The 230686-nt window shown below is 59.5% G+C and carries 213 protein-coding genes, 3 tRNA genes and 1 pseudogene (1 of these 217 cut by a window edge); 73 read left to right on the top strand and 144 right to left on the bottom strand.

Annotated elements, in window-relative coordinates; translation table 11 throughout:
* Nucleotides 1–847, bottom strand: partial view of a beta-N-acetylhexosaminidase gene (nagZ, locus tag EV700_RS09195; protein ID WP_130413006.1) — the 5' portion only. 167 nt of this gene lie to the left of the window's left edge; only the first 847 of its 1014 coding nucleotides appear in the window; it begins with the start codon at nucleotides 845–847; its stop codon lies beyond the left edge, outside the window.
* A gap of 159 nt (nucleotides 848–1006) precedes the next feature.
* Here nagZ and EV700_RS09190 point away from each other — a divergent pair, with 159 nt between their 5' ends.
* Nucleotides 1007–3139 (top strand): carboxy terminal-processing peptidase, encoded by a 2133-nt coding sequence (locus EV700_RS09190; RefSeq protein WP_130413004.1) that lies wholly within the window; start codon nucleotides 1007–1009, stop codon nucleotides 3137–3139.
* Here EV700_RS09190 and EV700_RS09185 read toward each other — a convergent pair.
* The gene (locus tag EV700_RS09185; protein WP_130413002.1) at nucleotides 3105–3485 is read right to left on the bottom strand and encodes a gamma-glutamylcyclotransferase family protein; all 381 of its coding nucleotides are present in this window, start codon (nucleotides 3483–3485) and stop codon (nucleotides 3105–3107) included. The genes EV700_RS09190 and EV700_RS09185 overlap by 35 nt on opposite strands.
* Between EV700_RS09185 and EV700_RS09180 the strand changes: the two genes are divergently transcribed.
* A complete protein-coding gene (locus EV700_RS09180; protein WP_130413000.1) occupies nucleotides 3484–4065 on the top strand; it encodes a Maf family protein in 582 nt (193 codons plus the stop codon). The two genes, EV700_RS09185 and EV700_RS09180, sit on opposite strands and share 2 nt — an antisense overlap.
* Before the next feature lie 64 nt (nucleotides 4066–4129).
* On the opposite strand, the gene sppA is transcribed toward EV700_RS09180, so the two are convergent.
* The 3 genes from sppA to rluC form a co-directional block, all read right to left on the bottom strand.
* Nucleotides 4130–5098 carry a signal peptide peptidase SppA gene (sppA, locus tag EV700_RS09175; RefSeq protein WP_130412998.1) on the bottom strand — a complete coding sequence of 323 codons (969 nt, stop codon included), beginning with the start codon at nucleotides 5096–5098 and terminating at the stop codon, nucleotides 4130–4132.
* Nucleotides 5099–5166: 68 nt separating this feature from the next.
* Nucleotides 5167–5814 carry an HAD-IA family hydrolase gene (locus tag EV700_RS09170; protein WP_130412996.1) on the bottom strand — a complete coding sequence of 216 codons (648 nt, stop codon included), beginning with the start codon at nucleotides 5812–5814 and terminating at the stop codon, nucleotides 5167–5169.
* Entirely contained in the window at nucleotides 5801–6763 is a 963-nt protein-coding gene (rluC, locus tag EV700_RS09165; RefSeq protein ID WP_130412994.1) for a 23S rRNA pseudouridine(955/2504/2580) synthase RluC, read from the bottom strand. The genes EV700_RS09170 and rluC overlap by 14 nt, the downstream gene beginning before the upstream one ends.
* 426 nt (nucleotides 6764–7189) lie before the next feature.
* On the opposite strand from rluC, the gene EV700_RS09160 reads away from it, so the two are divergent.
* On the top strand, nucleotides 7190–10549 hold the full coding sequence (locus EV700_RS09160) for an Rne/Rng family ribonuclease (RefSeq protein WP_130412992.1): 3360 nt from the start codon (nucleotides 7190–7192) through the stop codon (nucleotides 10547–10549).
* A gap of 76 nt (nucleotides 10550–10625) precedes the next feature.
* On the opposite strand, the gene murB is transcribed toward EV700_RS09160, so the two are convergent.
* The 9 genes from murB to EV700_RS09115 form a co-directional block, all read right to left on the bottom strand.
* Nucleotides 10626–11639 (bottom strand): UDP-N-acetylmuramate dehydrogenase, encoded by a 1014-nt coding sequence (gene murB, locus EV700_RS09155; RefSeq protein ID WP_130412990.1) that lies wholly within the window; start codon nucleotides 11637–11639, stop codon nucleotides 10626–10628.
* A gap of 9 nt (nucleotides 11640–11648) precedes the next feature.
* A complete protein-coding gene (locus EV700_RS09150; RefSeq protein WP_130412988.1) occupies nucleotides 11649–12155 on the bottom strand; it encodes a low molecular weight protein-tyrosine-phosphatase in 507 nt (168 codons plus the stop codon).
* Between the two features lie 15 nt (nucleotides 12156–12170).
* On the bottom strand, nucleotides 12171–12929 hold the full coding sequence (kdsB, locus tag EV700_RS09145; protein ID WP_242610245.1) for a 3-deoxy-manno-octulosonate cytidylyltransferase: 759 nt from the start codon (nucleotides 12927–12929) through the stop codon (nucleotides 12171–12173).
* Nucleotides 12929–13141: a Trm112 family protein gene (locus EV700_RS09140; protein ID WP_130412984.1), complete on the bottom strand. Its 213-nt coding sequence runs from the start codon at nucleotides 13139–13141 to the stop codon at nucleotides 12929–12931. The genes kdsB and EV700_RS09140 overlap by 1 nt, the downstream gene beginning before the upstream one ends.
* Nucleotides 13131–14150: a tetraacyldisaccharide 4'-kinase gene (gene lpxK, locus EV700_RS09135; protein WP_130412982.1), complete on the bottom strand. Its 1020-nt coding sequence runs from the start codon at nucleotides 14148–14150 to the stop codon at nucleotides 13131–13133. Before lpxK ends, EV700_RS09140 begins: the two co-directional genes overlap by 11 nt.
* Nucleotides 14147–15898 carry a lipid A export permease/ATP-binding protein MsbA gene (gene msbA, locus EV700_RS09130; RefSeq protein ID WP_130412980.1) on the bottom strand — a complete coding sequence of 584 codons (1752 nt, stop codon included), beginning with the start codon at nucleotides 15896–15898 and terminating at the stop codon, nucleotides 14147–14149. The genes lpxK and msbA overlap by 4 nt, the downstream gene beginning before the upstream one ends.
* Complete coding sequence (locus EV700_RS09125; protein WP_130412978.1) at nucleotides 15898–16323, bottom strand: ExbD/TolR family protein; 426 nt, start codon at nucleotides 16321–16323, stop codon at nucleotides 15898–15900. The genes msbA and EV700_RS09125 overlap by 1 nt, the downstream gene beginning before the upstream one ends.
* The gene (locus tag EV700_RS09120) at nucleotides 16320–16919 is read right to left on the bottom strand and encodes a MotA/TolQ/ExbB proton channel family protein (protein WP_242610232.1); all 600 of its coding nucleotides are present in this window, start codon (nucleotides 16917–16919) and stop codon (nucleotides 16320–16322) included. The genes EV700_RS09125 and EV700_RS09120 overlap by 4 nt, the downstream gene beginning before the upstream one ends.
* Nucleotides 16920–17001: 82 nt before the next feature.
* Complete coding sequence (locus tag EV700_RS09115; protein WP_130412974.1) at nucleotides 17002–19272, bottom strand: DNA internalization-related competence protein ComEC/Rec2; 2271 nt, start codon at nucleotides 19270–19272, stop codon at nucleotides 17002–17004.
* Nucleotides 19273–19489: 217 nt separating this feature from the next.
* Between EV700_RS09115 and EV700_RS09110 the strand changes: the two genes are divergently transcribed.
* Nucleotides 19490–20068 (top strand): DUF2062 domain-containing protein, encoded by a 579-nt coding sequence (locus tag EV700_RS09110; protein WP_165391404.1) that lies wholly within the window; start codon nucleotides 19490–19492, stop codon nucleotides 20066–20068.
* Between the two features lie 27 nt (nucleotides 20069–20095).
* The gene (locus EV700_RS09105; RefSeq protein WP_130412970.1) at nucleotides 20096–20683 is read left to right on the top strand and encodes a DUF2062 domain-containing protein; all 588 of its coding nucleotides are present in this window, start codon (nucleotides 20096–20098) and stop codon (nucleotides 20681–20683) included.
* Here the strand turns inward: EV700_RS09105 and lolD are convergent.
* Nucleotides 20654–21334, bottom strand: coding sequence for a lipoprotein-releasing ABC transporter ATP-binding protein LolD (gene lolD / locus EV700_RS09100; RefSeq protein ID WP_130412968.1), 681 nt, complete (start codon nucleotides 21332–21334; stop codon nucleotides 20654–20656). The genes EV700_RS09105 and lolD overlap by 30 nt on opposite strands.
* The gene (locus EV700_RS09095) at nucleotides 21327–22562 is read right to left on the bottom strand and encodes a lipoprotein-releasing ABC transporter permease subunit (protein ID WP_130412966.1); all 1236 of its coding nucleotides are present in this window, start codon (nucleotides 22560–22562) and stop codon (nucleotides 21327–21329) included. Before EV700_RS09095 ends, lolD begins: the two co-directional genes overlap by 8 nt.
* Nucleotides 22563–22619: 57 nt before the next feature.
* Here EV700_RS09095 and EV700_RS09090 point away from each other — a divergent pair, with 57 nt between their 5' ends.
* A complete protein-coding gene (locus EV700_RS09090) occupies nucleotides 22620–23222 on the top strand; it encodes a PilZ domain-containing protein (protein ID WP_130412964.1) in 603 nt (200 codons plus the stop codon).
* 51 nt (nucleotides 23223–23273) lie between these two features.
* Here EV700_RS09090 and EV700_RS09085 read toward each other — a convergent pair whose 3' ends face one another.
* Nucleotides 23274–24917, bottom strand: coding sequence for a glutamine--tRNA ligase/YqeY domain fusion protein (locus EV700_RS09085; protein ID WP_130412962.1), 1644 nt, complete (start codon nucleotides 24915–24917; stop codon nucleotides 23274–23276).
* A 119-nt stretch (nucleotides 24918–25036) separates the two neighbouring features.
* Here EV700_RS09085 and EV700_RS09080 point away from each other — a divergent pair, with 119 nt between their 5' ends.
* Entirely contained in the window at nucleotides 25037–25546 is a 510-nt protein-coding gene (locus EV700_RS09080; RefSeq protein ID WP_130412960.1) for a peptidylprolyl isomerase, read from the top strand.
* A 66-nt stretch (nucleotides 25547–25612) separates the two neighbouring features.
* Nucleotides 25613–26347, top strand: coding sequence for a UDP-2,3-diacylglucosamine diphosphatase (locus EV700_RS09075; protein WP_130412957.1), 735 nt, complete (start codon nucleotides 25613–25615; stop codon nucleotides 26345–26347).
* Between the two features lie 69 nt (nucleotides 26348–26416).
* On the opposite strand, the gene EV700_RS09070 is transcribed toward EV700_RS09075, so the two are convergent.
* From EV700_RS09070 to EV700_RS09055, 4 genes are all read right to left on the bottom strand, one after another.
* Nucleotides 26417–27460: a lipase secretion chaperone gene (locus EV700_RS09070; protein ID WP_130412955.1), complete on the bottom strand. Its 1044-nt coding sequence runs from the start codon at nucleotides 27458–27460 to the stop codon at nucleotides 26417–26419.
* Between the two features lie 87 nt (nucleotides 27461–27547).
* Nucleotides 27548–28486 (bottom strand): lipase family alpha/beta hydrolase, encoded by a 939-nt coding sequence (locus EV700_RS09065; protein ID WP_130412953.1) that lies wholly within the window; start codon nucleotides 28484–28486, stop codon nucleotides 27548–27550.
* A 400-nt stretch (nucleotides 28487–28886) separates the two neighbouring features.
* A complete protein-coding gene (locus tag EV700_RS09060) occupies nucleotides 28887–29825 on the bottom strand; it encodes an esterase/lipase family protein (protein ID WP_130412951.1) in 939 nt (312 codons plus the stop codon).
* Between the two features lie 404 nt (nucleotides 29826–30229).
* On the bottom strand, nucleotides 30230–30844 hold the full coding sequence (locus EV700_RS09055; protein ID WP_130412949.1) for a MiaE family protein: 615 nt from the start codon (nucleotides 30842–30844) through the stop codon (nucleotides 30230–30232).
* A 145-nt stretch (nucleotides 30845–30989) separates the two neighbouring features.
* On the opposite strand from EV700_RS09055, the gene EV700_RS09050 reads away from it, so the two are divergent.
* The 5 genes from EV700_RS09050 (at nucleotide 30990) to EV700_RS09030 (ending at nucleotide 36319) form a co-directional block, all read left to right on the top strand.
* Nucleotides 30990–31916 (top strand): lysophospholipid acyltransferase family protein, encoded by a 927-nt coding sequence (locus tag EV700_RS09050; protein WP_130412947.1) that lies wholly within the window; start codon nucleotides 30990–30992, stop codon nucleotides 31914–31916.
* A gap of 21 nt (nucleotides 31917–31937) precedes the next feature.
* On the top strand, nucleotides 31938–33014 hold the full coding sequence (locus EV700_RS09045; protein WP_130412945.1) for a toxic anion resistance protein: 1077 nt from the start codon (nucleotides 31938–31940) through the stop codon (nucleotides 33012–33014).
* Nucleotides 33011–34237 carry a toxic anion resistance protein gene (locus tag EV700_RS09040; RefSeq protein ID WP_130412943.1) on the top strand — a complete coding sequence of 409 codons (1227 nt, stop codon included), beginning with the start codon at nucleotides 33011–33013 and terminating at the stop codon, nucleotides 34235–34237. The genes EV700_RS09045 and EV700_RS09040 overlap by 4 nt, the downstream gene beginning before the upstream one ends.
* A gap of 36 nt (nucleotides 34238–34273) precedes the next feature.
* Nucleotides 34274–34849 carry a TerD family protein gene (locus EV700_RS09035; protein WP_130412941.1) on the top strand — a complete coding sequence of 192 codons (576 nt, stop codon included), beginning with the start codon at nucleotides 34274–34276 and terminating at the stop codon, nucleotides 34847–34849.
* A 270-nt stretch (nucleotides 34850–35119) separates the two neighbouring features.
* Nucleotides 35120–36319 (top strand): phosphatidylinositol-specific phospholipase C domain-containing protein, encoded by a 1200-nt coding sequence (locus EV700_RS09030; RefSeq protein WP_130412939.1) that lies wholly within the window; start codon nucleotides 35120–35122, stop codon nucleotides 36317–36319.
* Nucleotides 36320–36329: 10 nt separating this feature from the next.
* On the opposite strand, the gene EV700_RS09025 is transcribed toward EV700_RS09030, so the two are convergent.
* Together EV700_RS09025 and EV700_RS09020 are read right to left on the bottom strand one after the other, a co-directional pair.
* Nucleotides 36330–36977, bottom strand: a complete 648-nt coding sequence (locus EV700_RS09025; protein WP_130412937.1) for a hypothetical protein — start codon at nucleotides 36975–36977, stop codon at nucleotides 36330–36332.
* 154 nt (nucleotides 36978–37131) lie between these two features.
* A pseudogene (locus EV700_RS09020) lies at nucleotides 37132–38412 on the bottom strand (acetyl-CoA C-acetyltransferase); the annotation flags it as partial.
* Nucleotides 38413–38697: 285 nt separating this feature from the next.
* On the opposite strand from EV700_RS09020, the gene EV700_RS09015 reads away from it, so the two are divergent.
* From EV700_RS09015 to EV700_RS09000, 4 genes are all read left to right on the top strand, one after another.
* Nucleotides 38698–40089 (top strand): 3-oxoacyl-ACP reductase, encoded by a 1392-nt coding sequence (locus tag EV700_RS09015; RefSeq protein WP_130412933.1) that lies wholly within the window; start codon nucleotides 38698–38700, stop codon nucleotides 40087–40089.
* A 144-nt stretch (nucleotides 40090–40233) separates the two neighbouring features.
* Nucleotides 40234–41100, top strand: coding sequence for a MaoC family dehydratase (locus EV700_RS09010; RefSeq protein WP_207224625.1), 867 nt, complete (start codon nucleotides 40234–40236; stop codon nucleotides 41098–41100).
* A 196-nt stretch (nucleotides 41101–41296) separates the two neighbouring features.
* On the top strand, nucleotides 41297–42496 hold the full coding sequence (locus tag EV700_RS09005) for a serine hydrolase domain-containing protein (protein ID WP_130412931.1): 1200 nt from the start codon (nucleotides 41297–41299) through the stop codon (nucleotides 42494–42496).
* Nucleotides 42497–42516: 20 nt separating this feature from the next.
* Nucleotides 42517–43131 carry a 1-acyl-sn-glycerol-3-phosphate acyltransferase gene (locus EV700_RS09000; RefSeq protein ID WP_130412929.1) on the top strand — a complete coding sequence of 205 codons (615 nt, stop codon included), beginning with the start codon at nucleotides 42517–42519 and terminating at the stop codon, nucleotides 43129–43131.
* 106 nt (nucleotides 43132–43237) lie between these two features.
* Here EV700_RS09000 and EV700_RS08995 read toward each other — a convergent pair whose 3' ends face one another.
* From EV700_RS08995 to EV700_RS08985, 3 genes are all read right to left on the bottom strand, one after another.
* Nucleotides 43238–43900: a hypothetical protein gene (locus EV700_RS08995; RefSeq protein ID WP_130412927.1), complete on the bottom strand. Its 663-nt coding sequence runs from the start codon at nucleotides 43898–43900 to the stop codon at nucleotides 43238–43240.
* Between the two features lie 118 nt (nucleotides 43901–44018).
* Entirely contained in the window at nucleotides 44019–44510 is a 492-nt protein-coding gene (rraA, locus tag EV700_RS08990) for a ribonuclease E activity regulator RraA (protein ID WP_130412925.1), read from the bottom strand.
* An 11-nt stretch (nucleotides 44511–44521) separates the two neighbouring features.
* Nucleotides 44522–45196, bottom strand: a complete 675-nt coding sequence (locus EV700_RS08985; protein WP_130412923.1) for an NAD-dependent epimerase/dehydratase family protein — start codon at nucleotides 45194–45196, stop codon at nucleotides 44522–44524.
* A 184-nt stretch (nucleotides 45197–45380) separates the two neighbouring features.
* Between EV700_RS08985 and EV700_RS08980 the strand changes: the two genes are divergently transcribed.
* The 6 genes from EV700_RS08980 to EV700_RS17305 all read left to right on the top strand — a co-directional run bounded on the left by EV700_RS08980 (nucleotide 45381) and on the right by EV700_RS17305 (nucleotide 51923).
* Complete coding sequence (locus tag EV700_RS08980) at nucleotides 45381–46541, top strand: isovaleryl-CoA dehydrogenase (RefSeq protein WP_130412921.1); 1161 nt, start codon at nucleotides 45381–45383, stop codon at nucleotides 46539–46541.
* A 113-nt stretch (nucleotides 46542–46654) separates the two neighbouring features.
* Nucleotides 46655–48265, top strand: coding sequence for a carboxyl transferase domain-containing protein (locus EV700_RS08975; RefSeq protein WP_130412919.1), 1611 nt, complete (start codon nucleotides 46655–46657; stop codon nucleotides 48263–48265).
* Nucleotides 48266–48274: 9 nt separating this feature from the next.
* Complete coding sequence (locus tag EV700_RS08970) at nucleotides 48275–49054, top strand: enoyl-CoA hydratase-related protein (protein ID WP_130412917.1); 780 nt, start codon at nucleotides 48275–48277, stop codon at nucleotides 49052–49054.
* Nucleotides 49051–51021, top strand: coding sequence for an acetyl/propionyl/methylcrotonyl-CoA carboxylase subunit alpha (locus EV700_RS08965; protein ID WP_130412915.1), 1971 nt, complete (start codon nucleotides 49051–49053; stop codon nucleotides 51019–51021). Before EV700_RS08970 ends, EV700_RS08965 begins: the two co-directional genes overlap by 4 nt.
* Nucleotides 51022–51571: 550 nt before the next feature.
* The gene (locus EV700_RS08960; protein WP_130412913.1) at nucleotides 51572–51787 is read left to right on the top strand and encodes a hypothetical protein; all 216 of its coding nucleotides are present in this window, start codon (nucleotides 51572–51574) and stop codon (nucleotides 51785–51787) included.
* Nucleotides 51788–51848: 61 nt separating this feature from the next.
* On the top strand, nucleotides 51849–51923 hold the full coding sequence (locus EV700_RS17305) for a hypothetical protein (RefSeq protein WP_130413650.1): 75 nt from the start codon (nucleotides 51849–51851) through the stop codon (nucleotides 51921–51923).
* A 34-nt stretch (nucleotides 51924–51957) separates the two neighbouring features.
* On the opposite strand, the gene EV700_RS08950 is transcribed toward EV700_RS17305, so the two are convergent.
* Together EV700_RS08950 and EV700_RS08945 are read right to left on the bottom strand one after the other, a co-directional pair.
* Complete coding sequence (locus tag EV700_RS08950; protein WP_130412911.1) at nucleotides 51958–53055, bottom strand: hypothetical protein; 1098 nt, start codon at nucleotides 53053–53055, stop codon at nucleotides 51958–51960.
* Nucleotides 53056–53340: 285 nt separating this feature from the next.
* Nucleotides 53341–54450 (bottom strand): hypothetical protein, encoded by a 1110-nt coding sequence (locus EV700_RS08945; protein ID WP_130412909.1) that lies wholly within the window; start codon nucleotides 54448–54450, stop codon nucleotides 53341–53343.
* Between the two features lie 430 nt (nucleotides 54451–54880).
* Here EV700_RS08945 and EV700_RS08935 point away from each other — a divergent pair, with 430 nt between their 5' ends.
* On the top strand, nucleotides 54881–55780 hold the full coding sequence (locus tag EV700_RS08935) for a Tim44 domain-containing protein (RefSeq protein WP_130412907.1): 900 nt from the start codon (nucleotides 54881–54883) through the stop codon (nucleotides 55778–55780).
* A 66-nt stretch (nucleotides 55781–55846) separates the two neighbouring features.
* Here the strand turns inward: EV700_RS08935 and EV700_RS08930 are convergent, their stop codons facing one another.
* A complete protein-coding gene (locus EV700_RS08930; RefSeq protein WP_130412905.1) occupies nucleotides 55847–57778 on the bottom strand; it encodes a lipoxygenase family protein in 1932 nt (643 codons plus the stop codon).
* 321 nt (nucleotides 57779–58099) lie between these two features.
* Here EV700_RS08930 and ccoG point away from each other — a divergent pair, with 321 nt between their 5' ends.
* Together ccoG and mapR are read left to right on the top strand one after the other, a co-directional pair.
* A complete protein-coding gene (gene ccoG, locus EV700_RS08925) occupies nucleotides 58100–59470 on the top strand; it encodes a cytochrome c oxidase accessory protein CcoG (RefSeq protein ID WP_130412901.1) in 1371 nt (456 codons plus the stop codon).
* A gap of 59 nt (nucleotides 59471–59529) precedes the next feature.
* On the top strand, nucleotides 59530–60939 hold the full coding sequence (gene mapR, locus EV700_RS08920) for a GntR family transcriptional regulator MpaR (protein ID WP_130412899.1): 1410 nt from the start codon (nucleotides 59530–59532) through the stop codon (nucleotides 60937–60939).
* Here the strand turns inward: mapR and EV700_RS08915 are convergent.
* Both EV700_RS08915 and EV700_RS08910 read right to left on the bottom strand, forming a co-directional pair.
* Nucleotides 60930–61631, bottom strand: coding sequence for an RNA ligase family protein (locus EV700_RS08915; RefSeq protein WP_130412897.1), 702 nt, complete (start codon nucleotides 61629–61631; stop codon nucleotides 60930–60932). The genes mapR and EV700_RS08915 overlap by 10 nt on opposite strands.
* Nucleotides 61628–62143 (bottom strand): hypothetical protein, encoded by a 516-nt coding sequence (locus EV700_RS08910; protein WP_130412895.1) that lies wholly within the window; start codon nucleotides 62141–62143, stop codon nucleotides 61628–61630. Before EV700_RS08910 ends, EV700_RS08915 begins: the two co-directional genes overlap by 4 nt.
* An 89-nt stretch (nucleotides 62144–62232) precedes the next feature.
* Here EV700_RS08910 and EV700_RS08905 point away from each other — a divergent pair, with 89 nt between their 5' ends.
* Nucleotides 62233–62751 (top strand): lipocalin family protein, encoded by a 519-nt coding sequence (locus EV700_RS08905; RefSeq protein ID WP_130412893.1) that lies wholly within the window; start codon nucleotides 62233–62235, stop codon nucleotides 62749–62751.
* Between the two features lie 107 nt (nucleotides 62752–62858).
* On the opposite strand, the gene EV700_RS08900 is transcribed toward EV700_RS08905, so the two are convergent.
* The 12 genes from EV700_RS08900 to EV700_RS08845 all read right to left on the bottom strand — a co-directional run bounded on the left by EV700_RS08900 (nucleotide 62859) and on the right by EV700_RS08845 (nucleotide 77164).
* Nucleotides 62859–62935, bottom strand: a tRNA-Pro gene (locus tag EV700_RS08900).
* Between the two features lie 64 nt (nucleotides 62936–62999).
* Complete coding sequence (locus EV700_RS08895; RefSeq protein WP_242610231.1) at nucleotides 63000–63437, bottom strand: acyl-CoA thioesterase; 438 nt, start codon at nucleotides 63435–63437, stop codon at nucleotides 63000–63002.
* Between the two features lie 131 nt (nucleotides 63438–63568).
* Nucleotides 63569–64015 carry a MerR family transcriptional regulator gene (locus EV700_RS17325; RefSeq protein WP_130412889.1) on the bottom strand — a complete coding sequence of 149 codons (447 nt, stop codon included), beginning with the start codon at nucleotides 64013–64015 and terminating at the stop codon, nucleotides 63569–63571.
* The gene (locus EV700_RS08885; protein ID WP_130412887.1) at nucleotides 63996–64298 is read right to left on the bottom strand and encodes an integration host factor subunit alpha; all 303 of its coding nucleotides are present in this window, start codon (nucleotides 64296–64298) and stop codon (nucleotides 63996–63998) included. Before EV700_RS08885 ends, EV700_RS17325 begins: the two co-directional genes overlap by 20 nt.
* Nucleotides 64299–64317: 19 nt before the next feature.
* Nucleotides 64318–66693 (bottom strand): phenylalanine--tRNA ligase subunit beta, encoded by a 2376-nt coding sequence (gene pheT, locus EV700_RS08880; RefSeq protein WP_130412885.1) that lies wholly within the window; start codon nucleotides 66691–66693, stop codon nucleotides 64318–64320.
* A gap of 69 nt (nucleotides 66694–66762) precedes the next feature.
* The gene (gene pheS / locus EV700_RS08875; protein WP_130412883.1) at nucleotides 66763–67779 is read right to left on the bottom strand and encodes a phenylalanine--tRNA ligase subunit alpha; all 1017 of its coding nucleotides are present in this window, start codon (nucleotides 67777–67779) and stop codon (nucleotides 66763–66765) included.
* Nucleotides 67780–68000: 221 nt separating this feature from the next.
* On the bottom strand, nucleotides 68001–68360 hold the full coding sequence (gene rplT, locus EV700_RS08870; RefSeq protein WP_130412881.1) for a 50S ribosomal protein L20: 360 nt from the start codon (nucleotides 68358–68360) through the stop codon (nucleotides 68001–68003).
* A 15-nt stretch (nucleotides 68361–68375) separates the two neighbouring features.
* Nucleotides 68376–68573, bottom strand: coding sequence for a 50S ribosomal protein L35 (rpmI, locus tag EV700_RS08865; RefSeq protein WP_130412879.1), 198 nt, complete (start codon nucleotides 68571–68573; stop codon nucleotides 68376–68378).
* An 85-nt stretch (nucleotides 68574–68658) separates the two neighbouring features.
* Entirely contained in the window at nucleotides 68659–69207 is a 549-nt protein-coding gene (gene infC, locus EV700_RS08860) for a translation initiation factor IF-3 (RefSeq protein WP_130412877.1), read from the bottom strand.
* 2 nt (nucleotides 69208–69209) lie between these two features.
* Nucleotides 69210–71135 (bottom strand): threonine--tRNA ligase, encoded by a 1926-nt coding sequence (thrS, locus tag EV700_RS08855; RefSeq protein ID WP_130412875.1) that lies wholly within the window; start codon nucleotides 71133–71135, stop codon nucleotides 69210–69212.
* A 222-nt stretch (nucleotides 71136–71357) separates the two neighbouring features.
* Nucleotides 71358–75437: a translocation/assembly module TamB domain-containing protein gene (locus EV700_RS08850; protein ID WP_130412873.1), complete on the bottom strand. Its 4080-nt coding sequence runs from the start codon at nucleotides 75435–75437 to the stop codon at nucleotides 71358–71360.
* Nucleotides 75434–77164 (bottom strand): autotransporter assembly complex protein TamA, encoded by a 1731-nt coding sequence (locus EV700_RS08845; protein ID WP_165391403.1) that lies wholly within the window; start codon nucleotides 77162–77164, stop codon nucleotides 75434–75436. Before EV700_RS08845 ends, EV700_RS08850 begins: the two co-directional genes overlap by 4 nt.
* A gap of 140 nt (nucleotides 77165–77304) precedes the next feature.
* Between EV700_RS08845 and EV700_RS08840 the strand changes: the two genes are divergently transcribed.
* Nucleotides 77305–79185 carry an MFS transporter gene (locus EV700_RS08840; protein ID WP_130412869.1) on the top strand — a complete coding sequence of 627 codons (1881 nt, stop codon included), beginning with the start codon at nucleotides 77305–77307 and terminating at the stop codon, nucleotides 79183–79185.
* A gap of 76 nt (nucleotides 79186–79261) precedes the next feature.
* Nucleotides 79262–81940 carry a phosphoenolpyruvate carboxylase gene (gene ppc / locus EV700_RS08835; protein ID WP_130412868.1) on the top strand — a complete coding sequence of 893 codons (2679 nt, stop codon included), beginning with the start codon at nucleotides 79262–79264 and terminating at the stop codon, nucleotides 81938–81940.
* Here ppc and ccmE read toward each other — a convergent pair whose 3' ends face one another.
* From ccmE to EV700_RS08805, 6 genes are all read right to left on the bottom strand, one after another.
* Nucleotides 81941–82375 (bottom strand): cytochrome c maturation protein CcmE, encoded by a 435-nt coding sequence (gene ccmE / locus EV700_RS08830; protein WP_130412866.1) that lies wholly within the window; start codon nucleotides 82373–82375, stop codon nucleotides 81941–81943.
* Complete coding sequence (gene ccmD, locus EV700_RS08825; protein WP_165391402.1) at nucleotides 82359–82577, bottom strand: heme exporter protein CcmD; 219 nt, start codon at nucleotides 82575–82577, stop codon at nucleotides 82359–82361. Before ccmD ends, ccmE begins: the two co-directional genes overlap by 17 nt.
* Nucleotides 82567–83340: a heme ABC transporter permease gene (locus EV700_RS08820; protein WP_130412862.1), complete on the bottom strand. Its 774-nt coding sequence runs from the start codon at nucleotides 83338–83340 to the stop codon at nucleotides 82567–82569. Before EV700_RS08820 ends, ccmD begins: the two co-directional genes overlap by 11 nt.
* 7 nt (nucleotides 83341–83347) lie before the next feature.
* Nucleotides 83348–84019 (bottom strand): heme exporter protein CcmB, encoded by a 672-nt coding sequence (gene ccmB / locus EV700_RS08815; RefSeq protein WP_130412860.1) that lies wholly within the window; start codon nucleotides 84017–84019, stop codon nucleotides 83348–83350.
* Nucleotides 84020–84652: a cytochrome c biogenesis heme-transporting ATPase CcmA gene (gene ccmA, locus EV700_RS08810; RefSeq protein ID WP_165391401.1), complete on the bottom strand. Its 633-nt coding sequence runs from the start codon at nucleotides 84650–84652 to the stop codon at nucleotides 84020–84022.
* Nucleotides 84653–84828: 176 nt separating this feature from the next.
* A complete protein-coding gene (locus EV700_RS08805; protein ID WP_207224624.1) occupies nucleotides 84829–85743 on the bottom strand; it encodes a lipase family alpha/beta hydrolase in 915 nt (304 codons plus the stop codon).
* 523 nt (nucleotides 85744–86266) lie between these two features.
* Here EV700_RS08805 and EV700_RS08800 point away from each other — a divergent pair.
* Nucleotides 86267–86899 (top strand): DedA family protein, encoded by a 633-nt coding sequence (locus EV700_RS08800; protein WP_130412854.1) that lies wholly within the window; start codon nucleotides 86267–86269, stop codon nucleotides 86897–86899.
* A 71-nt stretch (nucleotides 86900–86970) separates the two neighbouring features.
* On the opposite strand, the gene EV700_RS08795 is transcribed toward EV700_RS08800, so the two are convergent.
* From EV700_RS08795 to EV700_RS08785, 3 genes are all read right to left on the bottom strand, one after another.
* On the bottom strand, nucleotides 86971–87735 hold the full coding sequence (locus EV700_RS08795) for a glutathione S-transferase N-terminal domain-containing protein (protein ID WP_207224623.1): 765 nt from the start codon (nucleotides 87733–87735) through the stop codon (nucleotides 86971–86973).
* Nucleotides 87732–88250, bottom strand: a complete 519-nt coding sequence (gene greB, locus EV700_RS08790) for a transcription elongation factor GreB (protein ID WP_130412852.1) — start codon at nucleotides 88248–88250, stop codon at nucleotides 87732–87734. Before greB ends, EV700_RS08795 begins: the two co-directional genes overlap by 4 nt.
* A 124-nt stretch (nucleotides 88251–88374) precedes the next feature.
* Nucleotides 88375–88857 (bottom strand): hypothetical protein, encoded by a 483-nt coding sequence (locus EV700_RS08785; RefSeq protein WP_130412850.1) that lies wholly within the window; start codon nucleotides 88855–88857, stop codon nucleotides 88375–88377.
* A gap of 224 nt (nucleotides 88858–89081) precedes the next feature.
* On the opposite strand from EV700_RS08785, the gene EV700_RS08780 reads away from it, so the two are divergent.
* From EV700_RS08780 to EV700_RS08760, 5 genes are all read left to right on the top strand, one after another.
* Nucleotides 89082–89750 (top strand): TetR/AcrR family transcriptional regulator, encoded by a 669-nt coding sequence (locus EV700_RS08780; RefSeq protein ID WP_130412848.1) that lies wholly within the window; start codon nucleotides 89082–89084, stop codon nucleotides 89748–89750.
* Nucleotide 89751: 1 nt separating this feature from the next.
* Complete coding sequence (locus tag EV700_RS08775) at nucleotides 89752–90837, top strand: efflux RND transporter periplasmic adaptor subunit (protein ID WP_130412846.1); 1086 nt, start codon at nucleotides 89752–89754, stop codon at nucleotides 90835–90837.
* Between the two features lie 18 nt (nucleotides 90838–90855).
* A complete protein-coding gene (locus EV700_RS08770) occupies nucleotides 90856–93960 on the top strand; it encodes an efflux RND transporter permease subunit (protein ID WP_130412844.1) in 3105 nt (1034 codons plus the stop codon).
* 148 nt (nucleotides 93961–94108) lie between these two features.
* On the top strand, nucleotides 94109–94594 hold the full coding sequence (locus EV700_RS08765) for a hypothetical protein (protein WP_130412842.1): 486 nt from the start codon (nucleotides 94109–94111) through the stop codon (nucleotides 94592–94594).
* Nucleotides 94591–95046 (top strand): GNAT family N-acetyltransferase, encoded by a 456-nt coding sequence (locus EV700_RS08760; RefSeq protein ID WP_130412840.1) that lies wholly within the window; start codon nucleotides 94591–94593, stop codon nucleotides 95044–95046. Before EV700_RS08765 ends, EV700_RS08760 begins: the two co-directional genes overlap by 4 nt.
* A gap of 61 nt (nucleotides 95047–95107) precedes the next feature.
* On the opposite strand, the gene EV700_RS08755 is transcribed toward EV700_RS08760, so the two are convergent.
* The 4 genes from EV700_RS08755 to EV700_RS08740 form a co-directional block, all read right to left on the bottom strand.
* Nucleotides 95108–95707 (bottom strand): superoxide dismutase, encoded by a 600-nt coding sequence (locus EV700_RS08755; RefSeq protein ID WP_130412838.1) that lies wholly within the window; start codon nucleotides 95705–95707, stop codon nucleotides 95108–95110.
* A 71-nt stretch (nucleotides 95708–95778) separates the two neighbouring features.
* On the bottom strand, nucleotides 95779–96381 hold the full coding sequence (locus tag EV700_RS08750; RefSeq protein ID WP_130412836.1) for a peroxiredoxin: 603 nt from the start codon (nucleotides 96379–96381) through the stop codon (nucleotides 95779–95781).
* A 152-nt stretch (nucleotides 96382–96533) separates the two neighbouring features.
* The gene (locus EV700_RS08745; RefSeq protein ID WP_165391400.1) at nucleotides 96534–97238 is read right to left on the bottom strand and encodes a PepSY domain-containing protein; all 705 of its coding nucleotides are present in this window, start codon (nucleotides 97236–97238) and stop codon (nucleotides 96534–96536) included.
* Nucleotides 97239–97243: 5 nt separating this feature from the next.
* Nucleotides 97244–97747 carry an FMN-binding protein gene (locus EV700_RS08740; RefSeq protein ID WP_165391399.1) on the bottom strand — a complete coding sequence of 168 codons (504 nt, stop codon included), beginning with the start codon at nucleotides 97745–97747 and terminating at the stop codon, nucleotides 97244–97246.
* 420 nt (nucleotides 97748–98167) lie between these two features.
* Between EV700_RS08740 and EV700_RS08735 the strand changes: the two genes are divergently transcribed.
* A complete protein-coding gene (locus tag EV700_RS08735; RefSeq protein WP_165391398.1) occupies nucleotides 98168–99445 on the top strand; it encodes a FecR family protein in 1278 nt (425 codons plus the stop codon).
* 15 nt (nucleotides 99446–99460) lie between these two features.
* Here the strand turns inward: EV700_RS08735 and EV700_RS17045 are convergent, their stop codons facing one another.
* From EV700_RS17045 to gyrA, 13 genes are all read right to left on the bottom strand, one after another.
* Nucleotides 99461–99673, bottom strand: coding sequence for a hypothetical protein (locus tag EV700_RS17045; protein ID WP_242610230.1), 213 nt, complete (start codon nucleotides 99671–99673; stop codon nucleotides 99461–99463).
* 12 nt (nucleotides 99674–99685) lie between these two features.
* Complete coding sequence (locus EV700_RS08730) at nucleotides 99686–100258, bottom strand: SDR family NAD(P)-dependent oxidoreductase (protein ID WP_242610229.1); 573 nt, start codon at nucleotides 100256–100258, stop codon at nucleotides 99686–99688.
* 28 nt (nucleotides 100259–100286) lie between these two features.
* Nucleotides 100287–100988 carry an orotidine-5'-phosphate decarboxylase gene (gene pyrF / locus EV700_RS08725; protein ID WP_130412829.1) on the bottom strand — a complete coding sequence of 234 codons (702 nt, stop codon included), beginning with the start codon at nucleotides 100986–100988 and terminating at the stop codon, nucleotides 100287–100289.
* Nucleotides 100989–101050: 62 nt separating this feature from the next.
* On the bottom strand, nucleotides 101051–101356 hold the full coding sequence (locus tag EV700_RS08720; protein WP_130412827.1) for a LapA family protein: 306 nt from the start codon (nucleotides 101354–101356) through the stop codon (nucleotides 101051–101053).
* Nucleotides 101353–101652 carry an integration host factor subunit beta gene (gene ihfB / locus EV700_RS08715; protein WP_130412825.1) on the bottom strand — a complete coding sequence of 100 codons (300 nt, stop codon included), beginning with the start codon at nucleotides 101650–101652 and terminating at the stop codon, nucleotides 101353–101355. The genes EV700_RS08720 and ihfB overlap by 4 nt, the downstream gene beginning before the upstream one ends.
* 94 nt (nucleotides 101653–101746) lie before the next feature.
* Nucleotides 101747–103417 (bottom strand): 30S ribosomal protein S1, encoded by a 1671-nt coding sequence (rpsA, locus tag EV700_RS08710; RefSeq protein WP_130412823.1) that lies wholly within the window; start codon nucleotides 103415–103417, stop codon nucleotides 101747–101749.
* 167 nt (nucleotides 103418–103584) lie between these two features.
* Entirely contained in the window at nucleotides 103585–104322 is a 738-nt protein-coding gene (gene cmk, locus EV700_RS08705; protein ID WP_130412821.1) for a (d)CMP kinase, read from the bottom strand.
* 163 nt (nucleotides 104323–104485) lie between these two features.
* Nucleotides 104486–105427: a COG2958 family protein gene (locus EV700_RS08700; RefSeq protein WP_207224622.1), complete on the bottom strand. Its 942-nt coding sequence runs from the start codon at nucleotides 105425–105427 to the stop codon at nucleotides 104486–104488.
* A gap of 6 nt (nucleotides 105428–105433) precedes the next feature.
* On the bottom strand, nucleotides 105434–107641 hold the full coding sequence (locus tag EV700_RS08695) for a bifunctional prephenate dehydrogenase/3-phosphoshikimate 1-carboxyvinyltransferase (protein WP_130412819.1): 2208 nt from the start codon (nucleotides 107639–107641) through the stop codon (nucleotides 105434–105436).
* A gap of 3 nt (nucleotides 107642–107644) precedes the next feature.
* The gene (gene hisC, locus EV700_RS08690) at nucleotides 107645–108745 is read right to left on the bottom strand and encodes a histidinol-phosphate transaminase (RefSeq protein WP_130412817.1); all 1101 of its coding nucleotides are present in this window, start codon (nucleotides 108743–108745) and stop codon (nucleotides 107645–107647) included.
* A gap of 60 nt (nucleotides 108746–108805) precedes the next feature.
* On the bottom strand, nucleotides 108806–109900 hold the full coding sequence (gene pheA / locus EV700_RS08685; RefSeq protein ID WP_130412815.1) for a prephenate dehydratase: 1095 nt from the start codon (nucleotides 109898–109900) through the stop codon (nucleotides 108806–108808).
* A gap of 77 nt (nucleotides 109901–109977) precedes the next feature.
* Nucleotides 109978–111054: a 3-phosphoserine/phosphohydroxythreonine transaminase gene (serC, locus tag EV700_RS08680; protein ID WP_130412813.1), complete on the bottom strand. Its 1077-nt coding sequence runs from the start codon at nucleotides 111052–111054 to the stop codon at nucleotides 109978–109980.
* Nucleotides 111055–111115: 61 nt separating this feature from the next.
* Nucleotides 111116–113788, bottom strand: a complete 2673-nt coding sequence (gene gyrA / locus EV700_RS08675) for a DNA gyrase subunit A (protein ID WP_130412811.1) — start codon at nucleotides 113786–113788, stop codon at nucleotides 111116–111118.
* A 214-nt stretch (nucleotides 113789–114002) separates the two neighbouring features.
* Between gyrA and ubiG the strand changes: the two genes are divergently transcribed.
* A complete protein-coding gene (gene ubiG, locus EV700_RS08670; RefSeq protein ID WP_130412809.1) occupies nucleotides 114003–114707 on the top strand; it encodes a bifunctional 2-polyprenyl-6-hydroxyphenol methylase/3-demethylubiquinol 3-O-methyltransferase UbiG in 705 nt (234 codons plus the stop codon).
* 64 nt (nucleotides 114708–114771) lie between these two features.
* Here the strand turns inward: ubiG and EV700_RS08665 are convergent, their stop codons facing one another.
* The 4 genes from EV700_RS08665 to sdhC are packed head-to-tail and all read right to left on the bottom strand — an operon-like array spanning nucleotide 114772 to nucleotide 118080.
* A complete protein-coding gene (locus EV700_RS08665) occupies nucleotides 114772–115479 on the bottom strand; it encodes a succinate dehydrogenase iron-sulfur subunit (protein WP_130412807.1) in 708 nt (235 codons plus the stop codon).
* A gap of 27 nt (nucleotides 115480–115506) precedes the next feature.
* Nucleotides 115507–117309 (bottom strand): succinate dehydrogenase flavoprotein subunit, encoded by a 1803-nt coding sequence (sdhA, locus tag EV700_RS08660; RefSeq protein ID WP_130412805.1) that lies wholly within the window; start codon nucleotides 117307–117309, stop codon nucleotides 115507–115509.
* Between the two features lie 3 nt (nucleotides 117310–117312).
* A complete protein-coding gene (gene sdhD / locus EV700_RS08655; protein ID WP_130412803.1) occupies nucleotides 117313–117678 on the bottom strand; it encodes a succinate dehydrogenase, hydrophobic membrane anchor protein in 366 nt (121 codons plus the stop codon).
* A complete protein-coding gene (gene sdhC / locus EV700_RS08650; protein ID WP_130412801.1) occupies nucleotides 117679–118080 on the bottom strand; it encodes a succinate dehydrogenase, cytochrome b556 subunit in 402 nt (133 codons plus the stop codon).
* A 412-nt stretch (nucleotides 118081–118492) separates the two neighbouring features.
* Between sdhC and gltA the strand changes: the two genes are divergently transcribed.
* The 10 genes from gltA to EV700_RS08600 all read left to right on the top strand — a co-directional run bounded on the left by gltA (nucleotide 118493) and on the right by EV700_RS08600 (nucleotide 127039).
* Nucleotides 118493–119773: a citrate synthase gene (gene gltA / locus EV700_RS08645; protein WP_130412799.1), complete on the top strand. Its 1281-nt coding sequence runs from the start codon at nucleotides 118493–118495 to the stop codon at nucleotides 119771–119773.
* Nucleotides 119774–119853: 80 nt separating this feature from the next.
* A complete protein-coding gene (locus tag EV700_RS08640; protein ID WP_242610228.1) occupies nucleotides 119854–120720 on the top strand; it encodes an NAD(P)-dependent oxidoreductase in 867 nt (288 codons plus the stop codon).
* A gap of 83 nt (nucleotides 120721–120803) precedes the next feature.
* Complete coding sequence (locus tag EV700_RS08635) at nucleotides 120804–122294, top strand: RNA polymerase factor sigma-54 (RefSeq protein ID WP_130412795.1); 1491 nt, start codon at nucleotides 120804–120806, stop codon at nucleotides 122292–122294.
* 203 nt (nucleotides 122295–122497) lie between these two features.
* Nucleotides 122498–122788 (top strand): ribosome hibernation-promoting factor, HPF/YfiA family, encoded by a 291-nt coding sequence (gene hpf, locus EV700_RS08630; RefSeq protein WP_130412793.1) that lies wholly within the window; start codon nucleotides 122498–122500, stop codon nucleotides 122786–122788.
* A 100-nt stretch (nucleotides 122789–122888) separates the two neighbouring features.
* Nucleotides 122889–123746 (top strand): RNase adapter RapZ, encoded by an 858-nt coding sequence (gene rapZ / locus EV700_RS08625; protein WP_130412791.1) that lies wholly within the window; start codon nucleotides 122889–122891, stop codon nucleotides 123744–123746.
* Entirely contained in the window at nucleotides 123743–124015 is a 273-nt protein-coding gene (locus EV700_RS08620; RefSeq protein ID WP_130412789.1) for an HPr family phosphocarrier protein, read from the top strand. Before rapZ ends, EV700_RS08620 begins: the two co-directional genes overlap by 4 nt.
* A gap of 57 nt (nucleotides 124016–124072) precedes the next feature.
* On the top strand, nucleotides 124073–124588 hold the full coding sequence (yjgA, locus tag EV700_RS08615; protein ID WP_130412787.1) for a ribosome biogenesis factor YjgA: 516 nt from the start codon (nucleotides 124073–124075) through the stop codon (nucleotides 124586–124588).
* A 224-nt stretch (nucleotides 124589–124812) separates the two neighbouring features.
* Nucleotides 124813–125352 carry a pilin gene (locus EV700_RS08610; RefSeq protein WP_130412785.1) on the top strand — a complete coding sequence of 180 codons (540 nt, stop codon included), beginning with the start codon at nucleotides 124813–124815 and terminating at the stop codon, nucleotides 125350–125352.
* Between the two features lie 294 nt (nucleotides 125353–125646).
* On the top strand, nucleotides 125647–126186 hold the full coding sequence (locus tag EV700_RS08605) for a pilin (RefSeq protein WP_130412783.1): 540 nt from the start codon (nucleotides 125647–125649) through the stop codon (nucleotides 126184–126186).
* Nucleotides 126187–126496: 310 nt separating this feature from the next.
* The gene (locus tag EV700_RS08600) at nucleotides 126497–127039 is read left to right on the top strand and encodes a pilin (protein WP_130412781.1); all 543 of its coding nucleotides are present in this window, start codon (nucleotides 126497–126499) and stop codon (nucleotides 127037–127039) included.
* Here EV700_RS08600 and EV700_RS08595 read toward each other — a convergent pair whose 3' ends face one another.
* From EV700_RS08595 to EV700_RS08560, 8 genes are all read right to left on the bottom strand, one after another.
* On the bottom strand, nucleotides 127040–127504 hold the full coding sequence (locus EV700_RS08595) for a cyclic nucleotide-binding domain-containing protein (protein WP_165391397.1): 465 nt from the start codon (nucleotides 127502–127504) through the stop codon (nucleotides 127040–127042). It abuts the gene before it with no gap.
* Nucleotides 127505–127573: 69 nt separating this feature from the next.
* Entirely contained in the window at nucleotides 127574–128419 is an 846-nt protein-coding gene (locus tag EV700_RS08590) for a carbon-nitrogen hydrolase family protein (RefSeq protein ID WP_242610227.1), read from the bottom strand.
* The gene (locus EV700_RS08585; protein WP_130412777.1) at nucleotides 128400–132257 is read right to left on the bottom strand and encodes a YhdP family protein; all 3858 of its coding nucleotides are present in this window, start codon (nucleotides 132255–132257) and stop codon (nucleotides 128400–128402) included. The genes EV700_RS08590 and EV700_RS08585 overlap by 20 nt, the downstream gene beginning before the upstream one ends.
* A 95-nt stretch (nucleotides 132258–132352) precedes the next feature.
* Nucleotides 132353–133828 carry a ribonuclease G gene (gene rng / locus EV700_RS08580; protein WP_130412775.1) on the bottom strand — a complete coding sequence of 492 codons (1476 nt, stop codon included), beginning with the start codon at nucleotides 133826–133828 and terminating at the stop codon, nucleotides 132353–132355.
* A 29-nt stretch (nucleotides 133829–133857) separates the two neighbouring features.
* Complete coding sequence (locus tag EV700_RS08575; RefSeq protein ID WP_130412773.1) at nucleotides 133858–134433, bottom strand: Maf family protein; 576 nt, start codon at nucleotides 134431–134433, stop codon at nucleotides 133858–133860.
* Complete coding sequence (gene mreD / locus EV700_RS08570; RefSeq protein WP_165391396.1) at nucleotides 134433–134903, bottom strand: rod shape-determining protein MreD; 471 nt, start codon at nucleotides 134901–134903, stop codon at nucleotides 134433–134435. The genes EV700_RS08575 and mreD overlap by 1 nt, the downstream gene beginning before the upstream one ends.
* Entirely contained in the window at nucleotides 134890–135774 is an 885-nt protein-coding gene (gene mreC, locus EV700_RS08565; RefSeq protein WP_278044908.1) for a rod shape-determining protein MreC, read from the bottom strand. The genes mreD and mreC overlap by 14 nt, the downstream gene beginning before the upstream one ends.
* A gap of 60 nt (nucleotides 135775–135834) precedes the next feature.
* A complete protein-coding gene (locus EV700_RS08560) occupies nucleotides 135835–136875 on the bottom strand; it encodes a rod shape-determining protein (protein WP_165391434.1) in 1041 nt (346 codons plus the stop codon).
* A 174-nt stretch (nucleotides 136876–137049) separates the two neighbouring features.
* Between EV700_RS08560 and gatC the strand changes: the two genes are divergently transcribed.
* The 4 genes from gatC (at nucleotide 137050) to EV700_RS08540 (ending at nucleotide 141172) form a co-directional block, all read left to right on the top strand.
* Nucleotides 137050–137337: an Asp-tRNA(Asn)/Glu-tRNA(Gln) amidotransferase subunit GatC gene (gene gatC, locus EV700_RS08555; RefSeq protein WP_130412765.1), complete on the top strand. Its 288-nt coding sequence runs from the start codon at nucleotides 137050–137052 to the stop codon at nucleotides 137335–137337.
* 76 nt (nucleotides 137338–137413) lie between these two features.
* Nucleotides 137414–138871, top strand: a complete 1458-nt coding sequence (gene gatA, locus EV700_RS08550) for an Asp-tRNA(Asn)/Glu-tRNA(Gln) amidotransferase subunit GatA (protein ID WP_423201214.1) — start codon at nucleotides 137414–137416, stop codon at nucleotides 138869–138871.
* Nucleotides 138872–138903: 32 nt separating this feature from the next.
* Nucleotides 138904–140343, top strand: coding sequence for an Asp-tRNA(Asn)/Glu-tRNA(Gln) amidotransferase subunit GatB (gene gatB / locus EV700_RS08545; RefSeq protein WP_130412763.1), 1440 nt, complete (start codon nucleotides 138904–138906; stop codon nucleotides 140341–140343).
* Between the two features lie 58 nt (nucleotides 140344–140401).
* Nucleotides 140402–141172, top strand: coding sequence for a CHAD domain-containing protein (locus EV700_RS08540; protein ID WP_165391394.1), 771 nt, complete (start codon nucleotides 140402–140404; stop codon nucleotides 141170–141172).
* 100 nt (nucleotides 141173–141272) lie between these two features.
* Here the strand turns inward: EV700_RS08540 and grxD are convergent, their stop codons facing one another.
* Nucleotides 141273–141596, bottom strand: coding sequence for a Grx4 family monothiol glutaredoxin (gene grxD / locus EV700_RS08535; RefSeq protein WP_130412759.1), 324 nt, complete (start codon nucleotides 141594–141596; stop codon nucleotides 141273–141275).
* A 123-nt stretch (nucleotides 141597–141719) separates the two neighbouring features.
* Here grxD and EV700_RS08530 point away from each other — a divergent pair, with 123 nt between their 5' ends.
* The 3 genes from EV700_RS08530 to EV700_RS08520 all read left to right on the top strand — a co-directional run bounded on the left by EV700_RS08530 (nucleotide 141720) and on the right by EV700_RS08520 (nucleotide 145272).
* Nucleotides 141720–142898 carry an aspartate aminotransferase family protein gene (locus EV700_RS08530; RefSeq protein ID WP_130412757.1) on the top strand — a complete coding sequence of 393 codons (1179 nt, stop codon included), beginning with the start codon at nucleotides 141720–141722 and terminating at the stop codon, nucleotides 142896–142898.
* 32 nt (nucleotides 142899–142930) lie between these two features.
* Nucleotides 142931–143842, top strand: coding sequence for an ornithine carbamoyltransferase (argF, locus tag EV700_RS08525; RefSeq protein ID WP_130412755.1), 912 nt, complete (start codon nucleotides 142931–142933; stop codon nucleotides 143840–143842).
* A 140-nt stretch (nucleotides 143843–143982) separates the two neighbouring features.
* A complete protein-coding gene (locus tag EV700_RS08520) occupies nucleotides 143983–145272 on the top strand; it encodes a hypothetical protein (RefSeq protein WP_130412753.1) in 1290 nt (429 codons plus the stop codon).
* 67 nt (nucleotides 145273–145339) lie between these two features.
* On the opposite strand, the gene glpK is transcribed toward EV700_RS08520, so the two are convergent.
* The gene (gene glpK, locus EV700_RS08515) at nucleotides 145340–146830 is read right to left on the bottom strand and encodes a glycerol kinase GlpK (RefSeq protein WP_130412751.1); all 1491 of its coding nucleotides are present in this window, start codon (nucleotides 146828–146830) and stop codon (nucleotides 145340–145342) included.
* A 126-nt stretch (nucleotides 146831–146956) separates the two neighbouring features.
* Between glpK and tusD the strand changes: the two genes are divergently transcribed.
* The 5 genes from tusD to EV700_RS08490 are packed head-to-tail and all read left to right on the top strand — an operon-like array spanning nucleotide 146957 to nucleotide 149334.
* On the top strand, nucleotides 146957–147340 hold the full coding sequence (gene tusD, locus EV700_RS08510; RefSeq protein WP_130412749.1) for a sulfurtransferase complex subunit TusD: 384 nt from the start codon (nucleotides 146957–146959) through the stop codon (nucleotides 147338–147340).
* Between the two features lie 4 nt (nucleotides 147341–147344).
* Nucleotides 147345–147701 carry a sulfurtransferase complex subunit TusC gene (gene tusC, locus EV700_RS08505; RefSeq protein ID WP_130412747.1) on the top strand — a complete coding sequence of 119 codons (357 nt, stop codon included), beginning with the start codon at nucleotides 147345–147347 and terminating at the stop codon, nucleotides 147699–147701.
* The gene (locus EV700_RS08500) at nucleotides 147701–147973 is read left to right on the top strand and encodes a DsrH/TusB family sulfur metabolism protein (protein ID WP_130412745.1); all 273 of its coding nucleotides are present in this window, start codon (nucleotides 147701–147703) and stop codon (nucleotides 147971–147973) included. The genes tusC and EV700_RS08500 overlap by 1 nt, the downstream gene beginning before the upstream one ends.
* Nucleotides 147948–148283 (top strand): TusE/DsrC/DsvC family sulfur relay protein, encoded by a 336-nt coding sequence (locus EV700_RS08495; RefSeq protein ID WP_130412743.1) that lies wholly within the window; start codon nucleotides 147948–147950, stop codon nucleotides 148281–148283. The genes EV700_RS08500 and EV700_RS08495 overlap by 26 nt, the downstream gene beginning before the upstream one ends.
* A gap of 13 nt (nucleotides 148284–148296) precedes the next feature.
* The gene (locus EV700_RS08490; RefSeq protein WP_130412741.1) at nucleotides 148297–149334 is read left to right on the top strand and encodes a glycosyl transferase family protein; all 1038 of its coding nucleotides are present in this window, start codon (nucleotides 148297–148299) and stop codon (nucleotides 149332–149334) included.
* Between the two features lie 179 nt (nucleotides 149335–149513).
* Here EV700_RS08490 and EV700_RS08485 read toward each other — a convergent pair.
* The 11 genes from EV700_RS08485 to lepA form a co-directional block, all read right to left on the bottom strand.
* A tRNA-Asp gene (locus EV700_RS08485) sits at nucleotides 149514–149590 on the bottom strand.
* A 27-nt stretch (nucleotides 149591–149617) separates the two neighbouring features.
* A tRNA-Val gene (locus tag EV700_RS08480) sits at nucleotides 149618–149693 on the bottom strand.
* A 196-nt stretch (nucleotides 149694–149889) separates the two neighbouring features.
* Nucleotides 149890–150369 carry a L,D-transpeptidase gene (locus tag EV700_RS08475; protein WP_130412739.1) on the bottom strand — a complete coding sequence of 160 codons (480 nt, stop codon included), beginning with the start codon at nucleotides 150367–150369 and terminating at the stop codon, nucleotides 149890–149892.
* A complete protein-coding gene (locus EV700_RS08470) occupies nucleotides 150369–151025 on the bottom strand; it encodes an LOG family protein (RefSeq protein WP_130412737.1) in 657 nt (218 codons plus the stop codon). The genes EV700_RS08475 and EV700_RS08470 overlap by 1 nt, the downstream gene beginning before the upstream one ends.
* 45 nt (nucleotides 151026–151070) lie before the next feature.
* A complete protein-coding gene (gene pdxJ / locus EV700_RS08465) occupies nucleotides 151071–151799 on the bottom strand; it encodes a pyridoxine 5'-phosphate synthase (protein ID WP_130412735.1) in 729 nt (242 codons plus the stop codon).
* Between the two features lies 1 nt (nucleotide 151800).
* A complete protein-coding gene (recO, locus tag EV700_RS08460) occupies nucleotides 151801–152457 on the bottom strand; it encodes a DNA repair protein RecO (protein ID WP_130412733.1) in 657 nt (218 codons plus the stop codon).
* Nucleotides 152454–153395 carry a GTPase Era gene (gene era, locus EV700_RS08455; RefSeq protein WP_130412731.1) on the bottom strand — a complete coding sequence of 314 codons (942 nt, stop codon included), beginning with the start codon at nucleotides 153393–153395 and terminating at the stop codon, nucleotides 152454–152456. Before era ends, recO begins: the two co-directional genes overlap by 4 nt.
* Nucleotides 153392–154072: a ribonuclease III gene (rnc, locus tag EV700_RS08450; RefSeq protein ID WP_130412729.1), complete on the bottom strand. Its 681-nt coding sequence runs from the start codon at nucleotides 154070–154072 to the stop codon at nucleotides 153392–153394. The genes era and rnc overlap by 4 nt, the downstream gene beginning before the upstream one ends.
* A complete protein-coding gene (locus EV700_RS08445) occupies nucleotides 154072–154485 on the bottom strand; it encodes a DUF4845 domain-containing protein (RefSeq protein WP_130412727.1) in 414 nt (137 codons plus the stop codon). The genes rnc and EV700_RS08445 overlap by 1 nt, the downstream gene beginning before the upstream one ends.
* A gap of 23 nt (nucleotides 154486–154508) precedes the next feature.
* The gene (lepB, locus tag EV700_RS08440) at nucleotides 154509–155318 is read right to left on the bottom strand and encodes a signal peptidase I (protein WP_130413640.1); all 810 of its coding nucleotides are present in this window, start codon (nucleotides 155316–155318) and stop codon (nucleotides 154509–154511) included.
* Nucleotides 155319–155586: 268 nt separating this feature from the next.
* Complete coding sequence (gene lepA, locus EV700_RS08435) at nucleotides 155587–157386, bottom strand: translation elongation factor 4 (RefSeq protein ID WP_242610226.1); 1800 nt, start codon at nucleotides 157384–157386, stop codon at nucleotides 155587–155589.
* A 175-nt stretch (nucleotides 157387–157561) separates the two neighbouring features.
* Here lepA and EV700_RS08430 point away from each other — a divergent pair, with 175 nt between their 5' ends.
* Both EV700_RS08430 and EV700_RS08425 read left to right on the top strand, forming a co-directional pair.
* Entirely contained in the window at nucleotides 157562–158239 is a 678-nt protein-coding gene (locus EV700_RS08430) for an HAD family hydrolase (protein ID WP_130412723.1), read from the top strand.
* A gap of 57 nt (nucleotides 158240–158296) precedes the next feature.
* Entirely contained in the window at nucleotides 158297–159064 is a 768-nt protein-coding gene (locus EV700_RS08425; protein WP_130412721.1) for a YciK family oxidoreductase, read from the top strand.
* Between the two features lie 61 nt (nucleotides 159065–159125).
* Here the strand turns inward: EV700_RS08425 and rluB are convergent, their stop codons facing one another.
* From rluB to EV700_RS08395, 6 genes are all read right to left on the bottom strand, one after another.
* Nucleotides 159126–160028: a 23S rRNA pseudouridine(2605) synthase RluB gene (gene rluB, locus EV700_RS08420; protein ID WP_130412719.1), complete on the bottom strand. Its 903-nt coding sequence runs from the start codon at nucleotides 160026–160028 to the stop codon at nucleotides 159126–159128.
* Nucleotides 160029–160043: 15 nt separating this feature from the next.
* Nucleotides 160044–160661 (bottom strand): SMC-Scp complex subunit ScpB, encoded by a 618-nt coding sequence (gene scpB, locus EV700_RS08415; protein ID WP_130412717.1) that lies wholly within the window; start codon nucleotides 160659–160661, stop codon nucleotides 160044–160046.
* Nucleotides 160652–161494 carry a segregation and condensation protein A gene (locus EV700_RS08410; RefSeq protein WP_130412715.1) on the bottom strand — a complete coding sequence of 281 codons (843 nt, stop codon included), beginning with the start codon at nucleotides 161492–161494 and terminating at the stop codon, nucleotides 160652–160654. The genes scpB and EV700_RS08410 overlap by 10 nt, the downstream gene beginning before the upstream one ends.
* A gap of 3 nt (nucleotides 161495–161497) precedes the next feature.
* Nucleotides 161498–162712 carry a tryptophan--tRNA ligase gene (locus tag EV700_RS08405; RefSeq protein ID WP_207224621.1) on the bottom strand — a complete coding sequence of 405 codons (1215 nt, stop codon included), beginning with the start codon at nucleotides 162710–162712 and terminating at the stop codon, nucleotides 161498–161500.
* Between the two features lie 300 nt (nucleotides 162713–163012).
* A complete protein-coding gene (locus EV700_RS08400) occupies nucleotides 163013–163636 on the bottom strand; it encodes an L-threonylcarbamoyladenylate synthase (RefSeq protein ID WP_130412713.1) in 624 nt (207 codons plus the stop codon).
* Nucleotides 163637–163679: 43 nt separating this feature from the next.
* Complete coding sequence (locus EV700_RS08395; protein ID WP_165391393.1) at nucleotides 163680–164513, bottom strand: PHP domain-containing protein; 834 nt, start codon at nucleotides 164511–164513, stop codon at nucleotides 163680–163682.
* A gap of 64 nt (nucleotides 164514–164577) precedes the next feature.
* Here EV700_RS08395 and ispZ point away from each other — a divergent pair, with 64 nt between their 5' ends.
* Genes ispZ through EV700_RS08370 form a run of 5 tightly spaced genes read left to right on the top strand, consistent with a single transcriptional unit; the run spans nucleotide 164578 to nucleotide 169477 of the window.
* On the top strand, nucleotides 164578–165114 hold the full coding sequence (gene ispZ, locus EV700_RS08390) for a septation protein IspZ (RefSeq protein ID WP_130412709.1): 537 nt from the start codon (nucleotides 164578–164580) through the stop codon (nucleotides 165112–165114).
* Entirely contained in the window at nucleotides 165115–165414 is a 300-nt protein-coding gene (locus tag EV700_RS08385; RefSeq protein WP_130412707.1) for a YciI family protein, read from the top strand. It abuts the gene before it with no gap.
* Nucleotides 165411–165893 (top strand): SH3 domain-containing protein, encoded by a 483-nt coding sequence (locus EV700_RS08380; protein ID WP_130412705.1) that lies wholly within the window; start codon nucleotides 165411–165413, stop codon nucleotides 165891–165893. The genes EV700_RS08385 and EV700_RS08380 overlap by 4 nt, the downstream gene beginning before the upstream one ends.
* Nucleotides 165887–167782 carry a bifunctional tRNA (5-methylaminomethyl-2-thiouridine)(34)-methyltransferase MnmC2/FAD-dependent 5-carboxymethylaminomethyl-2-thiouridine(34) oxidoreductase MnmC1 gene (gene mnmC, locus EV700_RS08375; protein WP_130412703.1) on the top strand — a complete coding sequence of 632 codons (1896 nt, stop codon included), beginning with the start codon at nucleotides 165887–165889 and terminating at the stop codon, nucleotides 167780–167782. Before EV700_RS08380 ends, mnmC begins: the two co-directional genes overlap by 7 nt.
* A 45-nt stretch (nucleotides 167783–167827) precedes the next feature.
* Nucleotides 167828–169477, top strand: coding sequence for a SulP family inorganic anion transporter (locus EV700_RS08370; RefSeq protein WP_130412701.1), 1650 nt, complete (start codon nucleotides 167828–167830; stop codon nucleotides 169475–169477).
* Between the two features lie 33 nt (nucleotides 169478–169510).
* On the opposite strand, the gene ligA is transcribed toward EV700_RS08370, so the two are convergent.
* From ligA to EV700_RS08345, 5 genes are all read right to left on the bottom strand, one after another.
* Nucleotides 169511–171538 (bottom strand): NAD-dependent DNA ligase LigA, encoded by a 2028-nt coding sequence (ligA, locus tag EV700_RS08365; RefSeq protein ID WP_130412699.1) that lies wholly within the window; start codon nucleotides 171536–171538, stop codon nucleotides 169511–169513.
* Between the two features lie 148 nt (nucleotides 171539–171686).
* Nucleotides 171687–172565, bottom strand: a complete 879-nt coding sequence (zipA, locus tag EV700_RS08360) for a cell division protein ZipA (protein ID WP_130412697.1) — start codon at nucleotides 172563–172565, stop codon at nucleotides 171687–171689.
* An 11-nt stretch (nucleotides 172566–172576) separates the two neighbouring features.
* Nucleotides 172577–176062: a chromosome segregation protein SMC gene (gene smc / locus EV700_RS08355; protein ID WP_130412695.1), complete on the bottom strand. Its 3486-nt coding sequence runs from the start codon at nucleotides 176060–176062 to the stop codon at nucleotides 172577–172579.
* A gap of 238 nt (nucleotides 176063–176300) precedes the next feature.
* Nucleotides 176301–176996 (bottom strand): GntR family transcriptional regulator, encoded by a 696-nt coding sequence (locus EV700_RS08350; RefSeq protein ID WP_130413636.1) that lies wholly within the window; start codon nucleotides 176994–176996, stop codon nucleotides 176301–176303.
* Nucleotides 176997–177114: 118 nt separating this feature from the next.
* The gene (locus tag EV700_RS08345) at nucleotides 177115–180234 is read right to left on the bottom strand and encodes a DUF748 domain-containing protein (protein WP_130412693.1); all 3120 of its coding nucleotides are present in this window, start codon (nucleotides 180232–180234) and stop codon (nucleotides 177115–177117) included.
* A gap of 236 nt (nucleotides 180235–180470) precedes the next feature.
* On the opposite strand from EV700_RS08345, the gene EV700_RS08340 reads away from it, so the two are divergent.
* Nucleotides 180471–182123 carry a nitrite/sulfite reductase gene (locus EV700_RS08340; RefSeq protein WP_130412691.1) on the top strand — a complete coding sequence of 551 codons (1653 nt, stop codon included), beginning with the start codon at nucleotides 180471–180473 and terminating at the stop codon, nucleotides 182121–182123.
* Complete coding sequence (locus EV700_RS08335) at nucleotides 182116–182610, top strand: DUF934 domain-containing protein (RefSeq protein ID WP_130412689.1); 495 nt, start codon at nucleotides 182116–182118, stop codon at nucleotides 182608–182610. Before EV700_RS08340 ends, EV700_RS08335 begins: the two co-directional genes overlap by 8 nt.
* Before the next feature lie 58 nt (nucleotides 182611–182668).
* Here EV700_RS08335 and EV700_RS08330 read toward each other — a convergent pair whose 3' ends face one another.
* The 9 genes from EV700_RS08330 to EV700_RS08290 form a co-directional block, all read right to left on the bottom strand.
* Nucleotides 182669–184600 carry a hypothetical protein gene (locus EV700_RS08330; RefSeq protein WP_130412687.1) on the bottom strand — a complete coding sequence of 644 codons (1932 nt, stop codon included), beginning with the start codon at nucleotides 184598–184600 and terminating at the stop codon, nucleotides 182669–182671.
* Nucleotides 184601–184611: 11 nt separating this feature from the next.
* Nucleotides 184612–185490 (bottom strand): putative pilus assembly protein FilE, encoded by an 879-nt coding sequence (filE, locus tag EV700_RS08325; RefSeq protein ID WP_242610241.1) that lies wholly within the window; start codon nucleotides 185488–185490, stop codon nucleotides 184612–184614.
* 34 nt (nucleotides 185491–185524) lie between these two features.
* Nucleotides 185525–187144: a putative pilus system OmpP1/FadL family transporter FilD gene (filD, locus tag EV700_RS08320; protein ID WP_423201216.1), complete on the bottom strand. Its 1620-nt coding sequence runs from the start codon at nucleotides 187142–187144 to the stop codon at nucleotides 185525–185527.
* Nucleotides 187145–187220: 76 nt separating this feature from the next.
* The gene (locus EV700_RS08315; protein ID WP_207224620.1) at nucleotides 187221–188303 is read right to left on the bottom strand and encodes a transporter; all 1083 of its coding nucleotides are present in this window, start codon (nucleotides 188301–188303) and stop codon (nucleotides 187221–187223) included.
* A gap of 44 nt (nucleotides 188304–188347) precedes the next feature.
* Nucleotides 188348–189181, bottom strand: coding sequence for a C39 family peptidase (locus tag EV700_RS08310; RefSeq protein ID WP_130412681.1), 834 nt, complete (start codon nucleotides 189179–189181; stop codon nucleotides 188348–188350).
* Between the two features lie 79 nt (nucleotides 189182–189260).
* Nucleotides 189261–190109 (bottom strand): hypothetical protein, encoded by an 849-nt coding sequence (locus tag EV700_RS08305; protein WP_130412679.1) that lies wholly within the window; start codon nucleotides 190107–190109, stop codon nucleotides 189261–189263.
* A gap of 152 nt (nucleotides 190110–190261) precedes the next feature.
* Nucleotides 190262–191347 (bottom strand): DUF6160 family protein, encoded by a 1086-nt coding sequence (locus EV700_RS08300; RefSeq protein WP_130412677.1) that lies wholly within the window; start codon nucleotides 191345–191347, stop codon nucleotides 190262–190264.
* Nucleotides 191348–191640: 293 nt separating this feature from the next.
* Nucleotides 191641–192519 (bottom strand): hypothetical protein, encoded by an 879-nt coding sequence (locus EV700_RS08295; RefSeq protein ID WP_130412675.1) that lies wholly within the window; start codon nucleotides 192517–192519, stop codon nucleotides 191641–191643.
* A gap of 184 nt (nucleotides 192520–192703) precedes the next feature.
* Entirely contained in the window at nucleotides 192704–193573 is an 870-nt protein-coding gene (locus tag EV700_RS08290; RefSeq protein ID WP_130412673.1) for a DUF6160 family protein, read from the bottom strand.
* A gap of 182 nt (nucleotides 193574–193755) precedes the next feature.
* Here EV700_RS08290 and pabB point away from each other — a divergent pair, with 182 nt between their 5' ends.
* The gene (gene pabB, locus EV700_RS08285; protein WP_130412671.1) at nucleotides 193756–195108 is read left to right on the top strand and encodes an aminodeoxychorismate synthase component I; all 1353 of its coding nucleotides are present in this window, start codon (nucleotides 193756–193758) and stop codon (nucleotides 195106–195108) included.
* A 31-nt stretch (nucleotides 195109–195139) separates the two neighbouring features.
* Here the strand turns inward: pabB and thrH are convergent, their stop codons facing one another.
* Nucleotides 195140–195754, bottom strand: coding sequence for a bifunctional phosphoserine phosphatase/homoserine phosphotransferase ThrH (gene thrH / locus EV700_RS08280; protein WP_130412669.1), 615 nt, complete (start codon nucleotides 195752–195754; stop codon nucleotides 195140–195142).
* 149 nt (nucleotides 195755–195903) lie between these two features.
* Between thrH and EV700_RS08275 the strand changes: the two genes are divergently transcribed.
* A complete protein-coding gene (locus EV700_RS08275; RefSeq protein WP_130412667.1) occupies nucleotides 195904–196632 on the top strand; it encodes a phosphoadenylyl-sulfate reductase in 729 nt (242 codons plus the stop codon).
* Between the two features lie 72 nt (nucleotides 196633–196704).
* The gene (locus EV700_RS08270; RefSeq protein WP_130412665.1) at nucleotides 196705–197037 is read left to right on the top strand and encodes a hypothetical protein; all 333 of its coding nucleotides are present in this window, start codon (nucleotides 196705–196707) and stop codon (nucleotides 197035–197037) included.
* 6 nt (nucleotides 197038–197043) lie between these two features.
* On the opposite strand, the gene EV700_RS08265 is transcribed toward EV700_RS08270, so the two are convergent.
* The 8 genes from EV700_RS08265 to EV700_RS08230 all read right to left on the bottom strand — a co-directional run bounded on the left by EV700_RS08265 (nucleotide 197044) and on the right by EV700_RS08230 (nucleotide 204665).
* Nucleotides 197044–197361 (bottom strand): hypothetical protein, encoded by a 318-nt coding sequence (locus EV700_RS08265; RefSeq protein WP_130412663.1) that lies wholly within the window; start codon nucleotides 197359–197361, stop codon nucleotides 197044–197046.
* 12 nt (nucleotides 197362–197373) lie between these two features.
* Nucleotides 197374–199986, bottom strand: a complete 2613-nt coding sequence (topA, locus tag EV700_RS08260; RefSeq protein ID WP_130412661.1) for a type I DNA topoisomerase — start codon at nucleotides 199984–199986, stop codon at nucleotides 197374–197376.
* A gap of 165 nt (nucleotides 199987–200151) precedes the next feature.
* Nucleotides 200152–200589, bottom strand: coding sequence for an ammonium transporter (locus EV700_RS08255; protein WP_130412659.1), 438 nt, complete (start codon nucleotides 200587–200589; stop codon nucleotides 200152–200154).
* Nucleotides 200586–201269 (bottom strand): DUF6901 family protein, encoded by a 684-nt coding sequence (locus EV700_RS08250; protein WP_130412657.1) that lies wholly within the window; start codon nucleotides 201267–201269, stop codon nucleotides 200586–200588. Before EV700_RS08250 ends, EV700_RS08255 begins: the two co-directional genes overlap by 4 nt.
* 85 nt (nucleotides 201270–201354) lie before the next feature.
* Nucleotides 201355–202029, bottom strand: a complete 675-nt coding sequence (locus tag EV700_RS08245; protein WP_130412655.1) for a DUF6901 family protein — start codon at nucleotides 202027–202029, stop codon at nucleotides 201355–201357.
* A gap of 51 nt (nucleotides 202030–202080) precedes the next feature.
* Nucleotides 202081–202908 carry an MOSC domain-containing protein gene (locus EV700_RS08240; RefSeq protein ID WP_130412653.1) on the bottom strand — a complete coding sequence of 276 codons (828 nt, stop codon included), beginning with the start codon at nucleotides 202906–202908 and terminating at the stop codon, nucleotides 202081–202083.
* A gap of 75 nt (nucleotides 202909–202983) precedes the next feature.
* Nucleotides 202984–203913, bottom strand: a complete 930-nt coding sequence (locus EV700_RS08235) for an electron transfer flavoprotein subunit alpha/FixB family protein (RefSeq protein WP_130412651.1) — start codon at nucleotides 203911–203913, stop codon at nucleotides 202984–202986.
* A gap of 2 nt (nucleotides 203914–203915) precedes the next feature.
* Nucleotides 203916–204665, bottom strand: coding sequence for an electron transfer flavoprotein subunit beta/FixA family protein (locus tag EV700_RS08230; protein ID WP_130412649.1), 750 nt, complete (start codon nucleotides 204663–204665; stop codon nucleotides 203916–203918).
* 368 nt (nucleotides 204666–205033) lie between these two features.
* On the opposite strand from EV700_RS08230, the gene fabA reads away from it, so the two are divergent.
* Complete coding sequence (gene fabA, locus EV700_RS08225; protein WP_130412647.1) at nucleotides 205034–205546, top strand: 3-hydroxyacyl-[acyl-carrier-protein] dehydratase FabA; 513 nt, start codon at nucleotides 205034–205036, stop codon at nucleotides 205544–205546.
* Between the two features lie 60 nt (nucleotides 205547–205606).
* Nucleotides 205607–206821 carry a beta-ketoacyl-ACP synthase I gene (gene fabB, locus EV700_RS08220; RefSeq protein WP_130412645.1) on the top strand — a complete coding sequence of 405 codons (1215 nt, stop codon included), beginning with the start codon at nucleotides 205607–205609 and terminating at the stop codon, nucleotides 206819–206821.
* A 23-nt stretch (nucleotides 206822–206844) separates the two neighbouring features.
* Here fabB and EV700_RS16845 read toward each other — a convergent pair whose 3' ends face one another.
* The 21 genes from EV700_RS16845 to EV700_RS08115 form a co-directional block, all read right to left on the bottom strand.
* On the bottom strand, nucleotides 206845–207264 hold the full coding sequence (locus tag EV700_RS16845; protein WP_278044906.1) for an META domain-containing protein: 420 nt from the start codon (nucleotides 207262–207264) through the stop codon (nucleotides 206845–206847).
* A 189-nt stretch (nucleotides 207265–207453) separates the two neighbouring features.
* Nucleotides 207454–208776: a tRNA lysidine(34) synthetase TilS gene (tilS, locus tag EV700_RS08210; RefSeq protein WP_130412641.1), complete on the bottom strand. Its 1323-nt coding sequence runs from the start codon at nucleotides 208774–208776 to the stop codon at nucleotides 207454–207456.
* 4 nt (nucleotides 208777–208780) lie between these two features.
* Nucleotides 208781–209731, bottom strand: coding sequence for an acetyl-CoA carboxylase carboxyltransferase subunit alpha (locus tag EV700_RS08205; protein ID WP_130412639.1), 951 nt, complete (start codon nucleotides 209729–209731; stop codon nucleotides 208781–208783).
* 15 nt (nucleotides 209732–209746) lie between these two features.
* Nucleotides 209747–213220, bottom strand: coding sequence for a DNA polymerase III subunit alpha (dnaE, locus tag EV700_RS08200; protein ID WP_130412637.1), 3474 nt, complete (start codon nucleotides 213218–213220; stop codon nucleotides 209747–209749).
* A 97-nt stretch (nucleotides 213221–213317) separates the two neighbouring features.
* Complete coding sequence (locus EV700_RS08195) at nucleotides 213318–213842, bottom strand: O-acetyl-ADP-ribose deacetylase (RefSeq protein ID WP_130412635.1); 525 nt, start codon at nucleotides 213840–213842, stop codon at nucleotides 213318–213320.
* Nucleotides 213842–214444 carry a ribonuclease HII gene (gene rnhB / locus EV700_RS08190; protein ID WP_242610240.1) on the bottom strand — a complete coding sequence of 201 codons (603 nt, stop codon included), beginning with the start codon at nucleotides 214442–214444 and terminating at the stop codon, nucleotides 213842–213844. The genes EV700_RS08195 and rnhB overlap by 1 nt, the downstream gene beginning before the upstream one ends.
* Nucleotides 214445–214451: 7 nt before the next feature.
* Nucleotides 214452–215618: a lipid-A-disaccharide synthase gene (gene lpxB, locus EV700_RS08185; RefSeq protein WP_130412631.1), complete on the bottom strand. Its 1167-nt coding sequence runs from the start codon at nucleotides 215616–215618 to the stop codon at nucleotides 214452–214454.
* Between the two features lie 31 nt (nucleotides 215619–215649).
* Nucleotides 215650–216912, bottom strand: coding sequence for a DNA adenine methylase (locus tag EV700_RS08180; protein WP_130412629.1), 1263 nt, complete (start codon nucleotides 216910–216912; stop codon nucleotides 215650–215652).
* 96 nt (nucleotides 216913–217008) lie between these two features.
* On the bottom strand, nucleotides 217009–217785 hold the full coding sequence (lpxA, locus tag EV700_RS08175) for an acyl-ACP--UDP-N-acetylglucosamine O-acyltransferase (protein ID WP_130412627.1): 777 nt from the start codon (nucleotides 217783–217785) through the stop codon (nucleotides 217009–217011).
* Entirely contained in the window at nucleotides 217786–218244 is a 459-nt protein-coding gene (gene fabZ / locus EV700_RS08170; RefSeq protein WP_130412625.1) for a 3-hydroxyacyl-ACP dehydratase FabZ, read from the bottom strand.
* An 8-nt stretch (nucleotides 218245–218252) separates the two neighbouring features.
* Nucleotides 218253–219290: a UDP-3-O-(3-hydroxymyristoyl)glucosamine N-acyltransferase gene (gene lpxD / locus EV700_RS08165; protein WP_130412623.1), complete on the bottom strand. Its 1038-nt coding sequence runs from the start codon at nucleotides 219288–219290 to the stop codon at nucleotides 218253–218255.
* 18 nt (nucleotides 219291–219308) lie between these two features.
* Nucleotides 219309–219830 (bottom strand): OmpH/Skp family outer membrane protein, encoded by a 522-nt coding sequence (locus EV700_RS08160; protein ID WP_130412621.1) that lies wholly within the window; start codon nucleotides 219828–219830, stop codon nucleotides 219309–219311.
* Between the two features lie 26 nt (nucleotides 219831–219856).
* Nucleotides 219857–222163 (bottom strand): outer membrane protein assembly factor BamA, encoded by a 2307-nt coding sequence (gene bamA, locus EV700_RS08155; protein WP_130412619.1) that lies wholly within the window; start codon nucleotides 222161–222163, stop codon nucleotides 219857–219859.
* Between the two features lie 69 nt (nucleotides 222164–222232).
* Entirely contained in the window at nucleotides 222233–223603 is a 1371-nt protein-coding gene (rseP, locus tag EV700_RS08150) for an RIP metalloprotease RseP (RefSeq protein ID WP_130412617.1), read from the bottom strand.
* Between the two features lie 7 nt (nucleotides 223604–223610).
* On the bottom strand, nucleotides 223611–224780 hold the full coding sequence (ispC, locus tag EV700_RS08145; protein WP_130412615.1) for a 1-deoxy-D-xylulose-5-phosphate reductoisomerase: 1170 nt from the start codon (nucleotides 224778–224780) through the stop codon (nucleotides 223611–223613).
* Nucleotides 224781–224783: 3 nt separating this feature from the next.
* Entirely contained in the window at nucleotides 224784–225596 is an 813-nt protein-coding gene (locus EV700_RS08140) for a phosphatidate cytidylyltransferase (protein ID WP_130412613.1), read from the bottom strand.
* Nucleotides 225589–226350, bottom strand: a complete 762-nt coding sequence (gene uppS / locus EV700_RS08135; protein ID WP_278044904.1) for a polyprenyl diphosphate synthase — start codon at nucleotides 226348–226350, stop codon at nucleotides 225589–225591. Before uppS ends, EV700_RS08140 begins: the two co-directional genes overlap by 8 nt.
* Before the next feature lie 4 nt (nucleotides 226351–226354).
* Nucleotides 226355–226909 (bottom strand): ribosome recycling factor, encoded by a 555-nt coding sequence (gene frr / locus EV700_RS08130; RefSeq protein WP_130412611.1) that lies wholly within the window; start codon nucleotides 226907–226909, stop codon nucleotides 226355–226357.
* A gap of 18 nt (nucleotides 226910–226927) precedes the next feature.
* Complete coding sequence (gene pyrH, locus EV700_RS08125; RefSeq protein ID WP_130412609.1) at nucleotides 226928–227659, bottom strand: UMP kinase; 732 nt, start codon at nucleotides 227657–227659, stop codon at nucleotides 226928–226930.
* 84 nt (nucleotides 227660–227743) lie between these two features.
* Entirely contained in the window at nucleotides 227744–229960 is a 2217-nt protein-coding gene (recQ, locus tag EV700_RS08120; RefSeq protein WP_207224619.1) for a DNA helicase RecQ, read from the bottom strand.
* Nucleotides 229961–230118: 158 nt separating this feature from the next.
* Nucleotides 230119–230433, bottom strand: coding sequence for a hypothetical protein (locus EV700_RS08115; RefSeq protein ID WP_207224618.1), 315 nt, complete (start codon nucleotides 230431–230433; stop codon nucleotides 230119–230121).
* Between the last annotated feature and the right edge of the window lie 253 nt (nucleotides 230434–230686).

The raw sequence follows: 230686 nt of genomic DNA, 5'->3' as shown, positions 1-230686 counted from the left end.
GCTTGTTGCAGACCAGCACCATGTCACAACCCGCCGACAAGGCGGCTTCCGCGCGATCGGCATACGAGCCCGCCACCCCGGCGCCTTCCATGCTCAGGTCATCCGAGAAAATGACGCCCCGGAAGCCGATGCGCTGGCGCAGAACATCCTGCAGCCAGATCGGGGAGAATCCGGCCGGACGGTTGTCGATTTCCGGAAAAATCACATGCGCGGGCATAATGCCCTGCAGGGCCGAGGCCAGAGCGACAAACGGCTTGAGATCATGCTTTTCAATGTCGGCAAACGAGCGGGTATCCACGGGGATCGCCACATGCGAGTCCGCCTCGACCGAGCCATGGCCGGGAAAGTGCTTGCCGGTGGCAGCCATGCCCGCGTCATGCATGCCCTTGATGAAGGGTCCCAGCAGGGCGATCGCCACTTCCGGCTCCGCATGGAAAGCGCGATCGCCAATAACGCGGCTGAGGCCGTTATCCAGATCCAGAATCGGCGCAAAGCTGATATCCACGCCGACCGCCAATACCTCGGTCGCCATCAGCCAGCCCCATTGATACGCCAGCTGGCGAGCCTGTTCCGGACTGGCGGAGAAGCGCTCGCCCAGCGCCTTCATCGGCGGGATGCGCACAAAACCGTCGCGAAAACGCTGCACGCGCCCGCCTTCCTGATCAACCGCCAGGATCAGTTCCGGACGCACACGGCGGATGCTGGCGGTCAACGCCTGGATCTGCTCCGGCCCTTCGTAGTTGCGGGCGAAAAAAATGACGCCACCCGTCTGGGGGTGCTGCAGCACCTCCCTCTCTTCCGGGGTCATTTCCGTCCCTTTCAAATCCAGCATTACCGAGCCGATCATGACCTTTATCTCCTGTTTGCCGACAAGCGGGCAATAATAACGAAGCAACTACGATAAAGCCTATGTTTTTTGGGAAGTTCCCGCTATAAAAACAACAGCCTCATCTCTATAATCCATTTTAGTCGGCATTCCGCCGCGCGTGACTTCAGCAAGATTCTCATGGCACTTCTCAAGCGAAAAAAATATGTTGTGTGGGCGGCTGCTTTCGGCGGCGCCGTATTCTTCTCCGCCGTCTTCGCCAAGCAGGCGGCGGCGCCCGCTCAGCTCCAGCCCACGGCGGACGAGAAAAAGGCCGCGCGCAGCAGCGTCATCCTGCTGAAGCACCTGCATTATGAACACCGCAAGTTCAACGATGCGCTGTCCTCTCAGGTTCTCGACCGCTATCTCAAGGATCTGGATGGCTCCCGCAGCTATTTCCTGGCCAGCGATATCAACGCGTTTCAGGCTTATCGCCTGACCCTGGATGATGAAATCAGCCGCGGCGACCTCGACAATGTCTTCGCCATCTATACGCGCTTCCAGAAGCGCGCTGTCGAGCGGCTCGACTTCGTGCTTGGCGCCCTCGAAAAAGGCGTCGGCAAGGTGGATCTGGAAAACCATCAGGTACTGGAAACCAAACGCGACAATGCGCCATGGGCGCACAATGCCGCCGAGCTGGACGATCTTTGGCGCAAGCGCCTGGCGGCGGCTGTCATCAGCCTGCGGCTGGCCGGAAAATCCGACGAGGATATCGGCAAGCTGCTGACCAAGCGCTACCAGACCCAGCTCAACAACCTGATGCGCACCCGCCCGGACGACGTGTTCCAGGCATTCATGAATTCGCTGGCGGAATCCTACGATCCCCATACTGAATATTTCTCGCCGCGCACCTCCGAGAATTTCAATATCAACATGAGCCTGTCCCTCGAAGGGATTGGCGCTGTGCTGCAGAATGATGACGAATACACCAAGATAGTCCGGCTCGTGCCCGCCGGTCCCGCCGAGAAGTCAAAGCAACTGGCTCCGGGCGACCGGATTGTCGCCATCGCCCAAGGCAACGAGGACTTTGTCGATGTCGTCGGCTGGCGGATTGATGAAGTGGTCGACCTGATACGCGGCCCCAAGGGCAGCCAGGTTCGGTTACAGGTCATCCCCGCCGGTGCGGCGGATGAACATCAGACCAAAGTGGTCAACATCGTCCGCAATACCATCAAGCTGGAAGAACAGGCGGCGCAGAAGCGTATTGTGGAAATCACCCGCAATGACCGCAAATACCGCATCGGCGTCATCAAGCTGCCGACATTCTATGCCGACTTCCAGGGCATGCAGTCCGGCGATCCCAACTACCGCAGCACCACCCGTGACGTCCGCCGCCTGATTGATGAACTGAAGGCCGAAAAGATCGATGGCATGGTGCTCGACCTGCGCAACAATGGCGGTGGTTCCCTGACCGAAGCCAACTCGCTGGTCGGCCTGTTCATCGAGACCGGCCCCACGGTCCAGATCCGCAGCGCCAACGGTGATGTGGAAGTGATGGGCGACTCAGACCCTTCCGTCGAATATGACGGCCCTCTGGTGGTGATGGTGAACCGTTTGTCCGCCTCGGCAGCGGAAATCTTTGCCGGAGCCATTCAAGACTATGGTCGGGGTCTGATCGTCGGCTCCACCAGCTTTGGCAAGGGTACAGTCCAGTCGCTCCGCGACCTGAACTATGGACAGCTGAAAGTTACTGAAGCCAAGTTCTACCGGATCTCCGGCGCCAGCACCCAACACAAGGGCGTGGAACCGGATGTCACTTTCCCGAATATTTACGACAACACCGATATCGGCGAATCGGCGCTGCAAAATGCCCTGCCGTGGGACACCATCCCGCCCGCCCGCTATCTGCCTTACACCGGCTACAGCAAGCAGCTGACCCGTTTGCGCCTGCTGTCGCAACAACGGCAGAACGCCGATCCGGACTTCAAATTCCTGAACGCCCAGATCACGTTGGCTGACGCCCTGAAGAAGGACACTGTCATTTCCCTCAACGAAAAGGAGCGCCGCAAGGAACAGGATGAACTGGACCAAAAGCGGCTGGTGATTGAAAACGCCCGCCGGAAAGAGAAAGGTCAGGAACTGCTGAAAACCTGGCGTGAAGCGGAAAAGGCCAATGATGCCGACGGCAACCCCGACACTGTGGACGATCCGGATCCGACCGCCAAGGAAAAGCCGGAAGATGAAGCCTACGTCAAGGAAGCGGGTCAGGTGCTGCTTGATTCCCTGAGCACACCGGAAGTCAAGGTGGCGCGTTCAGCCAGTCTCCACCACTGATCCGGGCCAGGCCCTTAACGGGCCTGGCGTACCAGTAGACCCAGGCATCCAGCCATAATCCGGACGCCAGTTGCACCGGGCTGACCAGTCGCCTGTATTCCGGATCAGCCCGGTCAGCCTCCTCGAAATGATCCAGCTCCGGCCACAAGCGTTCTGGAATGCCGTAAACATCACCTACCACCAGGCCCTCGCCCGAAACCAGCGCCGGATACCAACTCACCCGGTACAAGTCTCCGCGCACCTGCGCCTGACCCAGCCAATGGGCCTGCGAGGCCAGCCGCGCACCCATGATATGTCCGGCTTCCGGACGCAAACTGCCGTAGACAAACAGGAATGAATTTTCCATGACGCCCGCCCTGGTATTGGCCTCGACATCCCGCTATCGCGCGGAATTGCTGCAGCGACTTTCCCTTGAGTTTATTCAGGTTCAGCCCGAGGTGGAAGAGACTCCGCTGCCGGGCGAATCCCCGCATGACGTGGCCTTACGGCTGGCGGAGGCCAAGGCCCGCGCTCTGGCGACAGCCTATACGGATCATCTGATTATCGGTTCAGACCAGACGGCGGGTTGTGATCTGGACATTATCGGCAAACCCGGAAGCCGCGATCGAGCCATCGGGCAGCTGTTACGTTTCAGCGGCCGCAGTATCGAATTTCATACGGGGCTGTGCTTGCTCAATACGCGGACCGGACATTGCCGGACTGCCGTCAATACCACTACCGTGACTTTCCGGTCGTTGAGCGAAGCGTGTGCCGAACGCTATGTTGATCGGGAACAGCCGCTGGACTGCGCCGGCAGCTTCAAGGCGGAAGGGCTGGGTATCGCCCTGTTCAGCCGTATTGTCAGCGATGACCCCACCAGTCTGATCGGCCTGCCGCTGATTACACTGACTCAGTTTCTGCTCGCGGAAGGCTGGATGTTGCCCTGATAACAGGCATAAAAAAACCGGAGGCTGCGTGCCTCCGGTTTTTTGACCCTGCCAAACCTGTTGTTCAGCGCAACTGCAAGCCGCCACCCAGGTCCAGTTTGGCGGCGATGGACTCGCCCATGCTGGCGCCCAGCTTGCGGATCAGGCTGTCCATCGGACTCTTTTCCGCGGTGTAGTCCACCAGTTCTTCCGCGCCAGCCTGCTTGGCCACGCTTTTCACCGAGCCAAAACCATCGGCCAGTCCCATTTCAACCGCTTGCTGACCGGTCCAGAACAGACCCGAGAACATATCGGGAGTTTCTTTCAGACGCTGACCGCGCCCCTGCTTCACCGCACTGATGAACTGCTGGTGGATGGTGTTCAGCATCTTCTGCACGTGAGCCTTTTCTTCCGGGCTGACCGGAGCCATCGGGTTCATGATGGCCTTATGCTGACCGGCGGTCATGGTACGGTCTTCCACCCCGACTTTTTGCAGCAACCCTTGTACACCGACGCCTGGCATGATCACGCCGATCGAGCCAACCAGACTGGCCGGACTGACATAAATCTGATCGGCTGCGGCCGCAATGTAATAGGCGCCGGACGCCCCCAGATCGGAAATCACGGCATAAACCTTCTTGTTCTTGTGTTCGGCCTGCAGCTTGCGGATTTCATCATATACATAGGCGGATTGCACCGGACTGCCGCCCGGGCTGTTGATGCTGAGAATAATGGCCTTGCTGTGCTTGGCCTCGAAGGCTTCCCGCAAGCCGTCAATAATGTCATCGGCATTGGCGTCAGCGCCATCCGCGATTTCACCGCGAATCTCGACAACCGCGGTGTGATCAACCGCCCCTTCCACCTTCGAGCCGCCATGACGGGAGCCGGAGGAGAAAATCAGTGACAGGAAGATCAGGACATACAACAGCGTCACCAGCTTGAAGAATATGCCCCAGCGGCGCGCGCGCTTCTGTTCTTCCACTGAAGCCATGACGGCCTTTTCCAGAATTTCCCATTCCTTACCTGCTTTCGGGGGTGACGGCCACTCACTCATGGTATTACTCACTTCCGGTTATTAATTGCTTATGCTTGATACGGCCCCTGTGGGGGAATTTCAAGGTATCAGGACAGATTGTTGTACAGTTCCGATACATGGTCGACGATGACTAACGGCTCGTGAGGGAGCAGCAATTCCACCGCATGCGCCCCGTAGCTGACGCCGATTCGCGGCATTGCCAGCGCCTTGGCCATCGCCAGGTCATAGGAGGTATCGCCAATCATCACCGCCTGATCAATGCGCTTGCCGGTATGGGCCAGAATCTGGCTGAGCATCAGCGGATCCGGCTTGGAAGCGCTCTCGTCGGCGCAGCGGGTAATGACGAAATGATCGGCCAACCCGGTTTGCGCCAACACGCGGTCGAGCCCGATGCGGGTCTTGCCGGTGGCCACGGCCAGCAGCCGGTTTTGGTTCAGCAGCGATTCCAGCAACTCCAGCGCCCCGGGAAACAGGCCGCTTTTCTCTTCACTGCCCGCGACGTAATGCCAGGCATAGCGCTGACGCAGCAGTTCGCGGACATCGTCGTCGGCATGAGGAAACAACTGCTGAATAGCGATGGGCAAGGCCAGGCCGATGATATGGCGGCAATCGTCCGCCGCCGGAACCGGCTGCAGCAGGTCAACCGCCGCCTGTTGCAGGCTGTCGACGATATGCGCCGCCGAATCCATCAGCGTGCCGTCCCAGTCGAAAATGATCAGCTCAGGACTTGGCACGGCGCAGGTACTCCACCACGGCTTGCAATTCCGGAGCCAGCGGACAGGTGAATTTCAGCGGCTCCGGTTTGTCGGGCATTTTCAACGTCAGGTCACGCGCGTGCAGGAACAACCGGTTCAGTCCCCAGGCGCGCGCCGCCTTGCCGGCTTCATCATTACCGTATTTTTCGTCACCCAGGATGGGATGCCCCAGAAACTGGGCATGTACCCGGATCTGGTGGGTGCGCCCGGTCAGCGGCGAGGCCTCGACCAGCGTGGCGTGCTCGAAACGCTCGATCACCCGGAAGACCGTTTCCGACGGTTTGCCTTCTTCATTATTGACGCGCACGATGCGTTCGCCGTTCGGCAGGTTGGTCTTGAACAAGGGCGCGGTCACCTTGTGCTGCCCGCCTTTCAATTGCCCGGCCAGCAGCGCGACATAGGTCTTGCGCATGCGGCCCTGCCGTAATTGCTCGTGCAGTTCGCGCAGCACGCTGCGCTTTTCGGCCACCATCAGCAAGCCCGAGGTGTCCCGGTCAATGCGGTGTACCAGCTCCAGGAAATCCTTTTCGGGAAACAGCACCCGCATCGCCTCGATCAGACCGAACGGCAGGTTGCTGCCGCCATGCACCGCCAGACCTGCGGGCTTGTCAACCACGATCAGGCCATCCTGGTGGTGGAGAATGCGCCCGCGCAGGAATTGCGCCAGATGCGGGCTGGGCGCGGCCACGGCAGGGGCTTCCGGCAGCCGCATCGGCGGCACGCGGATGACATCGCCCGCCTGAATGCGGTAATCGGCCTTGATGCGTCCCTTGTTCACCCGCACCTCACCCTTGCGGACGATGCGGTAAACCATCGTCCGGGGCAAACCTTTCAGGGCGGTGATCAAAAAATTATCAATGCGTTGCCCTTCTTCGCCGTCCTTGACGGTAATGAAACGGACTGCTGAAGAAGTATCGGTTTGATTCATAAAAAGAGTGTGCGTTCCGAAAGGAGTCTGATATATTCGGGAATTGCCGGCCTCTCGCGTTACCCGATAAACGGCCCGCACCATAAAGCGGTGAGGGTAACTGATGGCGAGCGGATTATATAGGCAAACTGATTGCTTGTACGGGCTTTTCCAGTTGATAACCGTGAATCCTGGAACGCTCGTAACAAAATACTGTGTGGCGGCCAAGGCCGCTTAATTATCCACCGGCACAGGCGCCGTGGGCTGCGGGAAACGAATTTTTCGGAAAATTGCTGAAGCGATTTTCATGTGCCGGAACTCCCAGAAAGAGTCCGGCCGCTGTTGACAAGTCATTCCGGCCGGACCAGAAGTCCGTTTGCCGATGCCGAATTCGGCTCGTTGACCCCTGCCCCGCGCGTGTGTCACTTTCAGGTGACAACGTACCAAATGAAACGCATGCTCATTAATGCGACGCATTCCGAAGAAACCCGCGTCGCACTCGTCGATGGTCAACGCCTCTACGATTTTGACCTTGAACACCACGCCCGCGCCCAGAAAAAAGCCAACATCTACAAGGGTCGCGTCACCCGCGTCGAACCCAGCCTTGAAGCCGCTTTTGTCGATTTCGGCGCCGACCGCCACGGCTTCCTGCCGCTGAAGGAAATCGCCCGCGAGTACTTCAACAAGAATCCCCGCGATGTCGGTCGCGTCACCATCCGCGAAGCCATCCAGGAAGGCCAGGAAATCATCCTCCAGGTCGAGAAGGAAGAGCGCGGCAACAAGGGCGCCGCCCTTTCCACCTTCATCTCGCTGGCCGGCCGCTATCTGGTGCTGATGCCGAACAACCCGCGCGCCGGCGGCATTTCCCGCCGCATTGAAGGCGAGGAGCGCGAGGAACTGAAGGAAGCGCTGAACTCGATCAATGTCCCCAACGACATGGGCGTCATTGTCCGCACCGCCGGTCTGGGCCGTTCGCCCGAGGAACTGCAGTGGGACCTCGACTACCTGCTGTCGCTGTGGAAGTCGATCAACGAAGCCGCCACCGGCAAGGCTTCGCCATTCCTGATCTATCAGGAATCGAACGTCATCATCCGCGCCATCCGCGACTACCTGCGCGACGACATCAACGAAGTGCTGATCGACAGCGAACCCGCCTTCAACCAGGCGATGGAGTTCGTGCGCAAGGTGATGCCGCACTACGCCAGCAAGATCCGCCTGTACAAGGACTCGGTGCCGCTGTTCAACCGCTACCAGATCGAAAGCCAGATCGAAACCGCCTACCAGCGCGAAGTGAAACTGCCGTCCGGCGGTTCCATCGTCATCGACCCGACCGAAGCGCTGGTGTCGATCGACATCAACTCCTCGCGCTCCACCAAGGGCAGCGACATCGAGGAAACCGCGCTCAACACCAACCTGGAAGCAGCCGAGGAAATCGCCCGTCAGCTGCGCCTGCGCGACATCGGCGGCCTGATCGTCATCGACTTCATCGACATGACGCCGCCGAAGCACCAGCGCATGGTGGAAGACAAGCTGCGTGACTCGCTGGCCATGGACCGCGCCCGCATCCAGATCGGCCGCATTTCCCGTTTCGGCCTGCTGGAACTGTCGCGCCAGCGCCTGCGCCCCTCGCTGGAAGAGACGACCGGCCTGGTCTGCCCCCGTTGCAACGGCACCGGCGTGATCCGTGACGTGCGTTCGCTGGGCCTGTCGATCATGCGCATCATCGAGGAAGAAGTACTCAAGGACCGCAGTGCTGAAATCCGCGCCCAGGTGCCGGTCAGCGTCGCCGCTTTCCTGCTCAACGAGAAGCGCGTCGCCCTGGCGACGCTGGAAAGCCGCAGCGGCGTGCGCGTGGTGATCCTGCCCAACCCGCACCTGGAAACCCCTCACTACGAAGTCACGCGCTTCCGCGATGACCAGATCGAGGAAGGCGCGGAAGCCCCCGCCTCCTTCCAGCTGGTCGAAGCCTTCCAGCCGACCCATGAAGATAACGGCCTGAACCGCCGCGAGGAGCGTGCTCCGGCCCGTCGTCAGGAAGCCGCCGTCAAGATGGCGCAACCGGAAACCCAGGCCCCGGCGCCGAAATCGCGTGATGACCGTGCTCCGGCACCGGCCCGCGCCCCCGAACCTGTTGCCGAAGCAGCGGCTGAAACCGAAAGCGCCACAGGGCCGCGCAAGGGCTTCTTTGCCTGGTTCGCCAACCTCTTCAACAACGGCCAGACCGTGCAGGAAGAAGTCGAATCCAAGCTGCAGCCCGTGACCGAAGAACCCGCTCCGGCACCGGCCGAAGCCTCCGCGCCCCAACAACCGCGTCAACCGCGCGAGCGCAATGGCCGCAACCGTGGCGACCGTTATCGCGGCGAGCGAGGCGATCGGGGTGAACGTCAAGGCGGCGGCGACCAGCCGCGCGGCGAACGCAGCGAGCGCCCGCAACGCGCGGAACGTCCCGAGCGCCAGGAACGTCCGGAACGGGCGGACCGCCAGCAGGACGCTGTCATTGATGCGCCGGTTGTTGCTGCTGAGAGCGGCGAAAACGCTGCCCAGCCCGGCAACAACAACCGCCGTGAGCGCCAGCCGCGCGAAGGCCGCGATGGCGGCCGTGATCGTCGTGAACGCCAGCCGCGCCAGCCGCGTCCGGAATTCGCGGCTGAAGCCCCGGTTGCCGATGCCGTCGCTATTGAAGATGCTCCGGTGACGGATAACATCCCCGGCGTCAACGGTGAAGACAGCACCGCTCCGCAGCAACGCCGCCCCCGCCGTGATCGTTTCGGTAACCGCCGTAACAACCGCGGCCCGCGTGAGCGTGATCCGCGCGTGCTGATGGAAGCTGGTCTGATGACAGCCGACGGTGAAAATGTCGCCGATACCGTGGAAGCGCTCGAAATGGCGCCGCTGCACGCACCAATGGCCGAGACAGCCATTCCGGTTGCCGCAATCAATCCGATCGTCGCCGATTTGATTGCCGCCGAAGCCGCCGCCGAACAGGCGACCGAAGTCACCGCTCCGGAACCGGTTGTCACCGAGGCTGCCCCCGTACCGGTCGTGGAAGCGGAAGCATCGGTTATTCCGGACACGGTAGCTGAAGCGCCCGCTGTTGAAGCGGAAGCCGCTCCGGCCCCTGCGCCGCGACGTTCGCGCAACTCTGTCACCCGCATGGCGGAAGCTCCGGCTGAAGCAACCCCGGTAGCCGTTGCCGCGCCTGTCGCTGACGAAGCCTCCCCGGAAGAAGCGCCGCGCCGCGCCGCCAACGATCCGCGCGAGCGTCGTCGTCGGGAGCGTGAAGCCGCTGAAGCCGCCATCAAGGCCGAAGCCGAACGGATTGCCCGTGAGGCCGAGGAAGCTGCCCGCCGTGCCGAAGAAGCGCTCCGACCCGCCCCGGTTGTCGTGGAGGAAGCGGCTGTTCCCGCTCCAGCCGCAACGGTTATCGGCTCCTGGCGGACTGTTGGTGAATATATCGCCGCCTTCCTGCCGGGCCAGCCGGCTCCGGTCACCGGCGCCGAGGTGATCACCGCTTTCTTTGCCGCCCAAAGAGCGCAGGCAGCAGCAGAAGTCGCCACACCTGCCATCGCGGAAGTGGTTGCCGAAGTTGCGGCGGAACCGGCACTGGTTGAAGAGCCCGTGGTTGCACCGACCGCAGTTCCTGTGGTCGGTGCAACCACGCTGGTCATTCCGCCCTGCACCGTCAGCGACTACGTGGCTACCTGGTTGCCCGACCAACCCAAGCCCGAATCAGCCTCAGACGTCATTTCAGCCTTCGTGGCTGCCATGAAGAAGCATGCTGAATCCAAGGCCGCTACCCCGGAGTAATTCGGGGCGCATAAAAAAGGAGCCGCAAGGCTCCTTTTTTATGTCTGTCGGTTTCGAACTGACTGGCAGGGCTGCTTCAACGCACCACAACAGGCTCCATTTCCAACCGTACGTCAAAACGTTCTTCGACACTGTGCCGGATAGCCTCGGCCAACGCCAGAATATCCTGCCCCTTCGCGCCGCCGCGATTTACCAGCACCAACGCCTGTTTTTCATAAACTCCGGCCGCCCCCAGGGATTTGCCTTTCCAGCCGCATTGGTCGATCAACCAACCGGCCGCCAGTTTAACGCCCACGGGTTGAGCATAGGCGACCAAGTCCGGCCATTGTGACTTCAACCACGCCGCCTTTTCTGCCGTTACAACCGGGTTTTTGAAGAAACTCCCGGCATTGCCAATCACCGCCGGGTCAGGCAACTTGCTGCGGCGAATGGCCATGACAGCTTGGGCGACATCAACCGGCGACGGATGGATAATCCCCATATGAGCCAGCTGACGCTGAATATCGCCATAGGCCAATTGCGGTTGGGACATGCGATCCAGACGAAAGCGAACCCGGGTAATCACCCAGTGATCCTTGCCCTGCTGCTTGAAAAAACTGTCACGGTAGCCGAAACGGCAATCCGCCAGGTTGAAATCACGGTACTCTCCGGTCTCGCGGTCGATCGCCGTCAGACCGGCAAAGCGGTCTTTAATTTCAACGCCATAGGCCCCGATGTTTTGCACCGGGGCCGCGCCGACGGTGCCCGGAATCAGCGACAAATTTTCCAGACCATACCAACCTTGGGCCAGGGTATGCTGGACGAAATCATGCCAGCATTCCCCGGCCGCTGCCTCCACGACTACCTCGGCAGGCGTAGAAGACACCACCCGGACACCGCGCTGGCGCAACACCAGCACCAACCCCGGAAAATCCGCCGCCAGCACCAGATTGCTGCCACCGCCCAAGACCAGCACCGGCAAGTTACGCGCCGTTACCGACAGCAGTAATCGCCTCAATTCCTGATCCGAATCCACCAGCGCCAGAAAACGCGCGCGTGCGGGCAGACCGAAGGTGTTGAACCGGGTCAGAAGCTGGTTTTCAAGCATCATGAGACAGGCCTAGCAACCGCAATTGGTCAAACCCTTTTCCTGCAGCAGGGTTTTCAGCAGGTTCTCACAGGTCGCTTCCACCAGATCGAGCACCAGCTCAAAGCCTTTTTCCTCACCGCCAAAGGGATCCGGGACCTCTCCGCCTTTATGGACCGGGTGGTAATCCAGGAATAATTGGAGCTTGGCCTTGGGGTTACGGCAATATTGGCGGACTTTTTCCATTTCCCGCATATTCCGGCGATCCATGACCAGAACGTAATCGAACTTCTCGAAATCGGCGGGCGAAATGAAACGCGCCCGCAACCGGGAAAGATCATAGCCGCGGGCCTTGGCCTGCTTCTGGGCGCGACGATCCGGCGGCTCGCCCACGTAATGGGCGGCGGTGCCGGCGGAATCGATCTTGAAGACATCCTGCCAGCCCGCCTTTTCCACCATGCTGATGAAAATGCCTTCCGCCGTAGGCGAACGACAGATGTTGCCCAGGCAGACAAACAGGACGCTGATTTTCTCACTCATTATGGAAAGCCTTGTTCATGCAAAAAGTTGTCGGACGCGTTCCAGGTCTTCAGCCGTGTCAACGCCGGGCGGAAGGTTGGCAGCGGCAAGGTCAACATGGATGCGCGCGCCGTAATGGAGGGCGCGCAGCTGCTCCAGAGCCTCAAGTTGTTCCAGCGGTGCGGGACTCCAGCCGACATAGCGGTGCAGGAAACTGACCCGATAGGCATAAATGCCCAGATGCCGAAGATACATGTCCCGGGCAGGCAAACTGGCCACGCCTTGGCTGAAGGCATCCCGCGCCCACGGGATCGGCGCACGGCTGAAATAAAGCGCCATATTCTGATGGTCGCGCACCAGTTTGACGATATTGGGGTTCGTGAATTGCGTAACCTCGTGTAACGGCTCGGCCAAGGTCGCCATGGCCGCCTGGGGATTAGCGGCCAGATTGGCGGCTACCTGATTGATCACGTCGGGAGGTATCAGCGGTTCGTCACCCTGGACATTGACGATAATCTCATCATCCGCCCAGCCCATCCTGGCGGCGACTTCCTGCAAGCGGTCGGTACCGGACGGGTGATCCGGGGAAGTCATCACCCAGCGTGCGCCCGCTTTCGCCGCTGCCTCCGCAATCCGCTCATCGTCCGTCGCGATCACGACCGAACCCGCATTGCTCAGCAAGGCGCGCTCGTAGACGCGGATCACCATCGGCTTGCCGGCGATATCCAGCAGCGGCTTTCCCGGAAGGCGTGTTGAACCGAACCGCGCCGGGATGACGGCATGGAATCGGGTCATCATGACGCCTCTCCGGACGGCAGGTCCTGTCCCAGCTTTTCTTCAAGGCTGAGCGGGCGGGCTTCGTTGTCCAGCATTACCGGAATACCGTCACGAATCGGGTACGCCAGGCTGTCCGCCCGGCAGACAAGCTCCGCCCTATTGGCGGCATAGTGCAGCGGCCCCTTGCACAGCGGGCAAACCAGGATAGCCAGCAATTTTTTATCGAGCATGGGTAGGGTTCTCGTGAAAACGGCCCAGAAAGGCCAACAGCAATTGATCCAGGCCGGGATCGGCATCGACCGTCACCGGCAATTGCCAGACATCCGGTCCGGCAAATTCGCCGCATTTGACGGCATCCTTGGTCGTCATAATCACCGGCAACGACTCGGTGAAGGCCAGGTCCTGCGGTTGAAACTGATGGTGATCGGCAAAGGCATGTCGTATCACGTCATAACCGGACAGTTCCAGGCTGCGGAAGAAACGTTCAGGATTGCCGATTCCCGCCACGGCATGCACCCGGCACGGCGGTTGCGGCGCTTGTGCGGGCGCAACCGATATGCCGACCGGCAGCAGTAAGCCGGGTTTCAGGCTGAACCGGAATACCGGTGTTTTTCCCGCAAAATCCGGCGCACCGGAGCCGCCATTGATGATAATGGCGTCGACCGAAGCCAGACGGCCGACCGGTTCCCGCAACGGCCCGGCAGGCAGCAAGCGCCGGTTTCCCAGACCGCGCTCGCCATCCACCACGGCCAGTTCCAGGTCGCGGTGCAGCGCGTAATGCTGCAAGCCGTCATCGGCAATGACAATATCACACAGCCCGCGCTGCAGCAGATAATCCACGGCTCGGCATCGCAACGGGTCCACGGCTACCGGAACACCGGCAGCCCGATGCAGCAGCATCGGCTCATCGCCGGTTTCGGCCGCTGCCGATTGCGGGCCCACCAGCAAGGGGTAGCCTTGCGCACGCCCGCCATAGCCCCGGCTGACAATTCCCGGCCGCCAGCCATGCCGCTTCAGCAGCTCAACCACATGCAAGGTCAGCGGCGTCTTTCCGGTGCCGCCGACGCTGATGTTGCCGATCACGATGACCGGTACCGGAAACCGCTGCGCCTGTATCCAGCCATGCCGGAACGCCAATCGACGGACGGCGGCGACAAGGCCGAACAACCAGGACAACGGCGCCAGCAACAGCAAAAGCCAGTGCCCGCGATACCAGGCCGTCGTCAGCCAGTCCCTCATGCGGAAACGGCATCCGGGTCATCGGCAAACTGGCGGCTGTGCAACTGCGCATACAGGCCTCCGGCCGCCAGCAACTCGGTGTGGGTTCCGGTCTGGACTATCCGGCCCTTCTCCATCACCACGATCAGATCCGCTTTCTCAATCGTCGACAAACGATGGGCGATAACCAGAGTTGTCCGGTTCTTCATGACCGTCTCCAGCGCTTCCTGGATAAAATATTCCGACTCGTTGTCGAGCGCGCTGGTCGCCTCGTCCAGTATCAGGATTGGGGCATCCTTCAGCAGTGCACGGGCAATCGCCAGACGCTGGCGCTGGCCACCGGACAACTCAGTGCCATCCTGACCGACCCGGGTGGCATAGCCATCCGGCAGCTTCTGGATAAACTCATGGGCGTAAGCGGCGCGGGAAGCCGACTCGATCGCTTCGGCCGGCGCGTCCGCCAGTGCGCCATAGGCAATGTTGGCGGCGATGCTGGTATCGAACAAAACCACCTTCTGGTTTACAGTCGCAATCTGGCGACGCAATGACTCCAAGGTATAGGACTGCAGCGGCTGGCCATCCACCAGGATCTGGCCAGGCGCGCATTCATAAAAGCGGGGAATCAGGTTGACCAGGGTGCTTTTGCCCGAACCGGAACGGCCTACCAGCGCCACCGTCTTACCGGCCGGAATATGCAGATTGATATCGCGCAGCACCGGCTCGCCGCCCGGATAAGCAAAGTCAAGATGGCGGAACTCCAGCTCGCCCCGGCAACGTCCGGCGTCGCGATCCCCGCCATCCTGCTCTCCGTCCACATCAAGCATTTCGAAAACCGATTGGGCGGCCGCAATACCGCGCTGGATCTTCTCGTTGACATCGGTGAGGGCGCGCATTGGCTTGGACAACAGCCCTGCGGCCGTAATGTAGGCCACAAATTCACCGGCGCTGACATTCCCCAAAATATGGGGCTGCAGCGCCATATACACCACAAAGCTCATGGCAACCGCCATCAGCAACTGTACCAGCGGCGTATTCAACGAGGCTGTCACCACCATCTTCATGCTCTGGCGCAGGTTTTCCCGCGACGCGGTCTCGAAACGCGCACGCTCAAAGGCTTCGCCGCCATAACTCTTCACGACGGTATAACCGTTGATGCTTTCATTGACGATATGACTGACATCGCCCATGGAATTCTGAATACGGTGTGACAATGTGCGGAATCGCTTGCTGGCCTTACGGACAATAAACGACACCGGTGGGGCAATCAGCAGCAAGGACAGCGACAGGCGCCAGTTGGTCCAGAACAGGTAACCCAGCAGGCAGGTGACTACCGTGCCCTCCCGGACGATCGTTTTCAAAGCCTCGGTCGCCGCGCCGGTCACCTGCTCCACGTCATACACCAGCTTGGCGCTGATGTGCCCCGGAGAATGACGGTGAAAATAAGCGCTCGGTAAGGTCAGCAGCTTGTCAAATAACTGCCGGCGCAACTCATAGACCACATTGCGCGCGACCAGCGACATAAAGTAATTGCCGAGGAAGGTGCCCACCCCGCGCAACAGGAAAATAAGCACGATCAATACCGGGAAAAAATCCTTGGCATGCTGGTTCTTGTTCTGGATGGCGTCAATGATGTATTTGACAACCTGGGCGCCCGCCCACTCGGTCTGGGCATTGATGATGAAACCCAGAATCCCCAGGGCAAAGGCGCCCCAGTATTTGCGGGCATAACCCAGAAGGCGCTTGTAGGCCTCAAACCCGCTGGTGGTCATCAAGGATTCTCGCTTCGCATTTTGGTGCTGATATTAAGATTGACGAACCCCATCTGCCCGGCGATGTCCATGACCGTGACCACCGATTGATGGGACGCCTTACCGTCGGCGGCAATGACGAACGGCATGTCGCGACGACCGCCGCTGGCCTTTTCAATGGCGCTCTGCAATTGCCGGGGATCGCGCACGGCCAACTCCTGACCATTGACAGTATAGACGCCGGATTGGCTAACGCCGATTTCGAGCGCTTTGGCGCGCGGCGCCTTGCTGGCCTCGCCCTTGGCTTCGGGCAGCACGATCTGCAACTTGCTGGCCTTGTTGAAGGTTGTGGAAATCATCAGGAAGATGATCAGAAACAGCAGGCAGTCAATCAGGGGGGTCAGATTGATTTCCAGCGAATCCTCGCGGGGCCTGCGGAACTTCATGGAGCGCTTACCTGAAAATCGACTTCGCGATCGCCATGTACGATGTCGACCAGTTTGACCGCCTGCTGTTCCATCTCGACCGCCATGTTATCGATGTGGCGGATGAAGAACCGGTGCATGACCATGGAAGGGATCGCGATACAGATGCCGCCCGCCGTCGTTACCAGCGCCTTGGAAATGCCGTTGGCCAGCATCGTCGGGTCGGTCATGCCGGCGCCGGTCACAGCCATGAATGCCTCGATGATACCGATCACCGTGCCCAAGAGACCGAGCAAAGGCGAAATCATCGCCAGCGTACCCAGCAGCGACAGGTATTTCTGCATATTGTGGATGACGACATTGGCCGCCTCTTCGATGCTTTCCTTCATGATCTCGCGACCATGCCGCGAGTTCAGCAGGCCCGCCGCCAGAATCTCGCCCAATGGCGAACCCGCCTTGAGCTGCCTCAGTTTGTCGGCATTGAGCTGCTTGTTGCGAATCCAGCCCCAAACCTCGGGCAACAGTCCCGGCGGAGCAATCTGCCGGCTGCGAAGCGCCCAACCCCGTTCAATACAAATGGCCAGCGCCAGAATCGAGGCAACGATGATCGGCATCATCAGCCACCCCCCGGCCTTTACTAATTCCCACACGTGGCAGCCCCTCTTCTGAAACAGCGAAAATGGCTGGTACTTTACCTATTCATGAGGAATTTCGCCAGTAATGACGACCGGTGCGCCACGATTCCCGGTCGATATGGCCGCCGGGCGCGAACCGGTAGTCCAGGGTGCCGGAGAGGATCGTGCTGTCCAGCGGAATCCTCGCGCTGCGATAGCGCTCCACTATACGAGCGGCCGGATGTCCGAAACGGTTGCGGTAACCGGCGGAGACAATGCCCAGCCGGGGCTGTACGGCCTGCAGGAAAGCGGGTGAACTGGAGGTGTTGCTGCCATGGTGCGGCAAGACAAGCACGTCGGCCCGCAAGTCCTCGCCGGAGCCCAGCAGGGCTTGCTCGGCCGGCGTTTCGATATCGCCTGTCAGCAGGATGCTGAAGCCCTCACCCTGCACATGCAGCACGCACGAACGGTTATTGTCCGCCGCACCCGCCAGCGACGGGCCCGGTGACACTACCCGGAAACGGATACCGTCCCAATCCCAGTGCTGGCCCTGACGGCAAAATTGCTGGCGGGACTCTAGCCCGGGGCGATAGGCCTCCGGCAAAGCGCTGTAAACCACCTCGGAGGCCGGGATCCCGCGGATGACCTCCGCCGCGCCGCCGGTGTGATCGAGGTCGTTATGGCTAAGCACCAGCCGGTCCAACCTGCGGATTCCCGCCCCGTAAAGATAGGAGAGCACCACGTCCCTTCCGGCCAAGGGACCGGGGCCGGTATCGTAAAGCAGGCTGTGGCTCCGGGTGTGCAGCACCACGCTCAAGCCCTGCCCGACATCCAGCACCGCCATGCGCAACTCGCCCCGCTCCGGTAACGGGCGGGCGAATACCACCGGCAGCAAAAGGAATGTCGCGGGCGCGCGCAGCGCCAGTCGGCGCGGGGCCAAAAACATGGCCAATGCCAGTGACAGGCTGATCAGGGCCACCGGCCCGGGGCGCCAGTAAAACAGACCGGCGCCATGCGTCGTCATCCATGCCAGCAAATCGTCCAGACGCTCCAGCAGGCATCCTGCCCAATACCAGCAGGCCATACCGGCATGATGCCAGCCATATCCAACCATCAACCCCGCCAGTAACAGGGGAACAACCAGCACGCTGATAAGCGGAATGGCGACCGCATTGGCGAGCGGCGCAATCAGGCTGACTTGCCCGAAGAACAGCAATCCCAGCGGCAGCATGGCCAGGAACAGATACAACTGCAGGCCTGCCGCCTGCATCAGCGCTGAACCGCGGCGACGAATACCGCCCCACAACATGATCAGCGCCACCGCGCCGAATGAGAGCCAGAATCCCGCGGCATGCACGCTGAGCGGCTGCCAGAACAGGACCAGCGCCAACGCGCGCCACAACACCGACCAAGCGTCGGCCTCACGACCTGACATGCGGGCCAGCACGCACAGCGCCAGCATCACGAGCGTGCGCATCGTGGGCAATGACGCACCCGCCAAACAGCCGTAGGCTATTGCCGCCGCCAGCAAGACCGGCCACTGCCAGCGCTGGAACGGCATGCGGCGGAAAAGCACCGGACGTCGCCCGGCCAGCCAGCGCAAGGCTCCGGCAACCGCGACGGCAAACAACAGGACATGCGGACCGGAAATCGCCAGTAAATGGCTGATACCGGCTGATTGATAGAGGCGCAACCGGTCATCGTCAATCTCGGCGCGGTCTCCGGTCAGCAGGGACAAAGCGATGGCGGCATCGGGCTTGTCGATGATCAGGGGCTGGAAACGCTCACGGATACTGAGCCGCCAGCGATCCATGCTCCAATTGCCGGCTTTCAGCAAACGGGCCTGGCGGATGGTTCCGGTCGCCGTCACGCCCTCAGACATCAGCCATTCTTCCAGGTCGAAGGCATTCGGTGAAACGGAACCGTGCGGACGTTTCAGCGATACCGTCAGTACCCAGACATCTCCGGGCCGGAAATCCGCCGGTTCGCCGGTCAGCTCCCAGTAACGCGCCCCCGGAAGCGGCAAACCCTGGCTGGAAGTCCGTAACGGCAGCACCCGAATACCCAGACGCCCATGCGCGGAAGGATGCGGCAACCCGACAATCCTGGCCTCAACCGTCAAGGGTCTGCCTTCCCAAGCCTGCGGGATCCGGTCTTCCAGATAGGCGCGGGCGTGCCAGACACCCCATGCCAAACCCAGCAGCAGCCAGGCGGGAACCCTCAGGAACCGCAGGCGCAGGCTCAGCACAAGGAGCGCCAGGCCGGCCAGCGCCACATAACTCTCGTCCGGCAGGAACGGCAATAACAGCAGCAGTGAAATCCCGGCGGCGAACGCCGCCCATCCCGGATTCGACATGGACACATCCGTGTAGTCATGACAGGGGCGCAGAGGGTAATACCGTCACGGAGGCCGCACAACACGTACAAGGCCGGTCACGCGCCGAATGGCGGGTTATCAGGCAGGATCGGCGTTTGTCGGTTTCTTGTGCTTATCCTGTCCGACAGTCTTGTTACAGATTGCAGAAGAGGTCTAAATAAGAAAGAATGTCGCGCCCATGAATGTGGAAGTCGGGATGCCCAAGCAACTGATTCGCCGTTACCTTCCGAACCCGGAAAAGATTGCCCGCACACCGGGACTCGGTTTCCTCAAGCATCGCCTTGAGGATCCGAATCTGTGGCATCTGAACCGTCGGTCGGCTTCCGGCGCCATGTTCTGGGGTTTGTGGTGCGCCTTCCTGCCCATGCCTTTCCAGACCGTACCCGCCGCCATTGCCGCCCTTGTCTTCCGGGTCAACCTGCCGCTGGCGATTGTGCTGTGCTGGGTCTCGAATCCGCTGACCATGCTGCCGGTCATCTTTGTGGGTTATGACATTGGCGCACTGTTGCTGAAACAACCCCTGCTGAACATGGCCGAAATCAGCAAACTGATCGGACAATTGGGCAACCTGTTCGGGTCATCCCCGGAGGCCGCCGCCAATCGGGTTGGCATGGCCAACCACATTGAGCCTTTCCTGTTGGGCATGATGGTGACCGGTTTTCTGGCGGGCTGTCTGGGCTACCTCGGCATGAACTGGTACTGGCGCCGGCATGTAACTCGCGCCTGGCTGCAGCGCCGCAAGCGCCAGTCCGCCTCCCCTCCCACGGCCACCTGACCGGAAAAACCGACGCAGGATCGCCCGATGCCGAAGAAATTCATCCGCCGCCATTTACCCGACCCTTCCCGCATTGCGCGAACGCCCGGGCTCGGCTTCCTCCGGCATCATCTGGAAGACCCCAACCTGTGGCACCTGAACCGACGCTCCGCCTCTGGCGCGATGTTCTGGGGATTATGGTTCGCCTTCCTGCCCATGCCGCTGCATACCATTCCAGCGGTCATCGCCGCCTTGGTGTTCCGCATTAACCTGCCGCTGACCGTCGCCATGGTCTGGATGGTCAACCCCCTGACCATGCTGCCCTGTTTCTATGTGGCCTACGATATTGGCGCCACCTTGCTGCATCGTCCCGGACTCAGCCTGGGCGAAATCGAATTGCTCATCCAGATGCTGGAAGGATTGGGGCGCCATCATCCTAACCATCCCGGAGCCCTGCACCTCTCCGGTTATCTTGAACCCTTCCTGCTGGGCATGCTGGTCACGGGCTTCCTGCTTGGCAGTCTGGGCTACCTGGGAATGAACTGGTACTGGCGGCGGCACGTTCTCAGATCGTGGGAAAAACGCCGCAAGCGGCAAGCGGCGCATTCAAACCAGCCGCCCGCTTCGCATGGTTAATACACGGTCTGCCGTTTCCGCCAAGCGCTGATCGTGAGTTACCACCACCAGGCTCATGCCCAGCTCACTCCGCAGTTCCGCCAGCAAGCCCTGGATTTCCTGTGAAGTCTCGGCATCCAGATTACCCGTCGGTTCATCCGCCAGCACCAGATCCGGCTGGGTCACCAATGCCCGCGCTAGGGCCACACGCTGCCTTTCCCCCCCGGACAATTCTGAAGGCTTGTGGTCCAGCCGCGATCCCAAACCCACGCGCTCCAGCAATCCGGAGGCGCGGCGACGCACGTCGGGAATCTGGCTGTCCCGACGCAGCAGCCAAGGCATGCAGACATTTTCCAGCGCGGTGAACTCCGGCAACAGGTGGTGAAACTGGTAAACAAATCCCAGATGCCGGTTCCGCAACTCACCGCGTTTCACCTCATCCATCATGCTGAGCGGCTGGCCCTGGATACGTACTGTCCCCGCAGTCGGCAGATCCAATCCGCCCAACAGATGCAGCAAGGTGCTTTTACCCGAGCCGGAACTGCCTATGATGGCCACGAATTCACCTTTGGCGACCTCAAGGCTGACACCGTGCAAAACCTCAACGGTGCGAACCCCGTCAACAAAACGCTTGCTGAGGCCTTCCGCCTGCAAAACCGGGTTGTTACTCATAGCGCAGGGCCTCGGCTGGTTGAACCCGCGCCGCCTTGCGCGCAGGGTAAATGGTCGCAAGGAAGCTCAGTAGTCCGGTCGACAGGCTGACCCAAAGCACATCGCTCCACTCCAGCTCCGACGGGAGATAATTGACGAAATAGGCATCAAAGAATGATTGGCCGGTGACATGCTCAAGCCATGTGACCGCCGAAGTGATATTCAGGGAGAGGATGATCCCCAACAAGACGCCGGCGAGCGTACCGAACAAGCCGATGACTGCGCCCTGCACCATGAAAATCCGGGTAATGGTTTGCGGGCTGGCGCCCAGCGTGCGCAGAATCGCGATATCAGCCTTCTTGTCCGTCACCACCATCACCAGGCTTGAAACAATGTTGAAAGCGGCAACCGCCACGATCAGCATCAACAGCAAGCCCATCATTGCCTTTTCCATCTGGATGGCGCTGAACAGGTTGCCATGCGTTTGCGTCCAGTTGGTTTCATAATAATTAGCGGGCAGGTCATACAGCATTTCGTTGGAAATGCGCGGAGCCTCAAACAGATCCTTCAACTTCAGGCGAACCCCCTGAACCGCCGAACCAATCCGCAACAGCTTGCCGGCATCGGACACATGCACGTAGGCCAGAATGCCATCCACATCCGCGCCAACCTGGAAAACCCCAACCACGGTCATGCGCTTAAAGCGCGGAATCACGCCCGCAGGCGTCAACGCCGCCTCGGGCAGCACCAGGGTGACCTTATCCCCCAGTCCGACGCCCAGATTACCGGCAAGGCCGCTGCCCAGGACGATGCCGTATTCGTCAGCCCGCAATTGCTCCAGCTTGCCGGCTTTCATATTCCCGGCAATGATGGAGACTTTCCGTTCATATTCCGGCTCGATGCCGGTAATCATGGCGCCGGATACCTGCCCGTTGGCGGTCAGCATGCACTGCAACTGGGTGACGGGAGCCGCCGCCAAAACCTGTGGATTTCTTTTGGCAAACTCTGCTAAGTTCTTCCAATCCTGAATGGGTTCACGGGACGAAATCGTGGCGTGAGGTATCATCCCCAAGATACGATTCTTGAGCTCCCGATCGAAACCGTTCATGACCGACAGGACCGTGATCAATACGGCAACGCCCAGCGTGAGGCCGAGAATGGATGTCAGGGATATGAACGAGATAAAGTGATTGCGGCGTTTGGCGCGGGTGTAGCGCAGGCCGATCAGCAGGGAAACGGGCTTGAACATGGCGGGAATTGGACCATAATCTTAACTAGGCGGCACAGGCCACAAGGGTTGGAAATCATGACAAGAATGACAAATTCGGATAATCCCTTCGAAAGACGTCTGCTGAATCGAATTGACTCGACACTATCCCTGCACTATCAACCGATTAGTAGTGCAGAATCGTTAAAGGACCCCTACGATACCTGTTTCTCCCTGCCCCGTTACTTCACGTTGTTCGCCGAACTTGAGCAGATTGACAGCGTGCAGCGCGGCCAGATGCAGGTGGTGGAGCGTGAAAATCCGCGCCTGAGCGGGCTTTTCCAGGCCATGAACCTGAAGATCGAACTGCTGACCGGCGCCATCTATGACGGCTTGGCCAAACTGCTGTCCCCGATTCCCCAGCGTGTCAACCTCAGTGAAAGCGGCTTGTCCTTTCACGCCACCGAAGCGCTGACACCGGGCACGCATCTGCATCTGGCCATCAGCCATCTGGAACACCACTACCACATCGCCGCGACAGCCCGCGTTGTCTATTGCGAGGACGAAGATCTGGAGGGTTTCCGCACCGGCGTCTACTTCATCAACATCAATCCCAGCGACCGCGCCCGCCTCTCCCGCGATATTTCGCGCAAACAGGAAGAACACGCCTCACTGGAACCGTTCGAAAATCCGGATATCTGACAATAGCTGGCAAGCATGTCAAAACGGGGCGTAATACGCCCCGTTTTTCATTCAGGCGCCGCCCCAGGAATCGCGCAGGCCGACCGTCCTGTTGAACACCGGCTTGCCAGGCTTGCTGTCCGTCAGATCCGCCACAAAATAGCCTTCGCGCTCAAACTGGAACCGGTCTTCGGGCGCGGCGGCAGCCAGCGACGGCTCCACCATCGCCTGCACGACCTTGAACGCTTCCGGATTGATGCAACCCAGGAAACCGTCATCGCCGGCTTCCGGATCCGGCTGGGTAAACAGGCGATCGTACAGACGCACTTCCGCCGCGACACCGACCGTGGCCGACACCCACTGGATAACGCCCTTGACCTTGCGGCCCTCGGGGTTCTTGCCCAGGGTGTCGAGATCAGCGGTGCAGCGCAGTTCGACAATTTCGCCGGCTTCATTACGCACGACTTCATCACAGCGTATTACATAACTGTGACGCAACCGCACTTCACCGCCCTGCACCAGACGCTTGAAGCCCTTGGGCGGGTTATCGCTGAAGTCGGCAGCGTCAATGACGATCTCGCGGGTAAAGGGGATTTCGCGCTCACCCAGTTCCGGCAGATTCGGATGGCGTGCGGAACGCAGGATTTGCGTCTCGTCACCAACGTTGGTAATCACCACCTTCAACGGATTCAGTACAGCCATGGCGCGCGGCGCGGTATTCTCCAGATGATTACGGATGCAGAATTCCAGCATGCCGACATCCACCACGCCTTCGCTCTTGGAAATGCCGATGCGGTCGCAGAAATCACGCAGGGATTCCGGGGTATAACCGCGACGGCGCAAACCGGCAATCGTCGGCATGCGCGGATCATCCCAGCCGTTGACATGGCCTTCATCCACCAGCTTCTTCAGCTTGCGCTTGCTGGTGACGGTGTAATTCAGGTTAAGGCGCGAGAACTCGATCTGCTGCGGGTGTGCGGGCGTACCTAGCGTCTCCAGCAGCCAGTCGTAGAACGGACGGTGATCCTCGAACTCCAGCGTACACAGCGAATGCGTGATGTATTCCAGAGCGTCGGAAATCGGGTGGGTATAATCGTACATCGGATAGATGACCCACTTGTCACCGGTCTGGTGGTGCGGCACCTTCTTGATGCGGTAGATCACCGGATCGCGCAGGTTGATGTTGGGTGACGCCATGTCGACCTTGGCGCGCAACACGCAGCTGCCCTCGTCGAACTCACCGTTGCGCATTTTCTCGAACAGCGCGAGGTTCTCTTCCACCGAGCGGTTGCGGTACGGAGATTCGATACCGGCGCCGTTGTGGGTGCTGCGCCCCTGACTGATTTCCTCCGGGCTTTGTGAATCCACATACGCCTTGCCCATGCGGATCAATTGCAGGGCATAGTCATAGAGCGCATCAAAATAGCCGGAGGCGTAACGCGTTTCCCCCGCCCACTGGAACCCCAGCCAATTGACATCACGCTTGATGGCGTCGATGTATTCCTGGTCTTCCTTTTCCGGATTGGTGTCATCGAAGCGCAGGTTGCACTCGCCGCCGGCTTCTTGCGCCACGCCGAAATTGAGGCAGATCGACTTGGCGTGGCCGATGTGCAGGTAGCCGTTCGGCTCCGGCGGAAAACGGGTGATGATGCGGGCGTGCTTGCCCGAGGCCAGGTCTTCAACAACCTGGGCGCGGATAAAATCTTTGGCTTCCATGGTATACGGGAACTCGCATGACAAGCGCTGAAACAGGCTTTATGATTAGGGGCCGGCAAAAACGGCCAGTCTAGCGCGAGCGCCTGACCGTCACAAGCCTTATTCCCTTAGATAACAGGATGATGCCCATGCAAGTTGCCCTGAACACCAATTACGGCCGAATCGTGCTGGACCTCAATGCCGAGAAGGCTCCGAAGACGGTGGCCAATTTTGTGTCCTACGTTCGCAGCGGTCATTACAACGGCACCATTTTCCACCGCGTCATTGACGGCTTCATGATCCAGGGCGGCGGTTTTGACGCCAACATGAACCAGAAGCCGACCCAGGCTCCCATCGAGAATGAGGCTGACAACGGCCTGAAGAACGACGAAGGCACCATTGCCATGGCCCGCACCCAGGACCCGCACTCGGCTTCCGCCCAGTTCTTCATCAACGTGAAGCGCAACGATTTCCTGAACTTCAGCTCCAAGACCACCCAGGGCTGGGGCTATGCCGTTTTCGGCAAGGTGTCCGAAGGTATGGACGTGGTAGCCAAGATCAAGGCCGTGCAAACCGGACGTTCCGGTTATCACAGCGATGTGCCGGTCAAGCCCGTCATTCTTGAAACCGCTGAAGTCATCGGCGAGTAAGCCTCTGCTGTTGCACCGGGCCGCATACGGCCCGGCTGCCTTTCGCGCCGCAAGGGATCAAGCCGCATGAAACCGACCTACTTCATCTCTGATTTGCACCTGTCTCCCGACCTGCCCCGCGTGACCGCCGGTTTTCTGGCGTTGGTTGACCATCTGGAAGGCAAGGCGGAAGCCGTTTATGTGCTGGGCGACCTGTTTGAAGCCTGGGTAGGCGACGATAACCTCTCGGAATACAATCGCAGCATCATTGATGCCTTTGCCCGGCTTGGCGTCCGCGGGACTGCTGTCTACTTCCTGCATGGCAACCGCGATTTCCTGCTGGGCGACGAGTTCGTCAAATCCTGCCGGGGTTTCCTGCTGCCGGAACGCCAGGTGATCCAGTGTTATGGCTATCAGGTAATGATCGAGCATGGCGACGCACTCTGTACCCTGGACGAGAAGTATCAGGCCTTCCGTGCCCAAAGCCGCCACCCCTTGTGGCAGCAGGGAATGTTGGCCAAGCCGCTGACCGAGCGGGTGCAAATTGCCGAGCAATGGCGCGCCCAAAGCCGCATGCATAACAGCAACAAGCCGGAAAACATCATGGATGTCACGCCACAGGCTGTGATTGATACGATGACGGCGGCCAAGGTCGCCATTATGGTTCATGGTCACACCCACCGGCCGCAGGTTCATGAACTGACTGTCAATGGCAAACCCGGTCAACGATTGGTGCTGGGCGACTGGCGGGAAGCGGAAGGCTCGGCCGTCATCGCCGTGGCCGATGAAAAAGGCATCAGGCTGACGGACTGGAACTTCTGACGCGCGCCCTGGAACGCTGGACATGAAAAAGGCCACGAAAGTGGCCTTTTTCATGTCGGATCCACCGCCTTATTCCGGCACGGTCAGCCCTTGGTCATGAATGCGCTCCAGTGCATCGACACGGACGCGCTCCTGCTGGTTGAAGCGCTGCTCGCGCATCGCAGCCACTTGCTGCTGCCGGTCCTGATCGCTCAAGGCGGTATTTTTCATGATGGCTTCACGCTCCTGCAGGTAATCCTTCATACGGGAATCCCATTCCGAGCGCTCCTGATCCAGCGCCTCCAGGCGAGTAGCCGCCTCCGGACCAACGATCTGCTCACGGATGGCGCGCAGTTCCTGCGGCGAACCGCCACGGGTCTTCCAGTCTTGAGTCAGAGTGGTCAGCTCCTGATACTGGTTCAGGGTTTTGACGTTTTCCTTCAACTCCGGCGGCAGTTGCTCCAACAGCGCGGCGGTGCGCTTGGCCTTTTCAGTGGCGCTAAGGCTCTTGTCCTGCATGACTTCAAGGCGAGCCAGCGTGTAGTTGTCATAGGCGTCTTCGTCACCAAAGAAGGCATCGATGACATTACGGTCAAAATATTGCGAACGCAGCCCCTGGATTGCCTGCTTTTGCTGACGGATGGCCGACAGGTTCTGCGACGGGTCGCCCGCCACTTGCGGGAGATGCCCCAGCCCTTCACGATAGGAAATATAGGATTCGAGCAGCTTTTCGGCCTGCGCGGCCGCTTTCGCCGGCAACTTGGCGCGGATGTAAGCGCGGATACGGGCAATGATGGTGGTCAGGTCTTCCTCACCAATCGCCGACAGGAAATAATCAAACGTCTGACGGACGCCACGGGTGATTTTCAGGTTACCGTCGGCATCCACTTCCAGCGAACCATCCACTTCGGTATCGCGCAGGGATTTGGGAATACCTTCCAGACCGGTCTTGAAGCGCGAAGCCGCTTCGCGCGACTTGGCCAGCGCATCCGTAACCATGGCGGCCGTGTTCTCGCCCGGCTTGGGCATCACGGCGGATTGCGCATCGGCAGATTTGTCGCGGGACATCCACAGCAGTCCCAGCGCCACCAGCAGCAATACGCCAACCAGAGCAATCGTCGCTTTTTTCTGCATTGTTTTTATTCTCCTTCTGCAGTTACCGCCCACAACAAAACGGCGGCCCTTCCGGGCCGCCGCTGCGTACAATACCAATCCTGATGCTTAGAGACCAGCAGATTTCAGACGATTGGCCTGTTCGCGATAAACATCGGTCGGAGCCGGGGTGAACAGGCCGCGGATACCGAACATCTGGTTGATGGCGTCACCATGGTTCCAGGGATAGTTGTCGCGCAGCACCCGACCAAAGTGGCTGGAGCAGCGACCGACCAGACCATCATTGGCTTCGTAGCCGGCCAGACTGGTCAGACCGAAGAAGTAATCCAGCGGATCCAGCGCATTGGCGAAAGCCGTGGTGCCGCCCCAGGAGTAGTTGCGGATACCGTTGGCCGTATAAGCGCCTTCACCGCAAGCCGAAGTCGGCACGCCGTTCGGGTGACGGGAGTTGAAACCCGCCGCACCGACCGTGGTGAAGGAATCCATGCTGGCCATGAAGTCTTCTTTATAAGTATTACCCGCCAGATACGTAATCAGGCCGGATACCGCTGTGCCCACGGTCTGCACCAGGCTGGCGGAGAACGTACCGGCCGGAGCCACGTTACGGATCAGGTCAGCCAGACCGGCGCCCTTGACCGGGCTGTGAATCAGGGTCAGCGAAGCGACGCGGGTCGGCATGGCGTCAGCCACGTAACGCACCGAATAACCGCCGTGGCTGTGGCCCATCAGGTTGACCTTGGCTGCGCCGGTCATCGCCAGGATGTCCTGGGTCTGCTTCAGCAGTTGTTCGCCGCGCACTTCGGAACTGTTGAAGGCGGAAGCGGAAGTCACATAAACCTTGGCGCCGCCGTCACGCAGTGCGCCGGGGATGCCATACCAGTAGTCCACGAAGCCGACCAGCTTGTCGAAGCCCAGCACACCCGGAGCCAGCACGATCGGGTACTTGGTCTTGGTGTAATCGCAATTGAAGAGACACCAGGCGCTGCTGACATTGGCGGTCAGGGCGGCGGCGGCGATAGCGGTAGTAGCCAGGAGCTTCTTGTACATGGTGACCTCTCGTGCAACCTGTTGGGTCGCTTGGGTAAAAAGTAGTTGTTGTGGCATTATGTTGTTGAATTATTAAGCTTTACTACGTTTGAATTATGAGCGGTCAGCAGCATTTAGAGTATTTATTCGACATGTGCATATATTATCAACAGTCAGTTTTAAGCCTTGATAAAAGACGCCAGTGATTCGGGAATTGACGCCATTCGGATGACAAACCGTGTCAAAAACACGATGAGCGGTGTCGCAATTTGTCGACCACGTGAAAATTGTCGGACAATTAGTTGCTATCCCTTTCCCTCAATTCCGTTTGAAAAACCATCAGTCACCATCTTGCCCGCTTGACGAGAGCTCCAAAATGAAAAAGCGCCCGAAGGGGCGCTTTTTCAGACAACCGGAGCGATCAGACGCCGGCGTTCTTCAGGCGGTTGGCATGCTCGCGGTAGACATCCACCGGATCGGGCGTGAACAGGCCGCGCACCCCGAACAGCTGGTTGATGGCATCGCCGTGGTTCCACGGATAGTCATCGCGCAGCACCTTGCCAAAGTGGCTGGAGCAACGGCCGACCAGACCATCATTGGGTTCGCTACCGGCCAGAGCGGTCAGACCGAAGAAGTAGTCAAGCGGATCAAGCACGTTCGCCATGGTGGCGGTGCCGCCCCAGGAGTAGTTACGGATGCCATTGGCGGTATAGGCGCCTTCGCCACAAGCCGTTGTCGGCACACCGTTGGGGTGCTTGGCGATGAATGCGGCAGAGCCAGTCTTGGTGAAAGAGTCCATGCTGGCCATGAAGTCTTCCTGATAGCTGTTACCCGCCAGGAAAGTGATGAACTGGGACACAGCCGTACCCACGGTCTGAACCACCGTCTCGGAGAAGGTGCCGGGAGCGGCCACGCCGCGAACCAGGTCAGCCACCGGCGAACCCTTGACCGGGCTGTGGATCAGCGTCAGGGAAGCCACACGGGTCGGAATGACGTCAGCGACATAACGCACCGAGTAGCCGCCGTGGCTGTGGCCCATCAGGTTAACTTTAGAAACGCCGGTAATGGCCAGAATATCCTGCACCTGCGTCAGCAGTTGTTCGCCGCGCGCTTCGGAACTGTTGAACGCGGAAGCGGAAGTGGTGAAGACACGCGCACCGCCGTCGCTGAGACCGCCGGGGATGCCGTACCAGTAGTCCACGAAGCCGACCAGCTTGTCGAAGCCCAGCACGCCGGGGGCCAGCACCACGGGGTACTTGGTCTTGGTGTAGTCGCAGTTGAACAGGCACCAGGCGCTGCTGACATTGGCGGTAAGGGCTGCGCCGGTAATGACGGCGGCGGTCATGAGCTTCTTGAACATTGTTGTTGTCCTCTACTTCCGGTTGAAGTTCACGTGGGTTTTGACACGTGTCATTTATTCATTGTTATCGGAGTATGTCGGGGTACGGCTTTTAGAGTGATTACACTAATTTTTGTTTGAAAAGCAGGCATCGCTGCCGCTGATCGCCATTTTATGAGCGTTCGTCAGCAAAAGACTTGCGAAATTCTGACGGTTTAGAAGTGTATTGGCGTGAATTCTTAATAGCCGGTAATTCCGGCCCATCACCGGTTTCACGGACTGATTCGACCGGGCGGGGGTAACCACAAACATGAGGAATGGTTGAGGACAGCGAGGAAGTGACTGGGGAAATCGACTACCGCAAGGAGGGCCAGATTTAACGACCGCCTCAATGCTTTAGCAGCGGACGCTGCAAGCGAAGGAAGTCAGCCTTCCTCCGCAATCGGCACCCCGCTATGAAACCTGAAAACCGGATCCGGCGTCGTCATCAACTCCGCCTCCACCTCCCGGAAAAACGCCACCCGCGACTCAATCGGCTCCGGACTGTACTCCTTCGCCAAGTCCAGATAGTACTCAAAGTGCCGCGACTCGGACTTCAGCAGGAAGGTGTAATAACGCCCCAGCTCCGCATCCACCAACGGCGCCAGCGCCTCAAAGCGCTCGCAGGACCGCGCCTCGACAAAGGCCCCCACAATCAGCACATCCACCAGATGCCCCGGCTCGGACGTGCGGATATGCTTGCGCAGCCCCGAGGCATAGCGCCCTGCCGACACCGGCCGGTAGCTCATGCCGCGCTTCTCCATCATCTCCATGACCTGTTCGTAATGCAGCAACTCTTCCCGCGCCAACTGCGCCAGCTTGTGCTGCAACTCGCGGCGGTCGTTGTAGCGGAACATCAGGTTCATGGCCGTGCTGGCCGCCTTCTTCTCGCAGTTGGCGTGATCCTGCATCAGCAGCGGCATTTGCTTGACGGCCTCACGAAGCCAGGCGTCCGGCGTGGCGCATCCCAGGAAATCGCGGACAGGCTGCATGAAATTCATGGAGTTCTCCAGACAATAAACGGCAATTATACGCAAGCCGGTCTTGGTGTTGCCCCTCCGCTACTTTATCCTTAGACAAAATACTTCTCATGATGGCCGCGCGTGCCCTGCACGGAAGCGGCCCAACTGGCCATACCGACGGATTATGTCTTCCACCATACAACGACTGCCCGAGGCGACCGGCGAACTGACCCGGCGCGACAAGATCATCCTGGGGCTGCTGCGCCGCTTCAGCCGCCTGTCCCTGCCTACCCTGCAACGCATCGGCCGCTGGCTGGGCATCATCGCCTCGTGGTTTCCCGGCCACAACGTCTGGGTGATCCGCCGCAACCTGAAAATCTGCTTTCCCGAGAAGTCGGACGAATGGATCGAGGAAACGGTGAAGCAGAACCTGATCGTGACCGGGCAAACGGCGCTGGAGTTCGCCAAGACCTGGGGCGAACCGCCGTCCTACAGCATCGAGCAGATCCAGAAGGTGACCAACGGCCACCTGTTCTTTGACGCCCTAAAGTCCGGCAAGGGCGTGCTGGCGCTGACGCCGCACTACGGCACCTGGGAGTTCATGAACGCCTGGTTGAACCAGCATGCGCCCGCCGTGATCATGTACAAACCCGGCAAGGACCGCGGGGTGGATACCTTCGTGCGCGAGGCGCGCAGCCGCCTGAGCGCGCAGATGGTGCCTACCGATGAGCGCGGCGTTAAGCAAATGCTGAAATGCCTGAAGACCGGCGGTTTCACCATCATCCTGCCTGACCACGTGCCGCACCAGAACGGCGGCCTGTTCGCGCCCTTCTTCGGCATTTCCACCTGGAGCACGGCGTTGACCCCGCGCCTGATCCAGAAGACCGGCTGCACCGTGGTCGGCATGACCTGTACACGCCTGCCCAACGGCGAAGGCTTCGAGATTTATTTTGAAGCGCCCCATCCCGACATCTACAGCCAGGATCTGTTCACGGCGGCCAGCGGCATGAATCACAGCATGGAAAGCCTGATCCGCCGCGACCCGACGCAGTACCAGTGGTCCTATAAGCGCTTCAAGGTGTGCGAAACGCTGAAGGATGTCTACCAGTAAGCACAGGAGTCCGGCAGGCAGATGGTCAAGACCTTTCACGAACTGAACAGCGGCAAACCTGATCCGGAACCGGCAGCACCGGCGCCGGGCAGTTCGCTGTTTGCCTCGCTGGAAGCGCGCAAGCTGGGTCAGACCACCACTGCCGTTCCGCCCGTCCAACCTGAAAACGCCGCGCCGCCCAAGCCGGTATTCCGTCCCGCCGTGCATGCCGAAGTCACCGCCGAGCAGCGCGCCGGGGTGGAAGCCGCCGTGCGTGAGCTGAATCTGGATGACTTCATCTTTGCTGACGCCGAGATTTCCCGCATCCTGCTGCTGCAGGACAGCATCCGGCTGGATGACCCGACCTATGTCGGCGAATTTGGGGGCGACCTCAGCCTGTTTTCCGACAACATCCTCAACCGTCTGGCGGAAATTTCCCAAAGCCAGTATCCGGCGCAAATCCGTCATTATCTCGGAGCCATCCTGCAACTGACGCGCAAGGTGAACCTGGATGCGCTCCGGGAAAACACGGGGGGCGGTTTCCTGCGCTCGCTGTTCACGCGCGGCGTCAGCGACCGCGAGGGTTTCCGCCAGCTGGAGCACGAGATCACCGCCATTGCAGCCAGTTGCCTGGAGCGGCTGGCGCTGCTGAAAAAGGCGCAGCAGGCCTTTGTCGACCTGCTGGAAAAGAACGAGCTGCAATTCCGCGCCATCACCACGCAAATGGTTGCCGGGCAGCTGTGCGCCGCCCGCGAGCGGCGGCAGCTGGAACAGGAAAATCCTGTCGAGGGCGACTTCTTCGCCCGCCAGCAGCATCAGGACCGGCTGGACGCCCTCGCCCGCTTCGAGCGCCGCCTGCACAACCTGTCGCTGTTGCGGCACACGGTGTTGCTGCGCATGAGCCAACTGCGGCTGGAACAAAAAAACACGCATTCGCTGATTGACCAGACCCACGAAACCATTACCTTGGTGATTCCGGCCTGGCGGCAGCAGGTCATGGCGCTGTTTTCCGCCTCGGCGGGCGACAGTCAGGCCGAGCTGTATTCCAGGCTCGAATCCACCCAATTGGCCTTGCAGGAACGCCTGCAGGCCATCAACGCTGACAAGGACATCCCATGAGCTTTAAGCCCGTTTCCCCGTTCCAGACGGCGCCCGCTAATCCGGCTCCGGCGGCGGACGCAGTGAACCTGCCGCCGGTCGCCGCCTCCGCCGCGACACCGCCGATGGTGGTCGAATCGGCCGCCCCCGCCGTGGCCGCCATTGATGTGGTGTTCGAGCGCAATCGCGAGCGTCTGCAGCAGGCCGGCACCGATGTCGACAGGTTGCGGCAGGAAGTGGCGCGCATGGCGCAGTCCTTCGATCCAAAACAGACCAACGCCGTGCACCAGCTTGGCGCGCGCGCCGGGGAAAAGATTGTCCAGTACTCCGACAAGCTGCTGACGCAGGTCAAGACCAAGGATATGGACGGGCTGGGCGAGAAGTTGCAGGAAGTGGTGCTGCTGGCCAAGGGCATCAATGTGCAGGCGCTGGTGAAGAACAGCGGCTCCGGCTCGAAGATTCCGCTGATCGGCGGGTTGATCGACTCCTTCCGCATGGGCAAGGAAAAGCTGCTGGGCAAATACGACACGCTCAGCAAACAGATGGAAAAGCTGGTCGGCGAAATCAGGATGTCGCAAACCCGGCTCGATACCCGCATCCGCGACCTCGACCAGGTTTATGACTTCAATGTCGAGGAATACCACAATCTGGACTGCAACATCCTGGTAGGTGAAATCAAGCTGGAGGAACTGCGGCAGGAGCTGGCGCAGCGTCAGGCCGCCCCGGCCGCCAGCGACCCGATGGAAGCGCAGCAGCTGGCCGACCTGCAAGACCTGATCACCCGCCTCGACAAGCGTGTGCACGACCTGCGCACCATGCAGATGGTGGCGGTGCAGACCGCGCCGATGATCCGCATGGTGCAGTCGAACAACCGCATCCTGATCGACAAGTTCCGCAATTTGCAGGAGCTGACCATTCCCAGCTGGAAGAAACAGTTCACGCTGGCCATCGCGCTGATGGAGCAGCAACAGGCGGTGGAGCTGACCCAAAAGATCGACGACACCACCAACGAACTGATGCGCCGCAACGCCGACCTGCTGCGCCAGAACTCGATCAATACCGCCCGCGCCAACCAGCGCTCGGTGGTCGATATCGAGACCCTGGAACACGTGCAGCAGACGCTGATTTCGACCATGGAAGAAGTGGAACAGATCCAGCGCGACGGCGAGCAGTCACGGCAGCAGGCCGCCGGACGCATGGAAGAAATGAAGGCGGAACTGATCCAGCGCATGAACGGCGGCTAAGCCCCGGATACCCCATTTTCTGATAAGGAGACCCTGATGGCTATCAACCTGAAGAAAGGCGACGGCATCAACCTGACCAAGACCGAACCCGCGCTGCGCAACATCCGCGTCGGGCTGGGCTGGGACAAGCGCAGCGGCGGTGGCGACTTTGACCTGGATGCCTCGGTGTTCATCTGCCGGCTGAACGCGGCCAACGAGCCGAAGCTGATTGCCGACGAATATTTCGTGTTCTACAACAACAAGCAGTCACCGGATGGCAGCGTCATCCACTCCGGCGACAACCGCACCGGCGATGCGGGCGGCGATGATGAAACCATCCGCGTCAGCCTGGACAAGATCCATGCCGATGCCCGCGAGATTTCCTTCATCGTTACCATCCATGACGCGGTGGCGCGCGGCCAGAACTTCGGCCAGATCCAGAACGCCTATATCCGCCTGTATGACGATGCCACCGGCCGTGTGGTGGCGGAATACGATCTGGATGAAATGTTCTCGCAGGAAACCGCCGTGCAATTCGGCTCGTTCTTCCGCCAGAACGGCGAATGGTCGTTCAAGGCCGTGGGCGCAGGCTACCGCCTCGACCTGGGCGATTTCGTGGGCGGCTACCAGTAAGCCGATCCCTGCCGGGAGCCGGTCAATCCGGCTCCCGTTTTCCCCGCTGACCGTTTATCCCCTCGTCGCCTTTTCACAATTCTTCCGCTGGTTTTCCCGCCACCATCCGCCGGTTTTTTGCGGAGTCGATGCGGCTGCCGGTCATCGGCTGGCCGGAGTTATCCCGATTTTTGTCCGCCGCTGTCCTGTGCGAAAAACAGGCGAAGTTTAAGATTCACAGCACGCTTTGTGACACACACCACAATAATCCGTTTGAATGAGGGGACTCTCATGCAAAAAATGACCGCCATTGCCGGCCTGCTGGGCCTGATGATCGGCTCCGCCGCCGTTGCCGACAGCATTTCCGATTACAACAACAGCTGGGTGGGCAAGGCCAACGCCATGCAACGCAAGCTGGACATCGCTTCGCCGCTGAAGGACAACAACATCATCGGCACACACAACAGCTATAACTCCGCGGTTTACCGCGATGCCGACAGCTATCTGGACCCGCAACAGAAATTCTCGATTTACGACCAACTGCGTCTGGGCGCACGCTTCATCGAGCTGGATGCACACTGGACCGCGCACACCAACGGCTGGCCCTGGCAATGGGGCAACGACCTGCTGCTGTGCCACTCCGGCATCGGCGCCAGCATGGGCAGCTGGCATCTGGGTTGCAGCCTGACCGACCGCTTCGTGCGCGACGGCATGCAGGAAGTGCGCAACTGGCTGGACCAGAACAGCAATGAAGTGATCATCCTCTACATCGAGGACCACACCGACGGCCACCAGTCGGAACTGCTGAAGGTGTTGAACGACAAGCTGGGCGGGAAGATTTACAGCAGCGGCGGCTGCAAGGCCATTCCCGATACGCTGACCAAGCAGCAGGTGCGTCAGGCGGGCAAGCAAGTGGTGCTGTGGAAGGATGGCGGCTGTTCCAGCAACGGCAGCCTGGCGTCGCTGGCTTACACCAGCCTGGGCAATGTCGACCGCATCTGGGAAGACGGCACCATGATCGGCTACATCAACGGCCTGCTGAACGGCGGCGTGGACCGTATCACCGCCGCCGATGTCACCACCGCCTTCAAGACCGGCGGCAACATCGTCAACCTGGACCAGTTCACCAATACGGACGGACGCTTGGCCGCAGCGGTCTGGAGCTGGGATGTGGGCGAACCGAACAACTACAACGGCAACCAGGATTGCGCCGTGCAATGGGGCAACGGCCGCTGGGACGACACCGAGTGCAGCAACAGCTATGCCTATGCCTGCCACCAGCCCGGCACCAACAACTGGGCCATTACCGGCCAGACCGGCACCTGGAGCGGCGGCGCGGCGGCCTGCGCCCTGCTGGGCAACGGTTATGTGTTTGACGTGCCGACCAACAGCCTCGACAACGAGAAGCTGAAGGCGGCGAAGAACGGCGTCAGCACGGTGTGGCTGAAGCACAACGACATCGCCACGGAAGGAAACTGGATCATTCCCTGATCCGGAAGCGCTAGGCCTTCAGCCGGAACCAGTATTCGGGCCGGCTGTCGGTGGCGCGGGCATTGACTTCAAACTTGCCGCAGGCGCGGATCAGGCTGAGCAGGTTGCGGGAACCGTACGTGGCTTCCAGCGCCGACATCTCCTGCGGCATCGACTTCGACAGGCGGTGGGACACGTCGAACACCGGCACCCATCGCCCTTCCCCCGTCGCCATGCGGGCGTAATCGTCCAGCACCCGGATCAGGGTTTCATGCTGGCTCAGCAATTCTTCAATCGGTTTTCCATCCAGAATGGCGGCCCACTCCTTCATCGCCGCTTGCTGGTTCTTCACCAGCGTCTGCAAGCGTTCGACTTCCGGCAGCAGACGATCCATCTGACCGTCCAGATAAACCACGGCCTGTAGCAGACTGTCGGCGGACGATAGCTGGCAACGGGCCAGAAATTCAAGCATGAGCTCCTGGCGATATCCGGCCAGGGTGATCAGCAGTCGTTTCCGTAAATCCTCAAATTGGGCTTCTTCATTGGTGCGCGGCGAGAACTCGCCATAGGCCGCCAGAAAATTGAGCATGGCCTCCACCTGCTGGAACAGGATGATGTTGCGGCCGACCTTTTGCTGGACATCCGCCTTGAGTATTTCGATCCGGTTTTCCATAGCCATCGTCGATTTCATTGTTATTTCGGAGTTATGCCTGAATCTTAGCTGCAAACGACGGCAAAAATGCGCTACCCGTCTGCAAATTTGATGCGTCCGGCGACCGTCATAAAAAAAGCGGCCCGCAGGCCGCTTTTCGTTTCAGCGAAAAACGGACGACTTAGGCGGCCGGCTTCTCGATGATGGCGACAACGCCCTGACCACCTGCCGCGCAGATGGAAATCAGGCCGCGACCGCTGCCCTTCTCGTTCAGCATCTTCGCCAGCGTGGCGATGATGCGGCCGCCGGTGGCGGCAAACGGATGGCCGGCGGCCAGCGAGGAGCCGTTGACGTTCAGCTTGCTGCGGTCGATCTTGCCCAGCGGCTTCTTCAGGCCCAGACGTTCCTTGCAGAACGCCGGATCTTCCCAGGCCTTCAGCGTGGACAGCACCTGCGCGGCAAAAGCTTCATGGATTTCATAGAAATCGAAATCCTGCAACTTGATACCGGCACGATCGAGCATGCGCGGCACGGCATAGGCCGGAGCCATCAGCAGGCCTTCCTTCTTGTGCACGAAGTCAATGGCGGCGACTTCGCTGAAGGTCAGGAACGCCAGCACCGGCAGGTTGTTGGCGGCGGCCCACTCTTCCGAGGCCAGCAGCACCACGGAAGCGCCGTCGGTCAGCGGTGTGGAGTTGGCGGGCGTCATGGTGGCGCCTTCACCCTTGCCGAAGCAGGGCTTCAGGGTGGCCAGCTTTTCCAGGGAGATTTCAGGACGCATGTTGTTGTCGCGGCTGAGGCCCTGGAACGGCGTGATCAGGTCGTTGAAGAAACCGCGCTCGTAGGCGGCGGCCATGTTCTTGTGGCTGTTGAAGGCCAGCTGGTCCTGCTCTTCGCGGGAAATGTTCCATTCCTTCGCGGTGACGGCGCAGTGGTCGCCCATGGACAGGCCGGTGCGCGGCTCGCCGTTGCGCGGCTGTTCCGGCATCAGGTGCTTGGGACGAATCTTCAGGGCGATCTTCAGACGCTCTTGCGTGGTCTTGGCGCGGTTGAGTTCCAGCAGGATCTTGCGCAGCTTGTCGTTGACGCCCAGGGGCGCGTCGGAGGTAGTATCGACACCACCGGCGATGCCGCAGTCGATCTGGCCGAGGGCGATCTTGTTGGCGACGAGGATGGCGGCTTCCAGGCCGGTGCCGCAGGCTTGCTGGATGTCATAGGCCGAGGTTTCCGGGGCCAGCGAGGTGCTGAGCACGGCTTCCCGGGTCAGGTTGAAGTCGCGGCTGTGCTTGAGCACGGCGCCGGCAACCACTTCACCCATGCGCTTGCCTTGCAGGTTGAAGCGCTCGATCAGGCCGTTCAGGGCGGCGACCAGCATGTCCTGGTTGGACACGTTGACGTAAGCGCCGTTGGAACGGGCGAAGGGAATGCGGTTACCACCAATAATTGCGACACGACGAACAGTCATAACATCCTCCGGGATTTTTCTACCATGCCAGCTTAACAATGCTGATACAAAAGGGCATTGGCTGCGGCGCGGGGCGTAGTCTGCCACAAGGCAAATGCGGCCACGAGGGGCTTTTGCTAGTCTTCACCCGTCAAAGTGGCGAAAGCTGACCAACGGCATCAATTTTGGCCGTCGGCTTGATCGCGGACTCTCGCCAAAACCGGTGTTTTGGTCTAGTCTCCCGCCGCAAAAGCCCCACCCGCCGGGGCGCACCGTTCAATTGTCCACTACCAGGGGAACGTCATGAGTGACCGTTATCAAGTATTTGCGAATTCCGCCCTCGGCCGTATGCTGATCCGCAACCTCGGCCTGCCCGCTCCGTTGGCCCTGGACCGTTTCGACCCCTCCAAACCGCTGGTGAACGGCCCGGTGCTGCTGGGCGCCGCCCCCGGCGGTGAACTGGTTGCTCCCCTGTCCCACGTGCTGAAGAACATTCACGCCGAAGCCTACGCGGGCGCCCAGGACCACGTGCATCGCGCCGCCGCCGACGCCGGCCTGAACCTGCGCATGTACAACGAAGACAAGGGCCAGAAGTTCAAGGCCTACGTGTTCGACGCCACCGGCATCATGAACAGCGACCAGCTGGTCGAGCTGTACAACTTCTTCCACCCGATCGCCCGCCAGCTGCTGAACAGCGGCCGCGTGCTGGTGCTGGGCCGTACCCCCGAGCTGTGCGCCTGCCCGAAGCACGCTACCGCCCAGCGCGCGCTGGAAGGCCTGACCCGCGCCATCGGCAAGGAATTCAAGAAGGGCATGACCTCGCAGGTCGTGTATGTCGCGCCGGGCGCGGAAGACCAGATTGAATCCACCGTGCGTTTCTTCCTGTCCGCCAAGTCGGCCTATGTGTCCGCCCAGGTGGTGCGCGTTTCCCCCAGCGACACCAAGCCCGCCATTGACTGGTCGAAGCCGCTGGCCGGCAAGACCGCGCTGGTGACCGGCGCCAGCCGCGGCATCGGTGAAGCCATTGCCGACGTGCTGGCCCGTGACGGCGCGCACGTGGTCTGCCTGGACATTCCCGCTCAGGAAGCCGACCTGCAACGCGTCGCCGCCCGCATCGGCGGTTCCGTGCTGGGTCTGGACATCACCTCCGCCGAAGCGCCGCAGAAGATTGTCGACCACTTCAAGGGCAAGGGCCTGGACATCATCGTCCACAACGCCGGCGTCACCCGCGACAAGACCCTGGCCAACATGACCCCGCAGCAATGGGGCCTGGTGCTGAACATCAACTTGTCCAGCGAAGAGCGCATCAATGACGCCCTGCTGGCCAACAACGTGCTGAACGCCAACGGCCGCGTCATTTGCGTCTCGTCCATCAGCGGCATCGCCGGCAACATGGGCCAGACCAACTACGCTGTCTCCAAGGCCGGTGTCATCGGCATGGTGCAGTCCATGGTTCCCGTGCTGAAGGACAAGGGCGTGACCATCAACGCCGTGGCGCCGGGCTTCATCGAAACCGCCATGACTGCCGCCATCCCCTTCGCCATCCGCGAAGCCGGCCGCCGCATGAACTCGATGTCGCAAGGCGGTCTGCCGGTTGACGTCGCCGAGACCATCGCCTGGTACGCCAGCCCCGCCTCCGCCGGTCTGAGCGGCAACGTGGTGCGCGTCTGCGGCCAGAGCCTGATCGGGGCTTGATGTCCGGAACCGGAGGGACCCTGCAGAGGGCGCACGGCGTGCGCCCTCTGCAACGAACACCATCCCTCTCCCGCTTATGACAGTATGTTCACCCCCAAAGGGCGCACGCAATGCGCCCCTACGACCCACCTGTTACGGGGCCAAATGATGACCACCCTCAGTTTCCAGAAACTCCCCTCCGGCCTGTCCCTGTACCCCAAGGCCTTGATCAACAGCTACAAGGCCAAGAAGGGCGGTGACCTGCCGGACCTGAAGGCCAGCCTCAGCGCCGTCGGCATCGACCGCCAGCACCTGGCGGCCTACAACGCCGTCTGCGGCTTCGGTCAAAGCGACGTGCTGCCCGCCACCTACCTGCACATGCTGGTGTTTCCACTGCAGATGGCGATGATGGCCGATGAATCCTTCCCCTTCGCGCTGCTGGGACTGGTGCACATCGCCAACCGCATCACCCAGCACCGTCCGGTCAATGCGGCCGAAATGGTCAATGTCACCTGCGAATTCGGCGCCCTGAAGCCGCATGACAAGGGCGTGCAGTTCGCGCTGATCGGCAAGGTTTATGTCGGCAACGAACTGGTGTGGACGGAAGAAAGCGTCTACCTGCGCCGCCAGGCCTCCGGCGGCGGTGCGGGCAAGAGCGAGAAACCGGCCGAAGCCAAGTCCAACGCCAAACCGGATTTCAACGCCATCTGGGACATTCCCGGCGACATCGGCCGTCAATACGGCGCGGTGTCCGGCGACCGCAATCCGATCCACCTCTACAACTTCACCGCCAAGCTGTTCGGCTTCCCGCGCGCCATCGCCCACGGCATGTGGACCAAGGCGCGCAGCCTGGCCGCCTATGACGGCCGCCTGCCCGACGCCTTCACGGTGGACGTTCAGTTCAAGCTGCCGGTGCTGCTGCCCGCCAAGGTCGCCTTCCAGTCGATCCCCAACGGCAAGGGCGCGTTGTTCTCCCTGGCGGATGCCCGCAGCGGCAAACCGCATCTGGCGGGAACGATTACCGCTCTGTAAGCTCGGAAAACAGCTATACCCTCCTGCAACGCAGGGGGGAGGCCCGAAGGGGCCAGGGGGGTCAAGGGCGGTCGCCTGAACACGTTCTCCGTACTCAGGTCATGTTACATCCACCGCCTGCAACCCCCCGGCCCTCCCGGGCCTGCCCCCCCTGCCTTGCAGGAGGGCGTCACCCCATAACAACAGGCTCACACTCATGACCTACACCATCCACGGCCGCTACGAGTCCAACTTCGAACCCCTGGCCGACGTCTTCCTGCAGCAACTGCCGAAATCGCCGCGCAAGGGCGGTCAGGCGCTGACGGTTTACCATCGCGGCGTGCCGGTGGTGGATATCTGGAGCGGCGTGCGCGACAAGGCCGGAACGCCGTGGCAGGCGGACACCATGAGCATCAGCTATTCCACCACCAAGGGCGTGCTCAGCACGCTGGCGCACATGCTGGTGGATGAAGGCGTGCTGTCCTACGACACCCCCATTGCCCGCTGGTGGCCGGAATTCGCCGCCAACGGCAAGCACGGCATCACTCTGCGCCACGTGATGACGCACGAATCCGGGCTGTACCACATCCGCCAGATGATCCAGAACGCCCGCGAAATGCTGGACTGGCCTCACATGCTGGAAGTAATTGCCGCCGCCAAACCTTACCACGCCCCCGGTGAGCGCGTCGGCTATCACGCCCTGACGTATGGCTGGATTGTCGGCGGCCTGATCGAGAAAGCCACCGGCCGCCCGCTGGCCGCGCTGCTGGATGAAAAGCTGGTGCAACCGCTGGAACTGGACGGCTGCTATATCGGCGTGCCCGACAGCGAGCTGCCGCGCTGCGCCGAGGTCATCGGCGCGGCCCGTTACAACCCGAATCCCAAACCGCCGTCCAAGGTGGCCGTTTGGCGACAAAAACTGATCAGCAACGCCCTCGCCCTGACCGGCTTTGACGACACCACTTCCGCCGACGCGCTGATACCGCGCGGCATGAGCCGTTTCTACCTGGACGAACCGGAAAGCCTGCAGGCCTGCATCCCCGGCGCCAACGGCGTCTTCACCGCCCGCTCGCTGGCGCGCATCTATGCCGCGCTGGCCAACGGCGGCGAACTGGACGGCGTGCGCCTGCTGTCGGCGCAGCGACTGGCCGAAGCCACCCGCGTGCACAACCGCCAGCGCGGCGACGTGGTGCCGATGGCGATGAACTGGCGACTGGGCTACCACCGCATCTTCACCACCTGGCCGAAAACCCCGCACGCCTTCGGGCATTTCGGCTACGGCGGCTCCGGTGCCTGGGCCGACCCGTCACGTGATCTGGCGGTAGCGTATACCGTGAATACCGGCAGCGGCTCGCCGATGGGCGACCTGCGCATCATGCGCATCAATACCGCTGTGATACAGTGCGTGGAAAGCTGATACCGCGAGGAACTCACGACATGGCCATGTACACATTGGGCGACCGGGTGCCGCAACGCGGCAACCTGTTCTCGAAGACGGTCGGCGCGGCCATGTTGAAAGCCATCGGCTGGCGCGTGGTCGGCGATTTCCCGAACGTACCCAAGGCGGTGATGGTGGTGGTGCCCCACACCTCGAATTTCGATGCCTACATTGCACTGGCGGCGACCTGGGCCATCGGGCTGGACATCACGATGATGGTGAAGCACACCGTGTTCGTGTGGCCGTTCGGGCCGTTGCTGCATGGTTTGGGTTTCTCGCCGGTGAACCGGGAAGACGCGAAGAACCTGGTGGGCGTGTCTGCGCGGAAGTTCCGCGAAACGGACAAGCTGATCATGGGCATTGCGCCGGAGGGGACGCGGCATAGTGCGAAGCAATGGAAATCGGGCTTCATGCGGATTGCGCTGGAGGCCGGGGTGCCGGTGATGATGACGGGCTTTGATTACCGGAAGAAGCAGGTGATTTTTCTGGGCCGGTTTGATCCGACCGGGGATATCGAGGCGGATATTCCGAAGATCATTGCGATGTTCAAGGAGGTTTATCCGCGGATTCCGGAAAGGTTGTCGGAGCCGTTGAAGGAGATTCAGGGGAAATAACGGGTTTGTCTGTTTCGTTGGCGAGGTTAAGTTACGAAATCCAGTAGAGGGCTTTTGCAGAGGGCATAACCTTGAGTTTCCTGCATCGGTCCAATCTACTTGCTGACTACATCCTTATCATCAAACTTCCTTCAATTGGACGAGGAGGTTCTCCCGGCGAATTGCTCATATATCCAATACACTTACCCTCTTGCCTTGCATTTTCAAAATATTGTCTGACCAACTTAAGGAAAATAAAGAAGTCCGGAAATCCACTCCATTCACTATCCAGTTCCTTCTCAGTAATTACTCTCTCCATTACCTTAGAGGCTGCACTCCTAATATTCGCCACCAATTCTTCAGACTTTTTACCAATCCATATTTCAACCGCCATCAAGTCGCTGATGGGTTCTAATTTTTCATTCAAGATAGCATCGAAAAATAAATCTATGCTTTTTATAACCTCGGCAATCTGCTCATCATTAAATTTTTCTATCCGACAACATTCTCCGAATGCCTGATTATAATCACCCTCTGAACAATACAATTGCCTGAGAAAACTCAGAGACTGAAAGCCCTGAAAATAATCCATATAATAGCTTACGGCCCGACCAAGCCAATCATTCCTTGAATGCGAAATAAACCATATATCCTCTGGCTGCCCCTCATAATCAATTGTACGTAAGCCTTGAGCGGTCAATAGATCGACCCGATACATAGATAAAACAACCCTGTCACGCCTATCCGAATCCGAGCATGCAAAAAATATAATATTTCTATGAATCGCCATATTTTCATCCTCTGAAAACAAGAAAAAGTTTGCTATATTCTCTGTTTCATCACTTTAACCAACCGAATTTGCGGAAAACCCGGTTGATAATGAAATCCATCCAAAACGAAGCCCGACCTCAAGCCGCCGGCATCTCCAACTTCTGATCCGCCACAATCACCCCGTTATTATCCGCGTAGATGAAATCCCCATCCTCAATAATCACCCCGCCAAACGACAACCGGATCCCCGTCTCGCCAATCCCCCGCCGCGTGCTCTTCATCGGCATCGAATTGATCGCCTGCACCCCCAGGTCCAGCTGCGCCAGCGCATCCACATCGCGCACGCAACCGTAAATGATCACCCCTTCCCACTCATGCTTCACCGCACTGGCCGCAATCAGGTCACCCAGCAGCGCGCAACGCAGCGAACCGCCGCCGTCCACCACCAGCACCTTGCCTTTGCCCGGCGTCGCCAGCAGTTCCTTCACCCGCGAATTGTCCTCGAAACACTTCACCGTCACCGCCTGACCGCCAAAGGACTTGCGCCCCCCGTAATTGCGGAACATCGGCGTCATCACGCGCACATCGGGATAGGCATCGCACAGGTCGGGGGTAACGTAATCCACCATGATTCACTCCATCAGGCAAAAGCGGCCGACGCCGCCAGCATGTCATCGTAGTAATAAACAGCAGGGTTCTCTTCCGGGGCGGGCAGATTGGCCACCGCCACCATCGCCGAGGCCACCTGCTCGCCGCGAATGGGTTGCACGGTGCGCAACGGCCCGCGCAAAAAGGGTTCCACCAGCGGCATCAGCTTGGCGGCCAGGTTTTCACCCAGACGGTTTTCCCCGCGTTCGCCCAACAACAGCGAAGGCCGGAAAATGCTTAAACGCGGGAATTCCAGCGTGGTGATATCCTTTTCCAGCAAACCCTTCACACGGCTATAGAACACCAGCGACTTGGGAAACGCGCCCAGCGCCGAGATCAGCAGGAAATGCGTGCAGCCGTTCTGTCGCATGGCATGGGCGAACTCCAGGTTATAACCGAAATCCACCTTGTGAAACTCGCTCTTGCTTCCGGCCTGTTTCAACGTGGTGCCCAGGCAGCAGAAAGCGTCGTCGGCATGCAGGTTCACGATCGAGGCGGCCAGATGGTCGAAATCCACCACCAGGTTTTGCAATTTCGGGTGCGGCGTTACCGGCTTGCGGCTGACCGCAATCACCTTGTCGTACACCGGCAAGGCCAGCAGTTTTTCCAGAACCTGTTTCCCTACGAGTCCTGTGGCTCCTATCAGAATCGCGGTTTTTCCGCTCATGGAGATGCCCTGTAAAACAGCCAAAGGAAGGGTTGGATTATGACCTCTGACGCGGATTTCGCAATAGTCTTCTAGAAGGCTGATGATTCAGGCCCGTGGCGCGATCCGTCTAGCAAAGCAAGCATTTGCTTGGTATGATCCCGACCCATGCAGATAGCCCCCTTCGTTACACAGGATACTGACCATGTACACAGGCATGAATTTCGGTTTTGACGACACCCTCAACCAGCTGCGCGATACCGTGCGCCAGTTCGCCCAAGCGGAAATCGCGCCCCGTGCGGCGGAGATCGACTCCAGCAACCAGTTCCCCATGGACCTGTGGCAGAAGATGGGCGCGCTGGGTCTGCATGGCATGACCGTGTCCGAGGAGTTCGGCGGCGTCAACATGGGCTATCTGGCGCATGTGCTGGCCATTGAGGAAATCTCTCGCGCCTCCGCCTCGGTGGGCCTGTCTTACGGGGCGCACTCCAACCTGTGCATCAACCAGATTTTCCGCAACGGTACTGACGAGCAGCGCGCCAAATACCTGCCGAAGCTGATCAGCGGCGAGCACGTGGGCGCGCTGGCGATGTCCGAGTCCACCGCCGGTTCCGACGTGGTCAGCATGAAGCTCCGCGCCGACAAGGCCGACGGCGGCTATGTGCTGAATGGCACCAAGATGTGGATCACCAACGGCCCCGATGCCAGTACCTATGTCATCTATGCCAAGACCGACCTCGCCGCCGGTCCGCACGGCATGACCGCCTTCATCGTGGAACGTGACTGGAAGGGTTTCAGCCGTTCGCCGAAGCTGGACAAGCTGGGCATGCGCGGCTCTAACACCTGCGAGCTGGTGTTCAATGATGTGTTCGTGCCGGAAGAAAACATCCTGGGTCGTCTGAACGGTGGCGTGAAGGTGCTGATGAGCGGGCTGGATTACGAACGCGTGGTCCTGTCCGGCGGTCCCATTGGCGTGATGCAGGCCTGCATGGACATCGTGGTGCCCTACATCCACGAGCGCAAGCAGTTCGGCCAGGCCATCGGCGAGTTCCAGCTGATCCAGGGCAAGGTGGCGGACATGTACACCAAGCTGAACGCCTCCCGCGCCTACCTGTACGCCGTGGCGCAAGCCTGCGACCGTCAGGAAACCGCCCGCAAGGACGCCGCCGCCGTTATCCTCTATACCGCCGAAAACGCCACGCAGATGGCGCTGGACGCCATCCAGATCCTGGGCGGCAACGGCTACATGAACGACTGCGCCACCGGCCGCCTGCTGCGCGACGCCAAGCTTTATGAAATCGGCGCGGGCACCTCGGAAATCCGGCGTATGCTGATCGGACGGGAATTGTTCAAGGAAACGGCCTGAGTGTCGTAGGGGCGCACTGCGTGCGCCCTGTCAGCCCCAAAACGCTGTCTGTTTGTTCGCGAGGGCGCACGCCGTGCGCCCCTACAAATCGTCAAATGATCCGGTATTCCGCCATGCCCATCCTTTCCACGCAGCTGAACCCCCACAGCCCCGGTTTCCAGGAAAACGCCGCCGCCCTGCGCGCGCTGGTAGATGACCTGAAAGCCAAGCTCGCCTACATCGCCCAAGGCGGCGGTGATGAGGCCGTGAAGCGCCACAAGTCACGCGGCAAGCTGACCGCGCGTGAACGCATCAATACCCTGCTCGACCCCGGCTCGCCGTTCCTGGAACTGTCGCCGCTGGCGGCCTTCGAGGTCTATGGCGATGAGGATGTACCGGCCGCCGGGCTGGTGGCTGGTATCGGCCGGGTGGCGGGCATTGAGTGCATCATTGCCGCCAACGACGCAACCGTGAAGGGCGGTTCCTACTATCCGCTGACGGTGAAGAAGCATCTGCGCGCGCAGAAGATCGCCGAGGAAAACCATCTGCCCTGCATCTATCTGGTCGATTCCGGCGGCGCGAACCTGCCGCGTCAGGACGAGGTGTTCCCGGACGAGCAGCATTTCGGGCGTATCTTCTTCAATCAGGCCAACCTGTCGGCGCAGAACATTCCGCAGATCGCGGTGGTGATGGGTTCCTGCACCGCCGGCGGCGCGTATGTACCGGCGATGGCGGACGAGGCGATCATCGTCAAGAACCAGGGCACCATCTTCCTGGCCGGACCGCCGCTGGTGAAGGCGGCGACCGGGGAAATCGTCAGCGCCGAGGATCTGGGCGGCGGCGAGTTGCACGCGCGCATTTCCGGCGTCACCGACCAGCTGGCCGACAATGACGAGCATGCCCTCGCCCTCGCCCGCGCCGCCATTTCGCACCTGAACCGCCGCAAGCCGGAACAACTGGCCATGCGCGCGCCGGTCGCTCCCCGTTTTTCGGCGGAAGAACTGTACGGCATCATTCCCAAGGACCCGCGCCAGCCTTTTGATGTGCGCGAGATCATCGCCCGGCTGGTGGACGATTCTGCCTTTGACGAGTTCAAGCCGCTTTACGGCCCGACGCTGGTCTGCGGCTTTGCGCACCTGTGGGGCTATCCGGTGGGCATCGTCGCCAATAATGGCGTCTTGTTCAGCGAATCGGCGCTGAAAGGCGCGCATTTTGTCGAGTTGTGCAGCCAGCGCGGCATTCCGCTGGTGTTCCTGCAAAACATTACCGGCTTCATGGTCGGCAAGAAATATGAAGAAGGCGGCATCGCCAAGAACGGCGCGAAGATGGTGATGGCCGTGGCCTGCGCCAAGGTGCCGAAGTTCACGGTGGTGATCGGCGGTTCCTACGGGGCCGGCAACTATGGCATGTGCGGCCGCGCCTACAGCCCGCGCTTCATGTTCATGTGGCCGAACGCCCGCATCGCGGTGATGGGCGGCGAACAGGCCGCCGGGGTGCTGACCGACGTGAAGAAGGCGGCGATGGCCAAGCGCGGCGTGCACTGGACGCCGGAGCAGGAAGCGGAGTTCAAGCAGCCTTACGTCGACAAGTATGCGCGGGAATCGCACCCCTACTACGCCAGCGCGCGCTTGTGGGATGACGGCGTAATCGACCCGGCGCAAACCCGCGATGTGCTGGGGCTGGCGATTTCGGCGTCGTTGAACGCGCCGATTGAAGACACGAAGTTCGGCGTGTTCCGGATGTGAGGTGACGAGATGCTCCAACATGAACTGGATTCACGCGGCGTCGCCACCCTCTGTCTGGACCGCCCGCAACTGCACAACGCCTTCGACGACACCCTGATCGCCGAGCTGAACCGCGTGCTGACCCATTACGCCGCCGATCCCGCCGTGCGGGTGCTGGTACTGCGCTCCAACGGCAAGAGCTTTTCCGCCGGGGCCGACCTGAACTGGATGAAGCGCGTCGCGCAATACGACTTTGACGACAACCTGCGCGACTCTCAGGCTTTAGCCGAGCTGATGGAACGCATCTACCGCTTCCCGGCTCCGACCGTGGCCGTGGTGCAAGGCCCCGCCTTTGGCGGCGGCGTCGGGCTGGTCAGCTGCTGCGATATCGCCATCGCCAGCACCAGCGCCAGCTTCTGCCTGTCGGAAGTGAAGCTGGGGCTGGCCCCCGCCGTGATCAGCCCCTACGTGATCGCCGCGATGGGCGCGCGTCAGGCGCAGCGCTATTTCCTCACCGCCGAGCGCTTCAGCGCCGACACCGCCTGCCAGACCGGGCTGGTGCAGCAAGTGGTGGCCCCGGAAGTGCTGGATGACGAAGCCGACACGCTGGTCAATGCTCTGCTGGCCAACGGCCCGGTGGCCTTGGCCGCCTGCAAGCAGCTGATCCATCGCGTCGCCGAAGCCAGCACCCCCGAAATCCGCGACTATACCACCCACCTGATCGCCACCCTGCGCGCCGGCGCTGAAGGGCAGGAAGGACTGAAAGCCTTCCTCGACAAGCGCCCCGCCAACTGGATTCCGACACCATGATCAAGAAACTGCTGATCGCCAATCGCGGCGAAATCGCCTGTCGCGTCATCCGCACCGCCCGCAAGCTGGGCGTGCGCACGGTGGCGGTGTACTCCACGGCGGACGCCCGCGCCCGTCATGTGCAAATGGCGGATGAAGCCTATTGCATCGGCCCCGCGCCGACCCGCGAAAGCTACCTGCGCGCCGACAAGATCATCGACGTGGCCAAACAGTGCGGCGCGGACGCCATCCATCCCGGCTACGGCTTCCTGTCCGAGAACAGCAGTTTCGCCGCCGCCGTCGCCGAGGCCGGGCTGACCTTCATCGGCCCGTCGGCCAGCGCCATTGCCGCGATGGGCGGCAAGTCACAGGCCAAGTCGCTGATGCAGCAGGCCGGGGTGCCGCTGATTCCCGGTTATCACGGCGAAGCGCAGGATGAAGCGACGCTGGTCGCCAAGTCGCTGGAAATCGGCCTGCCGGTCTTGCTGAAGGCATCAGCGGGCGGCGGCGGCAAGGGCATGCGCGCCGTGCATGCCCAGGAAGAACTAAAGGAAGCGATCCAGGCCGCGCAGCGCGAAGGCCTGAGCAGCTTTGGCGACAGCCGCCTGCTGGTGGAAAAGCTGCTGGTGAAGCCGCGCCATGTGGAAGTGCAGGTGCTGGCCGACAAGCATGGCAACTGTGTTTACCTGTTTGACCGCGACTGCTCGCTGCAACGCCGTCACCAGAAGGTGGTGGAAGAGGCGCCAGCACCCGATCTATCACCGGAACTGCGTCGCGCCATGGGCGAGGCCGCCGTGCAGGCCGCCAAGGCCATCGGCTACAGCAACGCCGGAACCATCGAGTTTCTCGTCGCCAACAATGCCTTTTATTTCATGGAGATGAACACCCGTCTTCAAGTGGAACATCCGGTCACGGAAATGATCAGCGGCCTGGATCTGGTGGAATGGCAACTGCGCATCGCCAGCGGCGAGCCGCTGCCCTTCAGCCAGAACGACCTGAAACCGAACGGTTGCGCCGTGGAAGTGCGTCTCTACGCCGAAGACCCGGCGCATGACTTCCTGCCGCAGATCGGCCGCCTGACCCGCTTCAGCTACCCGCAGGGCGCGGACTGGCAGCGCGTCGATACCGGCTTCCAGAGCGGCGACGAGATTTCCCCGTACTATGACCCGATGCTGGCCAAGGTGATCGCCTGGGGCGAAACCCGCGAGCTGGCCATCACCCGGCTGGTGCAGACGCTGGCCGGGATGCGCGTCAGCGGCCTGCGCCACAACCTGAGCTACCTGCAACGCGTGCTGTCGCATCCGGACTTCATCGCCGGGCAGCTGGATACCGCTTTCCTGATCCAGCGTCACGACGATTTGCTGAACCGCCAGAGCCCGCATCACCACGCGGCGCTGCTGACGGCGGCGGCCTGGTTCTTCACGCAGCAGCAATCCGCCACCGCGCAGCGCGGCGATGCCTCGCCCTGGGCCGGGCTGGCCAGCTGGCGGCTGTGCGGCGATAACCATACCCACCTGCGCCTCAACCTCAACGATGAAGTGTGTGAGCTGGACCTGACCCCGACCGCCGACGGCTTCCACTGGCGTAAGGGTGAACAGGAAGGCTGCTTCAGCTTCTCGGAGTTCGAGGAACAGTTCGTGTGGCAGGATGACCGCAACCGCGTCGCCTTCAACGTCACCATCGACCACCACGGCCTGCAGCTGACCCACGAAGGCTTCCTGTGGCAATGCAGCCTGGTGGAGCCGTGGAAGCACGCCAAGGGCGCGGATGACTGTCATGCGGGATATCGCGCACCGATGACCGGCCGCATCACCGCCGTGCTGGTCTCCGCCGGTCAGTCGGTGAAGAAAGGCGAGGCGCTGGTAGTGATGGAAGCGATGAAGATGGAACACCGCATCACCGCCAAGGAGGACTGCGTGCTGTCGGAAGTACGCGTCAGCACCGGCGACCTGGTGCAGGACGGCCAGGTGCTGCTGGCCATCGAATAAACCGGTTCCCCCTGCCGCGTCACCCCGAAGCCCGGCCCTGCGCCGGGCTTTTTCTTGCCTGTTCACCTGCCGTTCGTCGGAAGACCAATGGTATTTGGCCGCCAGAATCCCGCGTTTTTGACTTAAAGCGACTTCGCGAATTCATTTAAATTTGTTTCAGAATTCACCAACCCCTTGGCGCGCCTGCCTTCAGGGGGTTCACTACCCTCATGTACCCCGTAAATTTGATGTCGTTTATCAGCTATTGACGGTAAGCCACTAATTTCTATAGATTCGCACTCGTAACAATTTGACACATACTGGTCAATACGGGCCACGGACATTTGGTTACAAAGTCTCGGCGGGGGGAAATTCACGATGGTTCAAGGACTTGGTTGCCTTCAAGCGTTTTGTCATGAATTCAGAAAGGACTATTCCGGAATTCTTTCTTATACTGCCCTCACAGACACGCTCAACCACACAAAACGGTGAAGCAAATATGATTATAACAACGCGTGCGTGCCCCCATTGCGGGTTCTTCCTGAGACAGATCGGCAACAATACGGAACATGTGCTTTGCCCTAACAACTACTGTTCCGAGAAGTTCTCCGACTGCTGCCCACGCTGTGATTCCAGCAAGAAGGAAGTGCGCCTGGTGCGGGTTGGCCTGACCGCCTTTACCTGCCTGGACTGCGGCCAGGACTGGGATAACGTCAAGACGACGGGTCTCCCCTCCTCTTCCAACCTGATTGTATTGCGCTTCCCGCAGCGGGCGACCGGCTCCTGACGGCATCGTTTCAACTTTCCCGCTATACCCGAAAGCCGGACTCCTTCCGGCTTTTTCATGATTGCTGTGTGGCCTGCATGTGGTCATTGTGGATGAAGCCGACAGCGTGCTGATTGACGAAGCGCGCACGCAATAGCATGGAAATCGTGTCTGACCCCTTTTGCTAGCCCTCAAACCAATGGTTCAACCTCATCGTTAAGATACTGAACCAGTTTCTGGAATTCACCCTGCATCATAGGCATTCTATTAGCCCCGCCTCCCATAAGCTTCGCAGCATCTAATTCCACAACCAATTCATCAAAGCGAGGGTTACCCGCCAGCCAAGCCACAATGGCACAGTGAGGCAAATAGAAAAAACTTCTGAGCTTTTTACCCAACCGGGTATCAGGCGCATTCATCAAATAATCCAAACCCTGAATCTTTTTTGCCATATTAACCACAGGGAGAATACCTTCTTCCAGTTGCCGTTTTTGTTCTAGAATCTTCTCCTTAATACTCATCCCTTTATACCATTCGGTAGAACTAGCAAAAAATGCATCGACGTTAGCATGGAAAACTCGCTCAGAAATTTTTGAAAAATCAAATTCCTGATAAATACTCCAGACTTTTTCACTAAAAATCTCTACACTTAGCCTGGTAAAAAAACACCCTCGAAGATCTCCATAAGAAAGGCCAATTGATTGCTTTTCCGATACACCTTCAACTTCACGACTGTAAATTAGATACATATCGTCCGGCTTGCATCGTGTTTCATCCAATTTAAAACCTTCCCTTGCCAATAAGGGCAGTAAAGTCGGCTCCACCAGACTCCGAAACTTCTTCAACGTCCGCGGCTGCTCCGGATCATCCGTATTCACCAACCGCTTCAACTCATCCCAATCACCCGCCTTTGTCTTGGGCAGCACCTGCCCGCCGGGCAGCCACGCCATCATCCAGTCTTCCAGCAACACCACCAGCCCCAAATGGCTGGCCGTTTCCACCAGAAAAACAACCATCGACTCGTAGTCACCCCGGTAGGTAACCTCCAGTGACAGAATGGCCAACTCCCGGCCCTGCACCCAATCCACAAAATCGAGATAATTCGGAAACTCATCCGGATTGGCCACGGCATGCGCCTGCACCTGGCGGGCAAACTCCAGCAGCAACGGCGTGGGCTGGCCTTCGGATTCGTCATGGTCTCGTGCAGTGTCCAGTATCTTTGCAAACGACTTGGGCTGGCCCAGAACCGCCGGATCCCAGATGTCAATTTTGGCTATGGCTGTGCTCATGTGTTCTGCCTTTCCTGCTTTTTTATGATTTGATGATGTGGGCAAATCGTATCCGATAATGACGTTCCGTTAACCGGGCAAAGGATCGCAAATGCACACGATTGTCACTTCTTCACCAACAGCCCGGCCATATATTCTAAACCTACCGGTACATCTGAATGCACCTCCATCCACTCCGCCCAGACCATCGTCCCTGTTGGCAGACTAACCTGCTCACTACCGGCAGCACCGTCACTGCCAGCGACTGGCTAGAACACAGGAAAAAAGGGGGTGTACACTTTTATTCTATTCAAGCCCCGCTCTAAGATAATCTATTAGTTTAGGAAGTTCGCTTTTATATGTTTTATCATCCCCCCCTCCCATCCAACCAGTGTTGCCGCGTTCACTCGCAGCGGTAGCGATTTCAACATACTTCTCGAAATCAGGGTTTCCTGTCATCTTTGCTGTAATCAATTTTGCAGGGTAAGGGTACAGGAAATAATCCAAGAACCGAGACCGAAAGCTACCATTAAATATGGCATCAACATCTGAAAGTGTTCTGATTTCATCAAGCAATGGAAAATAAATTTTCTCCAACTCACTGAAAAATATACTCAAATCCTCGTTTGCATATATGCTTTTATTTTCATCGCATTCGAAATCACGAATCATCCTCCCGGTAAAATAAAAAATATCCCCCGAAGAATTGCTTGAGGGAAAGTCAAACATGCCAACTATATTTCGATACCACTTATTATAAAATAATGTTTGAATTGTTATAGAATAAGCCCCGCCCGCAGGCTCTATTAAAAGATAGAAATATTGTTGCCCAAAATCCACTTCACGAATAAACCCTTTAGAGTTATTTAATGACTGGATTCTTGAAGAATAGGGTACCTTCCCTGGTCGAAAACCATGTCTCATTGCCATATTTCGTACAACAGAGTTCACATGCTCCTTAAATGCCTTGAGGCCTTTAGGAAAACCCTTTGTCAGAGCATCAGCCTCTTGCCATGCGGCCTCAAACAACGCCCGATGATCCGATGGATAAGTACGTCCATCCGGTAGGAATATCGTCCCCATCGGACCATACATCACCGGCAACCCGCGTTCAGCCGCACACTCCACCACCAATCGCAGTGCAGTAACCCCATCTCCCCCTAATCCGGGGTTGAAAACAGCACGGCAAACACCCGAGGCCCATTCAACAACATCACGGTAATAATCCAGCAAGGCATCATCAGGCTCGCGCTGTGCCTGCAATGTCGCCAGCAGGTGCTCGGCGAATGCCACAAACTTCGGATTGGTTGGCGCGGCCGTGACCATTAATTCATGAACAAGGGCAAATGCTTCTTCAAAACCGGAGGGAATGCCACCACTGGTAGAAGGATCCCATAGAAAAACATCAACGCTCATTTCATCTCCCTCATGCTCACGAAGTAAAACATCCAGAACCTGCCTCGAAACCACCGACAAGCATCCGTTGATAGCAACTGCTAACGCTGATGCGATACATCGAACTTAACCCCGTCCGGGCCGGAATGGTAGCCCAACCCGCTGGCTATCCCTGGAGCAGCCATGCGCGATATGCCGCCGGCCAAACAGGACTGAACGCAGACTGGCCGAGAGCAAGGGATAATCGTGTCTGACCCCTTTTGATCTTTGATCCGTTTGATCCGTTCCGGCTTTTTCCATGGCGTTCCGACCGTCTTGTGCAGTGGATTTGTAAGCACCACGCTGTTTGGCCTCCTGCCGCATTGACTTGAGCCCGCCTTCCCGCACACTCCGCACAGTATTTTTTCCGCTTACCGGCCGCGGTTCCAGGCCAGTCTCTCCGAGGTAAACCATGAAAATGCTCTGGGCCTTCCTGGCCATCATGCTCACTTTCACCCTGACCATGGAAACCGCCGAAGCCAAGCGCATGGGCGGCGGCAAATCCTTCGGGCGCAGCTACCAAACCGCGCCTGCCCCCAGCCGCAATAGCGCCGACGCGCCCTCCCGCCAGCAACAGACCATGGCCGGTCAACCGGGTCAAGGCTCCCGCAAGGGGCTGATGGGGGGATTATTGGGCGGCCTGCTGGTAGGCGGCCTGTTTGCGGCGCTGTTTGCCGGGGGTGCCTTCAACGGTTTGCAGTTCATGGACATCCTGCTGATTGGCGTGCTGGCCTTCATCATGGTCAAGCTGATCAACGCCTGGCGGCTGCGGCGCAACGCAACGCCCACCGCGCCGCAACGGCCAGCGCCCACGCAGCCGGTGCTGGCGGGCACCGGTTCCGGCCCGCAGGTCAAGGTTCCCAGCCTGTTTGAATCGATGGGCGGCGCGACCGCTTCAACCACGCCCGTGCGCGCATCGACCCCGGATATTCCCTTCAAGCTGCCGCTGAACTTCGATACCCCGGCCTTCCTGAGCAGCGCCAAGGACAATTACCGCTTGCTGCAGGACGCCTGGAACCGCAACGATCTGACCAAACTGCAGCAATTCGCCGCGCCGGAACTGTTCAACGAATTGCGTAACGAGCGCGCCGCGCTGACCGTCGCGCCGCAAACGGAAGTGCTGAGTCTGGACGCCGAGCTGGGCCGCGCCACGCAGATGTTCGGCGTCGCCGAGATCAGCGTCCGCTTCAGCGGCCGCTACCGCGATGTAAGCGAAGGCGTGGAAGAAGACTTTGTGGATGTGTGGCATCTGGAACGCGACTGCACCCAGGACAACACGCCCTGGGTGATCACCGGCATCCAGTCGGAATAACCGAACCATGAACATGAAAAAGCCCCGCCGATGCGGGGCTTTTTCATGGGCGCGATTCGAGCCGGTTCAGATATTGATGCTGGGCGGAATCAGGCTGGGCAGCAGGAAGGTATAGGCCGGGCGCGTCTGGTTGCGGCCGTTGATCGTTTCCTCCACCCGTTGCAACGACTGACGGAAGCGTTCCAGCGGACCGCCGTCGCCGGTAATCCGGGAGTCCTGCAGCCAGGGTTCATAGGGGAAATGGCTGGCGCGATATTCACCAAGATGGCGGAAATGCACCGAGCCCAGCAGGTGCAGCACATTCAGCTGTTCCAGCGACGCATCCACGGACGGCAGCAGCGCCAGCCAGTCATTCCGGTCATGCCCTCCCGCCGCCGGAGCCGGAGTCCAACCCGCGCCGGAAATGGCCGGGGCATAGGTCATGTCCGGCGCTTGCGGGAAATTGACGGCGGCGTGTTGGGCGCTGGCGGTGAAGATGATCATCGTGACCACATCCACCAGCTGCGCCACCGTCGTCACCGGCTTGAAGCCCCGGATCTTGCCCTCGCTGATCAGGCTGGCGGTCCAGGCGGCCAGCTCGGTGTCGCCGTTGATATCGGCGTCGCTGGTGTAATAGACCCGCAGGTAGTCGTTGACCCAGCCATGGATAGCCTCCCACACCAGCCAGCCGTCATCGCGATAGGGATAATCGGGCAGCGCCGCCGCATCGTTGACACGCCGCCGCGTCAGGTCGCGGGGGAACATATGCTCGTAAAAATCGAAGCTGAGGCGATCCGTGCCCGCTGCCTGCTGGGTGCGGGCAATCGGCGCGCCGAAGATGTGGTCAATGGGTCCGCCCGCCGCGATCAGGCTTTTGGCGGCCGCCTGATTGATGAACAGGGTGCCTTCAAAATGCGGCTGCAGCAGGATGTTCAGCGGATGCCGTTCCGCCAGGCAACGATGGGTGGCAACGGCGAAGGCCTCGATCACCAGATGGGTGCGCGCCAGATGCACATACAATTCGTGGTAGTTACCCTCAGCCACCTGCACCACCGACTTCGCCATTTGCCAGCCCCAGTATTGTCCGGGGTTGGCGGCGTCGGCGGGCTGGAACAGCGGGAATTGCGCCGGGTCCTGCCCGCAGCGGATAGCCACCGGTTTCAGTTGCCGTGTCGCCTGGTCAACGGCGAACAGCGCTATCGGCGCGTAGACATACTTGGTCAGGCCGTCGGTCTGGCCCGGCACTTCCGCCAGATAGACCAGATCCTGGTAATCCAGCAGGTAGAGGCGATGCTCCTTGCCCGCCGCCGCCAGGCTGTCGCCATCACCCATCACTTGCCGGTATTGGGCGTCGCTCAGCGGGAACTTGGCGGGCAGGCTGTCAATGCCGGTCAGCAACATGGGATTGGGTCCGGCCACGCGCAGGCGGGCGAACTCCGCGTCTTCACGGAAGGCGGCCGCGATCGGCGGCAGCGGCAAGGTCTTGAACAAGGCGTTGTACGCCGCCAGCCCGTCCTCACCCCCGGACAGTTCAGGCAGGGCGTACTGCGCGGACAGCTTCTGGAAATCCGCCACCAGCGTCTCGAACGAGAGCGTGTGCAGCCGCGCCAGCTCCTGCAGCGCCAATTTCACCTCGGCCAGCATGCCCGCCAACGGGGTTGCCTGCAACTTGGCTTCATGGTCGTGACGCACTGTCTGCAGGCGCTTGCGCACCGAGCCCAGCTCCTGATTCAGCTTGGCCGTATCGGTAACCGCATCGTCAGCACCGGACAGTTTGACCGCCAACAGATTTTCCGCAATCTGCAAACCCACTTCACCCACCTGCAACAGCCAGGGCAACGACGGTTCGTCGGCAAAGGGCACCCGGGCAGCCATGGGCACGCCCTGAACATTCGGCATCTGATCCGTCCATTCATAGACGGTCATCGTCTTCGCCAGTTGGGCGGCGCGGCTCTCCTGTTGGGCCTGGGTATCGTTTTGGGGCAGGCTGGGATGCCGGCGGGGGAAAAAATCGAGCATGATGTATTCCTTTAATCGTGCGAAATGAAACCGGGGCGATGCCCCGCATCCGGGAGAAGGAAAGCACGGCGGAGAAGCGGGCAGACAGCCGCGAACGCGGCGGAAGACGCTGATCCCTGCGGTGGATGGCCGGGCCATCCCTCAAATCCCACGCTCAGGCTAGACGGATTTTGATGGAAATCAAGTTGATTGACGCATATCCGTGCGGCGTGCCCGGTTTTCACCATCTGATCCGCTTTTTTTTCCACCAAACTGAGCCTGTTTTCTTTACCGGCTTGACCGGCATCATGGCGCAATTTCCTTGCCGATGGTCCGTCCCTCATGTCCGAGCGCATTCCCGCCCGCAATATCCCCATCGAAACGTCCGACGCCATCCATACCCGCAGCTTCACCGGCTTTTACCGCAGCCTGCGGCTTTACGGCGCGGGCATCCTGATGCTGCTGTTCTTCGGCACAAGCTGGCTGACCTGGAACGGCCGTCAGGCGGTGTTGTGGGATCTGGCCGACCGCAAATTCTACGTGTTCGGCGCCACCATCTGGCCGCAGGACCTGTTTCTGCTGACCGCGCTGCTGATGATCGGCGCGTTCGGCATGTTTACGCTGAGCGTCTTTGCCGGTCGGGTCTGGTGCGGCTACGCCTGCCCGCAAAGCGTCTGGACCTGGATGTTCATGTGGGTGGAGAAAGTCACCGAGGGCGAGCGCAACCAGCGCATCCGGCTGGACGCGCAACCCTGGTCGGCGGAAAAGCTGGCCCGGCGCGGCGCGAAGCACGGGCTGTGGCTGGCGATCAGCCTGGCGACCGGCCTCACCTTCATCGGCTATTTCACGCCGATCCGCGCGATGGTGAATGAACTGCTGCACCTGTCGCTGGATCTGGAAACGGTGGGCTGGGTCGGCTTTTTCAGCCTCTGTACCTACATCAATGCCGGGTGGCTGCGCGAGAAGGTCTGCCGCGACATGTGCCCCTATTCCAACCTGCAAAGCGTGATGTTCGACGCCGACACGCTGATCATTACCTATGACAAGGCGCGCGGTGAAAACCGGGGCCCGCGCCGCAAGGACGAGGACGCCAAGGCGCTGGGGCTGGGCGACTGCATTGACTGCACGATGTGCGTGCAGGTCTGTCCCACCGGCATCGATATCCGCGACGGCCTGCAACTGGAATGCATCAGCTGCGGCGCGTGCATCGACGCCTGCGACAGCGTCATGGACAAGATGGGCTACGAACGCGGGCTGGTGCGCTATTCCTCCGAGCGGGAAATGGCGGGCGGCAAGACCCGCTGGTTCCGGCCGAAGATGGTGGCGCAAACCGTGCTGCTGGCGCTGCTGGCGGTCGGCTTTGTCATCGCCTTCCTGCATCGGCCGCTGGTGGCGCTGGATGTGTACAAGGATCGCGGCCTGTACCGGGAAAACAGCGATGGCCAGATCGAGAACATCTACAGCCTGAAGGTGATCAACAAGACGCAAAGCCCGCACCGCTACGCCGTGTCGCTTGATGACGCCGATGATTTCGCACTGCAAGGGGCCAGCGAGCTGCATCTGGCCCCGGGCGAGCTGGCATTGTTGCCGGTAAGCGTGGCGCTGACCGACAACGACGGCAAGCACGGCTCACGGCCGGTGGTCTTCCGCGTCCGCGATCTGGACAACCCGGACACCACGGTCACTACAAAAAGCCGCTTCGTCAGCCCGTGAGGGCCTCAGACCCGCTAGAATCCCCGGATACCATCCTGACACGGGTATCCGGGTTCCCCATGAAACGCTACGAGCAGTTTGCCGAACAGATGGCCGGTCTGATCCGCGGCGGCGTGCTGCCGCCGGGCCAGAAACTGCCCTCGGTGCGGCAGGCCGCCCGCACCCATGGCGTCAGCCTGTCCACGGTATTTGAAGCCTATTACCTGCTGGAAAGCCGTGGCCTGATCACGGCCCGCGCCCGTTCGGGCTATTACGTGCGTGCAACCGCGCAACACCCGCTGCCCGAACCCGGCCCGGCCGCGCCGCCCGCGCCGACCAGCGATGTCGATGTCAGCGAACTGGTGTTCTCGGTGTTCGGCTCGCTGAAGGACCCGGATATTGTCCCCTTCGGCTCCGCCTTCCCCAGCCCGGAACTGTTTCCGCTGGCGCGGCTGGCGCGGTCGATGTCGCACGCGCTGCACCGTCTGGCTCCGGACACCATCATTGCCGAAATGACCGAGGGCAATGCCGAGCTGCGCCGCCAGATTGCCCTGCGCAGCGCCGGTTTCGGCATCCGCCGCCCGCTGGACGAACTGGTGATCACCAGCGGCGCGATGGAAGCGCTGAACCTGTGCCTGCAATGCCTGACCCAACCCGGCGACCTGGTGGCGATTGAAGCGCCCGCCTTCTACGCCAGCCTGCAGGTGCTGGAGCGGCTGAAGCTGAAGGCGGTGGAAATTCCAGTGCACCCTCGGGAAGGCATTGACCTGGATTATCTGGAGGATTGCCTGCAACGGCTGCCGATCAAGGCTTGCTGGTTCATGAGCAGCCTGCAGAACCCATTGGGGGCCAGCCTGTCCGATGAACGCAAGCAGGCGCTGTATGCGCTGCTGGTGCGCCACCGGTTGCCGATGATCGAGGACGATGTCTACGCCGAACTCCATTTCGGCGACCGGCCGCCGCGCCCGGTGAAAAGCCTGGATACCGAAGGGCTGGTGATGCACTGCGGCTCGTTTTCCAAGTGTCTGGCGCCGGGCTACCGCATCGGCTGGGTATCCGGCGGACGATACAGCGAAGCCATCCAGCGTCTGAAACTGATGACGACGATTTCCCCGTCCATTCCCGCTCAGGCCGCCATAGCCGACTATCTGCAACATGGCGGTTATGACCGTCACCTGCGCAAGCTGCGCCATGAACTGGAAAGCCGCCAGTCATCCATGCTGGCCTCGGCGGCGCGGCACTTTCCCGAAGGCACACGCGTTACCCGCCCGGCCGGCGGCTACCTGCTGTGGTTCGAGTTTCCGGAACGGGTGGATTCGCTGCAGCTCTGCCGACAGGCGATGGCGCTGGGAATCAGTCTGGCGCCCGGGCCGATCTTCTCAGCCACCCGCCGCTTTGGTCATTGCGCAAGGCTGAACAGCGGCCATCGCTGGGATGAACGCAAGGAACTGGCGATGGCGACGCTCGGTGAATTGCTGCATCAGCCCTGAGGGCCGCCATAGCCGCCGGCCAGGTCATTCCACTCAATGCGCCGCTTGCGCCAGTGTTCCTGGATTGCCTGCGTGAAATCATGACGCACCAGCTTCGCCCGGTTCAGCAGCCAGTCCTCGTCCTGATGGCGGATCACAATCCCCTCCAGCACGCCGTCGCGATACTGGCTACCGGAATGCATGACCAGTTCCTTCAACTGCTCCAGCGTATATTGCCCCTCGCCGATACAACGAATGGCGGGCAGTTCCAACTGCGCCAGCAAGGCATTGCGCCGCCGGGTCGACCAGAACGCCTCGCGCTGACGGTCATAGACATCAAAGCCGACAAACCAGCCCGGCAGGCCGGTATAGTCCAGCGAGTGCCGCGCCGCACACCATTCCCCAAACAGGATCAGGTTCTCGCCCAACGCATCAAACAATACGTCCTCATAGCGGCGAAGCCACATTTCCAGTTTCTCGAACTGGCCCGGAAACGGCCGTTCCAGATAATGGCCGCGATTCTGCGCCCGCACCTCGCCGTTTTCCCCCACGGAAATGCCCAGGTTGGCGCCGTCCAGCTTTTCTTCCAGCGTCACCGGCCCGGCCAGCAGTGCCTCGATCTCGGCAGGAGTCAGCACCTTGTCGTCTCGGGGGGAATCCGCGCCCAGCCAGGCAATGTGCGGGGTGTGGGGAAATCGGAAGAAGTCGTTCATGGGTGTTTCTTTTCCAGCCATTTGTCATGGGACCATCCGGGCAGCAGTTGCAGCACCTCGATCCCGTTCTTGTGCAGTTCATCCAGCCAGTCGTACCAGTCCGTATCGGCGGCATTGACGATCTGGCACGGTCCGTGTTTCAGCGCCTCCAGCGCGGCGGCCACCAGCTTGCGGTCAGAGTGGTCGTGCACCACCGTCGCCAGCGGTTCCTCCAGGTAGGCATAACCTTCATCATCGTAGAGCAGGTCCACCAATAGTACCTGCCCGCGATTCCACTTCTGGCGCACCACCTGACGCCCGAAATCATTGTAATCAAGCTTGTGCTCGTACTCTTCCTCCAGCCGCCCCTGATTGTCCATCACCAGCACATCGTCGGAATTGGCGAAACGACTGAGCCAGGCATAGGCGTGTTCACACAGCTCAGGACTGGAGGGCGAAACATGCAGGCGGGGGTTATTGACCGCGCTGGCGTCCAGGAGCACATTGGTGTCGACAACATAAAACCGGGTCATGCCGGGGTCACTTCCTGATCTGTCCTATCGCTTCGGCAAAAGCGCCGTCCTATCATGCGCATCATAAACAATCTTTCCGGGAAAAGTTCATGAAAACAAGGCTCTGGCTTGGCCTGTTGCTGTTGTTGTCAATTCGGACAGCCCACGCCGCACCGGTCACGACTGTTCACCGCGTCGACCTGAACCGCTATCTGGGCCAATGGCATGAAATCGCGCATCTGCCGATGTTCTTCCAACGGCACTGCCTCGGCGACACCACTGCGGTTTACGGTCTGCGTAACGATGGCAGGATCAGCGTGCGCAACCGCTGCCGCACGGCCAAAGGCTGGCAGGAAGCCAACGGACGCGCCAAGGTGGTTCCGGATAGCGGTAATGCCCGGCTGAAAGTGTCCTTCTTCTGGCCGTTCAGCGGTGACTACTGGATTGTCGGGCTGGATGAGCAATACCGCTGGGCCGTGGTGGGTGATCCGAAGCGGAAGTATCTGTGGATTTTGTCGCGGACGCCGGTGCTGGATGCCATTGAGCTGGAAAAGGCCAAGGCGCTGGCGGTTGCACAGGGCTATGATCTTTCAGCGCTCATCCGGACTGTCAATCAGCCCGAGCCATAGCGTTGAACCCTCTGGCGCCGGTTATCACGTACATTTATGGGGTGCAAGAGGTCGCAATCCCATAACAAAAAGGGCCACAGCTTTCACTGTGACCCTTGTTGAATGTTTGGTCGGGACGGCGGGATTTGAACTCGCGACCCCTTGCACCCCATGCAAGTGCGCTACCAGGCTGCGCTACGCCCCGAACAGGCGGCTATCTTAGCGAATCAGCGGCAATTGTCCAGTCTTTTCAGCGCCATAATGCTCAATCATTGGGCAGGTCGATAGGCTTCGACGAATTCGCGGGGCATGCGCTTCGGTTTGCCGCTCGCCATATCCACCGTAATGAAGTGGGTCTTGCCAGTCAGCACCGTCTTGCCGTCCCGCACGCGAATCACCTGATACTCACGCGTCGTGCTCAGCTTGCCGTCGTTGGCGCTGATCCACGTTCCAACCTTCAGGTCATCACCCGTATGCGTCGGCAGCAGGTATTCCAGCTCGTGCTTGCGCACCACGCAACCCACGCCCAAACGGTAGTAGGCGGCAATATCCAGCCCCAGCGCATTCGAATGCGACCAAGCCGCCTGTTCCAGCCATTGCAGGTAGGCCACATTGTTGGTGTGCCGGTACTCATCCTGATGTTCAGGCCGTACCTGAATATCAATCATATGCGGCGACGATACTTTCCAGACCAGTTCAGCGCTCATATCCCCTGCCTCAACCATGTGTAACCCCAAGACTATCGGCTTCACGCGCACCGGGCGTTGGCTCCGGCGACAGTCATGAGCGCCAGAAAGCAAAAACCCGCCAACTGGCGGGTTTCAGCAACCGGAAGATCTCAGGCCTTCAGCAACAAGGCCACGGCTTCCAGTTCACGGATCATGTCCTTGATCACCACGTTCAGCATGTTCTGGCTGATCTGCGCCTGATAGGCCAGCAAGGCCTCGGCGGGCGACTGCATCGCCTCCTGCGTCGAGGGCACATCCACCGGCTCGGCGACCGGCTCCAGACGGGCAATCCCCTCATGCAACTGCACGCGGGCGCCGCTGATGGTGTAGCCCTGCTCGTACAGCAGGCTGCGGATATTGCGAATGATCAGCACATCCTCATGCTGATAGTAGCGGCGGTTGCCCCGGCGCTTCACCGGCTTCAGTTGCGGGAATTCCTGTTCCCAGTAGCGCAGCACATGCGGCTTCACCAGACACAAGTCACTCACTTCACCAATGGTGAAATAGCGCTTGCCGGGAATGACGGGCAGTTCGGCGTTATGACTGGGTTCTAGCATAAGCTTCCACTCGCTGTCTCAGTTTTTGTCCGGCCTTGAAAGTCACCACGCGGCGGGCGGTAATCGGGATTTCCTCACCGGTCTTCGGATTACGGCCCGGACGCTGGCGTTTTTCACGCAGGTCGAAGTTGCCGAACCCGGACAACTTCACCGGCTGACCATGCTCCAGAGCCAGGCGGATTTCTTCAAAGAAGATATCCACCAGCTCCTTGGCTTCCCGCTTGTTCAGGCCCAGCTCCTCAAAAAGGTGCTCGGCCATTTCGGCTTTGGTCAGTGCGCTCATGCCTACCTCTGGTCATCAACTAACGCAGGACGGCATTGAAGGTCTGTTCCAGCGCGGTCAGGACAGCCTGCACGCCCGATTTGACTTCATCATCCTGCAAGGTACGGTCGTTGTGCTGCCACTGGGTGCCGATGGCCAGACTGCGTTTGCCGTCCGGAATACCCGCGCCCTGGTAGACATCAAACAACCACACATCTTGTAACAATTCTCCGGCTGCCGCGCGCACGGTTTTCAGGACTTCCGCGCTCTCAATCGCCGCATCCAGCACAATCGCCAGATCACGCCGCACGCCGGGGAAACGCGAAAGTTCCCGGAAGGCAGGCACATGCGCCTGCAGCAACGGTTCCAGCGCCAGCTCGAATACAAACACCACCCCTTGCAAATCCAAGCTTTGCTGGACTTGCGGGTGCAGTTTGCCCACCCGACCGATCACTTTTCCGGCGTTGTCGACGATCACCGCCGACTGTCCCGGATGTAAAGCCGGATGAGAACCTGCTTTGAATTCAACTCTATCAGAAGTGGCCGTAAGTGCAAGAATTCCTTCGACATTTGCCTTGATGTCAAAGAAGTCGGTTTTGGCCTTTCCATTGGCCCAACCTTCCGGCAACAGGCTGTCGGTAATCACCCCGGCCAACATGGCTTCCTGATGCAGCGAGCCGTCCGCTTGGGGAATGAAACGGCTGCCGACTTCGAACAGGCGCACGCGGGGTTGCTGGCGGTTCTGGTTCCAGGCCACGGCGTTCAGCAGGCCCGCCCACAAGGTGGTGCGCATCACCGACAGCTCGCTGGACAGCGGATTCGCCAACGGCAGCACGGCCTGACCCGGATCGAGAATTTCCTGGATCTTCGGATCGACAAAGCTGAAGGTAATCGCTTCCTGATAGCCCTGCCCGACCAGGAAATCCTGCAGTTCGGCGATGGTGCGGGCCTCGGCGCGCGGCGCCAGCATGACGCTGTTGCGCGGGGCGCGGGTTGGCAGGTTGTCATAGCCATGCACGCGGGCCAGTTCCTCAATCAGGTCGGCCTCGATGCTCATGTCAAAACGCCAGCTGGGCGGCGTCACCAGCCAGCCTTCACCGTCGGATTGCAGCACCATGCCCAGCCGGCGCAGGATGTCCTCGATGTCAGCCGCCGCCATGCCGAAGCCCAGCACCTTTTCCACCCGCGCCGGACGCAAGCGGATCGGGGCGCGCACCGGCAGGCTGTCGGCCTGCACAGCTTCGACCACAACGCCCGGTACGCCGCCTGCCGCCGCCACAATCAGGGCGGTCGCGCGTTCGATCGCCTGACGTTGCAGTGCGAAATCGACACCGCGCTCGAAACGGTGCGAGGAGTCGGTATGCAGGCCATAGCTGCGCGCCTTGCCGGCGACCGCCAGCGGCTGGAAGAAGGCGCTTTCCAGCAGGATGTCATTGGTGGCATCGGTCACGGCGGAGTCATTACCACCCATGATGCCCGCCATTGCCAGCGCCTTGGCGTGGTCAGCGATCACCAGCGTATCGTCGCGCAGCTCCACCGCCTGGCCGTTCAGCAACGCCAGCGACTCACCGGCGCGGGCCTTGCGCACCACAATACCGCCGTCAACCTTCGCCAGATCGAAGGCATGCATCGGCTGGCCGAGTTCCAGCAGCACGTAGTTGGTCACGTCCACCACCAGGCTGAGCGGGCGGACGCCGCCGCGTTCCAGACGGCGCGCCATCCATTCCGGCGTCACCGCCGCCGGATTGATGCCGCGGATGATGCGACCGAGATAACGCGGGCAATCCGTGCTTTCCAGCTTAACCGAGGGGGCTTCCTGCGATTGCGCAGCCACGGCGGCGATTTCCGGAGCGGACACACTCAGGCGGTTGAAGGTGGCCACTTCCCGCGCCAGACCGGCAATGCTCAGGCAGTCGCCGCGATTGGGGGTAATCCCCAGCTCGATCAGGTTGTCGTCCAGACTCAGGTAGTCGCGCAGGTTCAGACCGACAGGCGCGTCGACGGGCAGTTCCAGCAGGCCCTCGGTCGGCGGCTCCAGACCCAGCTCCTGGGCGGCGCACAGCATGCCGAAGGACTCGACGCCTCGCAGCTTGGCCTTGCCGATTTCAAAGCCGCCGGGCAGTTTCGCGCCGAAGGTGGCGACACAGACTTTCAACCCGGCGCGCACATTGGCGGCCCCACAGACGATTTGCAGCGGTTCGCCGCTGCCGACGGAGACGCGGGTGACACGCAGGCGGTCGGCCTGGGGATGCGGTTCGGCGGAGAGCACTTCGCCCACCACGACATTGTTGAACGCGGGAGCCACCGGCTTCAGGGCATCCACTTCCAGCCCGGCCATGGTCATCTGGTGGCCCAGCTGCTGGGCGTTCAGGGAGGGATTCACCCAATCCCGCAACCATTGTTCACTGATTTGCATGATATTTCCTGAACATCAATACGGTTTTACCCGAGCGGCAAGCGGCCGTCCCGGGACAAGAAACAAGTCTTAGTTGAACTGCCCGAGGAAGCGCAGGTCGTTCTCGAAGAACAGGCGCAGGTCGTTTACCCCGTAGCGCAGCATGGCGAAACGCTCGACGCCCATGCCGAAGGCAAAGCCGGAGTATTTTTCGCTGTCGATGCCGCAGTTTTCCAGCACCTGCGGATGCACCATGCCGCAGCCCAGCACTTCCAGCCAACCGGTGTGCTTGCAGACGCGGCAGCCCTTGCCGTCACACATCACGCATTCCATGTCCACTTCCGCCGAAGGCTCGGTGAACGGGAAATAGGACGGACGGAAACGCACGGCCAGATCCTTCTCGAAGAACACCTGCAGGAAGTTCTGGATGACATGCTTCAGCTCGGCAAAGCTGACATGCTCATCAATCAGCAGGCCTTCCACCTGGTGGAACATCGGCGAGTGGGTCAGGTCGGAGTCACAGCGGTAGACGCGGCCGGGACAGACGATGCGGATCGGCGGCTTCTGCTGTTCCATGACGCGGATCTGCACCGGCGAGGTATGGGTGCGCAGCAGACGGCGGGCGTCAAAATAGAAGGTGTCATGCATCGCCCGCGCCGGGTGGTGCGAGGGAATGTTCAGCGCCTCGAAGTTATGGAAGTCATCCTCCACTTCCGGCCCGGAAGCCACTTCAAAGCCGTTGAGGGTGAAGAACTCGGTGATGCGGTTCATGACGCGGGTCACCGGATGCAGGCCGGCGGGCGGCTGACCCCGGCCCGGCAGCGTCACGTCGATGCGCTCGGCGGCCAGTTGGGCGTTCAGCGCGGCTTCCGCCAGCGCGGCCTTGCGGGTATCCAGCGCCGTGTTGATGGCGTTGCGGACCTCGTTCAGGCGCGCGCCCTGCTCCTTGCGCGCCTCCGGATCCAGTTGGCCCATGCCCTTGGACAGCTCGGTCATCAGGCTCTTCTTGCCCAGATACTGGACGCGCGCCTGCTCCAGCATGGCCGCATCGGTGGCGGCCTCGATCGTGGCCAGCGCTTCACTGACCAACGCCTGCAAGTCACTCATGTTGCTTTCCCGAATACACCGGAATTCTCCGGATATTTCATTTAATTCAATATCCTGCATGACAAACTTAATGTTGGATCATACGGGAGATTAACTTCTGACTATCGTCATTCCCCTGCAATCGCACACATGAAGTCGCTTGCAGGGGAATAACGACACGCCGAACCAATAAAAAAGGGGGAACGGCCAAAGCCCTTCCCCCCTTTAGACCCGCAGTGCTATCAGGCGGCGAGAGCGGCTTTGGCTTTTTCAGCCAGAGCAGCAAAAGCACCTGCATCATGCACGGCGATATCGGCCAGAACGCGACGGTCGATTTCAACCGAAGCCTTCTTCAGACCGTTGATCAGACGGCTGTACGACAGGCCGTTCATGCGGGAAGCCGCGTTGATACGGGCAATCCACAGGGCGCGGAACTGACGCTTCTTCTGGCGACGGTCACGGTAAGCATACTGGCCGGCCTTGATGACCGCCTGGAATGCCACGCGATAGACACGCGACCGGGCACCGTAGTAGCCCTTGGCGCGATCCAGAATCTTTTTGTGACGACGATGGGCAATTACACCACGTTTTACACGAGCCATTTATCTATCTCCCAATCAGCAGTTCGGCAGCATGCGCTGGACGGACGGAACATCACATGCAGCGACTTGGGTGCAGCCACGCAGTTGACGGATACGCTTGGGAGACTTCTTGGTCAGGATGTGACGCTTGAATGCCTGCTTGCGCTTGAAGCCATTAGCCGTTTTCTTGAAACGCTTGGCGGCTCCGCGCAAGGTCTTGATCTTCTGTGCCATGTTAACCTCGATATAAAAGGAACCCTTGCGGCCCGGTAGCACACCTGAACCTGGGGGTAAGACGCAAAAACCGATCCGTCAGTTCTTACTTCTTTTTCTTGGGCCCGATGAGCATAGACATCATCTTGCCTTCCATCTTCGGGTGCTGTTCCACAACCCCGATTTCGCTCAGGTCGGTCTCGATACGTTGCAATTGCTTCATACCGAGTTCCTGGTGAGCGACTTCACGTCCGCGGAAGCGGAGAGTGATCTTGGCTTTGTCGCCTTCTTCGAGGAAGCGGATCAGGGCTTTCAACTTCACCTGATAGTCGGCTTCCTCGGTGCCGGGACGCAGCTTGATTTCCTTGATCTGTACCTGGTGCTGCTTCTTTTTGGCTTCTTTCTGCTTCTGCTTCAGCTCAAAAACATGCTTGCCGTAATCCATGATACGGCAGACCGGAGGTTCCGCGTTGGGAACGATCTCCACCAGGTCCAGAGTGACCGCTTCGGCGGCTGCCAGGGCGTCACGAATGGACATGATCCCTTTCTGCTCGCCGTTCTGGTCTACCAGACGGACTTCACGTGCACGAATATCCCCGTTAATCGCAGTGCGCTGCTTGGCGTCTTTGGACTGCGGTTTTTCTGGCTTGTTAATACTTAATTCTCCACTGATGAACGACCGCGACGGGCAATATCCCCGCGCAAGAGATCGGCAAAGGCCTCAAGGCTCATGCTGCCCAGATCCTTGCCTTCGCGGGTGCGAACGGCCACGGTGTTCTGTTCTACCTCGCGATCCCCGACCACCAACAGGTAGGGAATGCGCTCCAAGGTGCGTTCGCGAATCTTAAAGCCTATTTTCTCGTTTCTCAAGTCACCTTCGACACGGAAGCCCATATCTCGCAACTTGTCGACGAATTGAGCGGTCGCCGGGGCCTGATGGTCGGTGATATTCATCACTACCGCCTGGACCGGGGCCAGCCAGGGCGGCAGCAAACCGGCGTAGTGCTCGATCAGGATGCCGATAAAGCGTTCGAAGGAACCGAGGATGGCGCGGTGCAGCATCACCGGCGCATGGCGGCTGTTGTCTTCGGCGACATAGCTGGCGTCCAGGCGCACCGGCATGTTGAAGTCGCACTGGATGGTGCCGCACTGCCAGACGCGGCCCAAACAATCTTTCAGCGAGAACTCGATCTTCGGACCGTAGAACGCGCCTTCGCCCGGTTGCAGTTCCCACTTCAGGCCGGCGGCATCCAGGGCATCGGCCAGCGCCTTTTCCGCCATGTCCCACAGGGCGTCGTCGCCGACGCGCTTGGCCGGACGGGTCGACAACTTCATCTGCACGTCGTCGAAGCCGAAATCCTTGTAGACCTTCAGGGTCAGGGCGATGAAGTCCGCGACTTCCGAACCGATCTGTTCACGGGTGCAGAAGATGTGGGCGTCGTCCTGGGTGAAGCCGCGCACGCGCATGATGCCGTGCAGCGAACCGGACGGCTCGTTACGGTGGCAGGAGCCGAACTCGGCCAGGCGCAGCGGCAGGTCGCGGTAGGACTTCAGGCCCTGGTTGAACACCTGCACGTGGCACGGGCAGTTCATCGGCTTGACCGCGTAATGACGGTTTTCCGAGTGGGTGGTGAACATGTTGTCGGCGTAGTTGGCGGCGTGGCCGGAACGTTCCCACAAGGAGATGTCGACCACCTGCGGCGTCTTGATTTCCTTGTAGCCGTTGGCCTGCTGGATCTTGCGCATGTACTGTTCCAGCACCTGATACATGGTCCAGCCGTTGGGGTGCCAGAACACCATGCCGGGGGCTTCATCCTGCACGTGGAACAGGTTCAGCTGCTTGCCGATCTTGCGGTGATCGCGCTTGGCGGCTTCTTCCAGACGGGTCAGGTAGGCCTGCAGGTCTTTCTTGTTGGCCCAGCAGGTGCCGTAGATGCGCTGCAGCATGGCGTTGTTGCTGTCGCCGCGCCAGTAGGCACCGGCCACCTTGGTCAGCTTGAAAGCCTTGATCTTGCCGGTGGACGGCACGTGCGGGCCGCGGCACAGGTCGATGAAATCGCCCTGGCTGTAGAAGGACAGGTCTTCCTCGCCGGGAATACTGGCGATGATTTCGACCTTGTACTTCTCGCCTTTTTCCTCAAACAGGCGGATGGCGTCCGGCCGCGACATCACGGTGCGGGTGACGGTGAAGTCCTTGGCGGCCAGTTCTTCCATGCGCACTTCAATCCTGGCGAGGTCGTCCATGGTGAACGGACGCTCGAACGCAAAGTCATAGAAGAAACCGTCTTCGATGACCGGGCCGATGGTGACTTGCGCAGTCGGGAAAATGTCCTGCACAGCCATGGCCAGCAGGTGGGCGCAGGAGTGACGGATCACTTCCAGGCCGTCGGCATCCTTTTCTGTAATGATGCTGAGGGCGGCGTCTTCGCTGATCAGATAGGAGGTGTCCACCAGCTGTTCGCCGATCTTGCCGGCGAGTGCGGCCTTGGCCAGGCCAGCTCCGATGCTGAGGGCCACGTCGGCGACGCTGACGGGATGGTCGAATTCTTTCTGGGCGCCGTTAGGCAGGGTAATGACGGGCATGATTTTATCCTTCAGGCTGTCTTTTAGCAGTGGTGGCCGCTACCAATGGCCACATAACCTCGAGAGTCCGCCGACGTTACCGTCCGGGTGTCCCTGCCGCGCATACGGGAGCGCGAGCCCGGGCCGGGCGATGCTATCTGACGATCGAACGCGGGATTTTACAGGAAATCGTTGGCGGAACAAGGAAATCCGCTGCCAGCGGCCGGTGGCGGCGATGAAGCGTCAGTATTTGATGTTGTAGAAAAGGTCGAGCGCGTTTTCCAGCGAGGACACGGCTTCCAGATACAGGCTGTGGCTGATCTTGTAGCGCAACGTCACCTTGCTGACCGGAGTAAAAACACCGACGCCGTAACGCAGGTAGAGCCGCGGGCTGAGATAGCCGGAAACGGTGAACTGGGTTTCATCGCCAGCGCCCTCGGCGTCCAGCGCCACATCCCGCAACCCGACTTTGCTGCCGATATCCGAGGCGATGCCCTGTCCGCCGCGAATACCCAGGCTGAGCGCCGCCGAGGCCAGCAAGGCGGTATCGCTGCCGCCGCCGACATTCAAGCGCCCTTCCTGATACAACGGCCGCCCGATCAGCAGGTAGCCCAGCATTTCATCCTGGGTCATCGGCGTATCCGAGAACAGCTGCACGGTCGGTGCATTGGCGCGGCCCTCCACACGCACGCCCACCACCTGATCGGCGACCTCCTTGATCGCCTCAATGTTCAGCGCGGGTTGAGTGACAGGCCCGGCGAACAACAACTGCCCCTTGCGGATTTTCAGCTTCTGGCCATAGGCCTCGTAGCGCGCCTCGGTATTGGTGCCGGTCGTTTTCAGCTCGATTTCGCCGGTGGCCTGCAAGCCGCGCTGTTTTTGCTGCTGCAGGCGCAGTTCGCCGGACATGAAGCTGCTGAGGCCGAAGCCTTCAAACTGAACCTTGTCGCGCAGGAGCAATTCGATATCGGCGTTGACGGCCCATTGCTTCATGCTCTTCGCCACCCGCGCCCGCGCCTTGCGCGCCTCGTCCACCACGCGGACATCCGGCGATAACGGGATCGCCTTGTCGGAGAGGGCTTGCGGGCGGAGGAAGGCTTCCGGCACCACCACCTTGCCGTTGATATCGACCAGATAGGGTTTGACGCTGATATTCAGGTCCGGATCGACTTGCGCTGAAATCAGGGGCTTCTGACGCAGCGCCAGATCCTTGCCGGTCAGGTGCAACGCCATGGACGGCTCGCCCTTCCACTCCGCCTTGCCCTTCAGCACAGCCTGACCCTCGCCGCTCATGAACGTACCGTCAATCCCCGCTTCCTGGCCGCGAATGGCGGCATTGATGTTGATTTTGGTGAGATCCAGCGGCGCATCCCGCGCGGAAATTTCCGCGCCGGCGAGTGTGAAATCCCCATAAAAATCAGGGCCGGTGATGGCGCCGCTAAGACCGCCCGCCAGATTCAGTTCGCCGGACAGGTGCGCCATGCCGGGGAAGAAGGGCTTCAGCACGGCCAGATTGACCTGTTCCAGCACCAGCGCGCCGTTGATCTGATAGGGCTTGCTGGCGGGATCCAGCCAGGCTTCGACATAGCCCTGACCGATATGGGGGGCCTCGGTTTCGAAGCGGAAGCGCAGCCGTTTGTCTTCACTGGCCACCTTCAAACCCAGGCGGTCATAGGGCAGCGTCAACGGATCATCATCATCCTGCGCCAGCCCGATGGAGCCTTTGCGCGTGGTCAACTGAACAGCCAGTTGCGGCAGTTCTCCCTTTTTCCAGTCCAGGGAAGCATCGCCTTCCAGGCTGCCGTTCCAGGCCAGGCCTTCAGGGAACAACGGCGAAAGACGGCTGATTTCCAGGCCTTCCAGACCCAGTCGCGCCCGCGCCTGGGCCGGAGCCGCGATCAGTTCCTCACGGTTGCAAAGCCGGGCGCCGTCGGCTTGCCAGCAATGCGGCCCCAGCGCGACATGATTATCCGCCGCCGCCCACCGTACGGGGAAAGCGCCTTCCTCCTGACGCCAGTCAAAATCGTCAATGGAAACCAGACTCTCCAGGCTTTCGCCATGCCAGCGGCTGTTGCCGGTTTCATCCTTGTCAAGACCGCCTTGCAGCCGACCCTCGGCGCTGACCGGGTCCGCTTCCACCTGCCAGTCGATCGTGTGCGCCTGCCGGGTGCCTTCAACGACAACCGTGGCATCCGGCACAATCCGGTCCGCATAGCTCAGGTTATGGCCGTGAATCTGCAGGAAACCGTTTTCCTCCGCCAGCGCGGGCATAAAACCGCTGACGCTGAGGCTGTCGCCGCTGAAACCCCACCCCTTGAGATTGCCCCCCAAAAGGTTCAGCGTCACCGCCGGGCGATTGAGCGGTCCCTGCAACTGTGTCACGCCTTCCAGCGCGCCGTCGAGACGGCTGTCCAGCAGCGACAACTGCTCCAGCGCCGAATCCAGCGTCAAATCCCAGTTTCCCGCCCACAGCCCCCCTTCGGCCTCCAGATGGTTGCGGCCCCAATCCAGCTTGACCCCCTGCCCCTTGAAGTCCGGATAGCGCTGGCCCGGCTGCAGACGCATGGTGATATTCCCCTGCACGGCGGCGGGCTGATCACGCAGGGTGCCGCTCAGGGCCAGTTGCTGCAGCGTGATATCGTGATGACCTGCTTCCAGACGTCCGGAGGCCGTCACGGGGCCGCTGACTGTGGCGGGCCACGCCGGAGCCCAGAAGTCACTACGGAAATCCGTCAGGCCCAGACTGGCATTCCACTGCCAACCGCGTCCGGCGGGGCTGACGGAGGCATCGCCGTTGACGGCCCCGGCCAGCCCTTCGTAATGCAACAGATCGGCATTAAAGGCGCGGCCGCCGCCATGACCGGTGATTTCCCAGTCCCCTTCCGGGGTTTTGGCCGACTGCATCGCCATCGATGTGGACAGTCGGTAATGGTCCAGGGTTCCGGCCAGTTGCAGCGAGCCTTGGCCGGACCGGGTCTCTCCCAGCCCGGGTATATCGCGCTGCATGTTCCGCCAGTTGAAGCCGAGCGTGACCGGCTGGTGCCACAGCCATGGCCAGCTTTCGCTCTGCAAATGAACATCCCAGGTTTCACCATTGTCCCACTCGGCCTGCACGCCCAAGGCTGCTCCCTGCGCGGTTGCGCGGCCCTGCGTCAGCAAGCTGCCGGTCAAGGGCGACAACAGCCCGTGCACCTGCGGCCAGTGCCGGGAAAGATCCACGCCATCCCAGCGCGAGGCGAGGTTCCAGTGCGGCTGCCCGACCCAGCCGATATCCCCGGACAGGCTGAGAACACCGCCCAACCGGGTGCGGGCCTGCAACGGCAGCAGCAGCAGGGAATGCCAGTCGGTGCGGGCGTACCAGCGATACTCGCCCTTGGGAAAGAGCTTGCCCTCCATATCGGCGTCCCCGACCATGGACAGACCATGCCGGTCGCCGCGCACCTGCACCGCGCCGCTGCGGGTTTTCAGTTCCAGATTGGGATACCAGGGCACATCCATCTTGCCGAACCGCAACACCCCCTGATAATCCAGGGTCGGCTGGACGACGTTCAGGGTCGTTATCACCTCCACCGGCACCGGCCGGCGATGCACCAGATTGACGTGCAATGCGGCCAGGTCGCCGTCAACCCGCGCCGTCAGCGGTTTCAGGCCGTGACTGGTGAGAAAGGCCGTCTGCAGACTGCCCGTCGCCTTGAGGGGATATTGCGCCAGGAAGTCGATGCCGCCGCTCAAACGGGCGTGAAAACGCGGGTGATCCAGCTCGACATCATCCACGTCGAGATGTTCGTGGAGCCACGCGGCGTTTTGCAGGGACAGGCGCGTGGCGTCCAGCGTGCCGGTGGTCTTGACCACGGCGACCTGATCCAGCACGCCCTCCGCCAGCACCAGCCGGAACGGCAGGCGCAAGTGCTTCAGGTTGACCGGGTTGGGGTTGGGCGGCCCATTGAAGATGAGTCGGACGTTCCGCCCCCGCAGGGAGTCGACAAACAGCTCGCCGCGAAGAAATGACGCCCAGGTAACCTGCAAGGAAACACGATCGGCATCAATGTGGAACTTCTTGCCGGTGAAGCGGAAATGACTCAGCTGCAGGCCGTCGCGCAGCGTGCCGCCCTCCACCTGAAACTTGATCAACGGCTGCAGCGCCGCGACTTTTTCCAGCAGCCAGCGGGTGCCTTGCGGCGACCCGGCCGCCAGACACAGCGCCACCCAGACCACAAACACCAGCACCAGCAGGACAAACAGCAGATGGCAGCTGCTGCGCCACACGGCGCGCAAGCTCAGGCGCAACCAGCGCCGCAACTGCTTCTTGCGCGCCCCCCTCACAATGCCGGCCCCATGAAGAAATGGATGCGGGGGGACGGGTTGGGCTCGGACACGTTCCAGGCCACATCCAGACGCACCGGGCCGACCGGGGAAATCCACCGCACGCCGACGCCGGCGCCGGTCGCCAGACCTTGGGAAAGGCTGTCAAAAGCGTTACCGGTATCCACAAAAGACGCCAGACGCCAGCGCTTGCTGAACCGCCAGGCGTATTCGGCACTGGCGGTGACCAGATTGGACGCACCAATCACCTGACCGGTGCTGTCCTTGGGCGACAGGCTCTGGTAATCAAAACCGCGCACGCTTTGATCGCCCCCCGCATAAAAACGCATGTTCAGGGGAACACTGTCGAAATCACTGGTCAGAATGGCGCCGACATCCGCCCGCAGCAGGAAGGAATGCTTGTCGGCCAACGTGCGCAACACACGCCAGCCGGCGCGCAGCGAGATGAATTCGGCGTCGGATAACAGCGAACGGGAGGCCAGTTCGGCCTGATAGTACTGGCGGTCGCCCCAGACCGGATCCGCGCCGCCGCGACTGCGGGTGCGATTGTAGTTGACGCCGGGCAACAGCAGATTATTGGTGGTGCTGACCCCGCCGACCTGCCGCGAGGTTTCATTGCTGTAACGCAGGGTATAACCGCGCTGCCAGCCGTCCGGCTTGCGGATCAGCCTTTCCACACCCAACGTGGTGCTGTAGGTGGTGGCGGTATCCAGCACTTCCCGCTTGAAGCCCGAAAAGAATTGCAGGGTGTCGTTCAGTGGGTGGTTCCAGGGAATGCCGTAACGCAAGGTCGCGCTCTGCCGGACCCGGGATACTTCGGTCGAGGACTCCACACTGTGCCCCCGGTCATTGAGCAGCGGCCGCCGCCACGCCAGGCTCAGCCGCGCGCCGACATCGGTGGCGTAGCCAAGACCGGTATCAAGCTGATTCGGCTTTTCCGCCGCCAGGGTGACATTCACGGGCACCCGCTCATTCACCGCCAGATCGGGCTCGGCGCGGACACGCACTTCATTGAAATAGCGGCTGTCGAGCAACGCCTTGTTGAACGCAATGATCTTGCTGGCTTCGTATGCGTCGTCGGCATGGAACGGCGCCAATTTCTCCAGCCAGGCCAGCCGCAGGGGCAACGGTTTGCCTTCGGTGACCGAACTGAACTGCACTTCGCCGAAGCGATAGCGCGGGCCGCTGTCATATTCCAGGGTGATCGAGGCCGACCGCGTATCCGTGTTGACCTCAACGCTGTGTACTTTCCACTCCCCGCCGAAATAGCCCCGCTCCAGCGCCATGTTCTGCACCAGGGTCTTGATCGCTTCGTAACGGCCGTGGTGGAAAATGTCGCCTTCGCTCAAGGGCAGGGTTTCCAGCAGCGCGGTGAAGGCAATATCGTTACTGGCCTCGCCGGCGTAATGCAACTCCAGGTGGCGGACGATCACGGGATCGCCCGGTTCGATCACCGCCTGGACAATGCCATCCTGCTGGGTAATGCGGATTTTCGACTGGTAATAGCCGACCGCTTCCATGGCTTCACGCGCGGATTTGCGCAGGCGTGACTGGGTGTCGCGCCAGTTTTGCAGGTCGTCGGGGGTCACGGTGCCGAGATAGGCTTCGAGGTTGGCGCGGACATCGCCGGAAACGCCGTCGATGCGCAGGTTGGAGCTATCCTGGGCCAAAGCCAGGCCGGGCAGGCACACCATCCCTATCAACAGCCACTTCTTCCAGCCTTGCATGCCCATGACACCCCCGGTTTACAGCGGAATGATACCGAATTTTCAGCAGCTTACCGCAGGGTTGAACCGGGAATGGTTACAAAAATCGGGCGAAGTGCTAGCCTCGCGTAAAAACCGCTCATCCGGACGAGTCTTGCCTCATGCATAACCAGTTTTCGCTGCTGAATACCCGCCGCTTCCTGCCTTTTTTCCTGACGCAATTCCTGGGTGCGTTCAATGACAACGTCTTCAAGCAGAGCCTGATCATCCTGCTGGCCTTCAACGCCGCCACCATGACCACGCTGCAGCCTGTCGTGCTGACCAATCTCTGCGCCGGGCTGTTCATCCTGCCCTTCTTCCTGTTCTCGGCCACCGCTGGACAGATTGCCGACAAGTACGACAAGACCCGTATCATCCGGCTGGTGAAGGGCGCGGAAATCCTGATCATGGTGCTGGCCGGCTTCGGCTTCCACTTCCAGCAACTGTGGATGCTGCTGGCGGCGCTGTTCCTGATGGGCACGCACTCCAGCGTCTTCGGGCCGATCAAGTACGCCATCCTGCCGCAAAGTCTGGAAAAGGATGAACTGGTGGGCGGCAACGCGCTGGTGGAAACCGGCACTTCGCTGGCAATCCTGCTGGGGTCGATGCTGGGCGGCTGGCTGATCTCGCTGGGAGACGGCGGCCGCGAGATCGTGTCGTGGACGGTGCTGGGCATTGCCGTGCTGGGCTTCTGGATGAGCTGGCAGATTCCGCAGGCCCCGGCGGGCAACCCGGAGCTGAAGATCAACTGGAACCCGTTCAGCGAAACCTGGCACAACTACCAGTTCGTGCGCCGCAACCGCGTGGTGATGCTGTCGGTACTGGGCATTTCCTGGTTCTGGTATTACGGCGCCACCTTCCTGACGCAGATTCCCGCCTATACCAAGGAAGTGCTGGGCGGCAACGAACACGTGGTCACCTTCCTGCTGACGGTGTTTTCGGTGGGCATCGCCATCGGTTCGCTGCTGTGCGAACGGCTTTCGGACAAGCGCGTGGAACTGGGGCTGGTGCCGTTCGGCTCCATCGGCCTGACGCTGTTCGGCGTCGACCTCTTCTTCGCCACCAACCACCTGACGCCGGAAACCACCACCGGGCTGGCCGAGTTCATCGCCAAGCCGCTGCATCATCGCGTCATCATCGACCTGATCGGCATCGGCGTCTTCGGCGGTTTCTACATCGTGCCGCTGTACGCGCTGGTGCAGAGCCGCAGCGAGCCCGGCCATCGCGCCCGCACCATCGCCGGCAACAACATCATGAACGCCTTCTTCATGGTCTGCTCGGCGATAGTCGCAGTGGTGGTGCTGAAGGTGCTGAAGTTCACCATCTCGGAACTGTTCCTGCTGACCGCCGTCTTCAGCGCCGTGGTGTCGCTGTACATCTTCACGCTGGTGCCGGAATTCCTGATGCGCTTCCTGGTGTGGATCTTCATGAGCCTGTTCTACAAGGTCGACCGCAAGGGTCTGGAACACATTCCAGAGGAAGGCGCGTGCGTGGTCGTCTGCAACCATGTCAGCTTTTATGATGCACTGATCCTGTCCACCGCCATCCGCCGCCCGATGCGCTTCGTGATGGATCACCAGATCTTCAAGATTCCCGTCATCAGCTTCATCTTCCGCACCGCCAAGGCCATTCCGGTGGCCCCGGCCAAGGTCGATCCGGCCATGCTGGACAAGGCTTATGACGACATCGCCGCCGCGCTGGCCGAGGGCGAGATCGTTTGCATCTTCCCCGAAGGCCGCATTACCGATACCGGCGAACTCTACCCGTTCAAGAACGGCGTGCAGCGCATCATCGACCGTACGCCGGTGCCGGTGATTCCGCTAGGCCTGCAAGGCATGTGGGGCAGTTTCAGCAGCCGGCGCGGCGGCGCGGCCTTCAAGAAGCTGCCGCGCCGTTTCCGCTCGAAAGTGGCGGTGGTGGCGGGAACGCCGGTGCCGCCGGAAGGCGTGACCCCGGAATACTTGCAGGAACGGGTGCTGGAACTGCGCGGCGATGTGAAATAAGCCCGCTTCCCCCGCTTTGCCTCCCTGTCGGCAAGGGCTATGCTCAAGGCTAGCCTAATCCGACAGGGAGACCGTCATGACCGCCCCCGATCCCCATGCCCCGCTCCGCGATGATGTCCGACTGCTGGGAAGCCTGCTGGGCGACACCCTGCGCCAGCAGGTCGGACAAGCGCTGTACGACCAAGTGGAAACCATCCGCCGTCTGGGCAAGAAAGCCCGCGACGGCGACCCCGACGCCACCCGCCAGCTGAACCAGACCCTGGCCGCACTCAGCGACGCCGACCTGCTGCCGGTGGCGCGCGCCTTCACCCAGTTCCTGAACCTGGCCAATATCGCCGAGCAGTACCACCGCGTGCGCCGCCGCCGCGCCTGGGACAATTGCGAACAGCCTGCGCCGCAGCCCGGCTCGGTCCGCGAACTGTTCCCACGGCTGGCGGGGCAGAACATCAGCCCGGATGCCCTCTGGCAGGCGGTTCAGGAACTGGATGTGGAACTGGTGCTGACCGCCCATCCCACCGAAATCAGCCGCCGTTCGCTGATCCAGAAATACGACCACATTGCCGACTGCCTGGAAACACTGGACCAGCAACGGCTGACCCCCGCCGAACGCCAGGCGCTGCTGGACCGGCTGAAGCGGTACGTCATCGCCGCCTGGCATACCGATGAAATCCGGCAGCAGCGCCCGACGCCGGTGGACGAAGCCAAATGGGGCTTCACCGCCATCGAGCAGACGCTGTGGTATGCCATTCCCGATTTCCTGCGCGAGTTCGACGCCACCGTTTTCGCCCATACCGGCCGCCGCCTGCCGCTGGACCGCGCGCCGATCCGCTTCGCCTCCTGGATGGGCGGCGACCGCGACGGCAACCCCAACGTTACGCACCGGGTCACGGAAGAAGTGCTGCTGCTGTCGCGCTGGCAGGCCGCCGACCTCTACTGGCGCGACATTGACGCCCTGCGCTCCGACCTGTCGATGCAGGATTGCAGTCCTGCCCTGCGTGAGGCGGTCGGCGCGGACTGCCGGGAGCCGTACCGGGAAATCCTGCGCGAGGTGCGTCATCGCCTGTACCTGACCCGCGAATGGCTGGGCGCGCGCCTGCGCGGCGAAACACCCGATGACACCGGCATCTACCGCGACGCCGCCGAACTGCGACAACCGCTGATGCTTTGTTACGACTCGCTGATCGCCTGCAACATGCGCGACATTGCCGACGATGAATTGGCCAACATCCTGCGGCGGCTGGCCTGTTTCGGGCTGGAACTGCTGAAACTGGATATCCGCCAGGAATCCGGCCGTCATGCCGATGTACTGGATGCCATCACCCGCTACCTGAAGCTGGGTTCTTATCTGGATTGGAATGAGGACCAACGCCGCGCCTTCCTGCTGAAGGAGCTGGACAATCCCCGCCCGCTGCTGCCCCGGCACTTGCAGGCCGCCGCCGATGACCCGATCAACACCCCCGAGGTGCAGGAAGTGCTGGCGACATTGCGCGTGCTGGCGCGGCAACCCGCCGGGGCGATGGGCGCCTATGTGATTTCCATGGCGCGGCAGGCCAGCGATGTGCTGGCGGTGATGCTGTTGCAGAAGGAAGCCGAGATTCCGCATCCGCTGCGCGTGGTGCCGTTGTTCGAAACGCTGGCCGACCTCGACCGCGCGGCCGACGCCCTGGATGCGCTGCTGTCGGTGGACTGGTACAAGGCGGCCATTCGTGGGCATCAGGAAGTGATGATCGGTTATTCCGATTCCGCCAAGGACGCCGGTTTCCTCACCGCCAACTGGGCGCAGTACCGCGCCCAGGAAAGCCTGACTGCGGTCGCCAAAAAGCATGGCGTGCGGCTGACACTGTTCCACGGGCGCGGCGGTTCGGTCAGCCGGGGCGGCGCGCCGACCCATCAGGCGCTGCTGTCGCAACCGCCCGGCTCGGTCGGCGGCGCCATCCGCGTGACCGAGCAGGGGGAAATGATCCGCTTCAAGTTCGGCATGAAGGACATCGCCCTGCGCAACCTGGAGCTGTACGCCGCCGCCACGCTGGAAGCCACCCTGCTGCCGCCCCCCGCCGCCAGGCCTGAGTGGCGGGCGCTGATGGACCGCATGACCCAGACCTCGCTGGCCGTCTACCGCGAAACGGTGCGCGACGAACCGGAGTTCATCCGCTACATGCGCACGGTCACGCCCGAGCAGGAATTGCAGATGCTGCCGCTGGGTTCCCGCCCGGCACGACGGCAGACCACCGGCGGCATCGAATCGCTGCGCGCCATTCCCTGGGTGTTTGCCTGGACGCAGGTGCGGCTGATGCTGCCGGCCTGGCTGGGCACGGGACGGGCGCTGGGCAACGCCATGAATGACGGCTTCACCCCGGTCATCCACGACATGCGTGAACACTGGCCCTACTTCCAGACGCTGCTGGACATGCTGGAAATGGTGCTGGCGAAATCGGACGAAGCCATTGCCGCCTATTACGAAGCGCACCTGACCGACGACCCGGCGCTGGTAAAGCTGGGCGGGCTGTTGCGGGCGCGCTTGCTGAAGACGGTGGGAATTCTGCTGAAGGTCAACGAACAGCGGGAACTGCTTGAATCGTCACCGGTGCTGAAACGGTCGATGACGGTGCGGACGCCCTATGTGCTGCCTTTGCACATGCTGCAGGCGGAACTGATGAAACGGCGGCGGGAAGCTCCCGCCGGTTCGAAGACACATGATCAGGCGCTGATGGTGACCATTGCCGGGATCGCGGCGGGATTGCGGAATACGGGGTGATCACTTCCCCGGATGCCCCGCCTCCTTGATGGCATCCTTCACCTGCGGCGGCATGTAGTTTTCGTCATGCTTCGCCAGGATTTCTTCCGCCTGCACCTTGCCGTTGCTGTAGGTGCCGGTCGCCATGATGCCCTGGCCTTCCTTGAACAGGTCTGGCAGGATGCCGGTATAGGCCACCGGCACCTGTTGTTTCAGGTCGCTGATCACGAATTCCACCGCCAGCGAATCGGGCGCACGCTTCAGCGTGCCTTTCACGACCAGCCCTCCCACCTGGATGCGCCGCCCTTCCGGCGCTTCGCCGTTTACCAATTGCGAGGGCGAATAAAATGCGCTGATGTTCTGCCGCAGGGCATACGTCACCAGACCCGTGGCCAGACCCAATCCGGCCACCAGCGCCAGGATCAACAACAGCGTGCGTTTACGCTTCGGATGCATCGTCACTTTCTCCGGAAACTGCGGAATTCTTGCGCGCATCCCGGCGCAGTTGCGCCAGCTGCTCGCGCATGAAGCGCGCGCGCTCGGCGCGAGCCTGCCACAGCAGGCCGAACACTACCAGAAAAGTCAGGCCGTAGCAGGTCCACACATAGGGGCCATGCTTGCCCATCGCCATAAAATCGGCCCACGATTCAAATGCCATGGCGTTCTCCCTCGGCGCGGACAATCTCGCGCACCCACTGGCTGCGGCGTTCGCGCTGCAAGATGACATTGCGGGACTTCAGCACCACCAGCAGCGCGAACAGGGCATAGAACCCCAGGATCATCACCAGCAGCGGCATCCACATTTCCGGGGGCATCTTCGGCTTCGACGTCAGCGTGAAAGTCGCGCCCTGATGCAGGGTATTCCACCACTCCACCGAATACTTGATGATCGGCAGGTTGATGACGCCCACCACCGACAGGATCGCCGCCGCCTTCGCGCCCGTGGCGCTGCTTTCATAGGCGCCGTACAACGCCACCACGCCCACATACAGGAACCACAGGATCAGCATCGAGGTCAGCCGCGCATCCCACACCCAGTAGGTGCCCCAGGTCGGCTTGCCCCACACAGCGCCGGTCACCAGCGCCAGGAAACAGAACCAGGCCCCCAGCAAGGCGATGGCGCGCGCCACCATCTCTGCGGTCTTCACCTTCCACACTAGGCTGATGACGCCGCACACCGCCAGACCCAGATAACCGCTCATGGCGATGCTGGCGGCAGGCACGTGGATGAAGATGATGCGGTAACTGTTGCCCTGATAATAATCGGGCGGCGCAAAAGCCAGTCCCCAGACTGTGCCGATGCCGATCAGCAGTCCGGCAATCACCGCCAGCCAAGGAATGAACTTGCCACTGATGAAATAGAAGTGCTTGGGACTGACCGTTTGCAGGAAGGTCTGCCACGCGCGGTTAAGCCAGTTCATGGATGTACTATCCTCCCGTCGCCAGTCGCAGGGCGGCCGCGACGGCCAAGGGCGCCAGCGTCAACGCCAGCACCAGAAATGCCGCCAGGATGGCGAGATAACCCTCGGCCGGCAGCCCGGCCATGGAGGCCTGCACCGCCGCCGTGGCGAAAATGATCACCGGAATGTGCAGCGGCAGGCTCAGCAGCGGCACCAGCACCCCGCCCCGCCTTAACGATACCGTCAGCGCCGCGCCGATGGAACTGATCAAACTGAGGGTGGGCGTACCCAGCAACAGCGTCAGGAACAGTGTACCCATCGCCTCGCCCGGCAGGTTCAGCAGCAAAGCCGCCACCGGACTGAGCAGCGTCAGGCAGGCCCCGGTCTGCAACCAGTGCGCCACCACCTTCGCCAGCACGATCACCGGCAGCGGTGACGGGCTCAGCACCAGTTGCTCCAGGCTGCCGTCGTCGTAGTCCTGCCGGAACAGGCTGTCCATCGACAGCAGCACCGACAGCAGCGCCGCAATCCACACCACGCCCCCGGCCATGGCGGCCAGCTTTGGCGGCGTGGTGTTGATGGCCAGCGGAAACAAGGTAATGACCATGACAAAAAAACTGAGCGGATTCAGCCAATCGCCGCCCTGACGCGCCGCCAGTCGCAAATCGCGGCGCAACACCGCCCCCAGGGCCTGCCACATTCAGTGCGCCTCCGGGCAATAATCCGACAGGTCCAGCCGCTTCAGCGGGAACGACTCGGGAAAGAGGTGATGGGTGGTCAGCACGATCATGCCGCCCTGCCCGGCGTGCTCCACCAGCCAGCCTTCCAGCGCGCGCACGCCCGCCTGGTCGATGGCGGTGAACGGTTCATCCAGAACCCACAAGGGTGCTTTTTCCAGAAACAACCGGGCGATGCCGACGCGGCGCTTCTGCCCGGCGGACAGATGCGCCACCGGTACATCTTCGTACCCGGCCAACCCGACCCGCGCCAGCGCCGCCATCAGCGCTGACGCACCCGGTTCCAGATCACGCAGGCGCAGCAGGAAGGCGAGGTTTTCCAGCGGCGTCAGCAGCGCCTTCAGGCCCAAGCTGTGACCCAGGTAGCTGAAACGGCGGCGGAAAGCGACGGGATCTTCGTGCACGGGGCGGTTGTCCCAGAGGACCTCGCCTTCGTCAAAACCGCCCAGCCCGACCAGCCGGTTCAGCAGCGTGGTCTTCCCCGTGCCGTTGGGGCCGGCAATCTGGAGGATGTCGCCGGGCTGCATGGCGAAGGACAGGCCGGTAAACAGCACGCGGTCGTCGCGGGTGGCCTGCAATCGGGAAACGGCGAGCAAGATCGGGAAGCTCCGGCGGGAAATCATTCAGCCTTGAATTATAACCTGATTCCCGACGGGAAAAGGCAAGGAAAAAGGACAGGTTAAGGCGGGGTTAAGGAAGGGGGCGGCGTGCATAAAAAAAGCCGCACCCAGGAGGATGCGGCCTTTAAAAGGAGAGACAACAGCGTGTGCTTTTACATACCGGCCAGTTTCAGGCGGTTGGCATGCTCGCGGTACACCGACTTCGGATCCGTGGAGAAAATATTGCGCAGACCGAACATCAGGTTCACTTCGTCCAGATGGTTCATGGAGTAGTTGTCGCGCAGCACCACGCCCAGGTGGCTGCTGCACTGGCTGACCAGGCCGTCGTTGGCGCCAGGGATGAACAGGCCGGTCAGGCCCAGCAAGGCATCGGTCGGATCCAGCACGTTGGTCAGACGGCTGGTGCCGCCCCAGGAATAGTACTTGATGCCATTGACTGTAGCCGCGCCGCTACCGCAGCTGGTGGTCGGCACACCGGCCGGATGACGGCTGGTGAAGGCGGCGGAGCCGGAGGTGGAGAGCGAAGCGATGCTGTTCTTGGCGCTCTGGTCGAAGCTGCCCGCGCCGTTGAACATTTCAATGATGCCGGCCAGCGCATTCAGCGCACCGTAGGCGACCGGACTCAGCGGACCGGTGCTTTGCACCAGATCAGCCACCGAGGAACCCTTGACCGGACTGCCGATGGCGGTCACGGAAGCCACACGGCTGGGAATGGCGTCGGCCACGTAACGGATGGAATGACCGCCGTGGCTGTGACCCATCAGGTTGACCTTGGCTGCGCCGGTAATGGCCAGGATGTTCTTCACCTGGGTCAGCAGCTGCTCACCGCGCACATCGGAGCTTTCCAGCGCCGCCACTTGTGTCACATACACCTTCGCACCGTTGGATTGCAGATCGGAAGGGATCTGGTACCAATAATCAATCGCGCCGCCCAACAGCGACTTGAAGCCGAACATGCCGTGAGCCAGCACGATGGGATACTTGGTCTGGGAATAGGTGCCGGCGGTGGCAACGGTGGAGACAGTGGCAGTCGCGGCAACGAGGGCCGAAATGAGCAGCTTGCGCATGAGGGTGTGTCCTTTGGTCAATTCTTGTTTTGGCGCAATCCCGTCGTGGGGAAAGCGCTTATAGTTTTTGCCGCGACCGAGCAGTTGTCCGGGCGACGAGTGAATAATATCTGACCAAGAAGACGACGAAAAGCCGATTTCGGCGGACAAACGGCGTTTTCCGACGAACGGCTAGCAAGCAGGCGCTTTCCGTATTGCAGGAAAACGACTTGTTTTTGCGAATTGGCGCCACCTGAAAATGGCTAATGGCTGGTTTTTACAGCACTTTTTACATGAACTCGGGCGAATGCATACCTGCTTCAAACAATTTGCGACCGGTTTGGCCGTCAATTGAGTGCGAGTATATGCACAACCGTATAATTGATGCAGGCTAATTTCGGCCATTTTCTTTGCAATTTCGGTCATGTTCCCGACGCGAACAACACGACGCGATTGCACAACAACTACCCGCGGGTGATGGTCGCGCCGGGGGCGAATTTGCTAGCATCGCCCTTCCCTTGCCGCCATGCGTCTCGCCAGCCTTATGTTCCTTATCGACTTCATTTTGCACATCGACCAGCACTTGGCCGAATTCGTCGCCAACTACGGCCTGTGGGTCTACGCCATCCTGTTCCTGATCGTCTTTACTGAAACCGGACTGGTGGTCATGCCGCTGCTGCCGGGCGACAGCCTGTTGTTTGCCGCCGGCGCGCTGGCCGCGATCGGCTCGATGAACCCCTGGCTGGTGGGATTGGTGCTCTGCTTGGCCGCCATCAGCGGCGATTCCAGCAATTACTGGATCGGCAACAAGCTGGGACGGCGACTGATCACCAAGACCAAGCTGATCCGCATGGATCACCTGCACAAGACCGAAGCTTACTTTGCCGAGCATGGCGGCAAGACGGTGATCTTCGCCCGCTTCGTGCCCATCGTGCGCACCTTCGCCCCGTTCGTGGCGGGCATGGGTGCGATGGTCTACCGCCGCTTCCTGACCTTCAGCGTGGTCGGCACGCTGTGCTGGGTCAGCCTGTTTGTCGGCCTGGGCTATTTCTTCGGCAACCTGCCGATGGTGCGCAAGAATTTCACGCTGGTGATCTTCGCCATCATCGGCATCAGCTTCATGCCGATGGTGATCCAGGCGGTGAAAGGCAAGCTGGCCGATCGTCAGGCCGGATAGGCCGATAGGGCGTCAGCCAACAAAAAGGCCTCCGGATGGAGGCCTTTTTCATTTCAAGGACGCTGAGTCATTTAGCCCGGAAACTCGTAGGTTCGTTCCAGATACGCCAGGATATCCTTCGACTCGAACATTTCCACGCCGTGATTGGGATCCATCAGGAACGGCACCTGCACCCATCCCTTTTCAGCCAGCATGCGCGAACGCTTGGTGTTCGGCAGCGGCTTGTATTCGCCCAGATGCAGCCGCTGTTTGGCCGGACCGACATCCGCCAGTTGCTGCTTGCCCAGATTGACCAGGATATAGGGCAGTTCCAGCTCGCACAGTTTTTCACGCACCGGACGGGAATACGGGCTGGACTCGAAACTGTACAGCGTCAGCGGCTGTTCCGGATTCACCGACGGCTGCGCCAGAATGCGGCGGCCGCGCGAAGCGCTGGCCAGCTTTGAAGTCAGCAGGTTCAGGTCACCGGCCTGCAAGTAGCGCGGTGCGGCCTTCTGGCGGTACTGGCGGAACAGGTAATCATTGATGTTCTGCGCGCCGCTGTGCTGCTCGCCGGTATTGGGATCGATCAGGAACGGCAAGCGCTTGTCGCCGGAAAGCTCGGTCAGTTTGCGGGTAAAACGGCTGCCGGACAGCGGGCAGGGATAAATCATCACATCGAGGTTCAGCTCGGTCAGCGCCTCGCGCACCAAACGGCATTCGGGATCATCTTCCCGGTCGAACAATTGCGGCAGCTGTGGCGGCTGCGCCACCTGCTTGCTGCCCGCGGAACCGTGCCAGCCGCGCAAGGTTGAGGTTACGACTGAAGAAGCGATGTTAAGCAAATGATTTTTCATGCCTTTTCCTGATTTTCACCATATCGGACGTCGACCACCAGAAACACGGCTTTGCCGGCGGGCCGCTCGACCGGCACTTCATCATCAATTGTCTTTTTTAGCAAGGCTCTGGCCATGGGCGCGTCAATGCTGATCCAGTTGCGCTTGGGGTCGATTTCATCGGGGCCGACAATGCGCAGCTGTAACTCCTCGCCAGTATCGAGATCCTCCAGTTCGACGATGGCGCCGAAGAAGATGCGGCTGGGGTCGGAAGGTTTTTCGCGCACGACCCTGAGTTCGGGCAGCCGCTTCTCCAGGAAACGCACGCGGCGGTCGATTTCGCGCAGCAGTTTTTTGCCGTAGATGTATTCGGCGTTCTCGGAGCGGTCACCTTGGGCGGCGGCCTCACTGACCGAACGGGTGACTTCCGGACGCTTGACGCGCCACAGGTAGTCGAGTTCGTCGGCCAGGGTCTGGTAGCCCTCGGGGGTGATCAGCGGGGTTTTGGGGGCGGATGGGGGGCGGTAGCGGGACATGGTTTAGTATTTCTCAATGACAGAAAGTTCTACAACTCTCTAACAGCCCGATAAATTCCTCGGATATAAACCCGAATGATTAAATTACTTTTTCACTTACCCAGTCTCAGCAACTGTCCGACAATTAATTACGTTGAAATATTTGATAAAATACTTCATCATCTTCTTCCTTGATTTCCGCCAGTTTCTCTTCAGCCTCTCCCTTATTATTATAAGAAAGATCCGAAATAACTCCCCATAATACTTCCTTACCATTCGATGTTGGACTGATTACAACTACTCCTAACCCACGTCTATCCTGCGATAACGCTGCAAATAGATCATCTTTGAACACTATTAACCTTGATGCGCCAGGCAGCACAGAGAATTCCTCCAAAATGCGATGCCCCTTTCGTATCCGATTGCTCAGTGGAGCCTGTCCTAGCATTTTCTGAGTTTGCGGATCAAAATCAATACGCAAAGCAATAAAATATTTCTTTCCCGAGAAAAACGAGCCAGCCTTTTGATCGCTAAGTGATCTTATATTCTGCTGCGCATATCCATGGCATACAAATAGGCTTGTTGTCACAATAGCGATCAATAACCGCCAAATACGTTTTGCGTCCATTCAGAGCCCTTTCTATCTACTAATTTTTGATGACCACGTCATGAAGCGTGCTTGACCCAACTTACCATCTCCGAAAAGCTGCAACAACCCCGTTCCCTCCCCACCTCTTACCATCTCCAAAAAAATGACTCCCCATCCCCCAAAATAGACAGTGACAAGATTCGAACTATCTGCTATTAATTGGTCACACGCCCAATTAATACCGGACGACACGCACCCCAATCATGAACGCCCCCATCCGCCAGCGCGGCCGCCCCGCCCGCTCCGACAGCGCCATGTCCCGCGACCAGATCGTGCGGCGGGCCTTCAACGCCTTTGCCGTGCATGGCTTTGACGGCGTGTCACTGCGCCAGCTGGCCGCGCACTGCGGCGTCAGCGACAGCCTGCTGCACCACCACTTCGGCAGCAAACAGGAACTGTGGCAGGAAGCCGCGGACCAGGTAATCGCCCCCCTGATGCAGCGCCTGTACCTGACGCTGGAGGAACTGGCCCGCGACCGTGACGCCGCCGCCGCCATCCGCCAGAACCTGCCGCGCTCACTCAAATTGGTATTGGCTGAACCCTACGCCGTCGAGTTCATGTTCCGCGAAGGCGAGACCACCAACGAGCGCGGCGACTACATGCGTTCCACTTATATGCGTCCCTACCTGCAACGGCTGGATGTGCTGTTCCAGCAGGCCGTGGCTGACGGCCACTTCAACCCCTTTCCCCCGGTATACCGGGATGTGCTGGTGATGGGCTTCCTGCGCTCACTGGTCATTCCCGGCGTACTGCAAACGGAACTTGCCCCCCATCTGGCCACCCCGGAAACCGTCTCCGCCTTCATCGACAACATGGTCGAGGCGCTGTTCGCCGGATTCGCCCGCCGTCCTCCATCCGTTCCGGAGTCCTGACATGCAACCTCATTTCCGATATGCCGCCATGCCCCTGCTGCTGGGCTCCGCCCTGATCCTGTCTGGCTGCAGCAAGCCGCCCGCGCCGGTGGAAAAGCCCCGCCCCGTCAAGTTGATGACCGTCGATGCCGGGGCCACGCAGGGCCGCGTCGAGCTGGCCGGAGAAATCCGCGCCCGGGTCGAGTCGCCGCTGGGCTTCCGGGTGGCGGGCAAGATCATCAGCCGTCAGGTGGAAGCCGGTCAGCGCGTGCGCAAGGGCGAGGTGCTGGCGCGCCTCGACCCGCGCGACTATACGCTGGCCAGCAGCGCGGCCGCCTCGCAAGTGGATGCCGCCAAGGCCGACCTCGACCTGGCCCGCGCCGAGTACAAGCGCTTTCAGGAGTTGCGCAGCCAGCAGTTCGTGTCCGATCTCGATCTGGACCGCAAGCGGGTGGCCGTCACGGCCGCCGAGGCGCGGTTGAAGAGCCTGCAAAGCCAGTCCTCATTGGAAACCAACCGTGTGGAGGACGCCATCCTGCGCGCCGACGCCGATGGCGTGATTACCCAGTTGCATGCCGATGCGGGACAGGTGGTGGCCGCCGGGCAACCGGTGGTGAGCCTGGCGCAGGACGGCGCGCGCGACATTGCCGTGGAGTTCCCGGAAGACCGCACCAAGGCCGCCCGCCTGCCGGGCGCGACTGCCGCCTTGTGGGCGCAGCCGCAGAAACAGTATGCCGCCACTCTGCGCGAGCTGTCGGCGGTGGCCGATCCGGTCACGCGCACCTTCCGCGCCCGCTACAGCCTGGATGCGCCGGAATCAGCGCTGGCGCTGGGCCAGTCCGCGACGCTGACCATTCCGCTGCCGTCGCAACAGGGCGGCATCCGCCTGCCGACCACGGCGCTGGTGGGTGATCACAGCGCCAGCAAGGTCTGGCAATTCGATCCGGCCAGCGGCAAGCTGCACGGTGTGCCGGTCCAGGTGGTGGGCATCGACGGCAATGATGTGCTGGTAGGAGGCATCCAGCCGGGAGCGAAGATCGTCACCGCCGGGGTGCATGTGCTCAGCGAAGGCCAGGTGGTGCGGCCGCTGGGCGAGGCCGCCCGTTGATCGGGCCGGGAGACAGTCATGAGCGCACCTGAGCAAGAATCCCGTTTCAACATTTCCCGGATCGCCATCCAGAATCCGGCCATCACCATGTACCTGCTGATCGTGATGCTGCTGGCCGGTGTGGCGTCCTACTTCCAGCTGGGCCAGGATGAAGACCCACCCTTCACCTTCCGCATGATGGTCGTCCGCGCCTTTTGGCCCGGCGCTACCGCCATGCAGATGTCGGAACAAGTGGCCGATCCGCTGGAAAAGACGCTGCAGGAAGTGCCGTACATGTACCGCATCCGCAGCTATTCCAAGCCCGGCGAAACCACCATTTTCGTGGAAGTCCGCGACTCCACCCCGCCGCATGAAGTGCCGAACCTGTGGTACAGCGTGCGCAAGAAGACCGGCGACATGCGCGCCCAGCTGCCGCAAGGCGTGCAGGGGCCGTTCTATAACGACGACTTCGGTGATGTCTTCGGCGTGATCTATACCCTCAGCGCCGACGGCTTCAGCTATGCCGAACTGAAGGACTACGCCGACCGCGTCCAGCAAGATCTGCTGCGCGTGCCGGGCGTGGCCAAGGTCGAGCAATACGGGGTGCAGAAGGAACGCATCTACATCGACGTGTCACAGAAGAAACTGGCCAGCATGAACCTGGACATGCGCCAGGTGATCAACGCCATCAACCAGCAGAACGCGGTCGAATATGCCGGGGTACTGCGCACGCCGGGCGATGACATCCAGATCCGCATCAGCGGCCAGTTCGACCGCGTGGAAGACCTGAAAGCCTTGCCGCTGCGTTTCAACGGCCGCACCTTCCGGCTGGGCGATCTGGCCACTGTCAATCGCGGTTATGAAGATCCGCCCTCGCCGCGCATGCGCCAGAACGGTCATCAGGTCATCGGCATCGGCATTTCCATGACCAAGGGCGGCGACATCATCCAGCTGGGCAAGAACCTGGCCGTCGCCAGCGACAAGCTGCGCGCCGACCTGCCCGCCGGCATCGAGCTGACGCAGGTGCAGGACCAGCCGAAGTCGGTAGCCTCCTCGGTGCGCGAGTTCCTGCGGGTGCTGGCGGAAGCGCTGGTGATCGTGCTGGCGGTCAGCTTCGTGGCGCTGGGCATCCATACCAAGCCTTTCCGCATCGACATGCGGCCGGGTCTGGTGGTGGCGCTGTCCATTCCCTCGGTGCTTGCCATCACCTTCCTGATCATGGAACGCTGGGGCATCGACCTGCACAAGATTTCGCTGGGTTCGCTGATCATCGCGCTGGGCCTGCTGGTGGATGACGCCATCATCATTGTCGAGATGATGGTGCGGAAGCTGGAAGAAGGCTACGACCGTCTGCGCGCCAGCACCTTCGCCTACGACACCACCGCCATGCCGATGCTGACCGGCACGCTGATCACCGCCGCCGGCTTCCTGCCGATCGGCCTCGCCAATTCCGCTACCGGTGAATACACCTTCGCCATCTTCGCCGTGACCACCACGGCGCTGCTGGTATCGTGGTTCGTCTCGGTCTATTTCGTGCCCTTCCTGGGCTACCGGCTGCTGCGCACGCATCCCAACGCCACCGGCGAGATCAAGGAAGTGTACGACAGCGGCTTCTCGGTGCTGGTGCGGCGCACGGTCAACTGGTGCGTCAGCCACCGCTGGCTGACGCTGGCGGCGACGCTGGGCGCGCTGGCGCTGGGCATGGTCGGTATGAGCAAGGTGGAACAGCAATTCTTCCCGGATTCAAACCGTCCGGAACTGCTGGTGGAACTGTGGCTGCCGGAAGGTTCCTCGTTTGACGCCAGTGAAACGCTGGCCAAGCGGGTGGAACAGAAGCTGATGACGATGCCGGACGCAGGCAACATCACCACCTTCGTCGGCCAGGGCGCACCGCGCTTCTACCTGCCGCTGGACCAGATTTTCCCGCAGAACAACGTGTCGCAGATGATCCTGGTGCCGCCGTCGCTGGAAGCGCGCGAACGCATCCGCAAGACCCTGCCGGAATACCTGCATCAGGAATTCCCGGAAGCGCGGTCGCGGGTGCGAATGCTGCCGAACGGTCCTCCCGTACCTTACCCGGTGATGTTCCTGGTGGCCGGTGAAGATCCGAAGCAGCTGCGCAACATTGCCGACCAGGTTCGCGCCGTCGTCAAGGCCGATCCCGCCGCCCGGGGCGTCAACGACAACTGGGCCGAGCAGATCAAGGCGCTGCATCTGGACATTGACCAGAACCGCGCCCGCGCCCTCGGCGTCAGCACCGAAACCGTGGCCACCGCCGGTCAGACCATCCTCTCGGGCCTGCCCATCGGCCAGTACCGCGAGAACAATGACCAGATCGCCATCATGCTGCGCCAGCCGAAAGCCGAGCGCGACACCATGTCGGCGCTGACCGGCGCGTACCTGCCTACCGCGAGCGGCACCTACATTCCGTTTTCGCAGATTGCCCGGCCGGTGTTTGCGTGGGAGCCGGGCGTGGTGTGGCGGCAGAACCGGCAGTTCACCATCACCGTGCAGGCAGATGTGATGGAAGGCGTGCAAGGATCAACCGTGGCCCTGCGGGTGGACCAACAGCTGGAGAAGTTGCGGGCGAAACTCCCGCCAGGCTACCGCATCGAACTGGCGGGCACCGTGGCGGAATCGAAAAAAGGCTCGGACTCCATCGCCGCCAATGTGCCGCTGATGCTGTTCATCATCTTCACGCTGCTGATGCTGCAACTGCGCAGTTTCCCGCGCGCGCTGCTGGTGTTCCTCACCGGTCCGCTGGGCATCATTGGCGCAGCGCTGATGATGCTGTTGCTGGGACGGCCCATGGGCTTCGTGGCGATGCTGGGCATCATCGCGCTGAACGGCATGATCATCCGCAACTCGGTCATCCTCATCGACCAGATCGAGCAGGATATTGCGGTGGGGGTGGATCGCTGGACGGCCATTGTCGAGGCGGCGGTGCGTCGTTTCCGCCCGATCATGCTGACGGCGGCGGCGGCGGTGCTGGCGATGATCCCACTGCTGGAAAGCGTGTTCTGGGGACCGATGGCCTGCGCCATCATGGGTGGCCTGATCGTGGCCACCGCCCTCACGCTGCTGAGCCTGCCCGCACTGTACGCAATCTTCTTCAAGGTCAAAAAGGACGAGACGGCTGTCTGAAGTCTCAAACGGACAAGGAATGTCCACTTCCCCTGAACCGGCTTGAATCGCCGGAGTTACCGTATCAGAATCCCCTTCCGACTCGTCCGGTCATGCCGGACTTTCTTTTGCCCGGACCCTGGTCCGGCCGCACATCCGGATTTGTCACATGAAAATGGAAGGCACGCTGTCGCAATGGGACAGCCGGTCAGGCACCGGCATCATCACCCCGGTTCATGGCCATCACACGTTCACGGTCACCCGGGCGGACTTTCCCAAGGGCATGAATCCCCGACTGGGCGAGGAGTTGCTGTTCGAAACCGCCACCGGCCCGGACGGGCTGCCCTGCGCCAAATCGGTCACCCGGCCCGAACATGCCACGCCACCGGTGCTGGACGTGTTTGCCGGTCAGTTACCGCCGCCGCTGGCCAAGCAGAAACGGACGGGAATACCCGCCATCATCGTGATCAGTATCGTGGCCGCTTTCGGCTTTTACCTGTTCGCTCACAAAGATCCGGAGCCCGCCCCAGCCGTGTCGGACCTACGCGGAACCGAAATATCCACGGTCGATCAATGGAAGGAAAAAATCCGATTGCTGCTTAAAAAGTTGCTGGCCTCGGACGCCAAAACAGACCACAAGGACACCGCCCCATGATTGAGGCCGTCAACGCGCAAAACCTCGATGAAGTCTTGCCGCTGATCCGTCAGTATCAAGAGTTTTATCAAGTCACCAATATTTCCGATGAACACAACCGGAGCTTCTTTTCCCGCTTCGGCCTGGACGATCCGTTCGGCTGCCTGTTCCTCTATCGCGGGGATGACGGCACGGCCATTGGCTTTGCCACGGCCTACTTCTGCTTTTCGTCCACCGCCGCCGCCAAGGTCGGCATCCTGAACGACCTGTTCACCTTGCCCGGCCACCGGGGCCGGGGCATCGGCAAGGCGCTGATTGTCCACTGTCACGACTATGTCCGCCGCCACGGGGCCATCCGCCTGCAATGGACCACCGCCACCGACAACACCACCGCCCAACGCCTGTACAACGCACTGAACACGGCGCACAAACCATGGCTGATCTACACCTATCAGGGCGAAAACCCCGCCTGACGCCCCAAAAGCAAAGGGCAGGTTTTACCCTGCCCTTTGGCTTGTTCACAACCGCCGGATATCAGCCCGCCAGATTGGCGTTCACGAAATCCCAGTTCACCAGGCTTTCCAGGAAAGTGCCGATGTACTTCGGACGCAGGTTGCGGAAATCGATGTAGTAGGCATGCTCCCACACGTCGATGGTCAGCAGCGCCTTCTGGCCGTGGGCCATCGGCAGGTCGGCGTTGGCGGTCTTGGTGACAGCCAGCTTGCCGTCGGCGCCCAGCACCAGCCAGGCCCAGCCGGAACCGAACTGGGTGGTGGCGGCGGCGGTGAACAGCTCGACAAACTTCTCGTAGCTGCCGAAATCGGCGTCAATCTTGGCGGCGATGGCGCCGGTCGGCTTGCCGCCGCCGTTCGGCTTCATGCAGTGCCAGTAGAAGGTATGGTTCCAGATCTGGGCGGCGTTGTTGAAGATGCCGACCTTGGAAGCGTCACCGGCGGACAGCTTGATCACTTCTTCCAGCGACTTGGACGCCAGATCGGTGTCCTTGGTCAGGTTGTTCAGGTTGACCACATAGGCGTTGTGGTGCTTGCCGTGGTGGTAGTCAATGGTTTCGCCGGTAATATGCGGCTCGAGGGCGGTACGGTCATACGGCAGGGCCGGCAGTTCAAAGGCCATGATGCAACTCCAGTTGGTCTGTTCGGGGGTAAAGAACACGGCCGGAAACGCTTCCGGCCGCGGTGAATCAATTACAGCTTGTCAGCGTTGGCGGACAGGTAGGCGGCGACGCCTTCCGGAGAAGCCGTCATGCCGGTGTCACCCTTCTTCCAGTTGGCCGGGCAGACTTCGCCATGCTCTTCGGTGAATTGCAGGGCGTCCACCAGACGCAGCAGTTCTTCCATGTTGCGGCCCAGCGGCAGGTCGTTGACGATCTGCGAACGCACGATGCCGTTCTTGTCGATGATGAACGCGCCGCGGAAAGCCACGCCGCCATCGGCTTCGACATCATAGGCCTGGCAGATTTCATGCTTGATGTCGGCCGCCAGCGTGTACTTGACCGGGCCGATGCCGCCTTCGTTCACCGGCGTGTTGCGCCAGGCGTTGTGGGTGAAGTGCGAGTCGATGGACACGCCCACCACTTCCACGTTGCGGGCCTGGAAATCCGGAATGCGGTGATCGAGCGCGATCAGTTCGGACGGGCAAACGAAGGTGAAGTCCAGCGGGTAGAAAAACACCAGGGCGTATTTGCCCTTGATGGCGGCGGCCAGGTTATAGCTTTCAACGATTTCGCCATTGCCGAGGACGGCGGGAACGGTAAAGTCCGGAGCGGGTTTGCCAACGAGAACGGCCATGTTGAACTCCTTGTGAGTATTTTTCAGGAAGCGCGATGCGCCTCGGCGTGGAATTAGTCCGAGCAAAACACTAGGGTATTTGTCCGGCACGCAAAAGATGAGGCTTTATGCTGCGGAATTCAAGGCGTCAGCAGGCGGGAATTTAGGCTTTCTCACACTTTATGGTGTCTTTTCTTTGCCAACACCCAACCGGAAACAGCCAGCACCAGCACGGCCAGCGCCAACAGGTCAACCAGCCAGGGACCGAATTTCCCTAACAGGCGGCCGGAATGCAGGTCTTGGAGCAGGCGCTCATCGCTTGGGGCCGCCGGAGCGGCAATCGGGGACAGCCAAGCGCTGGCGGGCAGCGTTTCCGTGGCAGGACGAAGAGAAAAATCCATCGGGTCCAGCGCCAACACGGCGCCGCTTCCAACCTGTCGCAGCCAGACCTGATTGCCCTTAGTGGCCATGGCGCTGAAAGGGCCGGGCAAACCGCGGCCGCTGTCAGTCTGGTCCACCAACTCCCCCGTGGGCGTCAGCAACAGGATACGGTTATCACACGCCAGCACACGGCTGTCGGCAACCGACGCCACTCCGAGCAGGGTGCGGCAGTCGCCCAACGGGGTCGTACCGGTTGCAAGTCCCTGCCCGCCCAACACGAACTCCTTCGCGCCGACCCGGAAATGATGAGGCGGCGACATACCGTAGCGAGCCAGCCAGAACGGGCTTTCCAGCATCTGACGGTCCAGTCCCAGATCGGCGGCATGATGCAACAGCACTCCGGTGCCAACCATCCAGAACAGGTACAGCCCCAGCACAACGCCGATACGGCGGTGCCAGCGCAGCAGGAAGAACCGCCAGTGGAAACGTCGGCTCATGGGCATCACGGCGACCGGCGGCTGTCGAGCAGCAAGGCCACCCGCGCCATTTTCTGCATGGCGTTGACCGACAGGGTTGCGCCGGTAATGCCGTCCACGCGGCGATCGAGCATGTCCTTGCCGCCGTTCAGCGTTGCGCCGTTGAACTGGCGGGTAAAAAACGGCTGTTGCACTTCGCCGCCGCGACTTTCGCGGTAAGCCAGCACCTGCATGTCGACAATATGCCCCTGCTCAATGGTGATGCCCGCCGTGATCGGCTGTTCCTTTCCGACCTCGTCTAGCACCCATGCCGTGCGACCGCCCGCCTGCCAATAACGGACACGCAGTCCGGCATAGGCATGCCCCAGAATCCCCTCCACGCGCTGCTTGAGCTCGGGCGTCAGCCACAGCATTTTCTGCTCACCGCCGGGCAACAATCGGGAAACAGGCGCAGGGTCGGCGGCCAAGGCAGGGACTGCCGCAGCCAGCAATCCGACCAGCATCAGGGAAACAGCGCTTTTCAGGGGCATGACAACCGGGTGGTTCATTATCGGCAGGGAATGCATGGAATTATACGGCTGCCGCCACGGAATCGCAAACGAATCTCATTAACATTGACTGATCCCTCCGATAAAAACCGACAAATGCTCATTTTCAGTATAATTCCCTTGTGAACCAAGGTGATGGGCGGGCTTGTCAAACGCGTTATTGGCCGTCGGGCAGACAAAAACTGTCTGCCCTGCCCTTTACTTTTGGCGAAATGCAGGTAGTCTCTTTGATTAAGAAATACTACCGTACTGTAATTTTTTAGCAGCTTAAGGTTACAATACGGTCAAGAATGACGATATCACCAAAACCATAAGAATCATTTTCCGCACAACCACGGATCACTGGGGCCAAACATGCATGTTCCGGGCTTTCTCGCTAGACCAAAACTCCTGATTGCGTCCATGATCGGCTTCTGGCTGACCGGCCTCGCCTGGGGCGAGACAGCGGGTCGCGTCAATTTTGTCTCCGGTGATGTCGCCGCCGTCAAACCCGATAATACCCGCCGAATGTTGGCTCGCGGCGACATGGTCAACAGCGGCGAACGCCTTGAAACCGGCAGCAAGGCCCGTGTGCAGATCCGCTTTACCGACGGCAGTTTCCTGGCCCTGCAGCCCAATACCGTTTTCAGCCTGGACACCTACCAGTTCAACAAGGACAAGCCCGAGCAAAGCACGCTGGTTTTCAACTTCCTGAAAGGCAGCATGCGCGCCATCAGCGGCGCCATCGGCCATATCAACCGCGCCAGCTATGCCATCAAGACCCCGACCGCCACTATCGGTATCCGGGGCACGGACTATGCCGGCATCGTCAGCAACAACCAGCTCCTGCTGAACGTGCTGGGCGGCATCGTCAACCTCAGCAACGGCATGGGCAGTTCCGACGTCCAGACCGGCCAGACCTTCATTGTGAAGAACGGCGCCGCGCCCGCCTTGTTCAAGGGCACGTTCCCGGCGCAAATCGACAATGTCGAGCCTGACGTCACCGACGCGCCCGCATCGGCATCGGCGACACCGCCGGTCGCGCCGAATCCGGCTACCGTCGTTGCCGGCACCGCCGCCACGGCCGTCATCGCCTCCACCGAACTGCCCGAAAGACCGCGCCTGGAAAACTACGAAAACTACAACCAGTTCCTGCAGGCGATGTACGCCTACAAAAAGGCCGAGGCCGCCCGTAATCAGGCCTCCCAGCCCGTGCCCAACACCCCGGTGATTGATATTGAAAAACTGAAGGGCATGGCGCCGATCGACGCGGACCTGGAAACCGAAACCGTGCAGGCTCCGGTAACCCCATCCTTGGTCACCGAAGGCCCGGAGACGATTGATAGCGCGGTGGCCATGGCCAAGACGCTGCATCTGCCTCATTACAGCCCGGGGGAGAACTACCACCGTTCAACCTTCAAGAGCTTCCCGCTGATGCCGGTCGAAACGCCAACGCTGGAAGACGCCTCCATCAATGACACCTTCAGGCTTGGGACCGTTACCGAAAACATGTTGCTGGGCAACAACGCCAGTACTGTCAGCAATCAGGCGGGCAGCATCATGGTGCTGCGCCCTGACCTCAACAACAAGACCGTTTCCGTCATGCTGGAACAGGGCGACCACGTCATCCGTTTCCTCGGCAACGTGGTGCAGATACAGGGGCTGGATGGCCTGGAAATCCAGTGGCAGATCCGGGACTGACCCGGATCCCCCGCCTCAGACCACCTTGACCCGCCGCATCAATTGGCGGGTGATGGCAGGCGAAAGACGATCCAGATACATTGCCAGCCGCTCCTTGCCTCCACCGATCACAACGTGCGCCTGTCCTGCCGCCAGTGCGTTCAACGCCTGACGGGCGAACTCCTCCGCTGGCAACCCCTGCTCCAGCGCCGCATCCATAAACCCCTGGGGCGCGCCGGTACCGGTCAAGGCCGCCAGCGGCTATGGTGTCCGGATGAAGCCGGGATAAATCACCGTCACCCCCACCCCGCTGTCATGAACCTCCGCCCTTAAGGCATCGTGGAACGATTTCAGGGCGCTCTTGGCGGCGGCATAGGTAGAGCGCATCGGCGTTGCAATCAGTCCGGCTATGCTGGAAACCGCCACAATCCGCCCCTGACGCCGGGAAAGCATGTACGGCAACACGGTCTTCACCAACGCCACCGGTCCGAAGAAGTCGGTTTCCATCAACGCGCGATCCACGGCCAACGATGTTTCCCTGACCAGGGAACGCTGGCTGACACCGGCATTGTTGATCAGCATGTCAATGCGACCCAAGCGGTCCAGCACATACTGCATCGACGGACCGAATGTACCGATATCCGTCATATCCAGCGGCAGCACCAAATGCCTGTCAGGTTCGGTACAGGCCAGACGGACTTTTTCCAGCATTTCATGGCGACGGGCGGAAAGCACCAGTTTGGCGCCCTCGGCGGCCAATGCATAGGCCAGCGCCTCACCAATCCCGCTGGAAGCGCCGGTAATCCAGATTACCTGATTCTGAAAACGCATCATCTTGCACTCCGGTTGCATCGCCCCGGGATCAGGACGGAAGGCTGGCAATAATATCCTTGAGAGTAGCGACCGGATCCGCCGACTGCGTCACCGGACGCCCGATCACCAGATAATCCACCCCGGCCTCAATCGCCATCGGCGGTGTCATGATCCGGCGCTGATCGTCCCCGGCGGCTCCAGCCGGGCGGATACCGGGCGTAACCAGCGCAAAGGGCTTCGGATGCGCCTGACGCAGCATCACCGCTTCCTGCGCCGAACAGACCACCCCGTGCAGGCCGCAATCGGCCGTCAACGCGGCGAGCCGCCTGACCTGCTCTACCGGCTCAATATCCAGGCCGATTTCCGCCAGGTCGCCTCGTTCGGAACTGGTCAGCACCGTCACGGCAATCAGCAAGGTGGAATAGCCGCCTTGGGCAAGCCGTTCCCGCGCGGCCGTCATCATCCGACGGCCGCCGCTGGCGTGCACGTTCACCATCCATACCCCCAGATCGGCGGCGGCATGCACGGCGGAAGCCACGGTATTGGGAATGTCGTGGAACTTCAGATCCAGAAACACCTCAAACCCCCTTTCCTGTAATGCCCGGACGACTGACGGTCCTTCCCGGGTAAACAGCTCCTTACCAACCTTGAGGCGGCACAGTGAAGGGTCAATACGATCCGCCAAGGCCAGAGCGGCGCGGGCATCGGGATAATCGAGGGCTACAACGACGGGGGAATTGATCGGTTTCATGGAGGCGCGTCAACTGATGTCAGGCGCGTATTGTAAAGCATGAATGCCCGGGAAGGCAGGGATCAGACATTGCCGGGCGTACGTGTTTGCTGCTTGCGCAATGACTCCAGCTCGCGACGGGTGCGACGCACCTGAAAATGCAGCGGAAGAACCCGGAACGCAACCAGCGCCACAACAATACCGGTCAACGCGCCACAGGCAAAACTCAACAGTGTGATCAAGCCGATACCGGCTTCGGGAAATTCATAGAAGAACAGATTCAGCGAAGCGGTGCGGCCATGATTGACCACAACGATCCACAACCCCGCCATAAAGAAGACGAGAGAAACCAGCGACAAAAAAATCTTGCGGACGCTCTGGAGCGTCATGACGCACCGTCTTCGTAGTTGACGCGATCCTTCAACTCCTTGCCGGGCTTGAAGTGCGGCACATATTTGGGCCCAACCTCAACGGTTTCCCCGGTTTTGGGATTACGACCCGTACGCGGTGGACGATAATGCAGGCTGAAGCTGCCAAAGCCGCGGATTTCCACCCGCTCCCCTTGGGCCAGTGTTTCCACCATCTGTTCAACCAGCGCCTTGACGGCCAGTTCCACATCTTTTTCAGTCAGCAACTGCTGTCGCGACGCGATACGGTTTATCAGGGCAGACTTGGTAAGGGCCATACGCAGATCCTCGAAATCTATGTTCCTGATTTATCATAAAAAAACGGGAGAGGCAAAGCCTTCTCCCGTCTTTTTTTTCAACCGAAGCGGTCGCTTACTTCATTTGCGCCTTGATCAGGTCGCCAATGGTGCGAGGACCGGCGGCGCCAGCATCCTGCGGCGCATTGCGCAGGTTGGTGATGGCTTCGCGTTCTTCGGCTTCGTCCTTGGCCTTGATCGACAGGCTGATGACGCGCGACTTGCGGTCAACACCGATGATCTTGGCTTCGACTTCCTGACCGACGGTCAGGTGCTTGGAGGCATCTTCCACGCGGTCACGGATGATTTCGGAAGCCTTCAGCGAAGCTTCAACGCCATCAGCCAGCTCAACGGTAGCGCCCTTGGCGTCAACAGCCTTGATCACGCCCTTCACGATGGCGCCCTTTTCATTGGCGGTCGTGTAGTCGCTGAACGGATCCTTCTGCAGTTGCTTGACGCCCAGCGAGATACGGTTGCCTTCCGCGTCGACGGCCAGGATGACGGCCTCGACCAGATCGCCCTTGCGGAACTTGCGGATGGCTTCTTCGCCGGCTTCGTTCCAGGAGATGTCGGACAGGTGAACCAGACCGTCGATGCCGCCGGGCAGACCAATGAAGATACCAAAATCGGTGATCGACTTGATGTTGCCGGAAACCTTCTGGCCCTTCTCGTGGTTCTTGGCGAACTCTTCCCAGGGGTTGGCCTTGCACTGCTTGATGCCCAGGGAAATACGACGACGTTCTTCGTCGACTTCCAGCACCATGACGTCCACTTCGTCACCGATCTGAACGACCTTGGACGGGTGGATGTTCTTGTTGGTGTGATCCATTTCGGACACGTGCACCAGACCTTCCACGCCTTCGGCGATTTCGGCGAAGCAGCCGTAATCGGTCAGGTTGGTGACGCGGGCGCGGGTGACGGTGCCCTTCGGGTACTTGGACATGATCGCCAGCCACGGATCTTCGCCCAGTTGCTTCAGGCCCAGGGAGACGCGGTTGCGCTCGCGGTCGAACTTCAGCACCTTGACTTCCATTTCCTGGCCGACTTCAACGACTTCGCTCGGATGCTTGACGCGCTTCCAGGCCATGTCGGTGATGTGCAGCAGGCCGTCGATGCCGCCGAGGTCGACGAATGCGCCGTAGTCGGTCAGGTTCTTGATGACGCCCTTGACCACTTGGCCTTCTTGCAGTTGGCCCAGCAGTGCTTCGCGCTCAGCAGAGGATTCGGCTTCCATCACGGCGCGGCGGGACACCACGACGTTGTTGCGCTTCGGATCCAGCTTGATGACCTTGAACTCGAGTTCCTTGCCTTCCAGGTGGGTGGTGTCGCGGATCGGACGGGTGTCGACCAGCGAACCCGGCAGGAACGCGCGGACCGGACCGATCTCGACGGTGAAGCCGCCCTTGACCTTGCCGGAGATGAGGCCGCGAACGATTTCGGCGTCGTTGAAAATCTTTTCCAGGCGAGTCCACGTTTCGGCGCGCTTGGCCTTCTCGCGGGACAGGACCGTTTGCCCCATGCCGTTGTCGAACGCGTCAACGACCACTTCAACGGTGTCGCCGACCTGGACTTCCAGTTCACGCTGGTCGTTCAGGAATTCTTCGCGGGGAACAACACCTTCGGATTTGAGACCGGTGTCCACAGTGACCCAATCGGAGTCAATGGCGACAACAACACCGGAAATGACAGCGCCGGACTCAAACTGAAGTTCGCTTTCGGCAAAGAGGGAGGCAAATGATTCGCTCATGAATATACCCAGGGATGCGGATGCATCGATTTTTGGCCGCGCACAACCAGCTTGCGCGCGGGCAGACAAATGAGGCGGACAACACGACCAGGCTGGTGACGCCGGGCTGCCGCCTTTCCAAACCGGAAAAGCCGGTCAGGACCGGCTTTTCCCACGAAACTTGTCAATCAGGAACCGAGATGGTCCCAGAACGCCCGGAGGGACGGCGTCTTGCAGGCTGAGGCAATCACGGCCTGAAGCACGGCTTCAATCCCCAACGCCGTGCTGTCCAGGACGATAGCGTCGGCGGCGGGCTTCATCGGAGCGACGGCGCGCTGCGTATCACGCAGGTCGCGGGCGCGGATGTCTTCCAAAATGGCGGCTAAATTAGCATCAAAGCCCTTCTGGAGCAACTGCTTGTACCGCCTTTCGGCGCGGGCTTCGGCAGAGGCTGTCAGGAATATCTTCAGACAAGCGTCCGGAAACACCACCGTGCCCATGTCACGGCCGTCTGCCACCAGTCCGGGCAGTTCGCGGAAGGCATGCTGGCGCTGCAGCAGCGCGGCGCGGACTCCCGGCAAGGCGGCAATGCGCGAGGCCGCGGCTCCCACTTCCTCGGTGCGGATGGTTTGCGTGACGTCTTCCCCTTCCAGGATCAGCATCGCTTCGCCGTTATTGTCTTCGAACTGGACATCCAGATAAGCGGCCAGCACCTCCAGACCCTTTTCATTATCGGTCTGGACCCCGTGCTGTTGCGCCGCCAGCGCCAGCAAGCGATAGAGCGCGCCGGAATCCAGGACGTGAAAACCGAGCTTCAGCGCCAGGCGATGGGCAATGGTGCCCTTGCCGGAACCGCTGGGACCGTCAATGGTAATGACCGGCGGAATCTGCTGTTCGCGGACAACGGGTTCAAGGTCTGCACTCATGCGTGCCTCCAGCAAAGTGATGACAGGACTGCCTGGTGTTGGAATTCTTGTGCGGCAGGCGCGTGCTTTTTATAGAAGTCCGGCCGGAAAAGCAACCGTAACCGGTAACAAAAGGTGCCTGAGGCCCCTTTTACCGGACGATTGCCTCTTAATCGGCAGACCTCTAACGGAACAGATCCTGCAGTTCTTCGCTGGAAAAAATCTGGTCGTACCATTCCTTGCGGATTTCCCGGCTCTGGATATCCGTCTTCACGCGCTTGATGAAGTCGTGGAAGTCCTGGTTGATGGTGGCCATCTTGTTCAGCACATCCCAGTCCAGCGTTTCGGTGCGGGCGGCCGGAAAGATGATGCTGGATGCATCCGGCTCATTCGGATTCAGTTCGATGATGCCGATGCCGAAGGTCGCAGACAGCCGGCCCAGTTCGGAAATGAACTCTTCGTCGTCCGAAATACGCGCCGCCACCAGATAGCCTTCGTTCGCCCATGACGAATTGGAGACTGCCTGGAAGAAGGTTTCGCGCAGGTTGGCGAAGTTCAGTTCGCGCTTCAGTTCGAAAGAATAGAAGCGGACCGCCGTATTGCCCAGGGTCGAGTTCAGTTCATAGACATCGGTTTGCCACTCTTCCATCGGGAAATAGCAGCCCACCATGTCGGGATGGAACCATTCGCCGTAGTCCTTGTTGTCGGTGCGGCTGAGACGGATGGTGCGGGTGTACACGCGCAGGTGCAGCGAGGCGAAATAGCTCAGCAGCGGATACAGGTCCTTTTCCAGGAAGTTGCCGCGCGCCACCGGACGCTTTTCCGCGCCCTTCTTGGCATCCAGCGGCAGCTCCTGCAACAGCGGCAGCTCGAACGGCACCGGCATGTTCTTGAGGAAGAAGCGCACCGGCCGCGAGCCGGTCTTGATGAACGGCGAGGCGGGATTGTCGCGCATGTCGATATACAGCCGGGCGCCAAGGGTGCGGACTGGCGTCTTGCCGCGCGAACCGACCTGGGCGTCGTAACCCAACTGCCGCGCCAGATCCCAGATTTCCTCCGAAGACAACGGTCGCTTCTGTTCCGTCAGCAAGCGTTTGGCCAGATCCAGAAAACTCAGTTTTTCCATGGCCAATTAGTTTTCCACCACGCGGATGTTCAGGCCCGCGCCACGCGCCAGTTCCACGAATCCGGGGAAGCTGGTGGCGACGTTGGCGCAATCGTTGATTTCAATGGTGCCGGTGGCGCGCAGAGCGGCCATGGCGAAGGACATGGCAATGCGGTGGTCACCGTGGCTGACCACCGAACCGCCGCCGATGGGGCCGCCCTCGATGATCATGCCGTCCGGCGTCGGAGTGGCTTTCACGCCCAAGGCAATGAGGCCGTCGGCCATCACCTGGATGCGATCGGATTCCTTGACGCGCAGTTCTTCCGCGCCGGTCAGCACCGTAGTGCCCTCGGCGCAGGCGGCAGCGATGAACAGCGACGGGAATTCATCAATCGCCAGCGGCACGTCCGCTTCATTGATCTTGATGCCTTTCAGCTTGGCATGACGCACGCGGATATCCGCCACCGGTTCACCGCCGACAATGCGTTCGTTCATCAGCGTCAGGTCGCCGCCCATGTCGCGCAGGATATTGAGGATGCCGACGCGGGTCGGGTTGATACCGACGTGTTCCAGCACGATGTCCGCGCCCGGCGCAATGCTGGCGCCGACCATGAAGAAGGCAGCCGAGGAGATGTCGGCGGGCACATCAATATTGGTCGCGGTCAGCTTGCCGCCGCCACGAATGCGAATGGTGGAGCCTTCGGTCTTCACGTCATAACCGAAGCCGCGCAGCATGCGCTCGCTGTGGTCACGGGTCGGCGCCGGTTCGGTGATGACCGTCTCCCCTTCCGCCCACAGACCGGCCAGCAGCACGCCGGATTTGACCTGGGCGCTGGCAACCGGCATGTCATAGACAATACCCTTCAGCGCCTGGCCGCCCTTGATGCTGACCGGCGGCGTGCCCTTCTCGCCGGTGGTCTGGATCACCGCGCCCATGGTGCGCAGCGGCTTGGCGATGCGCTCCATCGGCCGCTTCGACAGCGAGGGGTCGCCGGTCATGACGGTATCGAACTTCTGCGCGGCCAGAATACCGGACAGCAGGCGCATGGAAGTCCCGGAATTGCCGCAATAGATGGCATTCGGCGGGCACTTCAGGCCGTGCAGGCCGACGCCGTGAATCCGCACTTCGCCGTTCTTCGGTCCTTCAATCACCACGCCCATGTCGCGGAAGGCCTGCAGCGTCGCCAGCGCATCTTCCCCTTCCAGAAAGCCGGTGACTTCGGTGACGCCTTCGGCCAGCGAACCCAGCATGATGGAACGGTGCGAAATGGATTTGTCGCCGGGAACGCGGACTTGGCCCTTCAGGCTGCCGCCGGCTTCTACGAGGAATTGCAGGTTTTTCGGATTCATGGTTTTTGCATAGGCCGTGCCGGCCAACATGTGGGTGAAATGGTGACGGGCGGCTTGCGCGCGGGTCAGGATGCCCAGCACCGCCTCGCTGTCATGAGCGACGACGGCGGCGCGCAAGCGCTCCACGCCCTGGGTGAAACCGTCGAGGGCGGCAAGGATACCACGCTCGTTGGCAAAAAAGATGTCGTGCCACATCAGCGGGTCGCTGCCGGCGATGCGGGTGAAATCGCGGAAGCCGCCGGCGGCGTAACGGAAAATATCGAGGTTCTGCGACTCGCGCGCCAAGGCGTCCACCAGCGAGAAGGCCAGGAAATGCGGCAGGTGGCTGGTCTTGGCCAGCACTTCATCGTGGCGCTCGACCGTCATCTCCAACACTTCGGCCCCGGCGGCTTCCCACATCCGGCGCACCCTGGCGGTGGACTCGGCGGCGGTATGCGGCAAGGGCGTCAGGATGACCTTGTGGCGCTGGAACAGGTCCGCCTTGCCCGCCAGCACCCCGCTCTGCTCGGACCCGGCAATGGGGTGGCCCGGCACAAAATGGATCGGCACCTCGCCGAAGACGCGCGCAGCGGCTTCCACTACGTTGCCCTTGGTGCTGCCGACATCGGTCAGGATGGTGTCCGGCCCGACGGCTTCGCGAATGCTGTGCAGCACGCTTTCCGTGGCGCACACCGGCATTGCCAGCACCACCAGATCCGCACCCTGCACGGCATCAGCGGCGTCGGCATAACCGGCGTCAATCAGGCCGATGTCCTGCGCGGTCTTGAGCGTGCGGTCGCTGCGGCTGCTGGCGACGATGGTGTCGGCCAGCTTCTCGGCGCGCAGCACGCGCGCCAGGCTGGAACCGATCAGGCCGAGACCGATGAAGGCAACACGGGCGAACATGGCTCAGCCCAACACTTTGGTCAGGGCTTGCAGGAAGCGCGCATTCTCGCCTTCCAGCCCGATGCTGACCCGCACCCAGGTGGGCATGCCGTAATTGGCGATCGGGCGGACAATCACGCCTTCCTTCAACAGGGCCTGAAACACTTCCATTGCCGGACGCTTGGCGTCGAAGGCGATGAAGTTGGCGCGGGACGGAATGAATGCCAGTCCGAGCGCATTCAGCCCGGCTTCGATCTGGCGCATGCCGGCGGCGTTGAGTTCGCGGCTCGCGGCGACAAAGGCGTCGTCACCCAGACTGGCGGTGGCGGCGGCCAGACCGAAGCTGTTGACGTTGAACGGCTGGCGCACGCGGTTGAGGATATTGGTCACATCCGGATGGGCAATGGCGTAACCGACGCGCAGCGACGCCAGACCATAGGCCTTGGAGAAGGTGCGGCTGACCAGCAGGTTCGGGTATTGATCGACATAATCAAAGCCGTTCATGAACCCGGCTTCCGTCACATATTCGACATAGGCCTCATCCAGCACCACCAGCACGTTCGCCGGAATCTTTGCCATGAAGGCTTCAAACTCGGCGCGCTCGAACCAGGTGCCGGTCGGGTTGTTAGGGTTGGCGATGAACACCACCTTGGTCTTGCCATTGACAGCGCGGGCCATCGCCTCCAGGTCATGGCCGTAGTTCAGGGCGGGCACTTCCACGCCCTTGCCGCTGGCGGCCAGTACGGCCAGCGGATACACCGCGAAGGCGTGCTGGCTGTAAACCGCCTCTTCACCCGGATTGATGAAGGCGCGCGCCACCAGTTCCAGGATGTCGTTGGAACCGTTGCCCGGGGTGATGCGGTTGTGCGCGAAACCGAACTTCTGGCGAATCGCTTCCTTGAGGGCGAAGGCATTGCCGTCGGGATAGCGGCCGATCTGTGTCATTTCCGCCTGAATGGCGGCAACGGCCAGCGGTGAGCAACCCAGCGGATTCTCGTTGCTGGCCAGCTTGACGATGTCGTCCAGCCCCAGCTCGCGCTTCAGTTCGTCAATCGGCTTGCCGGGCTGGTAAGGGGAAATTTGTTGCACGCCGGGGGTGGCGTTGCTGAAAAAATCGCAGGACATGAGTCGGATTCCTGTGGCAAGCCCCGCGACCATCAGAATGGCCGCCGGAGCGTTTCGCGTTTAGATAACAGCTTTCGGGTACGAACCGAGATTCTTCAACTCGCGCACGCGGTCGTGCAGCTCGTCCAGCACCAGCTTGACCTGCGGCTGCTGCTGATGGCCCTCGAAATCGATGAAGAAGACATAGGACCAGATATCCGACTGCGACGGCCGCGTTTCAATCCGCGTCAGCGACAGGCCATTGCGGTAGAACGGCTCCAGGATGCGGTACAGCGCCCCGGCCTCGTTGTGCGCGGCGACTATGATCGAGGTCTTGTCATCCCCGCTGGGCGGCGTGCTTTCCGTACCAATGATCAGGAAGCGCGTGGTGTTGCTGGGATTGTCTTCAATGTTCTCGTGCAGCTTCTTCAGTCCGTACAGCTCGGCGGCGGTTTCCCCGGCGATGGCGGCGGAATGCCACTCGCCCTTCACCAGCCGCGCGGCCTCGGCATTGCTGGAGACAGCAATGCGCTCGATCTTCGGGAAATGGGCATCCAGCCACTTGCGGCACTGCGCCAGCGACTGCTGGTGGGAGTACACGCGGGAGATGTTCTTCAACTGCGTGCCTTCGGCCACCAGCAGGTTGTGGTGGATGCGCAGCTCCACCTCGCCGATGATCTTCAACCCGGAATTGATGAAGCAGTCCAGCGTGTGATTGACGACGCCTTCCGAGGAGTTTTCGACCGGCACCACGCCATAGTGGGCGCTGCCCGCCTCGACTTCGCGGAACACTTCATCAATGGTGGCCATCGGCCGCGTGATGGCGGCGTGACCGAAATGCTTGAGCGCGGCGGCGTGGGTGAAAGTGCCGTTCGGACCAAGGAAGGCGATCTTCAGCGGCGACTCCAGCGCCAAGCAGGCAGACATGATTTCACGGAACAGCTTGGCGACGGTTTCCCCGGCCAGCGGTCCCTGATTGCGCTGCATCACCATTTGCAGCACCTGCGCCTCGCGTTCGGGGCGGTAGAAGCTGGTGATGGTGGGGTCCTCGGCCTTCTTGACCTCAGCCACCGTTTGCGCGCAACGCGCCCGCTGGTTGATCAACTCGTGAATCTGCACATCAATGGCGTCGATTTGCTGGCGCAGTTCGGGAAGCGTGGGCAGTTTTTCGCTCATGAGCGTATTCCGTCGGGCGTGGGTCTGGAGATCAGGAAACCGGAAAACCGGGCGGCATCATCATGCCGCCCAAGACATCAGCCGTAACGGCGCGCGAAATCGGCCATGAACGCCACCAGCGCGTCCACGCCCTCTTCCGCCACCGCGTTGTAGATGCTGGCGCGCATGCCGCCCACCGAACGGTGACCGGCCAGATTGAGCAGGCCGGCGGCATCGGCTTCCTTGAGGAAGGTCTTTTCCAGTTCCGGCTTGGCCAGCGTGAACGGCACGTTCATCATGGAACGGTTGGGCAGCGCCACCGGGTTGCCGTAGAACTCGCTGCCGTCGATGGCGGCATAGAGCTTGGCAGCCTTGCGGCGGTTGATCTCGCCCATCTTTTCCAGACCGCCCTGCGCCTTCAGCCACTGGAAGACCAGACCGGACAGGTACCAGGCATAGGTCGACGGCGTGTTGTACATGGAGCCGTTGTCGGCGTGGATCTTGTAGTCGAGCATGGTCGGCGTGCCGGGCACGACCTGACCCAGCAGATCCTCGCGCACGATCACCACCACCAGACCGGCCGGGCCGATGTTCTTCTGCGCGCCCGCATAGATCAGCCCGAACTTCGACACGTCCAGCGGTTCGGCGAGAATGATCGACGAATAGTCGGCCACCAGCGACACACTGCTGTCGGGGATGAAGTCGAACTGGACGCCGTGAATGGTTTCATTCGGCGTGTAATGCAGGTAAGCGGCGTCCGGGTTGACCTGCCAGGTCGCCACGTCGGGCACCTTGCGGAAGCCGTTGGCTTCGTCCGAAGCAACGACATTGACCTGACAGAACTTCTTCGCTTCCTTGATCGCCTTGTCCGACCACATGCCGGTATTGACGTAATCGGCGGTGGTCTTGCCGCGCAGCAGGTTCATCGGGATCATCGCGAACTGCTGGGAAGCGCCGCCTTGCAGGAACAGCACCTTGTAGTTCGACGGGATGTTCATCAGGTCGCGCAGGTCCTGTTCGGCCTGTTCGGCGATGGCGACGTAATCGGCGCTGCGATGGCTCATTTCCATCACGGACAAGCCCTTGCCGTGGTAATCCAGCATCTCGACCTGGGCTTGCTTGAGGACGGCTTCGGGAAGCGCGGCGGGGCCGGCGCAGAAGTTGTAGGCTCGCATCGGGGTTTCCTGCATCAAATCAAAATCGGTTCGGGCGGCCCCGCGCACGGGGCCGCCGGTATTACTCGTCGCTATCGGTGGCGTCGGACGCTTCCACGTCACCGGCATCAGCGGCAGTCTCGGACGCGTCGGCGGCATCGGCAACCGGAGCGGCTTCGCCCTCAACCACCTCGCCGTCTTCCGGCAGGAACTCGTCCTCTTCTTCCGGCTCGTCCAGACAGACCACGCCCACCAGCTTTTCCTGATCGGACAGGCGGATCAGCATGACGCCCTGCGTGTTCCGCGACATGGTGCGGATTTCGGAAACGCGGGTCCGCACCAGCGTGCCCATGTCGGAAATCAGCAGCAATTCATTGCCGTCGCTGACCACCACCGCACCCACCAGTTCGCCGTTACGCTCGCTGGTCTGCACCGCGATCACGCCCTGACCACCGCGCAGGCGATGCGGGAAATCGCTGACCAGACTGCGCTTGCCGAAGCCGTTTTCGCAGGCGGTCAGCACTTCGCCGTCTTCCGGTGCCACGCACAGCGAGACAATGCGGGCGGCATCAGGAATACGCATGCCGCGTACGCCCATCGCCGAACGGCCGACCACGCGCACATCGGATTCGTGGAAACGGATCGCCTTGCCTTCATTGCTGAACAGCATGATGTCCTGGTTACCATCGGTGATGGCGACGCCGATCAGGCGGTTGTCGCCCTGAAGTTCGATGGCGATCAGGCCGCTGCTGCGCGGACGCGAGAAGGCAGCCAGATCCACCCGCTTGACGGTGCCGTCGCTGGTGGCCATGAAGACATAATTGCCTTCAACATATTCACGCAACGGCATGATTGCTGAGACTTTTTCACCTTCCTGCAACGGCAGGATATTGACCAGCGGCTTGCCCTTGGCACCGCGACCGGCCTGCGGCAGCTCATAGACCTTCAGCCAGTACACCTTGCCCAATGAGGTGAAATACAGGATGGTGTCGTGCGTGCTGGCGACCAGCAGGTGCTCGATGTAATCCTCGTCCTTCATCGCCGTCGCCGACTTGCCGCGACCGCCGCGCTTCTGGGCGCGGTAATCGCTCAGCGGCTGGATCTTGGCGTAGCCGGTGTGCGAAATGGTCAGCACCACCGACTCTTCGGTAATCAGGTCTTCCATGCTCAGGTCGAGGCGCGAGGCGATGATTTCGGTGCGACGCTTGTCGCCATAGGCTTCCAGCACTTGCCGCAGTTCGCCGCGAATCACGTCCATCAGCAGCTTGGCGTCAGCAAGGATGGCGAGCAGTTCGCTGATCTTGCCCAGCAACTCCTCGTATTCGCCCATCAGCTTGTCCTGTTCCAGACCGGTCAGGCGCTGCAGCTTCAGGTCGAGGATGGCCTGAGCCTGGTCGTAGGACAGACGGTAGCCGTCTTCCTGCAAGCCCAGATAATCTTCCAGCGTTTCCGGACGGCAGGCGTTCTTGTCGCCGGCGCGCTCCAACAGCGCCAGCACGCCGCCTTCCTTCCACAGTTTGGCCATCAGCTTGTCGCGGGCCTCGCTGCCGGTGGCGGAGGTGCGGATCAGTTCGATGACTTCATCAATGTTGGCCAAGGCCACGGCCAGGCCTTCGAGGATATGGCCGCGTTCGCGCGCCTTGCGCAATTCGTAAACCGTGCGGCGGGTCACCACTTCACGGCGATGACGCACGAAAGCGGAGATCAGGTCCTTCAGGTTGAGGATGCGCGGCTGGCCGTCGACCAGCGCCAGCATGTTGAAGCTGAAGGAGCTTTCCAGCGGCGTTTGCGCGAACAGGTTGTTCACCACCACTTCCGCCACTTCGCCGCGCTTCACTTCAATGACGATGCGCATGCCGTCCTTGTCGGATTCGTCACGCAGTTCGCTGATGCCTTCCAGCTTCTTGTCCTTGACCAGCTCGGCGATCTTCTCGATGACGCGGGCCTTGTTCAGCTGGTACGGAATTTCGGTGAATACGATCGACTGGCGGCCGGTCTTGCCGTCGACTTCAATATGATGCTTGGAACGGATGATGATGCGGCCGCGACCGGTGCGATAGGCTTCGACAATGCCCGCGCGGCCGTTGATGATGGCGCCGGTGGGGAAATCCGGACCGGTAACATGCTCCATCAGGCCATCGATGGTGATTTCTTCATCATCAATGTAGGCGAGGCAGGCGTTGATCACTTCCGTCAGGTTGTGCGGCGGAATGTTGGTAGCCATACCGACCGCGATGCCGCTGCTGCCGTTGACCAGCAGGTTCGGGATACGCGTCGGCATCACCGCCGGGATCATTTCCGTGCCGTCGTAGTTCGGCACCCAGTCCACGGTTTCCTTTTCCAGGTCGGCCAGCAGGTCATGGGCCAGCTTGCTCATCCGGACTTCGGTATAACGCATCGCCGCAGGGGCGTCGCCGTCCACCGAACCGAAGTTACCCTGACCGTCCACCAGCAGGTAACGCAGGCTGAACGGCTGCGCCATGCGGACGATGGTGTCATAGACCGCCGAATCGCCGTGCGGGTGATATTTACCGATTACGTCACCGACCACGCGGGCCGATTTCTTGTAGGGCTTGTTCCAGTCGTTGCTCAGTTCGTGCATGGCGAACAGCACGCGACGGTGCACCGGCTTCAGGCCGTCACGGACGTCGGGCAGCGCGCGGCCGACGATGACGCTCATGGCATAGTCGAGGTAGGACTGACGGAGTTCGTCTTCAATATTGACGGGAACAATTTCAGCGGCAAAATCGGTCATACAGGCTCTCGGTTTCCGGGTCGGCGCCGTCGGTGTTCTGTCTTTGTAACGGCCCTTTTCAAGCGCCGGAATATACCATATCCGCGCTGTCTTGGGGGGCTTCCAAGCCCTGCTCCGCGTCACAGCCTAACGCTTGGCTGCAAAACGCCCGACTGCCCTTCCGCACCGGCGCTTTCCCGTTATACTTCCGCGCAAACACCCTCAGGAGCCCGCGATGAATACCCCCAATGTCGATCCCGCCGAAATCGCCAAATTCGAAGCGCTGGCTGCCCGCTGGTGGGATGCGGACTCCGAGTTCAAGCCGCTGCACCAGATCAACCCGCTGCGCCTGAACTGGATTGATGAACGCGCCGGACTGAGCGGCAAGCGCGTGCTGGATGTCGGCTGCGGCGGCGGCATCCTTGCCGAATCGATGGCGCGGCGCGGCGCCAGCGTGCTGGGCATCGACATGGGTGAAGCGCCGCTAGCGGTGGGTCGCCTGCATGCCGCTCAGGCCGGCGTGGAAAATCTGGAATACCGGCAGGTGCCGGTGGAACAACTGGCCACCGAGCAGCCCCATTCTTTTGATGTGGTGACCTGCATGGAAATGCTGGAACACGTTCCCGACCCTGCGTCGGTGATCCGCGCCTGCCGGCAACTGGTGAAACCGGGTGGCCACGTGTTCTTCTCGACGATCAACCGCAACCCCAAGTCCTACCTGTTCGCGATTGTCGGCGCGGAGTATGTGTTACGCATGCTGCCCAAAGGTACACACGAATACGCCAAGTTCATCCGCCCTTCCGAACTGGCGTCCTGGATTCGCGCCGCCGGTCTGAACCTGCGGGAAAGCACCGGCCTGCACTACAACCCGTTGACCAAATACTACTGGCTGGCTCCGAATGTCGATGTGAACTACATGGTCCACACCACTGCCGAATAACGGTTAAAACTCAATAAAAAACGGGGCCTTAGGCCCCGTTTTTCATGTCGCATCACACGCCGGATCAGGTGGATTGTTCCAGCAGCATGTTGCGGATGTGACCAATCGCCTTCGTCGGGTTCAAGCCCTTCGGGCAAACACTGACGCAGTTCATGATGCCACGGCAACGGAACAGGCTGAACGGATCATCCAGACGGGCCAGACGCTCGGCGGTGCGGGTGTCGCGGCTGTCGATGATGAAACGGTAGGCCTGCAACAGCGCCGACGGCCCCAGGAACTTGTCCGGATTCCACCAGAACGACGGGCAGGAGGTGGAGCAGCACGCGCACAGGATGCACTCGTACAGGCCGTCCAGCTTCTTGCGGTCTTCCTGCGATTGCAGGCGTTCCGTGGGAGGCGCCGGGGTGTCGTTGATGACATAGGGCACGACCTTCTTGTACTGGTCGTAGAACATGTCCATTTCCACCACCAGGTCACGGATGACCGGCAGGCCGGGCAGCGGACGCAGCACGATCTTCTTCGGCAGGGTGTTCATGTTGATCAGGCAGGCCAGACCATTCTTGCCGTTGATGTTCATGCCGTCGGAACCGCAGATGCCTTCCCGGCAGGAACGGCGGAAGCTCAGGGTTTCGTCCAGCGTCTTCAGCTTGATCAGCGCGTCGAGCAGCATGCGCTCGGAGCCGTCCAGCGTCAGCTCGTAGGTCTGGAAGTACGGAGCCTGATCCTTGTCCGGGTTGTAACGGTAAACTTCAAAAATGCGAACTTCACTCATGATTTTCTCTCGAATCCGGGCCAGGCATCAGAAGGTACGCGGCTTGGGCGGCACGGTGTCCACCGTCAGCGGCTTCAGCTTCACCGGCTTGTAGTCCAGACGATTGCCATCCTTGTACCACAAGGTGTGGCGCATCCACTCCTTGTCGTTACGGCCCAGCGGGCAGTCCGGATCGGTCAGCGGACGCTCATAGTCGACCACGGTGTGGGCACCACGGCATTCCTTGCGGGCGGCGGCGGAAATGATGGTCGCCTTGGCAGCTTCGATCAGGTTCTGCAGCTCCAGCGCCTCGATACGGGCGGTGTTGAACACCTTGGACTTGTCCTTGAGGTGAATGTTCTGCACGCGCTTTTCGATTTCCAGAATCTGGGTGACACCGGCATCCAGCAGCGCCTGGGTGCGGAACACACCGGCGTGGGCCTGCATGGAACGGCGCATGTCATTGGCCACGTCCTGGCAGTATTCGCCGGAAGTCGAGTTATCGAGCTTGGCGATACGGGCCAGCGTCTTGTCCAGCGCATCGGCGGGCAACGGCTTGTGCACGGCGGATTCACGGCGCACGGTTTCGATGATGTGGTCACCGGCGGCCTTGCCGAACACGATCAGGTCGAGCAGCGAGTTGGTGCCCAGACGGTTCGCGCCGTGCACGGACACGCAGGAACATTCGCCGATGGCGTAGAAGCCCTTGACCACGGTGTTGGGATCGCCATCCTTCGGTGCGACCACCTGACCGTTGATGTTGGTCGGGATACCGCCCATCTGATAGTGAATGGTCGGCACGACGGGGATCGGTTCCTTGGTGCAGTCGACGTTGGCGAAGTTCTTGCCGATTTCGTACACCGAGGGCAGACGCTTGTGGATGGTCTCCGCGCCCAGGTGGGTCAGGTCGAGCACCACGTAGTCGCCGTTGGGACCGCAGCCTCGGCCTTCCTTGATTTCCTGGTCCATGCAGCGGGACACAAAGTCACGCGGAGCCAGGTCCTTCAGGGTCGGAGCGTAGCGCTCCATGAACGGCTCGCCGTTCTTGTTGCGCAGCAGACCGCCTTCACCACGGCAGCCTTCAGTCAGCAGCACGCCGGCGCCGGCGACGCCGGTCGGGTGGAACTGCCAGAACTCCATGTCTTCCAGCGGAATGCCGGCGCGGGCGGCCATGCCGAGGCCGTCGCCGGTATTGATGAAGGCATTGGTGGAGGCTTGATAGATACGACCCGCACCGCCGGTGGCGAACAGGGTGCACTTGGCCTGGAACACGGCGACATCACCGGTTTCGAGATCGATCGCGGTCACGCCCAGCACATCGCCGTCTTCGTCACGGATCAGGTCCAGCGCGATCCATTCCACGAAGAACTGGGTGTTGGCGGCCACGTTCTGTTGATACAGCGTGTGCAGCAGCGCATGTCCGGTACGGTCAGCGGCGGCGCAGGCGCGCGGCACCGGCTTTTCACCGTAGTTGGACGAGTGGCCGCCGAACGGACGCTGGTAAATGGTGCCGTCTTCGTTGCGGTCGAAGGGCATGCCCATGTGTTCCAGCTCGTACACCATCTTCGGTGCTTCGCGGCACATGTACTCGATGGCGTCCTGGTCGCCCAGCCAGTCAGAACCCTTCACGGTGTCGTAGAAGTGGTAGTGCCAGTTGTCGTCGCCCATGTTGCCGAGCGAGGCGCCAATGCCGCCCTGCGCCGCCACGGTGTGCGAGCGGGTCGGGAAAACCTTGGTCAGCACGGCTACGCTGAGACCGGCGCGGGCCAGTTGCAGGGAGGCGCGCATGCCGGAGCCGCCGCCGCCGACAATCACGGCATCAAACGTGAGGGTACGGATATTCTTCGCCATTGCTTAATTTCCCCAGAAAATCTTCAGGCCCCAGACGACGTACACAAAGATCAGCACACCCATGCCGATCTGGGCCAAGAACCGCAGGAAGGTTGCCTTGTTGCCCATCTGACGCACGGTCAGGTAGTCGGTGGTGATGGTCCACAGTCCGACCCAGGCGTGACCGGCCAGCGAGGCCAGGGCCAGCAGGCCGAAAATGCGCATGCAGGTGCTGCCCATGAAGGCGGACCAGTTCTCGAAGGTCACGTCGCCCTGCAGGGCGATCCAGCCGAGGACCACGACAAAATAAACCGCCAGGATGACGGCGCTGACGCGCTGGACAATCCAGTCGCTCATGCCGGAACGGCTAAAACTCGTTGCGCTTTTCATTTACAGCACCACCCAGACAAAGGCCAGAGCAATGGCGACGGCGGACACGCCGAGGGCGGCCTTCGCGAAGTTGCGACCGCTTTCCAGTTCTTCCGCGATGCCGAAGTCCATCACCAGGTGCTTCAGGCCGACGAAGAAGTGATAAAGCAGACCGGCCAGCGTGACGAACACCAGGAAACGACCGATGAATCCACCGAACACGTCTTCCTTGATGGCGGCAAAACTTTCCGGGGACTCCAGCGTACCCTGCAAAATGTAGAGCAGAACGGGAATCAGCAGGAAGATGACGATGCCGGAGATGCGATGAAGGATCGAGGCAATCGCCACCGGCGACTTCAGATTGACCGCCAGGATAAGATCCGGGGACAAATTGACAGGTCTGTTGCTTTTCACAGCGTGCATCCTGTAGTTGGGGCCCGTGAACGGGCTGGAATCAAGGAAAAAACAGCGTTTCGCGCGTCTGGTGGCGGCGTTGCCAACAAGGCAGGCGGGGCAGAATTATAGACTTCCCGCCCCCGGATTACAAACTGATACAGTCCACGACAAAACACCTCATCACATATTTACGATCGTACAGTAATCCGCGCGGGCCAACCCATGTTCAAAATACGGACAAAATAGTTTCCACATGTGAACAGAACACGAATATACGACCTTCGTCGCCCCTCCGCTTGATTGACAAAATCGCTACAAACCTTAAGCTAGGCGCGTTTTATGCATCCCGTGTCTTGACCGCGGCGTCGACCCCGGCCGGCGCACCATCCCGGTGCCCTGCGAACGCTGCCATTTGCGCTGAGAAAAACAGGAGAACGCCATGTCTGGCAAAAAAGCCACGCTAACCATCGGTGACAAGAGCCTGGACCTCCCCGTCCATAGCGGCACCATGGGCCCGGACGTCATCGATGTCAAAGACGTCCTGTCGAACGGCTACTTCACCTACGACCCCGGTTTCATGGCCACCTCCGCCTGCGAATCCAAGATCACCTTCATTGACGGTGACAAGGGCATCCTCCTGCACGGCGGCTACCCGATCGAGCAACTGGCTGAAAAGTCCGACTACCTCGAAACCTGTTACCTGCTGCTGAACGGCGAACTGCCGAACGCCGCCCAGAAGGAAGACTTTGTCAGCCGCGTCATGAACCACACCATGGTTCACGAGCAGCTCCAGTTCTTCTACCGCGGTTTCCGTCGCGACGCCCACCCGATGGCCGTCATGTGCGGCGTGGTCGGCGCCCTCTCCGCCTTCTACCACGACAACCTGGACATCAACGACCCGGAACACCGCCGCATCGCCGCCATCCGTCTCATCGCCAAGATGCCGACCATGGCCGCCATGAGCTACAAGTATTCCGCCGGCCAGCCGTTCATGTATCCCCGCAATGACCTGGGCTATGCCGAAAACTTCCTGCACATGATGTTCGCCACGCCCTGCGCCGACTACAAGGTCAACCCGATCGTCGCCAGGGCCATGGATCGCATCTTCGTGCTGCACGCAGACCACGAGCAGAACGCCTCGACTTCGACCGTGCGCCTGACCGGTTCCACCGGCGCCAACCCCTATGCCTGTATCGCCGCCGGCATCGCCGCGCTGTGGGGCCCGTCGCATGGCGGCGCCAACGAAGCCGTGCTGAAGATGCTCGACGAAATCGGTGATGTCTCCAAGCTGGACGACTTCATCAAGCGCGTCAAGGACAAGAACGACAGCACCAAGCTGATGGGCTTTGGCCACCGCGTCTACAAGAACTTCGACCCGCGCGCCAAGGTCATGAAGCAGACCTGCGACGAAGTGCTGACCGCACTGGGCATCCACGACCCGCAACTCGAACTGGCCATGAAGCTGGAAGAGATCGCCCTGAACGATGAATACTTCGTGTCGCGCAAGCTGTACCCGAACGTCGACTTCTATTCCGGCATCATCCTGAAGGCGATCGGCATCCCGACCAGCATGTTCACCGTGATCTTCGCCCTCGGCCGCACGCCGGGCTGGATCGCCCACTGGCTGGAAATGCACTCCGCCCCGTACAAGATCAGCCGTCCGCGCCAGCTGTATACCGGTCCCGTGCAGCGTGACTTCGTGCCGATGGACAAGCGTTAAGCTGGTTGTCGTCATGAAACAGACCTCGGGCCGCTTTTGCGGCCCTTGGTTTTTCTGAAGCCTGATTCAGGATCGCATTGATGAAAGTCGCCTTTATCGGTCTGGGCAACATGGGCTTTCCCATGGCCGGACACCTGGCAACGCAGGGTCATGATGTCACCGTCTACAACCGCACTGCCGCCAAGGCGGATCTGTGGTTACGTCAATATGGCGGCCGTAAGGCGTCGACACCGGCCGAAGCCGCCGCTCACGCCGATTTCGTGTTCACCTGTGTCGGTAATGATGACGACCTAAGCCAGGTGGTGCTGGGGGAAACCGGGGCCATCCAGGGCATGAGACCCGGCACGGTGCTTGTTGACCACTCCACCGTTTCCGCCACGCTGTCGCGCGACCTCGCCAACATCCTCGCCGGCGGTGACATGGCTTTCGTCGATGCCCCGGTTTCCGGTGGGCAGCAAGGCGCGCAGCGCGGCCAGCTCAGCATCATGTGCGGCGCGGAAGAAGTCGTTTTCCGCCAGGTGGAGCCGTTGCTGGCCTGCTATGGCAAGACGGTTGTGCGCATGGGCGATGTCGGCAGCGGGCAGCTGACCAAGATGGTCAACCAGATCTGCGTGGCCGGCCTGATTGAAGCGCTGGCGGAAGGCCTGTACTTCGCCGAAAAAGCCGGACTCGACGCGACCAAAGCCATGCAGGTGATCGGCCAAGGAGCTGCCTCGTCCTGGCAACTGGTCAACCGTCACGCCACCATGCTGGCGGATGAATACGACCACGGCTTTGCCGTCGACTGGATGCGCAAGGATCTGGACATTTGCCTGGAGGAAGCCGCTGAACTCGGCATTAACCTGCCAGTCACCGCGCAGGTCAGCGACTTCTACCGTGAAATCCAGGCCATGAATGGCGGCCGCTGGGACACGTCCAGCCTGCTTCGTCGGCTGAAACAGACCTGATACACCATCGGGCCTGCTTCTTGCATAGCGCAATCAAAAGGGCCGCTATATACTGTCATCAGTTCCCCACATGACAGATTGGTATGAAAGCCGCCCTGCATCTCAATCTCGGTCAGAACCTGACCATGACGCCGCAACTGCAACAGGCCATCCGCCTGCTGCAGCTGTCCACGATTGAATTGCAACAGGAAATCCAGAATGCGCTGGATTCCAACCCGCTGCTGGAACTGGCCGAGGACTCCGGCGAACCGGGCAGCCCGGCTTCCGACCAGACCTCCCAGGAACTGGGCGCCAGCCCCGACGACTTTGGCGACAACCGTCAGGATGATCCGCAAACCCTCGATATCGACACCCCGCGCGACATCCCTGACGACCTGCCGGTTGACAGCGCCTGGGATGACATCTACACGGGAAACAGCGCCAACACCGCTGCGCCCGATGATAACGACGAAGGCTTCGAGGCCCGCTCCACGGTGCCGGAAACCCTGTACGACCATATGCTGTGGCAGGTCAACCTGACCCCGTTCACGCTGACCGACAAGGCGCTGGCCGTCTGCATCATTGACGCGCTGGATGAGAACGGTTACTTCACCGTCAGCCTGGAAGATATTCTGGAAGCAGCCTCGCGACTGCTGCCCGAAGCCGAAATCGAACTGGATGAAGTCGAGGCGGTGCTGCACCGCATCCAGCAATTCGACCCGCCCGGCGTCGGCGCCCGCGATTTGCGGGAGTGCCTGCTGATCCAGCTGAACCAGCTGCCGGAAAAGACTCCGGCCCGCGAAGCCGCCCTGCTGGTGGTGCGCGAACACCTGCAATTGCTGGGTAACCATGACCAGGCGGGACTACTGAAGAAAACCCGGTTGACCGAACACCAGTTGATGGCTGCCATCAGCCTGATCCAGTCACTGAATCCGTATCCGGGCGGGCAGATCGGTTCCAGCGAATCCAGCTACATCACCCCGGATATCATTGTCACCCGGCAGAACCAGCGCTGGCGCGTCGAGCTGAATCCCGAAACCGCTCCCCGCGTCCGCATCAATACCAGTTACGCCAGCCTGGTCCGCCGCGCCGACAATAGCGCCGACAACCAATACCTGAAGAATCATTTGCAGGAAGCCCGCTGGTTCCTGAAAAGCCTGCAAAGCCGCCATGAAACCCTGCTCAAGGTCGCCACCTGCATCGTGGAGCACCAGCGCGGCTTCCTCGATAAAGGCCCCGAAGCCATGAAGCCGATGGTGCTGCGCGATGTCGCTGATGAAGTCGGTCTGCATGAGTCCACCGTATCCCGGGTTACCACCCAGAAATTCATGCATACCCCGCAAGGCATTTTCGAACTGAAATATTTCTTTTCAAGTCATGTCGGCACCAGTTCCGGCGGCGAATGCTCATCCACCGCCATCCGCGCCATGATCAAAAAGCTTGTCAGTCAGGAAGATCCCCGCAAACCGTTGTCCGACAACAAGATCGCCGACATGCTGCTGGACCAGGGCATTGAGGTCGCGCGACGCACCATCGCCAAGTATCGTGAGTCACTTAACATTCCCTCATCCAGCGACAGAAAACGCTTGCTTTGACGTTGGAAACCTCGCTACATTGAAGTTGTGGAACAGACATTTAGCCTCGCAAGCCGTTACCCAATTGTGACAGTGCAATCAACGGTTTGTGACTAATACTGGCTTTTGGCGGAGGACATGCTTCGCAAGGCCGACGGTTCGCCGCCCGACTTTGTTCGCAGGTCCTCCTCGATTGTCGCAACAACAACACGAGGATTGGCCTTATGCAAATGACTATCAGCGGGCATCATGTGGATGTTACCCCGGCCCTGAAAGAGTACGTGCAAAGCAAACTGGCACGTGTAGAGCGTCACTTCGACCACATCACCAGCATGCAGGTGATTCTCTCCATCGAGAAACTGGCGCAAAAGGCCGAAGCCACAATCCGTATCGCAGGCGCGGAGCTTTTCGCCAATGCCGAATCTCCCGATATGTACGCCGCGATCGACCTGCTCTCTGACAAGCTTGACCGACAGATCGTCAGGCACAAGGAAAAATTGAAGAGTCATCACTGACTCGACAGGCCCGGCGCAAGTCGGGCTTTTTTATGATGTAGTCTGTATTATTCAATCAAAGAATGTACTATAGGATGCGAATCCAACCTTCTGCCTGATAATGAAAAAACTGTTGATCGTCAGCGGCCGCTCCGGCTCGGGGAAAAGCTCAGCCCTCAATATTCTGGAGGATCTGGGCTACTTCTGTATTGATAACCTGCCGCTCAGCCTGCTCCCCTCACTGGTCGAACACCTACAGGCCAGCCCCACCGTTTCTCGCATCGGTGTTGGTGTCGATGTGCGCAGCCTGCCCGACGATCTCGCTCAATACAACAGTGTGCTGAATGAACTGCAAGGTCTGGGGATTCAAACCGACACCCTTTTCCTGGACGCCCGCGACGATGTCTTGCTGGCGCGCTTCAGCTCTACCCGCAGGCGGCATCCGCTAAGTTCAGACTCGGTCTCACTCAGCGAGGCCATCGAGCAGGAAAAGCGCATTCTGGACCCGATCGCTTCCCGCGCCAGCGTTTATCTGGATACCAGCAACCTCAATGTGCATGAGTTGCAACAGACGCTGGCCGTCCGCCTGTCCAATACCTCGCAAGTCACCATACTTTTTGAGTCATTCGGCTACAAGCATGGCGTCCCCCTAGACGCAGACTTCGTATTTGATGTCCGGTGCCTGCCCAACCCGCACTGGCAAACTTCATTGCGTGATATGACAGGTCAGGATGAAGCCGTTCGCTATTTCCTGCAGGGACATGTCGAAGTAGAAGCGCTGTTCCATGACATCAGTGAATTTCTGCTGAAATGGTTGCCCAGGCTGACCGCCGACCACCGCCATTACCTGACGGTGGCTATCGGTTGCACTGGCGGCCAGCATCGTTCAGTCTATATTGTTGAACGACTTGCGCAGCATATGGCGGGCAAAGTTGCCAATATCCAGATATTGCACCGGGAATTGATACGCAAACGATGATCGAAACCGAAATTACCGTCATCAACAAGCTTGGCTTGCATGCTCGCGCCACAGCCAAACTGGTGACCCTGACCTCGACCTTCAAGTCATCCATCCGGATAGCCAAACCCGGAGGACGGCTTGTTGACGCCAAAAACATGATGCAGGTCATGTTGCTTGGCGCCGGCAAAGGCATCACCCTCACGTTGCAGATCGATGGTGAAGATGAGTCCTTGGCCCTGGCCGCCATACAGGACATTTTTGCCCGCCGTTTTGATGAGGCTGAATAAACCCGTCACTTTTGCTACTATATACGGCTATTCACGACCTTATGCAGCTTGACCTCCATGCGACACTCCCCCGCCCCTGAAGACGATTTTGATCCGGACTACATCAGCAAATCGGAGCAGAAACGCGCCATGGATCGCCTTCAGGCTATTGGTGAACAACTGGCCGCCCTGCCGCAGTCGCAGTTGAAGAAGCTGCCGCTGAGCGAAACCCTCATGGATGCCTTCAAACAATTACCCAGCATGAAGAGCCATGAAGCCATTCGCCGCCACAAGCAACTGATTGGCAAGTTGATGCGGCACGAAGATGAAGCCGCAATCCTGCAAGCCCTGAACCGCCATCAGCAACCCAATCTTGACAAGCAAATCGAGATTTTGATCACCCGACTGCTGCAGCATGGCGATCCGGCCATCGCAGACTTTGTCCGCAACAATCAGGCCGCTGAGCGCCATACGCTCCGGCAACTGGTTCGGGCAGCCGCCCATAGCCAGGAAACCGAACCCGAGCAAGCCACGCGCCATCGTATACGCCTTGCCACCTACCTACGTGAAGTCCTGACCCTCTCGGCAGGTTAAGTGACCGCAAACATCACCTCAACGTGACATTTATTGACAAAAAGCGTCACTAAAATGTGAGACCACTCACACAATTAGAATACAACCAATCCCTAAAATCCTTACAGCGCAACACTTTCGTAATTTCATAAAAAGTTGGCACGCTGCCTGCATAGATACAGGCAGCACCGATAGAAATCGGTCGTGACAATAACGACTTAATCCGAATCTCCAGGAGAGACTCCATGAAAGCTATGCAAAAGGGCTTCACCCTTATCGAACTGATGATCGTTGTCGCCATTATCGGTATTCTGGCCGCTATCGCCGTGCCTGCTTACCAGGACTACACCGTTCGCACCCGTATCACTGAAGGTCTGAACCTGGCTGACAGCGCCAAGCAAATGCTGCAAACCGACGGTGCCGCTTCTGCCGCCGACCTGACCCGTGTCGCCACCACCTGGAACGCTCAAGCCGCCAACACCGGCGCGAACTCCAAGTATGTCAACTCGGTTCAAATGAGCCCCACCACTGGTGAACTGACCGTGACCTACAACCCGACTTCCGTCGGTGTGGCCGCCGCTGAAAACGTTCTGCGCCTGCGTCCGTGGGTTCGTACTGGCGCTGCCGGTTCTGCCGTGTCTCTGGACGCCGCCATCACTGCCGGCCAGACCGGTTCGATTGACTGGGCCTGCGCTTCCGCCACCCAAGCAACTGCAGCTTCTTCCGGCATGTCTGCTACTGCCGGCACCCTGCAAGCCAAGTACGCTCCGGCTGCCTGCCGCTAAGCGAGGAATCCGGATCTCTGATCCGGATTTTTCATACACAAAACGCAGCTTAATGCTGCGTTTTGTGCGTTCTGCACTTTCTCGTCCCCTCCTTGTCATTTTGTGACACTTCTTGTCAGTTAGACGCGCTTTATCGACATAACGAAGCCATTTCACATTTTAGAAATATCATTAAAAATCATACACCTAAACAAAATACTTGCTGTTGGCATGGTTCATGCTTTAGTTCTGGCAGTACCGATACAGATCGGTCGTAACAATAACGACTTAATCCGAATCTCCAGGAGAGACTCCATGAAAGCTATGCAAAAGGGCTTCACCCTTATCGAACTGATGATCGTTGTCGCCATTATCGGTATTCTGGCCGCTATCGCCGTGCCTGCTTACCAGGACTACACCGTTCGCACCCGTATCACTGAAGGTCTGAACCTGGCTGACAGCGCCAAGCAAATGCTGCAAACCGACGGCGCCGCTTCTGCCGCCGACCTGACCCGTGTCGCCACCACCTGGAATGCTCAAGCCGCCAACACCGGCGCGAACTCCAAGTATGTCAACTCGGTTCAAATGAGCCCCACCACTGGCGAACTGACCGTGACCTACAACCCGACTTCCGTCGGTGTGGCCGCCGCTGAAAACGTTCTGAACCTGCGCCCGTGGGTTCGTACTGCTGCTGCTGGTTCCGCTGTGTCTCTGGACGCCGCCATCACTGCCGGCCAGACCGGTTCGATTGACTGGGCCTGCGCTTCCGCCACCCAAGCAACTGCAGCTTCTTCCGGCATGTCTGCTACTGCCGGCACCCTGCAAGCCAAGTACGCTCCGGCTGCCTGCCGCTAAGCGATAGATGCCCGAATCCTACGATTCGGGCATCTGCAAAAAAACGCAGCTTGTTGCTGCGTTTTTTTATTTCCGCTTTTCCCACCCCAAACCCATGTAATTGTTAATGAAGTGTGACCGTGATTGCAGAAATGTGACGTTTTTTGCCAGTCTCGTATAGCTTCCTCTAGTCATCCCCCGCTCAAAGCCTTGCACGGCAATCGTTATAGCCCAAATAGCAGCTGGCCCGAAAGTTGCATCACAGATTCAAACCGATACCGATCGGCTGAGGCGAACAAGAATGATACGCCCTGCTATTCAGGAAAATTTCATGAACACTATCCAAAAGGGCTTTACCCTCATTGAACTGATGATTGTGGTCGCCATCATCGGCATTCTGGCCGCAATAGCGGTGCCGGCTTACCAGGACTACACCATCCGCAGCCGGGTATCTGAAGGGCTGAAGTTGGCCAGCGCGACAAAAACCACCATTTCCATTGAGGCCGTTATTTCGGTAGCGGATCTGCAACGCGTCGCGGATTTCTGGAATGTTCAGGCAGGCGGGACTGGTGCCAACAGCAAATATGTAGATTCGATCCAGATCAACCGATCCAATGGTGAAATTACCGTGACTTATAATCCGGCACGGGTGGGCTTGGCGGCAGCAGAAAATACATTGATGATGAAGCCCTACATCCGTACTGGCGCCGCCGGTACTGCAACGTCCCTAGATGCGGCCCTGACAGCCGGCCAGACCGGATCTATTGACTGGGCTTGCGCCTCAACTACCAATCAGACAGCCATTTCGTCGGGCATGCTGGGTGCTCCCCTGGGAACACTCCAGGCAAAATTCGCACCGGCCACATGCCGGTAATCAGGCCAGCGGCGGCATGAACTCCGCCAGTTTGTCAGATGTTTTCCGCAAATTGATACTGAGCAAGGATGCTACCCCCTTCAGAATCTTGATGCCGATTTCGGGATGAAGCTTGAGGATCATTTCAAAGCCTTTCCGGGTCAGCACAATCAATCCCGACGGAGTGCAGGCACGAACCGAGGCCGATCGGGTCAGCTTATCAATCAGAGCCATCTCACCAATGGAGCTTCCCTTGGCCAGGGTGGTTATCACAACCGGTTGAGCATGCTGGTTGAATTTGATGACATCCAATGCGCCATGCATGACGAAGCAGACGTAGTCGCCCTTTTCACCTTCCTTGAATACAAATTCCCCGGCTTCAACTTTGTTGAAGAACATGTATTTTTCGATTGTCTGGAGTTCAGGCAGGGTCAAGTTGGAAAAAATGGGAACCTGTCCAAGATAGTCAGCCAAGCTCTCGCTCATTGTTGCAATCTCCATGACCGGCAGAACAGTGCTGCCACAAGTTATCGAAAGATATTACGACACCGCACGTTAATAGGATAGCCTGCGGTGTGACATTAAAGGCATGCTGTGACGCAATTTGCGCATCTCGCCAAGATCGCAGGCGACCGCGACCACACCGGGGGTCGGCTCAGGCCTTTCATCCAGTACTTTTCCCCACGGATTGATCACCATACTGTGCCCCCAAGTCTCGCGCAGAGCACCATGCTTTCCCGTCTGGCCGGCTGCAATCACGAAACACTGCGTCTCGATTGCCCTGGCACGCAGCAAGGTCTCCCAATGCGCCTCACCGGTAATGGCGGTAAAGGCCGCCGGTAAAACCAGCAGGTCGGTTCCGGCTTTACGAAGCGCCATAAAAAGTTCAGGAAACCGGAGGTCGTAACAAATGGTCAGCCCCACCCTGCCCCAAGGCGTGGGAACCGTAACCACAGAACTTCCCGGCTCAAAAACCGCTGACTCACGATAAGTGGCCTGACGATCCCCAACCTCCGCATCAAAGAGATGGATCTTGTCATATCGGCCCTGAACGACGCCCTCTTCATCAAGAATAAAACAGGCTGAACGCACCCGCCCGTCAGGAATCACTTCTCCGTCCGGCCGGTGGGAGCTGGGAAGACTCCCGGCGACAATCCAGAGACGGTAACGTCTGCAGGCATCCGCCAGCCACGTCAGGATAGCGGGCAGCTGACTGGCGGTATGTGCTTGGCCAGGGGCGCCAAAAACCGCAAAATTTTCAGGCAAAACCGCCAGCTTCACGCCCCTGAGAGCGGCTTCGGCCAACAGTTTGTCCAGTTGCGCCAGATTATCAGTCAGTGAGTCCTGACTATTCATCTGGATAGCCGCCACCATTACGGAATCAGGGCTTTTTGATGACACGGTTTTCCTTCCTGCCCGGCAAGCGCCAGGGAGTCAACAAGGGTTTGCGGATTCGCTCAATCACGGGATTATCCCAGTTTCCCTGCACTTGATAATTGAAGGCCGTCATCTTTCTGAGTGAATCATCCAGAACGCTTTCAGCGGCGACCAACGCCCCGCCGATCACCGGTCCGGCGACAAGCGCGGCGGCAATGGGTACGGCGCTGGCCAAGGGGACGGCTATCTGGATACGCTGATCCAGCTTGGTCGTTGTCAGGTCTACCGTACCGCCGCCATGCACGGTCATCGAGGGGCTTTGCAAATGCAGTTCGTCTTTCAGGCTGCCATCCGCAAAGGACGCCGCAATCGTAAGGTCATCAAAGGCCATGCCGCGTTGGGTGATATCGCTGAAGTCCAGTTGCAACCGCCGCTTGATATTATCCGTATCCAGCACTCCGAAAAGCCGCGTCAGGCTCACCGTTCTGTTCAGCTTCAATAAGCGTCCACGCCGCAAGTGCACATCCACATCCCCGCCCAAACGCCTCAATTGCAGTTGCGAGGGATCGTCCGGCCAACTGAGGGCGATAGCGGCCTCACCCGATTCGCTGTTGACGACGGCGGGATATTCAAAGGCCGTGAATAACTTCGCAATATCAGCCGTCTTGATGGTTCCCCGTACCGACGTGCTATGGCGGGAACGATACTGCCAATCCATTTTGCCGGCAAAGCTGAATGCCCCATGCTTCAGCAGGAGATTGTCGAGCCTCAAGCCTTCCTGGGTCGGTCTCAGCATCATGTTGAGCGTCCCGGCGCCAAGCCCGGGCCAGGCGGAATAGGACAGATTCCGGACATCCAGATTGATCGCGGGAATGCTCCAGTCCGCGCCCGGCGCTGAACGGGTGCCATGTCCAACAACATCAAGGGGCAATGACAGGCGGTATAACGTGACGGAGACCGGCAAGCCGGCCACCTCCGGTATTTTCGCTTCACCGGCAATACGGTCGCTTTCGATCTGGACCCGCCACCCCCCGCCAGCCGAACTGTCCTGCGGCTCCGCCCCCAAACGGGCATGGGGCAGACGATATCCGCCTGCACTCAAATCCGCGACCGCCAGCGTAAAGCTCTCCAGTTCCGGCAACGAGCCCTGCCCGGTTTCGCGACGGCCTGTCTGCGGCCTTAACCAGGGCAACCAGCTATCCAGGTCCAGCTTGTCCAGGTTCCCGCGCACCCATAACCCTTGAGGGGGTAATTCTCCCAACCGGCCATCCCCCAGCTGCACAATCATGCGGCTGACCTTTCCCGCCTTGATGGCAAACAGGCTCTGCAAACGATTCTCCAGCCTCAACATGGCCAGGTTTTCCTCGCCATCCAACTGCACTTCGAAATGCAGCGGCCGGGACTCGGCCTGTTTGGCAAATGGTTCTGGCAAGTCCATGTACAAGCCGGCCAAGTCGGCATCCAGGGAAAGATGCACCGGGTCATCCGCGACCGGTACGGAAAGAAAGGCCTTGAACCTGGTGCTCCCGCGCATGTGCGCCACCAGGTTCCCCATCCAGGGCCTGATGCTTGCCGGCGTCAGACTGCCATCTCCCTGTATCTGGACGGCCACGACATTGCCCTCGTCCAATACGCTGCGGAACTGGACATTCAGCGGTTGCCCCAAAAAGAATCCGTTTAGCGGGCGACTGGTTAGCCCCTTACCGGTTTCATAGCGAACCTGTCCGGACAGCCAAAGATCGAACGGCCCGGCTTCTTTCAACAGGATCGGGTTTCCGGGAAGATCCGCATCGACGGCAACTCGCGTCCCGCTCATGTCGGCCAGGGGCATTGACATGGATAAGTGCCCGCCAATTTCGCCCTTGACCTCCAGCAAATCCGACATGCGCCCCACCTCCGAACGGAGCGGCGACTCACGAAACAGCCGGAAAATATCTTCGCCCGTACTGTCAAGATCGGCATCAATATGCAATACGGGATTCCGGAGTTCAGGAATATCCGCCACCACATTACTGGCCAGGCTTTCATATATTTGCCCCTGATGGGCTTTGACCTGCAAATGACGGTTGTTGATGGTGACTTCCGCCTGCAGCTTGCGTATTTCCGGCCATCCCGGCGCATAGGCCAGCGTAGCGTCCTCCAGCTGGAAGCGCATTTGCATCAGCGACGGTTCCCGACCGGGTCCATCAATCAAAGGGCCTTCATACATGAAATCGCCTTGCTTCAACCGTCCCCCCTTCAAGGACGACTTGAGCCAGGCGAGAGTATCGTCGCCCGCCGAAGGCCAGGGCACGTAGCGCCAGGTGCTATCCACCCGGCCATCGTGAATGCCCGCCAGCAACTGCATGCGCGCCTGGTCGGGAGCAGCGCGGGGGATCCAGACACTGAGCAGCGCTTCCCCACTGGCATCCGGTGTCGAGAGGGACAGCGTATCGCTTTGCACCAGCCAGGCGTCCGCGCCTTGCCTGAAACGGAAGTGCCCCTGCAGGCTGTTGACATGAACCGGCTCCCGGAAGACCTGCCGGAGATCCAGCCGGGCATCCTGCATGCGGATTCCTGCACTACCCTGGCCGTTTTGCCAACTGACCCAGCCATTGACTCCCTGAGCGCCGGGGAGATGCGGTGTCGCCAACCAGGACAATTGGCGGATATCCGCCTTGAAGCCCCGCAGATTCCAATGATCGTTGTCATGTTGCATATCCGCCGAAAAGGCGGTGAGGTAGCCGGATGGCTGCAACTCCGCGGAAATCCGGCGGATCTCGTCAGGAACGGGCAGGACTGCCGCCAGGGCAGCGGCCCCCTGCATGTGCAGGGCTTGGCCAACCACCCGATAACCATCGGTCAATTGCTGGACGATGAGCGTCTTGATCGGGAAAGACTGACCGTTAATCACCCCTTGATGCGGACTGATCGAGGCCTCCCAACCCGTCGCCAGGCGTCGGAACGAGGCGTCCGCCGCCAGCCCGGCCACCGTCACGGGTGTCCCCCGTCCCGTGGACTGGATGTCGACTAACTGCACGCGCAGGTACGCGGAAACAGGACGACCGTCTGCCAGATCCAGCCAGGCCTCGCCGCCACCGTCAAGCCGGGTCAGCTCCGCTTGCGGAATCACCGGAGCCCAAGATGACCAGTCGCCGCGGGGTACCGCAATATAGGCCGCACCGCCCCACTGCCGCAGATTCAGCACATCCCCGGATTTCAGGTCCGCCAGGATCCGTAACGGTTTTCCAAGCCCCAGGTCTGCGCTCAAGCGCAGTGCATGCCGTTCCGGGCCATTACGGTTGGTGATGTCGAGGTCGGCAAGCACCAAGGACGGTTTTGCCGCTGGGGTGATACTCAGGACGGAACGGGTCAGCCGCCATTCGCCTTGGGCCAGCACCCAGCGAATGGCCTGGCGCCGCGACTCGTCGCTGCCCGGCGGCAAAGACGCCAGTTCTTCAATCCGCCACGCGCCATCCCGCTGCTGGGTGATATGAAGGTTAAGGCCGTCCACCCGGACATTAAGACGCGGTGACCATTGGCGCAGCGTCTGCCGCAATGATGGCTGAAAGCCAAGCCGGGGAATGTCCAGCAAGATACGGTCGGGATGGGCAGGATCACGCAACTGTAATCCGATCACGCGAAACTCGGGTTTCAACCCACGCCATTCCGCTTCAATTTTACGGATGCGGACCGGCGCGGAAATGACCGCCGAAAGGCGGGCCTCCACCTGGGGACGGTATTGATCGATGCGGGTAAACAGTTGGTCGAGAAAGACGTAGGCCACCAGGAAAATTCCCAACCCGACCAGGGACAGGCTGACGCCCCACCGGATCAGCGTCTGAATCCGCGGCCAGTGTAGCTTCAGGAATTTTACCGGCATGACAGATCAGGCATCCGCGATGGTGCAAGGTGATCGATCATTATGGCTGTCACGAGCCCGGCCGTCTGTTTCTGTCCGGTTATTGCCGCCGGACATTACAGTAACACGATGTCGTACTGTTCCTGGGTGTAAAGGCTTTCCACCTGGAACCGGATGGGCTTGCCGATGAACAGTTCGAGGTCGGCGACAGCGGGCGACTCTTCGGAGAGCAGGCGGTCCACAACCTTCTGGTTGCCAACCACCATATAACCATTGGCGGCGTCGTACGCGCGCGCCTCGCGCAGTATCTCGCGGAAAATTTCATAGCAGACGGTTTCCGCCGTTTTCACCGAACTGCGTCCCTGACAGGTCGGGCAGGTTTCGCACAACAGGTGCTCCAGCGACTCACGCGTGCGCTTGCGCGTCATTTCCACCAGCCCCAACTCGGAGACCTGCGTGATCTTGGTCTTGGCGTGATCGCGGGACAGCATCTTTTCCAGCGACTTCAGCACCTGCATCCGGTGTTCATCTTCCTGCATGTCGATGAAGTCGATGATGATGATGCCGCCCAGATTTCGCAGTCGCAGCTGGCGGCAAATAGCGTGCGTCGCTTCCAGATTGGTCTTGAAAACCGTGTCTTCCAGGGTGCGGGTGCCGACAAAGGAGCCAGTGTTGACATCGACCGTCGTCATGGCTTCGGTCTGGTCAATGATCAGATAACCGCCAGACTTCAACGTCACTTTGCGCGACAGAGCCTTCTGTAGGTCTTCCTCGATGTTGTAAAGATCAAACAGCGGCCGTTCGCCCGGGTAGTGCTCCACCCGGTCTTCCACGCCCGGGACAAACCCGGATGCAAACTCCAGCACCTTGGTGTGTGTCTCACGCGAATCGATCAAGACCTTGGCGATCTCGGGCGTAACCAGATCGCGAATGACGCGCTGGTACAACGGCAGCTCTTCATAAATCAGGCATGGGGCGCTCTCGCGCTGTTTGCGGTCACTGATGTGCTTCCACAACTTGATCAGAAACTGCATGTCATGACGCAATTCCGCTTCACTGACCCCTTCCGCCGCCGTGCGGACAATGACGCCGCCCTTCAGGCTGCTGGCGATTTCATCACGCAGCTGCCGGGTCAAAACCTTCAGCCGGTCACGCTCGTCGTCGCTCTCAATACGCTGGGACACGCCGATATGCTCGCCATAAGGCATGTAAACCAGATAGCGCGACGGAATCGAAAGATCGGTGGTCAGACGGGCGCCCTTGCTGCCCATCATGTCCTTCATCACCTGCACGGTCAGGGACTGCCCTTCGTGCAGGACCTCATGAATGGCGGGCGGCTCCGAGGGGCTTTCGCCTTCCCGCTTCGGCCAGACAATATCGCTGATATGAAGGAAGGCCGTGCGGCTGAGGCCGATTTCGACGAAAGCGGCCTGCATGCCCGGCAGCACGCGCACGACTTTGCCCTTGTAGATATTGCCGACCAACCCGCGTTTGGCGGTACGCTCCACGAAAAGTTCCTGGACGACTCCGTTTTCCACCAGGGCGACGCGGCACTCCATGGGCGTGACATTGATCAGCAGTTCTTCGGACATAGCGTTCTTGTTCTTGGCGTTCGGGCGGGTCAGGTCATGGTCCAGACACTATACCCGAAGGCTTCAAGCATTTCCGCCGTTTCGGCCAGCGGCAAACCCACGACATTGCTGTAACTGCCCGCAATTCGGTCAACCCAGATCGCGCCGCGCCCCTGGATGCCATAACCGCCCGCCTTGTCCTGTGGCTCGCCGGTTTGCCAGTAGGCTTCCATTTCCGGGCGGCTGATCGGGCGGAAATGCACCTCCGTGGTCACCACCCGATGCGTCACCAGCTCACCCCGCGCCATCGCGATGCCGGTCATGACCTGATGGCTGCGCCCGCTCAGACTTTCCCAAATGGCCATCGCTTCTTCCAGCGTTGCGGGTTTGCCGATCACAACACCGTCCCTGACCACCGTGGTGTCAGCGGCCAGTACCAGATCCTGTTCTCCCACCATGCCCTGAGCGGATTGGGCCTTGGCTACCGCCAGGCGGGCGACATATTCAGCGGGCGACTCCTCATCCAGTTCGGATTCATCCACCGAAATTTTCAGGACATCAAACACCAGTCCGATTTGCTGCAACAGCTCACGCCGCCGAGGCGACGTGGAAGCGAGATAAAGCATCAGTACCTTCCCCATCGTTGAAGCAGAGCCTGCACAGGCAACCAGCAAACCGCATTGCTGATGACAGGCAGCCAGTAATATGCCGTAACCGGCGGGTTGCCGAGGGCCAGCTCCAGCAAATAGCGGATAGCCAGCGCCACAAAGGTCAATCCCGTCAGGGCTATGCCTGTATTGGTCCAGGTCAGCACCCGCCAACGCAGCAGAATGACGCGGGCCAGCCACGCCGCCACGACAAAAGCCGCAGGATAAATGCCGAAACGCGTCCCCATGACCAGATCCATCACCAGCCCCAGCAGGAACGCGGTCCAGATTCCAACCGAATCCGGCTGATTGAACACCCAGAATACCAGCAGGATAAACAGCCATTCCGGCCGCCACCACGCCAGTTCCGGCACCAGCGGCGCCAGTGTCAGCAGCAAGCCCGCCAACAGGCTGAGCGGGATCGCCAGAACAGGATCAGGGGTTCGCATCAGGCGACTCCGATACATGTTCGGTTGCGGTGTCATCCGTCGGTTTTGCCGGCGACGCCACAGAGGGAAACAACAGGGCGAGATGGCGGCTGTTGCCCAGACCCGCTACCGGCATCGCTTGGACTTTCGCGAACTCGCTGCCGCCGGACCGCAGGACTTCATGGACGATGGCAACCGGATAGCCAGCGGGGAAACGGGCGCCCAGACCGGAACTGAGCAGCAGATCTCCCTTGGCGATATCCGCCGACTCGGGCACATACTGGAGAAGCAGGCGACTGTTTTCGCCACTGCCCTGCAAAATACCGCGCGCACCACTCCGGGCATCCTTGACGGCAATGCCGTGACGGCGATCGGAAATCAGCATGACTGCCGACTGGTTACCGGCAATCGCGATGACTTGCCCCATGATACCGCGCGCATCCAGGACCGGCTGCCCGACAAACACGCCGTCGGGCTCCCCCTTGTTGATCATCAGGACCATCTGGTCCGGATCAGGGTCGGCACGCAGCACTTCGGCCAACAGCATGCGACCGTCAGACAGCAGCCCGGACCCCAATAATCCTCGTAACCGGGCATTCTCAGCCGACAACTCAGCCAGTTTTTGCAGCCGGACGGCATATTGAAGGCGCTCGGCGCGCAGGCTGGCGTTTTCACGACGCAGACGGGTGCGGGTCTGACTTATATCATCCAGCCAGGAAACAAGCTGGACAGGAAAGTGGACGGTACGATACAGGGGTTCCAACACTTGATCGCCGTGACGCCGAACATTCTTGAATTCGTCCGGGAAGCGGCCTTCAACCAGCAACAGCGCCCCGGCCAGCGCCAGGGCGACAATCAACCGGTAGCCGCCGGTCGGGGTGCGGGAGAAAATGGCCTGTTCGATGATAACCCCCGGTGCAATGCGCGGACTCGGAACCGGTCAGCCTGCGGGCTAGCCGATATAGAGCATGTCGTAGGCGGGATCGTCCAGAAACGCCAGCGCCCGGCCGCCGCCGCGCGCCACGCAGGTCAGCGGATCTTCGGCGGCGAAAACAGGCAGGCCGGTTTCACGGCTGAGCAGCTTGTCCATGTCCCGCAGCAGCGCGCCGCCGCCGGTCAGCACCATGCCGCGTTCGGCGATATCGGCGGACAGTTCGGCCGGGGTCTGCTCCAGCGCGCTTTTCACGGCGGAGACAATGCCCTCCAGGGCATCCTGGATGGCGGCATAGACCTCATCGGAGTTGACGGTAAATGACCGGGGCACGCCTTCCGCCAGATTACGACCTCGCACTTCCACTTCCTTGTATTCCCCGCCGGGCATCGCCGCGCCTACCGCAATCTTGATCCGTTCGGCGGTCGCCTCACCGATCAGGCTGCCATGCGTACGACGGACATGCGTCATGATGCATTCGTCGAGCAGGTCGCCGCCGATGCGCACCGAATCGGAATAGACGCAGCCCGACAGCGAAATCACCGCTATTTCGGTCGTGCCGCCGCCAATATCCACCACCATGGAACCACAGGCCTGCTCTACCGGCAGCCCGGCGCCGATGGCCGCCGCCATGGGCTCCTCGATCAGTCGCACCTCACGCGCGCCTGCACCCAGCACCGATTCGCGAATGGCGCGACGCTCCACCAGGGTCGACTTGCAAGGCACACAGACCAGCACGCGCGGCACCGACGGCAGGAAACCCCGGGAATCGACCTTGCTGATGAAATATTGCAACATTTCTTCGGTTACTTCGAAGTCGGCGATGACACCATCCTTCAGGGGACGAACCGCTGTAATACTGCCCGGCGTACGGCCGAGCATGCGCTTGGCATCCGCCCCCACCGCCACCACCGTCCGGCGCGAGCCGTGGTGACGGATCGCCACCACCGACGGCTCATCCAGCACGATTCCGCGACCGGGTGCATAAATCAGGGTATTGGCCGTACCAAGGTCGATGGCCAGATCAGAGGAAAACAAACCAAAGAGGCGTTTCAGAGAAATCATGGGCAAACCCGACGCATGCCGTCCCGGCGACGAAATTAAAGCCAGTATAACAAAGCCTTGCCATCGCGGATGAAAGACACTGCAAACTTTCCGCTGCGCTTTTGCTTTGGGAAGAGCCGGAATTATGGTACTTTTCTTGCCATTTTTTACGGAACAGCTGCGAGCATTTCCATGTCCCTGACCACCCAAGATATCGACAAGATCGCGCATCTGGCGCGACTGGGCGTATCCGACGACGACCGCACCCGCTACACCGACAGCCTGAACAGCATCCTCGGCCTGATTGACGACCTGCAGGCCGTCAATACACAGGGCATCGAACCGTTGGCGCACGCCTTCGAAGTCACGCAACCGCTGCGTGAAGACATCGTCACCGAGCGTAACCGCCGCGACGATTACCAGAAGATCGCCCCGGCCACCGAAGCCGGTCTGTACCTGGTGCCCAAGGTCATCGAATAACAAGCCATCCACCCGCCGCCCCGATCCTTCCCCCCCAAGAAAGGACAGAAGCCGGGGCCAATCCGGACTGAACGACATGCTGCATACACTGACATTGGCCGCGCTGCGCGACGGCCTCGCCCGGAAGGAGTTTTCCGGTCGCGAACTGACCCAACATTTTCTGGACCGCATCCAGCGTTTTGACGGTGCACTGAACAGCTTCATCACCGTCACCGCCGATCAGGCCCTGCGTCAGGCCGACGCCGCCGACGCCGCCCGCGCTAGGGGTAATGCCCACGCACTGGCCGGTATACCACTGGCGCAGAAGGACATCTTCTGCACCGAAGGCGTGAAGACCACCTGCGGCTCGAAGATGCTCGACAACTTCATCAGCCCCTACAACGCACATGTCATCAGCCAGTGCGAAGCCGCCGGACTGGTGATGCTGGGCAAGACCAACATGGACGAGTTCGCCATGGGCTCGTCCAATGAAACCAGTTATTTCGGCGGCGTGAAGAACCCGTGGGACACCACCAAGGTTCCCGGCGGTTCGTCCGGCGGTTCCGCGGCGGCGGTCGCCGCGCGCCTGGCCCCGGCCGCCACCGGCACCGATACCGGCGGCTCCATCCGCCAGCCCGCGTCCCTGTGCAACCTGACCGGCCTGAAGCCGACCTACGGCCGCATTTCGCGCTGGGGCATGATCGCCTTCGCCAGCAGCCTCGACCAGGCCGGTCCGATGACCCAGACTGCCGAAGACGCTGCGTTGCTGCTGAACGTGATGTCCGGCCACGACCCCAAGGACTCCACCAGCATAGACCAGCCGGTACCCGATTACACCGCCACGCTTGGCGCTGACATCAAGGGCCTGCGCATCGGCCTGCCGAAACAGTACTTCGGACAGGGTCTGGACGCCGGAGTGGAACAGGTGGTTCGCGATGCCCTCAAGGAACTGGAAAAGCTGGGCGCGGTGCTGGTCGAGATCGACCTGCCGAACTCCGGCCATTCGGTACCGGCCTACTACGTCATCGCCCCGGCGGAAGCTTCCAGCAACCTTTCGCGGTTTGACGGCGTGCGCTTCGGTTACCGCTGCGAAAACCCGAAGGACCTGACCGACCTCTACAAGCGCAGCCGTCAGGAAGGTTTCGGCGCGGAAGTGAAGCGCCGGATCATGATCGGCACCTATGCCCTGTCCGCCGGTTACTACGACGCCTACTACCTGCAGGCGCAAAAGGTGCGTCGCCTCATCCAGCAGGATTTCGCCGAGGCCTTCAAGCAGTGCGACGTCATTGCCGGTCCGACCTCGCCGTGCGTCGCCTTCGGCCAGGGGGAAAAGCAGAGCGACCCGATCGCCATGTACCTGTCCGACATCTACACCATTGCCACCAACCTGGCCGGCCTGCCGGGCATGAGCATTCCTGCCGGATTCAGTCACAACCTGCCGGTGGGCCTGCAACTCGTCGGTAACTACTGGCAGGAAGCGCGCTTGCTGAACGTCGCCCACCGCTACCAGCAGGTCACCGACTGGCACACGCGCCTGCCCGAAGCCTACAAGTAATGTTGACCAGAATTCATTGAGGAGCGGCTTTCATGTGGGAAACCGTCATCGGACTGGAAATCCATGTCCAGCTGAACACCAACAGCAAGATCTTTTCGGGTAGCGACACCACCTTCGGCGCCGAACCCAACACCCAGGCCAGCCTGATCGACCTGGGCATGCCCGGCGTGCTGCCGGTGCTGAACAAGGAGGCCGTGAACATGGCCATCCGCTTCGGTCTGGGCGTCGATGCCGAAATCGGCCGCAAGAGCGTCTTCGCACGCAAGAACTACTTCTACCCCGACCTGCCCAAGGGCTACCAGATTTCCCAGTTCGAACTGCCCATCGTCGGCAAGGGTCATCTGGACATCACCATCGACAAAGACACCGTCAAGCGCATCGGCATCACCCGCGCCCACCTGGAAGAAGATGCGGGCAAGTCACTGCACGAAGACTTCGCAGGCATGTCGGGCATCGACCTGAACCGCGCCGGTACGCCGTTGCTGGAAATCGTCTCCGAACCGGACATGCGCTCCGCCAAGGAAGCCGTGGCTTATGTCAAAGCCATCCACTCGATCATCCGTTACCTCGGCATTTCCGACGGCAACATGGCCGAAGGCTCGATGCGCTGCGATTGCAACGTTTCCATCCGCTACAAGGGCGAGGAAAAGTTCGGTACCCGCCGCGAGATCAAGAACGTCAATTCCTTCAAGTTCATTGAAAAGGCCATCAACGCCGAAATTGCCTGGCAGATCGACGAACTGGAATCCGGCCGCAGCATCGTCCAGTCCACCGTGCTGTACGACCCGGCCAAGAACGAAACCCGCGCCATGCGCAGCAAGGAAGAAGCCAACGATTACCGCTACTTCCCCGACCCCGACCTGCTGCCGGTGGTGATCAGCGACACGCAAATTGAAGAGATCCGAGCTAATCTACCAGAACTTCCGGCAGCCAAAAAAACTCGCTTTATTGACCAATATAGCCTGCCAGAATATGACGCTAGTATCCTAGTCGCCGACAAACATTTAGCCGACTACTTCGAAAGAACCGTATCGTCTGCGAATGGACATGCAAAGCTTGCTGCAAATTGGATTCTAGGCGACTTACTTGGTGCCCTGAATCGGGTAGGAGCTTTGGACATTACACAGTCCCCTATTTCGGCCAATCAACTGGCGGGGCTAATTCTTGCGATTCAATCTGGAGAGACATCGGGAAAAATCGCAAAAGTAATTTTCGATGCGCTCTGGAATGGTAGAGGAAGCACTGTTCAAGAAATCATCGAAAATGAAGGATTAAAACCGGTCACCGACAGCGGCGCCATTGAAGCCATGCTCAAGGAAATCGTCGACAGCAGCCCGGCGCAGGTCGCGGAATATCGCGGCGGCAAGGAAAAGGTATTCGGCTACTTCGTCGGCGAGGCCATGAAGCGCTCGAAGGGCAAGGCCAATCCCGCGCAGGTGAATGAACTGCTGAAGAAGCTGCTCGCGGGCTGATGTCCCTGCCGGGAATATGGCATTATTCCCGGCAGACGACCGGTTGCCAGGAACGGGCATGAACGATCAACCCTTAATCTCCACCTTGCTTTGCGCTCGCCTCCAGGCACTGAGCGGCAAGCTGATGGACGCCCAGTCCCGCTTGTCGCTGCGCGACCCGGAGGCCCTGCACGATTTCCGGGTCGCCCTGCGTGAGTTGCGCAGCCTGATTCAGCCGCTCCGCAAACATCTTCATGGCGCTGATGAACTGGACCGCCTGGCCAAGGACTGCGCCAAACCCACCAACAGCCTGCGCGACCGCGAGGTCCTGTCCCTTGAAGTGAAGCGCAAAGGCCTCGCAAATTTCCATCTCACTCTCGAATCCGGCATCACCGACGCCATGCAGGCGTTGGCCGAACACCGTCCGGCCGATCCCCTCGTCCACCGGCTGCTCAGCCTGACGCTCTGTTGGGAGCAAGACCTTCATCATCGGGATTGGGCGCAACTGGAACAACGGATTGACCTTTATCGGCGTCAGCTGCGCCGCCGACTGAAACGCGACCTGTCGGACCGTGTGACCGACCTGCATGCCTTGCGCATCCGGATCAAGCGCTACCGTTATTTCCTGGAAACCTATCGCCCGCTGCTGGCGGAACTGCCGCCGGGGTTGCTCAAAGGCCTGAAGGACGCCCAGGAACTGACCGGAGACTGGCACGACCGCCAGGTGTGGGTGGACGCCGCCGCCACGCTCCCCGAGCTCCGGCCCCTGATCGCGGAATGGATCGCCGAATCCATAAACTTATCTATAAATATCAATAAAATAAGATGTATAGTTAAGCTAATCGTTTAGAAATGATTAGCTTTCATTCAGCCCCCGCATTCCGTTATCGCCATAAAAAAAGCCACCCGAGGGTGGCTTTTTTTATGGCTTCGCACAGCGCCGGCGAAGCTTAGGCCGGCTTCTGGGCTGCTTCCTTCACCAGCGGGGCCAGCTCGCCCTTCTGGGTCATTTCCATCACGATGTCGCAGCCGCCGATCAGTTCACCCTTGACCCACAGCTGAGGGAAGGTCGGCCAGTTGGCGATGCGCGGCAGGGTGGCGCGGATGTCCGGATTTTCCAGAATGTTCACATAGGCAAACGGCTCGCCGATCTGGATCAGGGCTTCCACGGTGCGGGCGGAAAAGCCGCACTGCGGGAACTGCGGAGTTCCCTTCATGTAAAGGAGCACGGGGTTTTCCGCGATCTGTTTCTGGATCAGGGCTTCTACTTCCATCTCGGATACCTTTAATTTGGCAGGAATTGGCAGCCGGTATTCTACCTCTAATTGCTGATGGCGCGTAATCTGGTTAAGATGTTCGTTTACTCCGTCCATCTGTTTGAATCCGCAAGAATTGCCATGACCAGCGCCCTGATGCCCACGTACGCCCGCCAGCCCATCGCCTTTGTCCGGGGAGAAGGCTCGCGCCTTTACACCGCGAACGGCGACGCTTATCTGGATGCCCTCACCGGCATCGCCGTCTGCGGTCTGGGCCATGCCCACCCGGCGGTGGCGCGCGCCATCGCGGATCAGGCCGCCACGCTGGTGCATACTTCCAACCTCTACCAGGTGCCGCTGCAGGAAGAGCTAGGCGCCGCCCTGCGCGACGCCTCGGGCATGGATCTCTGTTTCTTCGGCAATTCCGGCGCCGAGGCCAACGAAGCCGCCATCAAGCTGGCGCGCATGTTCGGCCACCGCAAGAATGTCGACGTCCCGGCCATCATCGTCATGGAAAATTCCTTCCACGGCCGTACACTCGCCACCCTGTCCGCCACGGGCAACAAGAAGGTGCAAACCGGGTTTGAGCCACTGGTGCAGGGTTTCGTGCGCGTTCCCTTTGATGATGTCGCCGCCGTCGAAGCCGCCATTGCCGCCAACCCGGATGTGGTCGCCGTGCTGGTCGAGCCGATCCAGGGCGAAGGCGGCCTGCGTCCGCCGGCGGCGGGTATCGCCGGTTACCTCGAAGCCCTGCGCGCCGTCTGTGACAAGCACGACCTGCTGCTGATGCTGGATGAAATCCAGACCGGCAACGGCCGCACCGGCAAGTATTTTGCTTACCAGCATTCGTCGATCAAGCCCGATGTGCTGACCACCGCCAAAGGACTCGGCAACGGCTTTCCCATCGGCGCATGCATGGTCAGCGGCAAGGCCATCGACTTGTTTCACCCCGGCAATCACGGCTCCACCTACGGCGGCACGCCGCTGGGCTGCCGCGCCGCCTTGACTGTCATCCAGGAATTGCAGAAGGGTCCGATCGACAATGCCGCCGCCATGGGCGAGCGGATGATGACCGGCTTCCGCGAAGCCCTGGCCGACCTGCCGGTGCAGGTCAACGGCAAGGGCCTGATGATCGGCCTGCGCCTGCCCCGCCCTTGTGGCGAACTGGTCGCGCAAGCACGTGACGAAGAAAAACTGCTGATCAACGTGACCGCGGACTGCGTGGTCCGCCTGCTGCCCGCGCTCAACATCAGCGCCGCCGACGCCGACGAGATCGTCAGCCGGGTTTCCCGGCTGATCCGGCGCTTCCTGGCCGCCTGAGCGCCGCTGAAACCTGAACGAGGATACTGACAATGGCGGTACGCCATTTTTTGACATTGCTGGACTTTACGCCGCAAGAATTGATGACGGTGCTGAACCGCGCCATCGAACTGAAGAAGATGCGGAACGAGGGCGTGGTTTACGAGCCCTTCCGCGGCAAGGTGCTGGGCATGATTTTCGAGAAATCGTCCACCCGCACCCGGGTTTCCTTCGAGGCGGGCATGGCCCAGTTCGGCGGCTCCGCCATTTTCCTGTCGCCGCGCGACACCCAACTGGGCCGCGGCGAGCCGGTTGAAGACTCCGCCCGCGTCATTTCGCGCATGGTGGATATCGTCATGATCCGCACCTTCGCCCATGACATCATCGAGCGTTTTGCCGCCAACTCGCGGGTGCCGGTCATCAACGGCCTGACCGACGACCATCACCCCTGCCAGCTGCTGGCCGATCTGCAAACCTTCATCGAGCATCGCGGCAGCCTGCAGGGCAAGACCTTCGCCTGGGTCGGCGACGGCAACAACATGTGCAATTCCTACATCCACGCCGCCCACCAGCTGGGCTTCCAGATGCAGATTGCCTGCCCTTACGGCTTCGAGCCGGACCCGGAGCTGCTGCGCCAATATGCGCATTGCGCGACGCTGGTGAAGACCGCCGAGGACGCTGTGGATGGCGCGCACCTGATTGCCACCGATGTCTGGACCAGCATGGGGCAGGAAGCGGAGCAAAGCATCCGCAAACGCCGCTTCGCCACTTACCAGGTCAATCCGCGACTGATGGACCTGGCCTCCCCCGATGCGGTCTTCATGCACTGCCTGCCCGCGCATCGCGGCGAGGAAATCTCCGAAGACATGCTGGATGACCCGCGCGCCGTGGTCTGGGATGAAGCGGAAAACCGGCTGCACGCGCAAAAGGCGCTGATGGAATTCCTGATGGCTGAATCACGTTAGCAGACGGAATAACAGCATCGATACAATCACCCCCGACACAGGCCCACTCGTTTGGGTCGCTGTGTCAGGGTTTATGCTAAGATGCGGACAACAAGAATCTCTAACAATAACCAGATAACCGACCTGAACGGAGCCCGACCGTGAGATTGCATCCGATCGCCCTGACACTGATGACCCTGACTCTGGCTGCTTGCGGCGGCGGCGGATCATCCGACTCCTCGGGCAGCACCACAGGCACGACGCCGACAGCCAAAAATATCGTGATCGTGCCCTCCCTCGGGAAACTGGAAAACGAAATCATTACCCTGCGCAAGCTTAACGACGACATCATCGCAACGGGTATTCCCGGACAAACCAGCTTCACCGTTCCCGCCGGCATCAACGCCATCCGGATTGAAGTGGCTGGCAGCCCCACAGCCACGTATTTTGATGAAGCGGTTCCTGACACCATCCAGCCCTTCCCGGCGACGGCCAAGATGGAAGCCATGGCTATGGTGGTTGCTGATAATCAGCAGATTGCGGTCACGCCGCTGACCAATATTGCCGTAGCCTACGCCCGTGAAACACTCCACGGCGTTACCGAATTCTCCATTGTGGTCGGCAACGCCACCATATCCAATTTCTTCAGCATTAACGATATCCTGACCCCGGCTGCCAAAATTGAATCCATCACTGATTTCGCCGGACTCAAGATCAATACGCTGATCAGCAAGGAGGCCACCTCCTATGCCCTGTTCCTGACGGCGCTCAGCAAATATTCGGCAACCAAGTTGAACACCACCTCGACGCCGATGCTGAAAATCATGCAGGAAATGACCGAGGACATGAAGGATGGTTACCTGGATAAAAGCCCGGCAGCCAGCTATGTCGCGAACAATGTTCCCAACGGCCTGAAAGTAGCGTTGAATGATTATGCCGGGGTGCTGACCAGCCATTCCGTCACCCTGCCCATCGACCTCAGCAACTTCATGACGGGCTATACGTTCCGCGTGAACAATATCAGCAATGACCCCAACCATCCGGACACTGCGCCCGGGGGTACGGGGACAGGCAGCACCGATCCGACGGTCACCCAAACAGTCACTTACAATATTGGACCTGATGCGCTTGAAGCGGGCTGGATCGGTACGCTGACAGGTTCAGATCTTGACGCCAAGCCCTGCAGCCTGAACGTTGCTGCCGATGGCACTCTCTCCCTGTACAACGGCGGCGTTCTGGTCAGCCAGGACAAGTTGAATAAAGGCTCCGAGGATATGCGTATCCGTAACTTCGACTCCGGTCAGTTGTCCAGCACCTTCATCATTGCCAAGGCATCGACCGATGTCGTCAATATCACGGCGTTTGGCGCGGATGCGAGCGGCAAGATTCGGGTCGCCGAATTTGCTGATGACTCCACCGGCAAGATCAAGTACGTCTGCCAGTTCAAGTAAGCCAACACCGCAGGGCCCATAAAAAAAACCGGGAATTTCCCGGTTTTTTTATGGGCTGGCTAAGGCCTCAGACGGATTTTGACGCTACGCGCTGAACCGCATCCAACCATCCGGCGTACATTTTCTCGCGCTTGTCCATCGGCATGCGCGGCGTGAACTCACGCTGGCAATGCCAGAGGTCGGCAATCGCATCCAGGGACGCGAACTTGCCGACATGCAGCCCGGCCAGCCAGGCCACACCCAAGGCTGTCGTTTCCGTCACTGCCGGGCGGTCAACGCGCACACCCACAATATCAGCCAAGGCCTGCATCAGCCAGTTATTGACGGCCATTCCTCCATCCACGCGAACCGCTTGCAGTTGCCCCGCCCCATCCTTCTTCATGGCCTCCATCAGGTCGCGTGTCTGGAAACAGACCGCTTCGAGACCGGCAATCACAATTTCGCCAATCCCGGTATCACGGGACAATCCGAAGATGGCGCCACGGGCATGAGGATCCCAATACGGAGCTCCCAATCCGGTAAAAGCCGGCACCAGATATACGCCGCGGCTATCAACCGTTTCCTCGGCAATCGCCTCGGTATCACCCGCCTGCTTGATCAGCTGGATCCCGTCACGCAGCCATTGCACGGCGGCCCCGGCCACAAAAATGCTGCCTTCCAGTGCGTAGGTGACCTTGCCGTTCAACCGGTAACCGACCGTCGTCAGCAGGCGGTGCTTGGACTGGATGACTTCCTGGCCGGTATTCATCACCATGAAACAACCGGTGCCGTACGTGCTTTTGACCATACCCGGCTTAAAGCAGGCCTGACCTATCAAGGCCGCCTGCTGATCCCCCGCCACCCCGCCAATGGGGATCGGCGCGCCGAACAACGAGGTTTCGGTGTCGCCAAAGTCACTGGAAGAGTCCTGAACCGCCGGCAGCAAGGACGCCGGAATCTCGAAAATGCGCAACAGCTCTTCGTCCCATTCCTGGGTATGGATGTTGAACAGCAAGGTGCGGGCGGCGTTGGTCGCATCCGTGGCATGCTTGCGACCGCCGGTCAGCTTCCAGATCAACCAGGTATCGATGGTGCCAAAGGCCAGTTCGCCTTTCTCGGCCCGGGCGCGGGCGCCGGCGACATTATCCAGCAGCCAGGCCAGCTTGGTGGCGGAAAAATACGGGTCCAGCAGCAAGCCGGTTTTTTGCTGGATGGTTGACTCGAAGCCCCGGTTTTTCAGCCGCAGGCAGGTATCCGCCGTACGACGATCTTGCCAGACGATGGCCTTGTGCAACGGCTGACCGGACTTGCGATCCCACAGGACCGTGGTTTCACGCTGGTTGGTGATGCCGATCGCGGCAATCTGTTGGGCGGTAATCCCGGTCTTTTGCAATACATCGCGGCAAACCGCCAGTGCGGATTCAGCAATTTCCAATGCATCGTGCTCAACCCAGCCGTCAGCCGGGAAGTGCTGTTTCAGCTCACGCTGGGACGTGCCCACGGGCTGTCCCTGGAGGTTGAAAATAATGGCCCGGGTACTGGTGGTTCCCTGATCCAAACTGAGCAAATAAGGCTGCATATCTGATCCTCAACCTTGTTATTATTGACAAACCGGTGACGGCGAGCCCGCAGGCCTGTTCCTCTACAGACGGCCAAGCCTAACCCGATTGGCCGGTACAAACCAGCCCGCGATAATAGTGAGTCTATGCGCTTTGTCTTGTTAATTACTGCCGCTCCGCACCAACCTTCAGCCTGGCATGCCTTGCACTTCAGCAAGGCGGCCTTGGCGGCGGGTCATTCGCTGATGCTGTTCTTCTACGGCGACGCCGTGACGACCGCCAACCGTCTGCGTTTTTGCGCCCAGGATGAGCCTGTCCTGGGGAAACTGTGGGCAGGACTGGCGGAGCAGTACAAACTCGACCTCCCGGTATGTGTCGCCGCCGCCATGCGGCGCGGCGTGGTCGACGCCGACAATGCCCGCCGCCATCACCTGGATGGCGACAATATGTTCCCCGCTTTCCGGCTGGCCGGCCTGGGGGAGCTGACTGAGGCGCTGGCCGGCGCCGACCGCGTCCTGACCATGGCCTGACCCGATGAATACGCCTCTCTACATTCAGCATCGCGCCCCTTACGATGGCCATGCCGCCGCCGAATTACTGGACGCCTTGCTGGTCAGCGCCGCTTTTGGCCAGAACCCGACTGTGTTATTCCACGGGGAAGGCGTATGGCAGTTGCTGGCCAACCAGACGCCCCAGGTGTATGGCGCCAAGTCGTTGATCGCCCAACTGGAAGCGCTGCCGCTGTACGATGTTGAAAATATCCTGGTTGAGCGTGAAAGCCTCGAAAGCCGTCAGCTAAAGGCCGATGATCTGGCCTTGGCGGTGCGCATTATCGCCCGCGAAGAAATACGGCAATTGATTGCAACCCACTTCCCCATCCTGAGGTTCTGATGAGCGTCTTGCACCTGATTTCCGTCAACCTCCGGCTGCAACCCGAACTTCTGGCGCAGATTCAAGCATCAACGATGGCCGGGGATGCAGTCCTGTTACTGGGAAACGGTATCTACGGGGCCGATCTTGCCGCCAGGTTACCGGCGCGCCTCTATGTTCTGAAGACCGACAGTGAAGCCAGCGGCGTTCATCCGGCCAACAGCGATTTGATTGACCACGCAGACATGGTCACACTGTGCGAACATCATGAACGCAGTCTCACCTGGAGCTGATCCCGCCGTCGATGCTGACGGCCATCTGCTGGATCCGCAAGACTGGAGCCGCGAAGCCGCCATGCAACTGGCTGAAAGGGAGGGGCTGGCGCTTGACGACCGCCATTGGGAAATCCTTATGGCGGCCCGCGATTTTTATGCCCGTTTCCAACGCTCACCGGCAACGCGCCCGCTGCTGAAGTACCTGGCGCAAACCCTGGGTCCCGATAAAGCCACCAGCATTTATGTCATGCAGTTGTTTGGCGGCGGCACCCAGGCGCGCACCATTGCCCGCCTGGCCGGGCTGCCCAAACCCCCGAATTGTCTTTGAGGCCCGCCCTTTCATGGTCATGAAAAATATTTACAAGGATGCGGAACATCCCTTCGCCAAATATGTACGCATTCTCGGCAAGGGGAAAACCGGCAGCCGCTCGCTGACGTTTGAAGAAGCGCGTGACGCCTTCCGGATGATTCTGGACGGTGAGACCCTGGATGTGCAAACCGGCGCCTTTCTGATGCTGCTGCGTGTCAAGGAGGAGTCTCCCGAGGAACTGGCTGGCTTTGTGGCCGCAACCCGGGACTGGATCCCGTCCCCCGACATCGCGGTCGACCTGGATTGGTCGTCCTACGCCGGTAAACGCAAGCATTACCCCTGGTTCCTGCTGGCGGCGCTGATTTTGGCGCAAAACGGCTACCGGGTTTTCATGCACGGCGCCAGCGGTCATACCGTGAACCGCCTTTATACCGAAAATGTCCTGCCTTCTCTGGGCTTCCCGGTCTGCCAGCACTGGATCCAGGCGCAGCTGCAACTCCAGCAGTACCAGTTTGCCTACCTGCCCTTGCGCGTGCTCTGCCCGCCCCTCGATGACCTGATCCAACTACGGAACGTCATGGGTGTCCGCTCTCCGGTACATACACTCTCCCGGCTGATCAACCCGTTGAATGCCCGTTGCACCTTGCAAGCCATTTTCCATCCGGCCTACCGGGAATCCCACCAACACGCCGCATCACTGTTGGGCTATGCCAACAGCATGGTCATCAAGGGCGAAGGCGGCGAATTTGAACGGAATCCTGACGGGCGTTGCCTGATCAAGGGCATCTGCGACGGGGCTCTGTATGAAGATGAATGGCCGATGCTGTTCGAAGCACGGCACGATCCGGAAGAGGAACTGGATCTGGAGCATTTTCTGGCGGTCTGGCGCGGCGACCGGGCGCATGAGTACGGTGAAATGGCCGTCATCGGCACTCTGGCGATGGCCTTGCAAGGTTTGCAGGTTACCTCTGACCAAGAGGAAGCCCTGCGACGCGCTCGTGAGCTCTGGAACAACCGCGATCCTGGGCGCAAGCCTATTCGCGGTGAAGAGCAGATGTCCCTGTTTTAGGAGCAGATCAGGATCAGGGAAAAGCGCCGCCCTCTTTCCAAAATCGAGGGCGACGCATGGATAGGTTTTTTCCGGGCAATCAGGCGGCCACGCCCTGTGCGGCCATGGGCATGATCCTGTATCCCTGAAAAAGGCCCAACAAAAAACCCTTGGGGGTTACCCAAGGGTTTTATGCGTAATGGCGCAGCGGACGGGACTCGAACCCGCGACCCCCGGCGTGACAGGCCGGTATTCTAACCGACTGAACTACCGCTGCGAATCAGGTAGAACGATGCGTATTGCTTGGTGGGTGCTGAGGGGATCGAACCCACGACCCTCGCCTTGTAAGGGCGATGCTCTCCCAGCTGAGCTAAGCACCCGCATCGTTTCGGTGTGGGGGCATTATAGATTGTTTCAGTGCGTTGTCAAAACAATATTTAAGAAAGCTGTTTCGATCGCCCAAAAAAAACCCAAACATAAACAAAACCATCCGTTAACCCTGAAACTGCACACGCTGTGAACAAGCCTGGAACCTTCGTGCGATCAATTTACGTCCAAACCGGCGCGGAGGGTAAATTACTCCTCGATCAAAACCGGCGTAAAGGGCGGCACTTGGTCAAACAGGGATACCAAGTGCTCGTTGCGCATGCGGATGCAGCCATGGGAACGGGGGACGCCCATCGGTTCTGTATCAGGCGTACCATGGATATAGATATAGCGTCGCATCGAGTCACGGTTGCCCAGCCGGTTCCGCCCGGGCTCGCAACCCGACAGCCACAGAATACGCGTTAATACCCAGTCACGTCCGGGGAAAGCCTCAGCCAGCTTAGGTCCGTAGATTTCACCCGTGGGCCGGCGGGCGCGGAAAACCGCATTAAGAGGCTGCCCCTCACCGATACGGGCGCGGACGATATGGCGGCCGCGCGGCGTCTGATAACTCCCCGAGACCTCCCCGGCCCCGTTGGCGGCAGTCGAAACCGGCCAGCGGCCGATCTCACGCCCCTGATCGTCCAGCAACATCAATTGCTGCCATGCTATTGATACCCGGATCTCCATCAGGTTCCCGCCTGCATGCTGATATGGCGATGATAGTGAGCGATGATAATCTCCGCCGCCTCCTCCGCCGTGTCGACCAGTGAAATCAAACGGAGATCCGCAGCATCAATACAACCTTGTGCAAGCATGGTTTGCTCCATCCACGCCAACAACCCGGACCAGTAGGTGCGGCCAATCAGCACAATCGGGAATGGATCGCTCTTGCCGGTCTGTACCAGGGTTAGTGCTTCGAACATTTCATCCAGCGTACCGTAACCACCGGGAAAAATGGCGAAGGCAATGGCGTGCTTGAAGAACAGGAACTTGCGAACAAAGAAATAGCGGAAGCTGAGACTGATATCCTGATAAGGGTTAGCGCGCTGCTCACACGGCAAGGTAATGTTAAGCCCGACCGACAAGGCTCCCTGATGTTGCGCCCCCTTATTGCCCGCCTCCATGATGCCCGGGCCGCCACCGGTAATCACCGTCAGACCGACCCGAGACAGGCGGGCGCCAAGCTCCTCGGCGGACTGGTAATAAGGCGACTCGGGCGGCAGGCGGGCGCTGCCGAAAATATTGACCGCATGCTCAATGCGGATCAGGTGTTCGATCCCGTCCACAATCTCCGACTGGATTCGAAGCACCCGCCAAGCCTCGGGCATCTTTTTGTCAAACATGGGTCTACCCTTCTTGTTTGTGGCCCCCGCAAGCGGCGTCAGGCTTTAACGGCCGGATCGACCGCGCAGAATCAACTCCTTCATTTCACGAACAGCGTCCTTGAAGCCCACGAACAGGGCATGCGCCACAATGGCATGCCCGATGTTCAGTTCGTGAATTTCCGGAATGCGGGCAATGGCGTCGGCATTGTGATAATGCAGACCGTGACCGGCATTGACCACCACGCGTCCGCGTGCGTGGCGGACCGCCTCCTCAATCCGGTGCAACTCAGAAGCCTGCTGCAGGCCGGATGCTTCCGCATAGGCGCCGGTATGCAACTCGATCGTGGGCGCGCCGCACGCGATGGCGGCGTCTATCTGCACAGGATCCGGATCAATAAACAGGGATACATCCATCCCGGCAGCGGCCAGACGTTCGCAGGAGCGGCCGATTTTATCCATTTGCCCTGCGACATCCAGTCCGCCTTCCGTCGTCAGTTCTTCACGACGCTCCGGCACCAGGCAGACATGCTCGGGATGTACCGACTCGGCAAATGCCAGCATTTCATCCGTCACGGCAATTTCCAGGTTCATCCGTGTTTGCAACATCTGCTTCAGCAGGCGAACATCACGTTCCTGAATATGACGACGATCTTCACGCAGGTGCAGGGTAATGCCGTCGGCGCCGGCCTCTTCTGCCAGCAAGGCGGCGTGCAAGGGTTCCGGGTAACGGGTACCGCGCGCCTGACGCAGCGTCGCCACATGATCGATATTAACGCCCAGCAAAATGCTCATGTCAGCTCCTCATCCACAATTCTCGGCTTTTCAGCGGTTTATCCCCCAGATGCTCACCCAGCGCCAGCCGCATGATCTGCCGGGCGGCGCGGCGGGTTTCCGGAAGTGTATAGTCAGCGGCATCGATGGCGCGGAGCGTCTTGGCAGGCCACCCCTCCGCAGAAGCCATGAAGCCTGAACCCGGCTCAAAACGGTAGTAACAATCATCAGACAACGGACTGCCGCTGCTATCCTCGCCAAACGACAGCCCATACCCCATAGCGGCGAGCAACTTACGCTCGAATCCGCGCAGCGCCGCCTCAAGCGCCTCACGCTTGCCCAGATGCTCCAGCATTCCGGCATAGGTGGCAAACAGATCAGGATGGGATTCATCGGGAGGCAATAGCCGGACCAGAAGTTCATTCAGATAAAACCCGGCAATCAGGGCCTCACCTTCCATGAACAAGGGCGGCCCGGCCTGCTCGCACTGGGTCAGGGTTTTGAGTGAAGAACGGCCGCGCCAACTGGCCAGACAGGGCTGAAACAACGGCACGGCGGGCTTGCCGACCACACTGACCCGCCCATGCTCCAGCGTCCACAATTCAACAAGACGGCTGCGTTCCCGGTAAGGGCGCATGTGCAGGAGAAAAGCATGGCAGAGCTCGCCGCCGGGGGTCATATGTCGCTGTAGCCCAGACTCTTCAGTGCGCGTTCGTCATCGGACCAGCCGCCCTTGATTTTCACCCACAGCGTAAGCATGACCTTGCGCTCAAAGAGCTTTTCCATGTCGATACGGGCTTCTTTGCCAATCAGCTTCAGGCGCTGGCCGCCCTCGCCAATGACAATGGCTTTCTGTCCCGGGCGCTCGACATAGATATTCGTGTCAATGCGCAGCAAATTCCCCTCTTCCTTGAAGCTTTCAATCTGAACGGTCAGGTCATAGGGGATTTCATCGCCCAGTTGACGCATCACTTTTTCACGGATCAGCTCGGCCGCCAGGAAGCGTTGCGAACGGTCAGTGATCTGGTCTTCGGCATACAACGGCGGAGCAAACGGCAAGAAGCGACTGACCAGTTCATGCAACGCCGGCAGGTTATGGCCGCGCAAGGCAGACACCGGCACCACCTCCGAAAACCGCAGTTTGGCGCTGAGCGAGGCGATATGCGGCAGCAGCTTTTCCTTGTCAGCGACCGTATCGACCTTGTTGATCAGCAATACAATCGGCGCATCAACCCGCTGCAGCTTCTCCAGCACCAGTTCGTCATCGGGAGTCCACTTCAGACCGTCAACCACGAACAACACCAGGTCAATATCCTTCAACGCCGACTCGGCCGCCTTGTTCATGTAGCGGTTAATGGCGCGCGGCTCCTTCTTGTGCATGCCCGGCGTATCGACATACACCGCCTGCACCTTGCCCTCGGTCACGATACCCAGAATCTTGTGGCGGGTGGTCTGCGGCTTGCGGGAGGTAATGGAGAGCTTTTGCCCCAGCAGATGGTTAAGCAGCGTGGACTTGCCGACGTTCGGACGTCCGACAATCGCGACAAAGCCGCAGCGGAATTCCGGGTCGACTTCGGATGGCGTGGACCCGAAGAAACTGTCAATCAGCTCACTCATGTTTCAATTCCCAGCTGTTTCAGCATAATGACTGCCGCCGCCTGTTCGGCATAACGACGCGAAGCGCCCTCACCATCCACCCGTCCGCCGCCTTCCACCTCGCATGCCACGCGAAAATGCTGGTCATGGTCGGCCCCGGTAACTTCCAGGACGGTGTAAACAGGTAATTCACGGTGATGGGCTTGCAGGTATTCCTGCAGACGGCTTTTGGGATCCTTGGCCGGTGAGGTCGATTCGACATTGGCCAGATGTTCGCCATACCAGCGGTACAGGCAGTCGCGGCAGACCGCGATGTCCCCGGAGTCCAGATAAATGGCCCCCAGAATAGCCTCAAAGCCATCCGCCAGAATGGAGTCACGACGGAAGCCACCGCTTTTCAACTCTCCCGAACCCAAGCGGAGAAAGTCACCGATATGCAATTCCCTGGCTAATCTGGCCAGCATGTCCTGATTGACAAGGCTGGCGCGCAACCGGGTCAGACGGCCTTCCTTTTCCTTGGGGAAATGCTGGAAGAGGTATTCCGCCACCAGCATCCCAAGGATGGAATCCCCCAGGAATTCCAGACGTTCATTATTGCGATTACCGCTGACACTGCGATGCGTCAGGGCCAGTTCCAGCAACTCAGGCTGTTTGAAGCGATAACCCAGGCCGCGATAAAGCCGATCATGATCAGACATTATTTGGCGGGCGCTTCTGCCGGTGTGTTATCCACCACCCCATCCGGGTTTTCCGTCGAGTAGGTCTTTTTGAAGTGCGCCACGGCATCGAGGTTGCCGTACAACTGCTTGCGATCCTCGTAATCCAGCAGGATCACGAAATTGTTGCCATCACGACGGATCGTCATGATGTCGTCCACCTTGCGATCACGCATGTTGTTCATTTCCAGACGGCCCATGATGCCGCTTCGGAAAACCTCCACGGACTTGCCGCTGACATCGGTTTCCTTGAACATGTTGGAAATGGTCTTGTCGATTGTCAGGTAATCCATGTACATCGGGCCGACAACCACACCCACCTTCAACAGGACTGCAAACAGGCTGATGGCGGCAACCACACCGAAATAGGAAAGACCCTGTTGTTTTGAGCGCATAGCAAACCCCTGATTAGTTTTCGTTATTTGACCGCGCCATTGCGGCTGAATGTCGGCGCATGTATGCCAGGCTCCTTGTGAACCCAGACATAGATAGCCTTGCCCACAATCATCCGGTCGGGAACCGTTCCCCAATACCGGCTGTCATTACTGTTGTCCCGATTATCACCCATCATGAAATATTCTCCCTGGGGAACAACCAGATCAACAATCTTGCGACGGGACTCGGTACCGACTTCCTGGCGGGTGGTGTGCTTGACGCCCGTCAGATCCTCTTCAAAGTACTGTTCCCATGGATCAATATCAGGCACCTGACTGACCAGCTTGCGCGGCATCAGACGATCATTGACATACAGATCGCCGCTGTCGGTGGTGCGGATATGATCGCCGGGCAAACCAATCACGCGCTTGATGAAGTTCATGGTGGGTTTGGGCGGATAGCGGAACACCATTACGTCCCCGCGCTTGGGCTTGCCCACGGACATGAACTCGATACCGGCGACCGGCAACCTCAGACCATAGGCGTACTTGTTAACCAGAATATAGTCGCCAACTTCCAGCGTTGGCAACATGGAACCGGACGGAATGGTGAACGGTTCGAGCAAGAAGGAACGAAGCACCAGTACAACCGCCAGTACCGGGAAGAATGAATGGGCATATTCCACCAGCACCGGCTCGGCCTTGAGTACCGCCGCCGGGGCGTTGTCGCCGGCAGACGGCACATCGGCCGCCAGGCGGACGCGGCGGCGACGGGTCAGCAACAGATCAAGCCCCCAGCCCAGTCCGCACAGCAACGTAGCAACCACCAGCACCAGCGAGAAGTCCAGATCCAGCCGCCCCAGAATGGCCAGCCCCAACAAACCGGCCAGGCTCAGACCGGTCGCCCAACGCATTTGCTCGACATAAAATGGCGTCGCCTTGAGCGCCGTGGCCAAACCGGACTCATCCAGGCGACCTTCACGAAAGGCGGCAACCAACGCAGCCTGACGGCGCGGCAGCAAAGCAAAAGTTTCCACGCTCCAGGCCAGCAAGCTGAACGCCAGCACCGCCACCAGAATGTTAAACAGATCCAGCATTGTCATTGTCATTTCCTAAGGTGAGTTACCGGTCAACCTTCAGCACCGCCAGGAAAGCTTCCTGCGGAATTTCAACACTGCCTACCTGCTTCATGCGCTTCTTGCCCTCTTTCTGCTTGGCCAGCAGCTTCTTCTTGCGGGAAACGTCGCCGCCGTAGCACTTGGCAAGAACGTCCTTGCGCATGGCCTTGACGGTGGACCGGGCAATGATCTGGCTGCCGATGGCGGCCTGGATGGCGACGTCGAACATCTGCCGGGGAATCAGTTCCTTCATTTTTTCGACCAGCGCGAGGCCGCGATGGCGGGCGTCGTTGAGGTGACAGATCATGGCCAGGGCATCAACCTTGTCGCCATTGATCAGCACATCCACCTTGACCAGACGCGAAGCCTCAAAACGCACGAAGTTGTAGTCCAGCGAAGCGAAGCCACGCGAGGTAGACTTCAGGCGATCAAAGAAGTCCATGACCACTTCCGCCAATGGCACTTCATAGCTCAACGACACCTGGTTACCCAGGAATTTCATATCCTTCTGCACACCGCGACGGTCTTCGCACAGCTTGATGACGTTACCCAGATACTCCTGCGGCACCAGGATATGGCATTCGGCGATCGGTTCGCGCAGCTCATCGACCGTGCCGCCTTCCGGCATTTTCGAGGGATTGTCGATGTACAGCAGCTCGCCATTCCGGCTGACAGCCTCATAAACCACGGTTGGCGCCGAGGTAATCAGGTCGAGGTTGTACTCACGCTCCAGGCGCTCCTGCACGATTTCCATGTGCAGCATGCCCAGGAAGCCGCAACGGAAGCCGAAGCCGAGGGCATCGGAGGATTCCGGTTCGAAAAACAGGGCGGAATCATTCAGCTTCAGCTTTTGTAGGGCTTCGCGGAAGGCCTCGAAATCGCTGGAGTCGATCGGGAACAACCCGGCATATACCTGCGGCTTGACCTGCTTGAAACCGGGCAGCATTTCCACATCGGGAGTGGCGGCCAGCGTCAGCGTGTCACCGACGGGGGCGCCGAAAATGTCCTTGATCCCGGCGATGATGAACCCGACTTCACCGGCTTCCAGGTGTCCGGTTTCGGTATGCTTCGGTGTGAAGACGCCGACACTGGTGACCGGATGGCTTTGGCCGGTGCTCTTGACCAACACCTTGTCGCCCTTGCGGATGCGGCCATGCTTGACGCGCACCAGCGAAACCACGCCGAGATAATTGTCGAACCAGGAGTCGATGATCAGGGCCTGCAACGGCGCTTCGCGCTCACCAACCGGGGCGGGAATGCGGGCGATCAGGTCTTCCAGCAGATCCTCGACGCCCAGGCCGGTCTTGGCGCTGACGCGGCAGGCGGATTCCGCCTCGATGCCGATGATTTCCTCGATTTCCTTGATCACCATTTCCGGCTCGGCCTGCGGCAGGTCGATCTTGTTCAGCACCGGCAGAACCTCAAGGCCCTGCTCGATGGCGGTATAGCAGTTGGCGACCGATTGCGCCTCGACGCCCTGAGCCGCATCCACCACCAGCAACGCGCCCTCGCAGGCAGCCAGCGAACGGCTGACTTCATAGTGAAAATCGACGTGACCGGGGGTGTCAATGAAGTTCAGCTGATACTTGATGCCGTCTTTCGCCGTGTAATACAGCGTCACCGAATGCGCCTTGATGGTAATGCCGCGCTCACGCTCCAGATCCATGGAGTCCAGCACCTGTGCCTGCATTTCACGGTCGGCCAAGCCACCGCAAATCTGGATGAAACGGTCGGCCAGCGTGGATTTGCCGTGGTCGATATGGGCAATGATGGAGAAGTTGCGGATGTGCGAAATGTCAGACACAGCTTGTCCCGGATAACGAGAAAAAAGATGCGGCATTCTACCCGAAGCCGACGCAATCACCAAAGAATAACGGGGAATGGCGGCGGTTCTGTACCGTCATCAAGGCGTTCCTGTTACGGTGATGTACCCTGCAATATCCTCTATAATCGCCGCTTTCGATTTGCCGGTCCTGCCCATGAGCGCTCCAAACCCGTCTTACCAGTCCGTCCTGTTCGATCTCGACGGCACGCTGGTTGATACCGCCCCGGATTTCATCCGCGTCCTGAACCAGTTGCGTGCACGCTATGACCGCCCCGCCCTGCCGCATGATGTCATTCGCGCCGTGGTGTCCGCCGGAGCCCGCGCCATGGTGCAGACCGGTTTTCCCGAGCATCCGGTGGACTCCCCGGAGTTCAGCCGCATCCGTCAGGAATTCCTGGATCTCTACGCACAAGGATTGGCGGACGAAAGCCGCCTGTTTGACGGCATGGAAGGTGTGCTGGGCAAGCTGGAAGCGAGCTGCATTCCCTGGGGCGTGGTCACCAACAAGCCGCGCGTCTACAGTGAGCCACTGCTGGCGGGGCTTTCCCTCGCAAGCCGTTGCGCCGTGCTGGTCTGCCCCGATGACGTAACCCGCACCAAACCGGATCCCGAGCCGCTGTACCTGGCCTGCCGACAGTTGCCCGCCGACCCGCTGCGTTCGGTCTATGTCGGCGACCACATTCGCGACATCGAGGCCGGTCGTAACGCCGGCATGAAAACCATCGCCGCCGGTTGGGGCTACGTTGTGGCTGGCGAAGACCCGCGCGACTGGCAGGCCGACCTGCTGGCGTGGCAGGTGAAGGATCTCAACTCCCTGCTAGACTTGAACTAGGATTTCCGCGCGCGGCAACGTACTTCCGCGCGCCCGACCATTATCACGAGGCATCCCATGACATTTCCCGGACAAGACTATCAGGCTCCGGCCAACCTGCTGCAAGGCCGTGTCATTCTGGTCACCGGCGCCAGCGACGGCATCGGCTGCGTCGCCGCCCGGCATTACGCCGCGCTGGGCGCTACCGTGGTCCTGCTGGGCCGCGACCTGCAAAAGCTGGAAATGGTCTATGACCTGATCGAAAAGGCGGGTCACCCGCAGCCGGCCATCATTCCGATGAATTTCAGCTCGGCCACACAGGCCGACTTTGACCAGCTGGCGGTCAGCATCGAACAGGAACTGGGCCGTCTGGATGGCATCCTGCATTGCGCCGGGCTGCTGGGCGATATTACGCCGCTGGAAATGTACGATCCCGATACCTGGGATGAACTGATGAAGGTGAACCTGCGAGCGCCCTTCGTATTGACGCAGGCGCTGCTGCCGTTGCTGAAGCGCTCTCCGGACGCTTCGGTTATCTTCGTCAGCAGCAGCGTCGGCCGCAAGGCGCGCGCCTTCTGGGGCGCCTATGCCGTTTCGAAGCACGGCGTCGAAGCCTTGAGCGCCCTCTTCGCCGATGAAATGGCGAATATCTCGAAGATCCGCTTCAACTGCATCAATCCCGGCGGCACCCGCACCAACATGCGCGCCCGCGCCTATCCGGCGGAAAATCCGGCAACGGTCAAAACCCCGGAAGAAATCATGCCGTTATTTGCCTGGTTGATGGGACCGGAAAGTCAGGGCGTGACCGGACAGTCCCTGGATGCTCAGCCGCCCCGGCTGGCCTGAGGCGGAGGACGCGCATAAAAAAACCGGGAAATATCCCGGTTTTTTTATGCGTCGCGCAGGCTTATACCTCTTCCTGCTCGTAGCCCTGATCGGAGTAAGCATCTCCCTTGCTGTTGCCATCGCGGCGCTGCTGACGCAGGTAGCCGCCACGGCGCGCCGGCAAGGGCTTGTCCTGCATACGCTCGGCGCGACGCTTGGCCAGGCCGTACAGGCCGGTGCCGGTGCGCGGCTTCAGCTTGACCAAGGCGGTCAGGCCGTCAATCTCTTCCTTGTCCAGCTCCATCCAGCGACCGGTATGCAGATGACGCGGCAGCGACACCGTGCCGTAACGGATCCGCAGCAGACGGCTGACGCGCAGCCCCTGGGATTCGAACAGGCGGCGGACTTCACGATTACGGCCTTCCTTCACCACCACCTGATACCAGCGGTTGATGCCTTCGCCGCCGACCTCAAAAAAGGATTCGAACTTGGCGGGACCGTCTTCGAGCTGCACGCCATCAATCAGCTGCTGACGGATGCCGGGCGTGACTTCGCCCATAACGCGGACCGCATACTCTCGCTCCACCTCGTTGGAGGGGTGCATCAACCGGTTCGCCAGCTCGCCGTCGTTAGTGAACAACAGCAAGCCGGTACTGTTGATGTCGAGACGGCCGACCATGACCCAACGATCGCCGCGCAACGGCGGCAGGCGGTCAAAGACCGAAGGACGGCCCTCGGGATCATGGCGCGAGCAGATCTCGCCTTCCGGCTTGTAATAGATCAGCACGCGGCGCTTGGTTTCCTCTTCAACCGTAAAGGGAACCGGACGACCGTCCACGCGCAACTCATCCCCGGCTTCGATACGCTCGCCCAGTTGGGCGATGCGGCCGTTGATACTGACACGCCCCTGTGAAATAGCCTCTTCCATGTGACGGCGTGACCCAAGCCCAACCCGGGCCAAGACTTTCTGCAACTTTTCGCTCATGGCTTCAGCCTATACTCACTCATTACTTACCAGGCCCTCGTTGGGCAGTTCTTTTTGTTTTGCGCCTGCCAACTGTGCTTCCAGATCCCGGGCGATGCTGTCCATATCGCGAACAGCCGCCAAAGGGGGCAGTTCAGCCAGACTCTTCAGGCTGAAAGCATCCAGGAATTGTCGTGTGGTCGCCAGCAAGGCGGGTCGGCCGGGAACCTCCCGATGACCCGCCACGGCGATCCAATCCCTGTCCAACAAGGTGCGGATGATCTGTGTGCTGACCACCACGCCCCGTATGTTCTCAATCTCGGCCCGTGTCACGGGCTGACGATACGCAATAATCGCCAAAGTTTCCAGCAACGCCCGCGAAAGGCGCTGCGGTTTTTCCTCCCACAGCTTGCCAACCCAGGGCGCAAACTGTTTGCGCACCTGAAAGCGGTAACCTGAGCTCACTTCAATCAGTTCCACCGCGCGATCCGCATACGCGGACTGGATATCGCTGATGGCGCGCAAGATCTCCTGCCGGCCCGGCTTTTCGCTATCGACAAAAAGCTGCTGCAGCTCTTCAACCGGCATCGGGACGGGGCTGGCGAAAATGGCGCCCTCCACAATGCCCCGGACCAGCTTGCGGTCTAGGCCCATGCCGACTCCCCCGGCTCCTGCCGCCGGACATAAATCGGTGCGAACACGGATTCCTGCACCAACGAAATCATCTTCTGCTTCAGCAACTCCAGGATCGCCATGAAGGTAACGACCACCCCCATGCGACCTTCCTGCCGGGAAAAGAGCTCATGAAACACCACCAGCGTGTCATCCTGAAGACGCTCTATCACTTCCCGCAGCCGCTGTTCCAGGGTCAAGCCTTCGGAAGCGATCACATGGCTCTGGCGCAGGTCGGCGCGGCGCAGGATATCGCGCATGGCGTCCAGCAATCCCGGCAGGTCGCCGAAAACCGGCTCCTCGGAAACGACGATATTCAGCGGCGCATCCGCCAGCGCCGCAAAGATATCGCGCCCCTCCAGCGGCAAGGCGTCCAGATCTTCGGCCGCCTGCTTGAAACGTTCATATTCCTGCAATCGGCGGACCAGCTCGGCGCGCGGATCATCTTCTTCATCGCCGGACAAGGCTGGCTTGGGCAACAGCATGCGCGACTTGATTTCCGCCAGCAGCGCCGCCATCAGCAGATACTCCGCCGCCAGATCCACGGACAACACCTGCATCAGGTCGATGTAGGCCAGATACTGGTCGGTAATCCGCGAAATCGGGATATCCAGAATATCCAGGTTTTGCTTGCGGATCAGGTACAACAACAAGTCCAGCGGTCCCTCGAAGGCCTCCAGCACCACCGCCAGCGCATCGGGCGGAATGTAGAGATCCTCGGGCAACTCCGTCAGGGCCTCTCCGTAAACACGCGCCACGACATCGGAATCGGATTCCGCTGTCAGGTCGCCCGGAGAGTCGACGCCATTCGCCATGAGTTACCGATACCCCAGCCCCATGGCGTCACGCACATCGCGCAGGGTGTCTTCGGCCACATCCCGCGCCTTTTCCGCTCCCTCGGCAAGGATGCTGCGGATCAATTCGGGCTGCTCTTCGTATTCGCGCATGCGGATACGCATCGGAGCCAGCTCGGCATTGACGGCGTCAATCACCGGCTTCTTGCACTCCAGACAACCGATCCCGGCGGAACGGCAGCCCTGCTGCACCCATTGCCGGGTAGCGTCATCGGAATAGACCGTATGCAGCTGCCAGACCGGGCATATGTCCGGATTACCGGCATCGGTGCGACGTATGCGCTGGGGGTCGGTCGGCATGCGACGAATCTTCTGGTCAACGCTGTCCGGCTCTTCGCGCAAGGAAATGGTGTTGCCGTAGGATTTGGACATCTTCTGCCCGTCCAGGCCCGGCATCTTGGACGCGGGCGTCAGCAAGGGTTGCGGTTCGGGCAGGATAATCTTGCCGCTGCCTTCCAGCGAGCCCAACAGACGCTCCTTATCCCCCAGCGTGATGTTCTGCTGGTCCTGCACCAACGCGCGGGCCGTGGCCAGCGCCTCTTCATCACCGCTTTCCTGATAGCGACGACGCAGATCCACATAGACCTTGGCCGCCTTCTTGCCCATCTTGGCGATGCCGGCTTCCACCAACTCCTCAAAGCCGGGCTCCCGGCCATAAAGGTGATTGAAACGGCGGGCGACTTCGCGCGTCAGTTCGATATGGGAAACCTGATCGGCGCCGACCGGCACATGACCGGCGCGATACAGCAGGATGTCGGCGCTCTGAAGGAGGGGATAACCGAGGAAGCCATAGGTTGCCAGGTCCTTTTCCCGCAGCTTTTCCTGCTGGTCCTTGTAGGTCGGGACGCGTTCCAGCCAGCCCAACGGCGTCATCATCGACAGGAGCAGATGCAGCTCGGCGTGCTGGGGCATGCGCGACTGGACGAAAATGGTCGCCGCTTTCGGATTGACGCCCGCCGCCAGCCAGTCCACCACCATGCCGTAGACGCTCTCCTGGATCACACGGGGATCTTCATAGGTCGTAGTCAGGGCATGCCAGTCAGCCACGAAAAAGAAGCAGTCATGTTCGTACTGGAGGTTGACCCAGTTTTTGAGAACGCCATGGTAATGCCCGAGGTGCAACCGGCCGGTTGGCCGCATGCCCGAGAGCACGCGCGAGGAAGAAGAAACAACGCTCATGATTTTCCGGAAAACATGATGAAAATTAAATTCTTGGGATTATAACGGCGGACAGGGCCAAAAAAGAACGGCTTGATCAACAGTCAGTCAAATAAAAAAAGGCAGACCAGTTCGGTCTGCCTGTATAACAAGTTACCACCATCAACAAGGAGAGACACCCAACCCTAGGCGTCCGACTTCACTTAACTCCATGATAAGTAAAGTCACATGCAGATAATATCTGCACTCAAACTGTAAACGCAAGACCCTAAATCCGTTCAATGAACATCTTTTTAACATTATGGTCAGAAACTGGCGGGATCAGTCAAATGGCGAGGTATCACCAGCTCCGACACGAAGCACTTTCACGCCGTCAGGGTCGGATAAGTCAACCATCGTTGTCGAGACCATGGCCCCAAAACCGCCATTGATCACCAGCTCCAACTGCTTGCCCAGGGATTCATGGATTTCCTCGGGGTCGTACAGCGGCTCGGTAGCGCCGGGCAACTGCAGCGTCGTGGTCAACAGCGGCTCGTTCAATTCCGCAAGCAGCCCTTGGCAGATCGCGTGCTCCGGCACGCGCAGGCCGATGGTCTTGCGCTTGGGGTGCATCAACCGTTTCGGGACTTCGCCGCTGGCGGCCAGAATGAAGGTATAAGCACCTGGCGTATGCGCCTTCAGTAACCGGTACGTGGCGTTGTCCACCTTGGCATACGTGGCGATTTCGGAAAGATCGCGGCACATCAGCGTGAAATGATGCTTTTCATCCAACTGACGAAGGCGAATGATGCGCTGCAAGGCGTCCTTGTCGCCAAGATGGCAACCCAGCGCATAAGCGGAGTCTGTCGGATAGGCAATAACGCCACCGTTACGGACAATCGCAGCGGCCTGTTTCAACAATCGCGGCTGCGGATTTTCGGGGTGAATATGAAAATACTGGCTCATGATTAACTATTCTGACCGCCATGACGGACAGATCCTCAAAAGATCAAAACAATTCCCAGACAGGCACACATGCTTTCGGAAGTTCCGGAAAAACTCCCAGTTTCAGCCAGGGCATGTGCGCCCCATGATAATCGCTGCCTTGGGAAGCGCGAAGCTCAAAGCGTTGGGCTAATGCCGCCAGCTGCTGGACGACATTGGGGCGTTCGGCGCCGCTGCTGACCTCCATGCCGACGCCCCCCAATGCCCGGAATTCCTGGAGCAAGGCGCGCAGCCGGGTTTGGGACAAGCCATAGCGTGAAGGATGCGCCAGTACCGGCACGCCTCCGGCTTCCGTAATCCACTGGATGGCTTCAGGCAGGCTGATCCACGGAATCGGCACGGCGGCGGGCTTGCCTTCCGCCAGGAATTTGTTGAAGGCCTGCTGCAGGTTACGCACCCGTCCGGTATCCAGCAGATAGCGGGCAAAATGGGTGCGCCCCACCCTGTCCGCGTCGCCATCGGCATCCGCCAGCACATATTCCCAGCAATCCCCCTGACCCAGCGCCGCCAAGCGGTCGGCGATGAGGCGGGCGCGAAGGCCCCGGGCCTCCGCCTGGAGACGCAGACGGTCCTGCAACAGCACCTGGCGGGCATCGATATTCAAGCCCAGCACATGCAGCAGCGTTTTTCCCCACATGACCGAAATCTCGACACCTTCAATCAGCCTGATACCGGCGGCTTCGGAAGCCAGGCGCGCTTCCTCCAGCCCGGCAATACTGTCGTGGTCGGTCAGGGCCAACATTTCCACACCGCGTTGGGCGGCCAACCCGAACAAGTCGGAAGGAGAAAGGCTGCCATCGGAATACAGGCTGTGGCTGTGAAGATCAATCGCTGGCATGACAGACAGTAGAAAGGGGTTTAACATCGGCACTTTAACAGAAACCCCCGCCACTGCCCATTTTATGAAAGCGTTTCTCGATTTTATCCCCCTGTTTGTTTTTTTTGGCGCGTACCATTTATATGGCATATATACCGCCGCCGCCGCGCTGATCATCAGTTCGGTCGTGGTTTATGCCGGCATTTTCCTGATGGCCCGCAAACTCGAAAAGGGTCAGTGGTTTACCTTGATCGCCACCATCGCGTTCAGTTCGATTACCCTGCTGCTGCATGACGAAACCTGGCTGAAGTGGAAAGCGCCGGTCATCAATTGGGTTTTCGCCCTGGTCTTCCTGGGCAGCCAGCTGGCCGGACGCAAGCCGCTGGCCAAGGCCATGCTGGAACAGGCCCTGGAAATGCCGGATTCGCTGTGGAACAGGCTGAATCTGGCCTGGGTGGCGTTCTTTGCGGTGATGGGAGGGCTGAATGCGTGGGTAGCGTTTCACTATCCCGCTTACTGGGTGGACTTCAAGGTGCTGGGCAGCTTGGGTTTCACCATCGCCTTCCTGATCGGCCAACTGATGTTGTTGTCGCGATATCTGAAAAATGAGGAGAAGACCTGAATGTGGTACGCCATTATCGCCGAGGATGTGCCCGGCTCCCTGGAAAAGCGCCTGGCGGCGCGACCGGCGCATCTGGACCGTCTGAAGGCCCTGCAGGCCGAGGGACGGTTGCTGCTGGCCGGACCTCATCCCGCCATCGACAGCAACGATCCGGGTGAAGCCGGTTTCACCGGCAGTCTGGTCATCGTCGAATTTGACTCGCTGGAGGCCGCAACCGCCTGGGCGGAAGCGGATCCGTATCATCTGACCGGCGTTTACAGCCGGGTTGTCGTGAAGCCATTCCGGAAGACGCTGCCATGAAAGGCGGCCTGCCGTTGCTGATAGCCCTGCTGTCCGGCCAACTGCAGGCCGCTCCGACGACGGAAGCGCCACCCGCGGCTCCTGCGGTCGCGGCCACACTGGTCTCTGCGCCTACGGCTGACGCCAAGCCGCCCGCTGTTTTGGTGAAAGCATCCGAGATTGCTGCACCGCCGGTAGCGCCGCCGGTGCTCCAAAAGGGCAACATCCTGATCGATGGCAGCCTCAGCCCCGCCCAGCGGGCGGAACATGACCTGCTGGCCAATGCGCGCAAGCTGGATCAGGCCAACCAGGAGCTGCTTAGCCGCAACCAGGTGCTGGCGATGCAAAACGAAAACCTGACACAGCAGGTCAAACTGCTCCAGGAAGACCGTAGCGCCGAGAACATCCGCAGCGGCGCGCTCGCCGTCATTGCCGGGGTGCTGCTGGGCTGGTTCCTGTCCGGATCCGCAGCCCGGAGGTCGCGCAAGTCCACATGGTAATCACCCCCGCTGATATCGAATGGCGCGAAGGCCTTCCATTCTCGCGCCAGTTTGGCGACATCTATTTTTCCGTGGACGACGGCCTGGCGGAAAAGCGTCATGTCTTCCTGGCGGGCAATCGCTTGCCGGAGCGCTTTGCCGCCTTGCCGGCGCATTCGTCGTTCACCATTGCCGAAACCGGTTTTGGCACAGGCCTCAACTTTCTGGCTACCTGGCGCTTGTGGCTGGAAACCGCACCGGCGGATGCCTGGCTGCACTTCATTTCCACCGAGCTGCATCCGCTGACGATACCGGACCTGACGCGCGCCCTGTCACTCTGGCCCGAGCTGGCGGACCAGGCAGCCGCCCTGCTGGCGCGCTATCCCCGCCTGACCTCCGGATGGCATCGCCTGGTTTTTCCGGAGGCCCGCATCACCCTGACCTTGCTGTTCGGGAATGCGCTTGAATTGCTTCCCGACCTGAACGCCAGGGTGAACGCATGGTTCCTGGACGGATTTTCTCCCGGCCTCAACCCGGCGCTATGGCAGTTGGACCTGTTGGCCCATCTGGGGCGGTTGGGAGCGGCAGACGCGACAGCGGCCACGTATACCAGCGCCGGGGCAGTGCGAAGGGCATTAAATGAAAGCGGCTATCAGGCTGTGCGCGCCAAGGGGTTCGGGCGTAAACGGGAAATGCTGGTGGCGCAGCGTCAGGCCGCCGGCGCCCCACCGCCGCTGACTGGCTATGAACGTCCGCCGGCAAACCAGGGCAAAAGGCGCGTTCTGGTTGTGGGTGCCGGTATTGCCGGCATCAGCTGTGCGCGGGCAATGGCCCGACGCGGCTGGCAGGTGACTCTGGCGGACAAGGCCGACGGTCCCGGCTCCGCCGCCTCGGGGAATCCCGCAGCCATCATTTACCCCAAGCTGGCGCCGGCGCACCTGTCGGTGTGGCATTTCCAGCAGCAAGGTTACCTGTGGTTGCTGGATCAGGTCCGGTCATTGCCCGGCGTCTGGAACCCCACCGGATTGTTGTGGCTGCTGTCCGGAAACCAAGCGCGCGAGGGCGAGAAACTGGCGGGCCACCCCTGGCATCCGCAACTGGTCGAGAAAGTATCTGCGGCAGAGGCCTCACAGCTGGCCGGGGTCCGTATTGATACGGAATGCCTGCATTTTCCGGATGCCGGTTTCCTGCACCCGGAAGCATTGTATCGCTACTGGCTGGATGACCCGAACATCAGCTGCCGCTGGCGGACTGAAATTGCGGATCTCACGCAAACCGCCGCCGGGGAATGGGTCGCCCGGCTCTCCGACGACTCGCCGCTGCCCGAGACCGACTGCGTGATTCTGGCCAATGCCCTGGACGCCCGTCGCTTCGGATTTGCACACAATTTGCCGGTTTACCCCGTACGCGGACAAATCGCGCTGACGCCCTCTACACCGGGGTTGGCGGCCCTGCGCAAGGTCCTCTCTTACGGCGGCTATCTCACCCCGGCGTTCCACGGGCGGCATTGTCTGGGTGCTTCCTTTATTCCCAACGACGACCGGACGAATATCCGCGAAGAGGATCATCTGCACAACCGGGCCCTGCTGGACAATTTTGTGCCGGGCCTGGGCGCGGCGCTACCTCCGGTGGATTGCTGGACCGGGCGGGCATCCTATCGTACGCAAAGCCGGGACTACCTGCCTCTGATCGGACCACTGGCCGACGGGCCGGACTCACCGCTCGCCGGACTGTACGTCAGCATCGGTCACGGTTCCAAAGGATTCTGTTATGCCCCGTTGGGCGCCGAAATTCTGGCCGCCGAGCTGAATGACGAGCCTTTCCCGGTTCCGGACCGGGTATTGAAAAGCCTGCATCCCGCGCGTTTCAGGCAGCGTGAGCAACGTCGGGAAAAACCGGCAAAGCCCTAAGCCCGCAGCGCTATAATTGACTTTTGACAAACCGGGCGGTCCCTCATGATCGTTATCGAAGAAGCACGGAAAGCCGGCATGCTGGGACGGGCCCATTGGCTCAATAACCTCATTGCCGGGATGGTCGTCGGGGTGGTGGCGCTGCCGCTGGCCATGGCTTTCTCTATTGCCTCGGGCGCCAAGCCGGAGCAGGGACTTTATACCGCGATTGTCGCAGGACTGATGACCTCCCTGTTCGGCGGCAGCCGTGTACAGATATCCGGACCGACCGGCGCGTTCATTGTGATTCTTGCCGGAATCACCGCCAAATACGGCATTGACGGCCTGCAGATCGCCACCCTCATGGCGGGGATCATGCTGTTGCTGCTGGGCCTGGCGCGCATGGGCGGCATCATCAAGTTCATCCCCAATCCGGTGATTGTCGGCTTTACCGCCGGAATCGCGGTGATCATCTGGGTTGGGCAGTGGAAGGACTTCTTCGGATTGCCTGCCGTTCACGGCGACCACTTTCACCAGAAATTGTGGCATCTACTGCAGGTTTTACCGGAACTACACCAGGCAACCACCTTGCTGGGGCTGCTGAGCCTGGTGATTGTCGTCCTGACACCCCGACTCCCGGCGATTTCCCGCATTCCCGGGCCGCTGCTGGCGCTGGCGACCGCCACTATCCTGCAGGCGATCTTCCAGTTTCCCGGAGTCGCCACCATCGGCAGTGCCTTTGGCGGCATTCCACGCGGACTGCCGGAATTCCATTTGCCGGATATCACTCTTTCACGCATTGTAGAACTGATGGGGCCCGCCTTTACCATCGCCATGCTCGGCGCGATCGAGTCGCTTTTGTCCGCCGTGGTGGCGGACGGCATGGCCGGAACACGGCATGACAGCAATCAGGAACTGGTCGGTCAAGGCATCGCCAATATTGCCGCGCCTTTGTTCGGGGGATTCGCTGCGACCGGCGCTATTGCCCGTACCGCGACCAACATCCGCAACGGCGGCACCAGCCCGCTGGCCGGGATCGTTCACTGCCTGACGCTGCTATTGATCATTCTGTTCCTGGCCCCGCTGGCCGTGAATATCCCCTTGTGCGCGCTGTCCGCCATCCTGTTTTTCGTGGCCTGGAACATGAGTGAAATGAAGCATTTCCTTCGCATGGTCCGCCGGGCGCCGCGCGCCGATGTCGCCATCCTGCTGCTGACATTCCTGCTCACCATCTTTACCGATCTGGTCGTGGCCGTGAATATCGGCGTCATCCTCGCCACCCTGCTGTTCCTCAGCCGGATGTCGGCCGCCGTGGAGGTGCAGCAACAATCCTCCAAGGATCTGGAAAGCGAACTGCATGGCCAGACCCTGCCGGAAGGCGTGTTGGTCTACACGATTGAAGGCCCGTTCTTCTTCGGGGCGGTGGAAAACTTTGAGCGGGCGCTGGTGAATACCCATACCGATCCGAAGCGGCTGGTGATCCGGCTGAAGCGTGTGCCATTTGTGGATATCACCGGCATCCAGACACTGGAAGAGGTCTTGGAGAAATTTGTCAGGCGCGGCGTGGAAGTAGCCTTGTGCGAGGCCAATTGGCGGGTCAAGAAGAAACTGCTGAAATCCGGCACCATCCAGATGCTGGGGCGGCAGAACTATTTTGATGACTTCGAGCAGGCAGTACACAACAACCGCCCGGCCGTCAGGCAAGTGGCCGCCTGACGGGGCGGCGTGGCCCCTCAGGCAGCCCCCGGCTCAGCGGACTCCGTGAACGGTAAACAGCTCGAGCAGTTGCGCCTCATCCCACACCGCCACCCCCAGCCGGTTGGCGTCCTCCAGCTTGGAGCCGGCGGCCTCGCCAGCCACCACAACCGTGGTTTTCTTCGAGACACTGCCGCTGACCTTGGCGCCCAATTTTTGCAACCGCGCCTTGGCCTCATCGCGCCCCATGGCCGACAAAGTGCCGGTCAGCACCCAAGTCTGCCCGGCCAGCGGCTGCTCATGGTGACGCTCCAGCGGCTTCCAGACCACGCCTCCCCGCTCGAAGGCCGCAATCAGTTCCTGATGCGCGGGTTCGGCGAAATAACGGATAATCCACGCCGCTGAAACCTCGCCGATATCCGGCACCTCCAGCAGCTGCTCCTGGGTTGCCGCCATCAACGGTCTCAAATCGCCAAAATGTTGCGCCAGCGCCAACGAAGTGCTTTCCCCCACACCCCGGATACCCAAGGCATAAATGAAGCGGGGCAAGTTTGTTTCACGGCTGCGGGCAATAGCCTCCACCAAATTGGCGGCCAGCCTTTCCCCCATGCCTTCCAAGCCGGCCGCCAGCAACCGCTCCACGGTCAGCCCGTAGAGATCCGCGCTGCTGCTGACCAGCCCTGCATCCAGGAACTGCTCCAGCCATCGCTCTCCCAAGCCCTCAATATCCATCGCCTTGCGTGAAACGAAGTGGGCCAGCCGCCTCAGTATCTGGGCATCGCAGCTGTAATCCCCGCTGCAGCGGACCACCACGCCACCCTCCTCCTGCACCAGTTCCGCACTGCAAACCGGGCAACAGGCAGGCAGCACGACATCCTGCGCATCGGCAGCTACCTCAACCACCCGCTCCACTTTGGGTATCACATCCCCGGCGCGGCAGACTTCCACCTTGTCCCCCACATGCAAGCCCAGCCGTCGCACTTCGTCCATATTATGCAAAGTGACATTACTGACCGTGACTCCGCCGACAAAGACCGGCTGCAGCCGCGCCACCGGGGTCAGCGCGCCGGTGCGGCCGACCTGGAAGCTGACCGATTCCACGGTCGTCACCGCCCGTTGGGCGGGAAACTTGTAGGCTGTCGCCCAGCGCGGCTCGCGACTGACAAAGCCCAGTTGCTGCTGACGCTGCAAGGAGTTGATCTTGATGACCACGCCGTCGATGTCAAACGGCAAGCTGTCCCGCCGCTGCTGGATATCGCGGTAAAAGGACTCGACAAAATCCAGACCCGAACCCACCCGGATATCGTCGCTCAGCGAAAAACCGGCCTGCTTCAGCCATTGCAGGACTTCATACTGGGTATCGGGCAGGCCGCCTCCCTCAATGCGGGCGACGGAATACGCGTAAAACGCCAGCGGACGGCGAGCCGCCATGGCCGGATCCAATTGACGTACGCTCCCGGCGGCGGCGTTTCGCGGATTGGCGAACGTCTTTTCACCACGCTCGGCCGCCTCGGCATTCAGGCGTTGAAATCCCGCGCGCGGCATCAACACTTCACCACGGACTTCCAGCAATGTTGGCGGATTGGGTATTTGTAACTGCAGGGGCAAATTGCGGATGGTGCGGAGATTATGGCTGATGTCCTCACCGGAAATTCCGTCACCGCGCGTTGCGCCATATACGAAACGACCCTGTTCATAAATCAGGCTGATTGCCAGGCCATCCAGTTTCAGCTCCGCGCAATATTCCAGAGGCTGACCATCATCCGGCAAACGCTCACGCACCTTGCGCTCGAAATCCCGCAGTTCCTCGGAAGAAAACACATTTCCCAGTGACAGCATGGGTACTGCATGAGTGACACTGGTAAATGCCGGGATCGGCTCGCCCCCTACCCGCTGCGTCGGAGAATCCGGCGTCATCAGCTCCGGATATTCCTGTTCCAGCGCCAGTAAGCTGCGAAAAATACCGTCATAGGCCTCATCGCTTATTTGCGGATCATCCAACACATAATAGCGATGATTGTGGTAACGCAGCTGCTGCCTCAGTTCGCTTATTTTCTGGACAACTTCCGGGCTTGCAACCATGACGATCCTCTTCCTGTTTGGGCAGGGGACATAAAATAGCGGGAATCGGGCACAGGGAAAAGACAGGATTGCCGTACACGGGTTTCACAAGACAAAAAGAAAGGGGATTCAAACGATCCCCTTTTTCTTTTACCGCAACCCGGACAGGTTATACGGCGACCGCGACGCCCATTAACTGGCGACGGGTGTATTCCAGCACATCTTCGCGATAATGCTCGACCAGTTGACGGTTCAGCGGATTCTGGTTCTGATCCAGTACTTCACCATGCAACTCGGACGCGATGCGACGGGCAGTGTCGATCATCATGTCATAGGCCAGGGCGGGCTGCTGGCTGGGCAATGCCATGAAGAGGGTCAGGGCGGGAATGAACTCACCGGCCATCGCCTCCAGATCGAATGCGCCGACGTCATCGGCACGCGCCATGCTGAACAGCACTTCGCCGTGACCGCTGGGATGCTCGTGACGGTGGAACATCGACATTTCGCCGAAGCGCAGGCCATAGGACAAGGCGGACTTCAGCAGGCGCTCACCGTCGAACGGCACATGACAGGGCACCACGTAGACAATGACATAGTCCTGGGCGTCAACCACACGGCTCTGCGATTGCGACAGGGCCAGAGGATCCACAAAGTCGTCCTCGGCGCCGATGATGGTGTCCTCGGGAACCGCCTTCTTGCGCAGCTCCAGCGAGATCACGTTACCGGCGGGCTCCGCCTCGTGACGGGCCGGAACGATCAGGCGGACAGTATCCATCTCTTCGTTGGCGGGCTCGGCGTGCAGGACAGAGACCGGATGCCCGGCTTCCTCGGGAACGGTCGCCGCCGCCACGGGAGCCAGGGAAACACCCCGGCGCGCCAGTTCACGACGTTCAGCGCGGGAAACCACGCGCAGACCGTCCGTCGTCATGACAGCTTCTTCCGTACCGACAGCATCCGCGCCGTCTTGCGTACTACGGATATAATCCCAGACCGTCTTGGCCAGAACCACCAGGGCAACGGCGACCGCCCCCCAAATCCAGTTTTCCATAGAAAGAAACCTCAAGCGGCTGCCAAGGCTGCAGCCTGTTCAACATCCACAGCCACCAAGCGTGAAACCCCAGGTTCATGCATGGTGACTCCCATAAGTTGTTGTGCCATTGCCATGGCGATTTTGTTGTGCGTAATGTAAATAAACTGCACCTTTTGTGCCATTTCTTCTACCAGACGACAAAAACGACCAACGTTCGCATCATCCAGAGGTGCATCAACTTCATCCAGTAAACAAAAGGGCGCTGGGTTAAGCTGAAATATAGCAAAAACCAATGATAATGCTGTGAGCGCTTTCTCGCCACCAGATAATAAATGAATTGTTGAATTTTTTTTACCCGGCGGTCGGGCCATAATTGTAACGCCGCTGTTGAGGGTGTCGTCACCCACCAGATTCAGGGTTGCTTCCCCGCCGCCGAATACTTTCGGGAACAGATGCTGCAGTCCGGCGTTAACCTGATTATACGTATCCATGAAAAGGGTTCGGGTTTCACGGTCGATATGCTTTATGGCGTTTTCCAGCTTTTCCACCGCCTCTTCCAGATCAGCGGACTGCGCATCCAGAAATCCTTTACGCTCGGCCTGTTGCTGATATTCCTCGATCGCCGCGAGGTTAATGGCGCCCAAGCGAGTGATACGCAAGGCCAGTTGCTCCAGCCGGGCCTGCCAGGCGTTTTCTTCAATATCGCCAGGTAATGTCGAGATAATCTCTTCGGGCTCCACCCCCAATTCCCGAATCTGTTCCATCAGGTATTCCTGGCGCGAAGCAACATTCTGCCAATTCAACCGGAAAGTTTCGAGCTCCTGACGCAGCGGCTCAATACTGGAAAAGAGCCGGTGGCGGGCCTGTTCCATTTCACGATATGCCCTTCCTGCCTCCTGCAAGGCCGTTTCGGCTGACTGGACCTTCTCCTCGGCCGCCACACGGTTTTGCAACAGATCCTCAAGCTGCAGGGCCAGCTCAGCCAACGGTTCCTCCAGGTGAGAAAACTCTGCTTCCAGGTCCCGGGTTTGCGATCTCAATTGCGTCAAATGCTGATCCGTCCGCTGCAAATTCTGGCGCAGAGCCTTTTCACGGGTCTGATGCCCCTGCAGCTCCAGCGCCAGGCGATGACTCGCGGCTCGGGCCTCCTGCAGGTGCTGGCGCAGTTGCTGCACCTGATCGCGCAAACGCTCACGCTCTTCCTGATTCGCGGCCTCCCGCACCTGGGCCTCCTGCCAGGCCTCCAGGTCTTCCTGATGCGTCAGGCGGGACTCCGCCAGTGATTCAGCATCCAGTTGGCACTGCTCATCCAGCTCGGCCAGTTCCTCACGTACCCGTTGCGCCTGCAACTGGGTCTGGGTCAGTCGCGCCTGCAATCCGGCTAACCGGGACTGCTGTGCGCCGCGCTCCTGCAGCTCCCGGGATAATTGTTTCTGCAACATACCCCGCTGCTCTTCCCCGGTCTGAAGGCTGGCGGCATTCTCCTGCTGCTGCTGTTGCAGCCCGGAAATCTCGACCTCAAGCTCAGCCAACCGCTGTTGCAAGCCTTCAATCGCCTGCTGGCGCGTAATAATGCTGTCTTCGGTTTTGGCCGCAAAGACACGCAGCCAATGCCGCCCCAGCCAATAGCCTTCCGGCGTCACCAGGCTCTCACCGTCCGCCAGTTGATGACGGGCCGTCAATGCCGCAGCAAGGCTGTCGGCCATGCGCACGCCGCCCAGCCAGTCGACCCCGGCGGACTCCGCCAGGAAGACGGCCAGACTCTCGGCATCAACGGCCCCCGAGCCGCCGGCGCCTTTCTCGATCAGCATCACATGCGGAGCGCCATCCAGATTGATACCCGCCAAGTCATCCACCACCAACGCCGACAAGGCATCGCCCAGCACGCGCTCCACCACGGACTCACGCCCGGCGCTTACCCGGATCACTTCCCCCAGGCGCGGCGCTTCCGTCAGGCCGCGAGAAGCCAGCCACTCATTCAACTCACGGTTATCCCGCCCCAAGGCCGCCTGCTGCAAGGCGGAGAGCGCCGACAACCGGCCCTGCACTTGCTGTTGCTCCGTCTTGGCGACATGCAGTGAGCGGGCGATATCCTGCTGACGACGGGTCTCCCGGGTCATGTCCTCTCCCAATTGCTCCAATTGCAACTGGGTTTCCTGCAAGCCCTGATCGAGCGCCGCCAACTCCTCCTGCTGGGCCGCCACGTCCAGCAGCAAATCATCCGTCGCAAACTGCCCCAATTCCTGTGACAGGCGGGCGCGCTTTTCCTGGGCGCGCATCAGCCCCTGCTCCAACGACAGGATGCGTCCCTGCCCTACCTGTACCCGCGAGCCGGCGGCGGCGACTTCGCGCTGGGCGGTCTCAAGCGTGGACTGCAAGCGCTGCAATGCCGACTCGCCGTTCTCCAGGCGAAACATGGCCTCCTCGTGGCTGGCCTGCATTTCCTCCATGGCGGGTTGCAGGACCTCCAGCTCCGCCAGCACGGCATCCAGCTCGGCCTCGTCATGCGAACGCTCGTCGCCGCTTTGCAGGCAACGCTGCTGCAAGCTCTGGATCTGAATCTGCATCTGTTCGCGACGCTGGGACTGGTAACGGATCTGCTGTTCCGCCGAGGCTACCGCGTTGCGGGCGCCATGCAATTCATTCTGGGCCGCCAGCACCGCCTGGTGTCCCTGCTCCTCGCGTTGACGGGCGCGGCTCAGATCGTCTTCCACACCTTGCTGTTGCTGCAGGGCATCGGCCAAGGCTTCGGCGCGCTGTTGGATTCCCGCCTCCAGCGACTGCTGTTCGCCCTGCATGGCCTGCCAGCGCCACACGAACAACTGCGCCTTGGTTTCACGCTCTTCCGCCTTGAATCGACGGTATTTTTCAGCTGCATCCGCCTGCTTTTGCAAGTGCGCCAATTGGCGGGCCAATTCCTCGCGGATATCATTCAAACGAGAGAGGTTGTCACGGGTATTCGCCAGACGGGTTTCCGTTTCCTTGCGCCGTTCCTTGTAGCGCGAAATACCAGCCGCCTCTTCGATGTAATTGCGCAACTCTTCCGGACGGGCCTCAATCAGGCGGGAAATCATGCCCTGCTCGATAATGGCGTAGGAGCGCGGCCCCAAACCTGTCCCGAGAAAAATATCGGTAATATCCTTGCGGCGGCACTTGCTGCCGTTCAAATAATAATCAGATTTGCCTTCACGACTCACCTGCCGACGCACCGCGATTTCGGCATAACGCCCGTATTCCCCAGCCAAAGTCCCATCCTGATTATCAAAAATCAGTTCGATACTGGCCTGGCCGACCGGCTTGCGGGTGGTTGAACCGTTGAAAATGACATCCGCCATGGATTCGCCGCGCAGGTATCGGGCGGAAGACTCACCCATTACCCAGCGCACGGCGTCAATGACATTGGATTTGCCGCAGCCGTTGGGGCCGACAATCGCTGTCAGGTTATTGGGAAAGGGGACCGTTGTCGGATCGACAAATGATTTGAAACCCGCCAGTTTTATACTTTTAAGGCGCATGACAACGGAATGCCGGATTTAAAGGTGAATTAGCCTCCCTGCCGGGGGTTCCTGGTCGGCAAGGCAAGGTCAAGACTGCATCCATGCAGCGAACCCAATGAATTCTAATGAAAAAGCAGGATCAGCCCGAGCAGAATTGCAACAAAACGTGTACTAAAGCGCCAATACGGACAAAAAACACCCGCATGCGGCGCTGTCACGGATAATCAGGGGACTCCCCGACGGATTATCAATCAGATTAACGGCGGGAACGTTGCGCCCACGCCAACTCGATTTGCTTCATGCGCGCCAGCGAATCCAGAACCAGATTGCGCAAATGATGGCAAAACTCGCCGATTTGTTCAGCCGCCTGATCACCCTTGCGAAGCAATACCGACTCCAGTACTCCCTTGAAGAAATTGAAGGCTTCCTGAAGTTCGCGTTTATTGGTATGCAGGGCCAGGTAATAACTGCGCTGTAAAGCCGGCTGTAAATCCTCCAGCATTTCCTCAATATAAGGATTCATGCTGAAACGGTAAGACATCCGGAAAAAGGTAAATGAACTTTCGTAGAAACCTTCAATGTCGCCGTCACGAACCATCTGTTGCATTTTCTCAAGGAGTGACGTGAAACCTTCAACATCGCTTTGCCGCCAGTTATCCGCCGCACGACGGACCAGTAACGACATCAGCAGGGTAATAACCTCAAACAGGCTACGGATTTGTTGGGCGGACATTTCAGCCACCACAGCGCCGCGCCGGGGATAGATCTCAATCAGGTGGCGGCGCTGCAAAATCAGCAGCGCCTCGCGCACGGAGCCGCGACTGACATTCAGTTCGCTGGCGATCCGCAACTCCTGGATGCGCTCGCCCTCGACCAGATCACCGGTAATAATCTGCCTTCCAACGTGGCGGGCAATTTGTTCAGCCAGACTTTCGGCAGCCTTGAATGTCATGTCGTCCTCACGATCCCGCATGGTTCATCTGCCTGAAAACTCTATCATGCATGGATTGTACCCTTTTGACTCATTGTCGTACAATCGGACTTATTGCCTTTTGGCTTTACGGCCGTCGTCACAAAGCGTTCAGACTGACTTTGCTGACAACCCGCCCCTCAGCTCCGGAAGCCGCCTCAGGCTCCAGCATGAATACCCTCGCCTCCTCCACCTTGCCCTCATCAATCAGCAACTGGCGCAGACTGCGGCTACGATCCAGCGCCAATTGGCGCAAGTCCCCATCAGCCACAACTTCCTGGTCCATCAATGCCGTCCGCAAGGATGCGCGGTAAGCCTCCATCGCGACCGCCAGTTCTTGTCCGCCTGCAGGACGCAGCGCCAAGGCCTTCTTCTGCTTCAAGGCATCCTGACCGAACCTTTCCGCAAACAACCCTTCCAAAGACTCTGGTTCCTTTGGAGCCTTCAGCGCACGGGCTTTCAGGGCCTCATCCAATCTGGCTGCCCGGATCGCCTGACGGTCAAGGTCCGGATCAAAGCTGCCTCGCAGCTCGGCGCGCAATTGCGGCCGTTGATTCAACGCCTGGGCCAGACGCAAGACTTTGTCGCGGGTATCCGGACGGATGGCGGTCTCGCCGGGAGCAAACGCCAGGCTGTCCATGTCTTCCCCCCCGCCCACCAGACCGGCGATAAAGCGGAATGGTGCGGTAGCCACCTTCGTCACCACATTAACAAAAGCCTTCCACACAATTGGACCGACCCGGAACTGGGGATCATCCAGACTACCGCTGATGGGCAGATCCAGATCAATGACCCCCTTGCCGTCTTTCAGCAGCGCCAACGCCAGACGCAGCGGCATATTCACGGCATCAGGACTCTCCACCTTCTCGCCCAGAGTGAGCTGGTTCAGCACGATCCGGTTACTGGCCTTGAGTTGCCGGTTTTCAATCTGGTAATCCAGATCCAATGACAATTTGCCTTTCTCGATCCGGTATCCGGCGAACTTGGCGGAATACGGCGTCAGCGTCGTCAGCTCCACATTGTCAAATTTCAGGGCCATCGCCGTTCGGGCATCAGGCGCAAGCGGGTTCACCCGCCCGTGGATGTCGGCCTTGCCATACTGGTCCACCCGTCCCAGCAAGCGGATATCGGCAATGGCTCCCGGACGGGTGCTGACGCCACGAACCTCCCCGTTCAAGGCCTCAATACCGGTGGCAAACTGCGGCTTTAAGCTAAGGTCGGCAAACAGCATGGCGCCGTTCCTGACGGCCACCCGGTTGATATCCACCGTCGCCGCGACCGTGGCATTGCTCTTGGTGGGCGATGTGGATTTCGACGAAGCTTCCGGCGGGGTCGTCGCCAGAATCTGGGCAATGTTCAGGCTCTTGTCCGGCAAAATCATGACCCGGCTGAACGGTTGCTCCGCAACGATTTCCCGAATTTTGGCCTTCATGGGCGACAGGTTGAAATCCAACCCGTTCACTTGCAGGCGTTTCCAGGCCAGAAACCGTTCCTGCAAGAACAAATCATTGGCGACAAAATTATCAATGCCGATGCTGCCATGATATTCCGCCTGGGGAACCTTGGCGTCCTTGACCAGGAACCGCCCATTCAGGTCCAGCTTCCCGCTCTGTAACTGAAAGCGGGCGAAATCCGCCAGATAGGGCGTCAGCGGCGGCAAGTCCAGCCCTTTCAAGTCGGCATGTCCCGACAAGATCAACGGCGATTCCTGCAAATCGCCGCCCACCCGCAAGCTGGCGGAGGAGCCTATATCGAACTCCCCTTCAAAGCGCTGAGGCTTGGCGGCATCCATCTCCGGGTGTATGGAAAGCTGACGTATATATAAAGGAAGAGAAACCGGCTTTTTCGGCGTCCTGTCTTCCGCATTCACCCTGAAATCCGACAACGCCAGCTCAGCCAGAGCTGTCCGCCACGGGACCTCGGGCCCCGCCGGGGCCGGTTGCGGTTTACTCAGCCGGGGAAGCAACCGGGAAACAAACCGTGTCCAGTCACTCTGGTCGCCTGGCTCGCGGGTGAATCTTGCTTCGCCCTTGGGGATGACAACCCGCCCGACCTGCAACTGCTTTGGCGTCAGCGCCACGGTTGAAGCGGCGATTTCCAGCCGGGGGACCGAGAGCAAAGGCGCTTTGCCATCACCCTGAACACGAATACCCTCGACCCCCAATCCTTTCAGGCTGGCCAATTGCTTCACCGGATTCCAGTCCAACCGGCTCAACTTCACGCCATCGATGGAAACCCATGCGGGCCCATCCTCTCCTATGGCCAACTTCTGGAAACTCAATTCCGGGCATGTCAGGTTTTGCGCAGGCCAATCCAGGCTCAAATCCTTCATCGACATCCGGTCGAGGCGCAGCTGTAACGGCTGTTCGACAACCGTGGCTGCCTGTAGACCTTCCAGGTTGAGCGCTCCACCGGTCAGCCGAACTGTCGGCGTGTCATTTTCCAGCAACAGGACATAATGCCCGGCCATGGACAAACGACCCGCCTGCACCGATAGCGGCAGCGCGCTCTGGGCATAGTCGGCCACTGTCTTCGCCTGTAATCCGCGAATGGCCAGATCGCCCTCGGAGCGCACCGGGTTCAGGGCAACGGTGCCATGCCATTCCAAGGCTTCACCCTTACCGGTCTCCGCCGCAAAATGATATTTGCCCGAGCCGGCAGGACGCGAGCTCAGGTTATGCAACTGCAGATTCAGCGGCTCCAGCAACGCCGTAAAGGGCTTGGGACGGCTGTCATCCGCTAGGGCGATCCGACCCTGGTGAACACCCAGCGCCGCCAAATGCCAATTTGTCCGGCTTTTGTCGTCGGGGTCCTCAGGAGGCACAAGCTTGAGCAAGTTAAGATGCCCTTCCCGATCAATCCTGGCGTCCATCACCGGAGCCAGTAAATCCAGGTCATCCACTTCGATTTGCCGCCGCCACAAACTGCCCAGTGCATCGACATTGATATAAACGCTTTTGAGGCTGAGCAACGGCGTCTTCACCCCGGCTTCACTAACCGAGACGCCATCCAGACGCAGGGCCAGACGCAAGGGATTGACCTGCACTTCGCGAATCGCCAGATTCAAATGCAGCTTTTCATGCACATAGTCACGGGCCAGCTTGTCGACCAGCTTGGGCGCGCCCAGAAAACCCGCCAGCGCATATAGCCCGAACAGCCCCGCGATCGCGGCAATCTGCTTCTTGCGGCGGCGAGATATGCTCCGTACCCGTCCCGACATGCCCTTCACCCCCACTCAAAAGATGCAGAGATATTATCACTGCCGTAAAAGCGACGTTCCTATTAACTGTAATGTCGCGGCGGATAGCGACTGGATGCCTCCTCCACACACAACCTGACCTCATCCTATATAAGCAAAACATCTCTTTTATATAGAGAAAAAATATTTTTCTTATGAATGCGGCCTTGATATGCTCCCAACCCTGAAATTCCAGCCCCGACGGCAGACTTTATTCCATGTACCAGTACGACGCCTACGACCAAAAAATCGTTGATGAACGCGTGGCCCAGTATCGCGATCAAACACGCCGCTACCTTGCCGGCGAACTGACGGATGATGAATTCCGTCCTTTCCGTCTGCAAAACGGCCTGTATATCCAGCGCTATGCCCCCATGCTGCGCATGGCTGTTCCTTACGGGCTGATGTCCAGCAGGCAATTGCGCATGCTGGCGCATATTTCACGCCGTTATGACCGCGGTTACGCCCATATCAGCACCCGGCAGAACGTCCAGCTGAACTGGCCGCTGCTTGAAGAGGTTCCCGATATCCTCGCCGATCTGGCCAGCGTGCAGATGCATGCCATCCAAACCAGCGGCAACTGTATCCGCAACACCACCACCGATCAGTTCGCCGGCGTTGTGGCTGGCGAAATTGCCGACCCGCGCCCGACTTGCGAGCTGATCCGGCAGTGGTCGACGTTCCACCCGGAGTTTGCCTTCCTCCCCCGTAAATTCAAGATTGCCGTCAACGCTCACTCCGAGGTTGATCGCGCGGCTACGGCTGTTCACGATATCGGCGTCTATATGACGGTCAACGCCGATGGAGAGCCCGGCTACCGCATTCTGGTCGGCGGTGGTCTTGGGCGCACGCCAATGGTTGGTGCCATCATTCGCGACTTCCTGCCACAGCGCGAGCTGATCGCCTATCTGGAAGCGATACTGCGCGTCTACAATCTTTACGGTCGTCGCGATAACAAGTACAAGGCCCGGATCAAGATCCTGGTCAAGGCATTGACGCCCGCCGTATTTGCGGAAAAGGTCGAGGCTGAGTTTGCCCACCTGCAACACGGCGAGCTGATTGTGCCGGCGGAAGAATTCGCCCGTCTGGCAGGCTTCTTCACCGAGCCCGCCTATGAGGCACTCACGGACAATCCTGCCGCACTTGCGACCCCGTTGCAGGACAACAAAGCATTTGCGCTGTGGTATCAGCACAATACCTTTGCCCACAAAAAGCCCGGTTACCGTATTGTGACCCTTTCGCTGAAGCGCCCCGGTGTTGCCCCGGGCGACATCACGGCCGCGCAGATGGAAACTGTCGCCGATCTGGCCGATGCTTTCAGCTTTGGCGAATTGCGCACCACGCATGAACAGAACATCGTTCTGGCCGATGTCCGTCAGGACCAATTGTTACCTCTATGGGAAAAGCTGCGTGACGCAGGTCTGGCAACGGCCAATATCGGCTTCCTGACCAATATCATCTGCTGCCCGGGCGGTGATTTCTGCTCGCTGGCCAACGCCAAGTCGATCCCCATTGCCGAACAGATTCAACGCCGTTTTGCCGATCTCGACCAGGTATATGACATTGGTCTGCTCGACATCAATATTTCTGGGTGCATGAATGCTTGCGGCCATCACCATGTCGGCCATATCGGCATTCTGGGTGTCGACAAGAAGGGTGAAGAGTATTACCAGGTTACGCTGGGCGGTAGCTCTGACCATGGCGCCGCCATTGGCGATATTCTCGGCCCGTCGTTCTTTGCCGAAGACATGGGAGATGTGATTGAGGAAATTCTCAACACCTACCTCGATAACCGCCAGGGCGGTGAACGCTTCCTGGATACTTATCGCCGAATCGGTATTGAAAAGTTCAAGGAGCGTGTATATGCCTAAGATCATTCACGGCCGTCAGATCATTGACGATGCCTTTACGCTCGTGACTGAAGGCCCCCTGCCTTCAGGTGCTGTCTGCGTTTCACTGGGATATTTTCTGGAAAACCGCAGTGCCGTCCTTAGCCATACCGGCTTGAAAGGCGTACAGCTCAAACCGGACCAGCACCCTGAATTGTTGGGTGATGCCGTGACAAGTCTGGACATGATTGCGTTGGAGTTTCCTGCGTTTGCCGATGGCCGGGGTTATTCCTATGCCTGGCTGCTGCGCAACCGCCTTGGCTTCACGGGCGAGTTGCGCGCGACCGGTGATGTTTTCAAGGATAATATCTATTATCTAAGCCGTTGCGGTTTTGATAGTTTTGCCGTGCGTGCCGACAAGAATATCGAAGTCGCCCTGACAGGGCTGGATGATTTCAGCGAAGCTTATCAAGCCAGTATCGACCGCCCGATTCCCTTGTTCCGCCGTCGCCTCGCTACCGCTCAATGAACGTAAGATCTCAGGCATAAAAAAACCGGCTTAAGCCGGTTTTTTTATGCCGTCAGCATCACGGTTTGATGGCTGGTGAATAACACGATTGCAGGCTGATATCTGAAATTATGCCGTATGACTTGGGGAACTGACCCGTTTTGTCCACAGGCGTAGTCTGGAAAGAAGCCATGGATAATGGGTAATTCAACCATTCTGCAGCCGCCTCAGACAGCTTGGACGAATCCGTCTTGTCGTTCTCAAAGGACTTCATGGATATCAGACCGTCCTGAATCCCGGAAATATCGATACGTGTTTTCCGACCGGCATCACCAATCATAATGCCATAAAACTTTTCCCAGCCCGGTATGCGGCTAAACAAGATCACCGGGCTGATATAATATTTGCCGCTAAGAGGGAATATGGCGGAAACAGCACCCAGACGATACTCCTGTTGTGCCGAAACCTTATCGACAAGATTGGCATCCACAGACGAACAGTTATTATCCATGTCACTGATAATATTGCCATTTTCCAGAACAGTAATGCCCGCCGAACCGATGGTGCAGCCCCCGGTCAAACTGCAACCACCACTCGTACTGACATCACTATCTTTAAATGTCAGCTTGAAATGAAGCGGGAAAATCGCTTTCTCACCTGACTTGACCGTATCCAGTGTCTTCCAGGCAGCAGGATCCAGCAAAGGGTCAAAACGACGTCGACGCTCAAGATTGACTGAGCCGACATATGAGGCAGTCTGTCCGCTTTTGTCCAACCTGCGCCATTTACCCAACAAATCAGGAGAAACAGGCGTTGTTTCAGGTAAGCCAAAGAGCGAGCGATAAATAAACGGATGGCCGCTTATAAAACCATACCGGTTGGTGCCTTCGTAAATCTCGACGAATCCATCATCCAGCAAGGTGTCCTTATTAATAACCTTGAATTTGAATCCTGACTTCACCTTCCCATTCAGAGAGAACCCTAAACCATCAGAAACGGGAACCAATTCCGACGGGGCAATCTTGGAGCGCATTTCGGTGACATTTTTGGGAATGGAGGAGTCCGTGGGAGAGGATTGCGTAATGCCTTTCCACTCCTGGCCCAAACCAATCGAGCGGCCATCACGATCAAGCAGCAGCAAAATGGACTCAATGGCTTTGTCCTCTTGCTTGTTGTTTGTACCGAGGATGATCGTATCGCCATTTTTTCCAACAATACCTGTTTCAATCACATCATCAATGGCGCGTTGAACAGAAAACACCAAACCGGGTGCTTCATAAAGGCCTGCCAACATGATCCGCTGGCCTGCAAGGAAATGATTCTTGGCATCCGCTACCGCCGGCAGCGTAATTCCAATTTTCGTAAAGGTTTCATCCAGCGTAGTTGTAGAAGAAAACCCGCCTGCGCCGAAGTCCTTATCCAGCAGGTTCAATTTATCACGCGCTGCTGACGAAACCACGATACGCTTGGAAGGCGCCGGAAGCTGGAACTCCTCGGTCGAGGCAACGCCCTGCAATACCCGAAGAATATTAAGAACCTTGGTTGTGGCCAGGTCTGTGCCTTCAAGATTGTCCAGTTCACCCGCGCCGGACACCAAATCCAGCGGCGAAAGCTGAAGCAACTGCGCTTCAGCCTTGCTCTTCCCTGTTTTGGGATCCGGAACGGCAATAATGAGCGGCTGAATGACCGCAGTCCCCAATGTGACCTTTTTCTTCCCATCTGATGACAGCAGGAAGAAAGTCACCACCGAATTATTGGGGCATACAAAATAGCCTTCAGCCGTTGTGACATTGGCAACGGTATCGCATTCATAATTTATTCCGGTTACAGGCTCATCAACCAACTGACCGGTTACGCAAAGACCATTCGATGCACCGCACGTCGATGATGATCCCGTATTGCTGACCGGATCTGTCAGGTTGTTGCTACCGCTGCCACAAGCAACCAGCGCGGCACAAATGGCCGACAAAGCAAAGCCGGGAAGCAGGTTACGAGAAAATACAGTCATCATAGACACCCTTGTTACTCAAAAACTTCCAGCGTCATGGCGCCATGATGCCGAAGTTGAAATGGTGCGCGTTGCTCGGCCTTGGGAAAATAGAACCCAAGATAATGTGCGCCGCCCGGTTGAACCAGCACTGACTCAATCAGGCCATATTTATAGTCTGTACCCGGCACTTCATTGACCCAGAAATTCCAAGCCCCCGCCATTACACATCCTTGCCGGTCAAACCAGACCGGAAAAGGTACGTAATATGCCGGCACCGCCATGGATACCGAATAACTGCGTATCCTGATGGCACTTTCCTGCAAATCGGACAAATTAATAAGTACATCGGCATCAGTATCACTGATGCTGATGGGCTCCTCTATGGAAAGTCTGTTAATTTCCCGAATTTTTCTCGAATGGCGCAGCACCTTTTGCGTCAGGCACTTGGCCAATTCGGGCTGCAACTTCAGCACTTCTGCTGGCTGAAGTGACTGATAATTCGGCGAGGGTCGGACTGCTTCCGTAAACGCCGGCTCCGATTTCGCGGTTTGTCCACTGGGGATGGGGATCCCCTCATCGGACTCTATGGGCGTATGGCCCGGGCCACCATCCGGCAGGTAGTAAAACCGATTCTTACCCTCAGGTTTATAACCCTTACGTTCCAATTGCTCACTGGTTAGATAAGACTCACCCTCGAGCTGATCCTTGCCCGAAGAGCTACCGGCTGTAGCATCTGACTTGGGTGGAACAATTACAGGCTTGCCCTGCACCACACCTGCTGAGGAGGAAGGGTCCTTGCTAGCCGGTGGCGGCGATACAGGTTGCTGCGCGGGAGCGCGAATAACCTGAAGACGCCCGTCAGTACCAATAGTAGGATAAAATTTGTCTGCGGCTCCCGCCACGAGCGGCATCAAACAGAACACCCAGAAACATCCGCGCATGGACTTACCAACGTGTCCGATAAGCAATCCCCAGAATATTCACGACTGCTTTTGTCTGAACATCCAGCCCTGCAAAAGGATTGTAGACAACGTTATTGATGCCTTGAGCATTTGCCAAGGTACTGGTGCCCGCAGGAATGTCATCCTTGCTTCGCAAATTCATCCACGTTAAATCAATATCTGTATCGCGACTGAATTTATAGCCAATACCCGTGCCGAAGAGACGGGCGTTATTGATGGGAGCCATCGCATTACGCTTGTTATCAGGAATGGCCGCTTTACGTGGTTCGTAACCCAACCGGAATTTCAAACGATTGGTATGTGAATACTCGATGCCAACACCCCAACTCCAGGGGCTGACAAAACCCAATGGGAAAGATAATTGGGTCGGCGTCGTTCCTGGAACCAAAAGCCGGGCGATTTGCAACACTGCCAATTGACGATCGAACTCAAAACGAAACGCATCCCAAGCCCCGTAATCGGTCCAGCCAATGTCAAAGTTAATTTGCAATGGAGGAATGGGTTTATACTTAATACCCGTCTTGAAGTGTGCAGGATACTCAAGATTCATTGCCATCAAGCCTTCTTCAGACTTGGGCATATAACTCGGCAATCCCAGAATCGCCCCCAAAATCTGACCGGTAATGGAGCTTTGCAAGCCTTCATTAATCAGCGAACGAGCCCCATTTTCATATTCAACCTTGTACTTACCCTTCAACCGCATCTTGGCGGAGCTTTGGTAAACGGCGCCCCAGGCGAACTGCTCATTGGGCTCCCACAGAATGCCCAAGTTGTATGATGGCGACATCTTCTGATCCATCACAACATCAAGGGAGGCCATTTTCTTGAAGGGGCCCAAGCTCTCCTGTGCATTACATACGCCAAAGAGCAGCAAGTCAGTCACAATATTGGAGTTGCCCTTGAAAGGCGCGCAAATTTCCTCGTCCAGCAACCGGAAAACGCCAATCAACTCATTCGGCGCTCTGAAATCCGTATTCAGCTTGACTGCCTGATAAGACAGTCCAACCGACAGGCCGACGGACAAATCATCCGTTAGACGATAGGCGACTGAAGGCGATAAATACGTCAAACGCTCCAATGCCACCTCTTTCCCCATATATGCGCCGGGATCCTTGGGATCCCTGTACAAACCTGCAAGCATCGGGGCGTAGATAGCGTCGGCAAAGGTAAACTTGGAGCCCGGAGGATGGTAGGCAATACCGGCTGTGGGTGCGGCAACGGGTCCAGGGGGCAATTTCAGGAACTTATCGAGAATCGGCAGGTAAAGACCAACCCCCTCAACATCACTGTGAGCGGTTTTGAAGCTCGAACACAGGCTCTCGCCATCATTTTCAGGGTCATTACAAACGATGGGGTCATCAGAATAGCCGAAAACATTAAAACCAGGTGGAGCCGAGAAGTCACTGGTGACATTAAAGCCAACGACCATCAACTGAACATCAAGCTCAGTTCCATTAATTTTGGTCAGGCCGGCTGGATTAAGGTGAATGGAGTTCACCCCCGGTGGATCCGCGGTGACCGCATTACCCAATGCCAGCGACCGCAAATCCACAGAGAGATTCTGAGCAAGCTGAGCATGCGCCAAGGAGGATGATAAAGCCATCACAGCCAACGACAATGCCCGAATCTTCACTTTATGCGCGACCTTTTTCATTATCTACTGCCCTGGCCTTTCAACATTATTGATCGGCAGCGGCCAGACCAAGGAATTCAATGGGCAGCGAGAAGCCCAACATAACATCCGGTGTATCTTCCGTCAGGCCATACCCCAAATTCAGATTGACGATGCGCTTGGGCGATGTGCGGAGCGAAAGAGCGAAATTGACCAAGGCAGAAACCTGGGTCGGACTCTCTACAAAAGTCCCATCCGCGAATTTATAGCGGTTGTTCGCCGTAATGCTCTGTTGAAATGAGGCACTCATGGAAACATCATAGTTCAATGAATATGCAAAGCCCATGGAGAAGCCAACTGTATTACCAGGAGTCACCCCGGTCAAAATACGCGATCCGCGAGCCTGATTAAGGTTGCCCACATTATTGGACATGCTCATGCTGGCAGACCCGAACAGAACCAACGGGTCAGTCACTTTGCTAACGCTTACGCCGGTGTTCAGGGAATAGTAACCCTTACCCGTGGACAGATCTGACAATGCATTGATTTTAAACGGGCTATCGCCTGTGGCCGTTGAAAAGGTTCCGAACAGGGTTGTCGTTGGCAGCCCCGTCTTCAACGGTATCGGCTGCCAACGCATACCGACAGATATATCACCAAGACCTACCGCACTTCGACTGAGCTGAGTATCCATTTTATAAACCAGCGGCAGGTTCGCAGTCACCGTAAGGTTATCGCGCAAGCCGTAGGAAAGCTCAAGACTATTAGTGAACGTATGCTGAGCATCCTCCTCAACACGGAAACGAGTGATACCCGATGAATTACCATCCAAAGCGATATCAATACGGCTATCACGATAATAACTATAGTCGCCGCTATAATTTGAGCCAAAGCGGCCCTTTTTCATCAGCGAATAATTCTTTTCTGTAGCCTTGAACACTTGCTCAAGGTTTTTATCAGCAGTGGCATCTGTGGACTGCTGCTTAAGTGCTTCCCGAGCTGTATCAGCACTGGGGGCGGAGGAGGTAGTAGGAGTCGGCGTAGCAACTCCGGCATCGGCAGCAGGCTTATCCTCGGCATAAGCCGCCGAGAAACACAAGCTATTCAGCATCACAAACAGATGCGGAGCCCTTCCCCAGTTTCTCATCATTTTAATACCTTGGTTCTTGTAAGAATCAACAATGCCGCAAAAAACTATTTGCGACGGTAGTAAGTACGCAACGGAATATCAACCGGCTTATTGTAATTGCTGCTTTCCTTGTCGTTATTAAGCACGCGCATCAGCGTTCCGGCCTTGTCAGCATTCTCCACCATCTGCCTGTCATTGAGATATAACGAAACAAATGTCAATTCATTAATCGTCTCATCGCTCACATACCGGAGATCATCCTCGGTAAGGTCCAGCGTCGGCTGCGGCTTGAAGCCATTAGGGAAGACAATGAACATGACATTATTTTCCCAAATCTCAGCAAATCGGCTTTCAGGAAAACTGATATTTCCCAGCGCAGGATCAGCCACAAAGAAGCGACCATCAAAGAATTTCTTGACGACAACAAAATGTTTGAAATTAGCGTAATGGATTGGGACGATGGCCGGGTGGTCCAGCTTCTTCAAGTCGTCGAGCGTCCCCTTATACCCCCCGCTTGGGTGGCCCAGAGCAGTAACCAGACGCTTCATATCCAGCAATGAAAAGCCGCGGCGCTGAACAATCTTGTCATACTCCCCGAACTTCAGGAGTCCATCCATCACCTGCTTTTCTGTGAATTTCCGACCAAGATAGCCATTCAGCAGCGTCGTCAACGCCGCCGATCCACAGCTATAGTCATACGCCTGGTGAATAATATTCCGATATTTTTGCTCGACCAAGGAGTGAACGGTGACAGGAGCCTCACCGACCTTAAGAGGGCTATTCACCCGGCCATCCACAATACTCGTATAGTAAATTGTCGATGCCGGAACCTCCGCCACATCGAAAGCCTCGTTGGCGAAAAACATGGTAAGGACTGATCCGAGCGTTAATATGAACATAAGTCTTTTTCTAGTTTTCAAGCCACGATGAAATATGCCCGATCGGCAACCCCGTTTAACCGACCACCCATCAGTTAACTTAGCTCTTACCCGCGATGGTGAAAGTCAGATTACTCAGATTCATTCCCACCACCCCCATCGAACCCATATTGGCTGCGGTATTCCCGGCAGTAATATTGGACAATGTCATATCCACGGCAGTCAGGTTGGGGGTTGTCAATATCAAACCCGCATTGGCGATATCCACCGTCGTCCCCGTAAGATTCATCCCATCAAGCTTGAAATTGAATCTGATGTTACGGTTATTGGACAGATTATCACTCTTGTCACGAAGCAGGACCTGACCAAAATCCAAGGTTCCAAAATTGGCATTCGCCAAGGTCATCATATGCGTCGATGGCTCATTGCCGAGTTCAAAATTAAAGGTTGGATTAGGCGCACCTGGCCTCAGCAAATCAAGATAACCATTCGCAAAATCCAGGATCTCAACAACATTCCCACCCTGCTGGTTATGAATCGAGACCTTATCGAGCAGGATACGAAGCTTCTGAATTCCCGAGTCCCACGCAACAGCCAACTTTACGACCGGGCTCGCCCCGCCGCTGGCATCCACGGTTACATTGAAAGTTGGGTTGGTCGTTGTCGTACACGTAAGCCCGGCTCCGTTAGTACAACCTTTAATGCCCATGCCATTCAGAACAAGGACACCTGTATTGAACTCATAACCAGGTTTGATGGTCGAGGGAACGCCGCTTAAATCTGAGATCTTGACCGATGAGGAAACCCAATCCACGGATGTACTGATGATGATACCGGTCTGCCCAACTGCATCTGACAACTGCGAATCATCCACCTGCTCAAACGCAAAGGCAGAAAAATGCATCATCAAAGTTGCAGCCATAACGGGGAACGTATAGTGCTTCTGCATGTGCAGCTCCAGAGCGGCAGCCGGTTATTGTTATTACTTCCTTGAAATCATATACGATGATCGGATAATTTTCATCTGTTTTCTTGGTATTAGAAATGCAAAACGGCAGCCTAGGCTGCCGTTTTGACCAACACTATACAACCGTGCTGATATTAGTGACCAGCGATAACCAGCTCGGAACCGTTCAGGTTCAGACCCAGAATCTGCACGTCACCCAGATCGCCCATGTTGCTGTCGCCCAGACGGACGTTGTTCATGGCGATATCAACACCACCAGCAGCGGTACCCAGCTGGCCGATACCAACAACCATACCGTTCACGATGTCTTGCAGACCAGCAGCAACCAGAGTGGCGTTGGTGGAGCGAGAGCCCACATCAACAGAAGCAACCACGGTCAGGTCAGTGCCGCCAGCGTCAACAATCTTTTGCTGACCAACGAAGATGCTACCACCAGAGATGGCGCCAGCGTTGTCGTTGATGCTCATGTTGTCGATGCTCAGACCGCCAGTCATGGAGGTGTTAACAACGATCATGTGGCCTTGAGCTTCAGCAGCACCCAGTTGCACGTTCAGAGTGGTGACACCCAGAGTCATGACCATGCCGGACAGAATGGCAGCGGTCTTGTCAGTGATGCCGGAACCGTTAACTTCAGCAGAGCCGGCAGAAGCAACACCGTTTTCGTCGAAGTTAGCAGGAGCCGCGTTGCTGTTGGCAACGTAGATGGCGCCAGTCTTGATACGCAGGGTCGGGGTGGTGATCTTGACGTTCAGCATGGCTTGGTTGCCAGCGGTCACGCTGTCGCCGTCACCCACGGAGTCAATAGCGATAACCAGCGGAGAAGCCTGGTTGGTGTAAACTTCAGTCTTGTCGGAAGCACCGCCGCCGCCGATAACCAGAGCACCGGAGTTAGCAGTAGCAGAAACGCCCAGAGTACCCAGACCGTCATCATCGTGAATACGGACTTCGTTGATTGCGATACCCTTGTAGCCAGTGATGGTGCCACCAGCAGAGTTGGTCATACCGGCAGTTTGCAGACCGGACAGCAGAGCGCCGGCAGCATACGGAGTAGTAGTGGTGACAGCCGTCGGGGTAAAGTCAGGCAGAATCACAGAAATGGTGATACCATCTTGACCAGTCGTAGCAGCCATGGAAGCGTCATCAATAGCTTCCATTGCGAATGCGCCAACAGAGGTCATGGTGATAGCAGAAGCGAGAGCGAGCTTTTTCAAGCCTTTCATTGGAGTTCTCCTCGAGGGTTTAATTCTAATTTTTTGTTACCTTTGGTTTGGGTAACGTGCTATTAGGCAGTAGAAAAGTATCATTCTTGTGTGCCCCCCACAACCCCCTGTCAGCATCTTTTTGCACCATCCCCGACAAAAGGTTGTTTTTTCTGCATGAATGAGACGTCCATCACGTTTTCATGCCCAAATAGCACAATCACGCCCGGCTCGCAGCCAGCCCGTTTATTACAAGTGTTTGACCCAAAACAATAAACGCGGCATAGGCCGCGTTCAGTACACTTTCTGCGTGGCTATGGCTGTCCCGCTACCCGAATAACGGTTGTCGCCAGATCCAGCCCCACCAAGTCAATATTACCAATCGCCGGCGTGCCGGCATCACCCACCTTGACCCCGGACAGCGCTATATCCACACCACCACTACTGGCGCCAAGCTGATACACACGTGCGACCACACCATTGGTTGCAACATCAACACCGATATTGACATCCAGGCTAGTGGACGCACCGTTATTATTGATGGAAATGGCCGGTATCTGCAGGAAGCCGCCGGAATTGACATCATTAAGCTGATAACCGGTCGCCGTAATGCCGTTTGTCATGCTCCCGGTCAAACGCAACATGTTTCCTTGCGACTCACCCGCCAACTGCAAGTTTGCCGTAATGGCACCGACGTTGATGGTCATGCTCTCGCTGATTGCCGCTGACATGCTGGTGACTGGCGAGGAGACTCCACTGCTTGCAGCCACATAGGTCTTACCCGTTTTAAAGGTAAATGCGGGGATATCCACGCGCACATTCAGCATGGGCTGATTGCCGCCTGCAGCACTGGAATCACCGACACTGTCCATGGACGCATTAATGACACTCAGGGCAGCCATGGTGAATTCCAGGCGATCGCCCGCCACGCCGGTACCGTGAACAATAGCGCCAGCGGCGGGGGCGCCGGCATAGCCGTCCCGGTCATGAAAAATTGTCTGATTGATCTTGAAACCGACATCGGTACCAGGGCCTGCACCATCGAAGTCCGGCAGGATCAAGCGGAAAGTCACCCCATCCTGAGCCACATGGTCGGACATTTCCCCATCAGTCATGTCATCCATCGCCCAGCAAGCCGATGCGGCCAGCAGTACCGGCAGCATCAGGATTCGTCGATTCACGGGAAACTTCATTAGGGGTGCTCCCTGTTCTTCTGCTTTTATTATGCCGCAATGAACTATCAGTCCTTGCCAACGAACATGATATAGGAAGACTGCAGAATTGGCCACCCGTCAGGCTGGCCGATACTTTTTTGCAACGTATTCGCAACAATAAAAAAGGCCCCGCATGCGGGGCCTTTTTCGTACAAATGTGAGCTTACTGACCCGCAATACGGATGACAGTATTGTTCATGTTCAAACCAACGATATCAACGTTACCGATGGTTGGTGTCGTAGCATCGCCGAACTTGAGATTGGCAAGACGAACGTCCGCACCATTGGTTGCATTACCGAACTGGGTCAGGTTGACACGCATGCCGCCCGAGGCGCCGCCGCTGATGAAGTCAACGCTGGCGTTGACGGTCAGGTCCGTGCCGGCATTATCCTTGACGGTCAGGTCGGTACCCAGGAAACCGCCGGAGTTGGCATCATTCAGCTTGAAGCCGGTAATGCTGAAACCACCCGTCATGGCGGTAGCGATCTTCAGCATGGCGCCCTGGTTTTCATTGCCCAATTCAAAGTTAAGCGTCGTGGCGCCCATGGTCATGGTCATGTCGCTCAGGATGACTGCCGTCTTGGTGGCGGACAATGCCTGGAAGCCGGCAAGCGTACCGGTTGCGTCGGTATCAGCCGCATACATGTCACCCGTATGCAGTGTCATACCGGGAATCGCGACATTCACCCGCAAGGTAGGTGCCCCGCCAGCGGTTGCGCCGTTGTTGTCACCGGTAGCGTCAATCTTCATGACAACTTCGCCGGTAAACGACAACTGGGTTTTGACACGGCCGGCAGCAGGAGAGTACGGATCACCGAAAACGATGGCACCAGAGTCAGTAGCGCCCGCATAACCGTCTGTATCGTGCAGCACGACAGAGAAGGACATTGCAGGAGGAGTAATCCCGATCAGGACACCGGTTTGACCGGTCGTGTCGGAAAGAGCTTCTTCGTCGAGGCTTTCCATCGCAAAGGCGGATGTGGAAGCAGCGATCAGCGAAGCAAGCAGAATCTTCTTGAATCGGGTTGTCATTATGCAGTCTCCCGGGCGTTATGTTGTTTGATTTCAAAGTTTTTAGTACACCCGTACTTATTCTTTCATAAGTACATTCCGTGAACAAGTCTTGTTTGGCAATTGATTGTGCTGATTACGTCTTGTCATCCGCTTATAATGCGGGGCTCCGAGATATTTCTTGCCACTCCGACGCCCAGCTCATGTCGTCCCCGCAAAGCGTTAAGTCCGCTCTCCTCCGCTCCGATGTTGATCGCCTGATGAGTTGTTCGGACTGGTATCCATTCCTGTTCAATGATCATGATGACAGGATTCTGGGCATATTGCCCCGCTGGGTGATCGTCGTCGGCAACGATGGCGACATCGTGCGGCTTGATCGGCAGGCTGTGGGCCGGTTCGAGCCGTCCGTTGTGTCGGTTCCTCTTCGTGAAGCGCTGGCAGAGGGTCTGGCCACCCTGCCCTCCCTGCCGACGGAGCAATCCGGTTTTACCGGCGGCATGGCCGGCTGGCTTGGCTACGACCTCCATTCGGACTCTTCGGAAGAGCATGACAAGCTTCGACCGGACTTCCCGAAGGCCTGCATTGCCGGGTTTGACGCATTCATCCGCCTTCCCGCCGGCAACGATCAGCCCGCCACGCTTCATGCCGCTACCGAAGAACTGCATCAGCGCATTCGGTCCCGGTTAAATTCCCGGTCAGCGATTGCCGCGTTCTCGATCGCCGGAAACTTCAGACAGCTAATGCCAGCGGATGAATACGCCAAAGCATTCCGTCAGGTGCAAGCGTACCTGCACTCCGGCGACTGTTATCAGGTCAATCTGGCGCAAGCTTTTCAGGCAGACTGCACCGGTTCGGGGCTGGAGGCCTTTCAGCATCTGGACAGCATCAGTCACCCGCCCTATGCCGCGTACTTGTCCAGCCCATACGGCGAGATTCTTTCCCTCTCACCGGAACTGTTCCTGCAATTCGAGCATGGGCGGGTAACGACAAGGCCCATCAAAGGCACCCGTCCACGCGGATTGGACGCGATGACAGATGACCGGATGGCTGCCGATCTGGCCTCGCACCCCAAGGATCGTGCCGAGAACCTGATGATCGTCGATTTACTGCGTAATGATTTAGGCAAGCACGCTATCACCGGCTCTGTTCAGGTGAACGATCTGTTCCTAATCGAAAGCTTCGCCCACGTTCATCACATGACCAGCGAAATTGAATGTTGTCTGCGACCGGACTCCCACCCGCTGGACATGCTGCTTGACGCCTTTCCCGGGGGTTCCATCACTGGCGCACCCAAACGTCGCGCGATGGAGATCATTGATGAACTTGAAAATTTCGGACGATCCGTCTATTGCGGCAGCATCGGCTATCTGACATCGGATGGTCGCGGGGAATGGAATATTGCCATCCGGACCTTGCTTAAAGTTGGCGATACGCTGTTTGCCTGGGCGGGCGGCGGGATTGTCGCGGATTCGGTGTGCGAGGATGAATATCAGGAGTGCTTCAACAAGATAGGCCCCTTGCTGACGGCGCTGGAAGAGCGATTCGGGAAACGCTGACGAGAGTTTTTCCCGTCAGCGTCAGGAGCGATCAAGGTATCTGGCGAAGCGAACCGCTACGGATCTGCGCCTTCAACTCCTCATAGGTCTTGGTCACCGGGAACTGCGGGAACTCACGAATGACATTTTCCGGCGCATCGAAAAGGATGCCTTTCTCGGCTTCGCCAAGCATGGCGGTGTCGTTGTACGAGTCGCCGGCGGCGATGACGCGGTACTTCAGACCGTGCAGGGCCTTGACGGCTTCGCGCTTCTGGTCCGGCTGGCGCAGGATATAATTGGTGATCATGCCTTGGCTGTCCGTTTCCAGCTTGTGGCAGAAAATGGTGGGACGACCCAGCTGCTTCATCAACGGATCAGCGAACTCGTAGAAGGTGTCCGACAGAATGATCAGTTGGAAATGTTCGCGTACCCAAGCGACAAACTCGGCGGCGCCGGGCAAGGGGCCCATGTCGGCAATCACGGCCTGGATATCGGGCAGGCCCAGCTTGTGCTCACGCAGGATATCCAGCCGCTGGCGCATCAGCACGTCATAATCGGGAATGTCGCGGGTTGTGGCTTCAAGGGCCTTAATTCCCGTCTTCTTGGCGAAATTGATCCAGATTTCCGGCACCAGCACGCCTTCCAGATCCAGACATACGATTTCCATAGCCACCCCATCAAATATCGTGTTGAAAAAACATGGCGCGAACTGTACCGATTTCACCCGGGCGGTGCAATCTCCGACTTTTTTGCTGGTAGAATTATTCCCCTTCACCCCCATATACCAATGACATTTCCCCCTGACGAGGATCCGCCATGACCATCACCAAAGAGACCGTCCAGCAATGGGCCGCCGACTATGACGCCAAGTCGCCCCGGGAAATTCTGGCGTTGGCGCTGGATACTTTTGGTGAAAATGCCGCCATCTCGTTCAGCGGCGCGGATGATGTGGTCCTGGTGGATATGGCGGCCCGCCTCGGCAAGCCTTTCCGGGTTTTCTGCCTGGACACCGGTCGTCTGCACGGTGAAACCTACCGGTTGCTGGACAAGGTGCGGGAAAAATACAAGATCAAGATCGAGATCTGCTTCCCTGATTCCGCTCAGGTCGAAGAACTGGTGAATACGAAAGGACTGTTCAGCTTTTATGTGGATGACCACAAGGAGTGCTGCGCCATCCGCAAGGTGGCTCCGCTTCGCAAAAAGCTGGCGACCCTGGATGCCTGGATTACCGGTCAGCGCAAGGACCAAAGCCCCGGCACCCGCGTCGGCGTTCCGGTGGTCCAGCCGGATGCCGCTTTCTCCGGTCCCGGCAAGAGCCTGGTGAAATTCAATCCGCTGGCGAACTGGACCTCGGAACAGGTCTGGGATTACATCCGGGCTTTCGACGTTCCCTACAATGAACTGCACGAAAAGGGTTTTATCAGTATCGGCTGTGAGCCTTGCACCCGCGCGGTGCTGCCTAACCAGCACGAGCGCGAGGGTCGCTGGTGGTGGGAAGAGGCCACCAAGAAAGAATGCGGCCTGCACATCACCAACGTGAAGTGACTTTTCCGCCCCGGCCACGCCGGGGTTCATGTTCCTGTCTGATTACCGGACGGGACCCAACGAGGAACCGACATGCACATTACCATGGTCAAGAAAATCCTGCTGGATGGCTCGCCTTGCAAGAAGTGTGGCGAAGTGCTCGATCGCATGGAAAGTGAAAACCAGATGCGGTTCATTGATGAGTTGCTGGTGGCCGATGAGCGCGATCCGGAATCCGCGGGGATGAAGCTGGCCGCGCGCCTGGGCGTGGATCGAGCACCATTCTTTGTTGTCAAAGCTGACGACGGCACAGAAACCGTGCACACGGTCTACCTGAAATTTGCCAAGGAAGTTCTGGCATCGGTCGTTTCTGAAAAGGACGAACTGAGGGAAATCATGAACAACGAAGACCTGGACTTCCTGTAACAGGTCTCAATGCAAGCGATGACGGTCGGTGGGATTGGCATGGTCAGCTGCCGTCTCGCCCTCCTCCGGAACTTCGTCCGTCATCGCCGTTTCGGCCTGCTGCCTGAACATCTGGCCAACCATCTGCAAGCCGGCGGCAATCATCGACTTGCCCAAAACCCCGGCAGCGCCGCCCAGGATTTCCTGCGCTTCTCCTGAAAAGCGGATCGACACCAGTGGCTCACCGGAGCCCTGACTGCTGTCGGCTCGTCGAAGGACAACCTCTCCCGGCCTGACTTCCACAACCTCCAGCAGTTCAGGACCGGGCGCATTCAACTCTGCCATTTCACCTCCACATCACTTCTCGGTCTTCGGCATCTTTCCTTTCACGACCTGCCAGTGGCCGTTGCGATAGAAGGCTTGCCAGCCGGAAGGCTTGCCTTCGCTGTCTTCAGTCGTGACATATTGTTCCTTCGACTTGCGACTGAAGCGGAGCTGGGCCGGGTTGCCGACATCGTCCATGTCCGGGGCCTGCAGCAAGTAATGATGCTTCGGGTCAAGACGATCCGCCACGGTGCGCAGTTCAGCAATGGTCGGAGCGCGGGTCTCCCGATGCTTGGGGAACTGGCTGGCCGCCAGGAACAGACCCGCCGCGCCATCGCGCAGAATAAAAAAGTCATCGGTTTTGGCGCAACGCAGTTCCGGCATGGGAATCGGATCCGCCTTGGGTGGAGCCGCCTCACCATTTTTCAGTACCTTGCGGGTGTTGGTGCAACTGGTGCAGGCGAAGTACTGGCCAAAACGGCCGCTCTTCAGTTCCATGCGCCCATTGCACTTGTCGCACTCAATGGTCGGACCTTCGTAGCCCTTGAGCCGGTACTGACCTTCTTCCAACAGGAAACCATCGCAATCCGGATTATTGCCGCAGACATGCAGCTTGCGGCCGGCATCAACCAGATAGCTGTCCATGGCCGTGCCGCACTTCGGGCAACGTTTCTTGGAACGGAGCTCGTTGGTTTCACCTTCTTCATCGTTATCCGCCAGGGCGACGTGCTCCACGGGAACCAGGTTTACGGTTCCCTTGCAGCGTTCCTTGGGCGGCAGGGCATAACCGGAGCAACCCAGGAACACACCCGTGCTGGCGGTGCGGATCTGCATTTCACGGCCACACTGCTGACAGGGCATGCCGATGGTGACCGGTTGGTTGCGGCGCATACCGCCCTCACCCGCCGCTTGCTGCAGCCGGCCGCTGAAGTCCTTGTAGAAGGTATCCAGAACCTGTTTCCAGTTGCTCTGACCCTCCGCCACCTTGTCGAGGTCTTCTTCAAGATGCGCGGTGAAATCATAGTCCATCAGGTTATGGAAGCTTTCAAGCAGGCGGTCGGTGACAATATCACCCATCTTTTCCGCATAGAAACGCTTGTTCTCCAGCTTGACGTAACCGCGATCCTGAATCGTGGAAATAATCGAGGCATACGTCGACGGCCGGCCAATCCCGCGCTTTTCCAGTTCACGCACCAGCGTGGCTTCCGTGAAGCGAGGCGGCGCCTTGGTGAAGTGCTGGCTGGCGAGCAGCTCAACCAGCTGCAGTTTCTCGCCTTCCTTCACATCGGGCAGCACGGTGTCTTCATTATCCTTCTGTACCGGCGACAACACCCTGGTGAAACCACCAAACGTCAGGATTCGGCCTTTGGTACGCAGCTCGTAGGCTGCCGCATTGACCGTCAGGGTGGTGCTCACGTATTCGGCATCCGGCATCTGGCAGGCAACAAACTGTCGCCAGACCAGTTCATACAACCGCTCGGCGTCCCGCTCCATGCCGGCGATGCTTCCCGGCTTGGCATGTACATCCGAAGGACGGATTGCTTCGTGTGCTTCCTGGGCGCCCGATTTGCTGGCATAGATATTCGGCTTGGCAGGCAGGTATTTGTTGCCGAAAGTCTGATCAATGAACCCGCGCACGGATTGCAGCGCGTCCTGGCTGAGGTTGGTCGAGTCGGTACGCATGTACGTGATATAACCGGCTTCATACAACCGCTGCGCCAAGGTCATGGTTTTCTTGACGGAAAAACCCAGACGAGTGCTGGCTGCCTGCTGCAAGGTCGACGTAATGAACGGTGCGGGCGGACGGGTGCGCGTCGGCTTGTCTTCACGCTTGCCGACCACCATGGCGGCGGCCTCAATTTCGGCCCTGGCCTTCATCGCATCCTTTTCATTGCGGGGGCGGAAGGCCTGATCCTGATGACGGGCCACCTGCAAGCGCAACTTTTCGGTACGCGGCGTCAGGGTATCCGCATGGATTTCCCAGTACTCTTCCGGCACGAAGGCACGGATGTCACGTTCTTTCTCTACAACCAGGCGAACCGCCACGGACTGCACGCGTCCGGCTGAAAGACCTCGAGCGATTTTTTCCCACAGCAAGGGTGAAACCATGTAGCCGACCACCCGGTCGAGGAAACGACGGGCCTGCTGGGCATTAACCCGGTCCATGTTCAACTGGCTGGGTTTCTGGAAGGCGGCGGTAATGGCCGACTTGGTGATTTCGTTGAAGACCACGCGCTGATAGCGGGCGGGACTACCGCCAATCACTTCCCGCAGGTGCCAGGCGATGGCCTCCCCTTCGCGGTCCAAGTCGGTGGCGAGGTAGACGGTTTCGACCCCCGTGGCCAGCGACTTCAATTCGGCAATGACTTTTTCCTTGCCCGGGAGAATCTGGTAATGGGCATCCCAGTCATGTTCGGGATCGACGCCCATTCGGGAGATGAGGGCGCTGCGCGCCTTTTCCGCCTTGGTAGCGGCATCCTTGGCCTTGGTGCGGGCGGCAGGCTCCTTCTCGTCCTTGGCGCCGCCGCTGACCGGCAAATCGCGCACATGGCCGATACTGGATTTGACGATGAAGTCCTTCCCGAGATATTTGTTGATCGTTTTTGCTTTGGCGGGCGATTCAACGATTACCAGTGCTTTAGCCATTCAGGTTCCGGATATGTAAATAGGTTTTGGTCGGCGCGGGAAGGCGCGAAGTGGGCATATATAAAAGGAAGCCGCGCCGGGGTCAAGCAAGCATACAAGAAGTTATACGGTAAAATGCGGTGATTCGTGTCGGCTGACGGCTATTTACAGAAAATGCCGCCACATTCAGGACGCGGAAGCCAATGCCAACAAGAATGCCTTCAACTCATCCAGCACCTGCTCACCAGCCTCCTCTTCCCAATAAAAACTGACGGCATTGGCCTGGGCCTCGATCGCCAGCACGAGTTTGACACTGTCAGGCGGCGTCAGCTGTGCCAGACGATCCAGCCCCGGCGTGACCGTTTGCAGGCGGCCTTCCACCCATTGGGCTCGCCAATAAGGCATCACGGCATTAGGCACAATCAGCGTATAGACCGGCACCATTTTCCGGTGCTCCTGAACCAGCCAGGTTGGCGCCGGAAGAAGCCGGGGCTGCAGCCCCCGCTTCCGCGCCGCCTCGCGCAAATGCATCAGTCCCGACTCTCGCGCATTCGGGCGCATCATCATCCACTGGCCCAACACAAATATACCGATGGCCAGCATCACCCAGGCAAACTGACTCACGCTTCGTGACTGCTGTAAAAGACGTTTTTCATACGGGCGAGTTGCTCATCAAGGGATTTGGCCACATCGGCCGATACGGAGAAAAAGCTCAGCAACGCCCGGGAATTCGCATCGCCTTCATACACGGACATCAGTCGCTTCCAGAAGGCCTGATTCACCTGCTGCAACTCCTGATGCTCCTTGACCACGCCGCGCAGATCCCAGTCGGGATCCTTGCCGTCGCGCCAGACCAGATACTGCTTCATCAAGTACAGCGATGCCAAACGCAAAACCTGTTCCTCCCGGTTTGCAAAGGGCAGGTGCGTGCGCGCATTCGGCTTTAATTCCTGGAAAACCGGACATGCACTTGTGGCCATGATCAGGCCGACCAGTGAGCGCACCCCCTCTTCGACGGGGGCTCGTTTTGCGTATTCCCGATCCGGCGTATTGACCTGAATGTTGGCCCTGGTATTGGCGGGAATTTTCTGGAAGCTGCTGACCACGCGATCGAGATCGAGGGCGGCCGGGCAATGCGGGTATTCCGCCGGATCCAAGGGGCAGTTGACGCATCGGCAATGCGCCAGTCGGGTCCAGGCCGGAGCCGCCTCGCCGCCCTGAACCGGTCGATAGGGCCTGTCTACGTCGACAACAAACGCAAGGTCACGTCCGTCATCCAGAAAAAACCGGTATTCAATCTGCATGTTTTCCGTCTCCAAAGGCTACGGAGCTTCATGCCCCACGCGCTACAATTAATCTGGAACGGGAAAGACCCGCTTCCCCGCAATGTCACGATCCCGTGAAAAAAACGCTCTTCATCTTGGTAATCTGACTTTGCAGGGATGAAGAAACACTCGACGACATGGTGAAAAAGCTAAGCAAAGCCTTGGAATTGGCGTCACTCTGGAACTCGGTCATGATGCGTTGCCAGAAGGCATGATTCACCATTTGCAACTGCTCGCTGGACTTGACCAATCCTTTCAGCTCCCAGTCCGGCTCGCCCCCTTCACGCCAGACCAGATACTGTTTCATCAGGTACAGGGAGACCGAACGAAGAATATATTCTTCCTGCCGGGCAAAAGGCAGGTGATGTCGGGCATTGGGCTTGAGTGTTCCGAAAACCGGGCAGGCGCTGGTTGCCATCACCAGCCCCATCAACGCACGCACCCCTTCCTCAACCGTCACGCGCTTGACGTATTCGCGCTCAGGGGTAATGACGCGAACATTCACTTTGGTCGAGGCCAGCGTTCCATGAAAGTCACGGATCACGGCATCCAGATCAACGGCCGCCGGACAATTGGCGTTTTCCGCCGAGGACAACGGACAATTCTGGCACTTGTTGTTGTCGAGCTTGGTCCAGGCGGGCGATGCCTTGGCCCTGGCCCGGTCATACAGGCGGTCCAGATTAACCTCGTGGGACATTTCCCGACCATCATCAAAGGAAAAATGATAGGTAATGATCATTGCTTTAATTCCTTGGTTTTCTATTGGGATTCAAACCTGAAACCCGCACACTCAGCCCTTGCAGCGGCTCGCGAGTACACTGACGGCATCACCCGAATGAATCCAGGTATTTTTTTCGACAAGTTCCGAAACGATGATGGCGTTCTGTCCCAGGTAGACTTTGCCATCACTTTGCCGGCGAACCGATGCCAGCATTTCCAGAAATCCCTTGTCCTTGTTGCTCGTCGCCGGATCAATCGAGGGGATGACACAGCGCGAGCATGGCTTAACCAAGGCAAGGTTTGTTCCATTTATCTGTAATTTCGACCAGTCATCTTCAGCAAATGCCTGATCTGAGCCACCGATCACAATATTGGGCCGAAATCGCAACCAGTCAACCGATTTCCCCCACAATTCTGACAAGGCGTCCATTCCGGAGGTTGAAGTGACCAGCAGCGGAAATCCGTCAGAAAATGACGTGCAGTGTCCGGTTCCTGCCCAGGCTGGGTCGACCGTGCGATGACTGCTTTGCGGAAAGAATACCAGCCGGACTGACTTCCCCAGAAAACGAGTGAACCATTCATCCGCCGCCGCGCTGACGGTGCAGGCCTGAACCCGGTCAGACCATACCGTCACCACCAGTGCCGTCGGATCGACAGGAATTGCCGACAACAGCGGCATGTCCGGCGCCGCCACCTGCAAAATCCCGTTTTCCACCGAAACTCGCAACAAAGCCATGCGCGCCATCTGCCTTTGAGTGACAAAGCAGCCCTGATCATCCACCAGCATCCAACGGCGATCCCACTCCAGGCCCCAGGGAGTTAACCGGGCTTCCTCCACCCGAATCCCGGCGGCGGACTTCAGGGGATAGACGGCCAACCCCGCCACATACAAACTCATGCCGCTCTCCTTTTCCAGACTCCTGAATGCAGAACGCCCCGACTGGCGGGGCGTTCTGAACGGGTCAGCGGTGAATTACACCAGCTTTTCCAGTTGCGGGACGATGTCGAACAGATCGCCCACCAGACCGTAGTCAGCCACCGAGAAGATCGGGGCTTCTTCGTCCTTGTTGATAGCGACGATGACCTTGGAGTCCTTCATGCCGGCCAGATGCTGGATGGCGCCGGAAATACCGACGGCGACATACAGCTGCGGAGCGACGATCTTGCCGGTCTGACCGACCTGCATGTCGTTTGGCACGAAACCGGCGTCAACCGCGGCGCGGGAAGCGCCGACAGCGGCACCCAGCTTGTCGGCCAGGCTGTACAGGATCTTGAAGTTGTCGCCGTTGCCCATGCCGCGGCCGCCGGAAACCACGATCTTGGCGGCAGTCAGCTCGGGACGATCGGACTTGGCCAGCTCTTCGCTGACAAACTTGGAAGTACCGGCGTCGGTAGCGGAACCAACAGCTTCCACAGCGGCGGAACCACCGGTGGCGGCAACGGCGTCAAAGCCGGTGGCGCGGACAGTGATGACCTTGATGCTGTCGGAAGACTGCACGGTGGCGATGGCGTTACCGGCGTAGATCGGACGTTCGAAAGTATCGGCGCTGATCACCTTGGTGATTTCGGAAATCTGACCGACATCCAGCAGCGCGGCGGCGCGAGGAGCAAAGTTCTTGCCCGTGGTTGTGGCGGCAGCCAGAATGTGGCTGTAACCCTTGCCCAGTTCGGCGACCAGCAGGCTGACGTTTTCAGCCAGTTGGTTGGCGTAGGCGGCGTTGTCGGCGACCAGCACCTTGCTGACACCGGCGATCTGGGCGGCGGCTTGGGCGGCGGCCTGGCAGTTGGAGCCGGCAACCAGCACGTGCACATCACCACCAATGGCCTTGGCAGCAGCAACAGTATTGAGGGTGGCGCCCTTCAGGGAGGCGTTATCGTGTTCAGCGTAAACCAGGACTGCCATGATTAGATCACCTTCGCTTCGTTCTTGAGCTTGGCCACGAGTTCTTCAACGGTCTTGACCTTGATGCCGGCGGAACGCTCGGCGGGCGGCTCAACCTTCAGGGTCTTGATGCGCGGAGTGACATCGACGCCGAAGTCGGCCGGAGTCTTGACATCCAGAGGCTTCTTCTTCGCCTTCATGATGTTGGGCAGAGCGGCATAACGCGGCTCGTTCAGGCGGAGGTCGGTGGTGACCACGGCCGGGAGGTTCAGTTCAACGGTCTGGGCGCCGCCGTCGATTTCACGGGTCACCACGGCCTTGCCGCCTTCAACCTTCAGCACGGCGGCGAAGGTGCCTTGGGCGTAACCGGCCAAGGCAGCCAGCATCTGGCCGGTCTGGTTGTTGTCACCATCGATGGCTTGCTTGCCAAGGATCACCAGCTGGGGCTGCTCGGCGTCGCAGATCTTTTTCAGCAGCTTGGCCACGGCCAAGGGCTGAATTTCTTCGGCAGTTTCAACCAGGATACCGCGGTCCGCGCCCAGCGCCATGGCGGTGCGGATCTGTTCCTGGGCTTCTTTCGGGCCCACGGAAACCACGACGATCTCGGTGACGATGCCCTTTTCTTTCAGGCGGACGGCTTCTTCAACGGCAATTTCGCAGAACGGGTTGATGGCCATTTTGACGTTGGCGAGCTCAACACCGGTCTTGTCCGCCTTGACGCGAACTTTCACGTTGTAGTCTACAACGCGCTTGACAGCAACAAGAGCCTTCATGGAATCCTCGGATGGTGACGATTTATCAGGAAGTACAGTGGGATTGGCGCAACCCGGCCAAAGCAAGGCACGCCAAGGGTGGGATATCTTGCGCAATCTTGTCATCAAGGTCAAGGCCACACTGACGACCGGGCCGTTTTTTACAGTCATTGACAAAGTGCCCGAGCCTTGTTGATATATGTCATTGGCGTCGGTATACACCTGTATAATAATATTCCGGCCGCCGCGTTCCCGGGGCGAATTCGCAAGGTTGTCATGCCCCTGTAACGGCCGCTGACAACAATTAGAAACATTACTTGCTGCTTCATGTAGGTTTTATGACAGACTCACTTGCTAGAATCCTCCCGTTTGAAAAACCGGATGTGCCAATGCGTGTAAACCAGTTTGACCGGGAACAGCTCCTCGCCTGCGGACGCGGCGAATTGTTCGGTCCGGGGAATGCCAGGCTTCCCCTTCCCCCCATGCTGATGTTTGACCGCATCGAGAAAATCTCTGACGGCGACGGCGCCTTCGGCAAGGGTGAAATCATTGCTGAACTGGATGTCCGTCCGGACCTCTGGTTCTTCGACTGTCACTTCCAGTCCGACCCCGTCATGCCCGGCTGCCTTGGCCTTGACGCCATGTGGCAGCTGCTGGGCTTTTATCTGGGCTGGCGAGGCAATCCCGGACGCGGACGCGCGTTGGGCGTCGGCGAGGTCAAGTTCTTCGGGCAGGTCCTGCCGAAGCACAGCCTGGTGCGTTATGAACTGCAGATCAAACGCGTGATCGAACGCAAACTGGTCATGGGTATTGCCGATGCCCGGCTGCTGGTCGATGAACGTGAAATCTATACGGCGCAGGATTTGCGCTGCGGCCTGTTCACCAGTACTGACAACTTCTGATTCTGATGTACCAACGCCCCCGAATCCGGGGGCGTCCTGTATGCGGCGGAGAAAATAACAATGCGTCGAGTCGTCGTCACCGGCATGGGGATCGTGTCTTGCCTGGGCAATGATGCCCAATCAGTTACCCACAGCCTCAGAAACGGCGTGTCCGGTATTCGCTTCAATCCCGAATATGCCGCCATGGGCTTTCGCAGCCAGGTCAGCGGCCGTCCGGATATCGATCTCGAAGCCGCCATCGATCGCAAGCTGAAACGCTTCATGGGCGATGCCGCGGCTTACGCCTACCTGTCCATGCAGCAAGCCATTGCCGATGCCGGACTGACACTGGAAGACGTTGCGGAGAATCCCCGGATCGGGGTTGTGGCCGGCTCCGGCGGCGCTTCAACCGCCAACGTGGTCATTGCCGCCGATACCGCCCGCGAGAAAGGCGTAAAACGCATCGGTCCTTACATGGTGCCCCGCACCATGACCAGCACCGTCGTCGCTACACTGGCGACCGCCTTCCGTATCCACGGAGTCAATTACTCCATTTCGTCCGCCTGCGCCACGTCCGCGCACTGCATCGGCAACGCCATGGAGCAAATCCAGTTGGGCAAGCAGGACATGGTTTTCGCTGGCGGCGGTGAAGAAGAGCACTGGAGCCTGTCATGCCTGTTTGATGCCATGGGTGCGATGTCCAGCAAGTTCAACGACGCTCCGGCTTCCGCTTCGCGCGCCTTTGCCGCCAATCGTGACGGCTTTGTAATTGCAGGCGGCGGCGGGATGCTGGTGCTGGAGGAATACGAACATGCCGTGAAGCGCGGTGCCCGGATTTACGCCGAATTGACCGGCTATGCCGCGACATCCGACGGCTACGACATGGTGGCTCCAAGCGGTGACGGCGCAGCGCGCTGCATGCAACTGGCCCTGGCAATGACCGGCGGTCCGGTCGATTACGTCAACGCCCACGGTACAGCGACACCCACCGGAGACGCCGTGGAACTGAAGGCCATCCGTCGCGTGTTCGGCGACAGCCTGCCCCTGATCAGTTCGACCAAGTCATTGTCCGGCCATTCCTTGGGCGCTGCCGGTGTCCAAGAGGCCATCTACTGCCTGCTGATGATGCAGAACAACTTTGTGGCCGCCTCCGCCAACATCGACGAGCCGGATCCGGAGGCCGTGGATATGCCCGTCGTTCGCAATACCCTCGAAAATCACCCACTGACGCGCGTGATGTCCAACAGCTTCGGCTTTGGCGGCACCAACGCCTCGCTGATCTTCAGTCGCATATAGGCCTTCGCCCCTGAGCTTCGCGCTCAGGGGGCTGTCCTGTCAAAAATCGCCAACTGATAGCCATCGGCGTTCAGCAACACCAACGCGCCGTCATCTTCCCGCCACTCTGCGGTATCGCTTAACGCCTGAATGAACAATGCTTCAAAGGTAACTCCGTCCGGACAAGGCATCAGGGTTCCTTCGAGATTCCGGATACGCAAGGCGGCGCCCTGAAGTTCGTAACTTGCCCTGATCGGATTACAGCCTGTATTTCCCTCCATCACCGAACCACCGGACTTGAAGGTGACAAAGGCTTCACGCTGGCTGGCGCTTCGATCCGCAACGGCAAACGGCAGGTTACGCAATCGCCATGGACGCCCTGCTACCTCAAATGATGCCCGCGCTGCCGTTTCCGCCGTCGGGGCAACAGCTCCCGGAAGGGGGACGGGCTGCTGCGCCTCCATGGACGACACAACGGGCTCTGGAACCGCCCGTGTCGTGGCGCACCCCGTCAACAGGATCCCTGCCCCCAAGGCCATCATGAAAGTCGCTGTTCTGATCAGCATTCGTCTATCCTCATCACAGTATTGTTATGGGTCGTTGCGGCTATGGCTTGCGATTCTGCCTTCGGGTCAAACCGGACGACTGTAGTTTTATGTAATCCGGATGGAAGCCTCGTCGTCACGCGCCTGCAGTGCTGCCGAAACCCATAAGCCCGGGACGACTGCCAACTCGCCATCGACATGTATCAAAGGCCAGTGCTCACGCTGCCAGGGGGGAATGCCTGCTTCCTGGAAAAGCGTCTTGAGCTCTTTGCGACCTTCGCGACCCGGCAGGAGTATCCGCTCACCTCCCCTGCGCACACCGACAATGACGCTGGCAGCGCCCAGCCACTTCGCCAGGCTTGCCCCCTGCCCTTCACCGGCCTGAGGCGTCAGGATGCGACCATCCCTCAAAGGGAGTGGCAGCAGCCGGTCGCTCCAGACCACTTCCGGACCGCGCACCATTTCCTCCAGAAGCGGCATGGCATAAAGACGGTCACGATATCGGCGAACCTCGGTATGCCGCCAGACATACCGGGGCGCCCCATCCGGGCGTGCGGCGCAAACCTCCCGGAGCAAGATGCGCAAACCAGCCCTGTCCGGAACATCCAGATTTGATCGTCGCAACCAGAAACGCAGCACATGCATCCGCCGGACATCATCAAAACGCATGAGATCCGGAATGGACAGGGTATTTCCCTCGCGCCCGACAACCTGTAAATCCAGACTCGCCAGTTCATTCAGCAGGTGCTCGGATTCCCGCATGCGCACCGCTGTTTCCGACAGGACCTCCGCCACACGGGGCCATCGCTGGCCAAGCAAAGGAATCACGGTGTTACGCAGAAAATTCCGGCTATGACGAAGATCGGTGTTGGAGTCATCTTCAACCCAGGAAAGACCGCGGCACCGGGCATATGCCGCCAACTCTGCGCGCGAAATCGTCAACAGCGGGCGCCAAAGCGGCACATGGGTCTGCTGAAACGGCAAACGGCCCTGAGGGTGCATGGCTGCAAGCCCGGTAACACCGCTGCCCCTCAACAATCGCAGTAGCACCGTTTCCGCCTGATCATTGCGATGATGGGCTGTCAGCAGCACATCACCTGCGACAAGCGAGTCGCCAATCGCCCTGTAGCGGGCCTCACGGGCTGCTTCTTCCAGGCTGCCGCCGGCCTGCACTTGAACGCGCAGCTCCGAAAAATCCGCCTGACAAGCCAGCGCCCTACGCTGGACAAACGCGGCCCACTCATCCGCAAAGGGACTGATTCCGTGATGGACATGAATCACATGGAGGGGACGACCGTGAATGGGACGCAATGCCGCAACGATATCGAGCAGGCAAACCGAGTCAAGTCCGCCGCTGCACGCAACCACCAATCGTTGATGATCGGGTTTCAGGGCCTCCGCCAGAAATTTTTCTACAACGGCCCTTGGCATGGAATCAAAGACTGCCGTAACTCATGAGGCGGTCATAACGGCGGGTGCGCAGAGCGGCGGTATCCAGCGAACGAAGCTTGCGCAGATGCTTCAACAAGACCTTGCGGAGATTCTCGGCCATCTGGCCGACATCGCGATGGGCTCCGCCAAGCGGCTCCTGGACAATATCATCCACAAAACCCAATTCCTGCAAACGCTGGGCCGTGAGTCCCATGGCCTCGGCGGCGTCGGCGGCCTTGTCCGAGGTCTTCCAGAGAATGGAGGCACAGCCTTCCGGTGAAATCACGGAATAGGTGCTGTATTGCAGCATCAGCAGGCTGTCGCCGACGCCGATCGCCAAGGCGCCACCGGAGCCACCCTCGCCAATGACAGTGGCGATAATAGGCGTGTTCAGCCGGGACATGACCGCCAGATTACGGGCAATGGCCTCGCTCTGGCCGCGTTCTTCCGCCTCGATACCGGGATAAGCGCCGGGCGTGTCAATGAAGGTGAAAATCGGCAGCTTGAAGCGTTCGGCCATTTCCATCAGCCGCAAGGCCTTGCGATAGCCCTCGGGGTTGGGCATGCCGAAATTGCGGCGAACCTTTTCCTTGATATCGCGCCCCTTCTGATGACCGATGACCATGACCGGCTCACCCTGCAGCCGGGCGATGCCGCCGACAATCGCTTCGTCATCGCCAAAGACTCGATCGCCATGCAACTCATCAAAATCGGTGAAGATATGATTGATGTAGTCCAGGGTATAGGGGCGTTGCGGATGGCGCGCCATCTGCGCAACTTGCCAGGGAGTCAGGTTGGCGAACAGCTCTTCGGTCAGGGCCAGGCTCTTCTGCTCCAGCCGCCGGACTTCTTCGGACAGATTGAGGTTGTTGGCGCCGCCGAGGGACTTGAGGCCGTCAATTTTCGCCGCCAGTTCGGCGATGGGCTGCTCGAAATCCAGAAAGTTCGGATTCATGGGTTCGTGTTCCGGTTAATACACAATACGCAACGCGCTGGGACCATACAGCTGGCGAAGCCGCTTGATGAGGCTGTCGCCGGGGTATACGCGCCAGTTATTGCCGCACTGTAGCACGGCTGTCGCTCGGGTTTGCTGACAGCGCAGCTGCATGGCGACGCTTTTTTGATCGTTCACCGGCAAATGTTGCCGCAATAATGCCTGCAATTCCCTGACCTGGGCCAATTGCAGGGTCTTCATGTCGAGAGTCAGTTCGAGCGTGCGGGCGGCGTTGATGCGGGCATCCGCGACTGAATACACCTTGCGCGCCGTAACGCGGAAACCGCCGGAATACTCATCCGGGCTGATTTCCGCCTCGACCATGATTACCTGGTCCACCTGCAGCAGGGCCTTGTTGTTTTCCAGGATTTCCCCAAAGAAACTGGCCTCCACCCGGCCGCTGCGATCGTCCAGCAGCACAATGGCGCGCGGGGCCTTGCCCGGCTTGGCGAAAATGCGCACATCCATCACCAGCCCGGCGATCAGCACTGTCTGGCCGCGCCGGGTGGGCTGCACGTCGCTGAGGCGGCAGCCGATGTAGCGCTTGATCTCGTCCAGATACTGGTCAATCGGATGTCCGGTGAGGAACAGGCCCAAGGTTTCCTTCTCGCCGGTCAGACGTTCGTCATCCGTCCAGTGCAGCACGGTGGGGTACGCGTTGTCAGGCGTGGCTTCGACGATTTCCCCGAACAGGTCCATCATGCCCGCGCTGGCATTGCGCGCCTGCTGTTCCGCCGCCTTGACCGCTTCCGGCAGGGTCGCCATCAGGCAGGCGCGGTGCGGCCCCAGTTTGTCCATCGCCCCGGCCTTGATCAGCGCCTCCAAGGTACGCTTGTTGGCCTTCTTGAGGTCAATGCGGCGGCAGAAATCGAAAATATCTTCATAGGGGCCACTCTGACGGCCATCGACAATCGATTCGATCGGCCCCTCGCCCACACCTTTGATCGCGCCCAGTCCGTAGACAATGGTTTCATTGAGCGGCACGAACTTGAAGCGTGAGTGATTGACGTCCGGCGGCACGATCGGAATACCCATCGTTCGGCATTCCTCAATGAACAGCACGACGTTGTCAGTGTTGTGCATTTCCGCCGACAGCACCGCCGCCATGAACTCGGCGGGGTAATGATGCTTCAGCCAGGCCGTCTGATAGGAAACCAGTGCGTAGGCCGCGGAGTGCGACTTGTTGAAGCCGTAGCCCGCGAACTTTTCCATCAGGTCGAAAATGTGGCCGGCGAGATCGGCGTCGATATGCTGCTCTTTCGCCCCCGCCATGAATTTGACCCGTTCCTTGGCCATTTCCTCGGGCTTTTTCTTGCCCATGGCGCGACGCAGCATGTCCGCGCCGCCGAGGGAATAACCCGCCATTGCCTGCGCGATCTGCATCACCTGTTCCTGATAGACGATGACGCCGTAAGTCGGCTTCAGGATCGGCTCCAGGCACTCATGCTGGTACTTGGCGTCCGGATAGGCCACCTGCGCGCGGCCATGCTTGCGGTTGCAGAAGTCATCGACCATGCCCGATTCCAACGGGCCGGGACGATACAGCGCCACCAAGGCGATCAGGTCTTCGAAATTGGAGGGCTTGAGCTTTTTCAGCAGCTCCTTCATGCCGCGCGATTCCAGCTGGAACACGGCGGTGGTGCGCCCCTCCTGCAGCAGCTTGTAGGTGGGCAGGTCGTCCAGCGGGATGGTGGTCAAGTCGAGCGGCCCCTGCCCCTTCGCTTCGCGCTTGCGGTTGATGTCAGCCAGCGCCCAATCAATGATGGTCAGCGTGCGCAGGCCCAGGAAGTCGAACTTGACCAGACCGACGGCTTCCACATCGTCCTTGTCGAACTGGCTGACCCACTTGCCCTCTTCATCACAATACACGGCGGTGAAATCGGTCAGACGTCCCGGCGCAATCAGCACGCCGCCCGCGTGCTTGCCGACGCCGCGGGTCAGGCCTTCCAGCTTCAGCGCCATGTCCCAGATTTCGTTGCCGTCCTCGTAATCGCGCTCCTGGGGATTGCTCAGCAGCTCGTTCAGCTGCGGCTCCTGCTGTCGGGCTTCTTCCAGCGAGATGCCCGGTGTCTTCGGGATCAGCTTGGAAATGCGATCGGCCAGGCCGTAGGACTTGCTCTGCACCCGCGCCACATCGCGTACTACCGCCTTGGCCGCCATGGTGCCGAAGGTGATGATCTGCGACACCGCCTCGCGCCCATAGCTGTTGGCCACGTACTCGATGACGCGGTCACGGCCGTCCATGCAGAAGTCGATATCGAAGTCGGGCATCGACACCCGTTCGGGATTGAGGAAACGCTCGAACAGCAGGTCGTATTTCAGCGGGTCCAGATCGGTAATCTTCAGCGAATACGCCACCAGCGAACCCGCACCCGAACCCCGGCCCGGCCCCACCGGCACGCCGTTGTTTTTCGCCCAGCCGATGAAGTCCATCACGATCAGGAAGTAGCCGGGGAAGCCCATCTGGTTGATGATCTGCAACTCGAAATCGAGCCGGTCGTGATACACCTTGGCGGTCGCGGCAAAATCCGGGGCGCTGCGGTCATAGAGTTTGTCCAGGCGCTCTTCCAGCCCCTTCCTCGAGATATCAATGAAGAACTCATTGACGGTCATGCCTTCCGGCACAGGGAAGTCGGGCAGGAAACTCTTGCCCAACCGGATGCCCACTGAACAACGCCTGGCTATTTCTATCGTATTTTCAATAGCCTCCGGAATATCGCTAAACAACTCCCGCATCTGTTCTGGAGTCTTCAGGTATTGCTCGGGGCTGTACTCGCGGGGACGCTTGGGGTCGGCCAGCACATAGGACTGGGCAATACAGACACGAACCTCGTGCGCCTCGAAATCTTCCGGGGCGATAAAACGGACATCATTGGTGGCGACAACAGGACAATCACATTGCGTGGCGAGGTCTACGGCAGCATGCACAAACGCCTCATCCCCATCACGACCGGTGCGCTGCAATTCAAGGTAGGTGCGATCCGGGAAAACCGCCATCCAGCTTTGCAGCGCCGGAACGGACAGGCTGGCATCCGCGCCGAGCAAGGTATGACCGATGTTGCTGTTTTTACCGAGCAGCAGGATCAGCCCTTCGTTCAGCTCCTCCAGCCAAGGGCGCTGCACAATCGCCTTGCCATCGCGCTGTCCTTCCACGAAACTACGTGAGATAACACGAATAAGACTTTGATATCCCTCGGCATTCATGGCGAATACCGTCACAATGAAGGTCTGGTCGCCATCCTGAACATAGAGATCCGCGCCAAAAACCGGCTTGATGCCCTTGCCCTGGGCCGCTTTGTAAAACTTGACCAGACCGTAGAGGTTACTCAGGTCCGTCACCGCTACCGCCGGGGTTTTTGCGCTTTTGCAGGCCTTCACCAGATCATCAATACGAACCAGCGAGTCCTGCAAGGAGAACTCGGTGTGAACGCGCAGATGGACGAAGGACATAGGTCGGGCTCGGGCGATGAATCAGGAAAGGAATGGAATCATACCATCCGCTGTCAGGCAATGCCCCGCTATCGGGAAACGGAACGCCAAAAGACGGTCAGGATGTTTCCGCTACCTCCAGCGCTTTCAGATAAAGAGCTTCCATCTCCTTGTCATGACAGCAAAAAACCACAGTTTCCAGCCCTGGCGCCTGCCTCAGGAACTCACGGACGGTCGCTACCGCTATCCGCACCGCCGCTGCGTGCGGATAGCCGTAAACGCCACAACTGATGGCGGGAAACGCCACGCTTTTCAGTCCGTTCGCCAACGCCAATTGCAGGGACTCCCGATAACAGGACGCCAGCAAGGCCGCTTCATCACGACTACCGCCCTGCCACACGGGTCCAACGGTATGGATGACGAACCGCGCCGGCAAGCGGTGACCTTGCGTGATTTTCGCCTGACCGGTACGGCAACCATGGAGGCGGCGGCACTCTTCCAGCAAACCAGGACCCGCGGCGCGATGAATCGCTCCGTCCACGCCGCCGCCGCCCAAGAGGGACGTATTGGCCGCATTCACGATGGCGTCAACATCCAGGCGTGTCAGGTCGCCCAGAACAACGGACAGACGCGTCGCGATCATTACACCGACTTCAGATGATGGCTCAATGCTTCCCGCACCGGGCCGAAGGAACGACGATGCTCCAGGATCGGGCCATGCGCCTTCAATGCTGCCAGATGCTTGGGCGTGGGATATCCCTTGTGCTCATCAAAGCCGTATTGCGGGTACTTGTGGTGCAGCGCGTGCATTTCCTCGTCGCGGGCCACCTTGGCCAGAATGCTGGCGGCGCTGATCGCCTGCACCAGCGAATCCCCCTTCACCACCGCCAGCGACGGCGAGGTCAGCAAAGGCACCCGGTTACCATCGACCAGCACGAAATCCGGCATGACTTTCAGGCCGTTGACCGCGCGCTGCATCGCCAGCATGGTGGCTTTCAGAATGTTGATTTCATCAATTTCAATCCGCTCGGCGCGCCCCAGACTCCAGGCCAGTGCCTTTTCACGGATTTCCTTCGCCAACTCTTCGCGGCGTTTCTCGGACAGTTTCTTCGAGTCCTTCAAACCGGCGATCGGACGCGCGGGATCCAGAATGACAGCGGCGGCTACCACTGCTCCGACCAGCGGGCCGCGCCCGACCTCATCCACGCCGGCGATGCGGGTATAGGTTGCCAGAATCTGTTCCAGTTCCACGTTATCGGCTCTCCAGTAATTGTTGAATGGCTTCGGCACCGGTTTCACTGCCGTTGACCTGAAGCTGACGATGGATATCGGCAAAACGGTGCAGCCGGCTCTCGCGATAATCCCGGTCATCCAGCCATTGCCGCGCCGCCGCGCTGATTCCCTCCGGGCTGGCGGCGCCCTGCAGCAGCTCCGGCACCAGCGTTTCTCCCGCCAACAGGTTGGGCAGGCTGAAGTAGCGTGAGTGCACCAGCAGCCGGGCAATCAGATAGGTCAGCCAGTGCAGCTTGTAGATCACGACCATCGCCCGTTTCAGCAGCATCGCTTCCAGCGTCGCCGTGCCGGAGGCCATGATGACCAGATCGGCGGCGCCCATCGCCAACCGCCCCACCCCGGCGCCAAAACGCTCATCGACAATGCGCGCCTGCAATCCTGACTGCGCCAGCAAGACGCTGATCTGCTCGCGACGGAAGCTGTTGATGGCCGGAATGATGAAGAGCGCATCCGGATACTGAGCCGTCAGCTTCTTGGCCGCTTCGAACAGAACAGGCGCGATACGGCTGACCTCGCCGCCGCGGCTGCCGGGCAGCAGGGCAATTACCTGTCCGTTCACCGGGAGACCCAGTTGCTGCCTGGCAAGGCTGACATCGTGCTCCAGCGGCAGGCTGTCCGCCAGCGGATGACCGACAAACACCGCCTTCAGGTCATGCTGGTCGTAAAAGGCCTTTTCAAAAGGCAGCAGGCACAGCATCAGGTCTACCGAAGCCTTGATCTTGTGAATCCGTCCCTGCCGCCAGGCCCACACGGAAGGGCTGACATAATGCACGGTAGGAATATCTGCAACTTTCAGGGCCGGCGCCAGCCGCAGATTGAAATCCGGGGCGTCTATGCCGATAAAGCAGTCTATCTTTTCATCGATGAAACGACGTTGCAGTTCGTCACGGATGGCGAAGAGTTCACGAATCCGCCCCAGCACCTCCACCAGTCCCATCACGGACAAACGCTCCATGGGGAACCAGCTTTCTCCGCCCGCTTCCAGCATTTGCGGACCGCAGATACCGACAAAGCGGGCACCGGGATAGCGTTTTTTCAACGCGCGGATCAATCCTGCGCCAAGGGTATCGCCGGAAACCTCACCGGCCACGATGCCGAAAACTGGCTTGGGTGGTAACGGGTGCATGGTGATTCAGGACTCCCTGTCGGGGGCGGGTTCAACCCACCAGTTCAAAAGCGGACTCGGGATGAGCCATCAAGGCCGTGGCTTCGGCATGACGGATGCGATCGCATAACGCCTCGACGCTGCCCCCACGGTGACGGCGGCGACTGTCGACCAGCAGCACGAACTCCACATTGATCGGCTTCGCGGAAAAGCGCTGCGAACTGACGCGATAACGTTTGTAGGGGCGGCAGAAAACTTCGGTATGCCCCTTGTCGATGCAGGTCGACACCATCCCTTCCAGCGGAATCATGCCATCCGTGCTGTAACTGGTGAGGATATAACGGGCCTCCATCACGTCCATCATCGCCGCATAGGCGCGCCAGGCTTCGCTGCGATAGTTGTAGGCGCTGCGGCGTTCGGTGCGCCAGTCGTCCCGGATGGCCGACTTGTTGCGGCCCTCGATCTTGGGGGTCACGGTCGGCTTGTCCCACAACGACAGGCTGTTGAGCACGTGATAATTGCTGCCATAGGGATGCTGGTTATAGGGCGGATCCAGATAAGCGATATCGACCAGTATCTGCTCAGAAGCCAGATATTGCACCAGCTGGTGGCAATCCAGCTGATACACCTCGTTATCCTGGCCATTGTCGCAGAACAATGCCGGCTTCAACTCTATCTCGGACAAGATCCGGTACAGGGCGGTTCCGGTCTGGCCGCCCCAGCCGCGATGGAAAGCCTTGAATACACCGCTGGTATTGCTGGTATAGCTGGCCTGATACAGCAAGGGGGCCAGCAGGCAGGACTTTTCCGCCGTCGTCAGCAGGCCCTGATGATCCCAAAGCTCTATCTGGTCGCGCATGGCATCCATGCGCATGCCGTTGGCGCGGGTATAGAACATCCGGTCGCGACTGACATCGAATTCGATATCGTCATCCGGGCACAAATGACGGGTAATCCAGTCTTCCCGAGGCTCCAGACTGTTCAGCCAGGCCAGTGCGCTTTCATAGCCTCCCAGCTCACGGAATTCCGGGGCGCGGTTGCAACCGACATGGCAGGCATTGATGTCAAAGGCATAAGGCTCCCAGTCATTGGCGATAACCCGGAACCCCAAGCGCTTGGCCATGCGGGCCACTACGCCGGAACCGGCGAACAGATCCAGGAACGTCGCCTTGGCGGGATCGACTTCGGTGTATTCAATCGACTGTTGCAACAAGCCCAGCAATTTGCGCTTGTTGCCAATGTAGGGAATCAGTTGCTGGAAAACGTAGTCCTGAGTCCAGGCGGCGGCATGACTATCTTTCTGGTACTGGAACATGGACCTGGCCCGGCTGAACGAATCGATCCGGAAAACCGGAACGCAAAACAGCCTGCGCGGCGAGACCGGCAGGCGAATGAAAACAGACTATACCGTTTAGCGCGTGATTCCGCGACTGGAAGATTTCAGGGAGTCAATCAACAGACCGACTTCCGGGCAAACCGGCAACAAATCCTGCTCCAGCTGGCGAATCGCTTCATCCATGGTCAGGCTCTGGCGGTAAACAATCTTGTAGGCGCGCTTCAGGTTGTTGATCGTCTCACTGGTCCAGCCGCGGCGGCGCATGCCTTCGAAGTTCATGCCGGCCGCCTGGGCGGGATTACCCGAAACCATCACAAAGGCCGGGACATCCTTGAGAATCAGGCTGCCGCCGCCAACCATGCTGTAGGAGGACAGCACGCAGAACTGATGGATACCCGAATTACCGCCGATGATGACGCTGTTACCCACCTTCACATGGCCGGCAATGCCGACATTATTGGCAAAGATACAGTCATCGCCAACCACGCAGTCATGGGCAACATGCGAGTTCACCATGAACAGGTTGCGGCTGCCGATACGGGTGACTGATTCGTCCTGAATGGTGCCGCGATGCACGGTACAGGCTTCGCGAAACACATTATCGTCACCGATCTCAAGGCGGGTGACTTCCCCCTTGTACTTCTTGTCCTGGCAGTCTTCGCCAATCGAGCAGAATTGGAAAACGCGATTGTTCCGGCCCATTACGGTCGGACCCTTCACGACAACATGCGGGCCAATCTCACACCCGGCGCCAATTTCAACATCAGGACCAATGATGGTGTAAGGGTGAATGATGACCCCTTCGGCAATCCTGGCCTGACTATCCACTAACGCGGTTGGGTGAATCTGCATTTACATTACCTGCTCGGCCACCAGAATTTCAGCGCTGGCGGCAAGTTCGTCACCTACCATGGCGCGGCAGGCAAATTTATAGATATGGCGTTTGCTTGTAACCAGTTCGGCATGCAGGACCAGCGTATCGCCGGGCACTACCTGACGCTTGAAACGGACATTGTCGGCGCCCACGAACAGGTAGATGTATCCATCCGCCGGACGCTTTCCCGTGGTCACGAAACCCAGGACACCGGCAACCTGCGCCATGGCCTCGACAATCAGCACTCCCGGCATGATCGGCTTTTCCGGGAAATGTCCGTTAAAAAACTCCTCATTGATCGTGAGGTTCTTGTATCCGGTAATACTTTTGCCCACTTCCAGGGCGGTGACTCTGTCCACCAGCAAAAAAGGATACCTGTGAGGCAGGTATTCCCTAATGGACTGGATGTATATGGGGAGTTGCACGTTATCCGTCATCTGGGCTCTCAATCAGTTTTCGAGGTTAACTGCTGCACAAGCCCCTCCAACTCGCGCAAACGTCGTGTCGTCTCATCCAGTTTCTTCAGTCGAACCGCCATCTTCTTCCAGTTATCCGTCGTATCAAACGCCGTTCCGGAAGAGTAGCTGCCTGGTTTGGTAATTGACTTGGTGACCATGGTCATGCCGGTGATATGGACCTTGTCACAGACTTCAATGTGACCCACAAGCCCGACACCCCCGGCCAGAACGCACCAGGAACCGATTTTAGTACTTCCCGATATGCCGCAACAACCGGCAATCGCGGTATGCGCTCCGACTTCCACATTGTGGGCGATCATGACCAGGTTATCAATGATTACCCCTTGATGAATCACCGTATCATCCAGGGCACCCCGGTCAATCGTGGTGTTGGCGCCGATATCCGCGTCGTCATGGATCACGACCCGGCCGATCTGGGCAATCTTGTTCCATCGGCCATTGGCGGGCGCAAAACCGAAGCCGTCATCGCCAATCACCGCGCCGGAATGAATCACAACCCGGTTGCCCAGGACACAATCATGATGAATCACGGCATTGGCGCGGACATGGCACCCCTGTCCCAGCGAAACCCGGGCGCCGATAAACGCACCCGGCTCGATCACGCAAGCCGGGCCGATCACGGCCCCGGACTCAATCACGGCCCTCGCACCGATAACGGCCGAAGGATCAATCACTGCATCCGGATCCACGACGGCCGAGGCATGAATACCGGGCTCCCGGCGCGGCGTCCGGTCAAAGTGGTGCGTCAGTGCGGCGTAAACGGCGTAGGGATTGGCGGCAATCAGGGCGTTGCCGTCAAAATCAGCCGCATCCTCCTCGCGAAGGATGACCGCCCCGGCGCCGGTGACGGCCAGGGCGGAGCGGTAAAGCGGATTAGCCAGGAAACTCAGCTGCTCTGGACCCGCGCTGCGCAAGGTTGCCAAACCGGTAATCATGAGATCGGCATTACCCCGGAGCTGCGCTCCGGTCTCTTTGGCCAGCTCAGCCAGTGTCCAGCGTTTCATGGTATCCGCTCCTCCCGGTTACTTGGCGGCACCGGGCGCATTCATCGCGGCATTCAGCTTTTCGGTAATCTTTTTGGTCAGGTCGGTTGCCGGCTCGGACCAAATGACGTTCTTGCGCTCGATAATGATATCGACGTTCGCAGCCTGACGAATTTCGTCCACGGCAGTTTCCATTTTGGGCAGCATCTTCTGAACCATCTCCTGCTGCACATCCTGAGCCCGCTTTTGCAGCGCCTGGGCCAGGTTGTTGAACTCATCCAGCTTTTGACGGGCGGTATTCTGAAGATCCGTCTTCTCTTTCGCGCTCATGATCGACCCGTTCTTCTGGAACTTTTCCTCGATGCCGGAAAGCTCCTTGCGCAACTGGTCCAAACGATCGCGCTGGGGCTTCAGATCATTGTTGAGTTTTTCAAATGTCTTCTTGGCGTAATCAGTCGACATAATCGCCGCCTGGCTATCCGCAACCGCAACACCGCCGGCATGGGAAACCGCAGCGGCCATGCCCAACACCAACGCCGTCACTGCCTTGATTGAACGCATAACCCTCTCTCCTCATTAAAACCAGTTCAGAGCGACTGGCCGATTGTAAACTGAAATGCCTGTGTTTCATCCCCGTCCACCTTGTTCAGGGGACGGGACAAACTGAAGGACAATGGACCGATCGCCGTCAACCAGGCAAGGGAAATACCGGTTGTATAGCGAATGGTCCCGGGATCAAACCCGTAGCCGGGAAGCTCGGTGTGGTACGCCATCCCCGAGTCCACAAAAAATACGGTGCGCAACTGGCGGTTATCCTTGGCGAACGGCGTCGGCACAATCAGCTCGGCGCTGTTTTCAACCAGGATATTCCCGCCTACATATTCAGGATCCGGGTCAACAACATAAGCGGGCGAAGGGCTGCGCGGTCCGAGACGGTTATCCCGGTAACCGCGGACAGAGCCGTAACCGCCCGCGAAGAAGTTCTTGTAAAACGGTAAGTGGTAACCGTAGCCAAGATCGGTCCTCAAGCGGACCGTAAAATCGTTATTGATCGGAATGAAAAGCTGGCCGCTGTAGCTCAGCTTGAAATAATTGACATCACTCCCCGGGATCGCCACATCCAGAGCCAGCCGCTGGGCCGCGCCCTTGTCGGCAAAGACGCCGCGGTTCAACGTACTGTAATTCCAGGCCAGGGTGCCGGTATAAGAAGAAATGCTGTTCCCGTTGGCCTTGACAAAATCCTGCACCAGCTGCGACGCGTAGGTCCCGGTCGTAATATCCGTCTGATCCAGTCCCAAGGCAAGGCTAATGCTGCGGATTTCATCAATCGGATAGCTGAAGCTGATATTGCCGCCCTTGGCATCGGTGACGTATTTGCTGACGTTGAGATTGTCAAACTTGGTTTTACGGTAATAGAGGTTGTATCCGCGGCTGATGCCGTCCTGCGTAAAGTACGGATCTACAAAGGAAAGATTGTAGGCATCACTGGTGTCCGAGCGGTTAAGGTTCACCGCCACCTTGTTACCCGTACCGAAGAAGTTGTTCTGGCTGACACTGAACGTGAAAATAAGACCGGCGCCCTGGGAGTAACCGACACTGGCTGAAAGCGTGCCGGAGGGCTGTTCCTCGACGTGGACATTGACATCGACCTGATCAGCCGTGTTCGGAACACGCGGCGTCTCCAGCGCCACTTCCTTGAAATAGCCCAGCCGCTGCAGACGTAGCTTTGACAGGTCCAGCTTATCCGAGGCGGCCAACGAGCCTTCGAACTGACGCATCTCACGGCGCAGCACCACATCATCAGTCTTCTGGTTGCCCTGAAAGGAGATACGGCGGACAAAGGTCGGTTTGCCGGGATTGATGAAGAAACTCAGGTTAACCGTACGTGTCTTTTCATCAATATCGGGAACCGGGTTGATATCCGCAAACAGGTACCCGTCATTGCCAAGGCGGCTGGACAGCAGTTTGACCGAGGTGGTGACCCGTTGCTGTGAGAAGAATTCGCCAGGCTTGATCAGGAGCAGCTTGCGCAGCTCCTTTTCATCAACCGGAAACTCACCCATCAGTTTGGCTTCGCCAAAAGTGTACTTTTCGCCTTCGTTGATGTTGACGTCGATGTAGACATCCCGCTTGTCCGGGCTGAGCGTGACCTGCGTTGAGGTGATCGCGGCGTTGATATAGCCGTGATCCAGGTACCAGGAGCGCAGGGTTTCAATGTCCCCGTTCAGGCGTTCACGGGAGTATTTGTCATCACCCTTGAAAAATGAGGTCACGTGGCTGGAGCGCGACTGGAACAGGCCCGCCAGCTCCTTGTCGCTGTATATCCGGTTGCCGACAAAATTGATGGCGCGGATACGGGCGGGCGTGCCCTCCGATATCTGGATATGCAATCCGACCCGATTACGCGGCTTTGGTACGGCATCAACCTTGATGGTCGCATCGTAGCGGCCCTGCCCCATGTACTGGCGCTCCAGCTCGCTACGGATATGATCCATGGTCGAACGGCGGAACACCTCGCCTTCGGTCAGCCCGGCCTTTTTGAGGGCGTCCATCAGGGTGTCGGTGTCAATGGCCTTGTTGCCTTCCAGCTTGACGTCGGTAATGGCCGGACGCTCGGTCAGCCGGAACACCAGGACATCGCCATCCCGTTCAACCGCCACATCTTCGAAATTGCCGGTGCCGAACAGGCTGCGCACCGCGTCCGAAACACGATCGCCCGAAATCTTGTCGCCGCTGGCCAAGGGCAACTGGGCATAGACGCTGGCGGGAGAAACCCGCATCAGTCCTTCCAGACGTATATCGCGAATAGTGAAGCTGTCAGCATCCATGTCCGCCGCCCAGCCCGCCGAACCCAGCAGCAATCCCATCGCCAGAGTAGACAACCGCTTTAACATAAAAGATTCAATCCCCGTGCCCGGTTCCGCTCCGGCAGGACGCCCGGAACACTGTGAGTAATATTCCGGTCAGCCGAACTGACGCACCAGATCATTGAAAATGGCCAGCAGCATCAGGCTGCCCATGATGGCCACACCAGCCTTGACGCCCCACTCCTGCACCTGCTCGGGCAATGGCTTGCCCAGCACGCCTTCAATGGCGTAAAAAACCAGGTGGCCGCCATCCAGCACCGGGATCGGCAGCAGGTTCAGCACACCCAGACTGACGCTCAGCAGCGCCATGAAACCGATCAACGCTTCCCAGCCGATGCTGGCGGAATGACCGGCCACCTTGGCAATCGTGATGGGACCGCTCAGGTTATCCAGACCGACCAGACCGACCACCATCTTGCCCAAGGAGGCCAGGGTCATGTCGATCAGGCTCCAGGTCTTGCGGGAAGCCTGGACCAGTGCGGCAACCGGACCGTAGTCCTGACGCTGCAGATACGCGGGGGGGAAATCAATCTTCTGCTCGCTGACGCCGATATCCAGCTTGCCCTCGCGCACGCCGAGTTCATCCTTCTGCGCGCGCGGAGTCAGGTTTAACGCCACCACGGTGCCACCCGTGCGGACCACCTCTGCTGCGAACGGCTTCTCGGGATGCGTCCGAACGACATCAACGAATTCCTGCCAGGTAGCGATCGGCTTGCCGTCCGCCGTCCGGACGCGATCCCCGGCCTTCATGCCCTGGGTATCGGCCGGGCCACCGGGCTTCACATCCCCGATTACCGGCTGCAGTATGGGTTGGTACGGCAGGAAACCCAGCGAACGCAGCGGGTCATCACCGGCGACCTTGAGGTATTTTTCCACCTGCACCGCTACGTCGCGCGACGGCGCAACGGCTCCGGCGGGCTTGACGGTCAGGACGATCTTGCCGGATTCGCCCATGCGGTCCACAAGGGCGTAAGTCACGCTTTCCCAATCGGGAGTCTGGCGACCGTCTATACGCAAAATCTCATCACCGCTTTGCAGTCCGGCCACAGCGGCGGGCGAATTCGGTTTGACCACGCCCACGACAGTACGCAGGGTTTCAACCCCCTGCATGAACAGGATCCAGAAGAGGAAAACGGCGAAAGCCAGATTGATGAGGGGGCCTGCGGCGACAATCGCCATGCGCGCCAACACCGGCTGGCGGTTGAAGGCGCGGGGAATGTCGGCTTCCGGCACCTCCCCCTCGCGCTCATCGGCCATCTTGACGTAACCGCCCAGCGGAATGGCGGCGATGCGGTATTCGGTGCCGTCCTGGCTCTTGCGGGACCACAACGCGGGGCCGAAACCGATGGAATAGGCCAGCACCTTCACGCCCAGCCGTCGCGCAACCCAGAAATGGCCAAACTCATGGATCGCGATCAGCGGTCCAAGGACAATGATGGCGGCCAGCAGGATATGCAGAATGTCCATAAACCCGTCACTTTCGACACAAGGGGAGACTGGCGCGCGCCGCTTCACGGGCGGCACGGTCAGCGTCGAGGATTGTGTCCAGATTGGCGGCCTGACTCATTGGCAATTGTGTAAGCACCCGGTCAATCACGCCGGGAATGGCCGTAAACGGGATTTCACCCTCCAGAAAAGCGGCTACGGCGACCTCGTTGGCGGCATTCAGCACCGCCGGGGCGGTTCCGCCGGCGGACATCGCCTGCCGGGCCAGACGCAGGCAGGGAAAGCGGGCCTCATCAGGCGCCTGGAAATCAAGCGCATGTCGGGTCAGATCCAGCCTGGGTACACCGGCGGCAATACGCTCCGGCCATGCCAGCGCATGGGCGATGGGCGTGCGCATGTCAGGATTGCCCAGCTGCGCCAGCGTCGAGCCGTCCACATACTGCACCAGGGAGTGGATGATGCTTTGCGGATGCACCAGGATTTCGATCTGATCCGGCCGGGCGTCAAACAGCCAGCAGGCCTCAATGAATTCCAGCCCCTTGTTCATCAGGGTGGCAGAATCCACCGAAATCTTGCGGCCCATGCTCCAGTTCGGATGCTTGCAGGCCTGATCGGGCGTCACATCCGCCAATTGGGCGGGCGTGAACGTGCGGAAAGGGCCACCTGAGGCGGTAAGCAGGATTTTCTCCACCCCGCCCCGCTCCAGCCCGGCCATTCCTGAAGGCAGGCACTGGAAGATGGCGTTGTGTTCGGAGTCGATCGGCAACAGGGTTGCGCCGTGACCGCGAACCGCCTCCATGAACAACGCCCCGGCCATGACCAGGGCTTCCTTGTTGGCGAGCAACACGCGTTTGCCCGCGCGGACGGCGGCCAGCGTCGGCAGCAGCCCTGCCGCGCCGACAATCGCCGCCATGACCGTATCACAATCACTATGGGAGGCCACCGCTTCCAGGGCGTCCTGGCCGGCCAGAACCTCCGTTGCCCGAGTCGTCAGTCGGGCTTGCAGGCGGGCGATATCGTCCGGGCAGCGCACCACGGCGTAACGCGGATTGAAACGGTCACACAGGGCCGCCAGCTCGTCGATACGCGAATGGGCGGTCAGCGCAAAAACCTCATAGCGGTCCGGATGACGGCCGATGACATCCAGCGTGCTGAGCCCGATGGAGCCGGTGGCCCCCAGAACCGTGATCCCTTGCATGGATCAGAAGCCTCCGGAGAGCAGCCAGCCCAGCGCGAACACAGGCGCGGCGGCGGTCAGGCTGTCAATGCGATCGAGCGCGCCGCCGTGACCCGGGAAAATATTGCCGGAATCCTTGACCCCCGCCTGACGTTTTACCATCGACTCCAGCAAATCCCCCAGCACCGAGGCGAAGACCGTCAGTACCGACAACCCTCCGAATGCGACAAAACGGATGAGCGGCAATTCCCGGTAGAAACCGACCGCCAGCATGATGACGGTGGTCAGCGCCAAGCCGCCCAGCATGCCCTCGATGGTTTTACCGGGACTGACGGCAGGCGCCAGCTTGCGCTTGCCGAAAGCGCGGCCGGTGAAGTAGGCCCCGGTGTCGGCGCCCCAGACCAGCAGGAACAGGTACATCAGCCACCATGGGGAAACCTGATGCAGGCCAACCAGCCCGGACCAGGCCGGCACCAGCAGGATGAGCCCCATCGGCAGCAGCACGATGCCCTTGGCCCACCAGCGGGCGGAGTCGGGATACCAGATCACCATGCGTACGGCGATCAGCCAGAAGACGGCAGAAGCGGCATACAGCGGCGTACGCAGGCTGGCCAGCGCGGGCAGGCTCATGGCGACGACACCCGCCGCCACTAGCGCCACGAAGGCGGCGCGGCCAACCGGATTCACCACCTTCATCAGGGCCGTCCATTCCCACGCGCCAACCAGGACCAAGGCTCCGGCAAAAGCCATGAAGGCATTGGAGCCCTGCGCGCCAAAGACACACCACAAAACGATGGGCAGCAGAATCAGCGCCGTGATGATGCGTTCCTTAAGCATGTCTGTTTTCTACCTGTGCACTGGTGCGGCCGAACCGGCGTTGCCGCCCGGCGTATTCCGCGAACGCCGCATCCAGCGAGGCGGGATCGAAATCGGGCCAAAGTTTTTCGGAAAAATAGAATTCGGCGTAAGCCGCCTGCCACAGCACGAAGTTGCTGATACGCAACTCACCGCCGGTGCGGATGAGCAGATCCACCGGCGGCAGATCCGCCATCTGCACATGCTGCTGCATCCTGTCGGTGTCAATGTCCTCGGCGCGCAAGGTTCCGGCCTGCACCTGCAAGGCCAGCTCGCGGGCCGCGTTGGCCATGTCCCACTGCCCTCCGTAACTGACGGCGATCACCAGGGTCATGCCGGTATTGGCGGCGGTCTTCAGCATCCCGGCCCGCATGGCGTCCTGCAAAACCGGGGCGAATTGCGAAAGGTCGCCGATGAAACGGATTCGGATATTGTGCGCGTGCAGATCAGCCACCTGTTTCTCCAGCGCATGAAGAAACAGCTTCATCAACAGGGTGACTTCATTTTCCGGCCGCCGCCAGTTCTCGCTGGAGAAGGCAAAAACCGTCAGCACCTCGACATCGCGCCGGGCGGCGTGCTCGACAATCCTGTGCAGGGCGGACTCACCCGCCTTGTGACCCGCGCCGCCGGGCAGCAGGCGCTTCTTCGCCCAGCGGTTATTGCCATCCATGATGATGGCGACATGGCGGGGCAAGGCCCCGCCAGCGGTGCTGTCGATATCCGGAGCGGCGCTCACCGGTTCAGACCTGCATCAGTTCGGCTTCTTTGGCCGCCAGATGCTTGTCGACTTCCGTCACGAACTTGTCGGTGATTTTTTGTATGTCTTCACCAGCCTTGCGCTCGTCGTCTTCAGAGATTTCCTTTTCCTTTTGCAGTTCCTTGATATCGGCCAGCACATCGCGACGGATATTGCGGATGGCGACCTTGGCGTTCTCGGCTTCGGCGCGGGCCACCTTCTGCATGTTGCGGCGGGTTTCTTCCGTCAGCGCGGGCAGCGGCACGCGGATGACGTCGGCGGAAATGGGGTTCAGGCCCAGATCGCTGTTGCGGATGGCCTTGTCGATGGCACCGACCATGGTGCGCTCGTAGGGCTGGATCAGCAGCGTGCGCGAGTCATCCACCGACACGTTGGCCACTTGCAGCAGCGGTACGTCCGAGCCGTAGTACGGCACCATGACATCCTTGAGGATGGACGGGTGGGCGCGGCCGGTACGCACTTTGCCGAAGGCCTGTTCCATGGACTCCAGGCTCTTGCGCATGCGGGTTTCGCAATCTTTTTTCAAATCGTTGATCATGGTTTTTCTCCGGATTCCTTAACGGGGCTTGTTGCCGAGCAGCGTGCCTTCGGCATCGCCCATCAGCAGGCTGAGCAAAGCACCCGGCTTGTTCATGTTGAAGACGCGCAGCGGCATTTTCTGGTCGCGGCACAGGCAGATGGCGGTCAGATCCATCACGCCCAGTTTCTTTTCCAGCGCTTCGTCGAAGGTCAGGTAATCATATTTGACGGCTTCCGGGTTCTTGAACGGATCGGAATCGTAAACGCCATCGACCTTGGTAGCTTTCAGCACTACGTCGGCCTGAATTTCGATACCGCGCAGGGTTGCGGCGGTGTCGGTGGTGAAGAAGGGGTTGCCGGTGCCGCCGACGAAGATGCAGACATCCCCGCTTTGCAGCGCACGAATGGCGGCGCGACGGTCATAATGATCCACGATGCCGCTCATCGGAATGGCCGACAGGATGCGGGTGCGGATGTTGTTGCGCTCCATGGCGTCGCGCAGGGCCAGACCGTTCATGACGGTGGCCAGCATGCCCATGTGGTCGCCCGCCACGCGGTCCAGGCCATTGGCCTGCAACTCCGCGCCGCGGAAAATATTGCCGCCGCCAAGGACGATGCCGATCTGCACGCCGATGCCGACCAGCTGGCCGACTTCCAGCGCCATGCGGTTCAGCACGCGCGGGTCGATGCCCATATCCGCGTCACCGGCCAGGGCCTCTCCCGAAAGTTTGAGCAGGATGCGTTGGTACGCGGGACGACGCTCGGTCATGGGAGAACTCCTTTGTTCGTGGCAGGGACGCTTGGGGGCTGCATGTTAGCAGAAAGCGGCCCCCGCCTGAAACGGGTTACGCGCTTAGCGTGCGTTGGCGCTCAGCCACAGGGCGGCATTCAGGTCGCCGTAGGAAAAGCGGTTGCCCAGCGTTTCCTTCAGCTCGCGGCTGGCCGGTTTGCCCGGCGACAGGCCAAGTTCCCGGGCGGCGGCGGCAATCTCCCCCACTTCGCCTTCCGAGACATAGAGCAGGTCGCGCCTGCCGATCTTGCCCGCCTGATACAGCTTCAGCAGATGACCGGAAATGGTGTCCTCGGACAAACCGCGACGGCGGGCGATTTCCTCGCGGTCCAGATGCTGTTCCACCAGTTCCAGCGTCGCCTGCACCGTGTCCACTTTTTCGTCCAGCGGCTCCGGCTCGGCAAATCCGTGGCTTTCACCGGGAGCCAGATCGCGCACCTCGGCCAGACGGTCCAGAAACAACTGACCGTACCGGGCCAGCTTCTGCTCGCCGACGCCGCTGATTTCCAGCAGCTCCATCATGGACGTGGGGTCGCAAACCGCCATTTCACGCAGGGTGGCATCGTTGAAAATGACATAAGGTGGCACCTTCTGTCCCTGAGCCAGCGAAAGACGCAGCACCCGCAGGGCGTCAAAGCGGCGCTGTACCTCGGGCGGCAAATCGCTGACCGCCGCTTGGGTGCGATCCTTGCGCGAAGACTTCGGCTTTGGCGTCGCCAGCTCGCGCAAGTGCAGGCTCACCTCCCCCTTCAGCAAGGCGCGCGCCTGCTCCCCGGCCATCAACCCACCATAGCCCTCATCGTCCGGCAGCAGATAGCCCAAAGCCACCAGTTGCCGCGCCACATTGCGCCAGGCCGCCTCCGACAAGTCCTGGCCCTTGCCGAAGGTGGGCAGCGCCTGATGGCCGAACTGGCGGATCTTGTCGGTGTCATTGCCCAGCAGCACATCAATCAGGTGCGCCGCGCCAAAACGATTGCCGGTGCGGATGGCCGCCGACAGCAGTTTCTGCGCCGCCACGGTGGCGTCCCAAGTGCGGGGCGGATCGCTGCAGATGTCGCAGTTGCCGCACGGTTGCGGCAGCGACTCGCCGAAATAGGCCAGCAACACCTGTCGCCGGCAGGTCGCCGTTTCGCAATAGGCCAGCAGCGCATCCAGCTTGCGCGACTCAATCCGCTTCACTTCCACCGGCGCTTCCGAGGTCGCCAGCATGCGCCGCACCTGCACGATATCCTGCAGGCCATAGCTCATCCACGCCTCGGATGGCAGACCGTCACGCCCGGCGCGGCCGGTTTCCTGATAGTAGCCTTCCAGCGACTTCGGCAAATCCAGATGCGCCACGAAACGCACGTTCGGCTTGTCGATGCCCATGCCGAAGGCCACCGTCGCGCAGACAATGCGGCCTTCCTGCAACAGGAACTCATCCTGCACCCGCTCGCGCTCCGCCGCCGCCAGACCGGCATGATAGGCCAACGCCGGCAGCCCCTTGCCGCGCAGGAATTCCGCCGTCTCCTCCACCCGCTTGCGCGACAGGCAATAAATGATGCCAGCCGACCCTTCGGGCTGGCAGCGGATGAAGTCATACAACTGCTTGCGGCCGTTATCCTTCTCGACAATGGTGTAGCGGATGTTGGGGCGGTCGAAACTGGACAGGAACACCGGCGCATCATCCAGCTGCAACACGGCGATCATGTCGCGGCGGGTGCGCTCGTCGGCGGTCGCGGTCAGGGCGATGCGGGGAATGTGCGGAAAGCGGTCGGCCAGCAGGCCCAGTTTCTGGTATTCCGGCCGGAAATCATGGCCCCACTGACTGACGCAATGCGCCTCGTCAATGGCGAACAAGGCCGGAGTGACGCGACCCAGCAAGTCCAGAAAACCTTCCGTCAGCAAGCGTTCCGGAGCCACATACAACATGTCCAGCTGCCCGGCCAGCAAGGCCTGCTCCACCTGTCGCTGCTCGGTCAGCGGCAGCGAGCTGTTGAGGAAGGCAGCCTTCACGCCCAACTCACGCAAGGTATCCACCTGATCCTTCATCAGCGCGATCAAGGGTGAAACGATAATGCCCGTACCGTGGCGCAACAATGCCGGTATCTGGTAACACAGGCTCTTGCCGCCGCCGGTAGGCATCAGCACCAGCGCGTTACGGCCTTCGGCCAGGGTCAGGACAATCTGTTCCTGATTGCCGCGAAAGGCGTCATAGCCGAAAGTGCGGGAGAGGATGTCGAGGGCTTGGGTGCGAAGGTCGGGCATGGCGGCGATGGGCTCGGTAATGGTGCTTTCCATGTCTGTTTTTCTTTCTTCCTGAAAGGGGGCTGGCCGCCCGGAAGCGGCGCGTCATTGTAGGTTAGCGGGACGGGATTACAAGGGGGGACGGCAAGCGGCTCGAGGGGTGGCATCTGCCCCCCGATATGAAGCATTTGCGAACGCCCTTTTCACGAGAGTTACACCAAGGGCGCTACATGGTTGCACAGATAATCCACCAGTTTTGGCCATCCCTCGTCCATGATGGGTGCGTTGCCCATTGGATTACCCGCATTTTTCAGATCAATCGCCAGCTTTTCAAAGTTTGGATTTCCGGCCAGCCTCGCAATTACCAAAGCATGCGGTTGGTGAGCCCGCATAACACTATAATCTCGAACTTTTGTATCGCCATCACCATTCATAACCTCATCTAATCCCTTTAAAGTCATTAACCTGTCTGCCACCCTTAGGAATGGATCTGAAATTTTCGACATTACAAAATTCACATCTGCCAAAGATTTTATTCTCCAATATACATCATCCAATTCAAGAAAAATTCGAAGCGGAATGTAAACAACTGAATATGGATTAACGAATGAAAATAGATTTAATATATTTTCGCAAGCTGGATAATTAACATGGAACCCAATGCCTATAGAAAAACCCCCAGAGCGGAATGGCACTTACTTAAGCTTTTTCGGGTGGCCATTTCGCCGGATCTCTTCAATCGCAATCTTCCTCGGTTTTGTCAGCATCGGATAGGGTTTT

The organism is Fluviicoccus keumensis (assembly GCF_004217445.1).
GTDB classification, from domain to species: Bacteria; Pseudomonadota; Gammaproteobacteria; order Pseudomonadales; family Moraxellaceae; genus Fluviicoccus; species Fluviicoccus keumensis.
The sequence above is the reverse complement of the archived record's forward strand: the minus strand, read 5'-3'. Positions and strand labels throughout refer to the sequence as shown.

Excerpts from the sequence above, each read along its gene's own strand:
- EV700_RS08975 (WP_130412919.1), top strand. The coding sequence starts at position 46,655 with ATGCCCATCCTTTCCACGCAGCTGAACCCCCACAGCCCCGGTTTCCAG.
- EV700_RS08755 (WP_130412838.1), bottom strand. The coding sequence starts at position 95,707 with ATGGCCTTTGAACTGCCGGCCCTGCCGTATGACCGTACCGCCCTCGAG.
- EV700_RS09115 (WP_130412974.1), bottom strand. The coding sequence starts at position 19,272 with ATGTCGAATCCGGGATGGGCGGCGTTCGCCGCCGGGATTTCACTGCTG.
- EV700_RS08275 (WP_130412667.1), top strand. The coding sequence starts at position 195,904 with ATGACCATCACCAAAGAGACCGTCCAGCAATGGGCCGCCGACTATGAC.
- gatC (WP_130412765.1), top strand. The coding sequence starts at position 137,050 with ATGTCCCTGACCACCCAAGATATCGACAAGATCGCGCATCTGGCGCGA.
- topA (WP_130412661.1), bottom strand. The coding sequence starts at position 199,986 with ATGGCTAAAGCACTGGTAATCGTTGAATCGCCCGCCAAAGCAAAAACG.
- pyrH (WP_130412609.1), bottom strand. The coding sequence starts at position 227,659 with ATGACCGAGCGTCGTCCCGCGTACCAACGCATCCTGCTCAAACTTTCG.
- EV700_RS08980 (WP_130412921.1), top strand. The coding sequence starts at position 45,381 with ATGTACACAGGCATGAATTTCGGTTTTGACGACACCCTCAACCAGCTG.
- serC (WP_130412813.1), bottom strand. The coding sequence starts at position 111,054 with ATGCGAGCCTACAACTTCTGCGCCGGCCCCGCCGCGCTTCCCGAAGCC.
- EV700_RS08380 (WP_130412705.1), top strand. The coding sequence starts at position 165,411 with ATGAAAGGCGGCCTGCCGTTGCTGATAGCCCTGCTGTCCGGCCAACTG.
- sppA (WP_130412998.1), bottom strand. The coding sequence starts at position 5,098 with ATGAGTGAGTGGCCGTCACCCCCGAAAGCAGGTAAGGAATGGGAAATT.
- EV700_RS08335 (WP_130412689.1), top strand. The coding sequence starts at position 182,116 with ATGCCTAAGATCATTCACGGCCGTCAGATCATTGACGATGCCTTTACG.
- filE (WP_242610241.1), bottom strand. The coding sequence starts at position 185,490 with ATGCCGCTCGTGGCGGGAGCCGCAGACAAATTTTATCCTACTATTGGT.
- EV700_RS08500 (WP_130412745.1), top strand. The coding sequence starts at position 147,701 with ATGAGCGTCTTGCACCTGATTTCCGTCAACCTCCGGCTGCAACCCGAA.
- EV700_RS09065 (WP_130412953.1), bottom strand. The coding sequence starts at position 28,486 with ATGTACAAGAAGCTCCTGGCTACTACCGCTATCGCCGCCGCCGCCCTG.
- pdxJ (WP_130412735.1), bottom strand. The coding sequence starts at position 151,799 with ATGAGCATTTTGCTGGGCGTTAATATCGATCATGTGGCGACGCTGCGT.
- rnc (WP_130412729.1), bottom strand. The coding sequence starts at position 154,072 with ATGTCTGATCATGATCGGCTTTATCGCGGCCTGGGTTATCGCTTCAAA.
- EV700_RS08605 (WP_130412783.1), top strand. The coding sequence starts at position 125,647 with ATGAAAGCTATGCAAAAGGGCTTCACCCTTATCGAACTGATGATCGTT.
- EV700_RS08600 (WP_130412781.1), top strand. The coding sequence starts at position 126,497 with ATGAACACTATCCAAAAGGGCTTTACCCTCATTGAACTGATGATTGTG.
- EV700_RS09015 (WP_130412933.1), top strand. The coding sequence starts at position 38,698 with ATGAGTGACCGTTATCAAGTATTTGCGAATTCCGCCCTCGGCCGTATG.
- EV700_RS08905 (WP_130412893.1), top strand. The coding sequence starts at position 62,233 with ATGAAAACAAGGCTCTGGCTTGGCCTGTTGCTGTTGTTGTCAATTCGG.
- gatA (WP_423201214.1), top strand. The coding sequence starts at position 137,414 with ATGCTGCATACACTGACATTGGCCGCGCTGCGCGACGGCCTCGCCCGG.
- EV700_RS08235 (WP_130412651.1), bottom strand. The coding sequence starts at position 203,913 with ATGGCAGTCCTGGTTTACGCTGAACACGATAACGCCTCCCTGAAGGGC.
- zipA (WP_130412697.1), bottom strand. The coding sequence starts at position 172,565 with ATGGAAAACTGGATTTGGGGGGCGGTCGCCGTTGCCCTGGTGGTTCTG.
- greB (WP_130412852.1), bottom strand. The coding sequence starts at position 88,250 with ATGTCCCGCTACCGCCCCCCATCCGCCCCCAAAACCCCGCTGATCACC.
- EV700_RS08635 (WP_130412795.1), top strand. The coding sequence starts at position 120,804 with ATGAAAGCCGCCCTGCATCTCAATCTCGGTCAGAACCTGACCATGACG.
- mreD (WP_165391396.1), bottom strand. The coding sequence starts at position 134,903 with ATGCGAACCCCTGATCCTGTTCTGGCGATCCCGCTCAGCCTGTTGGCG.
- EV700_RS09190 (WP_130413004.1), top strand. The coding sequence starts at position 1,007 with ATGGCACTTCTCAAGCGAAAAAAATATGTTGTGTGGGCGGCTGCTTTC.
- rraA (WP_130412925.1), bottom strand. The coding sequence starts at position 44,510 with ATGGTGGATTACGTTACCCCCGACCTGTGCGATGCCTATCCCGATGTG.
- EV700_RS08965 (WP_130412915.1), top strand. The coding sequence starts at position 49,051 with ATGATCAAGAAACTGCTGATCGCCAATCGCGGCGAAATCGCCTGTCGC.
- EV700_RS08750 (WP_130412836.1), bottom strand. The coding sequence starts at position 96,381 with ATGGCCGTTCTCGTTGGCAAACCCGCTCCGGACTTTACCGTTCCCGCC.
- lpxD (WP_130412623.1), bottom strand. The coding sequence starts at position 219,290 with ATGAAACGCTGGACACTGGCTGAGCTGGCCAAAGAGACCGGAGCGCAG.
- thrH (WP_130412669.1), bottom strand. The coding sequence starts at position 195,754 with ATGGAAATCGTATGTCTGGATCTGGAAGGCGTGCTGGTGCCGGAAATC.
- rluB (WP_130412719.1), bottom strand. The coding sequence starts at position 160,028 with ATGAGCGAAAAGTTGCAGAAAGTCTTGGCCCGGGTTGGGCTTGGGTCA.
- EV700_RS08475 (WP_130412739.1), bottom strand. The coding sequence starts at position 150,369 with ATGGAGATCCGGGTATCAATAGCATGGCAGCAATTGATGTTGCTGGAC.
- EV700_RS08445 (WP_130412727.1), bottom strand. The coding sequence starts at position 154,485 with ATGCGCTCAAAACAACAGGGTCTTTCCTATTTCGGTGTGGTTGCCGCC.
- rapZ (WP_130412791.1), top strand. The coding sequence starts at position 122,889 with ATGAAAAAACTGTTGATCGTCAGCGGCCGCTCCGGCTCGGGGAAAAGC.
- gatB (WP_130412763.1), top strand. The coding sequence starts at position 138,904 with ATGTGGGAAACCGTCATCGGACTGGAAATCCATGTCCAGCTGAACACC.
- EV700_RS08775 (WP_130412846.1), top strand. The coding sequence starts at position 89,752 with ATGCAACCTCATTTCCGATATGCCGCCATGCCCCTGCTGCTGGGCTCC.
- EV700_RS08740 (WP_165391399.1), bottom strand. The coding sequence starts at position 97,747 with ATGCCCCTGAAAAGCGCTGTTTCCCTGATGCTGGTCGGATTGCTGGCT.
- fabZ (WP_130412625.1), bottom strand. The coding sequence starts at position 218,244 with ATGACGGATAACGTGCAACTCCCCATATACATCCAGTCCATTAGGGAA.
- lpxB (WP_130412631.1), bottom strand. The coding sequence starts at position 215,618 with ATGCACCCGTTACCACCCAAGCCAGTTTTCGGCATCGTGGCCGGTGAG.
- EV700_RS09030 (WP_130412939.1), top strand. The coding sequence starts at position 35,120 with ATGCAAAAAATGACCGCCATTGCCGGCCTGCTGGGCCTGATGATCGGC.
- EV700_RS08245 (WP_130412655.1), bottom strand. The coding sequence starts at position 202,029 with ATGATCATTACCTATCATTTTTCCTTTGATGATGGTCGGGAAATGTCC.
- EV700_RS08840 (WP_130412869.1), top strand. The coding sequence starts at position 77,305 with ATGCATAACCAGTTTTCGCTGCTGAATACCCGCCGCTTCCTGCCTTTT.
- EV700_RS09125 (WP_130412978.1), bottom strand. The coding sequence starts at position 16,323 with ATGAAGTTCCGCAGGCCCCGCGAGGATTCGCTGGAAATCAATCTGACC.
- hpf (WP_130412793.1), top strand. The coding sequence starts at position 122,498 with ATGCAAATGACTATCAGCGGGCATCATGTGGATGTTACCCCGGCCCTG.
- sdhC (WP_130412801.1), bottom strand. The coding sequence starts at position 118,080 with ATGCACGCTGTGAAAAGCAACAGACCTGTCAATTTGTCCCCGGATCTT.
- EV700_RS08195 (WP_130412635.1), bottom strand. The coding sequence starts at position 213,842 with ATGATCGCGACGCGTCTGTCCGTTGTTCTGGGCGACCTGACACGCCTG.
- murB (WP_130412990.1), bottom strand. The coding sequence starts at position 11,639 with ATGATGCTTGAAAACCAGCTTCTGACCCGGTTCAACACCTTCGGTCTG.
- EV700_RS08265 (WP_130412663.1), bottom strand. The coding sequence starts at position 197,361 with ATGGCAGAGTTGAATGCGCCCGGTCCTGAACTGCTGGAGGTTGTGGAA.
- rluC (WP_130412994.1), bottom strand. The coding sequence starts at position 6,763 with ATGAATCAAACCGATACTTCTTCAGCAGTCCGTTTCATTACCGTCAAG.
- EV700_RS08800 (WP_130412854.1), top strand. The coding sequence starts at position 86,267 with ATGTTCCTTATCGACTTCATTTTGCACATCGACCAGCACTTGGCCGAA.
- EV700_RS08970 (WP_130412917.1), top strand. The coding sequence starts at position 48,275 with ATGCTCCAACATGAACTGGATTCACGCGGCGTCGCCACCCTCTGTCTG.
- recO (WP_130412733.1), bottom strand. The coding sequence starts at position 152,457 with ATGACCCCCGGCGGCGAGCTCTGCCATGCTTTTCTCCTGCACATGCGC.
- EV700_RS08205 (WP_130412639.1), bottom strand. The coding sequence starts at position 209,731 with ATGAATCCGAACTTTCTGGATTTCGAGCAGCCCATCGCCGAACTGGCG.
- EV700_RS08640 (WP_242610228.1), top strand. The coding sequence starts at position 119,854 with ATGAAAGTCGCCTTTATCGGTCTGGGCAACATGGGCTTTCCCATGGCC.
- EV700_RS17325 (WP_130412889.1), bottom strand. The coding sequence starts at position 64,015 with ATGCTAGAACCCAGTCATAACGCCGAACTGCCCGTCATTCCCGGCAAG.
- EV700_RS08885 (WP_130412887.1), bottom strand. The coding sequence starts at position 64,298 with ATGAGCGCACTGACCAAAGCCGAAATGGCCGAGCACCTTTTTGAGGAG.
- EV700_RS09185 (WP_130413002.1), bottom strand. The coding sequence starts at position 3,485 with ATGGAAAATTCATTCCTGTTTGTCTACGGCAGTTTGCGTCCGGAAGCC.
- EV700_RS08405 (WP_207224621.1), bottom strand. The coding sequence starts at position 162,712 with ATGAGCGTTGTTTCTTCTTCCTCGCGCGTGCTCTCGGGCATGCGGCCA.
- EV700_RS08305 (WP_130412679.1), bottom strand. The coding sequence starts at position 190,109 with ATGCAGAAGCACTATACGTTCCCCGTTATGGCTGCAACTTTGATGATG.
- EV700_RS08310 (WP_130412681.1), bottom strand. The coding sequence starts at position 189,181 with ATGTTCATATTAACGCTCGGATCAGTCCTTACCATGTTTTTCGCCAAC.
- rng (WP_130412775.1), bottom strand. The coding sequence starts at position 133,828 with ATGTCCGAAGAACTGCTGATCAATGTCACGCCCATGGAGTGCCGCGTC.
- EV700_RS08950 (WP_130412911.1), bottom strand. The coding sequence starts at position 53,055 with ATGAGCACAGCCATAGCCAAAATTGACATCTGGGATCCGGCGGTTCTG.
- EV700_RS08945 (WP_130412909.1), bottom strand. The coding sequence starts at position 54,450 with ATGAGCGTTGATGTTTTTCTATGGGATCCTTCTACCAGTGGTGGCATT.
- EV700_RS08490 (WP_130412741.1), top strand. The coding sequence starts at position 148,297 with ATGGTCATGAAAAATATTTACAAGGATGCGGAACATCCCTTCGCCAAA.
- EV700_RS08340 (WP_130412691.1), top strand. The coding sequence starts at position 180,471 with ATGTACCAGTACGACGCCTACGACCAAAAAATCGTTGATGAACGCGTG.
- EV700_RS08400 (WP_130412713.1), bottom strand. The coding sequence starts at position 163,636 with ATGAGCCAGTATTTTCATATTCACCCCGAAAATCCGCAGCCGCGATTG.
- ccmE (WP_130412866.1), bottom strand. The coding sequence starts at position 82,375 with ATGCATCCGAAGCGTAAACGCACGCTGTTGTTGATCCTGGCGCTGGTG.
- EV700_RS08395 (WP_165391393.1), bottom strand. The coding sequence starts at position 164,513 with ATGCCAGCGATTGATCTTCACAGCCACAGCCTGTATTCCGATGGCAGC.
- EV700_RS08230 (WP_130412649.1), bottom strand. The coding sequence starts at position 204,665 with ATGAAGGCTCTTGTTGCTGTCAAGCGCGTTGTAGACTACAACGTGAAA.
- EV700_RS08425 (WP_130412721.1), top strand. The coding sequence starts at position 158,297 with ATGACATTTCCCGGACAAGACTATCAGGCTCCGGCCAACCTGCTGCAA.
- EV700_RS08330 (WP_130412687.1), bottom strand. The coding sequence starts at position 184,600 with ATGATGACTGTATTTTCTCGTAACCTGCTTCCCGGCTTTGCTTTGTCG.
- ccmB (WP_130412860.1), bottom strand. The coding sequence starts at position 84,019 with ATGTGGCAGGCCCTGGGGGCGGTGTTGCGCCGCGATTTGCGACTGGCG.
- EV700_RS08290 (WP_130412673.1), bottom strand. The coding sequence starts at position 193,573 with ATGACAACCCGATTCAAGAAGATTCTGCTTGCTTCGCTGATCGCTGCT.
- hisC (WP_130412817.1), bottom strand. The coding sequence starts at position 108,745 with ATGTCCTGCGATTTTTTCAGCAACGCCACCCCCGGCGTGCAACAAATT.
- EV700_RS09090 (WP_130412964.1), top strand. The coding sequence starts at position 22,620 with ATGACAAGAATGACAAATTCGGATAATCCCTTCGAAAGACGTCTGCTG.
- scpB (WP_130412717.1), bottom strand. The coding sequence starts at position 160,661 with ATGGGCCTAGACCGCAAGCTGGTCCGGGGCATTGTGGAGGGCGCCATT.
- EV700_RS09075 (WP_130412957.1), top strand. The coding sequence starts at position 25,613 with ATGAAACCGACCTACTTCATCTCTGATTTGCACCTGTCTCCCGACCTG.
- EV700_RS09000 (WP_130412929.1), top strand. The coding sequence starts at position 42,517 with ATGGCCATGTACACATTGGGCGACCGGGTGCCGCAACGCGGCAACCTG.
- EV700_RS09010 (WP_207224625.1), top strand. The coding sequence starts at position 40,234 with ATGATGACCACCCTCAGTTTCCAGAAACTCCCCTCCGGCCTGTCCCTG.
- EV700_RS09040 (WP_130412943.1), top strand. The coding sequence starts at position 33,011 with ATGAGCTTTAAGCCCGTTTCCCCGTTCCAGACGGCGCCCGCTAATCCG.
- era (WP_130412731.1), bottom strand. The coding sequence starts at position 153,395 with ATGAGTGAGCTGATTGACAGTTTCTTCGGGTCCACGCCATCCGAAGTC.
- EV700_RS08585 (WP_130412777.1), bottom strand. The coding sequence starts at position 132,257 with ATGCCGGTAAAATTCCTGAAGCTACACTGGCCGCGGATTCAGACGCTG.
- tilS (WP_130412641.1), bottom strand. The coding sequence starts at position 208,776 with ATGCCAAGGGCCGTTGTAGAAAAATTTCTGGCGGAGGCCCTGAAACCC.
- EV700_RS09060 (WP_130412951.1), bottom strand. The coding sequence starts at position 29,825 with ATGTTCAAGAAGCTCATGACCGCCGCCGTCATTACCGGCGCAGCCCTT.
- grxD (WP_130412759.1), bottom strand. The coding sequence starts at position 141,596 with ATGGAAGTAGAAGCCCTGATCCAGAAACAGATCGCGGAAAACCCCGTG.
- EV700_RS08270 (WP_130412665.1), top strand. The coding sequence starts at position 196,705 with ATGCACATTACCATGGTCAAGAAAATCCTGCTGGATGGCTCGCCTTGC.
- EV700_RS08250 (WP_130412657.1), bottom strand. The coding sequence starts at position 201,269 with ATGCAGATTGAATACCGGTTTTTTCTGGATGACGGACGTGACCTTGCG.
- EV700_RS08765 (WP_130412842.1), top strand. The coding sequence starts at position 94,109 with ATGAAAATGGAAGGCACGCTGTCGCAATGGGACAGCCGGTCAGGCACC.
- EV700_RS09070 (WP_130412955.1), bottom strand. The coding sequence starts at position 27,460 with ATGCAGAAAAAAGCGACGATTGCTCTGGTTGGCGTATTGCTGCTGGTG.
- frr (WP_130412611.1), bottom strand. The coding sequence starts at position 226,909 with ATGATCAACGATTTGAAAAAAGATTGCGAAACCCGCATGCGCAAGAGC.
- EV700_RS08760 (WP_130412840.1), top strand. The coding sequence starts at position 94,591 with ATGATTGAGGCCGTCAACGCGCAAAACCTCGATGAAGTCTTGCCGCTG.
- EV700_RS08530 (WP_130412757.1), top strand. The coding sequence starts at position 141,720 with ATGACCAGCGCCCTGATGCCCACGTACGCCCGCCAGCCCATCGCCTTT.
- EV700_RS08160 (WP_130412621.1), bottom strand. The coding sequence starts at position 219,830 with ATGCGTTCAATCAAGGCAGTGACGGCGTTGGTGTTGGGCATGGCCGCT.
- ccmD (WP_165391402.1), bottom strand. The coding sequence starts at position 82,577 with ATGGCATTTGAATCGTGGGCCGATTTTATGGCGATGGGCAAGCATGGC.
- EV700_RS08140 (WP_130412613.1), bottom strand. The coding sequence starts at position 225,596 with ATGCTTAAGGAACGCATCATCACGGCGCTGATTCTGCTGCCCATCGTT.
- ispZ (WP_130412709.1), top strand. The coding sequence starts at position 164,578 with ATGAAAGCGTTTCTCGATTTTATCCCCCTGTTTGTTTTTTTTGGCGCG.
- EV700_RS08930 (WP_130412905.1), bottom strand. The coding sequence starts at position 57,778 with ATGCTCGATTTTTTCCCCCGCCGGCATCCCAGCCTGCCCCAAAACGAT.
- yjgA (WP_130412787.1), top strand. The coding sequence starts at position 124,073 with ATGCGACACTCCCCCGCCCCTGAAGACGATTTTGATCCGGACTACATC.
- EV700_RS09105 (WP_130412970.1), top strand. The coding sequence starts at position 20,096 with ATGCCGAAGAAATTCATCCGCCGCCATTTACCCGACCCTTCCCGCATT.
- EV700_RS09120 (WP_242610232.1), bottom strand. The coding sequence starts at position 16,919 with ATGATGCCGATCATCGTTGCCTCGATTCTGGCGCTGGCCATTTGTATT.
- EV700_RS08385 (WP_130412707.1), top strand. The coding sequence starts at position 165,115 with ATGTGGTACGCCATTATCGCCGAGGATGTGCCCGGCTCCCTGGAAAAG.
- EV700_RS08240 (WP_130412653.1), bottom strand. The coding sequence starts at position 202,908 with ATGAGTTTGTATGTGGCGGGGTTGGCCGTCTATCCCCTGAAGTCCGCC.
- rpsA (WP_130412823.1), bottom strand. The coding sequence starts at position 103,417 with ATGAGCGAATCATTTGCCTCCCTCTTTGCCGAAAGCGAACTTCAGTTT.
- EV700_RS09095 (WP_130412966.1), bottom strand. The coding sequence starts at position 22,562 with ATGTTCAAGCCCGTTTCCCTGCTGATCGGCCTGCGCTACACCCGCGCC.
- bamA (WP_130412619.1), bottom strand. The coding sequence starts at position 222,163 with ATGTTAAAGCGGTTGTCTACTCTGGCGATGGGATTGCTGCTGGGTTCG.
- EV700_RS08995 (WP_130412927.1), bottom strand. The coding sequence starts at position 43,900 with ATGGCGATTCATAGAAATATTATATTTTTTGCATGCTCGGATTCGGAT.
- EV700_RS09050 (WP_130412947.1), top strand. The coding sequence starts at position 30,990 with ATGTCTTCCACCATACAACGACTGCCCGAGGCGACCGGCGAACTGACC.
- pyrF (WP_130412829.1), bottom strand. The coding sequence starts at position 100,988 with ATGAAACCGATCAATTCCCCCGTCGTTGTAGCCCTCGATTATCCCGAT.
- ppc (WP_130412868.1), top strand. The coding sequence starts at position 79,262 with ATGACCGCCCCCGATCCCCATGCCCCGCTCCGCGATGATGTCCGACTG.
- ccoG (WP_130412901.1), top strand. The coding sequence starts at position 58,100 with ATGTCCGAGCGCATTCCCGCCCGCAATATCCCCATCGAAACGTCCGAC.
- EV700_RS09160 (WP_130412992.1), top strand. The coding sequence starts at position 7,190 with ATGAAACGCATGCTCATTAATGCGACGCATTCCGAAGAAACCCGCGTC.
- EV700_RS08895 (WP_242610231.1), bottom strand. The coding sequence starts at position 63,437 with ATGAGCGCTGAACTGGTCTGGAAAGTATCGTCGCCGCATATGATTGAT.
- sdhD (WP_130412803.1), bottom strand. The coding sequence starts at position 117,678 with ATGAAAAGCGCAACGAGTTTTAGCCGTTCCGGCATGAGCGACTGGATT.
- filD (WP_423201216.1), bottom strand. The coding sequence starts at position 187,144 with ATGGCTTTATCATCCTCCTTGGCGCATGCTCAGCTTGCTCAGAATCTC.
- lpxK (WP_130412982.1), bottom strand. The coding sequence starts at position 14,150 with ATGAGGGACTGGCTGACGACGGCCTGGTATCGCGGGCACTGGCTTTTG.
- EV700_RS08410 (WP_130412715.1), bottom strand. The coding sequence starts at position 161,494 with ATGGCGAATGGCGTCGACTCTCCGGGCGACCTGACAGCGGAATCCGAT.
- EV700_RS08780 (WP_130412848.1), top strand. The coding sequence starts at position 89,082 with ATGAACGCCCCCATCCGCCAGCGCGGCCGCCCCGCCCGCTCCGACAGC.
- EV700_RS08430 (WP_130412723.1), top strand. The coding sequence starts at position 157,562 with ATGAGCGCTCCAAACCCGTCTTACCAGTCCGTCCTGTTCGATCTCGAC.
- kdsB (WP_242610245.1), bottom strand. The coding sequence starts at position 12,929 with ATGACCCGATTCCATGCCGTCATCCCGGCGCGGTTCGGTTCAACACGC.
- EV700_RS08595 (WP_165391397.1), bottom strand. The coding sequence starts at position 127,504 with ATGAGCGAGAGCTTGGCTGACTATCTTGGACAGGTTCCCATTTTTTCC.
- EV700_RS08910 (WP_130412895.1), bottom strand. The coding sequence starts at position 62,143 with ATGACCCGGTTTTATGTTGTCGACACCAATGTGCTCCTGGACGCCAGC.
- EV700_RS09110 (WP_165391404.1), top strand. The coding sequence starts at position 19,490 with ATGCCCAAGCAACTGATTCGCCGTTACCTTCCGAACCCGGAAAAGATT.
- EV700_RS08575 (WP_130412773.1), bottom strand. The coding sequence starts at position 134,433 with ATGCTTTATCTCGCTTCCACGTCGCCTCGGCGGCGTGAGCTGTTGCAG.
- EV700_RS08820 (WP_130412862.1), bottom strand. The coding sequence starts at position 83,340 with ATGAACTGGCTTAACCGCGCGTGGCAGACCTTCCTGCAAACGGTCAGT.
- EV700_RS08770 (WP_130412844.1), top strand. The coding sequence starts at position 90,856 with ATGAGCGCACCTGAGCAAGAATCCCGTTTCAACATTTCCCGGATCGCC.
- EV700_RS09005 (WP_130412931.1), top strand. The coding sequence starts at position 41,297 with ATGACCTACACCATCCACGGCCGCTACGAGTCCAACTTCGAACCCCTG.
- pheS (WP_130412883.1), bottom strand. The coding sequence starts at position 67,779 with ATGAGTGACTTGCAGGCGTTGGTCAGTGAAGCGCTGGCCACGATCGAG.
- EV700_RS08620 (WP_130412789.1), top strand. The coding sequence starts at position 123,743 with ATGATCGAAACCGAAATTACCGTCATCAACAAGCTTGGCTTGCATGCT.
- EV700_RS09180 (WP_130413000.1), top strand. The coding sequence starts at position 3,484 with ATGACGCCCGCCCTGGTATTGGCCTCGACATCCCGCTATCGCGCGGAA.
- EV700_RS08805 (WP_207224624.1), bottom strand. The coding sequence starts at position 85,743 with ATGCGCAAGCTGCTCATTTCGGCCCTCGTTGCCGCGACTGCCACTGTC.
- pheT (WP_130412885.1), bottom strand. The coding sequence starts at position 66,693 with ATGCAAATCAGTGAACAATGGTTGCGGGATTGGGTGAATCCCTCCCTG.
- sdhA (WP_130412805.1), bottom strand. The coding sequence starts at position 117,309 with ATGGCGAAGAATATCCGTACCCTCACGTTTGATGCCGTGATTGTCGGC.
- pheA (WP_130412815.1), bottom strand. The coding sequence starts at position 109,900 with ATGAGCGAAAAACTGCCCACGCTTCCCGAACTGCGCCAGCAAATCGAC.
- EV700_RS08735 (WP_165391398.1), top strand. The coding sequence starts at position 98,168 with ATGATCGGCTTCTGGCTGACCGGCCTCGCCTGGGGCGAGACAGCGGGT.
- rpmI (WP_130412879.1), bottom strand. The coding sequence starts at position 68,573 with ATGGCACAGAAGATCAAGACCTTGCGCGGAGCCGCCAAGCGTTTCAAG.
- EV700_RS08695 (WP_130412819.1), bottom strand. The coding sequence starts at position 107,641 with ATGTTCGCCCGTGTTGCCTTCATCGGTCTCGGCCTGATCGGTTCCAGC.
- EV700_RS09025 (WP_130412937.1), bottom strand. The coding sequence starts at position 36,977 with ATGGCTATGGAAAACCGGATCGAAATACTCAAGGCGGATGTCCAGCAA.
- thrS (WP_130412875.1), bottom strand. The coding sequence starts at position 71,135 with ATGCCCGTCATTACCCTGCCTAACGGCGCCCAGAAAGAATTCGACCAT.
- EV700_RS08315 (WP_207224620.1), bottom strand. The coding sequence starts at position 188,303 with ATGATGAGAAACTGGGGAAGGGCTCCGCATCTGTTTGTGATGCTGAAT.
- EV700_RS08345 (WP_130412693.1), bottom strand. The coding sequence starts at position 180,234 with ATGTCGGGACGGGTACGGAGCATATCTCGCCGCCGCAAGAAGCAGATT.
- EV700_RS08300 (WP_130412677.1), bottom strand. The coding sequence starts at position 191,347 with ATGAAAGGCTTGAAAAAGCTCGCTCTCGCTTCTGCTATCACCATGACC.
- ispC (WP_130412615.1), bottom strand. The coding sequence starts at position 224,780 with ATGCAAGGGATCACGGTTCTGGGGGCCACCGGCTCCATCGGGCTCAGC.
- fabA (WP_130412647.1), top strand. The coding sequence starts at position 205,034 with ATGCGTGTAAACCAGTTTGACCGGGAACAGCTCCTCGCCTGCGGACGC.
- EV700_RS09080 (WP_130412960.1), top strand. The coding sequence starts at position 25,037 with ATGATGCCCATGCAAGTTGCCCTGAACACCAATTACGGCCGAATCGTG.
- dnaE (WP_130412637.1), bottom strand. The coding sequence starts at position 213,220 with ATGTCCTTCGTCCATCTGCGCGTTCACACCGAGTTCTCCTTGCAGGAC.
- lolD (WP_130412968.1), bottom strand. The coding sequence starts at position 21,334 with ATGAGTAACAACCCGGTTTTGCAGGCGGAAGGCCTCAGCAAGCGTTTT.
- EV700_RS08350 (WP_130413636.1), bottom strand. The coding sequence starts at position 176,996 with ATGACATTCAAGGCTGCCGAAAGTCTGGCTGAACAAATTGCCCGCCAC.
- EV700_RS09085 (WP_130412962.1), bottom strand. The coding sequence starts at position 24,917 with ATGGAAGCCAAAGATTTTATCCGCGCCCAGGTTGTTGAAGACCTGGCC.
- EV700_RS08495 (WP_130412743.1), top strand. The coding sequence starts at position 147,948 with ATGAACGCAGTCTCACCTGGAGCTGATCCCGCCGTCGATGCTGACGGC.
- rseP (WP_130412617.1), bottom strand. The coding sequence starts at position 223,603 with ATGGACATTCTGCATATCCTGCTGGCCGCCATCATTGTCCTTGGACCG.
- argF (WP_130412755.1), top strand. The coding sequence starts at position 142,931 with ATGGCGGTACGCCATTTTTTGACATTGCTGGACTTTACGCCGCAAGAA.
- EV700_RS08795 (WP_207224623.1), bottom strand. The coding sequence starts at position 87,735 with ATGAAAAATCATTTGCTTAACATCGCTTCTTCAGTCGTAACCTCAACC.
- EV700_RS08295 (WP_130412675.1), bottom strand. The coding sequence starts at position 192,519 with ATGAAGTTTCCCGTGAATCGACGAATCCTGATGCTGCCGGTACTGCTG.
- EV700_RS08985 (WP_130412923.1), bottom strand. The coding sequence starts at position 45,196 with ATGAGCGGAAAAACCGCGATTCTGATAGGAGCCACAGGACTCGTAGGG.
- mnmC (WP_130412703.1), top strand. The coding sequence starts at position 165,887 with ATGGTAATCACCCCCGCTGATATCGAATGGCGCGAAGGCCTTCCATTC.
- EV700_RS08540 (WP_165391394.1), top strand. The coding sequence starts at position 140,402 with ATGAACGATCAACCCTTAATCTCCACCTTGCTTTGCGCTCGCCTCCAG.
- ihfB (WP_130412825.1), bottom strand. The coding sequence starts at position 101,652 with ATGGCCCTTACCAAGTCTGCCCTGATAAACCGTATCGCGTCGCGACAG.
- EV700_RS09140 (WP_130412984.1), bottom strand. The coding sequence starts at position 13,141 with ATGCTCGATAAAAAATTGCTGGCTATCCTGGTTTGCCCGCTGTGCAAG.
- EV700_RS08785 (WP_130412850.1), bottom strand. The coding sequence starts at position 88,857 with ATGGACGCAAAACGTATTTGGCGGTTATTGATCGCTATTGTGACAACA.
- EV700_RS08610 (WP_130412785.1), top strand. The coding sequence starts at position 124,813 with ATGAAAGCTATGCAAAAGGGCTTCACCCTTATCGAACTGATGATCGTT.
- tusD (WP_130412749.1), top strand. The coding sequence starts at position 146,957 with ATGCGCTTTGTCTTGTTAATTACTGCCGCTCCGCACCAACCTTCAGCC.
- EV700_RS08700 (WP_207224622.1), bottom strand. The coding sequence starts at position 105,427 with ATGGAAAAACTGAGTTTTCTGGATCTGGCCAAACGCTTGCTGACGGAA.
- tusC (WP_130412747.1), top strand. The coding sequence starts at position 147,345 with ATGAATACGCCTCTCTACATTCAGCATCGCGCCCCTTACGATGGCCAT.
- gyrA (WP_130412811.1), bottom strand. The coding sequence starts at position 113,788 with ATGACCGATTTTGCCGCTGAAATTGTTCCCGTCAATATTGAAGACGAA.
- EV700_RS08730 (WP_242610229.1), bottom strand. The coding sequence starts at position 100,258 with ATGATGCGTTTTCAGAATCAGGTAATCTGGATTACCGGCGCTTCCAGC.
- EV700_RS08745 (WP_165391400.1), bottom strand. The coding sequence starts at position 97,238 with ATGAGCCGACGTTTCCACTGGCGGTTCTTCCTGCTGCGCTGGCACCGC.
- EV700_RS09045 (WP_130412945.1), top strand. The coding sequence starts at position 31,938 with ATGGTCAAGACCTTTCACGAACTGAACAGCGGCAAACCTGATCCGGAA.
- cmk (WP_130412821.1), bottom strand. The coding sequence starts at position 104,322 with ATGAGTGCAGACCTTGAACCCGTTGTCCGCGAACAGCAGATTCCGCCG.
- EV700_RS08720 (WP_130412827.1), bottom strand. The coding sequence starts at position 101,356 with ATGACGCTCCAGAGCGTCCGCAAGATTTTTTTGTCGCTGGTTTCTCTC.
- EV700_RS08935 (WP_130412907.1), top strand. The coding sequence starts at position 54,881 with ATGAAAATGCTCTGGGCCTTCCTGGCCATCATGCTCACTTTCACCCTG.
- EV700_RS16845 (WP_278044906.1), bottom strand. The coding sequence starts at position 207,264 with ATGGAGGCGCAGCAGCCCGTCCCCCTTCCGGGAGCTGTTGCCCCGACG.
- EV700_RS08845 (WP_165391403.1), bottom strand. The coding sequence starts at position 77,164 with ATGCAAGGCTGGAAGAAGTGGCTGTTGATAGGGATGGTGTGCCTGCCC.
- pabB (WP_130412671.1), top strand. The coding sequence starts at position 193,756 with ATGTCGTCCCCGCAAAGCGTTAAGTCCGCTCTCCTCCGCTCCGATGTT.
- EV700_RS08665 (WP_130412807.1), bottom strand. The coding sequence starts at position 115,479 with ATGAGTGAAGTTCGCATTTTTGAAGTTTACCGTTACAACCCGGACAAG.
- EV700_RS09035 (WP_130412941.1), top strand. The coding sequence starts at position 34,274 with ATGGCTATCAACCTGAAGAAAGGCGACGGCATCAACCTGACCAAGACC.
- msbA (WP_130412980.1), bottom strand. The coding sequence starts at position 15,898 with ATGACCACCAGCGGGTTTGAGGCCTACAAGCGCCTTCTGGGTTATGCC.
- lpxA (WP_130412627.1), bottom strand. The coding sequence starts at position 217,785 with ATGCAGATTCACCCAACCGCGTTAGTGGATAGTCAGGCCAGGATTGCC.
- EV700_RS08370 (WP_130412701.1), top strand. The coding sequence starts at position 167,828 with ATGATCGTTATCGAAGAAGCACGGAAAGCCGGCATGCTGGGACGGGCC.
- rplT (WP_130412881.1), bottom strand. The coding sequence starts at position 68,360 with ATGGCTCGTGTAAAACGTGGTGTAATTGCCCATCGTCGTCACAAAAAG.
- gltA (WP_130412799.1), top strand. The coding sequence starts at position 118,493 with ATGTCTGGCAAAAAAGCCACGCTAACCATCGGTGACAAGAGCCTGGAC.
- smc (WP_130412695.1), bottom strand. The coding sequence starts at position 176,062 with ATGCGCCTTAAAAGTATAAAACTGGCGGGTTTCAAATCATTTGTCGAT.
- fabB (WP_130412645.1), top strand. The coding sequence starts at position 205,607 with ATGCGTCGAGTCGTCGTCACCGGCATGGGGATCGTGTCTTGCCTGGGC.
- ligA (WP_130412699.1), bottom strand. The coding sequence starts at position 171,538 with ATGGTTGCAAGCCCGGAAGTTGTCCAGAAAATAAGCGAACTGAGGCAG.
- mapR (WP_130412899.1), top strand. The coding sequence starts at position 59,530 with ATGAAACGCTACGAGCAGTTTGCCGAACAGATGGCCGGTCTGATCCGC.
- EV700_RS09150 (WP_130412988.1), bottom strand. The coding sequence starts at position 12,155 with ATGAGTGAGAAAATCAGCGTCCTGTTTGTCTGCCTGGGCAACATCTGT.
- ubiG (WP_130412809.1), top strand. The coding sequence starts at position 114,003 with ATGAATACCCCCAATGTCGATCCCGCCGAAATCGCCAAATTCGAAGCG.
- EV700_RS08915 (WP_130412897.1), bottom strand. The coding sequence starts at position 61,631 with ATGAACGACTTCTTCCGATTTCCCCACACCCCGCACATTGCCTGGCTG.
- EV700_RS08180 (WP_130412629.1), bottom strand. The coding sequence starts at position 216,912 with ATGTTCCAGTACCAGAAAGATAGTCATGCCGCCGCCTGGACTCAGGAC.
- recQ (WP_207224619.1), bottom strand. The coding sequence starts at position 229,960 with ATGGAAAGCACCATTACCGAGCCCATCGCCGCCATGCCCGACCTTCGC.
- EV700_RS08470 (WP_130412737.1), bottom strand. The coding sequence starts at position 151,025 with ATGTTTGACAAAAAGATGCCCGAGGCTTGGCGGGTGCTTCGAATCCAG.
- EV700_RS09055 (WP_130412949.1), bottom strand. The coding sequence starts at position 30,844 with ATGAATTTCATGCAGCCTGTCCGCGATTTCCTGGGATGCGCCACGCCG.
- glpK (WP_130412751.1), bottom strand. The coding sequence starts at position 146,830 with ATGCAGCCTTATTTGCTCAGTTTGGATCAGGGAACCACCAGTACCCGG.